Origin of the sequence: Streptococcus respiraculi (genome assembly GCF_003595525.1) — a bacterium.
Classification (GTDB): Bacteria; Bacillota; Bacilli; order Lactobacillales; family Streptococcaceae; genus Streptococcus; species Streptococcus respiraculi.
Genome location: NZ_CP022680.1, coordinates 460,001 through 690,686 on the forward strand (window position 1 = coordinate 460,001; position 230,686 = coordinate 690,686).

Sequence of the window (230,686 nt, forward strand, 5' to 3'; positions counted from 1 at the left end):
ATTGTTCTTGACAGTCAATAAGCGATTGGATATTCCTTATCTTTCAAATGGAGTTCACACTTCTTTATCCTATGTGAACCAATTCTTCTCCAAGCCTATTCGTTTTTTTTCAGAGCAACGGGATGTGATGACAGAATTAATCGAAACCTATGATGAAAATAAGGAATTAAAAGCATCTTTAACATCATTAGAAGGTCAGGTTGCAGAGCTTGATACACTCAAAAAAGAAAATGCTAGCTTAAGAGAAACTCTTGAGATGACAGATCGGTATGCCGATAAGCATGTTCTTGTCGGATTGGTATCTGTGCGGACACCGGTTTCTTGGAATACACAGTTGACAATTGATTTAGGGAAAAAAGATGGTCTGACCGAGGAAATGCTAGTGGTGTCAAATGGTGGTTTGGTTGGGACAATTGAGCATCTTTATGATGATGTGACCGATGTCAAGTTGCTGTCTAATTCGGATAAAGTGACTAAAATTCCTGTTAAGATTGCAGCAGGAAATACCAATATTTATGGTATTTTAATAGGATACGATACGGATACCAATAGCTTTATCATTAGTCAGTTAAATAGCGCTGATGAAATTGCAGTTGGTAGCAATGTTGTTACAAGTGATTTAGCTGGGGCTACGCCATCTAATATTCAAGTTGGGAAAGTCAGATCCGTTAAGACCAGTAGTAGTGACTTAATTCGTGAGTTATATGTTGAGCCGACTGCGAATTTTTCCAATATTTATTCCGTTTTGGTCATAGGAGATGGAAAATGAAAAACTACGTGAAGTGTCTAATTCCCCTCCTATTGTTGCTAGCTTTTGTAATAGATGGGCAGTTGTCTACACTATTTATTAATTTGACACCTGGCATTATCACTGTATCGAGTCACTTTTTATTGATAATGGCGTTGTATTCCGTTCTTTATATTCCTACTTTTTACAATGTTGTGATATTTACGATTATAGGCTTCTTGTATGATATTTACTATTTGAATATCTTAGGAATCTTTGTGACCTTGTTTCCGTTAGCTGTTTATCTGATTGATTATTTCTATCAGAGTTTAAGATTTAAACGAGTGACGAATCATATCATCTTATTGGTTGTCATCTTTGTGGTAGAGTTTGGGGCGTTCTTATCTGCTCGTCTATTTGAAGTGACCAATTTGTCTATGTTTATCTTCGTGGTCTATAGTTTGGTTCCTACCCTAGTCTTCAATTCTCTTTTATTATTGGTGTTACAGCCTCTATTAGAGAAGTTCTTTTATATCACGAATAAGACATAAAAATGTAATAATCGCGTAATATTTTTACGCGATTTTTTTGGTAGAATGATATAGTCAGAAAGAATAGAGGAGTTTAACGAACCTATGAAGAAAAAAATCTTAGCAAGTTTGCTAGTGAGCACCATCGCTTTAACAACTGTTGGAAATGTATTGGATGTCAAAGCAGATGATACAGATAGCAAGATTGCAGCTCAAGATAACAAAATTAAAGAAATTGCGAGCCAACAAGCTACCGCCCAAGCGCAGGTTGATGCGGTTCAGGCGCAAGTTGACTCTATTGTCGCAGAACAGACTAGCTTGACAGCTGAAAATGAGCGTTTGGAGGCTGAAACTCAAGCTCTTAGTGCAGAAATTGAAAAATTAGCTGGTGATATTGTATCACGCGATGAAGCTTTGAAAAAACAGGCTCGTAGCGCGCAAACAGACGGTTCAGCAACTAGCTATATCAACACCATTTTAGATTCTAAATCAATTGTGGATGCTTTGTCTCGTGTGAATGCTATGCGTGAAATTGTTGCAGCAAACAACCGTATGCTTGGGCAACAAAAAGCAGATAAAGAAGCAATTGAAGAAAAACAAAAATCAAATCAAGAAGCAATCAATACTCTTATAGCTAATCTTCGTAAACTTGATGAAGATGCAAAGGTATTAGAGGCTCGTCAAGCGGAATTGAAAGTAGCTCAATTGAACTTGGCTGCTGAAAAAGCAACTGCAGAAGATGAAAAGCAAGCTTTGATTGAAGAAAAAGCGGCAGCCCAAGCAGCAGCTCAAGCAGCGGCAGCAGCCCAGGCAGCTTATCAAGCACAACAAGCGGCGGCAGCCCAAGCAGCAGTATCACAGTCACAACAGCCAGTTGTATCTAATGTGGTTTCAAATCCATCATCGGATACATCTGGACCTTCAGTAAGTGCTCCGCAACCAAAGATTACATATGATTCAAATAATACTTATCCATGGGGTCAATGTACATGGGGTGTTAAAACACTTGCGCCTTGGGTAGGAAATTATTGGGGGAATGCAGGACAATGGTTGTATAGTGCCCAAGCAGCTGGTTTTAGTATCGGTTCGACTCCTAAAGTAGGGGCTGTTGCAGTTTGGAACAATACTTATTGGGGACACGTAGCAGTAGTTACTGCTGTTAATGGAAATCAAATCCAAGTTATGGAAGCAAACTATGGTGGAGATGGCTATAATGCGGATCCTAGAGGGATTGGAAACTACCGTGGTTGGTTTGTTCCAACAGGTGTTACTGGATATATCTATCCTTAATCAGAGTAGCTCTTTGGAGAAGATTAACAAAGTTTAGTATCATGTATAACACAACATCATCTGAATGAGTTTATTCTATTGATTCTCTCATTTGGATGATGTATTTTGTATCTAAAAAAATTGACAAGGGAGTCCGTTTTCTTTATTATAAAACGTCGATAGAGCTTATGGGAAGCCTTCTAATAGGAGTGATTCAATTGACAAAAACAGGTCAAAATTATATAATAAGCGGGTGACTTGATTCTATGATATATCCTGATACTTATGCTGGAGTCTTCATTTAGAACCGAGTGAAGTAGTCATCAGTAAAGTACGAGAAATGCCGTCTGAGGAAAGACGCTGTATTCGTGTTGTCCAGAAAAGGATTGTCTTTTCAGGATTTTATTTATTTTAGAGAAATGATTTATCAGTAGTTGTATACAAAGGAGTAAGTATGTGCGGATTTGTTGGATTCTATAGCAACACGATAACGGATAAAAATGTCGTGAAAGTAATGAGTGACCAAATTGCTCATAGAGGGCCAGATAGTGATGGCTATTATTTTGATAAAGGAATTAACTTTGGCTTTAGACGCTTGAGTATCATTGACTTGAGCGAAGGTTCACAACCTATTTTAAATGAATCAAATGATATTGCTATTATTTTTAATGGTGAAATCTATAACTATCAAGAGATTCGGGAAGACTTAGTCCAAAAAGGATACCACTTCAAAACTCATACAGATACAGAAGTAATCTTACATGGGTATGAAGAATATGGTGAGGAAGGAATTTTATCCAGATTAAGAGGGATGTTTGCCTTTACTATCTGGGATAGCAAACAAGAAAAGTTGTTTGGTGCACGGGATCATTTTGGTATTAAGCCATATTATTACAGTGTTTTAGGAGAAGATTTTATTTTTGGTTCAGAAGTTAAATCTTTCTTGCATTTTCCCAATTTTGAAAAGAAGATAAATGAAGAAGCTCTAAAACATTACTTAGTGTTCCAATATAATCCTTTGGAGGAGACCTTCTTTAAAGGAGTTAAAAAACTTCGTCCAGGCCACTACTATACTTATCAAAATGGGAAACTGGATATCAATAGATACTATACCATTAGTTTAGACTATGAAGATCTTACGTTTGACGAAACAGTTTCAAAGATTGAAAAGGAAGTTGAGCAATCAGTCGAATACCATAAAATTAGTGATGTAGAGGTTGGTTCTTTCTTATCTGGTGGTGTTGACTCTAGTTATGTAGTGGCGACTGCGCTTCCGAATAAAACCTTCTCTGTTGGTTTTGACAACGAAGGATTTGATGAAACCATGTATGCGAAAGAGTTATCAGATACTCTCGGCATTCAAAACTATTCTAAGATTATCAGTCCAGATGAGTTTTTTGAAGGTATCGAAAAAGTGCAGTACTTTTCAGATGAACCTCATGCGAATCTTTCAGCTGTTCCGCTTTATTTCCTATCTAAATTAGCTTCGAAACAGGTGAAAGTGGTTCTATCAGGTGAAGGTGCTGATGAATTGTTTGCCGGTTATAATGAGTATGAAGAAGCCTTACCACAAAAAGTCTATAAACTTCTTCCATTCTCGTTAAGACAGTTGTTGTACAGAAAGTTAAAAGACAAACCACATTTTCGTGGTAAATCTATCATCACAAAATATGGTCAAAAGGTTGAAGATAGATATATTGGGCAGGCTGAAATCATGTCTGACGACCAAGCAAATACCCTTTTACAAGGGAAATATAAAAATTCTGTAAAATCAAGTGATTTAACGAAAAAATATTATGATGAAGTGAAAGATATGGATGATGTTTCGAAAAAACTATATCTGGACATGAATATGTGGATTGTTGACGATATTTTATTGAAAGCCGATAAAATGACAATGGCAAATTCGATTGAATTGAGAGTCCCCCTACTCGATAAAAAAATGTGGGAATTAGCTCGAACTATTCCAGTCAAACACAAGGTTAATGGAACAACTACTAAGTATGCATTCCGAAGAGCGGCTAAAAATAAATTACCAGAAAGCTGGGCTAAGAGAAGAAAACTTGGTTTTGTTGTACCGTTTGTCAATTGGATTAAGGAAGAAAGATACTATAATATTGTTAAGGAGACCTTCAACAAGGACTTTGTTGGTGAGTTCTTTGATGTTAAACAAATTAATGGTCTATTGGATGATCATTACAATAATGTAGAGAATAATGGTCGTAAGGTGTATACTATTTATGCATTTCTAAAGTGGTATGAACAGTATTTTAATTAGGAAGAAATTTGAAAGTGAATAAGATGATTTCATTTCCTAAATTTTAAGTAGTTGAAAAGCTAAGATTTTTAAGATAAGGGACTCCGTCCTGCAAGAATGAGAGAATCTCTATTCCTAACTCCCCTTTCCGTACACAAGTGAGCCGTTTATTGAAGGAGAATTTACGTGCTCTTAGTCAGTTACTTGTGTTTGGAAGAAAGGGGTGTTTTGATAAACATGTAAGGAATGAATGATAGGTATGAATAAAGCGGTTGTTTTAGGGTGTAATTATTATATCGGTTTAAGTATTATAAGATGCTTGGGAAGAGAAGGAATCGATGTTGTAGCATGTGATTATGATTTTAAAGATTCCTACGGTGCAAAGTCAACATATATCCGCGAATTTTTACAAGTGGCGAATTTCAATAAAAATGAGCAACAAACCTTATCAGATTTGATTGAGTATGGCAAAAAACAAGCTGAAAAACCGGTATTGTTGCCTTCTCACGATAAATATGTTGAGTTTATTGATCGCTATTATGATGAACTAGAAGAGTATTATTTAATCAGCCAAGCCAAAGGCCTCAATAGTCAGCTATTGGATAAATGGGTGTTGCATGATATTGCTCAACAGCATGGAGTGAGAGTTCCTGCTACTATCCATTCACAAGATGAGCAGTTATTCGAAAGAGTTGTGAACGAACTTGGTTTTCCTTGTATTATTAAGCCCTTTGATACAGTCGTATTTACAAAAATCTTCAGAAATAAGGTATTTATTTGTCACAATGAAGATGAATTGAAGATTGGTATTCAGAAAGCAAAAGAGAATGATATAGATATCTTTGTACAAGAAATCATCCCAGGATTTGATGATTGCATGTTAACTTACGATTTTCATATTGATCGAACTGGAAAGACAAGCCACTACATGACAGCTCAAAAACAGCGTCAGTGGCCGATTAACTTTGGTGCTTCTGTTTTTACAATTCAAAAATATAATCAGAAATTGGTAGATATTTCTAAACCATTTTTGGAAGCGATTGGGTATAGAGGATTTGGAGAAATTGAATTTAAACAGCATGACAAAACTGGAGAAATTTATCTCATTGAAATCAATGCTCGGACAACTAACTTTAATCATATGATTTATAAGGTTGGCCTCAACATGCCTTATATTGCCTATCTTGATTTGACTGGGCAGCTGAAGGAATCAGATTACAAATATATTGACCATAATACTAATTATGCCTTTATTTATGGATTTGAGGATATGGTTGCTATTTGGCATTACTGGAAGACAGGTCAAGTGGGACTTCTGAAATCCTTAAAAATTTCTTTTTCTAAAAAATGGGCTCCAGCCATCTTTTCACTATCAGACATCAGACCATGGCTTTTCTTTAATCAAAAGTTACTTGGAAAAGTGGTCAATAAAATGTTCAGGAGGAAATAATGTATAAATTAGGGATTATAGGAGGCATGGGCCCCTTAGCGACTGTAAGATTTTATGAAAAAATAGTGTTACAGACAGAAGCGAAGAAAGATAGCGATCATATTGATTTGGTCGTCTTAAATCATGCTACTATGCCTGATCGAACTACATGCATTATAGAAGAACGAGGCGAGGACTTCCTAAAGTCAATCAAGGGAGATTTTGAAAGGCTGGAACAATTAGGAGTGGATACAGTGGCTATCCCTTGTAATACTAGTCATTATTATTTTGAAGAATTTAGCCAATTTACTGATTTGCGGATCATTAATATGATTGAAGAAACGGTTTTAGAAGTGAAAAAAAGAGGCAATAGTACGATTGTCGTTTTTGGAACAGTTGGAACTGTGACTTCTAAAGTCTATGATAAATATGCTACTAAACATGGCATACAGGTACAATCCCTTTCGTCAGAAGATATGTATAAAGTGGCAGATATCATTTATGGAATCAAAGCGACAAATAATTTAGAAACCAATCAATTTGAAGAAATTTTAAATCGCTATTGTACAGATGATGTCGTAGGAATTATTGCTTGTACAGAATTAAGTCTGCTATCAATTGATAAAGAGATTAACACTATTGATGCTATGGATGTGTTGGTTGAAAAGAGCATTACTAGGAGTGGAAAACGGTTAAAAACGTTATAGTTCTATATAGTTATTCTTATGATAGAATGCAAATGAGCTGAAAAGTGGCTGTAGTATATTTGCGATATATTCAATGCAACGTTTTGATTCAAAAAATGTTGTAGGGGATAGGAAAAAGTCCTACATCTCCTTACATTTTATAGTTTAACAGTTTGATGCAGTAGTTGTCTGGTTTGTAAAACATTGATACATCAATATTCTACAAACCTAGTCAACCTTGCGGGGGTGCGACAATGAAATCGAACTCTTACGAGTTACCGATTTCTGTTTCACTCCCTATTTTTGATTGAAAATTGTCTTAAAAAGGGTTAAAATAGTAAGATAGAAATAAATAGGAGGCTGTCATGGCGTTTTCTGACATAAAGTTGTTTGCCCTTAGCTCGAATCAAAAGTTAGCGGCTAAGGTTGCAGAGAAAATGGGGATTTCTTTAGGGAAGTCTACCGTTCGTCAATTTTCAGACGGTGAAATTCAGGTGAATATTGAAGAGTCTATTCGCGGGAGACATGTATATATTCTTCAATCAACTAGTTCTCCAGTAAATGATCATTTAATGGAGATTTTGATTATGGTAGATGCTTTGAAACGGGCATCTGCAGAGTCAGTAAATGTCGTTATTCCTTATTATGGTTATGCACGTCAGGATCGTAAAGCACGTGCGCGGGAGCCAATTACTTCTAAATTGGTTGCTAATATGTTAGAAATTGCGGGTGTTGATCGATTGTTGACGATTGATTTGCACGCTGCGCAGATTCAAGGTTTCTTTGATATTCCAGTGGATCACTTGATGGGTGCGCCGTTGATTGCGGATTACTTCGAGCGTCGTGGTATGGTTGGGGAAGGATATGTGGTGGTATCTCCTGACCACGGTGGTGTAACGCGGGCGCGGAAGTTGGCACAGTTCTTGAAGACACCGATTGCGATTATCGACAAGCGTCGTAGTGTTGACAAGATGAATACATCAGAAGTGATGAACATTATCGGAAATATCGAAGGTAAGACTTGTATCTTAATTGATGATATGATTGATACAGCAGGAACGATTTGCCATGCGGCTGATGCCTTGGCAGAAGCTGGTGCGGTTGAGGTTTATGCTTCATGTACCCACCCCGTCTTGTCTGGACCTGCTATGGAAAATATTCAAAACTCTGCGATTAAGAAATTGGTGGTGCTTGATACGATTGAAATTCCTGAGGAGCGTTTGATTGATAAGATTGAACGGATTTCGACAGCGGATTTGTTGGCGGAGGCTATCATTCGGATTCATGAAAAACGTCCATTGTCACCCTTGTTTGAAACAGTGAAGGATAAATAATAAGGGAAGGTTGGAACCTAGGTTTCAGCCTTTTATTCATGTAGTAGATTTTGTCTCAGATAAAAATAGTGGTATAATGTGATGTATAATCAAAAAATGAATGATATAGTACTGGAGAGAGAGAGGTAGTGTATGGATTTACGTCATCGTTTTAATCAGAATTTGAATCGGATTGAAGTCTCAATGATTCGTCAGTTTGATCAAGCCATTTCAGATATTCCTGGTATTTTAAAACTAACGCTAGGAGAGCCTGATTTTACAACACCTGATCATGTTAAGGAAGCTGCAAAGGATGCGATTGATGCTAACCAAAGTCATTACACAGGGATGGCTGGGCTATTGGAGTTACGACAGGCAGCAGCAGAATTTGTAGCAGAAAAATACAATCTGTCCTACAATCCTATAAATGAAATCCTGGTTACAATCGGTGCAACCGAGGCCTTGTCTGCTAGTTTAATGGCGATTTTGGAGCCGGGCGATACGGTCTTGTTGCCAGCACCTGCTTATCCTGGTTATGAGCCGATTATCAATATGGTAGGGGCAGATATTGTCGAAATTGATACGACAGCAAATGATTTTGTCTTAACACCTGAAATGCTAGAACAGGCCATTATTGAGCAAGGAGAAAAACTCAAGGCAGTTATTCTCAATTATCCTGCAAATCCGACAGGTGTAACCTATTCTCGGGAGCAAATTCAGGCTTTTGCAGAGCTCTTGAAGAAATACCCCATCTTTGTCTTGTCAGATGAAATTTATGCAGAATTAACCTATACAGGAGAGCCTCATGTCTCGATTGCAGAATTCTTGCCTGAGCAGACGATTTTGATTCAAGGCTTGTCTAAATCGCATGCCATGACTGGCTGGCGGATTGGATTCATTATGTCGTGTGCGGAGATTGTTGCACAGGTGATTAAAAGTCACCAATACTTGGTGACAGCAGCAGCAACAGCTATGCAATATGGTGGCTTAGAGGCCTTAAAAAATGGAAAAGATGATGCGCTTCCGATGCGTCACGAATATGTCAAGCGCAGGGATTATCTGATTGAGAAGATGACGGAGCTTGGCTTTAAAATCATCAAGCCAGACGGAGCTTTCTATATCTTTGCGAAAATTCCAGATGAGTACCCTCAGGATTCTTTTAGTTTTTTACAGGAATTTGCTCGTAAAAAAGCGGTTGCCTTTATTCCTGGTGCGGCCTTTGGTCAGTATGGAGAGGGCTATATTCGGATTTCCTATGCGGCTAGTATGGAGACGATTGAGCAGGCAATGGTGCGATTGAAAGAATTTATGGCGGAATATGGAACGGATTGAAACTAGCGGAATTGTTCTTTATAATCGGGACTTTCGTGAAGCAGATAAATTGGTTAAAATTTTTACTGAGCAGGCTGGAAAACGAATGTTTTTCGTGAAACATGTAGCTAAGTCCAAGTTAACAGCTGCGATTCAGCCCTTGACTTATGCGGATTTTATCGTCAAAATCAATGAGGATGGTCTAAGTTATATCGAGGATTTTCATCAGGTTCAACCCTTTCGCAAACTGAATCAGGATATTTTTCGTTTGAGTTATGCGACTTACGTACTTGCCCTAGCAGATGCTTGCGTGCATGATACGATTCATGATGCGGCTCTTTTTTCCTTCTTGGTCAAGACCTTGGAGCTAATGGAGTCGGGGCTTGATTATGAGATTTTGACCAATATCTTTGAAGTCCAGTTATTGGGGCGATTTGGGGTGTCGCTGAATGTGCATGAATGTGTTTTTTGTCATAGTGTGGGCTTGCCGTTTGACTATTCCTATCAGTATTCGGGAGTGCTGTGTCCGCAACACTATCATGAAGACGACAGGCGCTTGCACCTTGATCCTAATGTGCTGTATCTGATTGACCAATTCCAGGCAATTTCTTTTGAAGAATTGGAGCGGATTTCGGTCAAGGATGAGATGAAACGAAAATTGCGCCTTTTTATAGATCAAATCTACGATGAGTATGTCGGGATTCATCTAAAATCAAAGAAATTTATTGATGAGCTGTCTTCTTGGGGACAGTTACTGAAACAAACAGAAAACGAGGAATCAAAATGAAACGGATTGCTGTTGATGCAATGGGGGGAGATCATGCTCCACAAGCTATTATCGAAGGTGTTAATCAAGCCTTAGCTGCTTTTTCTGATATTGAAATTCAGTTGTATGGAGATGAGGAAAAGATTAAGCCACTCTTGACGAGTATGGACCGAGTATCCATTATTCATACCGAGGAGAAGATTGAGTCCAATGACGAGCCTGTAAAGGCGATTCGGCGCAAGAAAAATTCCTCTTTGATGCTTGCGACAAAGGCAGTGAAAACTGGGGAGGCTGATGCAGTCTTATCTGCTGGAAATACTGGTGCGCTTCTTGCAGCGGGTGTATTTGTTGTTGGGCGTTTGAAGCAGATTGATCGCCCGGGGTTGCTCTCAACCTTGCCGACCATGGACGGAAAAGGCTTTGATATGATGGACTTGGGAGCTAATGCAGAAAATACGGCTCATCATTTGCATCAATATGCGATTTTAGGATCCTTTTATGCCCAGTATGTGCGCGGAATTGACCGTCCACGTGTAGCTTTGTTGAATAATGGAACAGAAGAATCAAAAGGAACACCTGTTCATAAGGAAGCCTATGACTTGCTTGCTCAGGATACCTCTATCCATTTTATCGGCAATGTTGAGGCGCGTGAGCTCTTAAATGGGGTTGCAGATGTGGTGGTGACAGATGGTTTCACGGGAAACGCTGTGCTTAAAACCATTGAAGGAACAGCTAAAAGCATTCTTAGTCAATTAACCTCAGCGATCAAAAATGGTGGCTTACTGGCTAAAATTGGGGGTCTTCTCTTAAAACCAGCCTTGAAATCTGCTCTTGGCGCGCTTGATTATAAAAAGGCAGGTGGTGCAGTGTTGCTAGGCTTGAAAGCTCCTGTTATTAAGGCGCATGGGTCAAGCGATGCGGTAGCAATCTATCATACGATTCGTCAGATTCGGACCATGTTAGAAGCGGATATTGTCCAGAAATCAGTCGAGCGTTTTTCAGATGAGGAGGAGTCTCGTGACTAAGGAAGAAATTTATCAGCGACTTGAGGAGATACTCATCGAGGAAAAAGGAGCGGATTTGGAACTTAGTCCAGACTTGGTTGTTCAGAAAGAACTGGCAGAGGATTCTGTTGAAGTGATGGAGCTTGTGTTGACCTTGGAAGATGAGTTTCAGATTACAATTCCAGATGAAGCGATTGAAGGATTTGAGACGCTGGCAGATATTGTTGAATATATCGAGAAGTGCTTAGCCTAATGTGATTATTTCTTTATAAATATGAAAAAACGTTCGTCTTTTGACGAGCGTTTTATGATTTCTTAGGAGTGTTTACTTATATTTTCTTGAATTGACGAATGTTATGTGCTAGAATATAGCAAAACACTAAAAATGTAAAAGAAAAGGCGAACAATGCTATGAAACAATCATTATTATATTCGGGGAAAGCCAAGGATATTTACGCAACAGAAGATGATGAGCTGATTATCTCCTGCTATAAGGATCAGGCGACAGCCTTTAATGGTCTGAAAAAGGAGGAAGTACTTGGCAAGGGGCGACTAAATAATCAGATTTCGTCTTTGATTTTTGAAAAGTTAAATCGGGCAGGGATTGCAACCCACTTTGTCGAACAGTTGTCAGATACGGAGCAACTGAATAAAAAAGTGGAGATTATCCCGCTAGAAGTAGTATTGCGAAATTATACAGCGGGCTCATTTTCAAAGCGCTTTGGTGTGGCAGAAGGGCTCAAGTTGGTAGAGCCAATTGTAGAATTTTATTACAAGAAAGATGAGCTAGATGACCCTTTTATCAACGATGAGCATATTGCCTTTTTAGATCTTGCTTCGAGTGAAGAAATCGCCTATATCAAAGAAGAAACGAGAAAAATCAACCGCTTGTTAAGGGCTTGGTTTGCTGAAATCGGCTTGACCTTGATTGATTTTAAGTTGGAATTTGGCAAGGATAAGGACGGTAGAATTATTCTGGCGGATGAATTTTCACCAGATAATTGCAGGCTCTGGGATGCGGATGGCAATCATATGGACAAGGATGTCTTTCGCCGTGGTCTTGGAGAGATGACAGATGTTTATCAAATCGTGTGGGAAAAGTTACAGGAGTTGGATTAAGATGAACAAACGAATTTTTGTCGAGAAAAAAGCGAGTTTTCAGATAAAAGCAGAGAGCTTACTGCGTGAATTGCAGGAGCGTTTGGGAACTACAAGTCTTACGAGCTTGCGGTTGGTACAGGTCTATGACGTTTTTGGTTTGGATAAAAGTTTGCTTGCGGTAGCTGAGGAACGGATTTTTTCAGAAAAGGTTACAGATACCCTTCTAATGGAGAGTGAGGTAGCAACGAGCCTTGCAAGTAGTCGTTTCTTTGCCATTGAGGCACTTCCTGGTCAGTTTGACCAACGTGCAGCAAGTAGTCAGGAGGCTCTCTTTCTTTTAGGGGCAGCTAGTAGCGTAACAGTAAAAAGCGCTCAGCTTTATCTCTTGAATGCGGATGTAAGCGATGCAGATTTTGCCAAGATCCAAGCTTATTTGCTCAATCCTGTTGATTCACGCTTCAAGGATGTGACAAAGGATTTAGAAGTTCCTACTTTTTCAAGTTCTGATGTAGTGATTCCTGTGCTTGATTTTTTCAAGGAGTATACAGAAGTGGATTTTTCCCAGTATAAAAAAGATCAAGGGCTTGCCATGGAAGTGGAGGATTTGCTCTTTATTCAGGATTATTTTGCTTCGATTGGTCGCTGTCCGACAGAAACAGAGTTGAAGGTCTTGGATACCTACTGGTCAGACCATTGTCGCCATACGACATTTGAGACAGAATTGCGTAGCATTGACTTTTCAGAGTCTCGCTTTCAAGCACAATTGCAGGCGACTTATGAGAAATATCTTGCTATGAGAAGTAAGTTGGGTCGTGCGGACAAGCCGCAGACACTCATGGATATGGCAACGATTTTTGGACGGCATGAACGGAGCAATGGGCGTCTAGATGACCTTGAAGTATCAGATGAAATCAATGCCTGCTCGGTGGAAATTGAAGTAGATGTGAATGGGGTGAAAGAGCCATGGCTCTTGATGTTTAAAAATGAAACCCATAATCATCCGACAGAAATTGAGCCATTTGGTGGTGCAGCGACCTGTATCGGTGGTGCTATTCGTGATCCGCTATCGGGGCGTTCTTATGTATATCAAGCCATGCGCATTTCAGGGGCAGGCGATATTACGCAGCCTTTGTCCGAGACCCGTCCTGGTAAACTACCGCAACAGGTCATCTCAAAAACGGCTGCCCACGGTTATTCTTCTTATGGAAACCAAATCGGTCTTGCAACGACCTATGTACGAGAATATTTCCACCCAGGTTTTGTGGCAAAACGGATGGAGTTAGGGGCAGTTGTCGGAGCAGCTCCAAAAGAAAATGTCATTCGTGAAAAGCCAGCAGCCGGAGATGTGGTCATTCTTCTTGGTGGAAAAACAGGTCGTGACGGTGTGGGGGGAGCGACAGGCTCGTCCAAGGTTCAGACAGCGGAGTCCGTTGAAACGGCTGGTGCGGAAGTGCAAAAAGGAAATGCCATTGAAGAACGGAAAATCCAGCGGCTCTTTCGTGATAAGGCAGTGACCCGTTTGATTAAAAAGTCCAACGACTTTGGAGCAGGTGGTGTTTGTGTTGCGATTGGTGAATTGGCAGACGGGCTTGAAGTTGATTTGGACAAGGTACCGCTCAAGTACCAAGGCTTAAATGGAACAGAGATTGCTATTTCAGAAAGTCAGGAGCGCATGGCGGTAGTGGTTCGTCCAGAAGATGTGGAGGTCTTTATCGCCCTAGCTGCTAAGGAAAATATTTTAGCAGTCCCTGTGGCAACTGTGACGGAAAAACCAACTCTTGTCATGACATGGAAAGGACAGAAGATTGTCGATATTGAGCGCTCTTTCCTTGATACCAATGGTGTGCGTGTAGTGGTGGATGTGAAAGTAACCGATAGTCCATGGGCGCTACCAGAACAACGAGTAACCTCAAAAGAAACTTTAAAAGAAGATGTAGAGGCGCTACTTGCTGACTTGAACCATGCCAGCCAGAAAGGCTTACAGACGATTTTTGACAGTTCTGTGGGACGTTCAACCGTCAATCATCCATTAGGAGGTCGCTATCAGCTAACACCAACAGAAAGCTCAGTTCAGAAATTACCGGTCGAACATGGTGTAACCGAAACAGTCTCTGTTATGGCGCAGGGCTACAATCCCTTGATTGCAGCATGGTCTCCGTATCACGGAGCAGCCTATGCTGTGATTGAAGCAACGAGTCGATTGGTGGCAACAGGTAGCAATTGGCAAAAGGCTCGCTTCTCCTATCAGGAATACTTTGAACGAATGGATAAACAAGCAGAGCGGTTTGGAAAACCTGTGGCAGCATTGCTTGGTTCAATTGAAGCGCAGATTCAGCTGGGCTTACCGTCAATTGGGGGCAAGGATTCCATGTCTGGAACTTTTGAAGAATTGACCGTTCCTCCGACCTTGGTGGCTTTTGGTGTAACAACTTCAACCGCTGACCACATCTTGTCACCAGAGTTTAAGGCTACTGGAGAATACATCTATTACATTCCAGGACCTGCTATTTCTACAGAAATTGATTTCGCAAAAATTAAAGAAAATTTCACACAATTTACAGAAATCCAAGAAAAGAATGCCATTACAGCTGCAGCTGCTGTTAAGTATGGTGGTGTAGCAGAAGCTCTAGCGTTGATGACGTTTGGAAATCACATCGGAGCAAGCGTGGTGCTGGATCAGATTGAAAGTAGTTTACAAGGGCAACTAGGGGGATTTGTCTTTACCAGCCCAGATGAGATTGAAGGAGTTCTTACGATCGGTCAGACGACAGATGAAGCAAGCCTTGTCATCAATGGAGTGGACTTATCTATTTCTGACTTGTTAGCAAGTTTTGAGAGGACTTTCGAGGATATTTATCCGACCGTCTTTGAACAGGACAGCCTTATGGCAGAAGTAGCACCAGTTGTGACAGATGCTGTTCGAAAGAGCAAGGAAAAAGTCGCACAACCCTTGGTATATATTCCAGTCTTTCCCGGGACAAATTCCGAGTATGATTCTGCTAAAGCCTTTGAACAAGCAGGTGCCAAGGTACGCTTAGAACCCTTTGTGAGCCTCGATGAAGCAAGTCTTGCTCAGTCTGTTGACAAGATGATTGGCTCAATCAATGAAGCGCAGATTCTCTTTTTTGCAGGTGGATTTTCAGCAGCAGATGAGCCAGACGGCTCAGCCAAATTTATCGTCAACATCCTACTCAACGAGAAAATCAAGACAGCAATTGATGCCTTTATCGCGCGTGGAGGTCTCATCATCGGTATCTGTAATGGCTTCCAAGCCCTCGTTAAATCAGGTCTTCTTCCTTATGGTAATTTTGAAGAGTCCAGTGAAACTAGTCCGACCCTCTTTTACAACGATGCCAACCAACATGTGGCGAAAATGGTGGAAACCCGCATTACCAATACCAACTCACCGTGGCTTTCGGGTGTGGAAGTGGGGGACATTCATGCAATTCCTGTATCGCACGGCGAAGGCAAGTTTGTTGTAACCGAGGCAGAATTTGCAGAGCTTCGTGACAATGGGCAGATTTTTAGCCAATATGTAGATTTGGAGGGGCAACCAAGTATGGACAGTCGCTACAATCCAAATGGATCCTTCTATGCGATTGAAGGGATTACCAGCAAGAACGGACAAATCATCGGGAAAATGGGGCACTCTGAACGTTATGAGGTAGGATTGTTTAAGAATATTCCAGGTGAAAAAGACCAGCAGTTGTTTGAAAGTGCCGTTCGGTATTTTACACAAGATTAAGAGGAAAACATGACATACGAAGTAAAATCTCTCAATGAAGAATGTGGATTGTTTGGTATCTGGGGGCATCCGCAGGCCAGTCAAGTGACCTATTTTGGGCTGCATAGCTTGCAGCACCGGGGGCAGGAGGGGGCTGGAATTCTAGCAAATGAAGCAGGGACTCTGCGTCGTCATCGAGGTTTGGGCTTAGTTTCTGAAGTGTTTAGACGGCCCGAAGAATTGGAAAGTCTGAGAGGTCAAGCAGCGATTGGGCATGTCCGCTATGCAACGGCAGGCGGAGCTTCAATCAACAATGTCCAACCTTTCTTATTTGACTTTTTTGATATGCAGCTGGGGCTAGCCCATAATGGAAATTTGACCAATACCCAAACGTTAAAGAGGGAATTGGAGGTGCAGGGGGCGATTTTTGCCAGCTCCTCTGATACTGAAATTCTCATGCACTTGATTCGCCGTAGTAAAAAAGAATCCTTGCTTGATAAAATCAAGGAGGCACTCAACCAGGTCAAGGGTGGATTTGCCTATCTGATTATGGCGGAAGACAAGCTGATTGCGGCGCTTGATCCAAATGGATTTCGTCCCTTGTCCATTGGGCGCATGAAAAATGGTGCCTGGGTAGTGTCAAGTGAGACCTGCGCCTTTGAAGTGGTCGGTGCTGAGTGGATTGAAGATGTCAAACCTGGTGAGCTCGTCATTATTGATGATGAAGGTCTGCAGCATGACCGCTATACAGAGGATACCCAGCTTGCGATTTGTTCTATGGAATATGTCTATTTCGCACGACCAGATAGTGTGATTAACGGGGTCAATGTCCATGCGGCACGCAAAAAAATGGGACGTCGTTTGGCGCAAGAAGCAAAGATTGAAGCAGATATCGTGGTAGGAGTGCCCAATTCGTCCCTGTCCGCAGCTAGTGGCTACGCAGAAGAATCCGGTCTGCCTTACGAAATGGGCTTGATTAAAAATCAATATACCCAGCGCACCTTTATTCAGCCAACGCAAGAATTGCGCGAACAGGGGGTTCGGATGAAGCTGTCTGCTGTTTCAAGTATTGTCAAGGGCAAGCGCGTGGTTATGGTAGATGACTCGATTGTCCGAGGGACGACTAGTCGCCGTATTGTCCAACTCTTACGAGACGCAGGAGCAGCAGAAGTCCATGTGGCTATTGCCAGTCCCCCTTTGAAATATCCTTGCTTTTTCGGAATTGATATTCAAAATCGGAGCGAACTGATTGCAGCCAATCATAGCAATGAGGAGATTTGCGAGATTATTGGGGCAGATAGTCTAACCTTTCTTTCTTTGGAAGGCTTGATTGAGGGAGTTAGTATGGAGACAGATGCCCCAAATGGCGGACTATGTGTCGCCTATTTTGACGGAGCTTATCCAACCCCACTCTATGATTATGAAAAGCGGTATTTGGAAAGTCTAGCAGAAAAAACAAGTTTCTACTAAATTTTAGTCGTTTAGTTGCTGTATTTGTTTATAAAAAAGGAGAAAAGGATGTCAAAAAATTCATACGCAGCGTCAGGTGTCGATGTGGAAGCAGGCTATGAAGTGGTAGAACGCATCAAAAAACATGTCAAAAAGACGGAACGCTTGGGTGTTATGGGGGCTCTTGGTGGTTTTGGAGGGATGTTTGATTTGAGTAAACTCTCGGTCAAAGAACCTGTCTTGATTTCTGGGACAGACGGAGTCGGGACTAAGCTGATGTTGGCCATTCAGTATGATAAGCACGATACCATTGGGCAGGATTGTGTGGCCATGTGTGTCAATGATATTGTTGCAGCAGGTGCAGAGCCCCTCTACTTCCTTGATTACATTGCAACTGGAAAAAATATTCCTGAAAAGCTAGAGCAGGTGGTCAAAGGGGTTGCAGATGGTTGCTGCGCAGCAGGAGCAGCTCTGATTGGTGGAGAAACAGCTGAAATGCCTGGAATGTATGGTGAAGATGATTATGATTTAGCTGGTTTTGCCGTTGGTATTGCAGAAAAATCCCAGATTATTGACGGCTCTAAGGTCGTGGCAGGTGATGTTCTGTTGGGTCTTGCTTCCAGTGGTATTCATTCTAATGGCTACTCTCTTGTTCGCCGTGTCTTTGCTAACTATACAGGGGATGAAGTTCTACCTGAATTAGGCGGCAAGTCCCTCAAGGAAGTCTTGCTTGAACCAACACGAATCTATGTCAAGACTCTTCTTCCCCTTATCAAGGCAGGTTTGGTACATGGGATTGCCCATATTACAGGCGGTGGCTTTATTGAAAATATTCCACGGATGTTTGGTGAAGAGTTGGCTGCTGAGATTGAAGAAAGTCAGGTACCGGTTTTACCGATTTTCAAAGCCCTAGAGAAATACGGGGAGATTCCTCATGAAGAAATGTTTGAAATTTTCAATATGGGGCTTGGAATGGTATTTGCAGTAGCAGCAGAAGATGTGGAACGTATCAAGGAGTTAGTAGACGAAGAAGTCTATGAAATCGGACGGATCATTGAAAAAACAGACCAAAGTGTGGTATTCAAATGAAAAAAATAGCCGTTTTTGCTTCCGGAAATGGGTCCAATTTTCAAGTGATTGCTGAGCAGTTTCCTGTTGAATTTGTCTTTTCCGACCACCGAAATGCCTATGTTCTTGAGCGAGCAAAAAATCTTGGCGTGACGGCGTACGCCTTTGAACTCAAGGAGTTTGATAGTAAGGCAGCCTATGAAGGTGCGATTGTGGAGCTGTTAGACCGGCATAGCGTAGATCTTGTGGTCTTGGCAGGTTATATGAAGATTGTAGCAGACACCCTTCTTGCACGCTATGAGGGGCGGATAATCAACATTCATCCCGCCTATTTGCCCGAATTTCCAGGAGCACATGGGATTGAAGATGCCTGGAATGCAGGTGTTACCCAGTCAGGTGTTACCATCCATTGGGTGGATTCAGGTGTTGATAGCGGTCAGATTATCAGACAAGCGCGGGTGCCGATTTTTGCAGATGATACCCGTGAGAGTTTTGAAGAGCGTATTCATGCGATGGAATATCAACTCTATCCAGAGGTGATTCGGGAGTTGCTATCTCGTTATGAATAATTGAATGTAAAACCTTGCGAACGATTGATAAAGAAGAAAATAAGGAGAAATCATGACAAAAAAAGCCTTGATTAGTGTGTCAGATAAGACAGGTATTGTGGAATTGGCACAGAGCTTAGTGCAGCTTGGTTGGGAGATTATCTCAACAGGTGGAACCAAGTTGGCCTTGGATAACGCTGGGATTGCGACTCTTGCGATTGATGATGTGACAGGTTTCCCAGAGATGATGGATGGTCGGGTCAAGACGCTTCACCCTAAGATTCATGGCGGTCTTTTAGCTAGACGAGATCTTGATAGTCACCTGGAGGCTGCAAAAGACCACGGGATTGACTTGATTGACTTGGTAGTGGTGAATCTCTACCCTTTCAAAGAAACGGTTATGAAGCCTAATGTCGCCTACGCAGATGCGGTCGAAAATATCGATATCGGTGGACCATCCATGCTTCGCTCTGCGGCAAAAAACCATGCCAGTGTAACGGTGGTCGTTGACCCCGCAGACTATCACGTTGTAGTGGAGGAATTGCAGGCAACAGGCGAGACCAGCCTTGCCACCCGCAAGCGTCTAGCGGCAAAAGTATTTCGTCATACTGCAGCCTATGATGCCTTGATTGCAGACTACTTTACTCAGCAAGTGGGTGAGGAAAAGCCTGAAAAATTAACCTTAACTTATGAGCTCAAACAACCGATGCGTTATGGGGAAAATCCGCAACAGGATGCAGATTTCTACCAAACAGCTCTGCCGCTTGCTTACTCCATCGCAGCTAGCAAGCAGCTAAATGGAAAAGAGCTGTCCTTTAATAACATTCGAGATGCTGATGCAGCGATTCGGATTATCCGTGATTTTCAGGATCGTCCAACTGTTGTAGCCCTCAAACACATGAATCCATGTGGCATTGGACAGGCAGATGATATTGAAACAGCTTGGGATTATGCTTATGCGTCAGACCCTGTGTCAATTTTTGGTGGAATTGTCGTCTTGAACCGTGAGGTAGATGCGGCAACTGCTGAAAAAATGCATCCGATTTTTCTTGAAATCATTATTGCGCCAAGTTATACTCCAGAAGCCTTGGAGATTTTAACCAATAAAAAGAAAAATCTTCGTATTCTAGAGCTTGATTTTAGCCGACACGTAGCCAGCACAGCTGAAAAAGAAGTGACTGGTGTGCTGGGTGGCTTGCTCGTTCAAGATCAAGATGTAGTGATAGAAAATCCGAGTGATTGGAGAGTTGTGACCAAGCGTCAGCCGAGTCCTGAAGAACAAATAGCTCTTGAATTTGCTTGGAAGTCTATCAAATATGTCAAGTCAAACGGTATTATTATTACCAATGACCATATGGTACTAGGCGTTGGACCTGGGCAAACCAATCGTGTGGCTTCTGTTAAAATTGCGGTGGAACAAGCCAAGGATCGCCTAGACGGTGCTGTACTTGCAAGCGATGCCTTCTTCCCATTTGCGGATAATATCGAAGAAATCGCAGCAGCAGGTATCAAGGCCATTATCCAACCCGGAGGTTCCGTCCGTGACCAAGAATCTATTGAAGCAGCGGACAAACACGGCCTCACTATGATTTTCACCGATGTGCGGCATTTTAGACATTAAAATCATTTAAGCCCCTTTTAAGCTTTTTTTGTCTATACTATAAACATCCTAAATTTTCTTTTTTATCTATCTCCTTGAAATCCTGAGTGCAGTTGTACTTGGGATTTTTCTATCCATTGTTCGGAAATGAATTGAAAAACAGTTTATTTTATAGAATTTATAGATAAAAACGAATGATTTTGTTACAATATTATTATAAAATACGTTTTTAGAGGTATATAGATGAAGTTGTTGGTTGTTGGTTCGGGTGGTCGTGAACATGCGATTGCAAAGAAATTATTAGAATCAAAAGGCGTTGAGAAGGTCTTTGTAGCTCCTGGTAATGACGGGATGTTGTCAGACGGCATTGAGTTGGTCAACATCGATATTTCCGAACATTATGAGTTAATAACATTTGCCCAGAAAGAAGAAATTACTTGGACTTTTGTTGGACCAGACGACGCCTTGGCAGCAGGGCTTGTCGATGCCTTTGAGGCAGCAGGTTTAGTTGCCTTTGGGCCGAGAAAAAATGCAGCAGAATTAGAGTGGTCCAAGGATTTTGCCAAATCCATTATGAAAAAATACGGGGTACCCACAGCTCGCTATGAAACGTTTTCTGATTTTGAAGCAGCCAAGGCATACATAGAAGCGAAAGGAGCGCCGATTGTAGTCAAGGCAGATGGCCTAGCCCTTGGTAAAGGTGTGGTCGTTGCTGAAACGGATGAAGAAGCATTCGCTGCGGCTCAAGATATGCTGTTGAACAATAAATTCGGCGACAGCGGAGCGCGCGTGGTCATTGAGGAATTTTTGAGCGGTGAGGAATTTTCTCTTTTTGCCTTTGTTAACGGTGAGAATTTCTATCTCATGCCGACAGCGCAGGATCACAAGCGGGCTTTTGATGATGATAAGGGACCAAATACCGGCGGAATGGGCGCTTATGCGCCAGTTCCCCATTTGTCAGCGAGTGTCGTGGAACAAGCCGTTGCTGAAATCATTCGGCCAGTCTTGAAAGGCATGATAGCTGAGGGGCGCCCCTATCTCGGAGTGCTTTATGCAGGACTGATTTTGACAGCAGAAGGCCCTAAGGTTATCGAGTTTAATGCTCGTTTTGGCGATCCTGAAACTCAGGTTATTTTACCGCGCTTGACGTCTGACTTTGCAGAAAATATCACTGATTTGCTGGCAGGAAAAGTTCCCGCATTTACCTGGCTTGAAACGGGTGTGACCTTGGGAGTGGTAGTCGCAAGTGAGGGCTATCCTCTTGCCTATGAAAAAGGGGTACACTTGCCAGAAAAGACTAGCGGAGACATTAAAACCTATTATGCCGGTGCGAGCTTAAATGCGGATCAAGAACTAGTCTCAAATGGTGGCCGTGTCTATATGCTTGTCACAACGCAAGACACCGTGTCACAAGCTCAAAAGACTATTTATCAGCAGTTGGAAGAGCAAGACACGACAGGCATGTTTTATCGGACAGACATTGGAAGTAAGGCAAATAAATAAGGAGACATGATGGAACAAGTACAAGTATCGCTCATCATGGGGTCGATTTCAGACTGGGAAACCATGAAAAAAGCAGCGCAGATATTGGATGAATTTGGAGTTTTTTATGAAAAAAAGGTGGTCTCTGCCCACCGAACACCTGACTTGATGTTTGAACACGCAGAAAAAGCTCGTGAACGAGGCATCAAGGTGATTATTGCAGGTGCAGGAGGCGCTGCGCATTTACCAGGAATGGTAGCAGCTAAGACGACCTTGCCAGTCATTGGTGTGCCGATTAAATCGCGGGCGCTGAGCGGGGTTGACTCGCTTTACTCCATTGTGCAGATGCCTGGTGGCGTGCCCGTTATGACTATGGCGATTGGAGATAGCGGAGCGACCAATGCAGCTTTGTCTGCGGTGCGGATTTTGGCGCTTGAAAATTCAAATTTGTATGAAAAACTAATCGCATTTACTGAAAAGCAAGGAAGAATTGCAGAGGAGTCAAGCCATGACCTTATCTAAGACAATTGGGATTATCGGTGGTGGCCAATTGGGTCAGATGATGGCAATCGCGGCCATTTACCGGGGGCATAAGGTCATCACGCTTGATCCAGCAGCGGATTGTCCAGCCTCTCGAGTGAGTGAGGTCATCGTGGCAGACTATGCAGATGTAGAGGCCCTACGTACTTTGGCAGAACGTTGCGATGTCTTGACCTATGAATTTGAAAATGTAGATGCTGCTAGTCTTGATGCAGTAGCAGACAAGGCGCTTTTGCCTCAGGGGACGGAGTTGCTACGGATTGCCCAAAATCGGATTGCCGAAAAAACCTTTCTGAAGAAGGCAGGTGTAGGGCTAGCCCCTTATCGAGTGATTACTTCCAGTAGCGACTTGGCAGATTATGACTTTGCGACCAAGCGAGTGTTGAAAACTGCGACAGGTGGCTATGACGGTCATGGTCAGGTAGTCATCCGTGATGAGAACAGCCTTGTGCAGGCTAAAGTCTTGGCAGATAAGACCGACTGCGTGTTGGAAGATTTTGTTCCCTTTGACATGGAAATTTCCGTCTTAGTTTCAGGAAATGGTCAAGAATTGACCATTTTTCCTGTCCAAGAAAATAGTCACCACAACAATATTCTTGCCAAAACCATTGTCCCAGCCCGCATTTCTGAAAGTTTGGCTGAAAAAGCTGTCCAAATGGCAAGAAAAATTGCCACAGACTTGCAACTTTTTGGTACACTATGTATAGAGATGTTTGTGGCAGGCTCAACCATTTTGATCAATGAAATCGCACCCCGCCCTCACAACTCTGGTCATTATAGCATTGAGGCTTGTAACTTTTCCCAATTTGATACACATATATTAGGAATTTTAGGCGAAACTTTGCCTAAAATCCAGCTCCACGCACCAGCCGTCATGCTCAATGTCTTGGGTCAAGATATGGAGACGGCGCAAACGTTCATGGCTAAGCATCCACAAGCTCACCTACATCTTTACGGCAAGGCAGAAGCTAAGTATAATCGGAAGATGGGGCATGTGACCCTGTTGACGGATGAAGTTGGTGAGGCTAATTTATCAATTATGGAGGAGTCCTCTATATAAAATAATAGATTGCGTAGGAGGAATCTATGGATTTTGTCTTACTAATCGGAATTATTTATTTAGGTTGGACTACTGGGGAAAAGTTGACCTATTTGACAAAAAGGATTAGAAAATTAGAACGACGAGAAAATAGAGGATGTGATATGTCGCAATTGTTAAAAGGTTTAGAAGGCAAGCAATGCAAGATTCAATTTGATGAGCTTTTATACTATGACCGTGTGTATTCAGTTCTAGAAGTAGATGAGGAGTGGGTTAAGTTGAGCTGGACGGATAAGAAAGGTGTCGCCATTACCAAGCTTGTTCGTGTAGACAATATCAAAGAAATTGAGATAGTAGAATCATGACTCTTTTAGAACGTTACCAATCAGATTCAGGGCGGATGAGCGAAGAAAATTATCAAGCTTACCTCGCAAAGTTACAAGCAAGTCCACGTTTGGATAATGAGATGCTTGTTTTTGTAGAAAAAGGCTTGATTCACGATTGTTCCTTGCAGCAACTTCATCTGGATTTTGAAAATAACCTGCTTGAGATAAAGATGTGTGATTATGATGCTGAATGGGTTTATCGGCTATCTTACACAGGGGTTGATTTTGCCAAGTCCGTCTTGGTGTTAGAAAATCAACTTCAGTGTCTAGTTGATGAAATAACTCTTGAGCCACGCTATACCAAACACGATATACTTGTCAGCTCATGGACTAGTCAGAACCCGAATCCAGCTATGATGAGCATTATTTGTCAAGAAATGACATTATATAGAGAGAAGCAAGTTGGTTAACACAGGCTATCTTGATATTAAAATATAGAAAGGAGTAAGAGGGCAGCTGTATTTGCAACTGAATACGGGCTACGGACTTGACCAAAAAGATAATTGTTCCTAGAACCCTGTGGTTCTTCGTTAAAATTCCTATTTTGGCTGTGTCTGCTTAACGCCCTCTGTATTATAAAACATGCTAGAACGTTACACACGCCCTGAAATGGGGGCTATTTGGACAGAGGAAAATAAATACAAGGCTTGGCTTGAGGTGGAAATCTTGGCAGATGAGGCTTGGGCTGAGTTGGGGGAGATTCCCAAGGAAGATGTGGTAAAAATCCGTGAGAATGCGGAATTTGACATCGACCGTATTTTGGAAATTGAACAGGAAACCCGCCACGATGTGGTAGCTTTTACTCGTGCGGTATCTGAAACCTTGGGTGAGGAGCGCAAGTGGGTGCACTACGGCTTGACATCAACAGACGTGGTGGATACGGCTTACGGTTACCTCTACAAGCAGGCCAATGACATTATTCGTGAGGACTTGCGTCGCTTTACGGACATTGTGGCTGACAAGGCACGTGAACACAAGTATACTATTATGATGGGACGGACTCACGGGGTGCATGCGGAGCCAACGACCTTTGGGCTTAAACTTGCTACTTGGTACAGTGAGATGAAGCGTAATATCGAGCGTTTTGAGCGTGCGGCTGAAGGCGTAGAAGCAGGAAAAATCTCAGGTGCAGTTGGAAACTTTGCCAATATCCCACCATTTGTAGAGGAATATGTTTGTGAGAAGTTAGGCATTCGTCCGCAGGAAATTTCGACTCAGGTTCTTCCTCGTGACCTCCATGCAGAATACTTCGCAACCCTTGCTACTATTGCGACTTCTATTGAGCGGATGGCAACAGAAATCCGTGGATTGCAAAAATCTGAACAACGTGAGGTAGAAGAATTCTTCGCCAAGGGTCAAAAAGGAAGCTCAGCCATGCCGCACAAACGAAATCCAATTGGCTCTGAAAACATGACGGGTCTTGCGCGTGTGATTCGCGGCCATATGGTAACCGCCTTTGAAAACGTGGCTCTTTGGCATGAACGTGACATTTCACACTCGTCCGCAGAGCGGATTATCACGCCAGATACGACTATTTTAATTGACTACATGCTCAACCGTTTTGGAAATATTGTCAAAAACTTGACGGTATTCCCAGAAAATATGAAACGCAATATGGAATCGACCTTTGGGTTGATTTACAGTCAACGTGTGATGCTTTCCTTGATTGAAAAAGGGATGACACGTGAAGAAGCTTATGACTTAGTACAGCCGAAAACAGCATATGCTTGGGACAATCAGACGGCATTCAAACCACTGCTTGAAGCAGATGAACAGGTGACAAACCGCCTTAGCCAGGCAGAAATTGACGAACTCTTTGACCCGTCTTACTATGCGAAACGCGTAGATGACATCTTTGAGCGCGTGGGATTATAGGAAATGAAAAGGAGGCTTGTTCCTCCTTTTGTGGTATAATAAAAGCATGAACAGAATACTTGATACAGAACAATTAGGCGATGAGGAGTATGTAGAGCGTACCCTGCGCCCTCAGAAATTAAAGGAATACATAGGTCAGGACAAGGTTAAGGATCAGCTAAAAATTTTTATCGAAGCTGCTAAAATGCGGGATGAAGCCTTGGACCATGCTCTTCTCTTTGGGCCGCCGGGCTTAGGGAAGACCACTATGGCCTTCGTCATTGCTAATGAGCTGGGGGTCAATATCAAGCAGACCAGTGGGCCAGTGATTGAAAAGGCTGGAGATTTGGTGGCGCTTCTCAATGACTTGGAGCCAGGGGATGTCTTATTTATTGATGAAATTCACCGCCTTCCTATGGCGGTAGAGGAGATCCTCTACAGTGCCATGGAAGACTTTTACATTGACATCATGATTGGGACAGGAGAAGCTAGTAGAGCAGTGCATTTGGATTTGCCACCTTTTACGCTGATTGGCGCAACGACACGTGCCGGTATGCTGTCCAACCCCCTGCGTGCCCGCTTTGGAATTACAGGGCACATGGAATATTATGCCCTGCCTGATTTGACAGAAATCGTTGAACGGACGGCGGATATTTTTGAAATGGAAATCACCCACGAAGCCGCTATTGAATTGGCACGCCGTTCACGTGGAACACCCCGTATTGCCAATCGTTTGTTAAAACGAGTGCGGGATTTCGCCCAAATCATGGGAGACGGTGTGATCGACGATACCATTACGGATAAGGCCTTGACCATGCTAGATGTCGATCGTGAAGGTCTTGACTATGTCGATCAGAAGATTTTGCGCACCATGATTGAAATGTACGGCGGAGGTCCTGTCGGCTTAAATACCCTTTCAGTCAATATCGCTGAAGAACGCGAGACGGTAGAGGATATGTACGAGCCTTACCTGATTCAGCAAGGATTCCTTATGCGGACAAGGACAGGTCGTGTGGCGACAGCTAAAGCCTATGAGCACTTGGGGTATGAGTATATAGAGAGGTAGAAGTTGATGAAAAAAGCCTTTATTTGGGATTTGGACGGAACGCTACTTGATTCCTACGATGCCATTTTGTTGGGATTAGAAGAAACCTATCAACAGTTTGGCTTGCCCTTTCATCGCGAAGAAATCAAAGCCTTTATTTTACGTTACTCGGTCAAAGAATTGCTGGCTCAAGTCTCGCAAGAAAAGCAGATACCTCTAGAAGAGTTAAATACGGTCAGAGCTAATTCCCTACGTGAAAAAAATGCCCATATTCACCTCATGGAGGGGGCAAGAGACATTCTTGACTGGGCTCAAGAATCAGGAATCAGACAGTTTATCTATACTCACAAAGGGGACAATACCTTTGCTATTTTGGATGATTTGGGCATTTCCGAATATTTTGTAGAGGTGCTGACGGGGGACTCTGGATTTGCAAGAAAGCCTCATCCAGAAGCGATTGTCTACCTCATGGAGAAATATGACTTGTCGCAAGAAGAGACTTATTATATAGGAGACCGCCTGCTGGACGCTGAGACAGCTCAGGCAGCAGGGATAAAAAGTCTCAATCTAACAGTTGCACCTTTTACGAACAACACCCATATCGAGAGTCTCCTTGCGATAAAAGAAGTTGTAGGTTAAGGTTTGATTAAGAATACTTTTCTATACTATAGTCATTCTTTTTCATATAACCTCCTTAAAAACAGAGCGGAAGTCATTTCTGCCCTGTTTTTGCATCTTATTTTGTAGTATAATGGATGTATGATGACAGAAGAGGAATTAAAGACATATTTATTAGCCGATAGTAATATGCGAGAAGTGCTTGAGATTGTCGCAAGTCTACCGTTACAAGATGCTTGGGTGTGCGCAGGAGCGATTCGCAATTTCATCTGGGATCTGCTCAGCCACAAAGAAGCATTTGATGAGGAGGCGGATGTGGATGTTGTGTTTTATGATCCGACCATGTCCTATGAAGAAACCCTTCTAATAGAAAGAAAATTGAAAAATGCGTACCCGCACTATCGTTGGGAGTTGAAAAATCAAGCCTACATGCACCAACATAGCCCGAACACCGCTCCCTATAAACATTCACGAGATGCCATTTCCAAATATCCTGAAATATGCACGGCAATCGCGGTGCGGTTATTGCCTGATTCTCAAGTAGATTTGTTTTGCCCGTATGGCTTGGAGGATATTTTAACTTTCAAGGTTTGTCCAACGCCGCATTTTGCAGCGGACCCAGACCGTATGAAGGTCTACCGTGAGCGAATCGGTAAGAAAAAGTGGCAAGAAAAGTGGGAAAAACTAGAATTTTTCTATGTGAAATGAGATAAATCAAAATGAAAGAGTAGACAGCCAAGAGTTGTTCTACTTTTTTTAAAAAATCGAACAAAAATGCTTGCATTGCCTGTTAGAATCTGATAGAATGTTCTAGTGCCGTAAAAATACGGCTTTAGCTTTGATGCAAGAGGTTGCGACACGCTCGGTTGCATTGCCACGCAGCCACCTGTCGGTTTTCTTGTGGAGCTAGCCTATTATCTTAAATAGACGAAAAGGAGAAAAAGATGGCAAACAAAAAAATCCGCATCCGCTTGAAAGCGTATGAACACCGTACGCTTGATACAGCAGCTGCAAAAATCGTAGAAACTGCAACACGTACAGGTGCAAGCGTAGCTGGACCAGTTCCACTTCCAACTGAACGCAGCCTCTACACAATCATTCGTGCGACTCACAAGTACAAAGATTCTCGCGAGCAATTCGAAATGCGTACTCATAAACGTCTCATTGACATTGTGAACCCAACGCAAAAAACTGTTGACGCTCTTATGAAACTTGACTTGCCAAGTGGTGTGAACGTAGAAATCAAGCTGTAATCGAACACGGACTACGGACCGTGCAAAAAAGATAGATCGCTTTGAAGTCAAAAGACTTCTGCAGCAATCTCCTATTTTTGCTTCGTCCGCTTAACGTCCTTTGTATCTTGGTTTTGAGCATAAAAAACGCTCGTTAAAAACTTTTTAAACTATAAAATAAGAAAAGGAATATTTTTCTCATGACAAAAGGAATCTTAGGGAAAAAAGTGGGAATGACTCAAATCTTCACTGAAACTGGTGAATTTATCCCTGTAACTGTCATCGAAGCAACTCCAAACGTTGTTCTTCAAGTGAAAACTGTTGAAACAGACGGATACAATGCAATCCAAGTTGGTTTTGATGACAAACGCGAAGTATTGAGTAACAAACCTGCCAAAGGCCATGTAGCAAAAGCTAACACAGCTCCTAAGCGCTTCATTCGTGAATTCAAAAACATTGAAGGCTTGGAAGTTGGTGCAGAAATCACAGTGGATACTTTTGCAGCTGGAGATGTTGTTGATGTAACTGGTACATCTAAAGGTAAAGGTTTCCAAGGTGTTATCAAACGCCATGGCCAATCACGTGGTCCTATGGCTCACGGTTCACGTTACCACCGTCGTCCAGGTTCAATGGGACCTGTTGCGCCAAACCGTGTATTCAAAAACAAACACTTGGCAGGACGTATGGGTGGCAACCGTGTGACAATTCAAAATCTTGAAATTGTACAAGTTGTCCCAGAAAAGAACGTTATCCTTATCAAAGGGAACGTACCAGGTGCTAAGAAGTCTCTTATCACCATCAAATCAGCAGTAAAAGCTGGTAAATAATAAGGAAAGGGGAAATCAGTCATAATGGCAAACGTAACATTATTTGACCAAACTGGTAAACAAGCTGGTGAAGTAGTTCTTAACGATGCAATCTTTGGTATCGAACCAAACCAAGCAGTTGTGTTTGATGTAATTATCAGCCAACGCGCAAGTCTTCGTCAAGGAACTCACGCAGTAAAAAATCGCTCAGCAGTTTCAGGTGGCGGACGCAAACCATGGCGTCAAAAAGGAACTGGACGTGCTCGTCAAGGTTCTATTCGCTCACCACAATGGCGTGGCGGTGGCGTAGTCTTCGGACCAACTCCACGTTCTTATGCCTACAAACTTCCACAAAAGGTTCGTCGCTTGGCGCTTAAATCTGTTTACTCAGAAAAAGTTGCTGAAAACAAATTTGTAGCTGTTGACAGCCTTTCATTTACAGCTCCAAAAACTGCTGAATTCGCAAAAGTTCTTGCAGCATTGAGCATTGATTCAAAAGTCCTTGTTATTCTTGAAGAAGGAAATGAATTCGCAGCTCTTTCAGCTCGCAACCTTCCAAATGTGAAAGTTGCAACTGCTACAACTGCAAGCGTCCTTGACATTGCAAATGCAGACAAACTTCTTGTAACTCAAGCAGCTATCTCTAAAATTGAGGAGGTTCTTGCATAATGAATTTGTATGATGTTATCAAAAAACCTGTCATCACAGAAAGCTCAATGGCTCAGCTTGAAGCAGGAAAATATGTGTTTGAAGTGGACACTCGCGCTCACAAACTGCTGATCAAACAAGCTGTAGAAGCAGCGTTTGACGGAGTTAAAGTTGCAAATGTGAACACAATTAACGTAAAACCTAAAACAAAACGCGTAGGGCGTTATGTAGGTCGCACAAGCAAAGTGAAAAAAGCAATTATCACATTGACTGCTGATTCAAAAGCAATCGAATTGTTCGCTACAGCTGACGCTGAATAATCAAAGGAGGAATTAACGTGGGAATTAAAGTTTATAAACCAACTACAAATGGCCGTCGTAACATGACTTCTTTGGATTTTGCAGAAATCACAACAAGCACTCCTGAGAAATCATTGCTTGTTTCTCTTAAGAGCAAAGCTGGTCGTAATAACAACGGTCGCATCACAGTTCGTCACCAAGGTGGCGGTCACAAACGTCACTACCGTTTGATTGACTTCAAACGTAACAAAGACGGTATCGAAGCAGTTGTTAAAACAATTGAATATGATCCAAACCGTTCAGCTAACATCGCTCTTGTACACTACACAGACGGTGTGAAAGCGTACATCATCGCTCCTAAAGGTCTTGAAGTTGGTCAACGCATCGTTTCAGGTCCAGAAGCAGATATCAAAGTCGGTAACGCACTTCCACTTGCAAATATTCCAGTCGGTACTGTTATCCACAATATCGAATTGAAACCAGGTCGTGGTGGTGAATTGGTTCGTGCTGCAGGTGCTTCTGCACAAGTGCTTGGTCAAGAAGGCAAATACGTTCTTGTTCGTCTTCAATCAGGCGAAGTTCGTATGATTCTTGGAACTTGTCGTGCAACAGTTGGTGTTGTCGGAAATGAACAACACGGACTTGTAAACCTTGGTAAAGCAGGACGTAGCCGTTGGAAAGGTATCCGTCCAACAGTTCGCGGTTCTGTAATGAACCCTAACGATCACCCACACGGTGGTGGTGAAGGTAAAGCACCAGTTGGTCGTAAAGCACCATCTACTCCATGGGGCAAACCTGCTCTTGGACTTAAAACTCGTAACAAGAAAGCTAAATCAAGCAAACTTATCGTTCGTCGTCGCAACGAAAAATAATCTGTTACAAGTAGCGTAAAGCATATCCGCCAGCTCGGTAGCCTTGTGTTTACAAGGCAGGCCGCTGTGGTACATATTTTAAAGGAGAAAACATTAAAATGGGACGTAGTCTTAAAAAAGGGCCTTTCGTCGATGAGCATTTGATGAAAAAAGTTGAAGCTCAAGCAAACGATGAAAAGAAAAAAGTAATTAAAACTTGGTCACGTCGTTCAACGATTTTCCCAAGTTTCATTGGTTATACAATCGCAGTTTATGATGGACGTAAACATGTACCTGTTTACATCCAAGAAGACATGGTAGGTCACAAACTTGGTGAATTTGCACCAACTCGTACTTACAAAGGTCACGCTGCTGACGACAAGAAAACACGTAGAAAATAATAGGAGGAACACATCATGGCAGAAATTACTTCAGCTAAAGCAACTGCTCGCACAGTACGTGTTTCACCTCGTAAATCACGTCTTGTCTTGGATAACATCCGTGGCAAAAGCGTAGCCGATGCAATCGCAATCTTGAAATTCACTCCAAACAAAGCTGCAGGCGTTATTGAAAAAGTATTGAACTCTGCAATCGCTAATGCGGAAAACAACTTTGGTTTGGAAAAAGCAAACTTGGTAGTAAGCGAAGCTTTCGCAAACGAAGGACCAACACTTAAACGTTTCCGTCCACGTGCAAAAGGTTCTGCTTCACCAATCAACAAACGTACGGCTCACATCACTGTAGTTGTAGCAGAAAAATAAGGAGGTAAAAACGTGGGACAAAAAGTACATCCAATTGGTATGCGTGTCGGCATCATCCGTGATTGGGATGCTAAATGGTATGCTGAAAAAGAATACGCGGATTACCTTCATGAAGATCTTGCAATCCGCAACTTTATCAAAAAAGAATTGGCTGAAGCATCAGTTTCGACTATCGAAATTGAACGCGCAGTAAACAAAGTGATCGTAAGCATTCACACAGCTAAACCAGGTATGGTTATCGGTAAAGCTGGTAGCAATGTTGATGCACTTCGTGCACAATTAAACAAATTGACTGGTAAACAAGTACACATCAACATCATCGAAATTAAACAACCTGATTTGGATGCACACCTTGTTGGTGAAACAATTGCTCGTCAATTGGAGCAACGTGTGGCATTCCGTCGCGCTCAAAAACAAGCAATTCAACGTACAATGCGTGCTGGAGCAAAAGGAATTAAAACTCAAGTATCTGGACGTTTGAACGGTGCTGATATCGCCCGTGCAGAAGGGTATTCTGAAGGAACTGTTCCGCTTCATACACTTCGTGCGGATATCGACTATGCTTGGGAAGAAGCACTTACAACTTACGGTAAACTTGGTGTTAAAGTATGGATTTATCGTGGAGAAGTTCTTCCAGCTCGTAAAAACACTAAAGGAGGTAAATAACCAATGTTAGTACCTAAACGTGTTAAACACCGTCGTGAATTCCGTGGAAAAATGCGCGGTGAAGCTAAAGGTGGAAAACAAGTAGACTTCGGTGAATATGGTCTTCAAGCTACAACTAGCCACTGGATCACAAACCGTCAAATCGAAGCAGCCCGTATCGCGATGACTCGTTATATGAAACGTGGTGGTAAGGTTTGGATCAAAATCTTCCCGCACAAATCATACACCGCTAAAGCTATCGGGGTACGTATGGGATCTGGTAAAGGGGCGCCTGAAGGTTGGGTAGCACCAGTTAAACGTGGTAAAGTGATGTTTGAAGTAGCTGGCGTTTCAGAAGAAATCGCACGTGAAGCATTCCGTTTGGCTAGCCACAAACTACCAGTTAAATGCAAATTCGTAAAACGTGAAGCAGAATAAGGAGAAGACATGAAACTTAATGAAGTAAAAGAATTTGTTAAAGAACTTCGTGGCCTTTCTCAAGAAGAACTTGCAAAGCGCGAAAATGAATTGAAGAAAGAACTCTTCGATCTTCGTTTCCAAGCTGCTGCTGGTCAACTTGAGCAAACTGCTCGTTTAAACGAAGTTAAAAAGCAAATTGCACGTATCAAAACGGTGCAATCAGAAGTTAAATAATAGATTGGGAAAGGAGAATTTCAATGGAACGCAATAATCGTAAAGTTCTTGTTGGACGTGTTGTATCTGACAAAATGGACAAAACCATCACAGTTGTAGTTGAAACAAAACGTAACCACCCAGTCTATGGTAAACGTATTAACTACTCTAAAAAATACAAAGCTCATGATGAAAACAATGTTGCTAAAGAAGGCGATATCGTACGTATCATGGAAACTCGACCGCTTTCAGCTACAAAACGTTTCCGTCTTGTAGAAGTTGTGGAAGAGGCAGTTATCATTTAATCAACCTGAAAGGAGAAAACTTACATGATTCAAACAGAAACTCGTTTGAAAGTTGCTGATAACAGTGGCGCACGTGAAATCTTGACAATCAAAGTTCTTGGTGGTTCAAAACGTAAATCTGCAAATATCGGCGACATCATCGTTGCTTCAGTAAAACAAGCTACTCCTGGTGGTGCGGTTAAAAAAGGTGACGTCGTGAAAGCCGTTATCGTTCGTACTAAAACAGGTGCTCGTCGTGCTGATGGTTCATACATCAAGTTTGACGAAAATGCAGCAGTTATCATCCGTGAAGACAAAACACCTCGCGGAACTCGTATCTTTGGTCCAGTGGCACGCGAATTGCGTGACGGCGGTTTCATGAAAATCGTTTCATTGGCACCAGAAGTACTCTAATCTAAAACAAACGAAGTCCCCTGAAAAATTTTTTCAGGGTGCCCTTAGGGCGTAAGAAATAATAGGAGAAACCAAATGTTTGTAAAAAAAGGCGATAAAGTTCGCGTAATCGCTGGTAAAGACAAAGGCGTTGAAGCAGTTGTCCTAACAGCACTTCCAAAAGTAAATAAAGTTGTTGTAGAAGGTGTAAACATTGTCAAAAAACACCAAAAACCAAATAGCGAAAACCCTCAAGGTGCTATCGTTGAGAAGGAAGCTGCAATCCACGCGTCAAACGTACAAGTTCTTGACAAAAATGGTGTAGCTGGTCGTGTTGGTTACAAGTTTGTTGACGGTAAAAAAGTTCGTTACAACAAAAAATCAGGCGAAGTGCTTGATTAATCACGAAGGAAAGGAGAAGTAACATGGCAAATCGCTTAAAAGAAAAATATCTTAATGAAGTAGTTCCTGCTTTGACTGAACAATTTAACTATTCATCAGTTATGGCTGTACCAAAAGTTGATAAGATTGTTTTGAACATGGGTGTTGGTGACGCTGTTTCTAACGCTAAAAACCTTGAAAAAGCTGCTCAAGAATTGGCATTGATTTCAGGTCAAAAACCACTTATCACAAAAGCTAAAAAATCAATCGCCGGCTTCCGTCTTCGTGAAGGGGTTGCAATCGGAGCGAAAGTAACACTTCGTGGCGAACGTATGTATGAGTTTTTAGATAAATTGGTATCTGTATCACTTCCACGTGTACGTGACTTCCATGGTGTTCCAACAAAATCATTTGACGGACGTGGAAACTACACACTTGGTGTGAAAGAGCAATTGATCTTCCCAGAAATCAACTTCGACGATGTTGACAAAACTCGCGGTATGGATATCGTTATCGTTACAACAGCTAACACTGACGAAGAATCACGTGCATTGCTTACTGGCCTTGGTATGCCGTTCGCAAAATAAGAGGGAGAGAATAAATGGCTAAAAAATCAATGATCGCTAAGAACAAACGCCCAGCTAAGTTCTCTACGCAAGCATATACTCGTTGTGAAAAATGTGGACGTCCACATTCAGTTTACCGCAAATTCAAACTTTGCCGTGTATGCTTCCGCGACTTGGCTTACTTAGGTCAAATCCCAGGCGTTACCAAAGCTTCTTGGTAATAACATGATGCAACGGACATTAAAAAATCCGTATGAAGATAGGAGTCTGACGTAGAGTTTTTTAAGAACTCAAGGAGGACTGTCTTTTTCACTAGGATTTTAGTCCGTGCTCAAATAACATGATATGAAGGCGTTAGAAATGCTCAGCAAAAATAGGAAATTTAGCGAAGGTACTTGCACCTAGATAAAGTTATCTTTTTTGCCCAGCGTTTAGCCTGAATCTAAATATATAGAACTAATCACTTAGTTCAAGGATGGTACAAATTGCACTAGCTGATTTGAACACGAGCTACAACCATGGCAAAGATAGGAGAATTGACGCTGGAGCAATGCCCCAAGAGAATTCTATCTTTTTTGTAAAGGTTGCCACGCTCTTTGTACCATTATTAACTAGCAAGTGAGAACTTCAAACTACTAGTAAGAGGAGAATATAAAATGGTTATGACTGACCCAATTGCAGACTTTTTGACACGTATTCGTAACGCAAACCAAGCAAAACACGAAGTGCTTGAAGTACCTGCATCAAACATCAAAAAAGGAATTGCGACAATTCTTAAAAACGAAGGTTTTGTAAAAAACGTTGAGTTTATCGAAGATGACAAACAAGGCATCGTGCGCGTATTCTTGAAATACGGACCAAACGGTGAAAAAGTTATCACAAACTTGAAACGTGTATCAAAGCCAGGTCTTCGTGTTTACTCAAAACGTGAAGATATTCCGAAAGTTCTTAACGGACTTGGAATTGCAATCATCTCTACATCAGAAGGTCTTTTGACAGATAAAGAAGCTCGTCAAAAGAACGTTGGTGGTGAGGTAATCGCATACGTTTGGTAAGATAATGATACGAGGACATTAACAAAATCCGTATGAAAATAGGAGTCTGACGTAGAGTTCTTAGAGAACTCAAGGAGAACTGTCTTTTTCACTAGGATTTTAGTCCGAGTTCAAATTTATCAAACAGAAACTTAGCTTAGGATACTATCCAACCGAATGTTACGGATGTGAACACGGACTAAGAGCTGTGTGAAATAGATAAATCTTCTCTTGTTCATCGAACAATCGTCGATTTCCTAATTTCGCTTTGCTCTTTACGTCCTTAGTATCATAAGCTCCCGTGAAAACTGGTCATTAATCGGCCTGATAATCTAACAGGAGAAATAAAACATGTCACGTATTGGTAATAAAGTAATTATATTGCCTGCTGGTGTTGAGCTTTCGCAAAACAACGGTGTGGTAACTGTAAAAGGACCTAAAGGGGAATTGACTCGTGAGTTCCCAACTGCTATTGAAATCCGTGTGGAAGGTACTGAAGTAACCCTTCACCGTCCAAACGATTCAAAAGAAATGAAGACTATTCACGGTACAAGCCGTGCTAACCTCAACAACATGGTTGTTGGTGTTTCTGAAGGCTTCAAAAAAGAACTTGAAATGCGTGGTGTCGGTTACCGTGCGCAACTTGCAGGTAACAAATTGACACTTGCTGTTGGTAAATCACATCCAGATGAAGTGGTTGCGCCAGAAGGTATCACATTTGAAGTTCCAGCACCAACACAGATCATCGTGTCTGGTATCAATAAAGAAGTTGTTGGTCAAACAGCAGCTTATATCCGTAGCCTTCGTGCTCCTGAACCTTATAAAGGTAAGGGTATCCGCTATGTTGGTGAATTTGTTCGCCGCAAAGAAGGTAAAACAGGTAAATAATAATGCTTCCGAGTGGAATTTCCACATGGTGCATTATATTCCAACGTATCTCATACAGATATGATCAATAATTAAGAGGTGAAAATTGTGATTTCAAAACCAGATAAAAACAAAATCCGCCAAAAACGCCATCGTCGTGTTCGCGGTAAAATCTCTGGAACTGCTGCTCGCCCACGTTTGAACATTTTCCGTTCTAATACAGGCATCTACGCTCAAGTGATTGATGACGTAGCGGGTGTAACGCTCGCAAGCGCTTCTACTCTTGATAAAGAAGTTTCAAAAGGTACTAAGACAGAACAAGCCGTTGTTGTAGGTAAACTCGTTGCTGAACGCGCAGTAGCGAAAGGTATTTCTGAAGTGGTCTTTGACCGCGGTGGATATCTCTATCACGGACGTGTGAAAGCTTTGGCTGAAGCAGCTCGTGAAAACGGATTGAAATTCTAATAGGGAGGACACTAAGAAATGGCATTTAAAGATAACGCAGTTGAATTTGAAGAACGCGTAGTAGCCATCAACCGTGTTACAAAAGTTGTTAAAGGTGGACGTCGTCTTCGCTTTGCAGCTCTTGTGGTTGTTGGTGACCGTAATGGTCGTGTAGGTTTCGGTACTGGTAAAGCTCAAGAAGTACCAGAAGCTATCCGTAAAGCAGTTGAATCTGCTAAGAAAAACTTGATTGAAGTACCAATGGTTGGTACTACTATTCCTCACGAAGTTCGTTCAGAATTTGGTGGTGCTCGCATCATGTTGAAACCAGCTGCAGAAGGTGCTGGGGTCGCTGCGGGTGGTGCTACTCGTGCGGTTATCGAGTTGGCAGGTATCGCTGATGTGACATCTAAGTCACTTGGTTCAAACACTCCAATCAACGTTGTACGTGCAACAGTTGAAGGCTTGAAACAATTGAAACGTGCTGAAGAAGTGGCTTCACTTCGTGGCATTTCAGTTTCTGATTTAGCATAAGAAAGGGGATAACATGGCTCAAATTAAAATTACTTTGACTAAGTCTCCAATCGGTCGCAAACCAGAACAACGTAAAACAGTTGTTGCCCTTGGACTTGGCAAATTAAACAGCTCAGTTATCAAAGAAGATAACGCTGCTATTCTTGGAATGGTGAATGCAATCTCTCACTTGGTAACAGTTGAAGAAGTAAAATAGGAAATGAGACCAAGCGTCGAATTCCTAACCAAACACATGACGAAGTCGCTTAGAGAAATCTTTGCGACTTACTGTCAATTTTGTATAGGCGAGTTTTTAGGCTGAGGCCTTACCCAGCCTAAAGGCGCTAGCATTTTACACATAAGGAGAAAAACAAATGAAACTTCATGAATTACAACCTGCTACAGGTTCTCGCAAAACTCGTAACCGCGTTGGTCGTGGTACGTCATCAGGTAACGGTAAGACTTCAGGTCGTGGACAAAAAGGGCAAAAAGCTCGTAGCGGCGGTGGCGTACGTCTAGGTTTTGAAGGTGGACAAACTCCATTGTTCCGTCGTCTTCCAAAACGTGGATTTACAAACATCAACGCAAAAGAATATGCTATTGTTAACCTTGACCAATTGAACGCTTTTGAAGACGGTGCAGAAGTAACACCAGTTGTGCTTGTTGAGTCTGGAATCGTTAAAGCTGAAAAATCAGGAATTAAAATTCTTGGTAACGGTGAATTAACGAAAAAATTAACTGTGAAAGCAGCTAAATTCTCTAAATCAGCTGAAGAAGCTATCACTGCCAAAGGTGGTTCAGTAGAAGTCATCTAAGAGGGGTGACCTATGTTTTTTAAACTATTAAAAGATGCATTTAAGGTAAAGAACGTCCGCACGAAAATCCTGTTTACGATTTTTGTCTTATTTGTCTTTCGTGTTGGAACGCACATCACAGTTCCAGGAGTGAACGTTAAGAGCCTCGAAGCCTTATCGAATATTCCTTTTTTGAATATGTTGAGTTTGGTTTCCGGAAATGCCATGCGTAATTTCTCTGTATTCGCCTTAGGTGTCAGTCCTTACATCACTGCCTCAATCATTGTTCAGCTGATGCAGATGGACCTCGTGCCTAAGTTTGTGGAATGGGGCAAGCAAGGGGAAGTTGGCCGTCGTAAGTTGAATCAAGCGACACGCTACATTTCCTTAGCTTTGGCTTTTGTCCAGTCAGCCGGGATCACCGCAAGTTTTAATGCCTTGTCTGGTGCCAAGTTGACAACTATGCCCTTGGATTGGAAGACCTATCTCATTATTGGGGCGATTTTGACAACGGGTTCTGCTATCGTGACTTGGCTCGGTGAGCAGATTACGGATAAAGGATATGGTAATGGAACATCCATGATTATCTTTGCCGGAATCATTTCCTCACTTCCAGATACTATTCATGATATTTATGAAGATCGTTTTGTTAATATCGAAGCCAGTCGTTTAGGAGAATCTGCTATCTTAGTAGGAGTATTGGTAGTAGCAGTTTTAGCAATTGTTTACTTTACAACCTTTGTTCAACAAGCAGAGTATAAAATTCCAATCCAGTACACTAAACGTGCTCAAGGTGCGCCATCTAGTTCGTATTTACCACTTAAGTTAAATCCGGCAGGTGTCATTCCAGTCATCTTTGCAGGTTCTATTACGGCTATTCCAACATCCCTTCTTCAGTTCTTTGCTAGCCAGAATAAGAGTATCTCTTGGTTATCAACTATTCGTGAATATTTTGATTACTCTACAATCAAAGGGATGACTGTGTATGCGGTATTGATTATCCTCTTTACCTTCTTCTACAGCTTCGTTCAGGTAAACCCAGAAAAAGCAGCTGAAAACCTCCAAAAGAGTGGAGCTTATATCCATGGGGTGCGTCCAGGTAAAGGAACAGAGGAGTATTTCTCGAAATTACTAAAGCGATTAGCAACAGTAGGATCCTTATTCCTAGGATTTGTTGCATTGTTGCCGATTCTTGCACAAAATGTCTTTGGGCTTACCTCAAAAATTGCCTTCCTCGGAACCAGTTTGATTATCGTCATCATGACAAGTATCGAAGGAATCAAGCAGTTAGAAGGTTACTTGCTCAAGAGAAAATATGTAGGTTTCATGGAAACAGAATAGGGAGCAAGACTGCAAAGTTGCCGAGGTTTATAGAAGGCTAGCGATTAGCTGTCTATAAAACCAACAACTAGTGCATCTCATTTTTTAAATTATAAAAAGTAGGAAGCTGAGCACTTTTTGCCCAGCCTCTCTATTTTGTTTTTTGATAAGTTTGTCAATCGTGGCAAATTTATGTGAAAACAAAATAAGGAGTTTATCATGAATCTTTTAATTATGGGTTTGCCAGGGGCTGGTAAAGGAACGCAGGCTGCAAAAATTGTTGAAAAATTTGACATTGTTCATATTTCAACAGGTGATATGTTCCGTGCAGCAATGGCAAATCAGACAGAGATGGGATTGCTAGCAAAATCCTATATTGATAAAGGTGACTTGGTGCCAGACGAAGTAACTAATGGTATTGTCAAAGAGCGCTTAGCTCAAGATGATATCAAGGAAAAAGGTTTCTTGTTGGACGGCTATCCTCGCACCATCGAGCAAGCACATGCTTTAGATGAAGCTTTGAAAAACCTTGGCATTAAGCTTGAAGGAGTTATCAACATTGAAATTGACCCAGCTAAATTGGTAGAACGTCTTAGTGGGCGCATCATCCATCGTGAAACTGGTGAAACCTTCCATAAGGTTTTCAACCCGCCTACAGAAGGCTACGATGAAAAAGATTACTACCAACGCGAAGATGACAAACCAGAATCTGTTAAACGTCGCTTAGAAGTCAATATTGCACAAGGACAACCGATTATTGATCACTACCGTGCTGCTGGTTTGGTACATGATATTGAAGGTGATCAAAACATCGAAGTCGTCTTTGCAGATATTGAAAAAGTTTTATCAAAATTGCAATAAAATAGGGGATTTAGCTTGCGTTTTCTTGCTGAAAATGATAGAATAGCTTAGTCTGACTTATAATTGTTACCTCTGTGTTCAGAGGACATCAAATCGAAATTTAGAGGGGGATACTTTTGCATGGCAAAAGAAGATGTGATTGAAATTGAGGGTAAGGTAGTTGATACCATGCCAAATGCTATGTTTACTGTAGAGTTGGAAAATGGACACCAAGTTCTTGCAACTGTTTCAGGAAAAATCCGCAAAAATTACATTCGTATTTTAGTCGGTGATCGCGTAACGGTTGAGCTTAGTCCATACGACTTAACACGTGGACGTATCACATACCGCTTTAAATAGTCGAAATACTTGGAGGGATTAAACATGAAAGTAAGACCATCGGTCAAACCAATTTGCGAATACTGTAAAGTTATTCGTCGTAATGGTCGTGTTATGGTAATTTGCCCAGCAAATCCAAAACACAAACAACGTCAAGGATAAGATAGAAAGGAGAAAAAATGGCTCGTATTGCTGGAGTTGATATTCCAAACGACAAACGTGTAGTAATTTCATTGACTTACGTATACGGAATCGGTCTTGCAACATCTAAAAAAATTCTTGCAGCAGCTGGAATCTCAGAAGATGTTCGCGTAAAAGATTTGACTTCTGATCAAGAAGATGCAATCCGTCGTGAAGTAGATGCGATTAAAGTTGAAGGTGATCTTCGTCGTGAAGTAAACTTGAACATTAAACGTTTGATGGAAATCGGTTCATACCGTGGGATCCGTCACCGTCGTGGACTTCCTGTCCGTGGACAAAACACTAAAAACAACGCTCGCACTCGTAAAGGTAAAGCTGTTGCGATTGCAGGTAAGAAAAAATAAAATAGGAGGTAGAAAAATTGGCTAAACCAACACGTAAGCGTCGTGTGAAAAAAAATATCGAATCTGGTATTGCACACATTCACGCTACATTTAATAACACTATTGTTATGATTACTGATGTGCATGGTAATGCGATCGCTTGGTCATCAGCTGGTGCTCTTGGTTTTAAAGGTTCTCGTAAATCTACACCATTTGCGGCTCAAATGGCTTCAGAAGCAGCTGCTAAATCTGCACAAGAACACGGTCTTAAAACAGTTGAAGTTACAGTAAAAGGTCCAGGTTCAGGTCGTGAGTCTGCTATCCGCGCTCTTGCTGCCGCTGGTCTTGAAGTAACAGCAATTCGTGATGTGACTCCTGTACCACACAATGGTGCTCGTCCTCCAAAACGTCGCCGTGTATAATCAACTAACGATACACAGCTTTTCGTTTAAGAGGGAGTAAGAAATGATTGAGTTTGAAAAACCAACTATAACAAAAATTGATGAAAATAAAGATTACGGCAGATTTGTTGTCGAACCATTAGAACGTGGTTATGGAACAACTCTTGGGAACTCACTTCGTCGTGTACTTCTTGCGTCACTACCAGGTGCGGCAGTAACGTCTATTAAAATTGACGGTGTACTACACGAGTTCGACACAGTCCCAGGTGTCCGTGAAGATGTGATGCAAATTATTTTGAACATCAAAGGCATTGCTGTAAAATCTTATGTCGAAGACGAAAAGACGATAGAACTTGATGTTACAGGTCCGGCAGAAATTACTGCAGGAGATATCTTGACAGATAGTGATATTGAAATTGTTAACCCTGACCATTATCTCTTTACAATTAGCGAAGGTACAAGCTTTAAAGCTATCATGACGGTTAATACTGGTCGTGGATATGTACCAGCTGAAGGCAATAAAAAAGATGATGCGCCAGTTGGCACACTTGCAGTAGATTCTATCTACACGCCAGTGAAAAAGGTCAATTATCAAGTTGAACCAGCTCGCGTTGGTAGCAACGATGGTTTTGACAAATTAACGCTTGAAATCATGACTAACGGGACAATCATTCCTGAAGATGCATTGGGTCTTTCTGCGCGTATTTTGATGGAGCACTTAGGTCTATTTACTGATTTGACAGAAGTTGCAAAATCAGCTGAAGTAATGAAAGAAACTGAAGAAGCATCTGATGATCGTATGTTGGATCGTACGATTGAAGAATTGGACTTGTCTGTTCGTTCATACAACTGTTTGAAACGTGCAGGTATCAATACTGTATTTGATCTGACAGAAAAAACTGAACCAGAAATGATGAAAGTACGCAATCTTGGACGCAAGAGTCTTGAAGAAGTCAAAGTAAAATTGGCTGACCTTGGTTTGGGATTGAAAAAAGATAAATAAAGGAGGAATACATGGCTTACCGTAAACTAGGACGCACTAGCTCACAACGTAAAGCAATGCTTCGTGACTTGACAACAGATCTTTTGATCAATGAATCAATCGTTACAACTGAAGCTCGTGCAAAAGAAATCCGTAAAACAGTTGAAAAAATGATTACACTTGGTAAACGCGGTGACTTGCACGCTCGTCGTCAAGCAGCAGCATTTGTTCGTAACGAAATCGCATCAGAAAACTATGATGAAGCTACTGATAAATACACATCAACAACAGCGCTTCAAAAATTGTTCTCTGAAATCGCGCCTCGTTATGCAGAACGTAATGGTGGATACACTCGTATCTTGAAAACTGAACCACGTCGTGGCGATGCTGCACCAATGGCAATCATTGAACTTGTATAAGATCATCAATTTTGTTGAGTGTTATGATGATGGAATGTGTACACGTTCTTAGTCTAGCTCTGGTCTACCGCTGGGAGTTTCCCAGCGGGAACACTCATCAGATGAAAACGCAACGCTTGTTTACGAAATCGCTTTGAACAAAAACGATTCCGTAAGCAGGCGTTTTTTAGGCTCTTTGTCAACTGTAGTGGGTAGATGTCAGCTAACATCTAGAGAGGACCAGCTTGGCCTTCTCTTTTTTGATGTTGATGGCAATCAAAATCCGCTTTTTGAAGTTTTCAAAGTTTTTTATGGCTCTTTGTCAACTGTAGTGGGTGACTTATAGCTACATACGAGAGGAGACGAAATTCGTCTTCTCTTTTTCGATGTTCAAAGCGAGGTAGATGCGTTTTTTGAAATTGTCAAAGTTCCGATAGCCGAATGCATTGCGCTTGATGTCTTTGATGAGTTTGTTAGTGGCTTCTAGCTTGGCATTAGAATAAGGAAGTTCGATGGCATTGGTGATATATTCCTGATAGCGTCTGAAAGTGTTCAAAGCTACCTTGAAGGTGTGATTGAGATGCGGTAAGGCATCGTGAATTAAGTTAAAGAAATGCTCGGAATTCTTCTCTTGGAGGTGAAAAAGTAATAACTGATAAAGGTCGTAATAGCCTTTTAACTCAGGGACCCGTTTGAACAACTTCTGGAGACATTCTCTAGGAGATAAGGTTTCTCTAAAGGTTCGGGAATAGAAAACATTTAGAGAGAGTTTTCGGCTATCTTTTTGAATTAGTTTCCAGTAGTATTTGAGGGCACGATACTCAATAGATTTTTTATCATATTGGTTCATGAGTTGGATACGCGTTTGGTTCAAAGCCCTACTCATGTGCTGAACGATATGAAAACGATCCAGAACAATTTTAGCTTTTGGGAATAAGCTCTTAATGAGAGGAATATAACTTCCAGACATATCAACCGTAACGACTTTTACCTTGTTTCTAGCTTCTTTAGAATACTTGAAGAAATGGTTTCGGATGGTCGTTTGTCTTCGATTATCGAGAATTGTTATGATTTTCCTTGTATTGAAATCTTGAGCAATAAAGGCTAGTTTTCCCTTCTGATAGGAGAATTCGTCCCAAGATAAAATTTCAGGTAGAGAAGAATAGTCCTCCTTGAACTGGAATTGCTTGAGTTTTCGATAGGCTGTGGAGATGGAGATAGCGAGCTTAGAAGCGATGTGAGATAGCGCTTCTCTATTGAGTAATAGTTGAGCAATCTTTTTCCAGACTAGTTCAGAGATTTGGCAGTTTTTCTTAACGAGACTAGTTTCAGAGACAGTCACTTTACGACAGGACTTACATTGAAACCGTCTCTTTTTCAAGCGAATAAGACTAGGGAAACCACCGATTTCAATGAAGGGGATTTTAGAAGGTTTTTGGAAGTCGTATTTGATTTGTTTCGCCTTGCAGTATTTACATTTGGGAGGGTGATAATCAAGTGTAGCGATGAGTTCGATATGGGTCTCGTGTTGAATGGCATGATTCAAGGTGATATTTTTATCTTTCATTCCGATGAGTAATGTGGTATTATTGAGGTGTTCCATAAGAGTCTTTCTAATGAGGGTTTGGTCGCTTTTCATTATAAGTCTTATGGGACTTTTTTGATACTCAAAAAGCTCTATAATCTCCATAGTGGAGTTACCCACTACAGAAATTATAGAGCCTTTTTTATTGTTTGGCTCAACTTAAGCTAACCATAAGAGCGGGAGTGGACAAAAATCGTGATTTCGTAGAAATTGATTTTGTTCATTTCTAGGCTCAAGTAGTAACAGACACTTCCCTGGTGATCCGTACTTTCTAATTTTCGAGCTCCGGTATTAACTGCCCATTGGGACGGTTAGTATATGCATCAAACTGCAAAAAAACTATAAAAATGATGAGTTCAGAGGCAATGCCCAACCTCCTTGTGAACCAAAGCTTTAGGACAAAAAAGTCCTTTTTCTTTTTTCTATGATTGAGTATACTTCCTATAAAGAGTTTACTATAGAGAAAGGAAAGGAGAGGAGAGTGTGGAGTTTAAAGAAGTATATGCCAAGGTACGACCGATTGTTCAAAAGACGCGGCGGGAATACTATGTCAAACTATGGGAATCGGAAGATTGGGATCAAGAAGGGATGTATGTCTTATATCGCCTGCTTCAGCAAGAAGAGGGGCTAGTCAAAGATGAGTCCCGCTTGCTTCGTTATTTCAAGGTCAAATTCCGTAATTATGTCAACGATATATTGCGCAGACAAAGTACGCAAAAACGTGGCTTTGACCGGCTTCGTTACGAGGAGATAGGAGAAATATCTCATATGATTAGCAGTGGTGGTCTTGTCACGGATGAATTAGTATGTCTTCGTGATTCACTAGCGCGTTATCGTGCTACACTAAGTCCACATGATTCAAAAAAGTATGATACGCTCGTCAGTGGTGCTCGCTTCAAAGGTCGAAAGAAGCTGTTGCGCTCCCTTCGCCAACACCTCATAAGCGAAGATGAGATATAGTAAAAAAAGTAGCGTCTTCCTCTTGCGAAAGTGAGTAGCTTATACTAGCAGTAAGAGGCCACGTTTTTTACGGTATTATCGGGCCAAGGTCAAAAAGAAGGCAAAGTCGAAAGTTCTAAAATGAAGTTAGCCACTCAAGGGTATAAAAAAACATCTCAGAGAGATATAATTGTAATCACCACAAGAACAATTAGAAAGACTCTGAGATGCAACACTATTATACACCAAAAAGGAAATATTTGACACTAGCTGAACGTAGAATGATTGAGCGTTGGCTTCAAGAAGGGCTCTCAAATCGTGAAATCGCTAGAAGATTAGAGAAGGCTCCTCAAACCATTCACAACGAAGTCAAACGTGGTCTGGTTAGGCAACAAGTGCGTAAAGGAAAATTTGAAATAATCTACTCAGCTGACTTCGCTCAAAAAAACTATCAAAATAATCGTAAACATTCTGTGAGGCAGACTTCCCTAACCAAGGAACTCAAAGAAAAGATTCTTCACTATATCAAGCAGAAATACTCTCCTGAGATGATGGTAAAAGCAAAAGGGATATCTGTCTCCGTCTCCACCATTTACTACTGGATTCATCATGGACACTTAGGATTGACCAAGGATGGCATGCTTTATCCTCGCAAGGAGAAAACGAAGAAAAAACAAGCGAGTCCCAACTTTAAGCCGGCTGGAAAATCGATTGAGGAACGGCCAGAAAGCATTAATCAACGTGAGAATGTTGGTGATGTTGAAATTGATACGGTTATTCAAACACGGGCAAAAAATGAGTGTCTGTTGACTCTAACTGATAGAAAGAGTCGTTATCAAATCATCCGACTCATTCCCGATAAGTCCGCGTCTTCAGTCAATCAAGCTCTGAAAATGATCCTCAGAGATTATCAAATTAACTCAATCACAGCTGATAACGGGACTGAATTCAGTCGTTTAGCAGAAGTTTTTGGCCCCGATCATATCTACTATGCCCACCCTTATTCCTCTTGGGAGCGTGGAACTAATGAGAATCATAATAGACTCATCAGGCGTTGGTTGCCTAAGGGAAGCAAAAAGGCGACGCAGCAACAAGTCGCATTTATTGAAAACTGGATTAACAACTATCCAAAGAAGATATTGGGTTACAAATCTCCTAGAGAATTTTTACAGACTGGCTAACTTGAACTTGAAATTTGCCTTGTTATTTTCATGGAAAAATTTTTTAAAAAAAGTAAAAAAAGTAGTTGACAATAAGAAGAAGAGGTGATATACTGATATAGTTGTCGCTTGAGAGAGCGATAAGGCAAGACCTTTGAAAATTAAAGAAGACGAACCAAACGTGCAGGGTGGTTTATGGAGACATAAACCGTCAATGAACATAAGAAAATAAATCTGTCAGTGGACAGTATGAGTGAAGACTCAAACTATTAAATGAGAGTTTGATCCTGGCTCAGGACGAACGCTGGCGGCGTGCCTAATACATGCAAGTAGAACGCTGAAGCTTGGTGCTTGCACCGAGCGGAGGAGTTGCGAACGGGTGAGTAACGCGTAGGTAACCTGCCTGGTAGCGGGGGATAACTATTGGAAACGATAGCTAATACCGCATAAAAGTACTTACTGCATGGTAAGTATTTGAAAGGTGCAATTGCACCACTACCAGATGGACCTGCGTTGTATTAGCTAGTTGGTGAGGTAACGGCTCACCAAGGCGACGATACATAGCCGACCTGAGAGGGTGATCGGCCACACTGGGACTGAGACACGGCCCAGACTCCTACGGGAGGCAGCAGTAGGGAATCTTCGGCAATGGGGGGAACCCTGACCGAGCAACGCCGCGTGAGTGAAGAAGGTTTTCGGATCGTAAAGCTCTGTTGTAAGAGAAGAACGTTAGCGGGAGTGGAAAATCCGCTAAGTGACGGTAACTTACCAGAAAGGGACGGCTAACTACGTGCCAGCAGCCGCGGTAATACGTAGGTCCCGAGCGTTGTCCGGATTTATTGGGCGTAAAGCGAGCGCAGGCGGTTTGATAAGTCAGAAGTAAAAGGCTGTGGCTCAACCATAGTACGCTTTTGAAACTGTCAAACTTGAGTGCAGAAGGGGGGAGTGGAATTCCATGTGTAGCGGTGAAATGCGTAGATATATGGAGGAACACCGGTGGCGAAAGCGGCTCTCTGGTCTGTAACTGACGCTGAGGCTCGAAAGCGTGGGGAGCGAACAGGATTAGATACCCTGGTAGTCCACGCCGTAAACGATGAGTGCTAGGTGTTGGGTCCTTTCCGGGACTCAGTGCCGCAGCTAACGCATTAAGCACTCCGCCTGGGGAGTACGACCGCAAGGTTGAAACTCAAAGGAATTGACGGGGGCCCGCACAAGCGGTGGAGCATGTGGTTTAATTCGAAGCAACGCGAAGAACCTTACCAGGTCTTGACATCCCAGTGACCGTCCTAGAGATAGGATTTTTCTTCGGAACACTGGTGACAGGTGGTGCATGGTTGTCGTCAGCTCGTGTCGTGAGATGTTGGGTTAAGTCCCGCAACGAGCGCAACCCCTATTGTTAGTTGCCATCATTGAGTTGGGCACTCTAGCGAGACTGCCGGTAATAAACCGGAGGAAGGTGGGGATGACGTCAAATCATCATGCCCCTTATGACCTGGGCTACACACGTGCTACAATGGCTGGTACAACGAGTCGCGAGTCGGTGACGGCAAGCTAATCTCTTAAAGCCAGTCTCAGTTCGGATTGTAGGCTGCAACTCGCCTACATGAAGTCGGAATCGCTAGTAATCGCGGATCAGCACGCCGCGGTGAATACGTTCCCGGGCCTTGTACACACCGCCCGTCACACCACGAGAGTTTGTAACACCCGAAGTCGGTGAGGTAACCTTTTAGGAGCCAGCCGCCTAAGGTGGGATAGATGATTGGGGTGAAGTCGTAACAAGGTAGCCGTATCGGAAGGTGCGGCTGGATCACCTCCTTTCTAAGGAAATGGAACTCTGTACGTAGTCTTCTTTAATTTTGAGAGGTCTTGTGGGGCCTTAGCTCAGCTAAGCGAAACCGCAGGTTTCAGGTTTGTCGAAGCGAAAGCGAACGACAGGGGCCAGCGGCACCCGAAGACAATAGAATAAGAAACGTGAACTAATAAGAGAAAACCAGATTATTAGTTGGGGCCTTAGCTCAGCTGGGAGAGCGCCTGCTTTGCACGCAGGAGGTCAGCGGTTCGATCCCGCTAGGCTCCATACAGTCACTGAATGTGATTGTAGGAATTGTCCATTGAAAATTGAATATCTATATCAAATAGTAACAAGAAAATAAACCGAAAACGCTGTGAATTAATGAGTTTTCTAATTTGAAAGAATTAGGTTAAATAAGGTTAAGTTAATAAGGGCGCACGGTGGATGCCTTGGCACTAGGAGCCGAAGAAGGACGTGACTAACGACGAAATGCCTTGGGGAGCTGTAAGTAAGCATTGATCCAGGGATGTCCGAATGGGGGAACCCAACATGTAATGCATGTTATCCATGACTGTTAAGGTCATGAGAAGGAAGACGCAGTGAACTGAAACATCTAAGTAGCTGCAGGAAGAGAAAGCAAAAGCGATTGCCTTAGTAGCGGCGAGCGAAACGGCAGGAGGGCAAACCGAAGAGTTTACTCTTCGGGGTTGTAGGACTGCAATGTGGACTCAGATTTTGTAGAAGAATCCTCTGGGAAGGGGAGCCACAGAGAGTAAAAGCCTCGTATTCGAAACAGAGTCTGTACCTAGCAGTATCCTGAGTACGGCGGGACACGCGAAATCCCGTCGGAATCTGGGAGGACCATCTCCCAACCCTAAATACTCCCTAGTGACCGATAGTGAACCAGTACCGTGAGGGAAAGGTGAAAAGCACCCCGGGAGGGGAGTGAAATAGAACCTGAAACCGTGTGCCTACAACAAGTTCGAGCCCGTTAATGGGTGAGAGCGTGCCTTTTGTAGAATGAACCGGCGAGTTATGATATGATGCGAGGTTAAGTTGAAGAGACGGAGCCGCAGGGAAACCGAGTCTGAATAGGGCGCCATAGTATCATGTTATAGACCCGAAACCATGTGACCTACCCATGAGCAGGTTGAAGGTGCGGTAAAACGCACTGGAGGACCGAACCAGGGCACGTTGAAAAGTGCTTGGATGACTTGTGGGTAGCGGAGAAATTCCAAACGAACTTGGAGATAGCTGGTTCTCTCCGAAATAGCTTTAGGGCTAGCGTCGATGTAAAGTCTCTTGGAGGTAGAGCACTGTTTGGGTGAGGGGTCCATCTCGGATTACCAATCTCAGATAAACTCCGAATGCCAACGAGATATAATCGGCAGTCAGACTGCGAGTGCTAAGATCCGTAGTCGAAAGGGAAACAGCCCAGACCACCAGCTAAGGTCCCAAAATAATTGTTAAGTGGAAAAGGATGTGGGGTTGCACAGACAACTAGGATGTTAGCTTAGAAGCAGCTATTCATTCAAAGAGTGCGTAATAGCTCACTAGTCGAGTGACCCTGCGCCGAAAATGTACCGGGGCTAAAACAATTTACCGAAGCTGTGGATACCTAATAGTAGGTATGGTAGGAGAGCGTTCTATGTGTGGAGAAGGTATACCGTGAGGAGTGCTGGAACGCATAGAAGTGAGAATGCCGGTATGAGTAGCGAAAGATGGGTGAGAATCCCATCCACCGTAAGACTAAGGTTTCCAGGGGAAGGCTCGTCCGCCCTGGGTTAGTCGGGACCTAAGGAGAGACCGAAAGGTGTATCCGATGGCCAACAGGTTGATATTCCTGTACTAGAGTATGAAGTGATGGAGGGACGCAGAAGGCTAACTCAACCAGACGAATGGAAGTGTCTGGCTAATCAGTGAGGCGTGGTATGAGTCAAATGCTTATACCTATAACGTTGAGCTGTGATGGGGAGCGAAGTATAGTAGCGAAGTGAGTGATGTCACACTGCCAAGAAAAGCTTCTAGCGATGTATCATACTCTACCCGTACCGCAAACCGACACAGGTAGTCGAGGCGAGTAGCCTCAGGTGAGCGAGAGAACTCTCGTTAAGGAACTCGGCAAAATGACCCCGTAACTTCGGGAGAAGGGGTGCTCAGCTAGACTGAGCCGCAGTGAATAGGCCCAAGCAACTGTTTATCAAAAACACAGCTCTCTGCTAAATCGTAAGATGATGTATAGGGGGTGACGCCTGCCCGGTGCTGGAAGGTTAAGAGGAGGGTTTAGCGGTAACGCGAAGATCTGAATTGAAGCCCCAGTAAACGGCGGCCGTAACTATAACGGTCCTAAGGTAGCGAAATTCCTTGTCGGGTAAGTTCCGACCCGCACGAAAGGCGTAATGATTTGGGCACTGTCTCAACGAGAGACTCGGTGAAATTTTAGTACCTGTGAAGATGCAGGTTACCCGCGACAGGACGGAAAGACCCCATGGAGCTTTACTGCAGTTTGATATTGAGTGTCTGTACCACATGTACAGGATAGGTAGGAGCCTAAGAGATCGGGACGCCAGTTTCGATGGAGGCGCTGTTGGGATACTACCCTTGTGTTATGGCCACTCTAACCCAGATAGGTGATCCCTATCGGAGACAGTGTCTGACGGGCAGTTTGACTGGGGCGGTCGCCTCCTAAAAGGTAACGGAGGCGCCCAAAGGTTCCCTCAGATTGGTTGGAAATCAATCGTAGAGTGTAAAGGTATAAGGGAGCTTGACTGCGAGAGCTACAACTCGAGCAGGGACGAAAGTCGGGCTTAGTGATCCGGTGGTTCCGTATGGAAGGGCCATCGCTCAACGGATAAAAGCTACCCTGGGGATAACAGGCTTATCTCCCCCAAGAGTTCACATCGACGGGGAGGTTTGGCACCTCGATGTCGGCTCGTCGCATCCTGGGGCTGTAGTCGGTCCCAAGGGTTGGGCTGTTCGCCCATTAAAGCGGCACGCGAGCTGGGTTCAGAACGTCGTGAGACAGTTCGGTCCCTATCCGTCGCGGGCGTAGGAAATTTGAGAGGATCTGCTCCTAGTACGAGAGGACCAGAGTGGACTTACCGCTGGTGTACCAGTTGTCTCGCCAGAGGCATCGCTGGGTAGCTATGTAGGGAAGGGATAAACGCTGAAAGCATCTAAGTGTGAAACCCACCTCAAGATGAGATTTCCCATAACGTTAAGTTAGTAAGAGCCCTGAGAGAAGATCAGGTAGATAGGTTGGGAGTGGAAGTTGTGTGAGCAATGGAGCGGACCAATACTAATCGCTCGAGGACTTATCCTAGATAGGTAAAATTCAACGAGAATCACAGTGGAAGAGGTGAAGGACTTGTTAAAGAAGAGTAGATATTCAATTTTGAGTTGACAAAGAGGGGAACCTCATGTATACTCAGAATAGTTAAGTGACGATAGCCTAGGAGATACACCTGTACCCATGCCGAACACAGCAGTTAAGCCCTAGAACGCCGGAAGTAGTTGGGGGTTGCCCCCTGTGAGATATGGTAGTCGCTTAGCTAGAATCCGCCATAGCTCAGTTGGTAGTAGCGCATGACTGTTAATCATGATGTCGTAGGTTCGAGTCCTACTGGCGGAGTAAAGAGAAATCTTTAATTGTTTTATGGTCCGTTGGTCAAGGGGTTAAGACACCGCCTTTTCACGGCGGTAACACGGGTTCGAATCCCGTACGGACTATAAATTGGAGGATTACCCAAGTCCGGCTGAAGGGAACGGTCTTGAAAACCGTCAGGCGTGTAAAAGCGTGCGTGGGTTCGAATCCCACATCCTCCTTTAATAGTAGTAACGCGGGATGGAGCAGCTAGGTAGCTCGTCGGGCTCATAACCCGAAGGTCGTAGGTTCAAATCCTGCTCCCGCAATTTGATTGTGGATATGGCTCGGTAGCTCAGTTGGTAGAGCAATGGATTGAAGCTCCATGTGTCGGCGGTTCGATTCCGTCTCGCGCCATTAATTTAATATTTTGGAAGGGTAGCGAAGAGGCTAAACGCGGCGGACTGTAAATCCGCTCCTTCGGGTTCGGGGGTTCGAATCCCTCCCCTTCCATACCTTTACGGGCATAGTTTAAAGGTAGAACTAAGGTCTCCAAAACCTTCAGTGTGGGTTCAATTCCTACTGCCCGTGTTATAAGATGGCGGGTGTGGTGAAGTGGTTAACACATCAGATTGTGGCTCTGACATTCGTGGGTTCGATTCCCATCACTCGCCTATTTTATTATTGGGGTATAGCCAAGCGGTAAGGCAAGGGACTTTGACTCCCTCATGCGTTGGTTCGAATCCAGCTACCCCAGTTATCATATACTAGCCGGCGTGGCGGAATTGGCAGACGCGCTGGACTCAAAATCCAGTGTCCGCAAGGACGTGCCGGTTCGACCCCGGCCGCCGGTATAGTTGAAAAAACAAGACTTCTGAGCCTTGTTTTTTCTTTTTTATTATAGTTTCAAAGTTACCAAAAATTTCCATTTTAAAAAAGTTCATCTAACTTGTTAGCTAGTGTTTTCTGTTTGCTAGGGTATAGATGAGAGTATGTATCAATCGTAGTCGTTATAGAAGCGTGTCCAAGGCGTTCTTTTACAACTAGGTAATCTTCTCCTTGATTGATTAGTAATGAAGCATGAGAGTGCCTTAAATCGTGTATACGTATCTTTTTCAGCTCATTGCTCCTAGCCAGTAGCTGCTTAAATTTTTTATCGACCATATTTTTGGTCATTGTTATGGGGGTACTTTGAATAATTTGAAGATTATCAGTGTTTTTTGTAAACTCATTTAGGAGTTTAGATTGCTTCTGCTTCCATTCTCCTAGCATAACGGCTAACTTATTATTGATTGTAATGTATCTAGTTCCTGCTCTAGTTTTTGTTGTGTTGATATGGTTTGTATTATTGACAAAGTATGCAGTTTTTGTAATATGTATGGTGTTTGATATTAAATCTATATCATGCCAGTTCAATGCGAGTATCTCGCCCATACGCATACCAGTAAAGAAAGCAAGGGTAAAGAACAGATCATAACTTTTTTCATCGTCTGTAATAAGTTTTCTAAATTTACTAAATTCTTCGACACTCCAAAAGTTGATAGCAGGTTTATTAATCGGGAGTTTCCTTAAGTTTTTAACAGGGTTTTTATCTATTAGAGAGTTTCTTGCGCCAGTATCAAATATCTTTTTGAGCAGTACTATAATTTTATTGATAGTATTGTTACTAAGTAGACTATTATTATCCTGTTTTTTGCTTTTTGTTTTTAAATGTTCTCTAAACTCGAAGATATGATTGTAGTTTAGTTTATTTAAATTAGTATTCTCAAAATAAGGTTTTATATGCCTTTCATAATTGTTTCTTTGTGTGCTAATATAACTAATTTTTCTATTGTTTTGCCTATCTTCTTCTTCAAGTAAATCAAAGAGCATATCAGTTGTTATCAAGAAGTCAAATTGTTTTTCTTTTAGTTTAACAATACGAAGGTGCTGTTCTAATTCTAAAGCCTCTTTTTTTGTTTTTGCACCTTTGCGGACTATTCGTATCCTTTTCTGGGTTATTGGGTGAAAACCGTCAGAAATATCAACTGTCCAACTACCGTTTTTTTCTCTTCTAATTGTCATTTTGCATTCCTAAAGAAATATCAAATCCGAGTAGTTCATTTGCTACTGTAACAGGTATAGTACCGATACGTTTGTTTTGGTATACCTTAAACCCTCTAGCAACTAGAAGTTCTTTTCCTTGGCGTATAATGCTTTTAGATGTTCCGTTGGAAAAGCCAAGAGCAACCAAATCTGCTTTTGTTATTGTTAAAATCATAGCTTTATTTCTCCTTTCGTGTTATAATGTTTTTAGTTTTTTTGTATGTGATGCGGTTTGCCGACTGCATCATTTTTTTCATTTTGTTATATCTTTCCTTACTCTGTAAAAAGACATAAATATCTGGTAAGTATTGATACAATTCTGGCACTTGTTTAAAATCGACAAGATATTGATTTTTCTCGATACGTTCTGTAAATATGATTATTTTTCTGTACAGCATTTTACTCCTCTTTCTTTATTCAAAACCTAGAAATTCTTGTGTATACTGTTTCAGCTCCTTTGCTAGCTTAGGAGATTGTTCACGTAATGTAGTTATCAGCTTTCTGCTAAATTCATTATCTAACTCCCGAAGTTTTTTCCGTAGTCGTTGCTTGTTTTTATTTACGCTTTCTCTTGACAAATTATCAAAAACATATGGTAACATGCTTTCATCTTGAAAGAAAATATAGGTGAATACCTTGTTTCTACCTAACTTAGAATAATCATAAATTCCAAAATTTTCTAATCGTTTCATGACCTCTGATACCATATCCGCATTGATTGCCTTAGTCCGCAGTTGCATTTCAAATCGCCACCAGTAAGGATTGACTTCTAAATCCGCAATAGTCAATTTACCTTTTTGTAATCGCTCCTTGTTTTTGTCATACAGACGAACTTGTACGTTACTAGCACGACTACCCCAATAAACAGTTTCCAATTCAGAAGCTCGTCCATAATAAAACGTCGATTTACTCCCTCCTTTGATATGCTTTACAGTAATAACTGATGGCAGATTGAAAATATCAAAAGCTAAGTCAAAACGTGATAAACGAATTCCATCACCTTGCAACCTTAAAAACATCATGATTTTTTGCCAAACCTCCATAACACCATATTCTTTCAGAGTATTCGGATTGAAATCTAGTCGTAGCAGAATTTCTCCTGTCATAGATAGTTCAAAATAGATTAAATTAACACTGTCACCATCTTCTCTCACGTACTCAAGTGAGAAATTCTTATAGTCCGTACTTCTCACAGAATATTCTACATACCCTTGCAACTCTTCCAACAACGCATTTCTCAAATCTCCAATTAGAAAAATAGGATTAGGGACATCCACCAATAGAGTCAGACGATCTATACTCACTTCGATTTTTTCCTTGTGATTTTCAGAATTAAAAGTGTTTTGAACTTTTCTCAAATCATTGATTTTCAGCTTTTTATCTTCATTTTCAAACATTTAGTACCTCTTTCTTTAATTAAAAAAATAAGTTAAACAAGCAAATTAAATAAATAGTTATATTTTCTATAAGTTTTCTTAAAGTGAAACTTTTTTTGTCCCCCTTTTTTTCTCAAAATATAATTGTAAAAACACCTCCTAAACCCTTGATACATGTACCTTTTTGCCCGTGACGCGTTCTTTTGCTATCGCCCAAGTTGTCCCTTTTTGCTGGCTGTTAGAGTAGCCAGTTTTTTTACTAGCCTAAACTGCCCACCCTCGACCCTTTTTATCCGTTCGGTCAATTTCCGTTCCGCCATTGCACCTCGCAGGGCTTCGCCCTGCGGGTGCAGACGAAACGATGACCAAACGGAAAAGAAGTCGGGCTGAGCAGTTTAGGCTAGTTTATTTTGCTTTCTTAAACCCTAAACGCTCTAACGCTCCTTTACCTTGTTCTGTTTCAAATGCTTCTTCAAGTTGCGTAATACGTGCTTCCAATCGTTGCTTATCGTCGTTATACAATTTTAACAATTTATTATGATTATCCGTCAGTGATTTTAGTTGCTCCTGTATATTCTCAATATCATAACCTACAAATTCAATATGCTCTTCAATCATTTCTTTATAGCGGTCACCGAAAACCTTACGGACAGAATTGTCTATATCTCCAGTCTTTCTAATTTTTTGAGATAATTCTTGAAAACGCTCAAGGTCTCTATCTGAATAAAGGTAATGGCTGTAACCTCTTGGATTGGCTTCCATTTTGAACTTACGACCGCTAATTTGAACTATCTTTGTTCTCCAAGTTGTCAAAGTTCGTTCAGATATTCCCAATTTCTGACATACTTCTTTACTATCAAACAAGTGATCTCACCTCCTTGAATATCTTTTAAAACACCTTAATAACTCTTTTAAGATATTATAATCTTATAAAATTTGTTTGTCAATGTTTTCGTATCTTTTTTTGATTTTTATTATCGTTTTATGATACAATGAAGCATAGGAGGAAACAAAATGACATTTCTTATTCATAATTTCGGAAAGAATTTATCTCGCTTGAGGAAGGAAAAAGGACTTACTCAAGATGAATTAGCCCAAAGTATAGGAGTCCAAAAAGCAGCCATCTCTAAAATGGAATTAGGAACAAGTTATCCTAGCTTTTCTAATTTAGATAAAATTGCTGAGTTCTTTAAAGCAACACCAAATCAGTTGTTTGGTACTCCTAGAGATATTGAAATCGAAAAAGCTATCTATAAAACTGACGAATACGATGAAAAAGCAAAGACTATTTTGAGCGCATTGAAGCAATGGGAACAATTTGAGGAAAGTGAAGCTTATTGTGATTTATTATGGTTAACAAGAGGTCCAGAATTAGTTACAAAAGATGGAGACCCTTTGTATGAAGACTTTGATGGAAGAATTACTAATAGTCCAGATTATCCAAGGGGAATGGCTTATGGACTATCTCCAATTGAGATGATTTTGAAGAGTAAAGTGGATATAGAGGAGTTAGCTAAAAAAGTCCAGTTTATAGAAGAAAATAAGGAACTATTGAAGAAATGAAGTGATAGGCCAGAAAGTTACCAAAAATAAAAAATTCTATCGTTTTTGCGATAGAGGTAGTTTGTTAAAGCGTTGATTTAATGGGTTTTATTTAATTATAAAATCTCAAGTATCAAACTCAAAATCCAGTGTCCGCAAGGACGTGCCGGTTCGACCCCGGCCGCCGGTATTATTGATATGACAAGGTTTTAACGACCTTGTCTTTTTGTTTATTTGAGGGAAAGTTGGCTCAAAGTTTCTTAAAATTTCTTACGTTCAGAAATTCTAATAGAGAGAGTCTAGTTTATCAGCTAGACTTTTTGTTTGGACAGATATAGATGCGAGCAGGTATCAATTGTAGTGCTGATAGAAGAGTGTCCTAGCTTTTTTCATAATTAAGTAATCTCTTCCCCTTGGTTTATTAGGGAGAGGTATGAGAGAGTGTAGAATTGCGAATCTAGAGTTCTAATTTTAAAAGTTAATAATTGTAAAGATGTAGAAAATCCGATGAAAATACTTGATTTTTTTAAATTTTTACGATAAAATTAACTAGTTAATTAAATGATTAAGGATTGGTATATGAGATGGAACAATTAGCTCATCAGATTGATCAGAGTTTACATGAGATTATACTGAGTTCAGAGAATCAGTTAGAGATTTTGGTGGGGACTTGCCGGAGCGAGATGCGCCTGACCAATACGCAAGAGCATATTTTGATGCTGATTGAAAACAATGCGTTTACGAATAAAGAAATTGCAAAGCAGTTAAATGTGAGTCAAGCTGCAATCACGAAGGCCATTAAGGCTTTGATTGCGCAGGACTTGCTGGTGGCGGTTCGGGATAGTCGCGATGCTCGTATTGTTCGTTATAGCTTGACGGATTTAGCAAAGCCGATTGCGGATGAGCATGCTCATCATCACGCGCATACGCTGGCATCTTATGAAGAATTGGTTGAACAGTATTCGGAAGATGAGCAAGCAATTATTAGTCGTTTTTTGACAGATTTAGTAAAGAAGATTCGGAAGGAAGTATGAGATATATTACAGTAGAGGACCTGTCGTTTGTATATGATCAGGAACCTGTTCTGGAGCACATTCATTATCATTTAGATAGTGGGGAGTTTGTGACCTTGACAGGTGAAAATGGGGCAGCAAAGACGACCCTAATTAAGGCGACTTTGGGAATTTTAAAGCCTAAGAAGGGGAAGGTGACCATTTCAGAGACGAGCGTTAGTGGGAAAAAGTTGAGAATGGCCTATTTGCCCCAGCAGATTGCAAGTTTTAATGTTGGCTTTCCTAGTACGGTCTATGAGTTTGTGAAATCGGGACGCTATCCGCGTCAGGGGTGGTTTCGTAGGCTGACTAGTCATGATGAGGAACATATTCGAACGAGTTTAGACTCTGTTGGGATGTGGGAGCATAAAGATAAGCGGCTGGGGTCTTTGAGTGGCGGTCAGAAGCAGCGTGCGGTGATTGCTCGCATGTTTGCTTCGGACCCTGATATTTTTATTTTGGATGAGCCGACGACTGGTATGGACAGTGGAACGAAAGCTGCTTTTTATGAACTGATGCACCATAGTGCGAAAAGGCATGGCAAGTCGATTTTGATGATTACACATGATGCGGATGAATTGCGTGACTATGCGGACCGTAATATCTATTTGGTACGGGATCAGTCCTCTCCTTGGCGGTGTTTCAATGTTCATGATCATGATAAGGACGAGGAGGTGACACATGCTTAGTGTACTTGATTTCTCGATTTTCCATTATGAATTTATGCAACGTGCCTTTCTAGCGATTATCGCGATGAGCTTATTTTCACCCATATTAGGAATTTTTCTTATTTTACGTCGTCAGAGTTTGATGAGTGATACTCTCAGTCATGTGTCGTTAGCTGGTGTGGCTTTTGGGCTTGTATTGGGGATCTCACCGACGATTTCTACGATGCTGGTAGTGATTGTTGCGGCAATCTTTTTGGAATACCTGCGGACCTTGTATAGGAGTTTTATGGAGATTGGGACAGCGATTCTCATGTCTACTGGTCTTGCAGTTTCCTTGATTGTTATGAGCCGTTCAGGTGGAAAGAGTAGCCTGAGCTTGGAGCAGTATTTATTTGGCTCCATTGTGACGATTAGCCAGGAGCAGGTGATTGCTCTCTTTGCGATTGCGGTGGTGGTACTGGTTTTAACCTTGCTCTTTTTACGTCCTATGTATATTCTGACTTTTGATGAGGATACGGCTTTTGTAGATGGCCTGCCTGTTCGTGCCATGTCGATTGCCTTTAATGTAGTGACAGGAGTAGCGATTGCGCTCATGATTCCAGCAGCAGGAGCATTGCTAGTATCAACGATTATGGTCTTGCCTGCATCGATTGCGCTTCGCTTGGGAAAAAGTTTTAAAATGGTGATTGTGATGGGGATGGTAATTGGCTTTGTCGGTATGCTTTCGGGTCTATTTCTGTCCTATTATGCAGAAACACCAGCCAGTGCAAGTATCACCTTGATTTTTATTGCAATCTTTTTGTTGGTCAATTTGGTTACTAAATTTAAAAAATAGGAGAAAAGATGAAAAAAGTTTTAACATGTCTTGCGGGCTTATTAGCCTTGTTCTTAGTGGCTTGTGGTTCAGAAAGCACCTCAAAAAATAAGGATATCCAGGTAGTAACGACCTTTTATCCAGTCTATGAATTTACTAAGCAAGTGGTGGGGGAAGAAGCTGATGTTTCTCTCCTTGTGAAGGCGGGTACGGAGCCTCATGATTTTGAGCCTTCGGCGAAAAATATCGCAGAAATTCAAGAGGCCGATGTCTTTGTCTATGAAAACGAAAACATGGAAACATGGGTACCAGATGTATTGAAATCCGTTGACGACAAAAAAGTCAGTGTGGTTAAGGCGACAGAAGGGATGTTGCTATTGCCAGGTGGTGAGGAAGAAGAGGAGCACGAGCATGGTGAGGAAGGACATCACCATGACTATGATCCGCATGTCTGGCTCTCGCCAGAGCGTGCAATCCGTTTGGTAGAAAATATTCGAGATGGCTTAGTTGCAAAGTATCCAGAGAAAAAAGAAGTATTTGAAAAAAATGCTGCTACCTATATTGGGAAGTTGGAAGCCTTACATGTGGATTATCAAACAAGTTTATCTGCTGCAAAACAAAAATATTTCGTCACTCAGCATACTGCATTTGCCTATTTAGCCCTGGATTATGGCTTGAAGCAGGTATCGATTACAGGAGTATCAGCAGATCAAGAACCGACACCAGCTCGTTTGGCAGAGTTGACTAAGTACATCAAGCAATACGGTATCAAGTATATCTATTTTGAAGAAAATGCTTCAAAAGCGGTAGCCGAAACCTTGTCAAAAGAGACAGGTGTGGAGTTGGCTGTTCTAAATCCATTGGAAAGTCTGACGGATGAGGCTGTGAAGAATGGGGCGGATTACATTTCAGTCATGAAAGATAATCTGAAGGCTTTGGAAAAAACGACGAATCAAGCAGGAACAGATATTCTACCAGAAGACGGAGCTGAGACAGCAAAAACAGTCTATGCAGGTTATTTTGAGGATAGTGCGGTCAAAGATCGGAAGCTATCTGATTATGCGGGAGAATGGCAGTCTGTGTATCCATATCTAGTCAATGGTACTTTTAATCAAGTATTTGATTATAAGGCAAAATTAAGCGGTCAGATGACAGCAGAAGAATACAAGACTTATTATGAAAAGGGCTATAAAACAGATGTTGAACAGATCAAGATCACAGATGATACCATGGAGTTTGTCGTCAAAGGGCAGTCTGAAAAGTATACTTATAAATATATTGGTTATAAAATCTTGAACTACAAGAAAGGAAATCGTGGTGTTCGTTTCTTGTTTGAAGCGACCGAAGCTGATGCGGGACGTTTCAAGTATGTTCAGTTTAGTGACCATAATATTGCACCGGTAAAAACAGGTCATTTCCATATCTACTTTGGTGGAGAGAGTCAAGAAAAATTACTTGAAGAATTGGAGAATTGGCCAACCTATTATCCAGATAGTTTGACAGGTCTTGAAATCGGTCAAGAAATGCTATCGCATTAAGATACTAAAAGGAGCTAACGTGTGTTTAGCTCTTTTTTACATTATGTAAGAGGGAATGGTTGACATTTTTTGACTACAAGTGTAAACTTTAAAAGAAAGGAGGGATGTAATGGAACAAATGATATCAGCTGCTGAGTGGCAGGTGATGCGTGTAATTTGGGCTCATCCAGGGTATACCTCGAGTCAGATTCTCTCGGCTTTACAAGAAGGATTTGCCTGGCAGGTTTCGACGGTTAAGACCCTCTTAGGACGGTTGCGGAAAAAATCCTATTTGGAAATGAAAAAAGTGGGTGGCCAGTATTACTACTATCCTTTAGTAGAGGAAAGAGAGCACGTGCAACTCCAGCTTCAACTGCTACTGCATGCGATGTGTTCTACTAAGCATGGCGATTTGGTTAGCCAGCTCTTAGAAGTGGGACAGTTTTCGCGTTCAGATTTACAGAGTCTAGGAGAACGAATCGCTCAACAAGAATCATCAGCACCAGAGCAAATTGCCTGTCATTGTTTAGCAGGCCAGTGTACTTGTCATCATCATAAGGAGAATATCCATGCAAAAAATTAAGTTAAGCAATCTATCATGCCAAAATTGTGTCAGACATGTAAAAGATCATTTTCAGGCGATGTCTGGTGTAGAGGAAGTATCAATTGATTTAACACATCAAATCGCAACAGTAGCGACAACTGTTAGCTATACGCTATCCGATTATCAAGCAAGCCTTGTTGATACGGTTTATGAGGCGCTTGAGCTAGTGGATTAAGAAAAAGCCATGATCAACAGATTTCATTCTGCTGAATTCATGGCTTTTTATAGTGAATTGAATAAAGGTTAGGACATCGTTAAGTCGCTTTGATGAACGCCAGTTCTATCTGCAGCTCCTTGCCTTGTCCTATTCCTTTTTCAATCCACTATATTTGTTAGTGCTTAGTTGGTGAACGAAGTCTTCTAGCGGTATGATTTGTTTCTGAACTTCAATTCTATCCCAAAAGCCGTCTTCTTTTTGTCGTGGGATAAGATGGGAATGAAAATGTGTCTCCTCGTCCATTAGATTTTTGTCATTGCGTGCAAGAGTGACACCGTCAATGGGGAGTGTTTCCTCCATAAGCGTTATTATATCTTGCTCTAACTCTGCTAGCTCATGAAGGAGGGGAAGAGGGAGTTCAGATAGGCTGGTGAAATGGTCCTTACTGATAATCAAGATATGCCCTGTTTTAATAGGGTCTATATCCCAAACTAGTTTGAAATGTTTGGTTTGATACAGAATGGCTTCCTCTGAAATATCGTGACAAAAGATACAAGTCATGCTCTGCTCCCCTTTTTAAGATGAGATAGTAAAAACCGAGAGCAAGTCCCAGTTTTTATGGTTCATAAGTAATAACGAAATATTTTTTCTTACCACGGCGGATAACGGTCAATTCGTTTTCGAGTTTGTCAGCTTCTGTCAATGTATAGTCAAGATCTTGTATGCGGTCTCCGTTCAGGTAAATCGCTCCATTTTGGACATCTTCACGAGCTTGACGCTTAGAATTCACAACGCCTGCAGTCACAAGGAGTTCAACAATGTTGAGATTATCCCCTGCTGTTACGGTGTAGTTTGGTACGCCACGAAGTCCTTGTTTGAGTTCTTTGACAGAAAGGTTTTTGATATTACCTGTAAAGAGTTGTTCGGTAATGTTCAGCGCTTCTTTGTAAGCTGCTTCACCATGGACCAAGGTCACCACTTCACGGGCAAGGATTTTCTGCGCTAGGCGCTCATGTGGCGCTGCTTCAAATTGTTTTCGAATTTCGTCGATTTCGTCAAGTGGCAAGAAGGTGAAAATCTTCAAGAAACGAATGGCATCTGCGTCCATGACATTCATCCAGAATTGGTACATCTCGTATGGTGAAGTCTTATCAGCGTTGAGCCAAACGGCATTGCCTTCTGATTTTCCGAATTTTTTACCAGTTGCATCGGTAATGAGTGGCACAGTGATGACATGGCCAGTTTTATCTGCCTTACGGCGGAGCAACTCAGTTCCTGCGGTCATATTGCCCCATTGGTCACTTCCGCCAATTTGGAGAGTGACGTTATGCAAGCGATTGAGTTCATAGAAGTCAAAGCCTTGCATGATTTGGTAGGCAAATTCTGTGTAGGAAATTCCTGTTTCAATCCGTTTTTTGACAGACTCCTTACTCATCATGTAGTTGACAGTGAAGTACTTACCGACATCGCGCAAGAAATCGATGAAGCTGATGCTGCCGAACCAATCATAGTTGTTGGTCATGACAGCTTTGTTGTCGCCATTTTCAAAATCAAGAAAACGTTCTAATTGGGTCTGGATACTTTTCACCCAGCTATCAACGGTATCTTTAGTTTGTAAGCTACGTTCTGCGTCTTTAAATGATGGATCGCCAATCAAGCCAGTTGCGCCTCCCACAAGTGGATAAGGCTTGTGTCCAGCTAACTGCAAGTGACGGCAGACGAGGATCGGGACCAAATGTCCTAAATGTAGACTGTCGGCAGTGGGATCGTAGCCTGAATAATAAGAGACTGTACCTTCTTCTAAGGCTTTTCGCAAAGCATCTTCATCTGTGGTTTGAAAGACCAAGCCACGTTCTTTTAGCTCATCAAAAATGTGCATGTCTCTTCTCCTTTTTAAGTTTTTTCATTAGCTTCCATTGTATCATATTTTAGGGCAAATCGCGTAGGAAATTTTCGTCAAAAGATAAAAAATATGATAAAATAGGGAAGATAAGGAGTTATCTATGACGACTAAATTACCTAAGAAAAAGAAAGAAACGAAGGAAATCGTTTCTTTGACAATCAGTGATATAGCCGGTATTGCTTTACGCACCTTAAAACTATTAGTAGACTTTGGAGCCATTGTCATTTTTTTGCTGGGGATATTCGGAACAGGGATTGGGCTGGGCTATGTTGCTAGTCTTTTTGATAGTGTAACGGTGCCTGATTCTACAAAATTAGTGCAACAAGTGACAGAAGTCAGCCGTATTTCAAAGGTGGTTTATGCTGATGGAAGTCTTGTTTCAGAGATTAGTTCAGATTTGTTGCGCTCTCCAGTAAATGGTGATGCGATTTCTGATAATGTCAAATACGCGGTCATTGCAACAGAAGACGCGACGTTTGAAAGTCATAATGGTGTCGTGCCGAAAGCGGTTTTGCGTGCGGCGCTTGGATCAGCAGGTGTCGGCTCATCAAGTGGTGGCTCGACCTTGACCCAACAGCTGATAAAACAACAGATTGTGGGAGATGCGCCGACTTTTAGCAGGAAAGCAAATGAAATCATCTCGGCTCTTGCTCTTGAACGTGCCATGAGTAAGGAAGAAATTTTAACGACCTATCTCAATGTTTCGCCGTTTGGACGCAACAATCAAGGGCGCAACATTGCAGGTATTGAGGCGGCGGCGCGTGGCATTTTTGGGAAGTCTGCTAAAGACTTAACTATTCCGCAAGCAGCTTTTATTGCAGGCTTACCACAGAGTCCAATTGTGTATTCCCCTTATACCGCTAGCGGTGGTTTTAAATCTGAAGAGGATATGGCCTACGGGATTGAACGTTCAAAAGATGTCTTGTACAACATGTACCGCTCGGGTTATATTAACAAAGAAGATTATGAGACCTATCTGGCCTATGATATTAAGAAGGATTTTGTTGCACCAGCTCCGATCTTAAAAGATACAAAGGATTACTTGTATTATGCGGTCTTGTCAGAGGCAGAGGATATCATGTATCGTTACTTGATCAAGAGAGATCAAGTCTCTGCGCAGGATTTGAAAAATGATGAGACAGTCAAAGCCTACAAGGATTTGGCAAAGCAGAGTATCAGCCAGGGTGGCTACACCATCACTAGTACGGTCAATAAAAATATTTACAGTGCCATGCAGTCTGTTGTGGCCAATTATGGTGAGGTGCTCGATAGTGGCGGTGGTTTGGTTGAGACCGGGAGTGTCCTTCTAGACAATCGAACAGGTGCTATTTTAGGTTTTGTGGGTGGTCGAGATTATAGCTCAAACCAGAATAACCACGCTCTTAATACCAAGCGATCTCCAGGTTCTACCATTAAGCCTTTTCTAGCTTACGGAGTTGCTATTGATCAAGGACTAATGGGCTCGGCTAGTGTCCTATCCAACTATCCAACAACTTTCTCTGATGGAACGCCTATTATGCACGTAAATAGTAGGGGAACAGGGATGATGACGCTACAAAATGCCTTGAATGTGTCAGCCAATATTCCAGCCTTTTGGACTTACAAAATGCTTCAAAATACAGGTGTAGATGTCAAATCCTATATGGATAAGATGAACTATGACATCGATTTGTATGATATTGAAAGTCTACCAATTGGGGGTGGAGTTGAGACGACGGTTGCTACCAACACAAATGCCTATCAGGCTCTTGCAAATGGTGGTGTTTACAATGAAAACTATATTGTAGAGAAAATTACGGCTCATGATGGGACGGTAATTTATCAACATGAAGCAAAACCTGAACAAGTCTACTCGAAAGCGACGTCTAGTATCATGATGATGCTTTTAAGGGGAGCGTTGGCATCAGGAGCTACTTCTACTTTCCCAGGACGCTTAGCAGCGCTTAACCCTCAAGCAGCAGCTAGTGATTTGGTTGGAAAAACAGGGACGAGTAACGATACAGCTGATGTCTGGCTCATGTTGGCAACACCAAAGATTACCTTGGGAACCTGGGCTGGTCATGATGACAATACGGGCATGGAGCTCTTGACGGGGTATAACAACAATTCAGCCTATGTTGCCTATTTGACGAGTGCTATTTATGAGGCGAGTCCAGAGTTGTTCGAGGGGCGATTTGAGTTGGATGACAGTGTGATTGCATCAAGTGTCTTAGCTTCTACTGGAATGCGACCAGCTACTGTTCATGTAAACGGTGTGCCAATTACGCCAGGCGGAGCGATGACAACCAGCTATTGGGCCAAGAATGGCGCCCCGATTACCGACTATAAGTTTATGATTGGTGGGACAGATGGCGACTATGTCAAAGCATGGAGTACCTTTACCCCTCCTGCGCCATCTAAACCAAAATCATCCTCAAGCTCAAGCAAAACTTCGTCGTCATCAGACACCAAGCCGGCTTCAAGTAGTGAATCTGAGCACTAATCTTGAGATAGCAACAAAGGAGTTAGCTAGTCGCTAGCTTCTTTTTTATTGTTTTTATTGTGGTCGTTTGGTTGTTTAAACCTGTGACTTCTTGTCAAGTGCTATCTCAAAAACCAGCGCTAAATTACCCTAAATTACCAACTGAAAAAGAAGGGTGAAAAGGCTTGAAAAATCAAGGGAAATAGTGTATAATAACCCTATATTATTTGTCGTGTGTCTTGTTTGAAATATTGTCCAAACAAGGCTTACAGCAGTTAAATCACACTTAGTTAAGGAAGATTTAGCTGCTCTTTTTGTGCTCATTTTTGGGATTTTGGGAGAATTGTCATCAATTCTTAAAGATTCTAAAAATTCTGACAAAACGGCAGTGTGTGATCTGGAGAATCAGATCTAGAGAAAAAAGAAGGAGCTAAAAACTTGGCAGGACATGAAGTTCAGTACGGCAAGCACCGTACCCGTCGTAGTTTTTCAAGAATCAAAGAAGTTCTTGATTTACCAAATTTGATTGAAATTCAAACCGACTCATTCAAAGAGTTCTTAGATCACGGTCTTAAAGAAGTTTTTGAAGATGTACTTCCAGTATCCAACTTTACAGATACAATGGAATTGGAATTTGTTGGTTATGAATTAAAAGAACCAAAGTATACCCTAGAAGAAGCGCGTATCCATGATGCAAGTTATTCAGCGCCAATCTTTGTGACCTTCCGCTTGATTAACAAAGAAACAGGCGAAATTAAGACACAAGAAGTCTTCTTTGGTGAATTTCCAATCATGACTGAAATGGGAACATTTATCATCAATGGTGGTGAGCGGATTATCGTTAGTCAGCTTGTACGTTCGCCTGGTGTTTACTTCAATGATAAGGTTGATAAAAATGGTAAGGTTGGTTATGGTTCAACTGTTATTCCAAACCGAGGTGCTTGGTTAGAGCTTGAGACAGACTCAAAAGACATCGCCTATACTCGGATTGACCGTACCCGTAAAATTCCATTTACAACGCTTGTGCGCGCACTTGGATTCTCAGGTGATGATGAAATCTTTGATATCTTTGGTGATAGTGAGTTAGTTCGTAATACCATTGAAAAAGATATTCATAAAAATCCAGCTGATTCACGGACCGATGAAGCCCTCAAGGAAATTTATGAGCGCCTTCGTCCAGGTGAGCCTAAGACAGCAGAAAGCTCACGTAGCTTGTTGACAGCACGTTTCTTTGACCCACGTCGTTATGACTTAGCGCCTGTTGGTCGTTACAAGATTAACAAGAAATTGAACCTCCGTACTCGCTTGCTCAACCAAACTTTGGCTGAACACGTGATTAATGGTGAAACAGGTGAAATTGTTCTTGAAGCTGGCACTGTCTTAAACCGTGATGTACTTGAGTCAATCGAAGATCAATTCGATGAATTGAACTTGGTGGAATACATTCCAAATGATGCGGCAGTTGTGGTAGAGCCTGTCTTGCTTCAAAAATTCAAGATTGTCGCACCAACTGATCCGGACCGTGTTGTAACTGTCATCGGAAATGCGAATCCAGCAGAAAATGTGCGTACGATTACACCAGCCGATGTCTTGGCTGAGATGAGCTACTTCCTCAACCTTGCAGAAGGTCTTGGTCGCGTTGATGATATTGACCACCTTGGAAATCGTCGGATTCGTGCCGTAGGTGAATTGCTTGCTAACCAAGTGCGTATCGGGTTGACCCGTATGGAGCGCAATCTCCGTGAGCGCATGAGTGTACAGGACAATGAAGTCTTAACTCCACAACAAATTATCAATATCCGTCCTGTAACAGCAGCAATCAAAGAATTCTTTGGTTCATCTCAGTTGTCGCAGTTCATGGACCAACACAATCCATTATCAGAGTTGTCCCACAAACGCCGTTTATCTGCCTTAGGGCCTGGTGGTTTGACCCGTGACCGTGCAGGTTACGAAGTTCGTGACGTGCATTATACCCACTATGGTCGTATGTGTCCGATTGAAACGCCTGAGGGACCAAACATCGGTTTGATTAATAACTTGTCTTCTTATGGACATTTGAACAAGTATGGCTTCATTCAAACACCATACCGTAAGATTGATCGTGCGACTGGTACGGTTACCAATGAAATCGTCTGGTTGACTGCTGATGAAGAAGATGCTTACATCGTTGCGCAATCGACTTCTCCACTTGATGAGAACAACCGTTTTGTAGACAAGATTGTCATGGGACGTCACCAAGGTAACAACCAAGAATTCCCAGCGGAATCTGCGGATTTTATGGACGTGTCACCTAAGCAGGTAGTTGCTGTTGCGACAGCATGTATTCCTTTCCTTGAAAACGACGATTCCAACCGTGCACTCATGGGTGCCAACATGCAGCGTCAAGCCGTGCCATTGATTGATCCAAAAGCTCCTTATGTAGGAACTGGTATGGAATATCAAGCAGCCCACGATTCAGGAGCAGCAGTTATTGCGCAGCATGATGGAAAAGTTATCTATGCAGATGCAGATAAGGTTGAGGTACGTCGCGAAGACGGCTCGCTTGATGTCTACCACATTCAAAAATTCCGTCGTTCCAACTCAGGTACAGCCTATAACCAACGTACACTTGTTAAAGTAGGTGATATCGTTGAAAAAGGCGACTTTATCGCAGATGGACCGTCTATGGAAAATGGGGAAATGGCGCTTGGACAAAATCCAATCGTTGCCTACATGACGTGGGAAGGATATAACTTCGAGGATGCGGTCATCATGAGTGAGCGTCTGGTGAAAGACGATGTCTATACATCTGTTCACTTGGAAGAATACGAATCAGAAACCCGCGATACCAAGTTAGGCCCTGAAGAAATTACTCGTGAAATTCCAAACGTTGGTGAAGATGCGTTGAAAGACTTGGATGAAATGGGAATTATCCGTATCGGTGCTGAGGTAAAAGAAGGCGATATCCTTGTTGGTAAAGTGACTCCAAAAGGTGAGAAAGACTTGTCAGCAGAAGAACGTCTCCTCCATGCTATCTTTGGTGATAAATCTCGAGAAGTTCGTGATACTTCTCTTCGTGTGCCTCATGGTGCTGACGGTGTTGTTCGCGATGTCAAAATCTTTACCCGTGCAAATGGCGATGAATTGCAATCTGGTGTCAACATGCTGGTTCGTGTCTACATTGCTCAAAAACGTAAGATTAAGGTCGGAGATAAGATGGCGGGACGCCACGGAAATAAAGGGGTGGTCTCTCGTATCGTACCAGTAGAAGATATGCCATACCTTCCAGACGGAACACCAGTTGATATCATGTTGAATCCGCTTGGGGTACCTTCTCGTATGAATATCGGACAGGTTATGGAACTTCACCTTGGAATGGCTGCTCGTAACTTGGGCATTCACATTGCAACACCAGTATTTGACGGGGCAAGTTCAGAAGATTTATGGTCAACGGTTAAAGAAGCTGGTATGGATAGCGATGCTAAAACGATTCTCTATGACGGACGTACTGGTGAGCCGTTTGATAACCGTGTATCTGTTGGGGTCATGTACATGATTAAACTCCACCACATGGTTGATGATAAACTTCACGCACGTTCAGTAGGACCATACTCACTTGTTACCCAACAACCTCTTGGAGGTAAGGCCCAGTTTGGTGGACAACGTTTCGGTGAGATGGAGGTTTGGGCACTTGAAGCTTATGGTGCTTCAAACGTTCTTCAAGAAATCTTGACCTACAAGTCAGATGATGTCAATGGTCGTTTGAAAGCCTATGAAGCAATTACTAAAGGAAAACCAATTCCAAAACCAGGTGTGCCAGAATCATTCCGCGTATTGGTGAAAGAATTGCAATCACTTGGTCTTGATATGCGTGTCCTTGATGAAGACGATCAAGAAGTAGAACTTCGTGACCTTGATGAAGGCGAAGATGATGACATCATCCACGTAGATGATTTAGAAAAAGCGCGTGCAAAGGCCGCAGCTGATGCCGCAGCCGCATTTGCAGCCGAATCAGAAGAATAAGGATGAGCAGAAGCAGAGCAGGCGCCTGTTTCTGCCGATTCCTCTTGTTAGAAATGAAGAAAGGGATTATTAGTGGTTGACGTAAATCGATTTAAAAGTATGCAAATCACTTTAGCTTCTCCCAACAAGGTCCGTTCATGGTCTTATGGTGAAGTTAAAAAACCTGAAACAATCAACTATCGTACGCTCAAACCAGAGCGTGACGGACTTTTTGATGAAGTCATTTTTGGTCCGACAAAAGACTGGGAATGTTCATGTGGAAAATACAAGCGCATTCGTTACAAAGGAATCGTCTGCGACCGTTGTGGTGTAGAGGTTACTCGTGCTAAAGTACGCCGTGAGCGTATGGGACACATCGAGTTGAAAGCGCCGATTTCACACATCTGGTATTTCAAAGGGATTCCAAGTCGTATGGGCTTGACCCTTGATATGAGCCCGCGTGCGCTTGAAGAAGTCATCTACTTTGCGGCTTATGTGGTAATTGATCCAAAAGATACACCGCTTGAGCACAAGTCAATCATGACTGAGCGCGAATACCGTGAAAAATTGCGTGAGTATGGACACGGTTCATTCGTAGCGAAAATGGGTGCAGAGGCGATTCAAGATCTCCTCAAGCAAGTAGATTTGCCAGCTGAAATTACAGCTTTGAAAGAAGAATTGAAAACAGCTTCTGGTCAAAAACGCATCAAGGCGGTTCGTCGTTTGGATGTGTTAGATGCCTTCTACAAATCTGGCAACAAACCTGAATGGATGATTTTAAACATCTTGCCAGTTATTCCGCCAGATTTGCGTCCAATGGTTCAATTGGACGGTGGACGTTTTGCGGCTTCTGACTTGAATGAATTGTACCGCCGTGTCATTAATCGGAACAACCGTTTGGCACGTTTGCTTGAGCTGAATGCACCAGGTATCATTGTCCAAAATGAAAAACGGATGCTCCAAGAAGCAGTTGATGCTCTTATTGACAATGGTCGCCGTGGTCGTCCTATTACAGGGCCAGGTAGCCGTCCGCTCAAATCCCTCAGCCACATGCTGAAAGGGAAACAAGGGCGCTTCCGTCAAAACTTGCTCGGAAAACGGGTTGACTTCTCGGGACGTTCTGTTATTGCTGTTGGTCCAACTCTAAAAATGTACCAATGTGGTGTGCCACGTGAAATGGCAATTGAGCTTTTCAAGCCGTTTGTTATGCGTGAAATCGTTGCCCGTGAAATTGCAGGAAACGTAAAAGCAGCAAAACGCTTGATTGAACGCGGAGATGATCGTATTTGGGATATTCTTGAAGAAGTCATTAAAGAACACCCAGTGCTATTGAACCGCGCACCGACCCTTCACCGCCTTGGTATCCAGGCCTTTGAGCCAGTTTTGATTGACGGAAAAGCCCTTCGCTTGCACCCGCTCGTGTGTGAGGCTTACAATGCTGACTTCGACGGGGACCAAATGGCGATTCACGTACCATTGTCAGAAGAAGCACAAGCAGAAGCACGTATCCTTATGCTTGCAGCAGAACACATCTTGAACCCGAAAGACGGAAAACCAGTTGTAACACCGTCTCAGGATATGGTCTTGGGGAACTATTACTTGACCATGGAAGATGCTGGTCGTGAAGGCGAAGGTATGGTCTTCAAAGATATGGATGAAGCGGTGATGGCTTACCGCAATGGCTATGTTCACTTGCATACCCGTGTAGGTATTGCGACAGACAGCCTTGATAAGCCTTGGACAGAGTCGCAAAAACACAAGGTCATGATGACGACTGTTGGTAAGATTTTATTTAATGCAATTATGCCAGCAGGCTTGCCGTATCTCCAAGAACCAACCAATGCCAACTTGACAGAAGGTACACCAGACAAGTATTTCTTGGAACCAGGATCTGATATCAAAGCTGCGATTGCAGAGCTTCCAATCAATCCTCCATTCAAGAAGAAAAATCTTGGAAATATCATCGCAGAAATCTTCAAACGTTTCCGCACAACTGAAACATCTGCCCTTCTTGACCGCTTGAAAGACCTCGGTTACTACCATTCAACGCTTGCAGGTTTGACAGTGGGAATTGCAGATATTCCAGTGATTGACAACAAGGCAGAAATTATTGAAGAATCACACGAACGTGTGGAACAAATCAAGAAACAATTCCGTCGTGGTATGATTACCGATGATGAGCGCTACGCAGCGGTGACAGATGAATGGCGTTCAGCCAAAGAGAAATTGGAAAAACGCTTGACAGAATCACAAGATCCGAAGAATCCAATCGTTATGATGATGGACTCTGGAGCCCGTGGTAATATCTCTAACTTCTCACAGCTTGCCGGAATGCGTGGATTGATGTCAGCACCGAATGGCCGTATCATGGAATTGCCAATCTTGTCAAACTTCCGTGAGGGACTCTCTGTATTGGAAATGTTCTTCTCAACTCACGGTGCTCGTAAGGGTATGACGGATACGGCCTTGAAAACAGCCGATTCAGGTTACTTGACACGTCGTCTTGTTGATGTTGCCCAAGATGTTATCATCCGTGAGGACGATTGTGGAACAGACCGTGGTTTGGATATCCGTTCCATCACTGACGGCAAGGAAATGATCGAGCCGCTTGAAGAACGCTTGCAAGGGCGTTACACCAAGAAAACTGTCAAACACCCTGAGACAGGTGAGGTTATTATCGGTCCAAATGAATTGATTACCGAAGATACTGCCCGTGAAATTGTCAATGCTGGTGTCGAACAAGTGACCATTCGTTCTGTCTTTACATGTAACACCCGCCACGGTGTCTGCCGTCATTGTTACGGTATCAACTTGGCGACAGGTGATGCGGTTGAAGTGGGTGAAGCAGTGGGGACAATCGCTGCTCAGTCTATCGGTGAGCCTGGAACACAGTTGACCATGCGTACATTCCATACGGGTGGTGTAGCCTCTAACTCAGATATCACGCAAGGTTTGCCTCGTGTCCAAGAAATCTTTGAAGCCCGCAATCCAAAAGGGGAAGCGGTCATTACAGAAATCAAGGGTGAGGTAACAGCAATCGATGAAGATGCGGCTACCCGCACGAAGAAAGTCTTTGTCAAAGGTAAGACTGGCGAAGGCGAGTACGTGGTGCCATTTACTGCACGTATGCGTGTAGAAGTTGGCTCTCAAGTAGCGCGTGGTGATGCCCTTACAGAAGGTTCAATCCAACCAAAACGCTTGCTTGAAGTCCGCGATGTCTTGTCTGTTGAGACCTATCTCCTTTCTGAAGTACAAAAAGTATACCGTAGTCAAGGGGTAGAAATCGGAGACAAACACATCGAGGTAATGGTTCGTCAAATGTTGCGTAAAGTTCGTGTCATGGATCCAGGAGATACTGATTTGCTCATGGGTACCCTCATGGATATTACAGACTTCACCGATGCCAATGCGGATGTGGTGATTGCAGGTGGAATCCCAGCGACTGCTCGTCCAGTCCTTATGGGAATTACCAAAGCCTCTCTTGAAACCAACAGTTTCTTGTCTGCGGCTTCCTTCCAAGAAACCACACGTGTCCTTACAGATGCGGCAATCCGTGGTAAACGTGATAATCTTCTCGGCTTGAAGGAAAATGTTATCATCGGTAAAATCATTCCAGCAGGTACTGGTATGGCACGTTACCGTAACATTGAGCCACAAGCTGTCAATGAAGTTGAAATCATTGAAGATACCGTTGCTGAAGAATTAGCAGAAGAAATGGTAACAGAATAAGAACAGAAAGCATATCTCAAAAGAGGTATGCTTTTTTACGAACAAATTTCACAAGCTAATTCTTTTTCTCCTATTTGAAAATTCGCTATAATAGTGGACATAGAGGAGTATGAGAGATGTATCGAGTAATTAGAATGTATGGGGATTTTGAACCCTGGTGGTTCTTAGACGGCTGGGAAGAAAATATCACTAGCAACAAATTCTACGACAGTTATGAAGAAGCCTTGCAGGCTTACCAACGTCAATGGGTCTGTTTGTCTGAACGATTTCCGATGAAAAAAAGTCGGGACGGATTGATGACAGCCTTCTGGGATCCAGAAGATCAGTATTGGTGCGATGAATGTGATGAATCTTTGCAGAACTATCACTCCTTAATCTTGCTCGAAGCCAAGGAAAATTTACCAACAGGTTTACAGCGTAAAGATACAGGGAAAAGACCACGTTTGTGCAAAATAAAAAATAAAGTTTAAGAGAAAGTTCGATGTTTGTGCACCGAGCTTTTTTCTTTATTCAAAAAATTTTTTAAAAAATATGCAAAAGGAGAATCATTTACGAATAAAGAAAGTAAGGAGGAGATATGGTTCAAAAAATAGCACAAGCAATGATTAGAGAAGCAGTAGAAAAGCGAGTCAGCGACCTTTATTTACTACCCAAAGAAGTCACTTGTCAAGTCTATGAGCGTATCTTGGATGCTAGGAAGCTAGTCAGCGAGCTGGAAGAGGCGACCTATTCGGCAGTGATTAGTCATTTTAAGTTTCTTGCTGGCATGAGTGTCGGCGAAAAACGGCGTAGCCAGCAAGGCGCTTGTGACTATGATTACGGAGCAGGAACGATAGCGCTCAGGTTTTCAGCAGTTGGGGACTACCGAGGAAAAGAAAGTCTGGTGATTCGTTTTTTATATGATCAAGAAGAGCATCTCCATTTCTGGTTTGATGCCTTGAGGCATGTAGAGGAAGCGATTAGGGGACGAGGTTTGTATTTGTTTTCGGGTCCGGTTGGGTCTGGCAAGACCACCCTGATGTATCATTTGGCAGGGCTGAAATTTGCCGACCGGCAGATTGTCACTATTGAAGATCCGGTAGAAATTAAGCGAGATGAAATGCTACAATTACAGCTCAATGAAGCCATTGGTTTGACCTATGACAATCTAATCAAGCTGTCTTTACGGCATCGGCCAGACTTGCTGATTATTGGAGAAATCAGGGATACAGAAACAGCGCGGGCGGTCATTCGCGCTAGCTTGACAGGGGTAACGATTTTTTCAACTGTCCATGGCAAGAGTGTTCCAGGTGTTTATGCCCGCATGTTGGAGCTGGGAGTGAGTCCTGATGAATTGCATCATGCCTTGCAGGGTATTATGTATCAACGTTTAATCGGAGGAGGAGGAATTGTAGATGTGGCAACGCAAGCTTACCAAACCTATTCGCCAGCGCGGTGGAATGAACAGATTGACCAGCTTTTTGCGGCAGGATATATCAGCGCTCGTCAAGCAGAGGCCGAAAAAATTGTCCTTGGTTCGTCAACGTAAAATGATTGAATTGTTTACTAATCTGCTGACAAGTGGCTTTCATCTAGTAGAAATTGTTGACTTTCTAAAAAAGAGCCAATTGTTGGCAGATTGTTATACTAATCTTTTATATCAGGGTTTGTTGGCTGGGAAACCTTTTGCGGTTCTTCTTTCAGATTTACAATTTTCAGATGCGGTCGTAACTCAGGTCGCCTTGGCAGAAGTGCATGGTAATCTGGAGCTGAGTTTAACTCATATTCAAGATTATTTGGGAAATCTTGTAAAAGTGCGGAAGAAGCTGGTTGAGGTAGCAACTTATCCAGTTATCTTGCTACTATTTTTGCTTGTAATCATGCTAGGCCTAAAAAGTTATCTTTTGCCCCAATTAGAAGAGGGAAGTGGTGCAAGAACAATAATTAATTTACTTCCGCTTGTCTTTTTAGTGTCGGCTGTTATTGGCCTTGCTTTAGTAGTTCTTTTGAGCTATTGTTATCGGAGGTCTGAGAAGATAAAGACGGTCAGTTTGTTGGCGGGTTTGCCCTTTGCAGGGAGATTGCTTCAGTTGTATTTAACTGCTTATTATGCGCGTGAATGGGGCAATCTCATCGGTCAAGGTCTTGAAATGACTCAGATTGTTGAATTGATGCAACATCAGCAGTCAGATTTATTTCGTAGAATCGGAAGGGAGTTGGGTCTGGCTTTAGAGAGGGGTGTTGCCTTTGAAGAACATATCAAACACTATCCTTTTTTCAAGAAGGAGTTGAGTCTCATGATTGAATACGGTCAAGTAAAAGACAAGCTGGGACATGAACTACGGTTGTATGCGAACGAGTGTTGGGAGGAATTTTTTGCCAAGTTAAATACTGCCATGCAGTTAATTCAACCTATGGTATTTCTGTTTGTAGCTGTCATCGTCGTCTTAATTTATGTAGCGATGCTATTGCCAATTTATCAAAATTTGGAGGTTTAAAATGAAAAAATTGAAGAAGATAAAAGTAAAAGGTTTTACATTAATAGAAATGCTCGTTGTCCTACTCATCATCAGTATTCTTTTGCTCTTGTTTGTCCCAAATTTAAGCAAGCAAAAAGAGAATGCTAAGCAGACAGGAAACGCAGTGGTTGTGAAGGTTGTTGAAGGACAAGCTGAATTATATGAATTACAAAACGAAGGAGAAGCCAGTCTGTCTCGGTTGGTGGAGACGGGAGCAATTACGGAAGCGCAGGCGCAAGCCTACAATGAATATTATGCAAAAAACACAAACCAGTCTCGTACAGTCAAGCCTTAGAGCCTATACCTTAATAGAAAGCTTGCTAACCTTGTTTATGATTAGTTTTGTGACAATTCTACTATCTGGCTCGGTTCATAGTATATTTACAGGTGTAGAAGAGCAAGTGTTTTTTCTTGAATTTGAAAGGATGTATAAGACGAGCCAACAGTTAGCTATATCTTCTAATAGGCCAGTGGTCCTTGATTTTACAGCATCTACGATTTCAAATGGGTATGATCGATTGAAATTACCATCTACCGTGCAGCTTCGGCAGGCACAACAAGTCCTAGTCGACCATCATGGTGGGAATTCCTCTTTAGCAAAAATTGAATTTTTGACTAAGGAAAAGAAAATCAGCTATCAATTATATTTAGGGAGTGGGAACTATAAAAAGACAGAAAAATAAAGCCTATATTTTACTAGAAAGTCTAGTCGCATTAGCTATCTTTTCAATGATTACAAGTTTACTCCTGACAGGAGTGCTTCATAGCAGAAAGTGGCAAGAAAAACAGTGGCAAAAACAAGAAGTCTTGTTGTTAGCCAAGATGGCCATCCAGTCAAGACAAGAACGCCTTACTCTGAATGGCAATATCGTAACAGTTCAGCGAGGTAGCCGTTATATTCGTGTCTACTATCAAGGTGAGGAGGTTTTAAATATTGAAAAAGAGTAAGGCGGCGGCTTTTACGCTTTTGGAGTGTCTTCTAGCCTTGTTAATTATCTCAGGCAGTCTGCTCGTATTTGATGGCTTGGCTAAGCTCGTTCATCATGAAGTCACTTATCAGGATACCAGCTTGGAAAAGAAGTGGCTGGTCTTTGCGGACCAACTGCGATATGAATTGGCCGACGTGCGTCTAGTTAAAGTAGAAAATGACCATCTATATGTCGAAAAATCTGGTCAACAACTGTCTTTTGGTAAATCAAAGGCAGATGATTTTCGTAAGACGAGTGACAAGGGTCAAGGCTATCAGCCTATGTTATATCAGGTTGCGTCTGCTACAGTCTACCAAGATAAAAGCCTTGTTCAGATTGATATTACCTTTGAAAATGGTTGGGAGAGAAGTTTTGTCTATCGTTTTGAAGAAAAAGTGTAGGGGAGGAATGATGTTATATGCCTTGCTCATGGTCGCTATTTTCAGTTTATTGCTGCAGTTTTATTTACATGCTCAATTGTCAGAAGCACGAGTTGCTTCGGCTGATTACGAAAGTACAGAGGCTTATTTGATGGCTGAATGGACAGCAGATATTGCGCGGGAGGAAATAACCGCAAAGAGCCGAACGACAGAAACTCCTTTGAATCCTTCAAAGGTGGAAGGAGAGTTGAAAGGAGCAGATGTGAAGCCTAAGGAAGTTTTAAAGAATGTTAAGGTAGAGGGAGATATTCGCTTTTCTAAAGGACAATCGCACTATCAATCAGAGAACAATCAGCTTCTGGTGACAGTTACGACGACAGCAGGTCATGATTTCTCCTATTCATTTCCTTTACCTAGCGAAAAATAGTCTTTTTTGATATGATAGGAATATGAATTTTGAAAAGATCGAACAGGCTTATGACCTGCTATTAGAAAATGTCCAAACAATCCAGAATCTTCTGGGAACGAACTTTTATGATGCCTTGATTGAGCAAAATGCTGCTTATTTGGCAGGGAGTCATGAGAATGAAGTGGTTGCTACGAACATTGCTACCTTGAAGCAATTACAACTGACAGCTGAGGAGTGGCGCCGTGCCTACCAATTTCTTTTTATCAAGGCTAATCAGACAGAGCCTATGCAGTACAATCATCAATTTACACCAGACAGCATTGGCTTTATCTTGACCTTTCTCTTGGATCAGTTAGTGATTGATCGAGAGATAACAGTTTTAGAAATCGGATCGGGTACCGGTAATCTAGCTCAAACAATTTTAAATCATAGCCAGAAAGACATTGACTATCTAGGAATTGAAGTGGATGATTTGCTGATTGACTTGTCTGCAAGCATTGCAGATGTTATGGAAAGTAGTGTTCACTTTGCGCAGGGGGATGCGGTTCGTCCGCAAATTTTAAAAGAGAGCCAAGTTATCATCGGTGATTTGCCAATTGGCTACTATCCTGATGACCGTATTGCTCAGCGTTACCAAGTGGCGAGTTCAAAAGAGCATACTTACGCCCACCATTTACTGATTGAGCAGTCCTTAAAATACTTGAAACAAGGGGGTTACGCTATCTTACTTGCGCCAAATGATTTGTTGACAAGCCCTCAAAGTTCGCTTTTAAAAGCTTGGCTGAAGGATCACGCTAGCATTGTTGCAGTGATGACTTTGCCATCAAGTCTATTTGGTACCCAGTCTATGGCGAAAACGATTTTTGTATTGCAGAAGCAAACGGATACTCCGGTTGAAACCTTTGTTTACCCGTTGACAAATTTGCAAAATCCAGAAGAGGTTCGACTGTTTACTGAGAATTTCAAAAAATGGAAACAAGATAATGCAATTTAGGTGAAAATTTGATATACTAGTTAGGAAAACGCTTAAAAAGGGGAATCTTATGTCAAAAACAATTGCGATTAACGCGGGTAGCTCTAGTTTGAAATGGCAATTATACCAAATGCCAGAAGAAAAAGTACTAGCGAAAGGTCTAATCGAGCGAATTGGTCTTAAAGACTCTGTTTCAACTGTTAAATTTGATGGTCAAGCAGCTAGCCAAACACTTGATATTGCGGATCATGTGCAAGCTGTTAAAATCTTATTAGATGATTTGTTAGCACACCACATTATCGACGACTTTTCAGAAATTACAGGTGTTGGTCACCGTGTAGTTGCTGGTGGTGAATTCTTTAAAGATTCAGTCTTAATTGATGATGAAGCCCTTGCGAAAATCGAGGAATTGTCAGCTCTAGCACCGCTTCATAACCCAGCAAATGCAGCTGGTATCCGTGCATTTAAGGACATCTTGCCAGATATTACAAGTGTTGCAGTTTTTGATACAGCATTCCATACAACAATGCCAGAAGTAGCTTACCGTTACCCAATTGCGACTAAGTACTACGAAGATTACCAAGTTCGTAAATACGGAGCACACGGAACATCTCATTACTATGTTTCACGCGAAGCAGCAAAAATCTTGAATAAACCAGTCGAAGAGCTGAAATTGATTACTGCCCATATCGGAAACGGAATTTCAATCACAGCTGTTGACGGTGGAAAATCTGTTGATACGTCAATGGGGTTCACTCCATTAGCTGGTCCAATGATGGGCACGCGCTCTGGAGATATCGATCCTGCCATTATTCCATACCTCATTGAAAATGTTGCAGAATTGAAAGACGCTGCGGATGTTGTGAACGTTTTGAACAAGCAATCTGGCATTTTGGGTATTGCAGAAGTATCAAGCGATATGCGTGAGGTAGAAGCAGGTCGTAAAGCAGGTGAGGCGAAATGTACATTAGCCTTTGATATGTTGATCAACAGACTTCAAAAATTTATCGGTCAATACTTTGCGGTTCTAAATGGAGCAGACGCTCTCGTTTTCACTGCAGGTATCGGTGAGAATTCTGTGGCGGTTCGTGAAGCCGTTGTGAAAGGTTTGTCCTGGTTTGGCATGGAATTAGATCCTGAAAAGAATGTTTTTGGAGCAGAAGGAGATATTTCAACTTCTAATTCCAAGGTGAAAGTCTTGGTTGTTCCAACTGACGAAGAACTTGTGATTGCGCGTGATGTTGAACGTTTGAAAAAATAAGATTATAAATAAGAAAATGGATTCCTGTTGATTAGGAGTCCATTTTTAAAGTCTTATCGTCTCTACCAATTAAAAACAACCAGTTAATCCTAGGTAATAAGTTAATAACTGAACAAACTAAATGGAGGTAAAAGTTAATCTGCCTCCATGAAAATCGTGTTTTTCTAGTATAGTAGACCGAAGTTTCTAACAATGAGATTAGTAGTGAATCTCCCATCTGTTATACCGCTAAATTATGGTAGTTATTTACTTGAAAATGCTCTAGTCAAAATCATGTAGATATGGTAGAATAAAAAAGCAAAGTTGATTTGCACAGAGTAGATGGTTTGCGTTAAGTGTGTATGGATGGGATGTTGCCATACAACGAAGCGAAAGCGCGGTAAACCATTGCATCCGCTGTCGATGAACCGACAGCTCCAATTGATAAAAGGAGCATAGTATGTTTTCAAAGAAATCCCCTAAGCTTGGGGTTCAGTTATTAGTTGTCTTAGCGATGTTAATCGCTATTCGTTATATCTTGGGGCACTACTTTTCATTTTGGATTATTCCTCAGATGCTAAAAGTTAGTCTGTCGTTTATTGCCAATACGCTTATCGGAATGTTGGCAGGGCCATGGCTTGCGATGATTGTGTTCGTGGTGAATGACGTGTTAACGGCTTTAAACTCCGGATATCCGTTTATTATTTGGTTTACTCTGCTAGAGGCAGTTCAAGGATTTTTATATGGTTATTTTTACTATGGGAAAAAATTAGATATTCACAGTAAAAAAGACTGGCTGTATGTATTATTGGCTACATCAGTGATTATGGGAATTGGGACCTTCTTTTTGACCCCGCTTCTCAACCAGATTTACCAACATGTCCCTATTTCGGTTCAATTCTTTGCCCAAGGGCGTATTTTTAAAATTTTAGAAATTCCATTTAGAGTGGTTGTGACAATGATTCTCTTGCCACAGCTTCATAGAATCCCAGAGGTCCGTAAGCTCATGGGGATTAAAAAATAAGAAAAAAGCAACAATTCATCCCATTGTTGCTTTTTATATGCAGATGCCTTGGTCTAATAATGCTTAATCAACTCAACTGTTGAACGATCGAGTTTTTTGACAATTGCTTGTAGGAAGGATTGTGCTTGTAAGAAATCGTCCATATTGTAGAGTGTTTGGTGTGAATGGATGTAACGTGCGCAAACTCCGATTGTAGTAGACGGGATACCATGATTTTTCATGTGAGCAGCCCCTGCATCGGTTCCGCCTTTTGCACAATAGTATTGGAATTTGATACCGGCTTCTTCTGCGGTTGTCAGCAAGAAATCTTTCATATTTTTCAACATGATATGGCCTGGATCGTAAAAGCGTAAGAGCGTACCGTCTCCAATATTGCCTTGTTCTCCAAAGATATCACCTGCTGGTGAGCAATCCACTGCAAGGAAAATATCTGGATTGAACTTGGTTGTAGAAGCATGCGCACCGCGCAACCCGACTTCTTCTTGGACGTTAGCCCCTGCAATCAATTGATTTGGTAGAGGTGTACCTGATAGACTTTCAAGCAATTCAGTCACCATAAGAACTCCAAAACGATTGTCCCAAGCCTTTGAAATCACATTGTGACCATTAGCAGTCAGGATGGTTTCGTTTTTCGGAACGAGGATATCACCGGGACGAACACCGAAAGCTTCAGCTTCTTCTTTGGAAGCAAATCCAGCATCAAAAATCACATCACCGATAGCAGGAAGTCCAGCGTTACCATTGCTGCCGCGAGAAAGGTGAGGAGGCATAGATCCTGAAATGGTAGGGATTTGACGACCGTCTTGCAAGTGGAGCGTGAAAGCCTGGCTAGAAACGACAAGGGGATTCCAGCCCCCGATTCCTACTACTCGAAAAGTTCCGTCTGCCTTAATTTGGCTAATCATAAAGCCTACTTCATCCATGTGGGAAGCAACCATGATGCGAGGTGCATTTTCTTGGCTAGTATCCTTGATACCAAAAATTCCTCCCAAGCCATCGGTTTCAATCCGATCCACATGTGGAGTGATTTTACTGCGAATATGGTCGCGGACATCGTGTTCGAAGCCTGCAATACCGTGTAGTTCAGTAACTTCTTTGATTTTTTTAAATAAATTCGAATGTGACATAATTGATCCTCCTAGCTACTATTTTAACATGAATTATGGTAAAATGTTGGGTATGAAGAAGAAAAAAGCAGCCTTGCTAGCAGGTGTAGTTGGAGCGGGTGTCCTCGCAGCTAGTGCACGATTTGCGATGACAGTGTATGAGGAGCGGAAAAAAGCCAAGGCCCTTCAGCAAGTGCGGGCGTTTTTTGCGGAATACGGAGAGATTGCGACAGTCTTTATCAATGAAATGCAATCAAGTAAGGATCGTCTCGTTGGCGGTGTTGTCATGGAGGACGAACGGGTCTACTTGTTTGAAAATGAAGCTGGTGTCATTTGGTACGAGGAGGAGTTAGCATGATTATTCCAAAGAATCTTGAAGAATTAGCTAATTTAGCAGAACAAGATGGAAAACAAGTCTTTTTCTTTTCAGCAGAATGGTGCGGAGATTGCCGTTTTATCAAGCCATTTTTGCCAGAAATTGAAGCGGATAATCCAGATTTTCAATTTGTCTTGGTAGACCGGGATGAGTATCTGGAAGTGGCTCAGGAGTGGAATGTATTTGGAATTCCAAGTCTAGTCGTGCTTGAAAAAGGCAAAGAAATCGGTCGCTTTGTTAATCGTGATCGCAAGACCAAGCAGGAAATCAATGACTTTTTAGCAAGTGTGAGAGGGTAAAGAATGATTTTTACATATAATAAGGAACATGTTGGCGATGTCCTCATGGTAATCGTTTCAGATAGCAAGGGTAAAAAGCTAGATGTTGACCGTAAGGATAATGTAGCCCGTATCTTTCAGCTAGACAATCAAGAAACCGTTGCATGGAATATTTTTCAAGTGTCTAGCTTGATTGATATTGCAGGATGTGGCCAAGTCTTTTTAACAGACGAAGAGGTGGCTATTCTCAATCAAGAATTACAAAACGAAGGCTTTGCAGAACGTTTGGTGAATGATAATGCTCCGAAATTTGTGGTCGGAGAAATTGTCGAGCTAGCGGCTCATCCAGACAGTGATCACTTGAATATCTGTCAAGTCAAGGTAGCAGAAGACAAGGTCATCCAAATCGTTGCAGGTGCGCCTAATGCGGTTCTTGGTTTGAAGACTATTGTTGCCTTGCCAGGTGCTATGATGCCAAATGGGAGCTTGATTTTTCCAGGTGAATTGCGTGGCGAAAAGAGTTTTGGCATGATGTGCAGTCCTCGTGAGTTGCAACTGCCGAATGCGCCACAAAAACGCGGTATTATTGAGTTGGATCCAAGTGAGGTGGTTGGAACACCTTTTGCTCCTGCAAAACATTGGCAACTATCATAAAAAATGAAAAAAGTTGGTTCGACCAGCTTTTTTTATATTTTTTTCGAATAGAAAAGTAGGAGGATAAAAAATGTATAATAAAGTCATTATGATCGGGCGTTTAACGACCAAACCTGAAGTAAACCAGACAGCAAGTGGCAAACATGTCACCCGCATCACGGTAGCCGTCAATCGGCGATTTAAAACTGAAAACGGTGATCGTGAAGCTGATTTCATCACAGCTATCTTTTGGGGGAAATTAGCGGAGACCTTGGCTTCCTATGGAGGAAAAGGAAGCTTGGTTTCCATTGACGGCGAGTTGCGTACGCGGAAATACGAAAAAAATGGTCAAAATCAATACGTGACAGAAGTTCTTGGCCAGTCCTTTCAATTGCTAGAAAGCCGTGCTCAACGTGCTATTCGAGAGAACAATATAGGAGAAGACTTAGCTGATTTAGTCTTAGAAGATGAAGAAGAACTACCGTTCTAGAGAGTTGTATTGTTCTACAATACCCGTTCCTTGTTTCCCTATCGGTCTCGGGTCGGATTTCTGAAAAGGTAAGGAAATCCTCTTGATTATTTTTGACCAAATGATATAATAAAAACAGGCATTAGCACTCGTAGATGTAGAGTGCTAAAACAGAATGTATTCTTGGAGGTATAATATGCTAAAGCCATTAAGTGACCGAGTGGTCGTGAAAGTAGAAGAACAAGAAGAACAAACAGTTGGCGGGTTTGTGCTTGCTGGACATGCGCATGAAACAACTAAAACAGCGCAGGTGCTTGCTGTTGGAGAAGGAATCCGCACATTGACAGGCGAATTGGTGCCTTCTGGCGTGAAAGCTGGTGATAAAGTTCTGCTTGAAAACCATGCAGGTATTGAAGTAAAAGATGGCGACGAGAAACTATTGCTCATTCGTGAAGCAGATATTCTTGCAATCGTCGAATAGTTAGGGAGGAAATAAACATGTCAAAAGAGATTAAATTTTCATCAGATGCCCGTAGCAGCATGGTGCGAGGAGTAGACATCTTAGCAGATACAGTAAAGGTTACCTTGGGACCTAAAGGACGTAATGTCGTGCTTGAAAAAGCTTTTGGCTCACCTTTGATTACCAATGACGGTGTGACGATCGCTAAAGAAATTGAATTAGAAGACCATTTTGAAAATATGGGTGCCAAGTTGGTGTCAGAAGTTGCTTCTAAGACAAATGACATCGCAGGTGACGGAACAACAACCGCAACTGTTTTGACCCAAGCCATTGTCCGTGAAGGGATTAAAAATGTAACTGCAGGAGCAAACCCAATCGGTATCCGTCGCGGAATTGAAACAGCAGTCCGAGCGGCAGTAGAAGCCCTCAAGGCAAACTCTGTCCCAGTCGCTAACAAAGAAGCAATTGCTCAGGTTGCAGCCGTATCATCACGTAGCGCTAAAGTCGGCGAATACATCAGTGAAGCTATGGAGAAAGTCGGCAAAGACGGGGTCATCACCATCGAAGAGTCTAAAGGTATGGAGACTGAACTTGATGTCGTAGAAGGGATGCAGTTTGACCGTGGCTACCTTTCTCAGTACATGGTGACAGACAATGAGAAAATGGTAGCAGAGCTTGATAATCCGTATATCTTGATTACCGATAAGAAGATTTCAAACATTCAAGAAATCTTGCCATTGCTTGAAAGTATTCTTCAAAGTAGTCGTCCACTCTTGATTATCGCAGATGACGTGGATGGAGAAGCGCTTCCTACCCTCGTCTTGAACAAGATTCGTGGAACGTTCAACGTTGTCGCTGTCAAAGCGCCAGGATTTGGTGACCGCCGTAAAGCTATGCTTGAGGACATCGCAATCTTGACAGGTGGTACGGTGATTACAGATGATCTCGGTCTTGAATTGAAAGATGCAACGATTGAAGCTCTTGGTCAAGCGTCTAAAGTTAGCGTTGATAAGGATACGACAGTTATCGTTGAAGGTACCGGTGATGTAGCAGCGATTGCTCATCGCATCGGTGTCATTAAAGCGCAAATTGAAACAACGACATCAGAATTTGACCGTGAGAAATTACAAGAACGCTTGGCAAAATTGTCAGGCGGTGTCGCAGTGATTAAGGTCGGAGCAGCGACAGAAACAGAGTTGAAAGAAATGAAACTCCGCATCGAAGATGCTCTCAATGCCACTCGTGCCGCTGTTGAAGAAGGGATTGTAGCAGGCGGTGGAACAGCTTTTGTCAATGTTATCGACGCCGTTGCAGGTATTGAGGCAAAAGGCGATGAAGCAACGGGACGCAACATAGTCCTTCGTGCTTTGGAAGAGCCGGTTCGTCAAATTGCTCTTAACGCAGGCTTTGAAGGCTCTATTGTGATTGACCGTTTGAAAAACTCAGAAGCTGGAATAGGTTTCAATGCAGCAACAGGTGAATGGGTCAATATGATTGAAGCAGGAATTATCGACCCTGTTAAGGTGACGCGCTCCGCCCTTCAAAATGCTGCTAGCGTTGCAAGTCTCATTTTAACCACAGAAGCCGTTGTCGCAAACAAACCAGAACCAGCTACCCCAGCTCCAGCAATGGACCCAAGCATGATGGGTGGTATGATGTAAGAGAGAATGAAAGAGGCTGAGACAAAAGTGTTCGGCCTCGTTTCTTTTATAACGTGAGCAGTTTGACGCAGTAGTTGTCTGGTTTGTAAAACGTTGATAAATCAACATTCTACAAACCTAGTCAACCTTGCGGGGTATTAAAAGTCCAGTGGACTGTTAATACTTGAGCCTAAAAATGAGAAAGCGAGAGCGACAAAATCGATTTCTACGAAATCACGATTTTTCTCCCACTCCCTTTTTGCGTGCTATGGAGTTACTAATAGAATGATGAAAGATAATGTTTACTAGGTAGATGGAGTTGTTCTGTTATCTGCCTATTTTGCCGCCAAAGAAAGCTAGTCATTCAATAAAATAATCAGCAAATTGTACCTTTGTCAATGATGTGAGACCAAACTATTATTTTTAGAAACCATGATATGCTATTCTATCTCCAAGGAGCTAGCTCCTTGGAGAAATTTTCTTGTTTCAATAGGGGATTTCCAACCTAGGCTCTGCATGGGGAGTCTGTTAGAGGTGTAGAGGTATCGTTTCATCTGCCTGATGAGGTCATCGTAGGAGTAGAATCGCAAGTGTTGGTAAAAGCGTCTGTTATCGTTTCTGTGGCTGCGTTCCACTTTGCCGTTGTGTCTAGGTGTTCGCGGTCGAATGAGCTTGTGCACTATGCCCAGCTCTTTACAAAGCACATCCAAGGGGTGAATCTGCTTGGTTTCCTTGAAGTGAGTAAACTCAAATCCATTGTCGGTCTGAATAATTTGTGGCTTGTAGCGAAAGTGTTTGATGGCCATTTTGACAAACTGGACAGTGGAGTAAGAGGACTGTTCCTTGAAGGGATAGATAAATCGCTCTCTGCTTGCTTCGTCAATGACAGTGTACTGGTAAAATTTTTCAGGCATCGTGCCAGTGTAACAGTGCTTAGGGACGTACTTCACGTCCATTTGCCACTTGATTCCTAATTTCGTGGGTGTATCATAGGGTTTAGGAACATAGGCCTCTTTCTTGGTTTCAACCGCCTTGAAGAATCCCATTTTTCTCAAGACCCGAAAGAGAGAGCAAGGGTGTCTGTCGTATCCCTTGTTGGCTCTTAGCTTGTAGAAAATCTCGATGAGGGTTGCATTTGGATTTCTGCGGATACAGTTTTTAATCCACCTGATTTCTTGCTCAGTATGAGCTTTGGGGTGAGTTTTGTGTGGTCTGTGGGACTTATCTTTGAGAGAGTCCTTGGTTCCGTCAAATCGCTTATTCCAGCGCATGAGAGAGGCTTTTGAGACCTTATACCGCCTGCAGATGAAGGCGACAGAAGCCCCACCACGATACGTTTTCACCGCGTGGTAACGTGTGTCGAGCGTATGTGGCAAATAACGAAGGTTTTGTGGTATACTAGTCATGAGAAGATTCCTTTATGAGAAGTGTGGTTACTTTTATCATATCAGGTTTCTTCTTTTTTGTACTCAGGTCTCACATCTATTGTAAGGTAACACATTCAATAAAATAATCAGCAAATATAGTTGACACAAGGCCTTGGTTATGTTATGATGATAGACGGTACTTTTTACTTTTGGTCTCTCAAAAGTGTACAGAGACGTGCTGACAAATAGTTGCAAAGTACACACAGATAGGGGCTGTCACCAAGTGCTCTATCAACCAAAAATAAAAATTTATACAGGAGAATGTAGATGCCTACAATTAACCAGTTGGTACGTAAACCACGTAAGTCTAAAGTAGAAAAATCTAAATCACCAGCTTTGAACGTTGGTTACAACAGCCGTAAAAAAGTTCAAACAAACGTTTCTTCACCACAAAAACGTGGTGTTGCGACTCGTGTCGGAACAATGACACCTAAAAAACCTAACTCAGCCCTTCGTAAATTCGCTCGTGTACGTTTGAGCAACTTGATCGAAGTAACTGCTTATATCCCAGGTATCGGACACAACTTGCAAGAGCACAGCGTGGTGCTTCTTCGTGGTGGACGTGTAAAAGACCTTCCAGGGGTACGTTACCATATCGTTCGTGGTGCGCTTGATACAGCAGGTGTAACTGATCGTAAACAAGGCCGTTCTAAATACGGTACAAAACGTCCAAAAGGGTAAGAAAGGGGATAAAGATAAATGAGTCGTAAAAACCAAGCGCCTAAGCGCGAAGTATTGCCAGATCCGCTTTACAATTCAAAATTAGTAACACGTTTGATCAACCGCGTTATGCTTGACGGAAAACGTGGTACAGCGGCTTCTATCGTATACGGAGCCTTTGATCAAATCAAAGAAGCTACTGGAAACGATGCACTTGAAGTATTTGAAACAGCAATGGAAAACATCATGCCTGTACTTGAAGTACGTGCACGCCGTGTGGGTGGATCTAACTACCAAGTCCCAGTTGAAGTTCGTCCAGAACGTCGCACTACTCTTGGACTTCGTTGGTTGGTAACAATTGCACGTAACCGTGGTGAGCACACAATGGTTGACCGCCTTGCAAAAGAAATTATGGATGCAGCAAACAACACAGGTGCAGCTGTTAAAAAACGTGAAGATACACACCGTATGGCAGAAGCCAACCGCGCGTTTGCACACTTCCGTTGGTAATCTAAGATGTGAGGACGTTAAGAAAGTTCAAGGAAAAATAGAAAATCTTTGCAGAACGCTTGAGCGTTCAAGAAGATTTGTCTTTTTTCCAAAACTTTTAGTCCGAACTCAATTACATTAAGATACAGAGACGTAGAGAGCAAGGACAAAATAGGAGAACTGACAACGAAGCTTCAGCTTCTAGGAAGTTTTATCCCTAAAGGGAGCCACATCTGTAATTAGCTAAAGCTAAAACAGTTGCGTCTCTCTTAGGCAGACATTTGTAGCCTGAGTTCAATTCAATTAAAATGTGAGGACTTTTCGTCCAAACTCAATTAGCAAAATTGCTCGGTAGTATCTTTTTACCACTTTACAAAAAAAGCATTTGAGAACGGGTAGGTCCTGCCTATCCGTTCTTTTCTAAAATATGCTATAATAAGATGTAACTAAATTTAACTAAAATAGGAGAACATAATGGCACGCGAATTTTCATTAGAAAAAACTCGTAATATTGGTATCATGGCCCACGTCGATGCCGGTAAAACAACAACAACTGAGCGTATTCTTTACTACACTGGTAAAATTCACAAAATCGGTGAAACACACGAAGGTGCTTCTCAAATGGACTGGATGGAGCAAGAGCAAGAACGTGGTATCACCATCACATCTGCTGCGACAACTGCACAATGGAACAACCACCGCGTAAATATCATCGACACACCAGGACACGTGGACTTCACTATCGAAGTACAACGCTCTCTTCGTGTATTGGATGGTGCGGTAACCGTTCTTGACTCACAATCAGGAGTTGAGCCGCAAACTGAAACAGTTTGGCGCCAAGCAACTGAGTACGGAGTTCCTCGTATCGTATTTGCTAACAAAATGGATAAAATCGGTGCAGACTTCCTTTACTCAGTAAGCACACTTCATGAGCGCTTGCAAGCAAATGCTCACCCAATTCAATTGCCAATCGGTGCAGAAGATGATTTCCGTGGTATCATCGACTTGATTAAGATGAAAGCTGAAATCTACACAAATGACCTTGGTACAGACATTCTTGAAGAAGATATTCCAGCTGAATACCTTGACCAAGCTCAAGAATACCGTGAAAAATTGGTAGAAGCAGTTGCTGAAACAGATGAAGATTTGATGATGAAATACCTTGAGGGTGAAGAAATCACAAATGAAGAATTGAAAGCAGCAATCCGTAAAGCAACCATCAACGTTGAATTCTTCCCAGTATTGTGTGGTTCTGCCTTCAAAAACAAAGGTGTTCAATTGATGCTTGATGCGGTTATCGACTATCTTCCAAGTCCAGTTGATATTCCAGCAATCAAAGGTATCAACCCAGATACAGATGCTGAAGAAGAGCGTCCAGCTTCAGATGAAGAGCCGTTTGCAGCCCTTGCCTTCAAGATCATGACTGACCCATTCGTAGGTCGTTTGACATTCTTCCGTGTGTACTCAGGTGTTCTTAACTCAGGTTCATATGTTATGAATACTTCTAAAGGCAAACGTGAGCGTATCGGACGTATCCTTCAAATGCACGCAAACAGCCGTCAAGAAATTGAAACTGTTTACTCAGGTGATATTGCTGCTGCCGTTGGTTTGAAAGATACAACAACTGGTGATTCATTGACAGACGAAAAAGCAAAAGTTATCCTTGAATCAATCAACGTTCCAGAACCAGTTATCCAATTGATGGTTGAGCCAAAATCTAAGGCAGACCAAGACAAGATGGGTATTGCCCTTTCTAAATTGGCTGAAGAAGATCCGACATTCCGTGTTGAAACAAACGTTGAAACTGGTGAAACAGTCATCTCTGGTATGGGCGAGCTTCACTTGGATGTCCTTGTTGACCGTATGCGTCGTGAGTTCAAAGTTGAAGCAAACGTAGGTGCTCCTCAAGTATCTTACCGTGAAACATTCCGTGCTTCAACACAAGCTCGTGGATTCTTCAAACGTCAATCAGGTGGTAAAGGTCAGTTCGGTGATGTATGGATTGAATTTACTCCAAACGAAGAAGGAAAAGGATTCGAGTTTGAAAATGCAATCGTCGGTGGTGTGGTTCCACGTGAATTTATCCCAGCGGTTGAAAAAGGTTTGGTTGAGTCTATGGCAAATGGTGTTCTTGCTGGATACCCAATCGTTGACGTAAAAGCAAAACTTTACGACGGTTCATACCACGATGTCGACTCATCTGAAACTGCCTTTAAAGTTGCGGCCTCTCTTGCCCTTAAAGAAGCAGCAAAATCTGCACAACCAGTTATCCTTGAGCCAATGATGCTTGTAACGATTACTGCACCAGAAGACAACCTTGGTGACGTTATGGGACACGTAACAGCTCGTCGTGGACGTGTAGACGGTATGGAAGCTCGTGGTAACACACAAATCGTTCGTGCTTACGTGCCACTTGCTGAAATGTTCGGTTATGCAACTGTTCTTCGTTCAGCAACACAAGGACGCGGTACTTTCATGATGGTATTTGACCACTACGAAGATGTACCTAAGTCAGTACAAGACGAAATCATCAAGAAAAACGGCGGTAACGCTTAATTAAAATGTAAAGGATAGGAGGGATTTTCCCGCCTATCCTTGTTTTGTAATAGAAAGCGAGTTTATGGAAAAAGGGCACGCCGTCAACTGTAGTGGGTGACTGATAGCCTAATACTCATTGAAATTCAAAAATAACCAACTTATCCACCATTGATAACCTAAAAACATATAAAGTGATTACATTGACAAGGTTAAGATAGTGACTGGGTCGGGTTAAAAATACAGTAAGCCGAATGTGTTTAAACATAGGATGCTTTTGCAGTAGCGGTATTATAGGAGTGGGACTCAATCGTGATTTCGTGGAAATCGATTAACCTCACTCCGTTCTTTCTAGGTTCAGGCGAATATAATCCACTGGATTATCCTCGCTTTCGAATTTCTAGGCTCGGGCTAAAATAATCCACTGGATTTATCCTCGCTTTCGAATTTCTAAGCTCGGGCTAAAATAATCCACTGGATTATCCTCGCTTTCGAATTTCTAAGCTCGGGCTAAAATAATCCACTGGATTATTTTACTCCCACCTCGCAAGTTGACTAGCTTCCACAATTGAGAATTGTGGAAGGTTGGAAATAGAACGAGCGCAGCTAGCCCCTTGCAATTGGGAATTGTGCAAGGTTAGAAATAAGGCTAGCGAAGAAATGTTCGCTAGCCTCTTCTAATAGAACGCTGATTTATCAACATTTTACAAACCAGACAATTCCTGCGTCAAACTATTAAAGCTATAAAAGTAGCAAGGCTGACCACTTTTGTCTCAGCCTCAAATAACGGAAATTTTGAGACCCGAGACTCAACATTTAACAATGGAACTCCGAAGGAAGGTTGCTTGCGTTAAGCACTATCTAATAAAGTATCGAAAAATGCGAATGGTGATGGTAATAGAGTATAAGTACAAGAGAAGACGAAATTTGTCTTCCCTTTTTATCTCTCTTGAATTCTAGGAGGCAAGCTAGAACCCAGATCGTTTTACTGTTCAAAGCTAGGAAGAGGCGTTTCTTGCAGAGGCAAATGGGGAAATAAGCAGCTAATCTGTTGACTAATAAGAAAACTTCTATTCGTAGATTGTGTGTTTATAAAGAGTTTTAGGTGTAAAAAATCGTCAACCAAGAGGGCTGACGATTGTTCATTATAAATAGCCGTAGTAGGGGCGCTGTACTAGACTTTGATGAAGCCAGTTAATAAGCGTAATAAAGTCAAAAACAGGAAGTCCGACACGGGATTGGATTTTTGCAGCGTATGGAGGAAGATCGCTACATTCGAGTAGAATAGCTCCGATTTCAGGATGTTTTTCCAGTAGTTTTTCAACTATATCAGCCAAGTCGTTTCCTAATTTTTCGTGTTCCAGATGTGTCTTGTTCCAGCGAATAGGGGCAAAACTTTCTAAACTACCGATTTCTTTTACAATACAGTCATCAATAGTAGTGTTGGCTTTTTGGAAAAAGTCACGATTAGCTCCTTCGCCATCAGCTACCAAAACGGCAATTTTTTGATCAGCTTTTAATCCCATCTTAATAAGAGGAATTTGGAGGACGCTAGAAAGATAGACTGGAATGGATACGGCATGTTTAATTTCTTCTTGGAAATGATTGAAATAACCGCAAGCACCGATGATGGCTCGAACGCCTTTCTTCTCTAATCGTTGGGCAGCTTCAATAATCACTGGTAAAATTTCAGCTTTTCCTTGGAAAAGGTCCTCAATTTCAATATCGATAACTTCGTATAGAACTGGAAAGTTAAAGGTTGTTGCGTTGACGACATTACCAGGCATTTTGACATAGTCGAAATCAATGGCAATGATACCAAGAGCGATTCCTGCAACAGGTGTCGGTATAACGTGATGGGTTCGCTCTATTTTTTGTGGATTATCTAGATATGTATAGTGGTGTTGGCTCATTTTAGTTAGCCTTTCTAAAGTTCCCATTTTCAAGATAGTCTAGTATCTCTTCAGAAGAAAGATGTGCCAAATCAAGGTCATTCAGGGTTAGTCCTGTATCGTAGAAATCTTGTCCTGTCATCACAGAACCAAGAGTAATCATACTGTCGATAACCGGAGTTGCAACACCATATTTTTTCCCTAATTCATGATAGAGATGGCAGCCAACAGGAATATCTTCTGTGATGTAACGGTCGTGGATGCTAAATGGCCCCGTACCATAAGCCATAGGAAATTGCTCTTCAAATGGAACAATGCAGTCATCCCCCATATACTCAGGGCCTAAGATACTGGTACGTGATAAAAAGTTTTTCTTAGGATAGCGTTGCAAGTCCACACCGATTTTCTCGGCTAATGTAACTTGTTCCAGATAAAATGCGTATTGGACCTCGGCGACAGATTCACTATAAGCATGAGAGTAGATAGAATAAGAATATTTATCATTGCCTCCAAAGATTCGTCCCCAGTTTTCCATTACGCTGGCACCTAAGATTGTTCCTGGTACATGGAGGACAGGGTTGACATTGCTAAAACCGATGTCAAGAACCGTTTTCCCACCAGTTGCTCCTTGGCCATTAGTGATAGCATCGAAGCTGCCAATAGCTTTAGAACTCTCCAAAAAAGTGTCTTGGTCAGTACTTGGAAGGCTAGCCCCACGCAGGGTAATTGCTCGGTATTTTAGTTCAATTTTTGGTGTCAAAACGCCGCCCTCTTTAATGATACGAGAGCCGTATGGGGCACTAGACCAGCCACCGACAATGATGTCTTTTTGGCAGTTTAACTCGCGCATTTTTTTCCGCAATTTGAGACTGCCAAAGTTGTCAGGTATGATGTGGACAATCATACCATCTTCCAGAACAGGAACTAATTTTTCAAAAAAAGTATCGTGAGCGACAGATGGAACGGTTACGAGGACAAGGCGAGTTCCTCTTACTGCCTCAGCAATATCTGTTGTTACGAGGTCGAAATGAGCTTTTCCGCTTCGTTCAAAAGCAAAAAGGTTATTTTGTCCTGTTTGAGCAATCGTAACTCCTGTTTTTTCAACATCTTTGAGAGTGATTGGGGCAAATTCTGGTAATTCATAAAGGTGAACGGTATTGCCTGCGAGAACAGAATCCGCTGCAACGGCTTTTCCGACTGCTCCGGCTCCTAATACTGCAATGGGGTGGTTTTTCAATTCTTGAATATCCATATTTGTCTCCTTATAAGATATGTTTTCCTTTATTTTATCATAATTTTAAAATGGAGTAGTTTGTATTTTTTTATCAAGGTCATAGGAAATAACTATCAAGGCTTGTTAAAATTTCTTTCTGAAAAAAGAAAATCATTTGCAATTTTATCAAGTTCATTATATAATAGTAATGTTGAAAGATAGCTTGGATATTTGCAAGTTAAAATTTTCACATAAGGATTAAAAGGCTTGCCTTTTAAAATAAAAGAACTCGATTTTCATAAGGAGGAAATCATTCATGGTAGTTAAAGTTGGTATTAACGGTTTTGGACGTATCGGACGTCTTGCATTCCGTCGCATCCAAAATGTAGAAGGTGTTGAAGTAACTCGCATCAATGACCTTACAGATCCAGCAATGCTTGCACACTTGTTGAAATACGACACAACTCAAGGTCGTTTCGACGGTACTGTTGAAGTAAAAGATGGTGGATTCGAAGTTAACGGTAAATTCGTTAAAGTTTCTGCAGAACGCGAACCAGGCAACATTGACTGGGCTGCTGACGGTGTAGAAATCGTTCTTGAAGCTACAGGATTCTTCACTTCTAAAGAAAAAGCTGAACAACACATCCACGCAAACGGTGCTAAAAAAGTTGTAATCACTGCACCTGGTGGAAATGATGTTAAAACAATCGTTTTCAACACTAACCACGACATTCTTGATGGAACTGAAACAGTTATCTCAGGTGCTTCATGTACTACAAACTGCTTGGCTCCAATGGCAAAAGCGCTTCATGACAACTTCGGTATCGTTGAAGGTTTGATGACTACAATCCACGGTTACACTGGTGACCAAATGGTTCTTGACGGACCACACCGTGGTGGTGACCTTCGTCGTGCTCGTGCTGCTGCAGCAAACATCGTTCCTAACTCAACTGGTGCTGCTAAAGCAATTGGTCTTGTAATTCCAGAATTGAACGGTAAATTGGATGGAGCTGCACAACGTGTTCCTGTTCCAACTGGATCAGTTACTGAATTGGTAGCGGTTCTTGATAAGAACGTTACAGCTGACGAAGTAAATGCTGCAATGAAAGCTGCTTCAAACGAGTCTTACGGTTACACTGAAGATGCAATCGTTTCTTCAGATATCGTAGGTATCTCATTTGGTTCATTGTTCGACGCAACTCAAACTAAAGTTCTTGATGTTGACGGCAAGCAATTGGTGAAAGTTGTTTCTTGGTATGATAACGAAATGTCTTACACTTCACAACTTGTTCGTACTCTTGAATACTTTGCAAAAATCGCAAAATAATAAGCTGAAAGGCGAGGTCGTTTGACCTTGCTTTTTTGTTGGTGAATTGTCTGTCTTCGGTGAGAATTTTTGTGAAATCTTTCCCATAATTTCCAAAATATGGTATAATGAGAGGGTATAAAATAAAGAATAGGAGTTTTTGTAAAATGGCAAAACTTACTGTAAAAGACGTTGACTTGAAAGGCAAGAAAGTCCTTGTTCGTGTTGACTTTAATGTGCCTTTGAAAGATGGCGTGATTACAAATGATAACCGCATTTCAGCGGCGCTTCCAACAATCAAGTACATTCTTGAGCAAGGTGGTCGTGCAGTGCTCTTCTCTCACCTTGGTCGTGTGAAAGAAGAAGCGGATAAAGAAGGAAAATCTCTTGCGCCAGTTGCTGCTAACTTGGCAGAAAAATTGGGTCAAGATGTGGTCTTCATTCCGGGAGCAACTCGTGGTGCAGAACTTGAAGCAGCAATCAACGCTCTTGAAGATGGACAAGTTCTTTTGGTTGAAAACACTCGTTTTGAAGATGTGGACGGCAAGAAAGAGTCTAAAAATGATGCAGAACTTGGTCAATATTGGGCTTCTCTTGGAGATGGCATTTTTGTCAATGACGCATTTGGTACAGCTCACCGTGCGCACGCTTCAAACGTAGGTATCTCAGCAAATGTTGAAAAAGCAGTTGCTGGTTTCCTTCTTGAAAATGAAATTGCTTATATCCAAGAAGCGGTTGAAAACCCAGTTCGTCCATTTGTTGCGATTCTTGGTGGTTCAAAAGTTTCTGATAAGATTGGTGTAATCGAAAACCTTCTTGAAAAAGCAGATAAAGTCCTTATCGGTGGAGGTATGACCTACACATTCTACAAAGCACAAGGTATTGAAATCGGAAACTCACTTGTAGAAGAAGATAAGCTCGACGTAGCGAAAGCTCTTCTTGAAAAAGCAAATGGGAAATTAATCTTGCCAGTTGACTCTAAAGAAGCAAATGCTTTTGCTGACTACACAGAAGTCCGTGATACAGATGCTGAAGCAGTTTCTGAAGGCTTCCTTGGTCTTGACATCGGTCCAAAATCAATTGCTAAATTTGACGAAGCTCTTACAGGTGCGAAAACAGTTGTTTGGAACGGACCTATGGGTGTCTTTGAAAATCCTGACTTCCAAGCTGGAACAATCGGTGTGATGGATGCGATTGTCAAACAACCAGAAGTGAAATCAATCATCGGTGGTGGTGACTCAGCAGCAGCAGCCATCAACCTTGGCCGTGCAGATAAATTCTCATGGATTTCTACAGGTGGTGGAGCATCAATGGAGTTGTTAGAAGGTAAAGTATTACCAGGATTGGCAGCATTGACAGAAAAATAATCTTCTCATGATTTGAAGGCTAGAAAAGGTGTCGATGGGCACCTTTTCTAGCCTTCTAGAGTTTTTGAGAAGCTTAGCGAACGAGAGAATCTAGCAAGGTATAAAGTATTGTCAGGGTTGGCTGCATCGGCAGAAAATAATTCATCTAAAATAATGAAGATTAGAAAAAAGGCGCATCGAAGGCGTCTTTTCCTATGTTTTGTCGGGTTTTGTAATGGGCGGTAGCTTTAGATAATGAGTGCGAATGGCAGTAGCTCTCCCTTTAACATCATCAGCTTGGTAATTTAATGGTATAATAATAAGGAATAGATTTGTCGTTGATGAGAGGAAGTAGGCTTGTATGTTTAAAAAATATCGATTTAATCCCAAGCAGTTTAAGTTGGGCATGCGGACTTTGAAGTCAGGAGTAGCGGTTTTTTTTGTGATTTTACTCTTTGGCTTTTTTAGTCGTCAGGGTGCGCAGATTGCAGCACTGACAGCTGTTTTCAGTCTGCGTGAGGATTTTGATAAGAGTGTGCATTTTGGTGCTTCGCGGATTCTTGGGAACTCCATCGGTGGTCTCTATGCGCTAATCTTTTTCATTTTAAATCAATGGTTTCGCGAGCATTTCTTAGTCACGCTAATGGTGGTTCCGATTTGTGTCATGTTAACGATTATGACCAATGTGGCCATGAATAATAAGCCGGGGATTATCGGTGGGGTGGCAGCTCTATTGATTATTACCCTGTCTATTCCGTCTGGAAATGCGATTCAGTATGTTTTTATCCGTGTGTTTGAAACCTTTGTCGGAGTATTTGTGGCAATTTTGGTAAATTCGGACATTGATAAAATAAAAAAACGGTTACAAAACGAATGATGTCAGAAAAACTTACATAAAATATTGACGAATGAGTAAATTTCTCCTATAATGGTAGGCAGAAAGGAGCTTATCATGAGAGAGAAAGAATTTCGTAGATCTTTAGCAGTTTTTCCGATTGGTAGTGTGATGAAGTTGACAGATTTGACCGCCCGTCAGATTCGCTATTATGAAGAGCAAGGCTTACTCCATCCATACCGCAATGAAGGCAATCGTAGACTCTATTCGCTTAATGATATGGACCAGTTACTAGAAATCAAGGATTTTCTAAACGAGGGGCTCAATATCGCGGCGATTAAGAAAGAGTATGCCAATCGTCAGGCTAGACCTCAGAAAGAGGCTGAAAGTTTGACGGATGAAGATGTACGCCGTATTCTCCGTGATGAACTTCGCAATCAAGGGCGCTTTTCTAACCCTACCAGTATTTTTCGTTAACCGTCCATACATGGACAGAGATGTATATTTGAAGAATTAAAGGAGACCATTTATGTCAATTACAGTAGCGGATATCAAACGGGATATTCAAGAGAAGAACGTCACTTTCATTCGCTTGATGTTTACTGATATCTTAGGAATTATGAAAAATGTTGAGATTCCAGCCACTGATGAACAAGTAGATAAGGTGTTATCAAATAAGGCCATGTTTGACGGCTCATCCATTGAAGGATTTGTCCGTATCAATGAATCAGACATGTACCTTTATCCTGATTTGAATACATGGACGATTTTCCCATGGGGGGATGAAAATGGTCGTGTAGCAGGTCTGATTTGTGACATTTATACGACAGAGGGGGAGCCGTTTTCAGGAGATCCTCGTGGGAATTTGAAAAAAGCTTTGCGCCACATGGAAGAGACAGGTTTTACTTCTTTTAACTTGGGACCTGAACCAGAATTTTTCCTCTTTAAAATGGACGAAAATGGCAATCCAACGCTTGAGGTGAATGACAAGGGGGGGTATTTTGATCTTGCGCCAACAGACTTGGCTGATAATACCCGTCGTGAGATTGTCAATGTCTTGACCCAAATGGACTTTGAAGTTGAAGCGAGTCACCACGAAGTAGCGGTAGGTCAGCATGAAATTGACTTTAAATACGCAGATGTATTGAAAGCCTGTGATAATATTCAGATTTTCAAACTAGTAGTGAAAACCATTGCTCGCAAGCACGGTTTGTATGCGACCTTTATGGCAAAACCAAAGTTTGGTATTGCGGGTTCTGGTATGCACTGCAATATGTCACTGTTTGACAGCGAAGGCAATAATGCGTTCTATGATCCAGCAGATCCTCGTGGAATGCAGTTGTCAGAGACGGCTTATTATTTCTTGGGTGGTTTGATGAAGCATGCCTATAGTTATACAGCGATTATGAATCCAACGGTCAACTCTTACAAGCGTTTAGTACCGGGATTTGAAGCGCCTGTTTACATCGCCTGGGCTGGTCGCAATCGTTCGCCATTGATTCGTGTCCCTGCCTCTCGTGGTATGGGAACACGCTTGGAGTTGCGCTCGGTTGACCCAACAGCTAATCCTTATTTGGCAATGGCGGTCTTACTAGAATCTGGTCTTGACGGTGTGGAAAATAAGATTGAAGCGCCAGCGCCAGTGGAATCAAATATCTATGCCATGACAGAATCAGAGCGCCAACGTGCAGGTATTGTGGACTTGCCGTCTACGCTTCATAATGCGATTAAGGCCTTGCAAAAAGATGAGGTCGTAAAAGCAGCCTTGGGAGACCATATTTATACAAACTTTGTGGAAGCGAAGAAAATTGAGTGGGCAAGCTATGCGACCTATGTTTCGCAGTGGGAAATTGACCACTACCTAGACTTGTATTAAGAAGAGGGAAGGATGCCGAAAGGTGTCCTTTTTGAGTATACTAAAAAACGTATGGATTGCTCCATACGATTCGTTTGTCTATGTTATTTATCCGGCGTGAGAATCATCGGGATGATGATGGGCTCGCGTTCAGTCTTTTCATAGAGGAATGGTCTGAGCGCATTGACAATGGCTCCGTTGACCGATTGGATGTTTGCATCCTTGTTTTTGAGCGCAATGCGGATAGCATTGAACAAGATGCGTTGGCTTTCGCGAATGAGGTCGCCTGATTCGCGCATGTAGATGAAGCCTCGGCTAAGGATATCTGGTCCTGCAAGAATCATTTGTGATTGGAAATCAACGGTTGCAACAGCAAGTACCACGCCGTCTTCTGATAAGTCTCTGCGGTCTTTGAGGACCGCAGCTCCGATTTCTCCGATACGGTTTCCGTCCACATAGATGTCTTGAGCATTGAAATGACCTGCTAGACGGGCGCTGTCTCTGGTAAGAGCAAGAACGTCTCCATTTTCCATGATGAAAATGTTATCTTTAGGAATACCGGTATCCATAGCGAGTTGGGCATGGATTTTTTGCATACGGTATTCACCATGGACAGGCATGAAGAATTTTGGCTTAATCAATCGGAGCATGAGTTTTTGTTCCTGTTGTCCACCGTGTCCAGAAGTATGGATATTGTTGATTTTGCCATGGATCACCTCTACACCAGCTTCAATCAAGATATTGATTAGCTTGTTGACACCGGTTGTATTTCCTGGGATTGGGCTAGATGAGAAGATGACTGTATCACCAGGTTGCAACTGCACTTGGCGGTGAGTACCATGTGCAATACGAGAAAGGGCGGCCATTGGCTCTCCTTGGCTTCCTGTACAGAGAATCATAATCTCGCTAGCAGGGTATTCCTTAATCTCGTTTGGCTCGATAAAGGTATTTTTAGGAACTTTGATGTAGCCTAGTTCAATCCCGTTGACAATGGCTTTTTCCATGGAGCGTCCAAATACGGCAATTTTTCGTCCAGTTTTGACAGCAGCATCGGCAGCTTGTTGGAGGCGGAAGATGTTAGAGGCAAAAGACGCAAAGATAATCCGTCCATGAATGCCTTCAATCAATTTCATAATTGATTGGCCAACTACTTTTTCTGAATTGGTAAAGGTTGGTACTTCAGCATTGGTCGAGTCAGACAGTAAGCAAAGGACCCCTTCTTCTCCAAGGGCGGCCATGCGGTGTAAATCAGCTGGCTCTCCTACAGGTGTAAAGTCAAACTTGAAGTCTCCTGTACAGACAATTTTTCCTTGAGGGGTATCGATGACGATACCAAGTGGCTCTGGAATCGAGTGGGTTGTACGGAAGAAGCTGACTTTTAATTGCTTGAAGGTCAACTCGGTATTGTGGTTGATTTCGTGGAGGGTAGCATCGCGTAAGAGGCCGTGTTCTTCCAATTTGCCACGAATGAGGGCAAGGGCAAGCGGTCCAGCATAGATTGGGATATTAGCTTGCTTAAGGAGAAACGGAATGCCTCCGATGTGATCTTCGTGACCGTGGGTAATGACTAGACCTTTGACGCGGTCAATGTTATCCACGATGTAAGAATAGTCTGGGATGACGTAGTCAATACCGAGCAAATCGTCTTCTGGGAATTTAATCCCTGCATCAACGATAATAATCTCGTCTTGGTATTCGATTCCGTAGGTATTTTTACCGATTTCTCCCAAACCACCAATGGCGAATACGCCGACTTCTTGTGATTTTAGATTAACTGACATGGGTTAAAACTCCGTAATGCTAAAATCTGCGTGAGTTTTTTCGTACTCAAGATGGTTTTCAGACAAGAGTTCGATAAATTCAATGTTGTAAGCAGTATGCTCTTCTACCAATTGGCGAGCGATGATGCGACCTTCTAATTCATCTTTGGCATCAATATCAAGATAGAGAGCGCGTGTTTGTTCACGGCGTGGGGTAGAATCTTTTGTTTCTTGGTAAAATACTTTATAAATCATATGTTTCCTTTCATTGATGACAAGTCTATGGCAAATGGTTCGGACTATAAAAAAGTAAGAGTGTAAGCGAACTGCTCAAACTCCGATTTTTTTGTAAGGTGTAGGCTACTTTTAATGCCGTCCGAACAGACTAGGCTACCACGAAGATAGTCTTGTCACTTTGTATGTAATTTTCTAGAGTTGTCATTTTTTGATGTGATTTTTCTATTATTATATCATAAAAGGGGCTTTTGGTAAAAGGAATTGGCAGGAAAATGAAAAATCAATCGCCTTTCAGGCTGTTTTCAAGGAGAGAGATTGTCTAGAATTGAAAAAAAGGGCAAGATAGCTTACAATAGAAGAGACGAAAATCATGTAAAGAGAGTAAAGAATGAAAGTATTAGCGCTTGATACGTCCAATCAAGCCTTGGCAGTGGCCTTGGTGGAAAATGGACGTTTGCAGACAGAAATGACCCTTGCAGTCAAGAAAAATCATAGTATCAGTTTAATGCCGACAATCGACTTTTTGATGCAGTCTGTAGGTTGGCAGCCGTCTGATGTGGAGCGCATTGTGGTAGCGCAGGGACCAGGATCTTACACAGGCTTGCGGATTGGGGTTGCGACAGCTAAAACCTTGGCCTATACGTTGGGGGTTGACTTGGTAGGGATTTCGAGCTTGCAGGTCTTGGTGCCAAAAGAGCTAGATGGAGTAGTAGTGCCAGTTATCGATGCTAGACGCAATCATGTCTATGCAGGATTTTATGAAAATGGGCAGGCGGTCAAAGCCGATGTCTATCTTTCTTTTGAAGTTTTGCTAGAAGAAGTGAAAAGCTATGAACATGTGACCTTTGTGGGCGAAGTAGAGGCTTTCATTGAACAGATAAAAGAAGTCTTGCCGAAAGCTCACTATCAAGCGACTTTACCGTCTGCGTATCGTCTTGCCTTGGACGGAGAAATTGAGCCAGCCAGCGAAGTGATGACCTTTGAACCACGCTATCTCAAGCGGGTTGAGGCAGAGGAAAATTGGCTCAAGGAGCACAAGGAACAAAATAAAGAAAGCTATATCCAGCGCCTATGATTGAGGTTGAAGAATATCAAGGGCAGGAAGAACTAGCGCCAGCCCTCTATGAAATCTTGGTAGATGTCTATACCATCTCTCCTTGGACGAAAGAGCAGTTAGCAGCAGATATTAAGCGATCAGAAGTTGTCTATTATCTGGCAAAAGAGGGACAGAAGCTTCTTGGCTTTCTAGCTGTCCAAGAGATTGTAGATGAGTTGGAAATCTTGCAGATTGCCGTGAAAAAAGACGCCCAAGGTCAGGGCATTGCGGGGCGTTTGCTAGATTGTATCGAGTCTTTTGATGGTGCTGTATTTTTAGAGGTCAGGGCTTCCAATCAGCGTGCGAAAGGCTTATATGAGCGCTATGGATTTGAAGAAATTGGCAGGCGTAAGGGCTATTACCATGGGCCGATAGAAGATGCCATTGTGATGAAAAGAGAGAAAAATGAACGATAGATATATCCTTGCGATTGAGACCTCTTGTGATGAGACCTCGGTTGCCGTATTAAAAAATGATGCAGAGCTCTTGTCCAATGTGATTGCTAGTCAAATTGAGAGCCACAAGCGTTTCGGTGGGGTAGTTCCTGAAGTGGCTAGCCGTCACCATGTTGAAGTGATCACAGTCTGCATTGAAGAAGCCTTGCAGGAGGCAGGGCTTGAAGCGCATGACCTGACGGCGGTTGCGGTGACTTATGGACCGGGCTTAGTCGGAGCGCTCCTAGTGGGCTTATCAGCCGCAAAAGCCTTTGCGTGGGCAAATGGTCTGCCCCTCATTCCTGTCAACCACATGGCAGGGCACCTAATGGCAGCACGACAAATCAAGGAATTAGAATACCCCTTACTGGCTTTATTAGTGTCGGGGGGGCATACGGAATTGGTCTATGTGGCAGGTCCAGGAGACTACAAGATTGTCGGTGAAACGCGTGATGATGCAGTCGGTGAGGCCTATGATAAGGTCGGTCGGGTCATGGGACTTCCCTATCCAGCGGGTCGTGTCATTGATGAACTCGCACATCAGGGAGCAGATGTCTATGGCTTTCCGCGTGCCATGATCAAAGAGGACAATCTGGAATTTTCGTTTTCAGGCTTGAAATCTGCCTTTATCAACCTCTATCACAATGCTGAGCAACGAGGGGAAACCTTGTCCAATGAAGACTTGTCCGCTTCTTTTCAAGCTTGTGTCCTTGATATCTTAATGGTAAAGACTAAGAAGGCGCTTGAAAAATATCCTGTCAAGACCTTGGTGGTTGCAGGGGGAGTAGCTGCTAATCAGGGCTTGCGCGAGCGTTTAAATCAGGAAATAACCGATGTTGAGGTCATTATCCCACCCTTGCGCCTCTGCGGTGATAATGCAGGCATGATTGCCTTAGCTGCGGTCAGCGAATGGAACAAGAACAACCTAGCGTCTCTGGATTTGAATGCCAAGCCGAGTCTGGCTTTTGATTTCTTGTAGGATTGCTTATAGTAACTGGAGAGCCGAGAGGTTCTTTTTTTAATGTTTCAACTGGCAGATCTGATTTTTCTGAAAATAACTTGAAAAGGTTGACGATAGACGGTTTGTGGCTTATACTAGAAAAAATGATCGGAGCTTGGAAAGGAGAACGGTGTGGAACAATCATTGGTGAGAGAAGGGGCGATTGCTGCGATTCCAACGGTCTTGGGCTATGCGAGTATCGGGCTAGCTTGTGGGATTGTTTCGGTTAATTCAGGCATTTCGCCTTTGGAAATGGGCTTGATGAGTTTGTTGGTCTATGCAGGAAGTGCGCAATTTGTGATGTGTGCCATGATTTTAGCAGGTGCACCTTTGATGTCCATCGCGGCGACAATCTTTTTTGTTAACCTGCGTCATTTTCTATTGAGCTTGCATACAGCGACCATATTTCAAAAAAATTCTTTGGGTTCTAATTTTTTTATCGGGTCTTTTTTGACAGATGAATCCTACGGTGTTTTGCTGCGCAAGCATTTGGAGGATGCAGATGTATCGCCTGACTGGATGTATGGTAATAATCTAGCTAGCTATACTGCATGGGTATTGTTTACCATTTTAGGCAATCTTATCGGCAGCTTCATTCCAAATCCGGAAGGGCTAGGGCTTGATTTTGCATTGGTAGCAATGTTTGTAGGAATTTTTGCAGGTCAGCTAGAAGCAATGGCTAGACAGCTTCCTTTAAAAAAGATTGGTTGGATTTTACTGAGTGTATTTTGGGCTTATATGGGGTTAGTTCTGATTACCTCTTCTTATATTGCGGTTCTTGTAGCGACCCTAGTCGGCTGTTTTGTGGGGGTGATGGTAGATGATTGATCGGTATGTATTCGTGGCTATTCTCATTGCGTTAGTAGTGACCTGGGTGCCTAGGGTCTTGCCCTTTGTCTTGACCAAAGGAAAATCCCTGCCACCTCTTACCTTGCGTTTTTTACGTTTTCTGCCTCTTTCTATTATCTTTGCCTTGACCTTATCAAGTATAGTGGATGAAAGAGTGGGACATTTTCCACGCTTTCTGCCGATTGAAACAATAGCGTTGTTACCGACCTTTTTCGTCGTTTTAAAAACAAAGAATATTTTGCTCGCTGTGGTAGTGGGGGTAGCAGTTACGGCGATTTTACGCCTTATTTCAGGATTCTAACATACTAAAAAGTTCGAGGGAAACATCTCGAACTTTTGTGTTTTTATTTCAAACGGAAGGTCTTGGGTGCTTTTTTGAGGAGGATCAGATAGCCGATGCCGACATAGAGGCTGATACCGATAGACAGGCCTAGGATATACAGTGGACTTGCGATTTTTAGTTGGGTATTGAGATAGGCCAGCCAATAGAGGGCTCCGCTGAGAATACGATAGAGAGGGTTGACAATGTCCATGTCCTTGGTGAAAGGCTGGAGAATGTAGTAGATAAAGAGGTCGTGGAAAGAAAATAGGAAGGTGATGCTGAGCATGAGATAAGCAGTCAAAAGAGTCAGCTGCCACGAATATTGGAAATGGCCCATGAGCATGATGATGAGAAATAGAGCAGAGGCAAAAATGCTGTTAAATTTTAGTGTTTGGATAAAGCGATAGTTAAAGCCAGCTAAAATCGTCTTAGGCTCTCGATAAAATGGATAATGGAGCATAGAGATGTCGCAATTGACAAAGACCATTTGGGTGATTGTCTTGCCGAGAGAGCCTGCATACATGATCATGAGGGTAAAGGGAAGGAGGGCAATCAATCCTTCCTCGGGTAACTTGAAAGGTTCGTGTGCAAAGAATGCAATCGTCGCAAATAGAGTAGGAACGATGAGTAAGAAAGCCAGTCGTTTTTTTAATCCTTTTGCAAGTATGGTGTGGTAGCGCTGGAAAAGCAGAGCATTAAGGTAGTTCATACCAGTCAGATGAGACAGGTCTTTTTGCTTGTCCAAGCTCAATTTTTCCTGCATTTTGAGTCCCTGACGGGTATATTCGTTTCCTTGGGTCATCTGGAAGATTTTCTTGTCGAATGCAAGAGATTCTTCCATGCGGAAGTTGAGGAATTCCGTTACCCTGTCAAAGGCGAGAACAGAGCGCAGGCTGATGATGAGCAGAGGGAGTTGAACAATCAGTAGTGCTAGTAAAAAGTAGCTGTTTAGCGCATCTCGTGTGAAAAAAGCAAGGATTGCACAGGTAAGCCCTGGTGCGATAAGTGCCCAATTTTGCCAAGACCAATTTTTTACCACAATCTTGCGATTAAAGAGCCAAAAATTACAAGCATAGCTAGCTAATTGGGCAGTTGGAAGAGTGAAGATACCAACCGGGAGAATCAGCCATTGATGTGCTAGACCGCTCAAGACCATCAAGGCAGGAAGATAGGCTAGGCTATGGATAAAAGGTTCTACCAACAATTGACTTTGCAAAAAGAGCCTTTGGGAAAGTTTAAAATTCACCATAAACTCGCGATTTGACTGAAAAATGACAGATTCAAAACCTCTCAAGAAGCGAGCGATTAGCCCTGTCATGCAAAGCCAAATCGCAAAGCCAAGCAAGAAGCTCTGGGGCTGCAGTGGTAGGGATAATGGCTCAGCCCCTGTTGCAAGATTGATAGCGATATGGGCTATCCCCACATAGAGCGTCAGCCAAATGAACTTGGCAAGAAAGCGCATGGGAATGTTTAGAATGGTGAAAATATAAAAGAGAATTTTTTTGAATGAGTAGGAGCGATAGACTGTTTCAGGAATAGTTGAGCCTAGCAAGGGGATTTTTCGAAGGTAGTAGAGCAATCCATTGACCTGCTTGCTGAGGTTAAAGGTTTCCTGATACCAGCTGTAACGTAGAATGTCTTTCATATGTCTACCTCTTATTTATCTGCTAATAAGTTGACCACCTCTTGCTCAAAATCCGCATCGTGTAGGCGATCGGTTGGTACAGCCTGTAATGTATGATGGTGTAAAAGAACAATCTCGTCACAGAGGTCTTGAGCCAGTTGGAGGATATGGGTTGAAAAGATGATGACGGAATCTTTTTTAGCCTCGCGAATGAGTTGTTTGAACTCATGGGCGGCAACAGGGTCAAAAGAGGTCAGAGGTTCATCGAGTAAGAGCACAGCTGGTTGCACAATCAGCGAAAGGAGGAGTTGTACCTTGTTTTGCATACCGTGGGAGAAATCCTTGAGCAAGCGGTGTTGGTCTTCTTCGTCAATGCCAACGAGTGTCAGCCAGTCTTTGGGACCGCGGTGGTGGCGGAGCTTGTTCTTGTGGATATCCATGTAAAAACGGACAAATTCAAAGGCTGTCATAAAGGCAGGCAGTTGCGGATAGGTCTGGGTAAAGCCGATATCGGTCGAATCATAATCGCGTAGTTGCCCCTCTTCTTCAAACTGAATGCTGCCTTGTTCAAGGACAAGATTTCGAGCAATACAGTTAAAAAGAGTGGTTTTTCCTGCGCCGTTTCTGCCCAGCAGTCCATAAATCTTTCCCTGTTCAAAGGTGAAAGAGGCATCTTGTAGGATAACTTTTTGGTCAAATTGTTTGGAGATAGAGTTGAGAACGAGTTTTGTCATGAGAAATCTCCTTCTTTGTGTTTTTGTTCTATATCTATCATACAATAAAATACAAAAAAATTCAAGGGCTTCCTTGAATTTTATGAAAACGGTATCGGCTGTATCCCTGCAACCCAGCCAGTGCAGAGGCAGTAGGTGATGTTGAAGCCTCCTGTATGGGCATTGATGTCAAGCACCTCACCCGCAAAGTGAAGCCCTGAGACTTTCTTGCTCTCGAGAGTCTTGGGATTGATTTCCTTGAGGTCGACTCCACCCTTGGTCACAAAGGACTTGGCTAGTGACATCTTGCCTGTAATGGGAATCGGTAGCGCCTTGATTGTAGCTATCAGTTGGTCCCTTTCTTTTTTAGACAGTTGTTTGACTTTGAGGGGATAAGACTTCGCAAAGAACTCTGCCAAGCGTTCGGGCATCAGGCTTTTTAGGACATTTTTGAGGGTTTTTTCTCGTTCGTCCTCTAAGAGGGTAGCCAATTCTTCCTTATTCATCTGCGGTAGTACATCGAGATAGGCCGTTTCTCCACCCTTGACGAAGCTCGATAGCCGTAGGGCGGCAGGGCCAGAAAGCCCAAAATGCGTGAACAAGAGATCGTGGGTGATAACGTGTTTGTCGTAGAAGAGAGTGACATCGCCTAGCGAAATGCCTTGAAGCGCCTTGTGGGGGAAATCAGTCAGAAGCGGACTTTCCGCTGCTTCGATGTCGGTTACAGCAAGCTTGAAATGGCGGGCAATGTCATGGCCAAATCCAGTAGAGCCTGTTGAGGGATAGGATTTTCCGCCTGTTGTGACAATGACTTTGGGGCTTGTGAAGAGCTGGTCTGTGGTCTTAATCTGAAACGTGTCATCGGTTTTTTTGACGGAGAGAACTTCTGTCCCTGTTTGAATGTCAACACCCAAATCCAACATTTTCATCTCAAGCGCCTTGATAATGGTCTGGGAACGGTCTGTCGTTGGAAAGACTCGACCGTGGTCTTCGACTTTTAGCTTGACGCCGTTGTCTTTAAAGAAATGGATGATATCGTGGTTGTCAAATTGTGAAAAGACACTGTAGAGAAACCGTCCGTTTCCAGGAATCCCTGCAAGCAAGTCCTCAAGTGTGCCATTGTTGGTTACATTGCAGCGACCGCCACCTGTTCCCGCTAATTTCTTGCCAAGCCTGCGATTTTTTTCCAGAAGCAGAGTGGACTGACCATAGAAACTTGCTGCTATCGCAGCCATCATGCCAGCAGGTCCTGCGCCAATAATAATCGTATCAAAATGTGTCATATCCATTCCTTTTTTCTTGTTCATTCTATTCTATCTTTTTATTGTATCACAAAAGCAGATTGGCGGGTATCAGAATAGTAGGAAAATTTGACAGGACTTGTTACCTTACAATAGATGTGAGACCTGAGTACAAAAAAGAAGAAACCTGATATGATAAAAGTAACCACACTTCTCATAAAGGAATCTTCTCATGACTAGTATACCACAAAACCTTCGTTATTTGCCACATACGCTCGACACACGTTACCACGCGGTGAAAACGTATCGTGGTGGGGCTTCTGTCGCCTTCATCTGCAGGCGGTATAAGGTCTCAAAAGCCTCTCTCATGCGCTGGAATAAGCGATTTGACGGAACCAAGGACTCTCTCAAAGATAAGTCCCACAGACCACACAAAACTCACCCCAAAGCTCATACTGAGCAAGAAATCAGGTGGATTAAAAACTGTATCCGCAGAAATCCAAATGCAACCCTCATCGAGATTTTCTACAAGCTAAGAGCCAACAAGGGATACGACAGACACCCTTGCTCTCTCTTTCGGGTCTTGAGAAAAATGGGATTCTTCAAGGCGGTTGAAACCAAGAAAGAGGCCTATGTTCCTAAACCCTATGATACACCCACGAAATTAGGAATCAAGTGGCAAATGGACGTGAAGTACGTCCCTAAGCACTGTTACACTGGCACGATGCCTGAAAAATTTTACCAGTACACTGTCATTGACGAAGCAAGCAGAGAGCGATTTATCTATCCCTTCAAGGAACAGTCCTCTTACTCCACTGTCCAGTTTGTCAAAATGGCCATCAAACACTTTCGCTACAAGCCACAAATTATTCAGACCGACAATGGATTTGAGTTTACTCACTTCAAGGAAACCAAGCAGATTCACCCCTTGGATGTGCTTTGTAAAGAGCTGGGCATAGTGCACAAGCTCATTCGACCGCGAACACCTAGACACAACGGCAAAGTGGAACGCAGCCACAGAAACGATAACAGACGCTTTTACCAACACTTGCGATTCTACTCCTACGATGACCTCATCAGGCAGATGAAACGATACCTCTACACCTCTAACAGACTCCCCATGCAGAGCCTAGGTTGGAAATCCCCTATTGAAACAAGAAAATTTCTCCAAGGAGCTAGCTCCTTGGAGATAGAATAGCATATCATGGTTTCTAAAAATAATAGTTTGGTCTCACATCATTGACAAAGGTACAAATAGTAGGAAAATTTGACAGGACTAGGTGGTTGTGGTAAGATTTTAATGATACAAACAAGAAAAAATCAAGCAACTGAGGATAATATGGGAATTGAAAAGACAGTCAGCGAATTAGCAGAGATTTTAGGAGTGAGTCGTCAGGCGATGAACAACCGTGTCAAGTCTCTTCCAGAAGAGTTCGTTGAGAAAAATGAAAAGGGTGTAACGGTTGTCAATCGTGCAGGCCTCGTCAAGTTAGAAGAGATTTACAAGACGACGATTTTTGAAGATGAGCCGATTAGTGAAGAAGTCAAGCAACGTGAGCTGATGGAAATCTTGGTGGATGAAAAAAATGATGAAATCAGTCGCTTGTATAAGCAGCTCGAGGTCAAAGACAAGCAGATTGCGGAAAAAGATGAGCAGTTGCGGGTCAAGGATATTCAGATTTCTGAAAAAGACAAGCAGCTGGATCAACAGCAACAACTGACCTTAAAAGCCATGGCTGACAAGGATGTCTTGAAGTTGGAATTGGAAGAAGCAAAGGCACATGCGCAGGAAAAAACAAAAGGCTTCTTTGCACGATTATTTGGACGATAAGGAGTTTGGGACGAGAAAATGTCTCAGACTTTTTCTTTTTTGTTGGGAACAGCCCAATTGTTCTTGCTGAGCGGGGGAGATAAATTGGGCTCAAAGAAGCTAGAACTTTAAAATGAAAAGGGTTACAATAAAAACAAGGAGGACGACATGATTGATAACCGTACCATTGCTATCTTAATGGAATTGTTTGCCAATCAAGAGATGAGCCTGTATGAATTGAGTATTCAGACAGGGATTGAAAAAGAACAGTTATTGGCAAGCCTTGAGCAAGTCAATCACGTATTAGAGGCCCATGCTTTTGAGGTGATTCAGGAGCAAGACGGAGTTTATCACGTACCTGATTCCTTGCTAGAAGAAAGTTATCATATTTTTGAATTGTTTCGCAATCGGCAAATTTATTTGTCGCAGGAGGAGCGGCTTGTTCTCATCTATCTTTATACCTTTATTCGGAAGGATTTTATTTCCAATGTGCATTATCAAGAACTCTTGAGTGTCAGTAGGAATACCACACTTTCGGATATTAAAAATGTAAAGGAAATGTGCTTGCGATTTGGTGTTTCATTTGACTATACCAGAGCGCGTGGTTATCACTTAAATGGTCGTGAGGAAGACAAACATCGCCTAGCCTTGTATGCCATTAGTGATTGCTTACAGGCCTCGATTGGCTTGTGGGCCTTGGATTACATTCTAAGAGCTTGGCAGGAAGACAATGCGATTGATGTATTGAAAAAGACTAGTCAGCAGGCCTGTCAATTTTACCAAGTTTCGGCCTTAGAAGATCGTTTGGATGAATACTTGTACTTTTTACAGTTCCTTGCTATTCGCCAGGCTAGGGTTCAGTTGGAAATTGATTGGCCGGCGACAACAACTCTTGGATTTATTCAAGAATTTGTAGAGCAACTCTGGGGAATCCTTCAAACCAAAAAGAAGGCGGATTATACCTTGTCAGAGAAATGGTTGGCCTATTTAGCCCATTTGTTACAGGGGTGCCTTGAGGGAGATTTAGAGCAAAAAGAAGGTTTGTTTCATCAGTTGACCGTTGCGATTGTGGAGGAAATGGAGCGACTGTCTCTGATTGAATTTGATAATCGTTTGGAAATGATTGAGGGCCTACAGCGCCACTTGATTCCTGCTTATTATCGCTTGACCTCACAGTTGGTCAATGTCAACTCCTATACGGATGTGATTAAGGAAGAGCATAAGGACTTATTCCAATTAGTGCAAAAAGCCTTAGCACCTTTAGAAGCTCATCTCGGTTTTGCCATTCCAGACAGTGAAGTATCCTACTTTGTCATTCACTTTGGTGGCTACATTGAGGCAAAAAAAGAGCGTTCGTTTCGCTACCGTGCCTTGGTGGTCTGCCCTAACGGGGTCAGCTCATCCTTGATTGTCAAAGAAAATCTCCGCCAGCTGTTTCCAAATATTTCTTTTGCGGATACGCATTCGCTCAAGGAATTTGAAGAAAGCCGTAGCGAAGAGTACGATATGATTTTTGCGACGATTAAGCTGGAGACCCAATTACCTTTCTTTTTAGTTCCTCAGTTGATGACAAATAGCCAAAAGAAAGATTTATTCCAGTTGGTGAGTGAACAATTTCCAAATGCCGGTTATTTCCCGATTGAAATTGAACAATTACTAGCAGTGATTGGCAAGTACGCGACGATTCATCGTGAGCAGTCCTTGAAATACGAGTTGGTTCAGTTTATGAATCAGCAATCTTATGAACGAAGGAGACGAAGTCCTATGTTAGGCGAACTTATTACGAAAGAGACCTTCCAACGCTCTAGCGAGAGTCTGAATTGGAAAGAAGCGATTGCTTTAGCCGCTCAGCCTTTAGTAGCAAATGGTTCGGTGGAAGAACGATATATTGATGCCATGATTGGCAAGGTGACAGAGTTTGGTCCCTTTATTGATTTAGGAAAAGGCGTAGCCATTCCTCATGCGCGTCCAGAAGACGGGGTCAATCAAATTGGGATGTCCATGCTAGCTTTGGAAAATCCAGTCTATCTCCTTGATGATCCAGCGCATGAAATTCGTCTGTTTATCTGCATTGCAGCAATTGATAACCAGACACACTTAAAGGCACTTTCAGGTTTAACAGCCATTTTACGAAAGGAAGAAAATATTCAACAACTCATCAATGCCAAGAGCTTTGATGATATCGCAGACTTAATAAAGGAGGTTAACTAATATGTTACGAATCGGTACTGCATGTGGTTCAGGATTGGGGTCAAGTTTCATGGTGCAAATGAACATTGAGTCAATCTTGAGAGATTTAGGCGTTTCAGATGTAAACGTTGAGCATTATGACTTGGGTGGTGCAAATCCAAGTGAAGCTGATGTATGGATTGTAGCTCGTGACTTGGCAGATTCTGCAACACACTTGGGTGATGTCCGTGTCTTAAATAGTATTATTGACATGGATGAACTCAAAGAACTCGTTACAGCAATTTGTCAGGAAAAAGGCTTAATTTAATGAAAAAGTGAAGCGGCTTAGTTACCGCTTCTAAGGGAGGATATGATTATGTTTTTAAATTTTTTAATTGATATTGCAAAGACGCCTTCAATTTTGGTTGCGTTGATTGCAATTTTAGGATTGGCTCTTCAAAAGAAGCCAGCAGCTGATTTGATTAAAGGTGGCTTGAAAACCTTTGTTGGGTTCATTGTTGTTGGTGGTGGTGCCAATATTATCATTAGCTCACTTGAGCCATTCAGTAAAATGTTTGAACAAGCCTTTCATTTGACAGGGGTTGTTCCAAATAACGAAGCAGTCGTAGCGGTTGCCTTGACAGAATATGGTACAGCGACTTCGCTAATCATGTTACTCGGTATGATTTTCAATATCGCAATTGCCCGCTTTACTCGCTTTAAATACATCTTCTTGACAGGTCACCATACGCTTTACATGGCGTGTATGATTGCGGTTATTCTCTCTGTGGCAGGATTTACCTCTGCTGGTTTGATTGTCATGGGTGGATTGGCTCTTGCCTTAATCATGACTTTGTCTCCAGCCTTTGTACAAAAATACATGGTTCAATTGACTGGCAATGATAAGGTGGCGCTTGGTCACTTTGGTTCACTTGGTTACTGGCTCAGCGGATTTATCGGTGGTCTTGTAGGGGACAAATCAACTTCAACTGAAGATATTAAATTCCCTAAAGGTTTAGCATTCTTGCGTGATAGTACCGTAAGTATCGCTATTTCAATGTCTGTTATTTATATGATTGTAGCCTTCTTTGCAGGTGGCGACTACATTAAAGAAAATCTTAGCAATGGAACAAATAGCATGGTGTATGCTCTTACCCTTGGTGGTACATTTGCAGCAGGTGTCTTTGTTATCTTGGCAGGTGTACGCTTAATCTTGGCAGAAATCGTTCCAGCCTTCAAAGGAATTTCAGAAAAATTGGTACCAAATTCAAAACCAGCCTTGGACTGCCCAATCGTGTATCCATACGCACCAAATGCTGTATTGATTGGTTTTATCTCTAGTTTTGTTGGTGGTATCGTGAGCATGTTCATCTTGATTGCAACAGGTGGCGTGGTTATCTTGCCAGGTGTTGTGCCTCACTTCTTCTGTGGTGCGACTGCAGGGGTTATGGGAAATGCCTCAGGTGGTGTTCGTGGTGCTGTTATTGGTTCATTTGTTCATGGTATGCTCATTAGCTTCCTTCCAGTCTTCTTGCTTCCAGTTCTAGGAAATCTTGGATTTGCTGGTTCAACATTCTCTGATGCAGACTTTGGTCTATCAGGAATCTTCCTTGGTCTTCTAGCAGATCATGGTGGTGTTATGACTGTTTCAATCGGTATCTTTGCAATCTTGGCATTGATGGTTGGTTTATCAGTTGTCAAGAAAGATCAGAAAGAAGGATAAAATATGACAAATAGGCTAGAAGAGTTGACACACTTTGCAAAAGAAATTAGATACCATACCTTGACAACCTTGAATCAACTTGGATTTGGTCACTATGGTGGAAGTTTGTCAATTGTTGAAGTTTTAGCCGCTCTATATGGTGAGGTTCTGGATGTAACTATCCAGAATTTCGCTTCTAAGGAGCGTGATCACTTTGTCCTTTCAAAAGGGCATGCAGGACCAGCCTTGTATAGTACCTTGTACTTGAAAGGTTTCTTTGACCATGATTTTCTCTGGTCGTTGAATCGCAACGGAACACGTTTGCCGTCTCATCCTGATCGGAACTTGACACCTGGGGTGGATATGACAACAGGTTCTCTTGGTCAAGGAATGAGTGTTGCGACAGGAATTGCCTACGGTAAACAAATTACGAATTCGCCTCACTATACCTATGCCTTAGTAGGAGATGGAGAATTGAATGAAGGTCAGTGTTGGGAAGCTGCTCAATTCGCAGCACACCAAGAGTTATCTCACTTGATTCTTTTTGTAGATGATAATAAGAAACAATTAGATGGTCCTACTGCAGAAATTTGCCAAACCTTTGATTTTGTAGAAAAATTTGCCTCCTTTGGTTGGGAAGCCGTTCGGGTAGATGGTTCTAGTATCGAAGCGATTCTTGATGCGATTCAAGTGATGAAAGACAGTCGTTCTTCTCATCCAAAATGTATTGTACTTGATACTGTCAAGGGACAAGGAATTGATTTCCTTGAAACGATGGCAAGTAACCACCATTTACGACTATCTGGTCAATTGGTGGATGATTTAGAAGCTGCTGCACAGGCGTTAGCAAGTGAATTGGAGGTCACAGAATGAGACAAACAACAGAAATGCGTTTGGTATATAGCGACTTCCTCGCTGAAGTCGGTAAGGTTAATCAAGAAATTGCAGCCTTAGAAGCCGATTTATCAAGCTCAATGTCGACAAGTAAATTGCCGTCTATCCTTGGTGGACGTTATGTCAACGTTGGAATTATGGAGCAAGAAATGGTTGGGGTAGCAGCAGGGATGTCTATTTTAGGCTACAAACCTTATTTGCATACATTTGGTCCATTTGCCAGCCGCCGTGTCTTTGACCAAGTATTCTTATCACTAGGCTATGCTCAATTAAATGCGACAGTGATTGGTTCAGATGCGGGTGTATCAGCTGAAATGAATGGTGGCACACACATGCCATTTGAAGATCTTGGCTTGATGCGCTTGATTCCAAAAGCACGGATTTATGAAGTCAGTGATGATATACAGTTTCGAGCAGTCTTGGATGAGACCTTGGAAACAGATGGTATGAAGTATATTCGAACCATTCGTAAAGCTCCAACAGCTATTTATCAAGGTGGCGAAGACTTTAGCAAGGGCTATTGTGTCTTGCGCGAAGGAGTAGCTGCGACAATTGTCGCAAGTGGAATCATGGTGGAGCAGGCTTTGAAAGCAGCAGATTGCTTGGCAGAAGAAGGCATTGCGGTGCAAGTCATTGACCTCTTTCGAATGAAGCCAATCCATGAAGAGGTTCTGGGGCTGCTTGCAGGAAAGCCAGTGATTACTGCAGAAAACCACAATCGTGTGGGTGGTCTTGGTAGTGCTGTTTGTGAATTAGCAAGTACCAGTCCAAATACTCCAGTTTACCGCGTCGGTGTCGATGAATCCTTTGGTCAAGTTGGTCAACAAGCCTACCTCATGGATGTCTATGGTCTGACTGCAGAGCACATCGTAGCTCAGGTCAAGTCAGCACTAGCTTAGACAAAAGAGCTTGGGATAAACCAGGATGAGCGCGGAGCGCTCGCCCACAAAAGCATGTAATCTGAAAGATTACGTATAAAAAGTCTGATTAGAAAAGTAAAAAGCGAACAAAGGAAGAGTTAACATCTTAAAACTCTCTTTGTTCGTTTTTTGTATACATTTTAGTAGAAGAGACGATATGAAATGATAGATTTCTAACGTGAAACTCTTTTTATCCCAAGCTTGTTTTATATGAAAAAACTTAGTAATACTCTCCTTGGCGGTAGTCCCATGAGTTGAAGTGGTCAGACAGGTGCATCATGATTTTATCAATATCAAGACCTTTACGAATGACGACAGGGCATGGAGAAATCGAACGGCTGTCCTTTCCTTGCTCTGGGATGAGTTTGCCATCAGCGTCTACCATAGAGACCATGACCCCTTGCTCATAACGGGTTTCAATGGTCTTGTCAGGCTGGATAGAGGCTACATAATCATCTGCTTCGATGACAAGATCGACTTTTGTTTCGATACGCTCACCAATTCCTTCGACCTTCCCACGGTTTCCTTTACCAGAAGGGTTCGCAGAAGAAGCGTAGACCATACGACCTTCTTTTTCCCACATTGCTTTGGCAATTTGCTCTCCGGCAACACCAAATTTAATGACAAAGCAGGAAGTCCCACGACTATCTGTCATCAATTCTTCACGACCATCGCCGTAGGATTTGAGTTTTGCATAGGCCTCTTCACGCCAAGGAAGAATGCAGCCGAGCAAAATATCTTCGTCCCAATGCTTTTGGTAGAAGGCTTCAATCTCGGGAGTCATTTGCGCTAATTCACGGAGTTCTTCCATACTGCCACATAGGACGACCCCAGGCTTATTGCGTTTGCGTTCTTTAGCGTCAAATTTTCGTTCCAAACCAGCCTTATCAGCGGTCATGATAATATAGCCAACCTTGGTAGGGCAGACAATCACGCCACCCTCTCCTTTGATAATGTCAAGTCCTTCTTGTGACAATTGTCCGTCCCAATGGATTTGTTTCGTCATACGTTCAATCTCCTTGTCTAAATTTTCAGATAATTCAATTATATCAGAATTTTTGTGAAAATCAAGCCTGTTTTCAAGATCAAAAAATGAGAAATCGGTATTGCTTGAACAGAATGATAGACTTTGGTATACAAGTAGTAAAGTAATGAGGAAAGTCATCTAAAAATTCAATTCATGAAAATTTCAAAAAAATATTCTTGCCTTTTTGCATTTTTTCGTTATACTAGTAAGTAACTCAATCGCCTGTTTGGTTCCTTTCTGTAGGAAAGAATAAATCAGATGGATGATACAAAACAAATACCGGTTGACGTCTCATAGGAGGATTTGACTCCAACTGTGAGAAAGACGGAACTCTGGAGAGACCGTAATGGCGCCGAAGGGGCAAGGTGATGTGTTAGCACGTCACTCAAACTCTCAGGCAAAAGGACAGAGCATAGGAACGCGGAAGAGAACTTTCCCCTAGGCTAGTTGGTAAAATGACTGCTGATGATACAAAAAATCGCAGCATCATTCTCATTATGGTTGAAACAGAGTTTGACAGTTGTGGTCAGACTCTTTTGTTTGTCATAGATTAGAATATGGAGGAGATAGGATGGTAGAAATCTTACAGCGTGTCAATAGTTTGGTCTGGGGAGCCCCTTTACTGATGTTGTTGGTGGGAACAGGAGCTTATTTTACCTTTCGGTTAGGACTTTTTCAGGTCAGAAAACTGCCGCGAGCTTTTGGACTTATCGTAGCAGATGATCGGAGTGGTCAGGGAGATGTGTCTAGTTTTGCAGCCCTTTGTACGGCTCTTGCAGCAACGGTCGGAACAGGAAACATTGTCGGAGTAGCAACTGCCATTAAGACGGGTGGTCCAGGAGCTCTCTTTTGGATGTGGGTTGCAGCCTTTTTTGGAATGGCAACCAAGTATGCAGAAGGCTTTTTGGCAATTAAATATCGGACAAAAGATGCCAACGGTCAGGTAGCCGGAGGTCCCATGCACTACATCACACTTGGTATGGGGAAAAAATGGAAGCCTTTGGCTGTCTTCTTTGCGATTTCAGGCGTTCTAGTGGCTTTTCTTGGGATTGGCACCTTTGCACAGGTCAATTCGATTACTTCTTCCTTGGAAAATAGCTTTGCCTTTTCTCCTCAGATTGTGAGTATCATTTTGGCAGTCATTGTAGCAGTCATTATTTTTGGTGGAATTGAGTCTATTTCCAGTGTCTCAACTAAGGTAGTTCCTTTTATGGCTCTCTTATATATTGTAGCAACAGTGGCTCTACTAGCTGTGAACGCCAATCAATTATTACCTACCCTTGGCTTAGTCGTGAAAAGTGCCTTTACACCAAGTGCGGCTCTAGGTGGTTTTGCAGGAGCTAGCGTGCGTGCAGCAATCCAAAATGGGATTGCCCGAGGCGTTTTTTCAAATGAATCAGGGCTTGGTTCAGCTCCAATTGCAGCAGCGGCAGCCAAGTCCAATCAGCCAGTCGAACAGGGCTTGATTTCCATGATTGGAACCTTTATTGATACCATTATTATCTGTAGCTTGACTGGCTTGTCTATTTTGGTAACAAGCCAGTGGACAGTAGCAGGATTAGAAGGTGCGCCGTTGACACAGGCAGCTTTTGCAACCTTTTTTGGTACTCCAGGATCCCTTGCTCTAACTTTTAGCTTGGTTCTCTTTGCCTTTACAACCATTTTAGGGTGGAGTTACTATGGAGAACGCTGTTTTGAATTTCTCTTTGGGACACGGTTTATCTTGCTCTATCGTATCATCTTTATTGCCATGGTCGCTTTGGGTGGATTTCTCCAATTGGAAGTGATTTGGGTTATCGCTGATATTGTTAATGGCTTAATGGCTCTGCCGAATTTAATTGCTCTACTAGCTTTATCGCCAATCATTATTCGTGAAACAAGAAAATATTTTAAGGAACTATAACTCAGAAAAGTTTGTTGTTCGATCAAGAAATGGCTGACTTGTCTATGGTATAATAACAGATAGAAAGGAGGGCGTAATGTCATTTTTTGCAAAATATCTAGCCCAATTTGATCTAGAAACTCTTGTCATGGAGCTGGTTAGTAAGCTCCTATCGCTCATTCTTCTTGTTCTTGTTTTTTATATCATTAAGAAAATAGTCACTATTTCTGTCAGAAAGCTCATTTTATCTTCTATTCGCGTATCAACGCAGGAGGTGGGACGACAAAAAACCATTGCTCGTCTTTTGGAGAGTGGCTTGAACTACCTTTTGTACTTTCTCTTATTATATTCTGTCTTGACGATTCTAGGACTGCCAGTTTCTAGTTTATTGGCTGGGGCAGGAATTGCAGGGGTTGCTATTGGGATGGGAGCTCAGGGCTTTTTATCTGACTTGGTCAATGGTTTCTTTATTCTGCTTGAACGCCAATTTGATGTGGGAGATGTGGTTGGCTTGACGAATGGCTCTATTAAAATAAAGGGTACAGTTGTCAGCGTAGGCATACGGACAACTCAGGTTCGAGATGGAGATGGTACGCTGCATTTCATCCCAAATCGCAATATTTTGGTGGTGAGCAATCAATCGCGAGGCGATATGCGTGTTCAGGTAGATGTTCCGCTGAGTCTGACGACTGATTTGGATAAGGTTTGGCAGGTTATCGAGCGTGTCAATCAAAAGGAATTAGCTTCCCAAACTGCAATTAAAGGAGCAAAAATGGTTGGTCCTCAGACACTCGAAAATGGCTCTTTTGTTTTTCGTGTCCAATTTTTTGTGATCAGTGGGCAGCAAAGTCAGATTTATCAGCATTTTTATATGGTCTATCACCAAGCCCTACTTGCAGAAGGCATTAATCTTTATGTGTAAAGAAAGGACAAAACGTGTTTCCAAAAGAATTTATTATTGAAAATGGCTATGTCTATTATCGGAAAAAACCGCTGTACAAGCAGCTCTTGTTTTGGACAACCATTGCTGGCGCAATCATGACAGTTTTAATGAGCTTTCTCTTTACTCTTTCCTTGGCTGGTTGGACAGATTTAGATGAGGAGAGTTACCTCGACAATCAAGCAGTTACAGAGCATGCGGTAGGTCAACCAGTAGAATTGGACAATGGTTTGGTGATGACTGTTGATTCACTAGATCTTGATTCAGAAATCGCACTGGCAGACGATAGTTACCCACAGACAGTAGTGGTAAAGGTAACAGTTGAAAATCCTACTAAGAATTCAGAGTATTTTGAAGAGAAATTAGCACTAGTAGAAGGGCTAGGTTCTGATGATCAGGATAGTTGGATAGGTGTCTACCTACTCGATAATAGAACCTATGATACTCCATTGAAAAAGAAAGTAGCTGCTGGAGAAAAGGAAACCTTTACTTTAATCTATGGCGTCGCTCCTCATACACAATACCGCTTGCGATATGATGAAGATGTTTGGATGACATTACAGGGTGAAAGCCTGTGAGAGAACAGCAATAAAAGGCTCAGAGATGAGCCTTTTATTATATATAAATGATAGCTGCTTTGGCATTTGGATAGAGAGTTTGTAATTCTTTTAAAAACTGGGGATGAAGAGAAAGCATGGTTGCCAGGAGTTCTTGATCATGGTCTTCTACATAAATTTTAACCGTCAGAGCCATGCCTATTTTAATAATCTGGTAATTGATATGGGGCAGGACATGTTTGAAATGTTGTAGAATCAAATCATCAATCGGCTCAGTAATTTCTTGGTCAGTCGCAAGGCCATGTGACAGTTCGATAAAAGCAGCGTGAAGCATTTTAACAGGCTCTGGTAGGAGGCAGATAACGGAAATGCTGGTGATAAAGAAGTCGGCGGTATAGTGTAAGAAGCCGAATGTGCCATTGAGATCAATAAAGTAGAGAAGGCAAAAAGCGAGACCTGCTCCTAATGATTGCAATCCGTCAATCATGCTCCCCTTGGTTTCTGCCTTTAAAATGGTACTTAGGAAATTGATTTTTCGATTTTGGTAGTGATTATAAAAGCTAAGAGCAAAGCAGAGCGTCACAACAAAGAGGGTATAGGGTAAGATTGGCCCGACAAGAAGCGGTTCCCCCTCGCCTGCAAGGAAATAATGAAGGGCAGTCTCAGAAGCATTGATAAAAGCCAGTAGCAACAATAACAAAATTAAAATAGACTTGAAAATAGCATAGAGTGGTTCTAAAAAATGAAGACCATGTGGATAGCGCGTGGTCCTTTTGTGGCTAATTCGCGAGATATAAATACCAACCATTGCAGATAAAAAGCTGATAAATGAGAAAAATCCATCCAGTAAAAGGGCCTGTATATCGGTAATAAAATAGACGATAATTCCAGCAACCGATACAATAAACGTGATGATGAAATTGACTGTTAATGATCGTTGTTCGATGCTTTTTTGCACTGAATAGTCCTCCTTTTATACTAGTTTACCATTCTATTATACCAAAAATGTGCATTTTTCACAAACCGTCTACCTGTCTGTATTTGGATTATCACTTCTTATTAGCAAATACAGTGAATGCTCTATTCCTTTCTAAACCTACTATGCATTTTGAGTCTCACTCCCGAATCATACCACTACTGCCTACTGTATTTCCAATCTGACATAATCGCTATCCTAACTTTGTCAATGTAAGCAATTTATATTGTTTAAGGTAGATAAGTTGGTTGTTTTGGTATAAAAAACCGATGTCATTTTTTGTGAATCTTGAAGTAAAAAAGCCCAATCCCTATTTGGTATAGGAATTGGGCTAGGAGTTATTATCTGAAAAAGTCTTATACTAAACCTTGTGCAATCATAGTATCTGCGATTTGTTCAAAGGCAGCGATGTTGGCACCAGCAAGGTAGTCTTGGCCGAGGTTGTATTTTTCAGCAGTTTCTTTTGCAGTGTTGAAGATGTTGGCCATGATGTCTTTCAAGCGGTTGTCCACTTCTTCGGCAGTCCATGAAAGGCGAAGGCTGTTTTGGCTCATTTCAAGCGCTGATACGGCAACACCACCAGCATTGGCAGCTTTTGCAAGTCCGTAAAGGACACCGTTTTCTTGGTAAGTGTGGATGGCTTCTAAGTTCGAAGGCATATTTGCTCCCTCAGCTACACAGTAGACACCATTTTTTACAAGGCGTGCAGCTGCTGCACCATCAATCTCATTTTGAGTAGCACATGGAAGGGCAATATCTGCTTTTCCTTCGTAGGTCCAAACAGAACCTTCGTGATACGTTGCAGTTGGTTTTTCGGCAGCGTATTCAGTCAAACGAGCGCGTCGATTATTTTTGATTTCACAAAGAAGGTCAAAGTCAATTCCAGTTTCATCAATGATATAACCATTAGAATCAGAAACAGAAATGACTGTTGCACCGAGTTCAGTTGCTTTTTGAACGGCAAATTGTGCTACATTTCCAGAGCCAGAAACAAGGACAGTTTGACCATTGAAGGATTTACCGTTTGCTTGTAGCATATTGTCAGTGAAGTAGACAAGACCATAACCAGTTGCTTCTGGACGAATCAAGCTACCACCAAAACCGATTGGTTTACCTGTCAAGACACCCGCATCAAATTGGCGAAGTCGTTTGTATTGACCGTACATGTAACCAATTTCACGACCACCGACACCAATGTCACCAGCTGGTACATCAAGAGAAGGTCCGATATGTTTTTGCAATTCTGTCATGAAACTTTGGCAGAAACGCATGATTTCAGCATCAGTCTTACCTTTAGGATCAAAGTCTGATCCACCTTTACCACCACCGATTGGCAGACCTGTCAAGACATTTTTAAAGATTTGTTCAAAACCAAGGAATTTCAAGATAGACTGGTTAACAGTTGGATGGAAACGAAGACCACCTTTGTAAGGTCCAACTGCTGAGTTAAATTGAACGCGGTAACCACGATTGACTTGTACATTTCCGTCCTTATCAGTCCACGGCACACGGAAGCTGATAATGCGTTCAGGCTCAACAATGCGGGCCAAGATGTTTTCAGTGATGTATTCGGGATGTGCTTCGATAACAGGTTCAAGTGTGTTGAACAATTCTTCAACGGCTTGTAAAAACTCTGTTTCGTGGGGGTTGCGCGCCTTTACCGCTTCAAATGATTGTTGGATATATGCTTTTGCAGTTGTCATAAACAATGCCACCTTTTCTAATGAGATTATTGCTCGGAAAAATCAACCCTTTTCTTATCGACTTTTTGAGATATCAAAGTAAGTTAAGGTTGATTTTTAGAGAGGATAGGTCTGAATATTAAATTTTCAGATAATTTAATATTTACGCTTGCTATTATAGCACCAAGCCTTCTAATTGTAAAGTAAAAAATGAAATATTCTGACAATTTTTGTGAGAATGATAGGTGTTTTCTCGTTTTTTGTGATAAAATGAAAAAAAGAAAGATTTTGGAGGACAATATGCCATCAACCAAGACACAGATTGCTGGTTTTCCGTTTGAAAACTGTTTGATGAATGCCGCGGGGGTTGCCTGCATGACGATTGCAGAGTTAGAAGAGGTAAGAATGTCCCAAGCAGGAACCTTTGTGACCAAGACTGCGACCTTAGAAGCGCGTATTGGGAATCCTGAACCACGTTATCAGGATGTTCCGCTTGGATCGATTAACTCGATGGGATTGCCAAATCAAGGTTTGGATTATTATTTGGATTATCTTTTGGAATTGCAGGCAAAAGAACCGAATCAAACCTTTTTCCTTTCCTTGGTCGGACTGTCTCAGGAAGAAACTCATACGCTATTAAAACAAGTGGAATCGAGTGAGTTTAAGGGCTTAACCGAGTTGAATTTGTCCTGTCCAAATGTGCCAGGCAAACCACAAATTGCCTATGATTTTGAAACGACAGAGGCTATTTTAAGAGAGGTATTTAGCTACTTTACCAAACCTCTTGGGATTAAGTTGCCTCCTTACTTTGATATGGCACATTTTGATCAGGCAGCAGCGATTTTTAACCAATTTCCGCTCGCTTTTGTCAACTGTGTTAACTCAATTGGAAATGGTCTCTACATTGAAGATGAGTCAGTTGTCATTCGTCCTAAAAATGGATTTGGAGGAATCGGTGGAGAATATATCAAGCCGACTGCTCTGGCCAATGTCCACGCTTTCTATCAGCGGTTGAAACCAGAAATCCAAATCATTGGAACTGGAGGAGTTCTGACAGGTCGTGATGCTTTTGAGCATATCCTTTGTGGGGCTAGTATGGTGCAGGTCGGAACCACCCTTCACAAGGAAGGTGTTGTCGCTTTCGAGCGTATCACAGCAGAATTGAAAGCCATTATGGCAGAAAAAGGCTATGAAAGTTTAGACGATTTCCGTGGGAAATTACAGTATATAGAGTAGGCAATTCAGGTGAAAATCAGTGGATTTTCACCTGTTTTTCATAGGAATTACCTAGCTTTTTCAAGGGGAATAGCGTATACTAAAAGAAGGAGGGATGTATCATGAAGAGAAGACGAGATCGGATTGGCAAACGCAGACGTAAGCAGCGGAAGAAATGGCGTGGTTATGTCTTTTTATTGCCGCTAGTGATGGTTGGATTAGCAGGGCTTATCTATGGTGGCGCGATTCTTTGGTCTCGCTTTTCATCTGTATCACTATCAACCAAACCTTCGTCTAGTACAGATGTAGCAGGAGCAAAAGAGCCTGTGACGCCGGAACAAACAGCACAGACAGCCCGCATCATGGCGCACGGGGACTTGCTTTACCATGATATTGTTTATTGGAGTGCCGAGCAACCTGACGGTCAGTATGATTTTACGGAGAATTTTACCTATGTCAAGCCCTGGATTGAGCAAGCAGATTTTGCGATAGCGGACTTTGAAGGGACAATTTCCCCAGACTATCCTCTGGGGGGCTATCCCATGTTTAATGCTCCAGCCTCGGTGGTCAATGCTATTCAACAAACAGGCTATGATTTGGTTGATCTGGCCCACAATCATATTCTTGACTCTCATTTGTCAGGTCTTATCTCTACGGTGGATACGTTTAGGCAAGTCGGTGTGGATACAGTCGGAGTTTATCGCGATGGCAATCGCGCGACAGCGCCCATTTACATCAAGGAAGTGAACGGGATAAAAATAGCGGTCCTTGCCTATGCCTACGGCTTTAATGGTATGGAAGCAACTCTCTCTCAAGAAGAATATGACAACTATCTGTCTGATTTGAATCTGGAGCGGATGAAGTCAGAGATTGAGCGAGCCGAAGCAGAAGCGGATATCACGATTGTCATGCCACAAATGGGAGTTGAATACCAGCTGGAGCCGACCGAAGAGCAGGTGGCTCTCTATCGTCAAATGGTGGAATGGGGCGCAGATATTATTTTTGGAGGGCATCCGCATGTAGCAGAGCCAACTGAAATCATCGAAAAAGACGGAGAACGAAAACTCATCGTTTATTCAATGGGAAATTTTTTGTCCAATCAGCGCATAGAAACCATGGAAGGAGTTCAAAACTTTCAGTGGACTGAGCGTGGAGTTTTAATGGATGTGACCATTGAAAAGAAAGAGGGCAAAACGCGGATTCAGACTGCTACAGCGCATCCGACCTGGGTCAGTCGTGTGCCAAAAGAAGGGACAGATTTGTTTACCTATCAAACCTTTGTCCTTGAAGACTTTATCGAGGGTGGACAGCATCGTCATCTGCTCGATGAGGAAACCAAGGCGCGGATAGACCTTGCCTATCAAGAGATGAAGGACTTTATGGGCTTGAACTGGTGAGTGAAGAATTAAAGGATGAAAAAATGGCAATAAAAGCAGTCGTAACCGACATGGATGGAACCTTTTTAGATGATTGTGGTGGATTTGATCGCAAGCGGTTTGAGCGGATCTTGCTGGAGTTGGAAGAGCGGGGGATTCTCTTTATCGTAGCAAGTGGCAATAGTTTGGAACGCTTGCTGGATCTTTTTGAAGGTTTTGAGGATCGAATCCTGTTTCTGGCAGAAAATGGTGGTCTTTTTTACCACAAGCGGGAAACGGTGTTTCGCAAGACCCTGGATTCTAGCCTGATTGAAAAACTGGTTGAATATTATAGAGACAAGGCGGCAGACTATTGTTTGATGATTTCAAGCGACCAACATATGTACATCGATGAGCGTGCGCCGCAGCCGTTTGCAAAGACAAACTTAGCGATTACAGAAGCGCAGTTGCAGGCTTTTTGGGATAAGATTGTGCGTCTTGCGGACCTGCGTGATGTGCCTGATGAGGTAGCCATTACCCATGCAGGATTTTGGGTCAAAGAGGAATTGGTGGATACATTGGTCGCAGAATGCAACCGTGTCTTTGGTGAAGAGCTACTTGCGGTGACCAGTGGTTATGGCTCAGTGAGCATTTTACCAAAGGGAGTGCATAAGGCTTGGGGGCTGGAGCAAATCTTGCAACCGCTAGGGATTGAGGCGGGGGATGTTCTTGCTTTTGGCGATAGTGACAATGATTTAGAGCTATTAGCCTATGCAGGGCATTCTTATGCCATGGACAATGCAGGTGAGCGTGTCAAGGCAGTAGCTAAAAACCTTGCTCCGTCGCATGTTGAGCAGGGAGTTCTTACAGTGATTGAAGAGTATATGGCAGGAGAAGAAGATGCAGCAACCAAAGATTAAGCTAATTGCTTTTGATATGGACGGGACCTTTTTAAATTCACAGAATGACTATGATCGCAAGCGATTTGCTCGTATTTGGCAGCAACTGCAAGAGCGTGGTATTCGAGTGGCAGCTATCTCAGGCAATCAATACCAGCAAATCAAGTCTTTTTTCCCAGATGTTCATGACCAGATGACCATTGTGTCAGAAGTCGGCTCGGTTATTGTGGAAGATGGTCAGCGGATTGCAGTGTCTCATTTTGACGCAACAACGGTAGCCGATTTGCTTGCCTTGTTGGATCAGAAGAATCTCTTGGATCGTTGTTCTATAAGCGGGCTGAAAGCACTCTACTTTGCTCAGAATGCCCCAGCGGATTTTAAGCAATTGATCACCAAACATAATTACGAATGGCAGGAAATAGAGGACTTGCGAGTCTTGCCAGACGATGACTTTACTATATTGACCTTGGATGTGCCAGAAATGGATATTCAGACCTTGGTGGCGGAGCTCAATGCGACAGGAAAGGGGAAGGCGCGTGCGGTATCGAGTGGCTTTAACTTCATCGATATTGTGCATCCAGAGGTTAATAAAGGTCTTGCGCTTGAGTTTTTGGCTAAGCGCTGGCAGATAGAGCCGTCTGAAATCATGACCTTTGGTGACAGCGACAACGATTTGGAGATGTTGGTTTACGCAGACTATTCTTATGCCATGGCAGGTAGTCCAAAGAGTGTCTGCCATGCAGCCAAATTCCAGGCTCCGTCTAATGATGTTTCAGGAGTCTTACAGGTGATTGAAGAAGTGGTCTTGAGAGCTGAGTAGGTAAGTCCAGTCCACAAGGAAATATCCTAAAATAGAACGACCAGTCTAGCAATCTCCTTTCATTGTCAGAATGATGGAGGTGTGCTATACTAATCTATTATGTTCAGAAAGAAATCAAAGTATGCTGTCGTTCTTGCCATTGTGGTGCTAATTGGGGCATTTATAGGGGCTATCGTCTTGCGTCCAAGGCTTGATACCAAGCATTTTATCCAATCAACCACCCCTACCCTCTTTTTTCACGGCTATGGTAGTAGTGCCAATGCGCAGACACATATGACGCAGGCAGCCAAGCAATCTGGGGTCACAAATACCATTATCCGCGCAGAGGTGGATGAATATGGGGCAGTTACCTTGATGGGCAAGATTCCTAAAGGAGCGATCAATCCGATTGTGGAGGTCAATTATCAAGACAACCGTAATGCAGACTATCATCAAGATGCTCGTTATGCTAAGGCAGTTGTGACCAAGTTGCAGTCAACCTATGGATTCACCAAAATGAACATGGTTGGTCATTCCATGGGGAATATGTCGATTCTTTTCTATCTTTTGGACAATGCCCACGAAAAAGACCTCCCTCAAGTGCAGAAGCAGGTTCATATCGCCAATCATGTCAATGGTTTGGAGGGACGGGATTTGCCAGAACGCCATCGTGTTGATGAAGTGACAGGACAGCCCGAGGAGATGAGTGCCAGTTATCAGCAGCTGCTTGCTCTTCGTGAGCAATATCCCAATCAGCAAATCGATGTCTTAAATATCTATGGAGATGTGAAAGATGAGTCCGATGGCTCTGTGCTCAATGCCTCTTCTAAAAGTTTAAAATATCTTCTCTTAGATCGTGCCAAATCCTATCGGGAAGAAAAAATGACAGGCAAACTAGCCCAGCATAGCCAACTGCATGAGAATCCTGCAGTCGATGCCTTGCTGATTGAATTTTTATGGGGAAATTATAGTGAATTGAATACAGGTTCTAAAGGTTAGGACATCGTTCAGTCGCTTTGCTTCAAGAGTCCAGTGGACTGTTGAAGGTTGGAAATAGAGATTATGGGGTAATCCTCAATTCACGCCAGTTCTATCTTGCCCTATTCCTTTCTCAATCCACTATAGTTTAAAAGCGAGTAAACACAAAAGTTACTCGCTTTCTTATTTTTAGACACGGGTTACAACAATCCACTGGATTGTTTCGGATTGAAGAAAAAGTTTTTTTTTGAGATACTTTTCTTAGGTAGAGCGAACAGAAATGTATAGGAACTTTCGTGCTATCAGTCATGGTAATAATTTTAGGACAAGACAAGTCATCTCAGTTGGGGATTCGAGTTTTCCTTTGTTGATCCAAGCTTGGACAATGCCAAAAAAGGCATTAGCAAGGTAGATGCTACGGTAGTCTTTTTCGACTTCTGACAAAGGCTCAAGAATGCTACGGTCTGCCAAGTCATTGTTGATAAAGAGGCGGACCTTGTTGATCAGAAAAGCTTGGATTTCCTGGCTACCGTTGTGGGTCAGTAGGGCAGATAGGAGCTGTTCGCGAGAGAGGAGAATGAAGATTTCAAGGAAAACCTCCTTGCGGTCGCGTTTATGCTGGGTCACAATATCTTCAATCTCGACAAAAAGAGCTTCTTGGTAGGCTTCAATCAGCTGGTATTTGTCTCGATAGTGGGTGTAAAAGCTGGAACGGCTGATGCCTGCTGTCTGGGCAAGATGTGTAGTCGTAATCTCGTTGAACGGTTGGTGCTGCAAACAGTTCACCATTGCATTGAGGATTGCTTTTTTGGTATCTTCGCGTCGTGTATCTCCACCCATGATTTCTCCTTTGTGTACATTTTTGGACATTGTGTCTAAAAACGGTTTTTGAAACTTGATTTTGCTTTCTAGCTTTGTATAATATACTATATCACATTTTGGACAGTGTGTCTAAAGGAGAAGATTATGTTAGAACAAATCAAGTATGTCTTAAAAAAACCAAGCCTATGGGTTGTGATGATTGGGGTAGCCTGCATTCCAGCCCTCTATAACCTCAGTTTTTTAACTTCCATGTGGGATCCCTATGGCAATCTCAAGGATTTGCCAGTTGCGGTGGTCAATGACGATCGACCGTCTGCATTTCAGGGCAAGGATTTGCGGATTGGGCAGGACATGGTGAAATCCATGAAAGAAGGGGAGAGTCTTGACTTTCACTTTGTATCAAGTGAAGATGCGGAAAAAGGCTTAGAAGCTGGTGATTATTATATGATTGTCACTCTACCAGCTGATCTATCACAAAAGGCAGCCACTCTCTTGACAGATAAGCCCGAGCCATTAACCATCAACTATCAGACTTCAAAAGGTCACAGCTTTGTCGCCGCCAAAATGGGTGAATCAGCCATGAATAAACTTCAAGAATCGGTGTCTGAAAACATTACCCAGACTTACACGAGAGCAGTATTTTCGAGCATGTCACAAATGCAAGATGGCCTACATCAAGCCGCAAGCGGGGCGCAAGAACTCAGCCAAGGAAGTCAAGCGCTGGCTATAGGAGGACAGACTCTTTCAAACGGTTTAGGAACGCTTGCGACATCGACCCAAACCTTATCAGACGGAGCAGGTCAGCTTCAGTCAGGTCTTGTGCAATATACGGACGGTGTGGCTCAGGCAGCAACTGGTGGGACAAGCCTTGTAAACGGCTTACTTCCTTATACAAATGGTGTAGAAAGTCTAGCAGGAGGAGCAAGCCAGCTCAATGCCAAATCAGCTGACTTGCTGGCAGGAGTTCATCAATTACAGTCTGGTCAAGACCAGATTCAAGCGTTGGTCAACGGTGCGAATCGTATCAGTACTGGTTTATCTCAACTCGCTGCAGCGACTGCTTCATCTGATGAGCAGGAAGCAACCTTGACCAGTCTGAGCCAAGGGCTTTCTAGCTTGCAAGCAGGTATCAACGATTTAAACACGCGTGTATCAGGATTGAGCCTTCCAAGTGTGGACACAGGGACCATTACCACTAGTTTACAGACGATTGGAGCTCACGCTCAAGCCATTATTGCCTCTAGTCAGGCAGATAAAGCTGCCAGTGTTGCTGCCCTCCAAGCAACAGCTGCTTATCAAGCTATGGATACCAACCAACAGGCAGAATTAGTAGCAGCAATCCAAGCGACTCCGTCTGAACGGGTCAGACAGGCGCAGGCGATTTTGCAAGAACTTGCTGGCATGCAAGCAAGTCTTGTAGCAGTGGGAAATGCCAGTGATATGACAGAGCAAGTGACGGCTCTTCAAACAGGTATCCAACAATTAGCAGACGGTGCCAATCAAGCCTTGCCAGGGGCTACTACGGCGATTACAGAATTGTCTAGCGGGCTTCGTCAAGCAAATGCTGCCCTTTCCCAGCTCGCCTCAGGCAGTCAAGCCTTAGCAGGAGGAGTCGGTCAACTGCAGTCTGAGCTTTCAAGCGGTAGCGAGCGCTTAGTTCAAGGCGTGTCTCTTTATACCGATGCAGTTGGTCAATTAAGTAGTGGTGCGACCCAATTAGCTGCAAATAATGCTAAAGTCATGGCAGGAGCAGATCAATTGGCAACAGGTCTTGCAACCCTAGACAGCAATTCTGCAACTCTTGTGAACGGTGCAGAACGATTAGTAGACGGTTCTAGTCAATTGCAGGCAGGGGCGGGTCAACTGCAAAATGGTAGTCAAGAATTAGTCGCTGGAGTTGGTAAACTCCAAGTAGGAACGGACACCCTAGCAAGCTCCTTGAGCAAGGCGCATGAGCAGCTCTCTCTCGTCTCTGCTGAGCGTAGCAATGCAGATACCCTATCGCATCCAGTTACCCTTTCTCACGAAGATACAGATAAGGCCCCAACGAATGGAGTAGGGATGGCGCCGTATATGGTGTCTGTTGCCCTCATGGTCGTAGCACTTTCAACCAATGTTATCTTTGCCAAGCGCATTGACGGAAAAGAGTACACATCACGTTCAGAGTGGGCTGTGAATAAACTTGTCATTAATGGTACGATTGCGACATTAGCCAGTGCGATTTTATATGGAGTGTTGCATTTGATTGGGGTTGAGCCAAGTCATCCGCTTGCGACTTTTGGTCTGATTCTCCTTGCGTCGTGGACATTTATGGCCTTGGTGACAGCCTTGATTGGCTGGAACAATCATTTGGGTTCCTTTGTTTCTCTCATCATCTTATTGTTGCAATTGGGGTCTAGCGCTGGAACCTATCCGATTGAGCTTAGCCCAAGCTTTTTCAAAAGAGTACAACCATATCTACCAATGACCTATACGGTATCAGGTCTTCGTCAGACCATTTCCATGGGCAATCACACTGGTCATCAAGTGGCCGTCTTGAGCCTCTTTCTTATTGGATTTATGGTGGCAGGACTACTGCTTTTTCGTCCTAACCAAGTTCAAGCTGAACAATAAGAACCTGTATTCACAGCTCAGCAATTCTATTTGGGTCTTATTTTTCGCTACTCATCGTTGCTTTTTTCGAAATACAGTCAGTATTCCTTCAAAAAAGCGTCTAGATTATCGTAAAATAAGCGCCCGATTAGAAATTATAGTGAATGGGATAAAGGTTGGGACATCGTTAAGTCGCTTTGATGAACACAGTTCTATCTGTAGCTCTTAGTCCGTGTTCAGTTCTCAATCCACTATACTTCACTTATGAATACAGGTTCTAAGAAAATCCCCAGTCATTTGGGGATTTTTTTGTTATAGTCTTTTAGTCTTTTTTCACATGCACGGTCAAAGTCTCGGTATCAACGCGAACAGTCGCTCCGATAGTGACTGTAAAGAGGGGTTGGGTGTGGGCAAAGTCCATATCGTAAATCACTGGAATCGTCTTTAAGACAGGATATTTGTCTAGAATATAAAGAAGAAGCTCTTCGGTCATTTCGCATTCTTTGGGAAAACGGCCGATGAGGACGGCTTTTGGCTCTGGATAGGCTTGAAGAAGTGCTGCTAGTGCTCGGTCAAAGTTGAAATAATCATCTTCTTCCGCCTCTTCTAAAAAGAAGAGATAGTCAGAATCCTGAGGTGCATAGGGTGTACCACGCAGAAGCGAGAAGGTTGATAAATTGCCTCCGATAGCAGTGGCCGTAGCTTGTCCGTGGTTGTAAACTTTCCATTTGGTCTTATGGAAAATCATCTCCGCATCAGGCAGATACCAGGCGTTGCTGCCCCATTCCTTACTTGGGGTCAGGCTATAGGACGTCTTAGTCAGGGCCTTTAGCCAACTTTCTGTCTGATAGTCTTGGAGGGCCTCCATTTTAAAGCTCGAATAGGCAGGTCCCATGTAGGTTTTTAGCCCTGTTTTGGCATAGATGGCATTGAGTAGGGCAGTTGTATCAGAATAACCGCAGAAAGGCTTGGGATGAGCCTTAATCAGCTCATAATCCAGATAAGGCAACAGTTCATTGCAGTTAAAGCCGCCAATTGTGGCTAAAATCATATCCACGCTATCATCTAAAAAGGCTTCGTGCAAGTCAGCTACGCGGCTTTCGATACTTGCAGAGTCTAGCATATCATGCTCATCGTAATGGCTTGAAAAGGAAAGCTGAAACCCAAGAGCTTCCAAACGTTCTTTGGCCGCGCGATTAGCCTCGAATCCACCGAGGTGCTCAATTGAGGACGAGGGGCTAATCACACGGATGTGGGCATTTTTGGTCAGTTTTTTCATAGAGAACCCTCCTTTAATTTCTGACCATTATACTCCTTTTAAAAAGGAAAAGCAAGGTTGTTAAGGGATTAGCATTACTTTACTTATTGAATACTGGTTCTAAGGGCGAGGTCGTTGCTAAGAGCAGCATTTTGGAAATTGCAAGAGGAGTTGCTTGCCTCCGCACCACCTAAAAAATATCCAAGTAGAATTCGGCAAGTGGCAACATAATCTATCGAATAGCTAATTGCAATAGTTTTATATTGAATATTTTCCATATAACATGGTAAAATAGAGTAACTATTTTTGGATAGAAGAGTGATTTGAGATGAAGAAGCATCAAACCATCTACAAGTTTGTAGGACAGACCCTACTGTACTTCGTGATTTTTCTGGCCCTGTTGTACTTTTTTTCCTATCTGGGACAAGGACAAGGTGGCTTTATTTATAATGAATTTTAGAGGTGAATGGTGACACAGTTGATGATTAAGGATATGATTGAAACGATTGAGCAGTATGCGACGACTCAGCCAGACTTTCCAGTCTACAATATCTTGGGAGAAGTCCATACCTATCGTGATTTGAAAGAAGATTCAGATAGCCTAGCAGCCAAAATTGACAGTCTTGGATTGCCTGCAAAATCTCCTGTTGTGGTTTTTGGTGGACAAGAGTATGAAATGCTTGCGACCTTTGTTGCCTTGACCAAGTCGGGTCACGCCTACATTCCGATTGACAGCCACTCTGCCTTGGAGCGCGTGTCTGCGATTCTTGAAGTGGCAGAGCCTAGCTTGATTATCGGGATTGCGGATTTTCCAATGGAGGTGGCAACACCCCAGCTTACCTTGTCTGAAGTCAAGAATGTTTTCGTTCAAAAAACGGCTTATGACATCACGCATTCGGTTAAGGGAGATGACAATTACTATATTATTTTCACCTCTGGAACGACTGGTAAGCCAAAAGGAGTGCAAATTTCACATGACAACCTGCTGAGCTTTACCAACTGGATGATTACCGATACGGAATTTGCGACTCCGAGCCGACCGCAGATGTTGGCTCAGCCGCCGTATTCCTTTGACTTGTCGGTCATGTATTGGGCGCCAACCTTGGCTTTAGGAGGGACACTTTTTGCTCTACCAAGTAGCATGGCGCAGGATTTCAAGAAATTATTTGCGACCATTTTAGACTTGCCGATTGCCATTTGGACCTCAACGCCTTCATTTGCGGATTTAGCAATGTTGTCTGAGGATTTTAATGCAGAAAAAATGCCGCAGATTACCCATTTCTACTTTGACGGTGAGGAATTGACGGTGAAAACGGCTCAAAAACTCCGCGACCGTTTCCCAAATGCACGGATTATCAATGCCTATGGACCGACTGAGGCAACGGTTGCTCTTTCAGCCGTAGCAGTGACAGATGAGATGCTAGCGACCCTTAAACGTTTGCCGATTGGCTATACCAAGGACGATTCGCCAACCTTTATCATTGATGAGGCTGGTAATAAACTACCATTTGGTGAGCAGGGAGAAATTATCATTTCAGGTCCTGCTGTATCAAAAGGCTATATGAACAATCCTGAAAAGACAGCCGAAGCCTTCTTTGAATTTGAGGGGCTACCAGCCTATCATACAGGAGATGTGGGGTCAATGACAGAAGATGGTCTGCTCCTGTACGGTGGTCGCATGGACTTCCAAATCAAGTTTAACGGCTACCGCATTGAGCTGGAAGATGTCTCTCAAAACCTTAATAAATCGCAGTATATCAAGTCGGCAGTTGCCGTTCCACGTTATAACAAGGACCACAAGGTGCAAAATCTTCTGGCCTACGTCATCTTAAAAGAGGGTGTACGCGAGCAATTTGAACGTGACATCGACATTACTAAGGCTATCAAAGAAGACTTGGAAGACATCATGATGTCGTACATGATGCCTTCAAAATTCCTCTATCGTGACAGTCTGCCGTTGACACCAAACGGAAAGATTGACATCAAGGGCTTGATTAGTGAGGTAAACAACCGATGATGGATCTTCTCAAACAGCTTCCGCATTTGGAGCCTTATGGAGAACCCCAGTACTTTGTCTACCTGATTGTGGCGGTCCTGCCTATCTTTATCGGTCTCTTTTTTAAGAAGCGTTTTGCTTGGTATGAGAGTCTGGTCAGCCTAGCCTTTATCGTCTTTATGTTGACAGGTGATAGCCCTGCCCAACTTGTTGCCCTCTTCTTTTATATCATGTGGCAGCTTGCGTGGGTCTTTAGCTACAAATGGTATCGGGCGAAAAAGGACAATAAATGGGTCTTTTATCTCCATGTTCTCCTTGCCGTTATGCCGCTAGCGCTGGTGAAAGTTATGCCTGCCATTTCAGGACATCAATCACTCTTTGGTTTTCTAGGAATTTCCTATCTCACTTTCCGATCGGTCGGCATGATTATTGAGATGCGTGACGGGGTCTTAAAAGAATTTAGCTTAGGGCAATTTTTGCGTTTCCTACTCTTTATGCCGACATTCTCAGGTGGTCCGATTGACCGCTTTCGTCGGTTTGAAGAGGATTATCGCCAAATCCCTGACTGTAATGAGTTGCTCGATATGCTGGAAGTGGCTGTCCGCTACATTATGCTAGGATTTTTATATAAGTTTATTCTGGCCCACATTTTTGGCTCGATGATCTTACCACCGCTCAAGCAATACGCCCTATCACAGGGAGGCTGGTTTAACTTACCAAGCTTGGGTGTCATGTATGCCTTTGGTCTTGATTTATTCTTTGACTTTGCAGGCTACTCCATGTTTGCAGTGGCGATTTCCCACCTCATGGGGATTAAAAGTCCGCATAATTTTGATAAGCCTTTCGTGTCTCGTGACCTTAAGGAATTTTGGAATCGCTGGCACATGAGCTTGTCTTTCTGGTTCCGTGACTTTGTTTTTATGCGCTTGGTCATGGTGCTGATGAAAAATAAGGTCTTTAAAAACCGTAATACAACGTCAAGTGTCGCTTATTTGATGAACATGATCATCATGGGCTTTTGGCATGGTGTGACGTGGTATTATATCGCCTACGGTCTTTTTCATGGTCTAGGTCTTGTCATCAATGATGCTTGGATTCGTAAGAAAAAAACGCTCAATAAAGAACGTAAAAAAGCAGGCCTTGCGCCCCTGCCTGACAATCGCTTTACGCAGGCTTTAGGGATTGTGGTGACCTTTCATGTTGTGATGCTGTCGTTTTTAATCTTTTCTGGATTTTTAAACGACCTATGGTTTAAAAAATAAAAAGGAGCTTTCCTATGGATATTAAAGCAGAAGTAATTGATATTATTGATGAATTGTTTATGGAAGATGTCTCAAGCATGATGGATGAAGATTTGTTTGATGCTGGTGTCCTAGACAGTATGGGAACAGTGGAGTTGATTGTCGAAATCGAGTCTCGTTTTGACATCCGCGTACCGGTGTCTGAATTTGGTCGTGACGACTGGAATACGGCTAATAAAATCATCGAAGGGATTACGGAGTTGAGAAATGCTTAAGCGCCTATGGCTGATTTTAGGACCAGTCTTTTGTGCAGTCTTGCTAGTAGTGATTTTGCTCGTTTTTTTCCCGACTAAGTTGCGTCACGATTTTGAGGCAGAAAAACGCTCTGCAGTGACGCTAACAGCTGCCAGTTTCAAGGGACGGATGCAGAAAGTTCAAGCTCTGACAGATGCTAACCACCGTTTTGTTCCCTTCTTTGGCTCGAGTGAATGGCTACGCTTTGATAGCATGCACCCATCTGTATTGGCAGAAAAATACGACCGTTCCTATCGTCCTTACTTGCTAGGGCAACGCGGAGCAGCTTCTCTTAACCAATACTTTGGTATGCAACAGATGTTGCCAGAGCTTGAGAATCAGACGGCTGTCTATGTTGTCTCGCCCCAATGGTTTACCAAGACAGGCTATGATTCCAGCGCTTTTCAGCAGTATTTTAACAGTGACCAGTTGACTAGTTTCTTGAGTCAGCAGATAGGAGATGAGGCTGCACAACATGCAGCGGATCGCCTCTTACAGCTCTATCCCAATGTCACGATGGCAGAAACGATTAGAAAAGTGGCAAATGGGGAGGTCCTATCGGCTTCAGAAGAGCAGTTTATCGGGCTCATGGAACGTATCAATAAGCGTCAGGATATTTTCTTCAGTAGCTTGATTCCAAGTTATAATCGGCATTACGACCAACGTGTCCTACCAGAGTTGTCTCGCTTGCCGAATGAATTTTCTTACCAAGAACTGGAAAAAGTAGCAATTGAAGAAGCGAGAGAACACATCAAGAGTAATGATTTAGGGATTGATGATAAGTTTTACAAAAAACGCTTGAAAGCCAAGCTCCGGGAACTAAAAGGCGCTCAGAAGAATCTATCCTATATTAAGTCACCTGAATACAATGACTTGCAGCTGGTGCTCAACCAATTTGCTAAATCGAAGACCAATGTTCTCTTTGTCATTCCACCGGTGAATGAGAAATGGATGGCTTATACAGGTCTACGTGAGGACATGTACCAACAGACTGTTGAAAAGATTAAGTATCAGCTAGAAAGCCAAGGTTTTACCAATATTGCCGACTTTTCAAAAGATGGAGGCAAGCCTTACTTTATGCAGGACACCATTCACATGGGTTGGCTGGGCTGGCTTGAATTTGACAAGGTTGTTGATCCTTTTGTCTCAAATCCCAAACCAGCACCTGCCTACCACCTCAACCCAGCCTTTTTCAGCAAAGAATGGGCAAATTATGACGGTGATATGAAGGGATTTTCGCTTAAATAAACGGATAAGCTAACCCTATACAAGAAAATCAGTCAAAGCCGTGACAAGCGGTCTTTGACTTTTTGATAGACTGTTGTTGAACGATGTAGAGAAGGAGAAAAACCCGATGATTACAGGATCGTGTTTGTGCCAACAGGTAACCTATGAAGCAAAGGAACTGATATCGCCCATTGTATTTTGCCACTGTTCGTTTTGTAGAAAAGCAAGTGCTACAGCTTTCTCTGTAAATTCTATGGTGGAAGTTACTAGTTTTCAGTTGCTCTCTGGCAAGGAATCATTGGTGATTTATGAATCTTCGCCAGGGAAAAAACGTTACTATTGCAAAAACTGCCATAGTCAACTCTATCACATAAAGGATGAAATAGCTGATAAGCTAACCTTGAAGTTGGGAACGCTAGATAGCTGCGACCAAGATATTAGCCAGCTAGAGAAAAAACACATTTACGATGAGCAGTTTTTTCCATGGTTAGTAGATTAGTATAGCGAGTTCTCTTTTGCTATTGGTACTCAATAAAGATTAAAAAACTACATAAAAATACGGAACGAAAATCATGTTTTCGTTCCGTATTTTTATGAATTGATAGAGTTGTTGCGTTTTCATTTCTTAGTATTGGGTAAGACGAGTTAACGACGTCAGACTTTAATTTTTGACGAGTATAACGATGTCCTAACTTTTAGTCAGTGCACTATAATAGCCTGAAAACAGCAATGACGAATATTAGTCCACATAGACGCTTGATTGCTTATTCAACCAGCTGTAGAGGAGTCCGATGACTAGTCCACCACCGACATAGTTTCCAAGACCTGAGAAAAGGAAATTGGAAAGAACAGAGAGAAGATTCATACCTTCCACCGTTCCACCTGTTGAGAAGAAGGCGAGAGAGAAGGTTGAGAAGTTTGCGATAACGTGCTCAAAGCCGAGGAAGGCAAAGATAAAGATAATGAAAATGACGGAGATTGCTTTTCCGGCATCATCCTTCATCTTAAGAAAAGCAAAGACAGCGATATTGACCACCATATTGGCGAAAATTCCCTCGACAAATTGAGTGAGCGGTGTTTTGGCAAGCTTGGCAATGGTGCCTTGCACTAGATAGCTATCCATAGCCACATGCCCAATGGAATATGGAGCAGTTTGCGCCAGTAAGAAGCAGATGATGATTGCACCGACAAAGTTAAAGAAGATACAGGTTGCTAGAATCTTCAAAGCTGTTTTGGTTGGAATAACCTTGCGATAAATAGCCACCGTCATATACATCATATTCGATGTGCCGAGCTCTGCATTCATATAAAGAATCATGAGGAGCCCCCAGCCAAACATGAGACCGTAGCTAAATTTCCCGAGACCTGCTGCCACATGCTCTAGTTTGTCAGCTGTGTAAAGCGCAATGGCAATCCCAAGTGCCAGATAGACACTCGCAAAAATAGAGCGAAGGGCATATGCCCAATAGTTGCTTTCAATCAAGTCAGCTTTCTTCTTGATACTTTTATCGATTGTATACATCAATGCTTGATCTTGTCCTGCCACAATAAGTACCTACTTCTTTTTTTATTTGATATATTTATCACAAATTATACTATACCAAAAAATTGGTCAAAATGTAAGGGCTTTTATAAAGAAAATACAGCTTGCAAATCACTCTGTTTTAGGTATAATAAAAAACAAGTAATAATAGGAGGGATGATATGAAAAAAACAGAAATTTTTGACCAAGTGGTCGAGATGATGCGGGCAGATTCAGCGACTAAAAAGGATATCACTGGGGCGGATCCAGAAATGTATCGTCAGAAGATATCAGACGACATGTCAGAAGAGGAGTTTCTGTATCACATGCATTGTTACCTTGCAAGTTTTGGCATTCTTTCCCATGTGTCCTTCTTCAAGAAGAATCGCAAAGCGCTCGCAGTTCGTCTTAAGCGCCAAGGAGATATGCTCTATGTAGTGGAAGCAGCTCCCGCGACCAATCTTCAAAAAGGAGATAAGATTATTGCACTTGACGGTTGCGATATTCCAACCCTGTACCAAGAACATCGAGTCTATTTCACGAGTCCTACCGAGGAACGCCAAGCACAGGAATGGAAATATTTTGTCCATAAGGCTGATAGCCTTACAGTAATAAGGGCAAATCGGAAAGAGGAGATTCGACTTCAAAAAGTGGAGCAGGCGACGGAAGACAGATTTGAAGTGAAACAGTTACGGTCTAATCTTGTCTATCTTAAAATGGAGAATTTTTGGAATGAGGAAAAAATAGGAGCCCTTTACCAAGAAGCAGCTCCCTTACTAGAACAAGCTACCTACCTCATCATTGATGTCCGTGTCAATCATGGAGGCTCAGATTCTCTCTACTTTCCCTTAATCAAATACGCTTTACCAGAAGGGACAAGTCTTGCAGAAATTGATTTGTCGGGTTCAGGTATGGAAGTTCTCTACACAGAGAGAAATGTTGAGTTGCGTTTAGCTCTATTTCAAGAAAATCTGAAAGATGAACATTTATCAGAAGAAAGTCGCCAGTTCTTGCTGGAGTTTATTGACGAATTACAGACTAATCGTGGCAAGGGTTATGTTGTTCATAAGGAGGACGACTCCGATAGAGAGTATTTTGCTGGGATTGTAGGTACTGCTAAGCCAGAGAAGATCTTTGTTTTATCAGATGTAGAGTGTGGTTCCTCTGGAGATAATTTTGTTCAGATAATGAAAGAGTTGCCTAAGGTGACGGTACTTGGCAGACCGACCATGGGTATTTTGGACTACTCTAATTGCTGCTTCGTAGATTTTGATGACTACCAATTCATGTTTCCAACCTCACGTGATCTTGATCTTGATTTAGGAAAAGGCATGACAGATAAGGGGGTAGAACCAGATGTGTTCATTCCCTGGACTCCTGAACACTTAGAGCGTGATGTGGACTTGGAAGAATGTTTGAACTTATGTGTAAAACAATAAAAGAGTAAGAATCTTGGGACCTTTAAGATACCAAGATTCTTACTCTTTTGTGAATGGATTAAGTCTTGCTTCGATACTCGCGTGCTGCAGGTGGTTGATAGGTTGCAATAAAGTGTTCGATTTGTTCTAAATCATCTGAAAAGAGTGTCTTTTCACGATCTTCAGGTGTCAAAAATCCTGCGCTAACCATGTTATCAAAGAATTGTTCTAAGGCCTGATAGTAGCCTGTAATAGTAAAGAGAATGCAGGGTTTGTCGTTTTTTCCAATCCTTGCCCATGAGATAACTTCGCTGATTTCTTCCAAAGTACCAGGGCCACCAGGCAGTGCGATAAAAGCATCTGCCTCTTGTATCAAGGCCAATTTACGTTCAGACATGGTTTCAACTGTCCGTAATTCTGAGAGATGAGGATGGGCGAGTTCACGATCTTTAAGAAATTCTGGAATGATACCAATGACTTGCCCACCATGTGCGAGGACCGTATCTGCAATCAAGCCCATGAGTCCAGTATTGCCACCGCCGTAGACCAACGTATGGCCATTTTCTGCAATCCATTTGCCAAGGGCAATCGTTCCTTCTTGATAGCTTGGATTTTCTCCCAAACTTGCTCCACAGTAAACAGTTATATTCATTGTCCTTTAAACCTTTCTTCTAACTTTTTCTTATGGCTGGTCATGATGTCTTCAAGCGAAATCTGGTAGATATCTGCGATAATAAACAAATTATCTAATACATCGCCTAACTCCTCACGAATGTGGAGGAGATTTTCTTTCTGGTTGCTAATGGGTTCATCGGGGCGATCTCGTCCAATCTCCATTTTCCGAATCGCCTGTGCTAGCTCTCCTACCTCTTCACAGAGAAAATTAGTCCGAATAAAGGGATTGTAGGCATACCAACCACGCTCTTTGTAAAAACGACTGACCCAATCTTGGTAGTTCCGAATGTCCATGTTTGTCTCCTGATGGTACTTTTTAGTATTATAGCATGAGTGGTAGAAGAAAGCGAGAGGTTTATCAATAGGAAATCGATAATCAATGTACATAGCAAGAGAAATATGATAAAATACCAACAAAGATAGGTCATACGATTGAGTGGAATCAAAATGAACAAGAATGAGCAAGTTTTATGGAAGATTTTCGACACATTAGACAATTATTTTGCTCCTCTGGGATGGTATCCTGGTGATAGTCCGATAGAAAAAGTCATCGGTATGATTTTAGTTCAAAACACTAGCTTTACGACCGTCCGCTCGTCGATTGACAATCTAAAAGACTGTCTTTCCATTGAGGTCATGCTTCATTTACCACTAGAAGAGTTGCAGGAAAAAATCAAGCCAAGTGGTTTTTATGTCCAAAAGAGCCTCGCGATACGGGAGATCTTGACTTTGATAGACTCCTATGGTGGCTTTGAGGAGATAAAGAATGTGCATCCAGCATCATTTCGAGACAGGCTTGTATCCATTAAAGGAATTGGCAATGAGACCGCAGATGTCATCTTGTTATACCTATTACAGGATAAACGGTTTATTTCTGATGCCTACGCTAGAAGAATAATGGGGCGTTGTCTCGGTATGGAGTTCAAGCATTACAATGACATGCCACAGATTAGGGAGTATTATATAAAAAGGCTATCCATCGGTCAATTGCAGCAATTTCATGCGATGATTGATGAATTGGGCGGAAGGATTTGTAGGAAAAAGCCTAGGTGTTCCTTGTGTCCGTTGAAAGCAGATTGCTTGTTTCATAATGTAGGTGGTTGATATATGGAAAATCAGTTTGAATATCTAATGGCGCATGATACGATTGCTACAGCAAAAGCATTACTGGGGATGGAGCTGTATTTGGGAGACCAGTTCATTGGCAGAATTGTCGAAACCGAGGCCTATGTAGGGACAAAAGATAGTGCCTCTCATAGCGCAGGAGGCAGACGGACTAGAAAGAATGAGTCTATGTATCTGGAGGCGGGGCATTGGTATGTCTACCAAGTTCATGGGCATAATATGCTAAATTTGGTGACAAAAGAAAGAGATGTGCCAGAGGCAGTCCTGATTCGAGCTTTGGAAATCAGTGGAGTTGAGCCAAGTGCAAACGGCCCAGGAAAATTAACTCGTCTCGCCAATATCACCAAAATCTTTGATGGTCAGTCCATCGATCAAAGCGATTTGTATCTCAAAGCGGGTGCAACACCTGTGCACATTGAGCAGCGCGCTCGAATCGGGGTAACATGCACAGATAAGTGGAGAGAAGCACCGCTTTGCTTTTATGTTCGAGGCAATCGACATGTTTCGAAAGTGAAGAAAACGGGCCTATTGGTGGACAGTGACACGTGGCTATAGGAAGAAGCAAACGAAAAAATGAACTCTTGAGCGAGAAGGCAGAATAGGGTAGAAGAAAAGCGCGCAGTTGAAACTGGGCGCTTCAGATTGAAGAAAAAGTCCATTTTGGGCAATTTTCTTCAATCTTTTTTCTTTTACTTGAGAAATAAAAAACTTTGAATAATACCGCTATATCAGCATTTCTAAGAGTTTCTGTTATATGGTAGTCAACCTCAAAAATAAAAATCTTTCTATTCCTAATAGGGTTGTCTACGTTCTGAACCGATAATTTGAAAATCTCCTATGAAATGTTTATCATTTCTAGGAGATTTCCTATTTTCTTGCGGATTTTTTAACGACCTTTGTATCTTGATGAAAACAGGAGCTGAATTTTGACAGCTTTTGAAGTTGTACAAACGATTCTAGGTTTTGGTAGTTTTACCATTGCTCTGATTGGTTTGTGCTATAAAATCTTCAAAAATGATGTAAAAAAATAATCCGTCCCTTTACTTTGACGAGTAGGACGGATTAAATCTGTAATACGAGTCACCGTCTTAAACGGTTCTACATTGGGAGTTGAATTGCAGTTCAGCTCCCTTTTCTAATACTATTGTAGCATTTTTAGAAAATAATGCAAGTAAAGAACGAATAGTATATAAAAACCACTCACAAGAGTGGTTTAATCGTTATCCATTTCAATATTTTTATCTAAAAATGTAGAGAAAAATGTAGTGATTCGATTGATTTTTATTGCAATGTAGTGAAATTCAGAATTTCAAGAATCGCTTTAAATCAAGGTTTCTACTGTCTATTGACGTGTAGTGAATCCCTATTTTACCTCAGTGAAAATCACGTGTTTACGCAATTTTGGTGAGTATTTTTTCAATTGAAGACGGTCTGGAGTGTTACGTTTGTTTTTAGAAGTAAGGTACAAGCGTTCACCAGATTCTTTGTGTTCAAGTGTAATGTTTACGCGCATGGTATCTCCCTTCTATTATTCAGCTGCAGCAGCTTTAGCGATTTTACGTCCTTTGTAGTATCCTTTCAAAGATACACGGTGAGAACGTGAGTAATCTCCAGTAGTTTCGTCAAATTTAACAGATGGAGCTGTCAATTTGTAGTGTGTACGACGTTTGTTTTTCTTCGCTTTTGATGTGCGACGTGCAGGTACTGCCATTTCTTTTTTCCTCCGTTGTAATGGACGAGCGAGGCTCGTTTTAGTTTCATAGTCCGTCTATTTTCACTTATTACGTCGTGAATGCATCTTGCCTAATTCCAGTTATGCCTGTGATGCATTGCCTAGTACTAAATGAAAATAGAAAGACTATCCTATTCATCTGGCTTTTGCCAACTGTATTAGAATATCACATTTTTTTTGTAAAGTAAAGTTACTTGACAGATTTTTTTCAAAAAAATCGTTTACATGTCTCTATCAGGTGACAATTGAATCCAGTAGCGGTTCCATGGTATCACCGTCAGGCGACAATCTCTGGTCTTCGTAGCGACAATGAGGCTGGGCTAGAATTGTTTTTCTGGAAGCGATGTTCCAAGTTGCGCAAGTCACTAAAACCTCTGACAATCCTAAATTCCGGCAAAAATCTAGCGCTTGTGCTAGTTGAACTTTTGCAAGGCCTTTTCCTTGTTCGCTCGGTACAATAGAGTAGCCGATATGGCCAGCTATATTCATTAGAAAATCCTGCTCGATATGATGGCGGATATTGACAATCCCAATGATTTTATCTTCATTTTCACGTTTGAAAATCAAGGTTGTCGAGGGTGCGCGGTTAGGCTTAGGCTGTTTTTCTTGTTGCTTGATGTGGATGAGCCAAGTAGCGAGGTCAGGCATTTCTTCCAAGCGAGAGCCACCATTGAGATGTTGATGTTGTTCTGTAAATTCTTGTTTGAAGGTCTCGATAAAGGGCAGATCTTTTTCCGTGGGCTTGCTGAGATAGTAGGTGTCCATGCTAGTCCCCTTTCTGGTAAATATTATTCTTTAGTATAGCAAGTTCGGGAGCCCTTGTCTAGGAACTCTGAAGTCTGTCTTTTCTTGTCCTCTGAAATGTGATAAAATAGGGGGAATGATACTCTGAAAAGGATAGAAACGCATGAAATTACAAAAACCTAAAGGAACCCAAGATATTTTACCGAAAGAGTCTGCCAAGTGGCAGTATGTGGAAGAGTTTGCCCGCAAGACCTTTGGCAAGTACAACTACCAAGAAATTCGCACGCCGATTTTTGAGCATTATGAGGTGATTAGTCGCTCGGTTGGGGATACAACGGACATCGTCAGCAAGGAAATGTATGATTTTTATGACAAGGGTGATCGCCACATCACGCTTCGTCCAGAAGGGACAGCTCCTGTCGTTCGCTCTTATGTAGAAAATAAACTCTTTGCGCCTGAGGTGCAAAAGCCTGTTAAACTCTACTATATGGGCTCGATGTTCCGCTATGAGCGTCCGCAGGCAGGGCGTTTGCGTGAGTTTCATCAGATTGGGGTGGAGTGCTTCGGTTCTAGCAATCCTGCGACAGATGTAGAAACGATTGCCATGGCGGCACAATTTTTCAAGGAAATTGGCATTCAAAATATTACGCTACACTTGAATACCTTGGGAAGTAGTGCAAGCCGTACCGCTTATCGTCAGGCTTTGATTGATTATTTAACACCGCTGAAAGAGACCCTATCAAAAGATAGTCAACGCCGCTTGGAAGAAAATCCGCTCCGAGTTCTTGATAGCAAGGAAAAAGAGGACAAGATGGCTGTAGAAAATGCTCCGTCTATTCTGGATTACTTGGACGAGGAAAGTCAAGCTCATTTTGATCAGGTTCGTGGGATGTTAGAGGCCTTAAGTATTGACTATGTGATTGATACCAATATGGTGCGTGGTCTGGATTACTATAACCATACGATTTTCGAGTTTATCACAGAGGTGTCAGGAAGTGAGTTGACTATCTGTGCTGGAGGTCGTTATGACGGCTTGGTCGAGTATTTTGGCGGACCAGCAACGCCAGGTTTCGGCTTTGGTATGGGCATTGAGCGTCTGCTCTTGGTGCTTGAAAAGCAAGGGGTAGATCTTCCAGTAGCAGAAGAACTGGATGTCTATGTTGCTGTTTTGGGGCAAGAAGTAAATAGCAAGGCCTTAGAAATTGTACAGGCTCTTCGCAATCAAGGTTTTAAGGTGGAGCGCGATTACCTAGGACGTAAGATCAAAGCCCAGTTCAAGTCCGCTGACCAGCTAAAGGCACGGGTATTACTCACTCTGGGTGAAAGCGAAGTGGAACAAGGTCAAGTAACTGTGAAAAATAATCAAACACGGGAAGAAGTGACCGTGTTATTAGAAGATGTACAATTGAATTTCAAGAGTATTTTCGAGAAAATGAGTCATCAATAATGAAAAACAAGGGGAATCTTACAGGATTTTCCTTATTTTTTTCTTGTGAAATAAAAAAAGTTTGAGAAAAAAATCACAAACAAAGCCAAGAAAGTGCTATTTATCGGGGTATTTGAGAAAAAATCACAATATTTTAAAATTAATTTGTGAAATACTTAACAAACTATTTACAAAACTCTCGAAAAGGTGTAGAATATATTTGTGAAAAAGTTAACAAATAAAAAGTTGACAGAAAACAATATTGGAGGAACCATAGATGGCTGAGAAAAAAGTATCACCAGAGGAAAAATTAGCAGAAGCTCGTGCACACGTTGATGGGCTTGTTCAAAAGGGATTGGTTGCCCTTGAAGAGTTTCGTCAATTGAATCAAGAGCAGGTGGACTACATTGTAGCAAAAGCATCCGTTGCAGCTCTTGATCAACATGGTGTCTTGGCTCAACACGCTCAAGAAGAAACAGGACGTGGGGTCTTTGAAGATAAGGCAACTAAAAACTTGTTTGCTTGTGAGCACGTTGTAAACAATATGCGTGGTGTAAAAACAGTAGGTGTCATTGAAGATGATGAAGTAACAGGATTGACTTTGATTGCAGAGCCAGTCGGCGTTATCTGTGGTGTAACACCAACAACCAATCCTACATCAACAGCTATCTTTAAATCATTGATTGCTCTTAAAACGCGTAATCCAATTATTTTTGCCTTCCACCCATCTGCCCAAGAATCATCTGCTCACGCAGCGCGTATCGTCTATGAAGCAGCGGTGGCAGCAGGGGCTCCTGAAAACTGTATTCAATGGATTACAAAACCATCAATGGAAGCAACTTCTGAGTTGATGAAACATGACGGTATTGCAACAATCCTTGCAACAGGTGGTAATGCCATGGTGCGTGCAGCTTACTCATGTGGAAAACCAGCTCTTGGGGTAGGTGCGGGGAACGTACCAGCCTATGTTGAAAAATCAGCAAACATTCGCCAAGCAGCGCACGACATCGTGATGTCTAAATCATTTGACAATGGTATGGTCTGTGCATCTGAGCAAGCAGTGATTATCGATAAAGAAATCTACGATGACTTTGTAAAAGAGTTCAAGTCTTACCATGTTTACTTTGTTAATAAGAAAGAAAAAGCCCTTCTTGAAGAATTCTGCTTTGGTGCAAAAGCTAACAGCAAAAACTGTGGCGAAGCAAAATTGAATGCAGATATCGTCGGAAAACCAGCAGCATGGATTGCTGAGCAAGCAGGTTTTAAAGTGCCAGAAGGAACCAATATTCTTGCAGCAGAAGTTGCAGAAGTAGGACCAAATGAGCCATTGACACGTGAAAAATTATCACCAGTCATCGCTGTCTTGAAATCAGAATCTCGTGAAGATGGTATCGAAAAAGCGAGCCAAATGGTTGAATTCAACGGTCTTGGTCACTCAGCGGCAATCCATACAGAAGACGAAGACTTGGCAAAAGAATTCGGAACACGCGTGAAAGCAATCCGTGTTATTTGGAACTCTCCATCTACTTTCGGTGGTATCGGTGATGTTTACAATGCCTTCCTCCCATCATTGACACTCGGTTGTGGTTCTTATGGTCGTAACTCAATCAGTGATAACGTAAGTGCGTTGAACTTATTGAACATTAAGAAAGTGGGAAGACGGAGAAATAATATGCAATGGTTTAAAGTTCCATCAAAAATTTACTTTGAACGCGATTCAATCCAATACCTCCAAAAAATGGCAGGCGTTGAACGTGTCATGATTGTGGCAGATGAATTGATTGTCAAACTTGGCTTTGTGCAACGGGTTATCGAGCAATTGCAATTGCGTACTAATAAAGTAATGTACACTGTGTTCTCAGATATTGAACCAGATCCAGACATTACAACTGTTGAACGTGGTGCAGAAGCGATGAAATCATTCGCGCCAGATACAATCATTGCCATCGGTGGTGGTTCTGTAATGGACGCTGCGAAAATCATGTGGCTCTTCTATGAACAACCAGAAGTGGACTTCCGTGACTTGGTACAAAAATTCATGGATATCCGTAAACGTGCTTTCCGCTTCCCAGAATTGGGACAAAAAGCCAAATACGTCGGTATTCCAACAACCTCTGGTACAGGTTCAGAAGTAACACCATTTGCTGTTATCTCTGATAAGAAGAACAACCGCAAATACCCACTTGCTGACTACTCATTGACCCCAACTATTGCGATTGTAGACCCAGCTCTTGTCTTGACCGTTCCAGGCTTTGTAGCAGCAGATACTGGTATGGACGTCTTGACCCACGCGACTGAAGCCTATGTATCTCAAATGGCCAATGACTATACAGACGGTATTGCGCTTCAAGCGATTAAACTTGTCTTTGAAAACCTTGAAAATTCTGTTAAAAACGCAGACTTTGTTTCTCGTGAGAAAATGCATAACGCTTCTACAATGGCAGGTATGGCCTTTGCGAATGCCTTCCTAGGAATTTCTCACTCAATTGCCCACAAATTAGGTGGACGTTTCCACACAGTGCACGGTCGTACCAATGCCATCTTACTTCCATACGTTATCCGTTATAACGGTACACGTCCGGCTAAAGCAGCGACATGGCCTAAATACAACTATTACCGTGCAGATGAGCGCTACCAAGAAATTGCTCGCATGCTAGGCTTGCCAGCTTCAACTCCAGAAGAAGCTGTAGAATCATACGCAAAAGCCGTTTATGACCTCGGTGAACGCGTTGGAATCAAGATGAACTTGAAAGAGCAGGGCGTTGATGAAAAAGAATTGAAGAAATACTCACGCGAGTTGGCACTTCTTGCCTACGAGGACCAATGTACTCCTGCAAATCCACGCCTCCCAATGGTGGATCATATGCAAGAAATCATTGAAGATGCTTACTATGGCTACAAAGAACGCCCAGGTCGTATCAAATAATTGAAATTGTTCCCCAATAAAACTAAGGAAAGAAGCTGACTCGATCAGCTTCTTTCAGATTGAAGAAAAGTCCATTTTGGACAATTTTCTTCAATCTTTTTTTCTTTTATACTCAATTAAAATCAAAGCTAGCACTTTGGGATACTTTCTTAAAGAGTAGATCTTTATAAGGTACAATAGCTATTTTTGATTTTCATTGACTATTACTTGAGATAAAAAAACTCTTAATAATACCGCTACATTAGCATTGCTAAGAGTTTCGGTTATATGATAGTCAATCTCGAAAATAAAATTTTTTCTATTCCTAGTAGAGTTGCCTACGTTCCATAAGAAACTACTTTCAGAATAGATACTAATTTAGTGAAAAAATGTGTTTTTAAAAGCGTTTTCGAAATTACTTTCTTTTTACTTGATAAATATTGAAAATATTTAAAGAAATGGTATACTAAATGTAAAGGCTTACATAAAATGTAGAAAGGGATTAGATAGATGAGAGATCCCCTATTAATGGAAGAAATGCAGACCTACCGAGGTCGCGATGAGATGCCAGCAGATTTCGATGAGTTTTGGAATCAAGCTATCGCAGACTTGCCACTTCCTGTAGACTATCGCTTGGTTGAAAAAGACTTTGGTCTTCCGAGTGTGGATTGCTATGAAATCCAGTTTGACGCAACGAATGGTGGAAAAATCTATGCCCGTATGGTCTTACCAAAAGAGCTAGACAAGGTACCCGTGATTTTCCATTTCCATGGCTATATGGGACGTGGTTTTGATTGGCCAGATATGTTGGCCTATACGACAGCAGGATATGGTATGGTGTCTATGGATGTGCGTGGTCAATCTGGTTATTCGCTAGACGGCCCGAGAAATGCTAGAGGCAATACCGTAAAAGGTCAGATTATTCGTGGTGTCGTAGACGGACCAGAACATCTCTTTTACAAGGATGTCTATCTGGATATTTATAGTCTAGTGGAATTAGTTGCAGGTTTTGAGCGTGTGGATGAGACACGTCTCTCAAGCTACGGCGGCTCACAAGGTGGTGCTTTGGCACTTGTTGCAGCTGCTCTGAATCCACAGATTACCAATACAGTTGCGATTTATCCTTTCCTATGCGATTTCAGACGGGTTCTTGAGATTGGTAATACCAGCGAAGCTTACGATGAGCTTTTCCGTTACTTCAAGTTCCATGACCCATTCCATGAGACAGAAGAAGAGGTATTTGCGACCTTGGCTTATATTGATGTGAAAAATCTTGCCCACCGTATCAAGGGTTCGGTCAAGATGATTACAGGGCTTGATGACGATGTCTGCTACCCAATCACACAATTTGCTATGTACAACCGCTTGGAGTGTGAGAAAGAATATCACCTCATGCCAGAATACGCCCATGAAGGCATGTTTGTCTACGCCAATAACAAGGTATTCAACTGGCTATGTGGTACGAAGTTTGACAGTAAGTCACTATTTACGGAGTTTAAATAAACAGCGTCTTTTATCAAAAAAGAAAGCGCTTAAATAAAAAAGAAAAGGAGGAAGATAATGGCATTTGTATCAAAGGACGAACTAATAGCGCAGATTAAAGACGGTATTATCGTATCTTGTCAGGCTCTTCCGCATGAACCGCTCTATATAGAAGAAGGAGGGGTGATGCCCCTGCTTGCAAAAGCTGCAGAGGCAGGCGGAGCTGTTGGGATTCGTGCAAACAGTGTGCGCGATATTGAGCAAATTCAGCAGGTGACAGACTTGCCGATTATCGGGATTATCAAACGGGATTATCCACCGCAAGAGCCTTTTATTACAGCGACCATGAAAGAGGTCGATGAACTGGCAGCGCTTGGCATTGCAGTGATTGCTCTTGATTGTACCAAGCGTGAGCGCTATGACGGCTTAACGGTTGCAGAGTTTATTGCTCAGGTCAAGGCTAAGTATCCAGACCAGCTCTTAATGGCAGATATCAGTACCTACGAAGAAGGTCTAGCTGCTGTAGAAGCAGGCGTGGACTTTGTTGGTACAACCCTTTCAGGCTACACTTCCTACAGTCGCCAGGAGGATGGACCTGATTTGGAGTTGATTAAGAAATTGTGTGATGCAGGGGTTGATGTCATCGCAGAAGGCAAGATTTATTATCCAGAAGAAGCGAAAATCATTCACGATTTTGGGGTTCGAGGAATCGTTGTCGGTGGTGCGATTACACGTCCAAAAGAAATCACCCAGCGCTTTGTTGCCGCAGTATCAAAATAAGTTAGGAAAGTTATGGAAGTTTTGACGATTGTTCGAAATCCATCAACTACGATGAAAAAATCAGAAAAGGGGAGTTGACGCTATAGGGAAAAGAAGGTAATAAGTAGTCGTTATATCACTGTCCATAATAGGACCTAGACAAAAGGAGAAAAAGAATGAAATTCAGAAAATTAGTTTGTTCTATGTTAGCAGGCGCGTCTATTTTATCTTTGGCAGCGTGTGGCAATTCTGGCGGAAGTGCTGATAAGAAAGATATGTCTGATAGCTCAGATAAAACAGAAATTACTTGGTGGGCTTTCCCAGTATTTACGCAAGAAAATGCAAGCGATGCTGTTGGAACATACGAAAAATCAATCATTGAAGCATTTGAAAAAGCAAATCCAGATGTAAAAGTAAAATTGGAAACAATCGACTTCAAGTCTGGTCCAGAAAAGATTGTAACAGCTATTGAAGCAGGAACAGCACCAGATGTACTCTTTGACGCACCAGGACGGATTATTCAATATGGTAAAAACGGTAAATTGGCTGAATTGAATGATCTCTTTACAGATGAGTACGTGAAAGATGTTGCCAATGATAATATCATCAATGCCAGCAAGGCAGGCGACAAAGCTTACATGTATCCAATTAGTTCGGCTCCATTCTACATGGCTATGAACAAGAAAATGCTTGAAGATGCTGGTGTGGCAGACCTTGTAAAAGAAGGTTGGACAACTGCTGACTTTGAAAAAGTATTAAAAGCATTGAAAGATAAGGGCTATACACCTGGTTCACTCTTTGCTAGTGGTCAAGGGGGAGACCAAGGGACTCGTGCCTTTATCGCAAACTTGTACAGTGGTGCAGTTACAGATGACGCTGTTAGTAAGTATACAACAGACGATCCAAAATTCGTGAAAGGTCTTGAAATGGCTTCTAGCTGGATTAAAGACGGTCTTCTTTCTAACGGTTCTCAATTTGACGGTGGAGCAGATATCCAAAACTTTGCAAACGGTCAAACTTCTTACACTATCCTTTGGGCACCATCACAAAATGGTATTCAAGGAAAACTCTTGGAAGCAAGTAAAGTAGAAGTCGTTGAAGTACCATTCCCATCTGACGAAGGTAAACCTGATTTGGAATACTTGATCAACGGATTCTGTGTCTTCAACAACAAAGATGAAAAGAAAATTGAAGCTTCTAAGAAATTCATCCAATTTATCGCAGACGATAAAGAATGGGGTCCAAAAGACGTGAAACGTACAGGAGCGTTCCCAGTCCGTACTTCATTTGGTAAATTGTATGATGACAAACGCATGGAAACTCTAAGTTCTTGGACTCAATACTACTCACCATACTACAACACAATTGATGGCTTTGCTGAAATGAGAACACTTTGGTTCCCTATGTTGCAAGCTGTATCAAATGGAGATGAGAAAGCTGATGCTGCTTTGAAGACATTTACTGAAAAAGCAAATGAAACTATTCAAAAAGCAATGAAATAATCAATTAGATAGGGCATACGCCTATCGAGATAATGTTGAGGGATGGGCTAGTTGCTATGGTTAGATAGCATTTAGCTCCTTCTAGACAATGTATAATCTTCCCCCTTTTCTCGTCCATTTTCCTTGAATGAAAAAGGGGGATTATTTTTATCAAAGTGAGGCGGAAATACCATGAATATCGGTTTTTATGCCTTCTCATATCTTACATAAGGAGAGGTGTTTTGTGTGAAAGTTAATAAAATAAGAATGAGAGAAACGATTGTTTCCTATGCATTTCTAGCACCGGTTTTAGTCTTCTTTGCCATATTTGTATTAGCTCCGATGATCATGGGATTTATCACTAGTTTCTTTGATTATTCGATGACGGCTTTTCAATTCGTTGGTTTGGAGAACTATAAACGGATGTTCCAAGATCCGGTATTTATCAAATCCTTGATTAATACCGTGATTATCGTAATCGGATCTGTACCAGTTGTTGTATTTTTCTCTTTATTTGTGGCGTCTCAGACCTACAGTCAAAATGCGATTGCTCGTTCCTTCTATCGGTTTGTCTTCTTCCTACCTGTTGTTACAGGGAGCGTTGCCGTAACGGTTGTTTGGAAATGGATCTACGATCCACTATCAGGGATTTTGAACTTTGTCCTTAAATCTGGTCACTTTATTGAGCAAAATATTAGCTGGCTTGGGGATAAACATTGGGCCTTGCTCGCTATCATTGTGATTCTCTTGACCACATCTGTCGGTCAACCGATTATTCTTTATATCGCTGCAATGGGAAATATTGATAATTCTCTTGTTGAGGCGGCACGTGTAGACGGTGCGACAGAATTGCAAGTCTTTTGGAAAATCAAGTGGCCAAGTTTATTGCCAACAACGCTTTATATCGCAATTATTACAACCATTAACTCTTTCCAATGTTTCGCGCTTATTCAGCTCTTAACATCTGGAGGACCAAACTACTCAACTAGTACCTTGATGTACTACCTATACGAAAAAGCTTTCAAGCTTTCTGAATATGGCTATGCAAATACTATGGGGGTCTTCCTTGCAGTCATGATTGCCCTTATCAGCTTTGCTCAATTCAAGATTCTTGGAAATGATGTGGAATACTAGGAGGACAAGCATGAAAAAGAAAAAATTAACTCCATTTACAGTGATTTCAACAATCATTTTGCTTTTGTTGACGGTACTCTTTATTTTCCCGTTTTACTGGATTTTGACAGGGGCCTTTAAATCTCAACCAGATACGATTGTGATTCCACCTCAGTGGTGGCCAAAAATGCCAACTATGGAGAACTTTGAGCGGTTGGTTGTGCAAAATCCTGCCCTTCAATGGATGTGGAATAGTGTCTTCATTTCGTTAGCAACCATGCTCTTGGTCTGTGTTACCTCTTCTTTGGCAGGCTATGTTCTTGCTAAGAAACGGTTCTATGGTCAACGGATTCTCTTTGCGATTTTCATTGCTGCTATGGCTCTTCCGAAGCAAGTTGTATTGGTACCGCTCGTTCGGATTGTCAATTTCTTAGGAATCCATGACACACTTGCTGCGGTTATATTACCACTAATTGGTTGGCCATTTGGAGTGTTCCTCATGAAACAATTCAGTGAAAACATTCCAACAGAGCTATTGGAATCAGCCAAGATTGACGGTTGTGGCGAAGTTCGGACCTTCTGGAATGTTGCCTTTCCAATTGTCAAACCAGGTTTTGCGGCCCTTGCGATTTTTACCTTTATCAATTCTTGGAATGACTACTTTATGCAGTTGGTTATGTTGACATCACGTCAAAATTTAACCATTTCACTAGGGGTTGCAACCATGCAGGCCGAAATGGCAACTGACTACGGACTCATCATGGCCGGAGCAGCCATGGCAGCCGTTCCAATCGTAGCCGTCTTCCTCGTATTCCAAAAATCATTCACACAAGGAATCACCATGGGAGCTGTTAAAGGTTGAAATAGTTCGGGGAACTATTTCAATCGGGAAATGTGGCAAAGCAAGGCTTTGCTTTCCCCTTCGGTGCAGGAGCCTGCTTCAAGTTGGAAATTCGGCAAAACCTCGTTTTGCTTTCCTCTCGAGTTAGGAACTATTTCAATTGGGAAATGTGGCAAAGCAAGGCTTTGCTTTCTGCTCAGTGCAGTGCACCATTCTAAGTTGGAAATTCGGCAAAGCAAGGCTTTGCTTTCCCCTTCGGTGCAGGAGCCTGTTTCAAGTTGGAAATTCGGCAAAATGCAGTTTTGTTTTTCTGCACAGTGCAGTGTCTCATCCTAGGTTGGAAATAGGAACGAGCTATTTTCCAACAGTCCCAAATTTATTTCAATAAATTGTAGAAAATGAGGAAATCGGATGATTTTTGAACAATTACAATATATAGGTCGTTATCGTGGTTTGCACCCCCATCTGGATCAAGCGATTGAGTATTTGTTAACACACGATATGGCGAGCTTTGCTTTAGGGCGATACGCCATCAATGAAGACAAGGTCTTCTTCTTTGTGCAGGATAATCAACTCAATAAAGAACCAGATAATCAGTTTGAATACCATGAACGTTTTGCAGATATTCACTTTTTAATAGAAGGACAGGAATTGATGCATTACGGCCAGCAGGTGAAAGAAGTTGCTAAGGATTATGAAAAAGAGAGCGACATTGGCTTTGTCCGTTGTCATCTTGCGACTCCGCTTCATCTGACAAATGAAAATGTAGCGATTTTCCTACCAAATGAACCTCACCAGCCCAATCTATATAATCAGGCAGGTGACAGGGTCAAGAAATGTGTAGTAAAAGTGCTTATTGATTAAGAAAGGAAGACGAGAAATGAGAAATAGGAGTGCGCAGTTACTATCCTCCATTTTCAATACAGACAATTGGCTGATGAGAGTCTGCGAAAAAATCTTGGATTTGGTCACGGTCAATCTCTTGTTTCTGATTTCTTGTTTACCGATTGTGACGATTGGCATTGCAAAAATCAGCCTCTATCGGACCTTACAGGAGATACGAGAAAGCCGTGGTGTACGTGTGGTGAGACTTTATGCTAGCACCTTTAAGGCGGAGTGGAAGCGTGGGCTTACCCTAGGAGCAATCGAGTTCTTAGTGACTGCTATTTGCTTGGCTAACCTCCTCATCTTGCGTGCTCAGACAGCTCTTGTCTTTCAAGGAATGAAAATGGTCGCTTTTGGCATTTTATTTCTTTTGGTGATGATCATGCTCTATGCCTATCCTTTGGCTGCTCGTTTTGAACAGAGTCTGCAAGAACTCTTGCAAACCGCCTTTGTTCTAGCAGGTTTGAACTTCCTCTGGACCTTTGGCATGCTGGGAGCCGTAGCTTTGCTAGCCTTTCTGCTATTAGGCTCTAGCTGGACCATTGTCTTTGGAAGTATGTTCTTCCTCTTGGCAGGATTTTCAAGTTTAGTCTATTTACAACTTGGAATTCTTGAGCCGATTTTTAGAAAATATGACAATTCACCTCAATAGGGGAGTTGCCAACACCGATTAGATGAAAAAATTCCTTCGTAAAACAGGTCGGACTGGGCTTGCTGAAACCAGAAAAGACCTTCTGGGTGGGAGTTTTACGTAATAGAAAGATGAAGAAAGAATTTGCTCTTTCTTTTTAGTGGAGAAATAAATGAAAAACTTAGAAAAATACCATGGAATTATTCCCGCATTTTATGCATGTTACGATGAAAATGGAGATATTAGCCGAGAAGGTGTTCGCAGCCTAGCAGAATACTTTATCGAAAAAGGCGTACAAGGCTTATATGTTAATGGCTCTTCTGGAGAATGTATCTACCAAAGCGTAGAAGATCGCAAGGTAGTCCTAGAAGAAGTAATGGCAGTGGCTAAGGGCAAATTAACCATTATTGCCCATGTTGCTTGCAACAATACAAAAGACAGTATCGAATTGGCACGCCATGCAGAAAGCCTTGAGGTAGATGCGATTGCGGCGATTCCACCGATTTATTTCCGCTTGCCAGAATACTCTGTTGCCCAATACTGGAATGATATCAGTGCAGCAGCTCCAAATACAGATTTTGTGATTTATAATATTCCCCAGTTGGCAGGTGTAGCCCTTACTCCAAGTCTCTACAATGAAATGCTCAAAAATGAACGGGTTATTGGGGTCAAAAATTCCTCTATGCCAGTTCAAGATATCCAAATCTTTGCTAGTCTTGGTGGAGCTAATCACGTTGTCTTTAATGGTCCAGATGAGCAATTCTTAGGTGGGCGTCTCATGGGTGCTGCTGGTGGTATTGGAGGAACTTATGGTGCTATGCCAGAACTTTTCTTGAAACTCAACCAATTGATTGCAGACAAGGATTTGGAAATGGCAAAAGAATTGCAATTTGCCATTAACAATATTATCGGTCACTTAGTGGTTGCGCGAGGCAATATGTATGCAGTCATCAAAGAAGTGTTGCGAATCAATGAAGGCTTGAATCTAGGTGGCGTGCGTTCGCCTCTTACTCCAGTTTGTGAAGATGATAAAGAAGTCGTTGAAGAGGCTGCTCGCCTAATTCGTGAAACCAAGGAACGGTTCTTATAAGAAAAGGCTTGTGGGAATTGATTTCCTTTGAGAAGAAGAGGTGGCTCATGAAAACATATGTTGCCATTGATATTGGTGGTACCAGTATCAAATACGGTTTGATTGATGAAAACGACCAGCTGGTTGAAAGCCATGAAATGCCGACAGAGGCTCATAAGGGTGGACCGGCGATTTTGGAAAAGGTAGCAGGGATTGTATCTAGCTATCTGGAAACGGTCAGTCTGTCAGGGATTTGTATTTCCTCAGCGGGCATGGTCGATCCTGATAAGGGCGAGATTTTCTATGCGGGTCCGCAAATTCCAAACTATGCTGGTACTCAGTTTAAGAAAGATTTGGAAGCCCAGTTTGGCATTCCTTGTGAAATCGAAAATGATGTTAACTGTGCAGGACTGGCAGAGGTTGCTTCAGGTAGCGGTAAGGGTGCAAAAGTTGCGGTTTGTTTGACAGTGGGAACAGGTATCGGGGGCTGTCTCTTGATTAACTCTCAGGTTTTCCACGGCTTTAGCAATTCTGCCTGTGAAGTGGGTTATCTCCATTTGCCAGACGGAGCTTTTCAAGACTTGGCTTCTACCACTGCCTTGGTCCGCTATGTCGCAGAAGCGCACGGCGATGATGTGGCAGATTGGAACGGACGGCGGATTTTCCAAGAACTCGAAAAAGGCAATTCACTTTGCCAACAAGGAATCGATCGCATGGTCCATTATCTTGCAAAAGGCATTGCCAATATCTGCTATGTCGCTAACCCAGAAGTGGTGATTCTAGGCGGTGGTATTATGGGACAAGAAGCGATTTTAAAACCAAAAATCGAAGCGGCTTTAAAGGCTCATCTTGTTCCAAGTATTGCAGAAAAAACCAAGTTAGCCTTTGCCCAGCATCAAAATACAGCGGGCATGTTTGGCGCCTATTATCATTTCAAGCAGAAAAGCGAAGCTCGAAAAGCCTAGTTATTAGGTCAGAAAGGAAAGAGATATGGTATCATTAGAGAAAAATGTGATTCCGATGATTGAAGCGGTTTACAGTGATTTTACGCATATTGAGCGAAAGATTGCGGATTATTTTCTCTCAGAAGCGACAGTGGATGACGATTTGTCTGCAAAAATGGTTTCTGAAAAACTCTATGTCTCATTGCCTTCTCTGACACGTTTTGCTCAAAAATGTGGTTTTACAGGTTACCGACAATTCGTCTACGCTTTTCAGGAAGTGAGCGCAAGTACGGATTCGTCCCATGTCAATCGTGACTTGACCAAGCATGTTTTGTCGGACTACGGCGAGCTTTTGAACAAGACCTATTCCCTCATTGATGAAGAGCAGTTTGTGCGAGTTGGGGATTTACTGAACAATGCCAAGCGGGTCTACGTGTATGGTCAGGGAAGTTCGGGACTGGTTGCGCGAGAGATTGAATTTCGCTTCATGCGACTAGGCATGGCCTGCAAAGCGGTCACCGATGATCACATGATTCGGATGAACCGTGTGACCTTAAATGACGAGTGTTTGGTGATTGGCATTTCGGTATCGGGGGAGTCCATGAGCATTATCAATGCAGTGCGAGATGCGCGTGCAGCAGGAGCAAGTACGGTTCTCTTGACTTCAAAAAACCGACAGGAATTGCGCGATAATTGTGATGAATTGGTGCTGGTTGCAATCAAGAAAAATCTTGCCCAAGGCACCATGATTTCTCCGCAATTTCCAGTGCTCGTGGTCATGGATATTTTCTATGCCTACTATATTGATTTAGACCGAGATGCTCGGCACAAGTTATTTACCAACACCCTTTCTGCCTTACAAGTGACGGAAGAAGTAGACGAAAATGAGATGTAGAGCGTTTCTGCTCTCATTTTTTTATGTTATAATAAAAAGAAAACGGTTACAGAAAAGAGGGCGACATGATAGAAGCAATTATATTTGATATGGACGGAGTGATCGTTGATACAGAGTATCTAGATTTTCAGCTTCAAAAGGATTTTGTACGTAGTATTAGTAAGGAAATGAGTATTGAAAAGGAGCAAAAATTTTCGAAGTTAATTGGTCGTTCTTATGCTTATTTGGCGCAAGCGATTAAGGATCTATCGGGTAGTAGCCTTTCGTTGGCTGAGATTAGTAAACAACTAGAAGAATATGCGAAAGAGTGGTATCAGGATATCAATTATCTATCCTTGTTTCGGACAGATATGATTGATATTTTGGATTATGCCAAAGAAAAAGGTCTCAAACTAGCCGTTGCCTCCTCCTCACGAAAGGAGCACATCGAGGAAGTTTTAGAGAGTTGTGGTATCTTGTCTTATTTTGATACTGTGGTCAGTGGCGAAGCCTTCACTGAAAGTAAGCCCAATCCGGCCATTTATTTGGCGACCCTAGCCAAACTCGGTGTAGCAGCCCAAGATGCGGTTGCGATTGAAGATTCTGCCTATGGGATTGCCGCTGCAAAAGCGGCAGGGGTCACCGTTATTGCCTATGAGGAAGTTCGAATGCCGGTTGACCAATCACAGGCGGACTATCATGCAACAGACATGAAGGGCGTTTTGGAACGGCTCCGCTTATTGAATCAGCAGATGTATAGTGAATTGAATCAAGGCTAGGACACCGTTATACTCTATAAAAATCAAAATCTGACTAGCTTCCACAATTAAGAATTGTGGAAGGTTGGAAATAGACCGAGCGAAGCTCACTCCTTGCAATTGAGAATTGTGGAAGGTTGGCAATAGACCGAGCGTAGCTCACTCCTTGCAATTAAGAATTGTGGAAGGTTGGCAATAGACCGAGCATGCTCGTAACAGCGGAGGCTCTTTTTTTACACAGCTCTTAGTCCGTGTTCAGTTCTCAATCCACTATAAAATCGGACTTTATCATGTTTTTTTCTTATATTCTTTCAATTTTCTGACAAATTATGATAAAATGGAAAAAAAGATTTTGAGGATAAATCATGACATTAGTATACCAATCGACACGTGATGAGAACAATACTGTAACAGCCAGCCAAGCGATTCTACAAGGTTTGGCAACAGATGGCGGACTGTTTACCCCGCTGACCTATCCTAAAGTAGAGTTGGACTTTGAACGCTTGAAAGACATGTCTTATCAGGAAGTAGCAAAGTTGATTTTGGGTGCTTTCTTGGATGATTTTACGGCAGAAGAGCTAGACTATTGTATCACCAATGCCTACGATAACAAGTTTGACGATGCGCGCATTGCACCCTTAGTCAAGCTAGATGGTCAGTATAACTTGGAATTGTTCCACGGCTCCACCATTGCCTTTAAGGATATGGCCTTGTCAATCCTACCTTACTTGATGACAACAGCCGCTAAAAAGCACGGTTTGGAAAATAAAATCGTCATTTTGACGGCGACTTCTGGAGATACTGGAAAGGCAGCCATGGCTGGTTTTGCGGATGTTCCTGGAACAGAAATCATCGTCTTTTATCCTAAAGATGGTGTCAGCAAGGTGCAGGAATTGCAGATGACTACTCAAACCGGTGATAATACCCATGTAGTGGCGATTGACGGGAATTTTGACGATGCTCAGACGAATGTCAAGGAAATGTTCAATAACGAAGCTTTACGTGCTAAGTTGGCAGATAAGAAAATGCAGTTTTCATCTGCTAATTCCATGAATGTCGGGCGCCTCGTACCACAGATTGTTTACTATGTCTATGCCTATGCGCAGTTGGTGAAGACTGGTGAAATCGCAACAGGAGAAGCGATCAACTTCACGGTTCCAACAGGAAATTTTGGAAATATCCTAGCTGCCTTTTATGCCAAGCAAATCGGCTTGCCAGTTGGGAAATTAATCTGTGCATCAAATGAAAACAATGTCCTGACCGACTTCTTCAAGACTAAGGTGTACGATAAGAAACGGGCCTTTAAGGTGACAAGTAGCCCTTCCATGGATATTCTTGTGTCTTCAAACTTAGAGCGCCTGATTTTCCATCTTGTGGGAAATGACGCAAAAAAAACAGCTGAACTCATGACGGCCTTATCAAGAGATGGCCAGTATGAATTGCAGTCAGTTGATGTAGACCTCTTGGACTTGTTTGCGGCAGAATATACGACTGAAGAAGAAACTGCTCAAGAAATCAAACGGGTTTATGATAACTCATCTTATATCGAAGATCCGCATACGGCGGTCGCATCAAGCGTATATCAAAAATACTTAGCAGAGACCAAAGATGTAGCTAAAACCGTCATTGCCTCAACCGCTAGTCCCTATAAATTCCCAGTTGTCGCAGTTGAAGCGGTGACAGGCGAGACAGATTTAAGTGACTTTGAGGCACTTGCGAAATTGCAAGAACTCTCAGGTGTAGCGCTTCCACCTGCTGTAGACGGTTTAGAAGTAGCTACTATCCGCCACAAGACGGTCGTTGCAGCAGCTGACATGCAGGCAGAAGTAGAACGTTATCTAGGTGTCTAGAATAGAGCATTCGTTATACTCGCTTTGATAATAATAAAAAGAAGGAGGGAGCTTTTTTAAGCTCCTTTGTGATATGGTAGATTATAAAAGAATCATGCACATTGCCCTACCAGCTATGGCGGAAAATGTGCTACAGATGCTCATGGGCATGGTGGACGGCTACTTGGTAGCAAGTCTTGGCTTGGTGGCTATCTCAGGGGTGTCCGTTGCAGGAAATATCATCGCCATTTATCAGGCGATTTTTATTGCTTTGGGTGCTGCGATTTCAAGTGTTCTAGCTCGCAGTATGGGAGCTGGTGATGAAAAGTCGCAGGCCTATTATGCAACAGAAGCAATTAAAATAACCCTGCTGTTAAGTCTTGTTTTGGGCTTGGTTTCCCTGATTTTTGGGCAGGGCATGCTACATTTGCTAGGGACAGAAGTAGCAGTGGCAGAAGTGGGTGGTCTCTTTCTAGCCATTGTTGGTGGAACCATTGTCTTCTTGGGGCTCATGACCAGTCTTGGCGCCTTGGTGCGCACGACCGGAAATCCTCGGTTGCCCATGTATGTCAGCCTGTTGACCAATCTTCTCAACGCCCTTTTTTCTAGTTTCTTTATCTTTGGTCTACAGTGGGGGATTACTGGTGTAGCTTTGGGGACGGTCCTCGCTCGCTTAGTAGGAGTCGTGGTTTTGTGGAAATCCTTGACAATCTCATTTGCTAGGCCAAGTTGGGGATTAGATAAGGACTTGCTTAGTCTGTCCTTACCTGCTGCGGGGGAACGGCTCATGATGCGGGCAGGCGATGTGGTGATGATTGCACTCGTCGTCGGTTTTGGGACAGAGGTAGTAGCTGGAAATGCCGTTGGTGAAGTGCTGACCCAGTTTAACTATATGCCAGCCTTTGGAATCGCAACAGCGACTGTTCTCTTAGTGGCACATAGCTTGGGTCAGGGACATATAGCGGAGATTGACCAACTTGCGCGCAGAACCTACTGGTTGGCACTTGGCTTGATGTTGCCGATTGCGCTTGTTATCTTCACTTTGGGCACCCCTCTCACCCACCTTTATACGCAAGACGCGCAAGCAGTAGGCGCTAGCCTCTTAGTTGTCCTCTTTTCACTCCTGGGCATACCTTTTACCGCAGGAACGGTCATCTATACTGCTGTTTGGCAGGGCTTGGGTAATGGAAAACTCCCTTTTTATGCAACGACGATTGGCATGTGGGGTATTCGCATTGGGGCAGGCTACCTACTTGGTGTGAGCTTGGGATTTGGTTTGCCAGGTGTTTGGGCAGGAACACTTCTTGACAATGCCTTTCGCTGGCTCTTTTTGGCAACTCTCTATAGACGTCATAAGAAAAATATTATCACAAAAATCTAGGAATCTAGGTTTTTATTGCGACCTGCATTTTGATAAACATATCTCGTTCTGGTTTTGAGAGGCTGGGTTGCTCGTGAACAACTTCGCATATGTAAGGGCCGATAGGAGTTAGGTGCTGCTCCTTGAGCGATTGGAAAAAGTGTGGTAGGCGTGCGATTTCCTCTTCAAAGGAGGCGCAGTAGCTAATAGCATATAAGCCAGCTTCTAAAACGACTTTCTTGATGAGAGGCGAGTGCAGATAGGGATTGTGGAGCAGGACAAATTGAGTGGAAATCCATTCTTGCTTCTGAAACTGTTCTACTTGCATGAGCGAGCCGACCTTGCCAAAGTGTTCATAGAAGGGATTTTGCGAAAAAATTTCCTGTTTCAAATACCGAAGATAGTGTTCGTATTCCTCATTTGTCATCTGGTAGATATTGTATGGCAAGTCAAAGGTCCAAATGGTCCGCTCGGGCATGGACACGATTTCTAATTCCTTGCTGGTTTTATGCTCTGTATAGAGCAGTGCTCCAGAGCGAAAGGCGTCAATTTCTGCAATCCGATGTTCCAAAGCTTCTTTTTCGCCTAGGAGGGCTTGATAGCGTTCTTCGATGAGCTGGTGGAGGTGGGGATTGCTCTTGCTAGATAGGATTTCCTTGATATCTTCTAGTGAAAAATCAAGTTGGCGCAAGTATTGAATAGCATCGACAATGGACGATTGATTGAGATGATAGTAGCGGTAATTGGTTTCTGGGTCAATCTCATAGGGTTTAAGCAGTCCAATCTGGTCATAAAAACGTAGGGTGCGGATTGAGATGTTGTTGATTGTGGAGAATTCTCCGATGCGTAAAATTTTTTTCATTTTTTAAAACTCTCTATTGACTCTCTAGTTACTAGAGACATTATACTATAGTTGTGAAAAAAATAACAATAAAAGGAGAAGTCACATGAGAACTTCAAAAGTACGTGCAGTCCAATACGGCTGCGGCAAGATGTCTAAGGTATTGTTCCGCTATTTGGTAGAACATGGGGTAGAAATTGTTGGGGCGATTGATAATAATCCAGCAGTTGTTGGTCAAGATGTTGGTGATTTTGCAGAGCTCGGATATAAGACAGGGGTTATTATCTCAAATGATGCAGATGCAGTATTTTCAAGCTGCGATGCAGATATTGCCATTGTCACCATTTTCTCTTACATGCCTGAAATGTACAATTTCTATGAAACAGCTATTAAACATGGGGTGAATGTGATTTCAACCTGTGAAGAAGCAATCTATCCTTGGACCACCTCTCCGTCTGAAACCAATCGTTTGGATAAACTTGCAAAAGAGCATGGCGTGACCATTATGGGATCTGGGATGCAGGACATTTACTGGATTAACATGCCGTGTCTTATGATGGCAGGGATGAATAAAATCACTAAGATTAAAGGAGCTGTAAGCTATAATGTTGAAGATTACGGTCTCGCGCTTGCTGAAGCACATGGTGCAGGTTATGATGTAGAGCGATTTGAAAAAGAAATTGCTTCTGCTGAAAGTTTCCCTTCTTACATGTGGAATTCTGCAGAAGGTATCTGTGCGAAAATGAACTTGACCATCAAGGATATTTCTCAAAAGAGTGTACCGTACATTCTTGATGAAGACATTTATTCTGAAACGCTTGGTCGGACTATTCCAGCAGGAGAAGTAACAGGAATGTCAGCTGTTACAACTATTCATACGAACCAAGGTATTGAATTAGAAGTAGAATGTATCGGAAAAGTTTACCGTGAAGATGACGGAGATATGTGCGATTGGGAAATCTTTGGCGAACCTGATTTGGTATTCTCTGTTAACAAACCAGACACAGTAGCGCATACTTGTGCAACGATTGTAAACCGTATCCCAACTGTCATGGATGCACCAGCTGGATTTGTGACATGTGAAAAAGCACGTGATGTAGAATACTTAACCTACCCAATGCATACCTATGTAGGGAAATAATTAAATCATAAGAAGTTAGAATGCGTATTCTAGCTTCTTTTCGTTTTGAGCTGGCGGAATGTTTGTCTTTTGCCTTGATTGGCAGGGGATTTTCTCGTTAAGCTATACAGAAAGGTCGGCTTTGTGCTACAATAAGGAAAATAAATGATGAGGAGCAGCACATGAAAGCTATTATTACGGTTGTAGGAAAAGATAGAACAGGGATTGTGGCAGGAGTTTCTGCTAAAATCGCAGAATTGGGACTCAATATTGATGATATTTCCCAGACGGTCTTAGATGAATTTTTTACGATGATGGCAGTGGTGTCAAGTGATGAGAAAAAGGATTTTACAGCCTTGCGTCAGGAATTTGATGCCTTTGGTGAGAGTTTGAATGTCAAAATCAACATTCAAAGTGCGGCGATTTTTGAAGCCATGTATAACATCTAAGAGGTGGCGTATGGATATTAGACAAGTTACAGAAACCATTGCCATGATTGAGGAGCAGAATTTCGATATCAGGACCATTACCATGGGTATTTCGCTTCTTGACTGTATTGATACGGACATCCACCGTGCGGCTGAGAAGATTTATGAGAAAATTACGACTAAGGCGCGTGATTTGGTCGCGGTCGGCGATGAAATTGCGGCTGAATTGGGGATTCCCATTGTCAATAAGCGGGTCAGTGTGACCCCGATTGCCTTGATTGGAGCAGCGACAGATGCGACAGACTATGTGCCACTTGCTAAGGCGCTGGACCGAGCAGCCAAGGAAATCGGTGTTGATTTCATCGGCGGTTTTTCTGCCTTGGTGCAAAAAGGGTATCAAAAAGGGGATGAAATTCTCATCAACTCTATTCCTCGAGCTCTAGCTGAGACGGATAAGGTCTGCTCATCCGTCAATATCGGATCGACCAAGACGGGCATTAACATGACAGCCGTGCGGGATATGGGACGGATTATCAAGGAAACAGCCAGTCTTTCTGAAATGGGCGCCGCAAAATTAGTTGTTTTTGCTAACGCGGTCGAGGACAATCCTTTCATGGCTGGAGCCTTTCATGGTGTTGGCGAAGCAGATGTGGTTATCAATGTCGGAGTTTCAGGACCTGGCGTGGTCAAGCGCGCGCTTGAAAAAGTACGTGGTGAGAGTTTTGATGTCGTGGCTGAAACCGTTAAAAAGACAGCTTTCAAGATTACCCGTATCGGTCAATTGGTCGGTCAAATGGCGAGCGAGCGTCTCGGCGTGAAATTCGGGATTGTCGATTTGAGTCTAGCTCCAACGCCGGCGGTCGGTGACTCGGTAGCGCGCGTGCTTGAAGAAATGGGGCTTGAAACCGTTGGAACACACGGAACAACAGCTGCCCTTGCTCTTTTAAACGATCAGGTCAAAAAAGGCGGTGTCATGGCTTGCAATCAAGTCGGTGGTCTATCAGGTGCTTTTATTCCCGTATCTGAGGACGAGGGGATGATTGCGGCTGTTCAGTCTGGCTCGCTTAATTTGGAAAAATTAGAAGCTATGACAGCTATTTGCTCGGTCGGTCTTGATATGATTGCCATCCCAGAAGAAACGCCTGCTGAAACCATTGCAGCCATGATTGCAGACGAAGCAGCAATCGGCGTTATCAATCAGAAAACCACTGCTGTGCGGATTATTCCAAAAGGCAAAGAAGGGGATATGATTGAATTTGGCGGTCTCTTAGGAACAGCACCTGTCATGAAGGTCAATCAAGCATCATCTGCTGCCTTTATTGCGCGTGGTGGACAAATCCCTGCCCCAATTCATAGTTTTAAGAACTAAAAAAGTCGGACGAAAGTCCAGCCTCCAGATTGAAGAAAAGTCCATTTTGGACAATTTTCTTCAATCTTTTTTCTTTATACTCAATTAAAATCAACGTTAGCATTTTTGGATACTTTCTTAAATAGTACGGACGCAAGCAACCTTGTATTTCCGACCTTTAACTGTCCAATGGACTGTTAAAGCAATCTTGAGCCTAAGGCCTCAAAAATGCTGTAACGAACAACTACTTTGTTGTTGCTAGTCATTCCACTATTTCGAATATATCACCTTTGCTCACTTCGTTCAATCCATTTTCTTAAAGAGTAGATATTTATAAGATAAGATAGCTACTTTTGATTTTCATTGAGGATTATTTTATGCTCTTTCTAAGAGTCTAATCATTATTCCAGCTTGGAACTAATGTTTAGATTTTTTGCCATTTAGAGGGTTTGTCTGCGTTCTGAAAGTCGGACGAAAGTCCCGTCTCTTCTTATTTGATTGGGTTGTAGAAATATGCTTCTGCTGAAGAAAACAACACTTTTTTAGTAAGTAATCATTGTCTACGTTAGCCCTTTTTTGATATAATAGTATGAGGAAATATGAGGAGGAATAAAATGACAGAAACAAGATTATACATTGCTCGTCATGGAAAAACCATGTTTAATACCATTGGTCGTATTCAAGGTTGGTGCGATACGCCTTTAACAAAAATTGGTGAAGAAGGTATTCGCGAGCTGGGACTTGGTTTGAAAGAGGCGGGTTTGGAATTTAAACTTGCAGTATCAAGTGACTTGGGACGGACTGTTCAGACCATTACCATCGCCCAAAGAGAATTAGGTATTTTAGGAAAAATCCCTTACTACCAAGACAAACGCATCCGAGAATGGTGTTTTGGTAGCTTTGAAGGTATGTACGATGCAGAACTCTTTAGCGGAGTCTTGCCACGTATCAGTGGTATTGTCGAAGCGGGTACCATGACCTTTGAAGAGATAGCAAATGGTGTCCACGAAGCTGATTCAGCCAACTGGTCCGAGCCTTGGGATGTGTTGAAAGACCGCATTTTGAATGGTTTTGAAAGTATAGCCCAAGACCTTGAAAAGCAGGGTGGAGGCAATGCCTTGATTGTTAGTCACGGTATGACCATTGCGACCTTGGTCAATCTATTGGCGCCAGAACGTCCAACCAACTTGGCACTCGATAATGGCTCTGTCACTGTTTTGAAATATGAAAATGGTCAATTTAGCATTGAAGCTGTAGGGGATATGTCTTATCGTATAGCTGGAGCGAGTGTAATTTCAAACGCATGATGAATAGGAAAAAAATTGGCATAGTTGCTTTCGTTACTTGTCTGCTGATATTTGTGGTTCTTAACTTTTTCCTTTGGCGCTTGGATCCAGCAAGTATTGTTGGTAAGTCTGCAACGATAGAAGCAAAGAAGGCTACACGTTCGTCCGAAGAAGATGTCTTAGCCTCTGCTTCTCTAGATGATTGGGAATTGGTCTTGGTCAATCGTGATCATTTGTTTGAATCAGAGCCAAAATCCTTAGCGACAGTGGGGGATATTCAGGTTGATAGTAGGATTGCGGCAGCTACGCAAGACTTTTTAGCAGCCGCTCAAGTAATCGTTCCTGATGAGGTCTTGCTATCAGGCTACAGAAGTCGAGCCGAGCAAGAACAGCTCTATAATGAGAGAGTTGCAGAGTTAGAAGCAAGTGGGGTTGATCGGGCAGAAGCAGAAGCTACGGTTCGCTCTCAAGTGCAGAAGCCAGGAGCCAGCGAACACCAGACAGGTCTTGCCATTGATATGAGTGAAGAAGCAGGTCAATTGGATGAAGTAGCAGAAAAAATCAAGCAACTAGCACCTCAGTATGGCTTTATCTTGCGCTATCCGGAAGGGAAAAGTCACATTACAGGCATTGAGTTTGAAAGTTGGCATTTCCGCTATGTCGGTGTCAAAAATGCCCAGTACATGCAACAACACAACCTAGTTTTGGAAGAATATAGAGACTTACTAAAAGGAAAGTAGAAATATAGTGAATTGAATAAAGGTTAGGACATCGTTATACTCTATAAAAATCAAAATCTGACTAGCTTCCACAATTGAGAATTGTGGAAGGCTAGAAATAGCACGAGCGCAGCTCGCTCCTTGCAATTGAGAATTGTGGAAGGCTGGAAATAGCACGAGCGCAGCTCGCTCCTTGCAATTGAGAATTGTGGAAGGCTGGAAATAGACTGAGCGCAGCTCGCTCCTTGCAATTGAGAATTGTGAAAGGCTGGAAATAGCACGAGCGCAGCTCGCTCCTTGCAATTGAGAATTGTGAAAGGCTGGAAATAGACTGAGCGCAGCTCGCCCCTTTGAACCACTAGTTCGGACTGCTGTTAGCTGAGGCTTACTGCATAATCCTTATTTCCAATCTTCACCAGTCCACTGGACTGATGTTAGCTGAGGATTACTGCATAATCCTTATTTCCAACCTTCACCAGTCCATTGGACTGCTGTTAGCTGAGGATTACTGCATAATCCTTATTTCCAACCTTCACCAGTCCACTGGACTGCTGTTAGCTGAGGATTACTGCATAATCCTTATTTCCAACCTTCACCAGTCCGCTGGACTGATGTTAGCTGAGGATTACTGCATAATCCTTATTTCCAACCTTCACCAGTCCACTGGACTGCTGTTAGCTGAGGATTACTGCATAATCCTTATTTCCAACCTTCACCAGTCCGCTGGACTGTTGAAGCAAGGTGAGTTAACGATGTCAGACTTTGATTTTTGACGAGTATTAGGTCTCTTTGATGAAGGCTAGTTCCATCTGTAGCTCCTTGCTTTGTTCTATTCCTTCATAAGATACAACGGACGTTAAGAGCAAAGTATACCCTAGGGTACCGTACCTGTAGAGCGAGCAAGCTCGTAATAGCTGAGGCTATTTTTTACACAGCTATTAGTCCGTGTTCAGTTCTCAATCCACTATAAAAAACGTCAAATGGCGTTTTTTTCTTTTGGTTTACTATTGACAACTACATCGAGATGCGATATATCGAACTACAAGGGGTAATAAAATGGAAGAAAAAATCAGACGGGTCTATCTTCCAATGACGGAAACAGCATTTTATATCTTGTTTGCCTTGCAGGAAGAGCGGCATGGGTATGACATTACCCAAAAGACCAAGGAATTGACAGATGGTCAGGTCGGGATTAGTCCAGGGACCATGTACGGAACCCTTTCTAAAATGGAAAAGGATGGCTTGATTACCTTTGTCCGCGAGGAGGAAAAGCGCAAGCTCTATCTGATAACGGGGTTGGGACGAGAGGTTTTGGGCATTGAATTAGCTAGGATTGAGCGCCTTTATCGAAATAGCCGAGGTGAGCGATATGAAACAACAGAAATTTAACAAATGTGATCCTAGCCAAACGGAAAAGTATTTAGGTCAGATGCACCTAGCAGGTCAGGCTTTAAAGCAGGTATCGTCTTGGAGTGGGAAGATGGAATTTGTAGCCTGCCCTTCTGAAGAAATGCTCTATCGGATTGATGTGTATCAGCCTAGTAAGAAAGAAGTCGGCTTTTTTCCAGAATACGATGCGCATTATCTGAGTTTCTTTCAAGATGTAGGATGGGAAATGGTCTGTGGTGTGTCACCCTATGTTGTCTGGCGCAAGCCTGTAGCTGCGGTAGGCAATCCAGATGAAGCGCTCCTATACAATGATAGTAGTAGCATATATGCCTATCAAAAGAAAATTGTGACGAATCGGATTTTATCCACTGCAATTTTGCCTTGGATTTCGCTGGCTAATAGCTCGATTTGGCGCATTGCGGAGTGGAAATGGCAGCAGTTTGCCTGGAATGGCATGATGTTGCTTATCTGGCTCAGTTTTGTAGCCTATCAACTGTGCACATTGTATCGCTTGAAAAAGGAGTTGTAAGATGAAAAAAGAATGGAAGTTGTTCTTCATTACAGATTTTGAAAAGGAAGAAGAGTACTTAACCGACATGCACCGTAAGGGTTGGAAGTTAAAAGAAGTACGCTTTCCCTGTCTATTCATTTTCGAGAAATGCCAACCGGAAGAAGTGGCCTATTGCCTTGATTTCAAGCCGAGATTGGGAGAGGATCAGGATGCCTATTACCAAATGTATGAGGACTATGGCTGGGAGAATCTCGGAACTTGCAATAATTTTGTCTATTTTCGCAAACCTGTGACAGCAGATGAAGAAGCAACTATTTATAGCGACCGTCAAAGCAAACTTGACATGATTGGACAAATCTTCAAGCGGCGATTTTTGGCTGTCGTACTAATCGGACTAGCTGTCTTTTGGCGGGTTCTTTATCCGCGAGATGTGAATGATTGGTCCTTGTGGATATGGAGAGTTTTGTCTCTTGCCTACCTTTTTGTCTTTTTCTATTGCGGGATTGGATTTTACAAATTGCAAAAGCGTTACGCTGAAAGGGGATTAAAATGAAAAAACAGTGTCCGAAAGTGGCAATTGCAGCCATACCCATTTTATGTATTAATTTTTTCCTCAATCTGCCTCGTTTACAGTTTGAGCAGTTGACTGTTTCTAAAATCTTGACGGATACGATTGTCCTGATTCACCCTGTTTTGATAGGGATTATCCTGTATCGCTTCTGGAAATGGAAGAACACAGAACAGGACTAGACAGGTAGTTGGTTAACTATGGCGCGTCTAGGTCTTCAGACTGAATTTTAGCACTCTTTTAGAAAGAGTGCTAATTTTTTTGCTTTTTGACCTTGACAATCCGATAAATCGGAGTATAATAGAATCATGGGTTAGCACTCGAAAGGTTAGAGTGCTAACGGCAGAATCCTGATTGGAGGTGAGGTTTTGGTAACAGAGCGCCAACATGAAATTCTAAATTTAATCGTTGAAATCTTTACAAAAACACACGAGCCAGTCGGATCAAAAGCTCTCCAAGAAAGTATTGCCTCAAGTAGTGCAACCATTCGAAATGAAATGGCGGCACTCGAGAAAAAAGGGCTACTTGAAAAAGCCCACACCTCGAGTGGTCGAATGCCTAGCGTAGAGGGATTTAAATACTTTGTCGAGCATTCCTTGACCTTTGATAGTCTGGCTGAAGAAGATATCTATCAAGTTGTCAGAAGTTTTGATCGTGAATTTTTCCGCTTGGACGATATTTTCCAGACAGCAGCGACCATCTTGTCAGATTTGACAGCTTGTACGGTGGCTGTGCTCGATGTCGAGCCTAGTCAGCAAAAGCTAACAGCCTTTGACATTGTCGTTCTTAGTCAGCATGCGGCCTTGGCTGTCATGACCTTAGATGAGTCAAAAACGCTGACCAGACAGTTTGCCATTCCTAAAAATTTTCTGCGTGAAGATTTAAGGGAAGTCAGAAATCTGGTATTGGAACGACTGTTGGGAAAAACGGTACTGGATATCCACTACAAACTCAGGACCGAGATTCCGCAGATTATCCAGCGGTATTTCGTGACGACGGATAATGTACTTCAGCTATTTGAACACATCTTCTCAGATCTCTTTACAGAGGATGTCGTGACTGCTGGAAAGATTCGCTTGCTCGACTTTGCAGATATCAGAGCCTATCAGTTCTTTGATTTTCCGCAAAAGGTAGCCCTTGAAATGCGAAGCAACCTAGCAGAAGATGAAATGCAAAGCGTCAAGGTAGCTGATAGCCGAGAACAATCGCTCTCTAGCCTAACCGTAGTGACGACCAAGTTTCTGATTCCCTACCGTGGATTTGGTCTCTTGTCCGTTATCGGACCAATCAACGTGGATTACAACCGCATGATGAGTCTTATTAACCTTGTCAACCGCGTTCTCATGATGAAGTTAACCGACTTCTATCGATATCTAAGTAGCAACCATTACGAGGTGCATTAAGAAGATGTGAGAGCGTAAAAAGCCCAAAGTGAAAATAGGAAATCTGTCGCAGAGTCTTTGGACTCTAGAAAGATTTATCTTTTTCACAAAGGGCTTAGCTCGAGCTCAGTTATTAAGATACGAGGGCGTGAAAAAATCGACATGTACCCAAAGGGCATCCGTATCTGTACAACGAGCAAGCTCGTAACAGCTACGGCAAAAATAGGAAATACGACGAAGAAGCTGAGGCTTCTAGGAGTGTTTGTGCCTAAAGGTAGCTATATCTGTAATCTAGCTAAAGCTAGAACAGCTATGTCTCTTTTTTCCGAGATTTTAGCCCGAGTTCAGTTTATTAAGATGTGAGAGCGTAAAAAGCCCAAAGTGAAAATAGGAAATCTGTCGCAGAGTCTTTGGACTCTAGAAAGATTTATCTTTTTCACAAAGGGCTTAGCTCGAGCTCAGTTATTAAGATACGAGGGCGTGAAAAAATCGACATGTACCCAAAGAGCATCCGTATTTGTACAACGAGCAAGCTCGTAACAGCTACGGCAAAAATAGGAAATACGACGAAGAAGTTGAGGCTTCTAGGAGTGTTTGTGCCTAAAGGTAGCCATATCTGTGATCTAGCTAAAGCTAGAACAGCTATGTCTCTTTTTTCCGAGCTTTTAGCCCGAGTTCAGTTGCGTTAAAGGTAAGTAGAGTATCATTCTAAATACGTTATAAAGGAGGTTTCGTGTGACCGAAGAAATGAAGAAAGAAGAACAGCTTGAGGAAATGGAAGGAACAGAAGAAGTTGTTTCAGAAGAAACACCTCAAGAAAAATCAGAATTAGAACTTGCGAACGAGCGAGCAGAGGAGTTTGAAAACAAGTATCTGCGTGCCGTAGCTGAAATGCAAAATATTCAACGCCGTAGCAGTGAAGAACGTCAAACATTACAACGCTATCGCAGTCAGGATTTAGCTAAGGCAATCTTGCCGTCGCTTGATAACCTAGAGCGCGCTTTAGCGGTAGAAGGTCTGACAGATGACGTGAAAAAAGGCCTTGAAATGGTTCAAGAAAGTCTGGTTCAAGCACTGAAAGACGAGGGGATCGAAGAAGTAGCAGCAGACGGAGAATTCGATCCGAATGTCCACATGGCTATCCAAACCATGCCAGCAGATGACGAACATCCAGTTGACACGATTGCACAAGTCTTCCAAAAAGGCTATAAACTGCATGAGAGGGTACTTCGCCCTGCTATGGTAGTCGTTTATAACTAGCTCTCTCATTTGCTCTATCCCTGCGTTAATGCGACTTGCCTAACTTCAGTTATGCTTGCGCCGCATTGCCTAGGTCTAAAATAAATGACAGGCTAGTTATGGCTGAGTAAAAAAATAGAATCATTCTGGACCGAGATGTCCGTAAACTATTTGTAAATTGATAACTAAAGTAAATTAGAAAAAATAAACATTAGGAAAGGAATGGAACCCGAACGGAAAGCTCGGAATTTAGAGAAATCGCCTCGTGTGCCAGCACACGTCGTTGATTTCCTAAAATTCTTGTCGCTTTCTAGGCGTTCTTGGTATCTTATATTATGTCTAAAATTATTGGTATTGACTTAGGAACTACAAACTCTGCAGTCGCTGTTCTTGAAGGAACAGAAAGTAAAATCATTGCAAACCCAGAAGGAAATCGTACAACTCCATCCGTTGTATCATTCAAAAATGGTGAAATTATCGTTGGTGATGCAGCAAAACGCCAAGCTGTAACAAATCCAGATACGATTATCTCCATCAAATCAAAAATGGGAACTGCTGAAAAAGTTGCCGCAAATGGAAAAGAATACACCCCACAAGAAATTTCTGCGATGATTCTTCAATACTTGAAAGGTTATGCAGAAGAATATCTTGGTGAAAAAGTAACCAAAGCAGTTATTACAGTTCCAGCTTACTTCAACGATGCACAACGTCAAGCAACAAAAGACGCTGGTAAAATTGCAGGTCTTGAAGTAGAACGTATCGTTAACGAACCAACAGCAGCAGCTCTTGCTTACGGTCTTGACAAGACAGACAAAGAAGAAAAAATCTTGGTATTTGACCTTGGTGGAGGAACATTTGACGTTTCAATCCTTGAGTTAGGTGACGGTGTCTTTGATGTTCTTGCGACTGCTGGGGACAACAAACTTGGTGGTGATGACTTTGACCAAAAAATCATCGACCACATGGTTACAGAGTTCAAGAAAGAAAACGGCATTGACTTGTCAGCAGATAAAATGGCTGTGCAACGTTTGAAAGATGCGGCTGAAAAAGCTAAGAAAGACCTTTCAGGTGTGACATCAACTCAAATCAGCTTGCCATTTATCACTGCAGGAGAAGCAGGCCCTCTACACTTGGAAATGACGCTTACTCGTGCGAAATTCGATGACTTGACACGTGACCTTGTAGAACGTACAAAAGAGCCAGTTCGCCGTGCTTTGTCTGACGCAGGACTTTCTATTTCAGAAATTGACGAGGTTATCCTTGTCGGTGGTTCAACTCGTATTCCAGCGGTTGTAGAAGCAGTGAAAGCTGAAACTGGTAAAGAGCCAAACAAATCTGTAAACCCAGACGAAGTAGTCGCTATGGGTGCTGCAATCCAAGGTGGGGTTATCTCTGGTGATGTTAAAGATGTTGTCCTTCTTGACGTAACACCATTGTCACTTGGTATTGAAACAATGGGTGGCGTCTTTACAAAACTCATCGACCGTAACACAACCATTCCAACTTCTAAATCACAAGTCTTCTCAACAGCAGCAGACAATCAACCAGCGGTAGATATTCATGTTCTTCAAGGTGAGCGTCCAATGGCAGCGGACAATAAGACACTTGGTCGTTTCCAATTGACAGATATTCCAGCTGCACCTCGTGGTATTCCTCAAATCGAAGTAACCTTTGATATTGACAAAAACGGTATTGTATCTGTTAAGGCTAAAGACCTTGGTACTCAAAAAGAGCAAACCATCGTTATTCAATCAAATTCAGGTTTGACAGATGAAGAAATTGACCGCATGATGAAAGATGCAGAAGCAAACGCAGAAGCAGATAAAAAACGTAAAGAAGAAGTTGACCTTCGTAATGAAGTTGACCAAGCAATCTTTGCGACTGAAAAAACAATCAAAGAAACAGAAGGCAAAGGCTTTGACGCAGAACGTGATGCGGCTCAAACAGCTCTTGACGAATTGAAAGCTGCTCAAGAAGCAAATAACTTGGACGACATGAAGGCGAAATTGGAAAACTTGAATGAAAAAGCTCAAGGCCTAGCTGTTAAACTGTACGAACAAGCTGTCGCTGCCCAACAAGCAGCAGGGGGCGCAGAAGCAACAACCAACCCAGGCCAAGCAGGCGATGATGTTGTTGATGGGGAGTTTACGGAAAAGTAGGATACGAGGACGTATACAAAGCGACAGGAAAATAGGAGATATGACGCAGGAGCGATGCTCCTAGGAGTATCTATCTTTTTCCCGAGCTTTTAGTCGGAACTCAATTCTGCTAATGTGATTTGAAAAGAGCAGGTCTAGGTATAAGAAATGAAAACAAGTATCGTGAGATACACATAGCAAGGAGCTAGGGAGGATTTCTTGGCTCCTGCTTTGCTAGTAAGAAATGGAAAGGGTGCTTGTGTTTACAGTCTTGCTATAGGCTAAAATCCTGGTGAAAAAGATAAATCGTCTTGCAAATCAGGATTTTCTGACGATTTCTTATTTTCATTTTGCTCAAACTACATTTTTATAGAAAGAAATACAAGTGTTCTGAATTGAACCCGGGCTACGGACGGTGCCAAAAAGAGACTTAGCTGTTCCAGCATAGCTGGCTTACAGATATGGCTACCTTTAGGTGTAGATTTTCCTAGGACGTAAACGTCCGTTGTCAGATCTTCTATTTTGGCTTTGTCCGCTTAACGCCCTTTGTATCTTAACAGAAAGGAAATGAACCCGCCCTAACGTCTGTGTCAAAAAGACAAACGTTTCCTAGACGCAAGCGTCTTCGTCACATTTGCTATTTTGACTTTGCCGTTTACGGGCTTGGTATCTTAAATGAACAATACAGAATTTTACGATCGTCTTGGGGTGTCAAAAGATGCGTCTCAGGATGAAATCAAAAAGGCTTATCGGAAAATGTCTAAGAAGTACCACCCTGATATCAACAAGGAGGCTGGTGCGGAGCAGAAATATAAGGATATTCAAGAGGCTTATGAAACGCTTAGTGATGCCCAAAAACGCGCTAGCTATGACCAGTTTGGGGCTGCTGGTGCCCAAGGTGGTTTCGGTGGCGGTGGCTTTAGTGGCTTTGACGGCTCCGGTTTTGGAGGTTTTGAGGATATTTTCTCTAGCTTTTTTGGAGGCGGTGGCGCAAGTCGTAATCCAAATGCACCTCGTCAGGGAGACGATCTTCAATACCGTATCAATTTGAAGTTTGAAGAAGCAATTTTTGGGGCTGAAAAAGAAGTTAGCTACAATCGTGAAGCAACTTGTCGGACCTGTACGGGTTCTGGTGCCAAGCCTGGTACCAGTCCTGTAACCTGTGGTCGCTGTCATGGCGCAGGGGTAATCAATGTTGATACTCAGACACCTCTTGGGATGATGCGCCGTCAAGTAACCTGTGATGTCTGTCATGGCCGTGGAAAAGAAATCAAAGATCCATGTCATACTTGTCACGGTACAGGTCATGAAAAGCAAGCCCATACAGTTACTGTAAAAGTGCCGGCTGGGGTTGAGACAGGTCAAAAAATCCGGCTTTCAGGTCAAGGTGAAGCTGGATTTAATGGTGGTCCTTATGGAGATCTCTTTGTAGTGATTCAAGTGCAGGCTTCAGACAAGTTTGAGCGTGATGGCACAACCATTCATTACAAGCTCAATCTCAATTTTGTTCAAGCTGCTTTGGGAGATACGGTACATGTACCGACTGTTCATGGCGATGTGGATTTGGTTATTCCTGAGGGTACGCAGACTGGTAAGAAGTTCCGCCTAAAAGGAAAAGGAGCTCCAAGCCTACGTGGTGGTGTAGTCGGTGATCAGTATGTGACCATTAATGTTGTCACTCCAACTAACCTCAATGACAAGCAAAAAACAGCCTTGAAAGAATTTGCAGCAGCAGGAAATATCGCTGTTCACCCGCAGAAAAAAGGATTTTTCGATAAAGTCAAAGATGCCTTTGATGATTTATAAAAAAAGAAGAGTTTGGGGCTGTCTCAAGCTCTTTTTGATTGTCTGTGCACATGCCTTTTCTAAGTCCAGCAACTCTGACTTGCTGATTTTAGTCTTTCGTGGTAGGCTAAAACAAGTGATAATGAATAGTCAGGAGAAAGACCGTGTATCAAGATGCGACAGCGATAGCGGAGGCTATCAAACATAAGGAGGTATCAGCTGAGGAGTGCGTAAAAGCGACTATTGATAGGATTGAAACGCTCAACCCGGCTTTGAACGCAGTCGTGAGTACCCAGTATGAACAGGCGCTCGCACGCGCGAAGAGTCTTAAAATAGAAGACACACCCTTTGCAGGTGTGCCGATTCTGTTGAAAGATTTGGGGCAAGAGCAAGAAGGGGAATTATCTACCTCGGGTTCTCGACTCTTTGCCGATTACAGGGCGGCAAAGAGTGATGCATATACCAAGCGCATGGAGGACTTGGGATTTATCGTTTTAGGGCGGACTAATACGCCAGAATTTGGCTTTAAGAATATCTCAGATAGTCGCTTACACGGTCCTGTTAATCTGCCGCTAGATGTAAGTCGCAATGCAGGTGGCTCAAGTGGTGGATCGGCTGCTGCTCTATCGTCTGGTATGGTGACCTTGGCGGGAGCATCAGACGGCGGTGGTTCCATTCGTATTCCGGCTAGTTTTAATGGGCTTATTGGCTTAAAGACCAGTCGTGGTCGGATACCAGTTGGACCGTCTTCCTACCGAGGATGGCAGGGCGCAGCTGTCCATTTTGCTCTTACCAAATCTGTCCGAGATACCAAGCGGCTACTCTATCATTTGCAGACCTATCAGGTCGAAGCACCCTTTCCTTTAAAGACCTTGTCTTGGGAGAGCTTGTTTGCTGTTCAGAAAAGAGCGCTCAAGATTGCTTTTTCGGTTCAATCACCGATTGGAACTCAGGTATCGCCTGACGCACAGGCGGCTGTATTAGAACTTGTACCAGTCTTAGAAGCCTTAGGGTATCAGGTAACGGAGTTGAGGGAGTACCCGCTAGACGGAAAAGAGTTGATAACTTCTTACTATGTGATGAATAGTGTAGAGACAGCACAGATGTTTGCGGGAATAGAAGCTAGTCTGGGTCGAAAGATGACCATAGAAGATATGGAATTGATGACATGGGCTATTTATCGCAGTGGGCAGACCATTCCTGCCTATCGTTACAGTCAGATTTTGCAGGATTGGGACCAGTACAGCGCAAAAATGGCTGCCTTTCATGAGACCTATGATATCTTGCTCACTCCTACAGTGGCAAGTGTAGCGCCCAAACATGGTCAATTTGCCTTGGATAAAGCTCTATCAGAAACATTACGGCATATGGATGACTATGGTATGGAGGAGCAGCAAAACTTGATCTGGCAGATGTTTGAGAAAGCCTTGGCTTGGACCCCTTTTACCGCTCAGGCCAATCTCACAGGGCAACCGTCTATTAGTTTGCCACTTTATCAAACGAATCAAGGCTTGCCGATTGGTGTTCAACTGACAGCTGCTAAGGGTCGTGAGGATATTCTTTTGGCTTTAGCGGAAGAACTGGAACGGACAGTAAAATAAGTATGCAAAGTACTTTAGATTTTCGGTTAAAATAATTGATAAAAGCCTCTTCTTGTGATACCCTTTCTTTGTATGTTTTATGACCTTGGGCAGAAGGTCAGTACAACGATAAAAGGAGATGATTATGTTGAAAAAACTATTGGCTTCAGCCGTGCTTGTATCTTCACTTGCCTTGGCGGCGTGTTCTGGTAATGCAGGGAAAAATGCTTCTAGCAACCAGACAGAGTGGGAGCGAATCAAGGAAACAGGTGTCTTGAAAGTGGCGACTCCAGGTACGCTTTACCCAACATCCTACCACGATGATTCGGACAAATTGGTCGGGTATGAAATTGACATGCTCAATGAAATCAGTAAACGCTTGGGTCTAAAGGTAGAGTATCAAGAAATCGGTGTTGCAGAAGCCTTTACCGCAGTCGATACGGGAAAAGTGGATATTGCGGTCAACAACTTTGACACGACAAAAGAGCGTCTTGAGAAATACAATTTTTCAATTCCGTACAAGTATTCAATCGGTGGTATGATTGTCCGTGAGGACGGCTCATCTGGTATTGAGGCGGCTGATTTGAGCGATTGGAAGGGCAAGAAAGCTGGTGGTGGTGCAGGAACTCAGTACATGAAGCTTGCGGAGAAGTTGGGTGCAGAGCCAGTTATCTATGACAATGTGACCAACGACGTCTATCTTCGCGATGTATCAACTGGTCGGACGGATTTTATTCCTAACGATTACTACACTCAGGTGATTGCAATCAAGTATATCACGCAGCAATTTCCAGATATTAAGGTGAAAATGGGAGCAGCCAAGTACAATCCGACTGAGCAAGGAATTGTGATGAGTAAGGCAGATACGAGCTTGAAAGAAAAGATGGATGAAGCTCTAAAAGCAATGAAAGAAGACGGCACTTTAAAAGCGATTTCTGAAAAATATTACGCTGGTCAAGACCTGACAGAGCCTGAAAAAGGCGTGGAAAACCTGCCGGTTATCGATACAGCTGATATGAAATAATGTAGAAAAAACGAGAGTGAAGAGTATCAAAGCGGAGGTGCTTGATGCTTTCACTCTCTTTTAGATAGTGGAGGAAGAAAATGAATTGGCAGGTGATTTTTAATCTAGGGCTGGCAAAAGAGGCGATTCCCAAAATACTAGAGGGTTTGCCCTATACCCTATCCTTGTCCCTGATTGGTTTTGGTTTGGGAACGGTGTGTGGCTTTTTTGTCGCCCTCTTACGCATGTCAAGGTTTGCCCTCCTGCGCTATCTTGCTATGTTTCACATCTCCTTGATGCGGGGCATTCCACTCATGGTCTTGCTCTTTTTTATCTACTTTGGGCTTCCTTTTATGGGATTGGAACTGGATGCGATTAGTGCGAGTATCATTGCCTTTACTCTCATGTCAAGTGCCTATATCTCCGAGATTATCCGCTCCTCGCTTTCAGCGATTGATCATGGACAATGGGAGGCGGCTCGCTCTCTCGGTTTGAAAACTCCGGTCATTTATCGCAAGGTTATCATTCCACAGGCCTTTCGCATTGCTGTACCGCCCCTTAGCAATGTCTTGCTTGATATGGTCAAAAGTACCTCGCTAACGGCTATGATTACTGTGCCAGAGTTGTTTAACAAGGCCAAAATTGTAGGCGGTGCTAAATCCGATTACATGACAGTCTATATCTGCGTCGCCTTGATTTACTGGGTTATTTGTAGCCTGTATGCACTGGGGCAAGTGCATTTGGAAAAGCGACTCGCGACCTACTAATTACACAAGAAAATGAAGAGATGTTGCTCTCTTCATTTTTTATGGGTTCATGGGCAATCCTCAGCTATAATGGATTGAGAAAGGAGTAGGACAAGGAAAGGAGCGGCAGATAGAACGGACGTTAATTGAGGATTACTCCATAATCCCTATTTCCAACCTTCAACAGTCCACTGGACTCTTGAAGCAAAGCGACTGAACGATATCTGAACCTCTATTCCATTCCCTCTAATTCTCGTTCTATCTGTGATTTATGACCACGTACTATATCAAAACGAATGCAAAAAAGCGAGGTTGTACAGACTAAAAAGTCTCGTTTACCTCGCTTTTATGCTTGTTGGCAGTCTGGGCAGACACCGTAAATGGTCAAGAGTTCTTTGGTAATCTGGTAGCCTGTTTGGGCTTGTACCTGGTCTTCAAGGCTCGGCATGTTTTCAGCAATTAGATCAGTGATTCTCCCGCAGCGCTCGCAGATAATATTCAAGTGGTCGTGACCCATGAAGTCATAGTAGGTGGTTGTGTCATTGTTGCGCTTTAACTCGGTCACAAACCCTTCTTCGACCAGCACCTTGAGATTATTGTAGACGGTAGCTAGGCTCATGCTCGGATAGCCAGGAAGCAAATCTTTATAAATCATCTCCGCACTTGGGTGATCTGGGCTGTCAATCAGGTAGCGAATAACAGCTTTTCTAGTCTCCGTCATCCGAATACCTTTTTCTTTTAAATGACTCACGACGTGCACATAGGCATCTTGGTGGTTACGGTGTGCGTGGTGGGACATGGCACGTCTCTCTTTCTAGTCGTTTTTTCCATTATACACCATTTGGTCAAAAAGCGCGACTAAAAGTGTGAAGCACGATTGCTGCTTGATTTTTTGAGTTCGGGGAAGGTGAGTGAACCATATCTGAAAATAAAATCAGGCGACTTCTTCTGTGCTAGTACAGAAGACAACTAAAGCTCTTGCGATGTTCTTTTGGGCTGTGGTACAATCAAGCTATGACACGATATAAAGCAATTATTTCCTATGATGGGTACGATTTTTCAGGTTTTCAGCGCCAACCTCAAGCACGAACGGTTCAGGAGGAATTGGAAAAGACCTTGCAACGCTTAAATAGCGGGAAAGAGGTAGTGGTGCATGGAGCTGGGCGGACAGACAGCGGTGTCCATGCCTATGGTCAGGTCGTTCATTTTGATTTGTCTGGTAGTCGGGACGTGGAAAAGCTCCGTTTTGCCCTTGATACACAAAGTCCTGAAGATATTGATGTAGTAGCAATTGAGCAGGTAGCAGATGACTTTCATTGTCGCTATGCCAAACATCAGAAAACCTATGAGTTTTTGGTTGATATTGGCCGTCCGAAAAATCCGATGTTGCGGCGCTATGCGACTCATTTTCCCTATGATTTGGAACTTGAGAAAATAGAAGCAGCGATTGCTGTTTTGGTTGGAACTCATGATTTCACGGGGTTTACAGCTTCAGGAACAGCGGTGGAAGACAAGGTGCGGACCATTACAGAAGCGCGTGTAGAGCTAGATCATAAGCGGCATTTGCTTATTTTCACCTTTACAGGAAATGGCTTTCTCTACAAGCAGGTGCGCAATATGGTGGGCACCTTGCTCAAAATTGGGAACAATCGCATGCCAGTTGAGCAAGTGGAGCGGATTTTACAAGAAAAAGACCGTCAGCTAGCGGGCCCCACGGCTGCGCCAAATGGTTTGTATTTGAAGGAGATTCGATATGAAGAGTAAGTATATACTAGCCCTCTCAGGCAATGATATTTTTAGCGGTGGTGGTCTCCATGCGGATTTGACCACTTATACCGTCAATGGTCTGCATGGATTTGTGGCGGTGACCTGTTTGACAGCCATGACAGAAGCTGGATTTGAGGTCATTCCTGTAGAGGATGCAGTATTTGAAAAGCAACTGTTGAGCTTACAGAGTGTAAATTTTGCGGCGATAAAACTGGGTCTCTTGCCTAATGTTGCTATTGCCAAGCAAGCGCTTGAGTTTGTGCGGTCGCATGAAGGTCTTCCAATTGTCCTTGACCCCGTTCTCGTTTGTAAAGAAACGCATGATGTGGAGGTCAATGATTTGCGCAAGGAATTGCTGGCATTCTTTCCCTACGTGACCGTTGTTACCCCAAATCTGGCAGAAGCGGAGCTATTGACCCAAAGAAAGATTCAAACGGTTGAAGAGATGAAAGAGGCTGCGAGGACCTTACATGAGCTGGGCGCTCCACATGTTGTGATTAAGGGAGGTAATCGCCTGGATCAAAGGCGGGCAATTGATGTCTATTATGATGGTGCGGAATACTATGTATTGGAATCACAGGTGGTGGCGAAAAACAATACTGGTGCAGGCTGTACCTTTGCCTCAAGTATCGCGAGTCAGCTAGCCTTGGGAGTCAGTATGCGTGATGCAGTGAGCGTTTCCAAGGACTTTGTTCTTCGAGCGATTCAAGCGTCGGATGATTATGGAGTGGTGCAATATGAAAGCTAAACAAACGCAAAAAATCGTGTTGCTGTCGATTTTGACAGCTCTAACAGTTGTCTTAGGCTACTTACATGTGCCGACTTTGACTGGCTTTATTACCTTGCTAGATGCCGGTGTCTTTTTTACCGCCTTTTATCTGGGGTCAAAAGAAGGTGCTATTGTCGGTGGCTTGTCAGGTCTCTTGATTGATTTGCTGTTGGGTTACCCGCAGTGGGCTTTCTTTAGTCTGCTCTTTCATGGCTTACAGGGCTATGCGGCTGGGTGGTCAGGAAAAAGCCGCTTTGTCGGCTTGATTCTCGCCAGTCTTGCTATGGTGGGAGGCTATTTTCTGGCAAGCTTGATGATGTATAATCTAGCAAGTGCCTTAGATAGTCTGGTTGGTAATATCATCCAAAATATGGTGGGAATGGTGTTGGGAACTGTTCTTGCAAAAGCCATGACGAGTAGCAGAAAGGTGGCGATGTAGATAATGGATATGGACATGATACGTGAGCAAACGGTCACCATTTTAGAAGAAGTGCTGGAACGGAGCCAGATTCAGAAAGGACAGTTATTTGTCTTAGGTCTTTCTTCCAGCGAGGTCATCGGAGGTCATATTGGTAAAAATTCCAGTCTTGAAATCGGTCAAGTCATTGTCAAGACCATGTTAGATGTCTTGTCTGAACGAGGAATTTATCTAGCGGTTCAGGGGTGTGAGCATTTGAATCGGGCCTTAGTGGTTGAGCGAGACTTTGCCCTTGCCAGAGAGTTAGAAATCGTCAATGTGCTTCCAAGCTTGCATGCAGGTGGCTCTGGACAGCTAGCGGCTTTTAAGTATATGACAGATCCTGTCGAGGTCGAGTTTGTCACTGCCTACGCAGGTCTTGATATTGGTGATACTGCGATTGGTATGCACGTCAAGCATGTTCAAGTTCCCTTGCGACCGACCTTGCGCCAGATTGGGGAAGCCCATGTGACAGCTCTTGCCAGCAGACCAAAATTGATTGGCGGAGCAAGAGCCTTGTATCAAGAAGATGTGATTCGGAAGAGATAGAGCGTGTTTGTTCCTGTATCTTTGGTTTGAAACTTCTTACAAAAGAATCGGCATAAAAAGTTGGAGAATAGTAGAAGATATGATATAATGGCTTGTATGCAATAAAATTTTAAGGAGAAATGACAGAATGTCTGTATCATTTGAATCAAAAGAAACAAACCGCGGTGTCTTGACATTTACAATTGCTCAAGATGCGATCAAACCAGAATTGGACCGTGTATTTAACAAGGTAAAAAAAGATATCAACGTACCTGGCTTCCGTAAAGGTCACTTACCACGTGCTGTCTTCAACCAAAAATTTGGTGAAGAAGCATTGTACCAAGATGTTGTCAATGCTCTTTTACCAGCAGCTTATGAAGCAGCTGTAGCAGAAGCAGGTCTTGAAGTTGTTGCACAACCAAACATCGACGTAGTGTCAATGGAAAAAGGTCAAGACTGGACAATCACTGCAGAAGTTGTCACTAAACCAGAAGTAAAATTGGGGGACTATAAAAACCTAGCAGTATCAGTCGAAGCAACAAAAGAAGTAACAGACGAAGAAGTAGATGCAAAAGTTGAGCGCGAGCGCAACACTTTGGCAGAATTGGCTATCAAAGAAGGACCAGCTGCCGAAGGTGATACAGTGGTAATCGACTTTGTTGGGTCAATCGATGGCGTTGAATTTGACGGTGGAAAAGGTGAGAACTTCTCACTCAGTCTTGGTAGCGGTCAGTTCATTCCAGGTTTTGAAGACCAATTGGTAGGTCACAGTGCAGGTGAGGAAGTAAACGTGGAAGTCACCTTCCCAGAAGACTACCAAGCAGCAGACCTAGCAGGTAAACCAGCGCTCTTTGTGACAAAAATTCATGAAGTAAAAGCAAAAGAAGTGCCAGCTCTTGATGATGAATTGGCAAAAGACCTTGACGAAGAAGTGGAAACACTTGACGAGTTGAAAGCAAAATACCGCAAAGAATTAGAAACAGCAAAAGAAATTGCCTTTGACGATGTCGTTGAATCAGCAGCGCTTGACTTGGCAGTTGAAAATGCAGAAATTGTTGACCTTCCAGAAGAAATGGTTCACGAAGAAGTACATCGCGCTATCAACGAATTCCTCGGTGGTATGCAACAACAAGGTATCTCACCAGACATGTACTTCCAAATTACTGGAACAACACGCGATGACCTTCATAAACAATATGAAGCAGATGCTGAAAAACGCACAAAGACAAACCTTGTCGTTGAAGCTGTAGCAAAAGCAGAAGGCTTTGAAGCAACAGCAGAAGAAATCGAAGCAGAAATCACAGAATTAGCTACTACTTACAACATGGAAGTAGAACAAGTACGTCGCCTGCTTTCAGAAGACATGTTGAAACATGACATCGCAGTGAAAAAAGCGGTTGAAGTTATCACAAGCACAGCAACTGTAAAATAATCAAAAACAGATAAAATAGAGGTTGAGAATGTTCTCGGCTTCTATTTTTCTCCATTTCCCATGATGATGAAATTATCTTTGACTATTTACTGATTTTAGCGTAAAATAGTAAGGAAAGACAAAAATACTCATTGAACGGTTCGAAGAGTATGGATGAATCTGTGGCACAGGTTGCTTGAGGGTTCGTATTTTACATAAGGAGAATAGCCTTGGAATTAAACGTATTTGCAGGACAAGAAAAAAGTGAATTATCGATGATTGAAGTGGCGCGTGCTATCTTAGAGGAACGTGGTCGTGATCATGAAATGTATTTCAATGATTTGGTCAATGAAGTGCAAAACTATCTTGAAAAATCAAATAGCGATATTCGCGCTGCCCTTCCGACTTTTTACTCTGACTTGAATGTGGATGGTAGCTTTATTCCTTTGGGAGAAAACAAGTGGGGTCTTCGTTCGTGGTATGCGATTGACGAGATCGATGAAGAAGTCATTACCCTTGAGGAAGAAGATGAAGATGCGCCAAAACGCAAGAAAAAACGTGTCAATGCCTTTATGGATGGCGATGAAGACGCTATTGATTATGGCAATGATGATCCAGAAGATGAAGATGGTTTTGATAGAGCAGAATCAACTGAATACGATGATGACAATCCAGACGATGAAAAAGATGAAGCAGAATCCTATGATTCTGAAATCAACGAAATTATTCCAGACGAGGATTTAGTGGACGAAGAAGTTGAATTAAACGAAGAAGATGACGATTATACAGAAGAAGATGAAGAGGAAAGTGTCGAAGAGGAGTAATTCTCATTTGACAAATGATCGTATTTTCGATATGCTATTTATTGGGCACCTCTTTTGAGGTCGGAGCTCCCTGTTTCAGGGAGCTATTTTTATTTTTTAAGGAGAAAACATGACGAAGTATATTTTTGTAACGGGTGGTGTCGTTAGTTCGATTGGAAAAGGAATTGTGGCAGCAAGTTTAGGACGTCTATTGAAAAATCGTGGCTTGAAAGTAACGATTCAAAAGTTTGATCCCTACATCAACATCGACCCAGGGACCATGAGTCCCTATCAGCACGGGGAAGTATTTGTGACAGATGACGGTGCTGAGACAGACCTTGACCTTGGTCACTATGAGCGGTTTATCGATATTAACCTCAATAAATACTCCAACGTCACAACTGGTAAGATTTACAGTGAGGTGCTGCGCAAGGAGCGTCGTGGTGAGTATCTTGGAGCGACAGTTCAAGTTATTCCGCATATTACCGATGCTCTGAAAGAAAAAATCAAGCGGGCAGCGACCACTACAGATGCCGATGTCATTATTACCGAGGTCGGAGGAACAGTTGGCGATATTGAAAGTCTGCCATTCCTTGAAGCCCTTCGTCAGATGAAGGCTGATGTCGGCGCGGACAATGTCATGTATATCCATACCACGCTTCTCCCTTATTTGAAAGCGGCAGGTGAGATGAAAACCAAGCCAACCCAGCATTCGGTCAAAGAATTGCGAGGTCTTGGCATTCAGCCAAATATGTTGGTCATTCGGACAGAAGAACCTGCTGGTCAAGGCATTAAAAATAAATTGGCTCAATTCTGTGATGTAGCACCAGAAGCCGTCATTGAATCGCTTGATGTGGAGCATTTGTACCAAATTCCGCTCAATCTGCAAGCGCAAAACATGGATCAAATCGTCTGCGACCATTTGAAAATCGATGCTCCAGCAGCCGATATGACAGAATGGTCTGCGATGGTAGATAAGGTCATGAACCTGAAAAACCAAGTCAAGATTGCCTTGGTTGGAAAATACGTGGAATTGCCAGATGCCTATATCTCAGTCGTTGAAGCTTTGAAACACTCTGGCTATGCTAATGACGCAGAAGTGAAGATTGACTGGATCAATGCCAATGACGTGACAGCTGACAACGTCGCAGCCTTGCTCGGGTCTGCGGACGGAATCATCGTACCTGGTGGCTTTGGACAACGCGGGACAGAAGGGAAAATTCAGGCGATTAGATACGCCCGTGAAAAAGATGTCCCAATGCTTGGAGTCTGCCTTGGCATGCAGCTGACCTGTATCGAATTTGCCCGCCATGTCTTAGGGCTTGACGGAGCAAACTCTGCTGAATTGGCACCTGATACCAAGTATCCAATCATTGACCTTATGCGTGATCAGATTGATGTGGAGGATATGGGAGGGACACTTCGTCTAGGACTTTACCCAACCAAACTCAAAAAAGGTAGCCGTGCAGCAGCTGCTTACGATCATCAAGATGTGGTTCAAAAACGTCACCGTCATCGCTATGAATTTAACAATCAATTCCGTGGGCAATTTGAAGCAGCCGGTTTTGTCTTTTCTGGGGTGTCTCCTGACAACCGTTTGGTTGAAATTGTGGAAATTCCTGAAAATAAATTCTTCGTAGCCTGCCAATACCACCCAGAATTATCTAGTCGGCCAAACCGCTCAGAAGGACTCTATACGGCCTTTGTAGCGGCAGCGATTGACAATCATTAATAATAGCAATCAACATCACCTTGTCCTTAGCAGGGTGATGATTTTATTTTCGGATTTTAGGGTTGTTCCGCTCGGAGATATCGTTAGTGCTGTGTTAGTGGAGAAATTTATAAAAGAATTTCGAGTAAGTAGTAAGAGTTTGTAGATTTACAAAAGGTTAATACTTAGAAAAGAGGATTAATAATCGGTTCTCTTTTCAGCTTGAAGAAAAAGTCTTTTTATTACCACCATCCTCATGTGCTTTCGGACATCAGCGACTTCCTTCGGAGTAAAATAATCCATTGGATTATTTTAGCCCGATCACTCAGATTTCCTAGCGAAAGTTTCAGAAGACAGTGATGTTCAAGTGGCAGTAGATATTCTATTTGAGCGTATCAAGGCAGGAGACGTGATAAATACATTCAATAACCACCTCACCTTTACAGATGAAAGTGGCAATGAAGTAGACGCGCCTGTTGTATCAAATACAGTCATCACGCATACATCAGAAGAGCCGAAAGCTCCAGAACCAGCAAAACCAACAAAAGAAACACCTGTACGAGCAGCGTCAATTCTTTCTAAAACAGGTGAAACGGAATCAATTTTAAGTCTTATGGGAGGACTTATGTTATCAGGTCTAGAATTGGTAAGAATACTAAAAAGTAGTATTTTATGGTATAATACAATTGTTTATTAGTGATGTATGAGGAGAGTATAGAGTGAATTCGCAGAGGAATTATGGAATAGATTTGCTTCGCTTGCTTTTAATGTTTATGGTCTGCGTGTTGCATGTGCAGGGACATGGTGGAATATTAGAAGCAGTGCCTATAGGTTCTTTGAGACATAAGGTATTTTGGTTAATAGAAATCGCTTCGTATTGTGCGGTCGATTCTTTTGCGATTATAAGTGGTTATACTGCAACTAATCGTAAACATAGGTATGAAAAAATCGTTTCGATGTGGTTTCAAGCGTTATTTTATTCCTTTGTTCTCACCATTTTGTTATCTATTCTAGGTATAGGTGACGGGGTAGATAAGATAGATTTCAGTCGGAGTATCTTTTTGGTGACTTTTGGGCAGTTTTGGTATGTTACTGCTTATTTTGCTTTATTTTTGCGATGCCAATTTTAAATAAGTTTTTGTTTTCAGTTAGTGAATCGCAAGGTAAGAAAACATTTCTCATTCTCATACTGTTGTTTTCAATCATGGGGCGCTTTGGGGATCCATTCAAATCACAAAGTGGCTATTCAGCTATTTGGTTAATGGTATTATATTGTCTTGGTGTTTTGGCTAAAAGACTCAACCTGTTTGCGCAGAAGAGATCATTAACACTAATTCTAATATGGATGCTCTGTATCTTTTTTACTTGGTTCACCTATATCAAGAAAGGCGATATATTTTATATTAGCTATATCTCGCCAACCATTGTATTATCGGGGTTGATAATGGTTATTCTTTTCTCTAGGCTACAACTCAGCTCTAATATGATTTCAGTGATTTCAAAGTTATCTCCACACGCATTTGGTATTTATTTGTTTCATAGTAACCAAGTGATTTTGAATCATATCCTTAAGGGTGCTACCGCGTTTGTTGTGAATAAATCAATAATCGTTGCAGTTCTGTATGTGTTTTTCTTTGCATCTTTAATTTTTATTTCAGGACTATTTGTAGAGATAGTGAGAAGTAAGATGGATAAACAATTAAATATTCCAGCTTTAAGTCAAAAGATAGTGCTTGTATCTGACAAACTATTGTTACAGTTTTTTCAGTTATTTACTTAACTTTGCAAAGTGTAGCTGGCGACAAGGAAGGCGTTGCTTGGTGGAGAATAGAATGCAAGAGTTTATTGCCTAATCTCTTACACTAATAGTGCTCAATTTGTAAAATTAAGAGGAAAAAGTCCTAGCGTGCTTCCAACATACTAGGACGCCGAGTGAAGCAACTGGAACTTGCTTAACTCAGTATATATGACTATGATAAGGGATAATCACATCATTATCAAGGGCTGGGCAAGTGAAAGTTCAGGCCTTTTTTATAATTCTCGATTCTCTTGTCAAGAGATGTTAGCTTCTCTACAAAAAAATTACCACAAACAATTTCAAAAAAGTGTTGACAAGAGGTGGAGGAGCTGATATACTGGTAGAGTACTCAATCGCGGGGATGGCGGAATTGGCAGACGCGCAGGACTAAGGATCCTGTGACCGCTTTAGGTCGTGAGGGTTCAAGTCCCTCTCTCCGCATCGGATAAGACTGGTTCAGCCAGTCTTTTTTTTCTTGTAAAAGGAAAATGAAAATACCGCCTTTTTCAAAATCTCGGTTGAAAGAGCCGAAAAAAAGTGGCGTTTTTCCTAAAAAAGTGATAAAATAAACAATGTAAGTGGGAATGCCCACAAAAATAAAAGGAGGCTAGAAAATGCCAGTCGTTTCAGCAGAAAAATTTGTCCAAGCAGCTCGTGACAATGGTTACGCAGTTGGTGGATTTAACACAAACAACCTTGAGTGGACTCAAGCTATCTTGCGTGCAGCAGAAGCTAAAAAAGCTCCTGTTTTAATCCAAACATCAATGGGTGCAGCAAAATACATGGGTGGTTATAAAGTAGCTCGTAACTTGATTGCAAACCTTGTAGAATCAATGAACATCACTGTTCCAGTTGCGATTCACCTTGACCACGGTCATTACGAAGATGCACTGGAGTGTATCGAAGTTGGTTACACTTCAATCATGTTTGACGGTTCACACCTTCCAGTTGAAGAAAACCTTGAAAAAGCACGCGAAGTGGTTAAATTGGCACACGCAAAAGGTATTTCAGTTGAGGCTGAAGTTGGAACAATCGGTGGAGAAGAAGACGGAATCATCGGTTCTGGTGAGCTTGCTCCAATCGAAGATGCAAAAGCAATGGTAGAAACTGGTATCGACTTCTTGGCAGCTGGTATCGGTAATATCCACGGTCCATACCCAGCAAACTGGGAAGGTCTTGACCTTGATCACTTGAAGAAATTGACAGAAGCTGTTCCAGGTTTCCCAATCGTACTTCACGGTGGTTCTGGTATTCCTGATGAGCAAATCCAAGCAGCAATCAAACTTGGTGTTGCAAAAGTGAACGTAAACACTGAGTGCCAAATCGCATTTGCAAACGCAACTCGTAAATTTGCAGCAGCTTATGAAGCAAATGAAGCAGAATACGATAAGAAAAAACTCTTCGACCCACGTAAATTCTTGGCTGACGGCGTAAAAGCTATCCAAGCATCAGTTGAAGAGCGTATCGATGTTTTCGGTTCTGAAAACAAAGCGTAATTCGCAATCATTGATGGCAACTTCTCATGAGAGAAGTTGTTTTTTAGTGTATGGAAATAACAGCTAGCAAGTAGGCAAGCTAGAAAGGTTGACGAGAGGATGTAAACTATATTAGCTGAAACACTTATTTTGGCTTTAATAGCGTTTTATCCACGAAAGAGAATACATGATTTGAAAAAATTGAAAGTTCTTCTTGCAAAGAGTTGCATTTTTTGGTAGAATAATCAAGTATGTGGTGCTAGCACATCCGTAATATTTGATCAAATGAGGAGGAATACACATGGCTAAAGTATGTTATTTTACAGGTCGTAAAACTGTATCAGGAAACAACCGTTCACATGCGATGAACCAAACAAAACGTGCGGTAAAACCAAATCTTCAAAAAGTAACTGTTTTGATTGATGGAAAACCTAAAAAAGTTTGGGCTTCAGCTCGTGCCCTTAAATCAGGCAAAGTAGAACGTGTTTAAAAAAAGAGGTCCGGCGGACCTCTTTTTCACGAGTTCGGAAACGAAAAAGCTAGTTTAGAGGTCCGGTGGACCTCTTTTTCACGAGCTCGGAAACGAAAAAGCTAGTTTAGAGGTCCAGTGGACTCTTTTAGTTTGTTCGGCTAAGGTCATTGTGTTTGCTACCTTCTTATTCTGCTGTGACAGTCTAATTTTTTACAGTCATGAGAAATTATGGTAAAATAAGGTGATAAAATGATTTGAGGTACGAAAAATGACGGTTAAGATCAATACAAAAGATGGCCAGATTGAACTAACAGATGATGTCATTGCGACAGTTGTTGGTGGTGCTACAACGGAGATTTTTGGCGTTGTTGGTATGGCAAGCAAATCTGCGATTAAGGATAATTTTCAAGCGCTTCTTGGGAAGGAAAACTACGCTAAAGGTGTCGTGATTAAAACGACTGAAGAAGGGCATATTGCGGTCGATGTTTATACTGTAATGAGCTATGGTGTGAAAATCAGCGAAGTTTCTCGCAACATTCAAGAACGTGTGAAGTTTAACTTAGAAAATCAATTGGGTATTGCAGCAGATACAGTCAATGTTTATATTCAAAATATCAAGGTCGTAGGAGAATAATGGTGTCTAAAATTACAACTAGTTTATTTCAAGAAATGGTGCAGGCTGCATCAACTCGCCTGAATAAACAAGCAGAATATGTCAATTCATTAAATGTCTTTCCTGTTCCAGATGGCGATACAGGGACAAATATGGGAATGACCATCACAAATGGTGCAAAAGAAGTATCTGATAAACCTGCTAGTACAGTTGGTGAAGCAGCTCAGATTTTGTCAAAAGGTCTTTTGATGGGTGCGCGTGGAAATTCAGGTGTTATCACTTCTCAATTGTTCCGTGGCTTTGGTCAATCTGTCAAAGGAAAGGATGAATTGACAGGAAAAGACTTGGCACAAGCCTTCCAGCATGGAGTTGAAGTAGCTTACAAGGCTGTTATGAAACCAGTTGAAGGTACGATTTTAACGGTATCACGTGGTGCAGCAACAGCCGCTTTGAAAAAAGCAGAACAAACCAATGATGCTGTTGAAGTTATGCGCGCGACTTTAGAAGGTGCTAAACGTGCCCTCAAGAAAACACCAGAAATGCTTCCAGTATTGAAAGAAGTTGGCGTGGTGGATTCTGGTGGACAAGGTCTGGTTTACATCTATGAAGGGTTTTTGGCTGCTTTAACTGGTGAATATATTGCTTCTGATGATTTTGAAGCAACTCCTGCGGTGATGTCTGGTATGATCAATGCAGAACATCACAAGTCGGTTGCAGGTCATGTCGCAACTGAAGACATTACCTTTGGTTACTGTACAGAAATTATGGTGGCGCTTCGCCAAGGCCCAACCTATGTGAAAGAATTTGACTACGAAGAATTTCGAACCTACTTGAACGATCTAGGCGATTCTCTTCTTGTGGTCAATGACGATGAAATCGTGAAAGTCCACGTCCATACGGAGGATCCAGGACTTGTCATGCAGGCTGGTCTCCAATACGGTAGCTTGGTCAAGGTCAAAGTAGATAATATGCGTGAGCAACACGAAGCGCAGGTGGAAAAAGAAGAAAGTTTCCAAAAGCCAGCTGAGCAAAAAGAATACGCAGTTATTGCCGTTGCAGCAGGAGAAGGATTGACAGAAATTTTTAAATCACAAGGTGTAGACTATGTGATTTCTGGTGGTCAAACTATGAACCCTTCTACTGAAGACTTTGTGAAAGCAATTGACTTAGTCAATGCACGCAACGTTATCTTATTGCCGAATAATAAGAATATTTTAATGGCGGCTCAATCAGCGGCAGAGGTAGCAGAAGTGGCGGTCAAAGTCGTGGAAACACGCACGATTCCACAAGGCTTTACGAGTCTTTTGGCTTTTGACCCAAGTCGTGATATTGAAGTAAACTTTGAAGCGATGACAGCTTCGCTTGTCGATGTTAAAAGTGGTAGTGTGACAACAGCTGTTCGTGATACGACGATTGACGGTCTTGAAATCCACGAAAATGATAATCTTGGTATGGTTGATGGCAAGATTGTGGTGTCAAATCCAGATATGGTAGAGACTCTTACTGCAACCTTTGACAAAATGTTGGATGAGGACAGCGAAATCGTAACCATTTACGTGGGCGAAGAAGGCGATACTGCCTTGGCTGAGACCCTTGCCCAAGAATTGGAAGAAGAATATGAAGATGTTGAAGTTGAAATCCACCAAGGTGGGCAACCAGTCTATCCATATTTATTTAGTGTTGAATAGAATGAGAAAGCTAAGCAGTAGTGCTTGGCTTTTTTTGTAGTCTATTTTGGTGAGAAAGCGACCTATTCTTATAGATCAGGAATGAGTTTCGTTTGTACTTTCAGAGCTAGATAATCCATTTCTTGAAAAAAATATGGAAAACGATTTCAAAACATGATATAATGAAAAACAAAGGAGGTGAAGTGATGGAAGACAAGCAAAAAAAATCGGTTACAATGAAAGATGTAGCGCAGAGAGCTGGTGTTAGCGTAGGGACGGTATCGCGTGTCATCAATCAAGAGCAAGGAATTAAGAAAACAACGCTAGAAAAAGTCCAGCAAGCGATAGCTGAGCTTGATTATATTCCAGACGTTTATGCCCGAGGTATGAAAACCAATCGTACAGAGACAGTAGCCTTGATTTTGCCGACTATTTGGCATCCATTTTTCAGTGAGTTTGCCTTTTTTGTTGAAGAAGCCCTCAGCAAGAAAAACTATAAATTATTACTGTGTAATACAGGTGGTGCGAAAAAAGAGATTGAGTATCTCATGATGCTACGACAGAATAAGGTAGATGGCATCATCGCCATTACCTACAGTCCAATTGAGGATTATTTGGCGTCTAATATTCCTTTTGTCAGTATCGATAGAAGTTATAAGGACAAGGAAATTGCCTGCGTCACATCGGATAATCAAAAAGGTGGGGAATTAGCCGCGCAGATGCTCTTGGGAAAAGGTTGTCAGCATTTGGCCTTTGTCGGAAGCCATAATGACACAATTAATGAGACCAAGAAGCGTCGTCAATTTTTTGAAAAAACGGTTCGCCAGACAGACCAAGAATGCCTGATTTTTGATATCGCAGAGCCTGTTGGTGATTTTCTGAAAGAATTGGAAAAATTTTTGGTGGAACATCCGCAGATTGACGGTGTGTTTGCGATCAACGATTTTGTAGCTTTAGAAACGATTGCTATTTTAGAAAAGCAGGGGAAACGTATCCCAGAAGATGTGCAGGTAATTGGCTATGACGGAATTCGGTTTGCAAGAGAACACGAGTATCCTGTATCCACAATCAAGCAGCCTCTTGAGCAAATGGCAGAAGAAGCGGTCAATATCCTCTTGTCGATTATCAGTCAGCAGAGCTATCCGCGCCAAAGTGTGCTGCCGATTTCTTATATCGAAGGGAAGACGACAAAAAAATTTCAAAAACCTATTGACAGAAAGCGCTACCAATGATATACTGAGAGTACGAAAATTATTTTTTACCAAAAATATGAAACGTTTCAAAAATGACGAAATCTATTTGGTTCAAATAGGTTTTCTCATTCTTATGAATTTGAAACGTTTCAAAAGGAGGAGTTATGAATATGGGAAAGGAATACTCTGTCTGGAGTAGAGTCAAGAAACAAAAAGTACTGCTACTGATGTTGCTTCCAGGGCTGTTGCTGACCTTTGTTTTTAAGTACATCCCGATGTATGGTGTCCTAATTGCCTTTAAAGATTACAATCCGCTAAAGGGTGTGATGGGAAGTGAGTGGATTGGGTTTCAAGAATTCACCAAATTTCTATCTTCTCCCAATTTCGGTATCCTGTTAGGTAATACCTTAAAATTAAGTGTTTATGGCTTGCTATTGGGCTTCTTGCCACCGATTATCTTAGCCATTATGCTCAACCAATTGCTGAGTGATAAGGCGAAGAAGCGGATTCAACTCATTCTGTATGCCCCAAACTTTATCTCAGTTGTGGTTATTGTCGGGATGATTTTCCTTTTCTTCTCAGTTGGAGGTCCCATCAATAGTCTATTATCGCTTTTTGGGATTAAAGCAAACTTTTTGACCGATCCAAACGCTTTTAGACCCCTCTATATTTTAAGTGGTATCTGGCAGGGCATGGGCTGGGCCTCTACACTGTATACCGCTACACTGGTCAATGTAGATACGTCCTTGATCGAAGCAGCTAAGATGGATGGAGCCAATATTTTTCAGAGAATTTGGCATATTGATTTACCAGCTTTGAGACCCGTTATGGTGATTCAATTTGTACTGGCAGCTGGAAATATCATGAATGTCGGCTATGAGAAGGCCTTCTTGATGCAAACATCACTCAACTTGACGAGTTCAGAGATTATCTCAACCTATGTCTATAAAGTCGGTCTTGTCTCAGGAGATTATTCTTACTCAACAGCAGTAGGACTCTTCAATGCAGTTATCAATGTTATTTTGTTGGTGGCAGTAAATCAAATTGTGAAACGAATGAATGATGGACAAGGATTATAAGGGAGGACAAAATGAATACACAGATTTATACGAAATTTGACCGGCGGATGCTAGTTGTCAATAAAATCATCATTGCCTTTTTGGTCCTTATTACACTTGTTCCAATGCTCTATATTCTAGTTGCCTCCTTTATGGATCCTCAAGTGCTTGTTAGCAAAGGAATTAGTCTTAATCCAGCTGATTGGACGGTTGAGGGGTACCAAAGGGTATTTAGTGACAAGTCAATTATAAGAGGTTTCTTCAATTCCCTCTTTTACTCTTTCAGTTTTGCAGCTTTGACGGTGTTCTTATCCGTTCTAACTGCCTATCCCTTATCGAAAAAGGATTTGGTTGGAAAGAAATGGATCAATGCTTTTCTCATCTTTACCATGTTCTTTGGTGGAGGTTTGGTGCCAACCTATTTGCTTGTGAAAGATTTGGGGATGTTAAATACCGTATGGGCGATTATTGTACCGGGTGCTATCAATGTGTGGAATATCATCTTGGCACGAACTTATTTCCAAGGTATTCCAGATGAGTTGTTAGAAGCAGCCTATATCGATGGGGCTAATGATTTGGAAATTTTTGTTAAAATCATGCTTCCGCTAGCCAAGCCAATCATGTTTGTCCTTTTTCTATATGCTTTTGTCGGACAATGGAATTCATACTTTGATGCCATGATTTATATCAAAGATCCAAACTTAGAACCGCTCCAACTTGTTTTGCGGAAGATTTTGATTCAAAGTGAGCCAGGAAAAGATATGATTGGGGCTCAGGCTGCGATGAATGAAATGAAACGAATTGCAGAAATGATTAAGTATGCAACCATTGTTATCTCTAGTTTACCGTTGATTGTCATGTATCCATTCTTCCAGAAATACTTTGATAAGGGTATTATGGCAGGATCATTGAAAGGGTGATGCTCGTCAAAAATCAAATTCTAACGTCGTTAACTCGCCTTGCTTCAACAGTCCAGTGGACTGTTGAAGGTTGGAAATAGGGATTATGAAATAATCCTCAGCTACCATTAGTTCGAACTAGTGGTTCAAAGGGGCGAGCTGCGCTCGTTTTATTTCCAGCCTTCCACAATTCTCAATTGCGATGGGCGAGCTGCGCTCGTTTTGTTTCCAGCCTTCCACAACTCTCAATTGCAAGGGGGCGAGCTACGCTCGTTCTATTTCCAGCCTTCCACAATTCTCAATTGTGGAAGCTAATCAGACTTTGATTTTTATAGAGCCTCACGGAATTTATATAAGTAAAATTGTCAATAAAATTTGGTTTTTCGATTATATCGTTAACTATTTATCAATAAAAAAGGAGTTTTCTCATGAAAATGAAAAAATGGATGAGTCTTAGTGCGACTCTATTAGCAACATCTACTTTGGTCTTGGCTGCTTGTGGTAGCAAAAATACAGCTTCAAGTCCAGATTACAAGCTTGAAAATGTTTCTTTTCCACTTAAGGAAAAAGTGACTTTGAAATTTATCACAGGTAGTTCACCACTTGCTCCCAAAGATCCGAATGATAAATTGATTTACCAACGTTTGGAAGAAGAAACAGGTGTCCATATTGATTGGACAAACTATTCTTCTGATTTTGCTGAAAAACGTAATTTGGATATTTCATCAGGTGACTTGCCAGACGCTATTCATAATGACGGTGCTTCAGATGTTGAGTTGGTCAAATGGGCGAAACAGGGTGTGATTATTCCAGTTGAGGACTTGATTGAGAAATACATGCCAAACTTGCAGAAGATTTTGGAAGAGAAGCCAGAATACCGTGCCTTGATGACGGCACCAGATGGTCATATCTATTCCTTCCCTTGGATTGAGGAATTGGGTGATGGAAAAGAATCGATTCACTCTGTGAATGACATGGCTTGGATTAACAAAGATTGGTTGAAAAAATTAAATCTTGAAATGCCAAAAACGACAGATGAGCTTGTAAAAGTCTTAGAAGCCTTCAAGACACAAGATCCAAATGGAAATGGCAAAGCTGATGAAATTCCAATGTCCTTTATCAATGCAGGTGGAAATGAAGATTTCAAACTTTTGTTTGGAGCATTTGGTATCGGGGATAACGATGATCACTTGGTTGTTGGAAATGACGGCGTGGTGGACTTTACGGCTGACAACCCAGAATATAAAGAAGGTGTAAAATTCATTCGTCAATTGCAAGAAAAAGGTTTGCTTGATCCAGAAGCCTTTGAACAAGATTGGAATACCTATATTGCAAAAGGTGGCGAACATCAATACGGTGTTTACTTTACATGGGACAAGGCGAACGTTTCAGGTTTTAACGATAGCTACGATGTCCTACCAGTTCTAGCAGGACCAAGCGGTAAAAAACACGTTGCTCGTACTAATGGAATGGGCTTCTCACGTGACCGTATGGTGATTACAAGTGCCAATAAAAACCTTGAATTGACAGCCAAATGGATTGATGCCCAGTATGCACCATTGCAATCTGTTCAAAATAACTGGGGTACTTATGGCGATGATACGCAACAAAATATCTTTGAATTTGACAAAGCAACAAATAGTTTGAAACACTTGCCACTTGAAGGAACAGCACCAGGAGAGCTTCGTCAAAAGACAGAAGTCGGAGGACCTCTTGCTATCCTAGACAGTTACTATGGTAAAGTGACAACAAAACCAGATGATGCTGCATGGCGTTTGGATATTTTGAAGCAAACCTATGTTCCATACATGAATAATGACTCCATTTACCCACGTGTCTTCATGGAAGAAGAAGATTTGGACAAACTTGCTCAAATTGAAGCAGATATGAATGACTATATCTATCGTAAACGTGCAGAGTGGATTGTTAACGGGAACATCGACAAAGAATGGGATGATTATCTCAAGGAATTAGAAAAATACGGCTTGTCAGATTGGTTAGCCATCAAACAAAAATACTACGATAAATACCTAGAAAATCAAAAATAGAAATAGAGAGTGAGAAAATATGGGAGATGTATTGAGTGTAACCAAAGCCAACGAGTATATTGCGGAGCATCAAGCAGAGGTGAATCTTCTGTACAAGCCTGAGGCTCACTTTACAGCGCCGGTAGGCTGGATCAATGATCCGAATGGTTTGGTGTATTTCAGAGAGGAATACCATTTGTTTTACCAATATTATCCCTACGGAACGCAGTGGGGGCCAATGCACTGGGGACATGCAAAGAGTAAGGATTTGCTCCATTGGGAACATCTCCCGGTGGCCCTTGCTCCTGATTGTTCTTATGATAAGGATGGTTGCTTCTCAGGAAGTGCGATTGTCAAGGATGATACCCTTTGGTTGATGTACACAGGCCACATCGTAGAGCCAGACGGTAGCATTCGCCAGGTGCAAAATATGGCCTACTCAGTAGACGGGATTCGCTTTGAAAAGTTGGCTTCAAATCCTGTTGCGACAGGGGATATCTTACCAGAAGAATTGGTGACAAGCGACTTCCGCGATCCAAAAGTGTTTGAAAAAAATGGGATCTATTACGCAGTTGTGGCTGCCAAGCACCGTGAAGAGGTGGGGACGATTGTCCTGCTTGAATCGCCTGATTTAATCACTTGGAAATTTGCCTCGATTTTCCTCAAAGGAGAAGCGCACCAAGGGATTATGTGGGAATGTCCTGATTACTTTGAATTGGATGGGGTGTCTTGCCTAGCCATGTCACCGATGCGGTATCAAAAAGATGGGCTAGATTATGCCAATATTAACTCTTCTGTCCTCATGACGGGGCGTGTGGATTGGGAAGAAAAGGTCTTTCGTCTTGATACGGTCAAGGAAATTGATCATGGTCATGATTTCTATGCGCCTCAAAGTTTGGAAAATGCAGCTGGGGAACGCATTATGATCGCTTGGATGCAGACCTGGGGTCGGACCAATATCACGGATCAATTAGACCATAAGTGGGCTTGTGCTATGACTCTGCCAAGAAAATTGAAATGGGACAACGGGGTACTTGTTCAAGAGCTTCCTGCCAGCTTGTTAGAGCAATTACCAGTCTTGCCTGAGCAAGGATCAGTTGAAGTCGGCTATTTCCAAGGAGATTGGAGTGGTGGAAAGGTCTTTCGTCTAGGTAGTGATACGGATTACATCGAGTTTGGCTATGATGTGGAGGCAAAAGAAGTTTACATTGATCGTAGCCACATGGCATTAGCCATTCAAGGAGAGGAAGCATGGTCTACGGAACGCCGTGCTGTACAAGCTGAAAATCCAAATGTAGTAGTCGTTCTTGATAAAAATAGCATTGAACTCTTTGTGAATGGAGGTCAGGATAGCTTGACCAGTACCTATTTCTTATCAGGCCAACGTCAGTTAGTTACATATTAGAAAAAAGGGGGGATTCCCTCTTTTTTATATTTCAGTCAAAAATCCTGCTGTTTTCCTTGCTATTTCCTTGAAAGTGCGATATAATAATGTCTTGTGAGAAACCCTCACTTACTCGTGGCTAGACCATGAGTCATTAGACCAAAAGGAGGAACATATCAATGGCTAAATACGAAATTCTTTATATTATTCGTCCAAACATTGAAGAAGAAGCTAAAAATGCTTTGGTAGCACGCTTTGACTCTATCTTGACTGACAACGGTGCAACTGTTGTTGAATCAAAAGCATGGGAAAAACGTCGTCTTGCATATGAAATCAAAGATTTCCGTGAAGGACTTTACCACATCGTGAACGTTGAAGCAAATAATGACGCTGCTCTTAAAGAGTTTGACCGTCTTTCAAAAATCAACGGCGATATTCTTCGTCACATGATTGTGAAATTAGACGCGTAAGAAGGTAGATTATGATCAATAATGTGGTACTAGTTGGTCGTATGACCCGCGATGCAGAACTTCGTTACACACCGTCGAACCAAGCCGTTGCGACCTTTACACTTGCGGTCAACCGCAATTTTAAAAATCAAAACGGTGAGCGGGAAGCGGATTTTATTAATGTGGTAATTTGGCGCCAGCAGGCTGAAAACTTGGCAAACTGGGCTAAAAAAGGTGCCTTGGTGGGAATTACTGGTCGTATTCAGACTCGTAATTATGAAAATCAGCAAGGACAACGCGTTTACGTGACAGAAGTTGTTGCAGAAAATTTCCAATTGTTGGAAAGCCGTACTGCACGTGAAGGTCAAGGTGGAGGTTACCAAGCTGGCAATTCCTTTGCTGGTGGTAATGAGTATAATTCGCCATATCAAGCACCTGCACAATCTACACCAAACTTTGCACGCGATGAAAGCCCATTTGGAACAACGAATCCGATGGACATTTCAGATGATGATTTACCATTCTAGGTAAGGACATAAATTATAAAGGAGAAAAACATGGCTCAACAACGTCGTGGCGGATTCAAACGCCGTAAAAAAGTTGATTATATCGCAGCGAATAAAATTGAATATGTTGATTACAAAGATACTGAGCTTCTTAGCCGTTTCATTTCAGAACGTGGAAAAATCTTACCACGTCGCGTAACTGGAACTTCAGCTAAAAACCAACGTAAAGTAACAACAGCTATCAAACGCGCTCGCGTAATGGCACTATTACCATTTGTAAATGAAGATTAAAAAAGAGGTCCAGTGGACCTCTTTTTCCCTCGCCAAGCAACTATAAAGCGAGGCAGTCCAGTGGACTGTTTTTTCAGGTCCAGTGGACTTCTACTTGTATGTCAAAACCCTCCCAAGAAAAATGACGTGGGAGGGTTTGAATTTTCAGTCCATATATTGAATAGTAATACTTCCTGCGGTATTGTTACCTACCAAATAGATTTGGTGGCTTGTGTTATCTGGCACTGGCGGTAAGTAGATTTCACCAAAGCCTGATTTGAGGGTGTTGACCACTTTGACATGTCTCGGGATGCGAATGTGGCAGTTTGAGAGGGTGTTCGTGAGGGTGAAGTAGATGGTCTCTTTCTCAAATTTAGCTCCACTGAGATCCAATTGGACATTGGAACAAAAAGCTTTGATAGAGCCTGTTTTTAGTGCTGGAGCGGTAGAATACTCGTATTTGTCTGTGAAATTGGCTGTGATAGCGATGTAGTTGGCATCGTTTGAGACAACGGAAGAAGTGTTTGATGCGGTGAATTGGACGATTTTTTGGGTATTTCTCTTTCTTAGGATACTATGAACAGCAATCCCTAAAATCAAGAGTCCAAAGAAGAGCGGAATGACATTGAAGGTCGTATACGAGTAAGGGATGACGTCTCGCAGGTAGAGAGATGAAAAGCCAAGTCCGATAAAGAATAGAATGGCATTTCTTCGCTCTCCACCAATCCATAGACAGAAGAGCGCTAGAAATAGGGTGAAGCGGATATAATGAAAGATGAAGTTAAGTTCAGGGAAAAAGGCAATTAGGATAAGATAGAGTGCCAATAGAATCAGTAAAATTTGCCAGGGATAGGATTTTTTCATGAGAACCTCCAACTAGTAAATAACGATAAAAAGGAAGAGGCTAAGAACACTTATCCCAGCCTCGTGGCTATTATTGCATTGGTTGCATCGCATTGCGGATGTTGTATTTTTTCTTAAGAAGGTAGCGAATACCAAAGGCTGCTGCCCCGATTAGAATTGCAAAGAATGGTGATACAACGGGGTTGATCGAACTTGGAATGAGCGCTGCAAAGAAGAAGACAAGGCTCCAAGAAAGGGTTGCAAGAACGAGGAAGCCGATTGCTTTGACAAAGCTAGGGCGTTTACCGGTCTTTGCTTGATCGCGGTAGACAAAGTGGTACATCATATACATACCGGCTCCGACGCCAAAACCGATAAGCAGCATGGTGATGAGGCCGTAATTGACACCAGCTCCAAAAGCGTTCATCGCACCGTTGACGACACCGATAATTGCAAGGAGCAAGAGGCTAGAATCAAGCCACATGAGCCAAGGGTTTTCGTTGAGTTCAGGCTGGCTTGATTCTTCAGGATTTGCAGTCTTACTTGCTACCCAATCACTCGGTGCTCCATAGAGGCTACGGGCGGTGACACCTGTTTTTTGATTTTCCAGAATGGCAGGGAGAATTTCTTCGAGCAATTCTTTGATTTCTGCATCGGTCTTACCAGCCTTGATAAGCTGGTTGGTTGCGATATGGACGAATTCTTGGTTTTTCTTTGTTAATTCTTTCATTTCTGTAAATGACATCATAGTCTCCTTTTGTGATTAGAACCATTTTTTTCGTAAAAAGTTAATGACGACGATTGCGCTGAGGCAGGCTGAGATAAAGGCGATGACCCAGAAGGAATTCGGTTGTCCACCAAAGGGCATACCTGACTCAGGGACGTTCATTCCGTAAGCTGAGAAAATAACAGTTGGAATATCGAGTGCCATGGTCATGAGGGCTAAGGTTTTCATAATCGTATTTTGATTGTTGGAAATGATAGCCGCAGATGTTTCGGTCATGGCATATAAGACATTGCCGTAGATATCCGCCATCTCAAGAGCCTGCTGGGTTTCAATCAAGGTGTCTTCTAGCAAATCTTCATCTTCTTCGTATTTTTTCAAGGTGCTATTTCTGATTGCGAGCTTTTTGACCACTCGTTCATTGAGTTTGAGCGAAGCCTTTAGGTAGACAATGGATTTTTCCAACTCCATCATATCAATAACTTGTTCATTTTTGGTTGCGCGATCGATATGGGCACTGATTCGATCTGTCTGTCGATCGATTGAACGAAGGGCGGTGATGAAGAGTTCAGCGTTGCGATAGAGCAGCTGGAAGACAAAGCGCGTCTTCATAAAGGTATAGAAATTCTTAATCCGCTTATTGAAAAAATAATCAAAGAGAGTTAAGGGCTGCACGCAAGTGGTAATCACGACATCCTTGGTGACAATAATCCCGAGCGGCAGGGTGATGTGGTAGCTCTTATTGTTACGCTCCTCATAGGTCGGAACGTCGACGATAATTAAGGTGTAGTCATCTTCTACGGTGATACGAGAAGATTCTTCCACGTCAAGCGGTGCCCGTAGGTCGGTGATGTCTATGTTAAATTGTTCTGCTAATTTGACAGATTCTTCCTGGGAGGGGTTAACCAAGTTAATCCAAGCCCCTGGTTCAAAGGTTTGGATTTCTTCTAAATTCGTTAATGTAGAACGAAACATTTGTTTCATATCAAATCCTCCTCAGTTTTTTATTGCGTTTAGGCGCACTCTTTATTATACCAAAAAAAGCTCTCTAAAGGAAAAGTTTTTCCCAAAATGTGGTATAATATGAGATATTTTAGAAGGAAGAAAGAATGAAAGATAAGATTGAAATTCATGGGGCTCGTGCCCATAATTTGAAAAATATTGATGTGACGATTCCACGTGATAAATTGGTCGTGGTGACAGGCTTGTCTGGTTCGGGGAAATCAAGTCTCGCTTTTGACACCTTGTACGCAGAAGGTCAACGGCGCTATGTTGAGAGCTTGTCGGCTTACGCTCGTCAGTTTTTGGGCAATATGGATAAGCCCGATGTGGACTCGATTGAGGGATTAAGTCCTGCTATTTCGATTGATCAGAAGACCACCTCAAAAAATCCGCGTTCGACGGTCGGTACAGTGACGGAAATCAATGACTATCTGCGTCTCTTGTATGCTCGAGTAGGAACACCTTACTGTATCAACGGGCACGGGGCGATTTCAGCCTCGTCTGTAGAGCAGATTGTCGATGAGGTATTGGAGCTGCCTGAGCGTCAGCGCCTGCAAATTCTAGCACCTATTGTCCGTAAGAAAAAAGGGCAGCATAAGGCTATTTTTGAGAAGATTCAAAAAGACGGCTATGTTCGTGTCCGAGTGGACGGGGATATCTATGATGTGACAGAAGTTCCTGAGCTATCAAAAAGCAAGCAGCATACCATTGAAGTGGTGGTTGACCGAATTGTGATTAAGGACGGAGTGCGTTCTCGTTTGTTTGACTCGATTGAGGCAGCTCTGCGCATTGCGGAAGGCTATGTCATCATCGATACCATGGATGACAAGGAAATGCTCTATTCAGAGTATTATGCCTGTCCAGTTTGTGGTTTTACAGTACCGGAATTAGAGCCGCGCCTCTTTTCTTTCAATGCGCCGTTTGGCTCTTGTAGCGACTGTGATGGTCTTGGAATGAAGTTGGAAGTGGACGAAGACTTGATTGTACCAGATCGGCAAAAGACCTTGCGTGAGGGAGCTTTGGCACCGTGGAATCCAATTTCTTCCAACTACTATCCGCAGATGTTGGAACAGGCCATGACCCAGTTTGGGATTGATATGGATACGCCCTTTGAGGAGTTGACGGACGATGAGAAGAGCTTGATTTTCCATGGTTCAGACGGCAAAGAATTTCATTTCCATTATGAGAATGAATTTGGCGGGGTGCGTGACATTGATATTCCTTTTGAGGGGTTGATTACAAATATCAGTCGCCGTTACCGCGATACCAATAGCGATTATACCCGTCAAGTCATGCGAACCTATATGAATGAGCTGACCTGTGCAACTTGCCACGGCTACCGCTTAAATGACCAGGCCTTGTCGGTTCGTGTCGGTGGGGAACAGGGATTGCACATCGGGGAATTGTCAGAACTATCTGTCGCAGACCACTTAGCTGTCTTGTCGCAGCTGCAACTTTCTGCCAATGAAGTGACGATTGCGACTCCGATTGTCAAAGAAATCAAGGACCGCTTGACTTTCTTGAACAATGTGGGACTCAATTATCTGACCTTGTCACGGTCTGCGGGAACCTTATCAGGTGGGGAAAGCCAGCGGATTCGCTTGGCAACTCAAATCGGTTCAAATCTATCAGGGGTCTTGTATATCTTAGATGAGCCGTCGATTGGGCTTCATCAGCGAGATAATGACCGCTTGATTGCTAGTCTTAAGAAAATGCGGGACTTGGGTAATACCTTGATTGTCGTTGAGCACGACGAAGACACCATGCGGGAGGCGGATTATCTGATTGATATTGGACCAGGTGCGGGTGTCTTTGGCGGTGAGATTGTCGCTTCTGGAACACCAGCCCAGGTCGCAAAAAACAAAAAATCAATTACGGGGCAATATCTATCTGGTAAGCGCGAAATTCCAGTACCTTTGGAGCGGAGAATTGGAAACGGTCGTTTTATCGAAGTAACGGGTGCACGTGAAAATAATTTGCAAAACGTAACGGCTCGGATTCCGCTTGGGAAATTTGTCGCTGTAACAGGTGTATCAGGTTCTGGCAAGTCTACCTTGGTCAATTCTATCTTGAAAAAAGCTATTGCTCAGAAACTCAATCGCAATTCGGAAAAGCCAGGGAAATTCAAATCCATTTCGGGAATTGAGCACTTGGACCGTTTGATTGACATTGACCAGAGTCCGATTGGTCGTACTCCGCGTTCCAATCCAGCAACGTATACGGGTGTATTTGATGATATCCGTGATTTGTTTGCCCAGACCAATGAAGCCAAGATTCGTGGCTACAAGAAAGGACGTTTTTCGTTCAATGTCAAAGGTGGCCGTTGTGAGGCTTGCTCGGGAGATGGGATCATCAAGATTGAGATGCACTTCCTGCCAGATGTCTTTGTCCCGTGTGAGGTCTGCCATGGTCGCAGGTATAATTCAGAGACTCTAGAAGTCCATTACAAGGAAAAAAATATCGCGGAAGTCCTTGATATGACCGTCAATGACGCAGTCGAGTTCTTCAAGCATATTCCAAAAATTGAGCGGAAATTGCGGACCATTCAAGATGTCGGTCTAGGTTATGTCACCTTGGGGCAACCAGCGACAACTCTCTCAGGAGGAGAAGCTCAGCGGATGAAGTTAGCCAGTGAGCTCCACAAGCGCTCAACTGGGAAATCCTTGTATATTTTGGACGAGCCAACGACAGGTCTCCACACAGAAGACATTGCCCAGCTATTAAAAGTTTTGGCACGCTTTGTCGATGACGGAAATACGGTACTTGTCATCGAGCATAATTTAGATGTGATTAAGACCGCAGATCATATCATTGACTTAGGTCCAGAAGGTGGTGTCGGTGGCGGTATGATTATCGCAACTGGAACACCAGAAGAAGTAGCTGCAAACGAAGCCAGCTATACAGGCCAGTATTTGAAAGGGAAGTTACATGATTTACACTAAAAGATTAGAGCAATTACGTCATCAACTAGCAGCAAATAATCTGCCTGCCCTCCTCATCACGAATTTGAAGGATATTTACTATCTGACAGGTTTCTGGGGTTCGGCTGGAACGGTTTTGATTACAGCAGAACGACAAGTGTTGATCACTGATGATCGCTATATCACCTATGCCCAGTCTGTGGTCAAGGATTTTGAGGTGGTATCAGACAGAGATGCCCTTTCAGTGGTTGCAGCAATCTTAAAAGATAGCAAGGTGACTGACTTGGCCTTTGAAGATGAGGTGTCAGTAGCCTACTACCAAGCTATGCAGACAGTCTTTGAAGGAATACGCTTAGTGCCAACAGCAGATATGGTCATGAACTTACGTATGATTAAGGATGAGACAGAGATTGCGATCATTCAACGTGCCTGTCAGATTTCGGATCAAGCCTTTTTAGACGCATTGGATTTTATCAAACCGGGGAAAACGGAGCTTGAAGTGGCGAATTTCCTTGATTTTCGCATGCGGGAAATGGGGTCTGAGGCTGTATCCTTTGATACCATTGCTGCATCTGGTTACCGCTCGGCTATGCCGCACGGACGTGCGTCCGAGAAGGTCATCGAAGCTGGTGATGCTCTTACACTTGATTTTGGCTGTATCTATGAACATTACGTGAGTGACATGACGCGGACTATCTACATCGGCTCTGTCAGTGATGAAGAGGCAGAAATTTACCAGACTGTTTTGGAGGCTAACCAAGCTCTGATTGCGGCAGCTAAGGCTGGCATGGAATACCGTGAATTTGATGGGGTGCCACGCCGTGTGATTGAAGCGGCAGGCTACGGTCCCTACTTTACGCATGGTATTGGCCATGGTATGGGGCTTGATGTCCATGAAATTCCTTATTTCAGACAAACAGCGACCGATAAGATTCAAGCTGGTATGGTCTTGACCGATGAGCCAGGGATTTATTTGGAAGGAAAATATGGTGTACGGATTGAAGATGATCTCTTGATTACAGAGACAGGTTGTAAAATCTTGACCTTGGCACCAAAAGAGTTGATTGTGATTTGAGAAATCAGCCATTTTGTGGTAGAATAAAACGAATAATAAAATAATGAAGAGGTAATCATAGACATGATTGATGCAAGTAAATTAAGAGCAGGTATGACATTCATTGCTCCAGATGGAAAACTTCTCCGCGTATTGGATGCAAGCCATCACAAACCAGGTAAAGGCAATACCATCATGCGTATGAAATTGCGCGATGTTCGTACAGGTTCAACGTTTGATACAACCTACCGTCCAGATGAAAAATTTGAGCAAGCGATTATCGAAACACGTGTAGCAACCTACCTTTACCAAATGGATGATACAGCTTACTTCATGGATACAGAGTCATTTGATCAATATGAAATTCCAGTAGCAAGTGTCAAAGAAGAGTTGCTCTACATTCTTGAAAATTCAGAAGTGAAAATTCAGTTCTACGGAACAGAAGTAATCGGAGTGACTGTTCCAACTACTGTTGAGTTGGTCGTTGCTGAAACACAACCTTCTATCAAAGGTGCAACTGTGACTGGATCAGGTAAGCCAGCAACAATGGAAACAGGCCTTGTGGTCAACGTCCCAGACTTCATCGAAGCAGGTCAAAAATTGGTCATCAATACAGCAGAGGGAACATACGTATCACGTGCTTAATCGCATTCCTCTTAGAAAGGATTTCTCATGGCAAAAGAAAATTTAGGCGAAATCGTTATCGCACCTCGGGTCTTGGAGGTGATTACAGGGATTGCCTCTGCTAAGGTGGAAGGTGTTCATTCGCTACACAACAAAAAAGTAAGAGATGGCTTGTCAAAAACAGCCTTGAACCGTGGTGTCTATCTTCAGACAGATGAGGCAGGCGATGTGACAGCGGATATCTATGTGTATCTAGAGTACGGTGTCAACGTTCCGACAGTATCGATGAACATTCAGCGTGCGGTCAAAACAGCTGTTGCTAACTATGCCGATGTGACAGTGAAAACCGTTAACATTCATGTGGACGGCATTGTGCCAGACAAGACACCAAAACCAGACTTAAAGGATTTGTTTGGTGAGGACTTCTTAGATGAAGAGTAAGCAACACGAATCACGGCATTATTTGCGCCAATGTGCTCTTCAGGCGATTGTGTCCCTAGAATTTGGTCAAGAACCTGTTCAAGCAGCCCAATTTGCCTATCTCTATGACCATGACGAAGAGCAAGAAGTGGAAATCCCTCTCTTTTTGCTAAATCTGGTGACAGGAGTCGCAGATGTACAAGATGAGATTGATGCCCAATTGGCAACACGCTTGAAAGCAGGATGGACCTTGGATCGCTTGACATTGATTGATAAAAATATTATGCGTTTGGGTCTCTTTGAAATTTTGTATTTTGAAGAAACGCCAGACCGCGTAGCTGTCAATGAAGCGATTGAGCTAGCCAAAGAATTTTCAGACCCTGCTTCTGCAAAATTCATCAACGGTGTCTTAAGTCAGTTTATTAAAAAAGAAGAAGCCTAAATGGCTTCCTTTTTTATATATTGGAGTTGGTCAAATTGCATTAACGATGTTCCATTTACTATATTAGACACTCCGACCCGCTAAGAGGGTGATTGGGAGTGAATAGTGTTGCTCGAGGGTCTGTCCGTTGATTTTCTGAATGAGGAGATCAACCATGAGCCTAGCAATGTCTGCTAGTGGCTGTTTGATTGTAGTTAGCTGCGGATAATGGGTCTCGATAAAGTAAGTTCCGTCATAACCAATCAGCTTCAGGTCTTCTGGAATGGACATGCCCAAGGATTGAGCGATATTCCAGACTAGCATGGCAGTCAGATCTCCTGAGATAAAGATTCCGTCTGCCTTGGTCGTCTGTAGAATGGTCCTAATTTCCATTTCCTTGCGAATGGGAGAGAAGTCACTGGAGATATGGTGAACATCAGCTGTTGGGAATACGCTAGAAAAGCCTTTTTGGCGCAGTCCCGTTGGAGAATTGGAATCGTCGTTTCCTGTGATCATAATGGGCTGCCTACAGCCAGCTTTTTCTAAGGTCTGAGCAGCTAGGACTCCGCCTCCGTAGTTATCAGAAGAGACGATGGGTGTTGACGGAGATAAATTTCGGTCAAAGGCGATAATCGGAGCAGATACACGGTCATAGTCCTTTATGCCTAGATTATGGCTACCAGAGATAATCCCGTCTACCTGATTGGCTGTTAGCATCTCCAAATATTCTCGCTCCTTTGCGGAATCATGCTGGCTGTTGCAGATAATAGCCTTGTAGCCTCGATTGAAAAGTTCCTTTTCCAGATGCGCAATCAATTCCGCATAAAAAACATTGCTAATATTGGGGAAAATCAATCCGACTAGTTTGGCAGATTTGCCCTGCAAGCCTCGAGCAAGGTTGTTGGGTTTGTAGCCCAGTTCCCGCATGGCATCAGTGACTTTTTTGACGGTTTTTTCGGAAAGATAGCCTTTTTTGTTAATGACACGAGAGACAGTTGTGGGGCTGACCCCAGCTAGTTTTGCGACATCAGTTAGTTTTGCGACCATAATCTAATGAGTAGTAATTTCCAGCTGCCTGACCTGAGAGAACCTTGATGCCAGTTTGATCTTGTCGTGGGAAGACACGTCCAGAAAATACCTTTTCTCCTTTATTGATGAAAATTTCAAAGACAGATTTGTCAATGAAGATATTGGCAGTTGTTGCTTGATTGTCAATGTGACACTGACGTTCGGTACCAAAATCAAGGGCGAAAGCTTCTCCGCAGTCCTTGCGGTCAAGCACAATACGTTTGTTTGCAGGGTCAATGGTAAGCTTGAGTCCGTGTCCATCAGCATCTGCAAAGAGAACCAAGTCTAAGCTGCTATCTGCTTCTACGGTTAAGGCTAACTCGTAGACATTGTTGGTTTTTGTTTTTTCTGCAAAGACTTGTGTATCCGTGCGAAGACTGGTAATAGCTTCAACTGGATATTGATAGAGCTTGCCGTCTTTGATGGTCAATTCCTTGACGAGGGACAGGCAGCCTTGGTAGTCATAGCGGTCTGTCGGATACTCAACGTCTGGAAGAGCGAGCCAACTGACAGCAAGAGCGCGTCCGTCAGGTGCATTAAAGGCTTGGGTTGCATAGCATTCAAAACCGTAATCCAACTGCTCAAGGGGAGCTGGATTGACCATAGTCGCTATGTCAGCATTGAAGGCTTGCCCGATTTTATAGAGGTTTGGATAGATGTTGTCATAATCAAGGACAGCCTTGTCAAGTCCTTGTGGACAATAGAGAAGGACGGGCTGTTTATCGATGAAGACTAAATTTGGACATTCCATCATGTAGGCGGTTAAATCGTTGTCGAAGTTCAAGTCAGCGACATAGTCCCAATTTCTGTAGTCATTGTCCACAGCCTTGTAGAGTTTGATAATTCCTTTTTTATCTAAATTTTGTCCGCCGACAATGGCATAGTAGTCACCTTTGAAGTTGAAAATTTGTGGATCGCGGAAGTGGTCTGTTGTGTCAAGAGGTTGCTCAATCAAGACCTGATCCATTTTTTCAATCTTCCCATCAGTATCCATGAGGGCACCGATTTGGTAGGGGTGGCGGACCCAATTTTCATCGCGAACATTTCCTGTATAAAAAAGAAAGAGCTTGTCGCCAAACTGCATGGCAGAGCCAGAATAAGCGCCATGGCTGTCGAGCGCTGTATCAGGATAGAGCATGATGCCTGTTGGCTCAAAGTGGACCAGATCGGTTGACTCGGTGTGAACCCATGATTTTAAGCCGTGAGCGGCACCAAATGGGAAATACTGGTAGAAGAGGCTCCATTTTCCATTAAAATAAGAAAAGCCATTGGGGTCATTTAAGAGGCCGTGGGGAGTCTCAATATGGAAATTCGTTCTCCAAGGGGAGCTTTTGGTGTTGTTCTTGATGGTTTCAATGTAGTCTGCTGGCCAGTCTGCATAGGCACGGTAGCGTTCTTCGGTGGTGAAGGCCATGTCGTCTCCTTTTATTCTGTTGTCCGTATTTATTTCTATCGTTATAGTAATATAGTAAACGTTTGCTTGTCAAAAAGCAAGATTTTACTGCTAAAATACAAAAAATAATAAAAACTTATGTCAAACGTTTGACATATCATTTAAAAATGGTATAATAAAAAACGTAGAAAGTTTGAAAATGCTTTCAAAAAATGAAAAAATGATGAATTAAAGGAGATTTACTTTATGGATTACAATAAAGTAGCTAAGGACGTCATTGCAGCAGTTGGAAGAGACAATCTTGTTGCAGCGGCACACTGTGCAACTCGTCTACGCTTAGTTCTCAAAGACGATTCAAAAGTTGACCAAGCTGCCTTGGATCAGCACGAAGACGTTAAAGGAACATTCAAAGCATCAGGGCAGTACCAAGTCATTATCGGACCTGGGGATGTGAACTTTGTTTATGCAGAGTTGATTAAAGAAACTGGTCTAAAAGAAGTTTCGACAGATGATTTGAAAAATATTGCAGCTAGTGATCAGAAATTCAATCCGATCATGGCTTTGATCAAACTGTTGTCAGATATCTTTGTCCCAATTATTCCAGCCCTTGTAGCAGGTGGTTTATTGATGGCATTGCGTAATTTCTTGACTTCAGAAGGTTTATTTGGTCCTCAATCAATCGAGCAAACTTTCCCAGCTATTCAAGGTGTTTCTGAAATGATTCAACTCATGTCAGCTGCGCCATTCATGTTCTTGCCAATTCTTGTCGGAATTTCAGCAGCAAAACGTTTTGGTGCCAACCAATTCCTAGGAGCTGCAATCGGTATGATTATGACTACTCCAGCTCTTGGTGGCGGAGAAGCCTTCTGGGATATTTTTGGAATGCAAGTTGCTCAGACAAGCTACATCTACCAAGTTATTCCAGTTTTGGCTGCTGTATGGGTTTTGTCTATCTTAGAGAAATTCTTCCACAAACACTTGCCTGCTGCAGTTGACTTTACCTTTACACCATTGCTATCCGTCATGCTTACAGGTTTCCTAACCTTCACAGTCATTGGTCCGGTGATGTTATTGGTATCAAATGGTATCACTAATGGAATTGTATGGTTGTATAACACAACTGGTTTCCTTGGTATGACGGTGTTTGGTGGAACTTACTCCTTGATTGTTATGACAGGACTTCATCAATCATTCCCAGCCATTGAAACTCAATTGTTGACAGCTTTTAATGAAAACGGAACTGGTTACGGAGACTTCATCTTTGTTGTTGCCTCAATGGCAAACGTTGCTCAAGGTGCAGCAACACTTGCAGTTTGGTTCTTGACTAAAGATTCTAAAACAAAAGGCTTGACCTCTTCAGCAGCTGTATCAGCCTTCTTGGGAATTACAGAGCCAGCTTTGTTTGGTGTAAACTTGAAATACCGTTTCCCATTCTTCTGTGCCTTAGCAGGATCAGCAGTCGGAGCAGCTGTAGCAGGGTTGACACACGTTATTGCAGTCTCTCTTGGAGCAGCAGGATTCCTTGGCTTCTTGTCGATTAACGCTTCTTCTATTCCAATGTACATCGTCTGTGAATTGATTGCTTTTGCAGTAGCCTTTGCCTTGACATTTGCTTATGGTAAAACAAAAGCAGCTGCAGTCTTTGCAGCAGAAGATACAGCGGCTGTATCAGCAGTATCGGAAGCGCCAGCTCAAGCAGTAGAAGTAGCTTCAGAATCTGTTGAAGAAACCTTTGTTTCACCACTTTCAGGTGAGGTGGTTGCTCTTGAAAATGTTAACGACCCTGTCTTTTCATCAGGTGCTATGGGGAAAGGTCTTGCAGTGAAGCCGTCTGAAGGTGTTGTCTACGCACCAGCAGATGCAGAAGTTACGATTGCTTTTGAAACAGGTCACGCTTATGGCTTGAAGACAGTAAGTGGTGCGGAAATCCTTATCCACATCGGCATTGACACCGTATCAATGGAAGGTGATGGATTTGAAAAATTGGTCGCAGCAGGTGATAACGTCAAGGCTGGTGCACCAATTGCTAAGTTTGATGCAAGCAAAATTGCAGCAGCAGGTCTCGATGACACAACCATGGTTATCGTAACCAATACAGCAGACTTCGCAGCAGTTGAAGCACTTGCAAGTGCCACAGTTGCTCACGGGGATGCCTTTATCAAAGTTGCAAAATAATCCACGAGAAAAAGGCGTTTAGCCTTTTTCTTACGCCTCAAACTATGGTATAATAAAGTAGAATAAAATGATTCCAAAAGGGAGAAACAAGATGACAAAATTGTATGGAAGTTTGGAAGCTGGCGGGACAAAATTTGTCTGTGCAGTTGGGGATGAGAATTTCCAAGTGGTTGAAAAAACACAATTCCCAACGACAACACCGTATGAAACAATTGAGCGCACCGTTGAATTTTTCAAACGCTATGAGGACCGTCTAGCAGGGATTGCGATTGGATCGTTCGGTCCCATTGATATTGATCAAAATTCAGCAACTTATGGTTACATTACGACAACCCCAAAACCTCACTGGGCCAATATCGATTTGTTAGGCTTGATTGCGAAAGAATTTAAGATTCCATTTTACTTTACGACAGATGTGAACTCTTCTGCTTTTGGAGAAGCTTTGGTTCGTAAAGGTGTGAACAGTCTCGTTTACTACACAATTGGAACAGGAATTGGAGCAGGTGCTATCCAAAATGGCGAATTTATCGGAGGAGCTGGTCATACAGAAGCCGGTCATACCTACGTTGCGCTTCATCCGCAAGATGTGGCAAAAGAATTTACAGGCGTTTGTCCTTTCCATAAGGGGTGCTTAGAAGGACTAGCGGCAGGTCCGTCTTTGGAAGCTCGTACAGGAACACGTGGTGAATTGATTGAGCAAAATTCTGATGTGTGGGATGTTCAGGCCTACTATATCGCTCAAGCGGCAGTACAAGCAACATTGATGTACCGCCCGCAAGTCATTGTCTTTGGTGGCGGTGTTATGGGACAAGAACACATGCTTAAGCGCGTGCGGGATAAGTTTACAGCCTTGATGAATGGCTATGTACCAACTCCTGATGTGACAGAGTACATCGTGACACCAGCGGTAGCTGAAAACGGATCAGCGACGTTAGGAAATTTTGCTTTGGCTAAACAAATATCTGAAAAATAAATAAATGAGAGCTGGATGAGGAGTCTAGCTCTTTTTGTACTGAATTGAAATTCAAAAATAACCAACTTATCCACCATTTACAACCATAAAACATATAAATTGGTTACACTGAAAAGGTTAAGATAGTGATTTGGTCAGGTTGGAAATACAGTAAGCCGAAGGAGCTACAGACAGAACCGGTGTTCATCAAAGCGACTGAACGATGTCCTAACCTTTATTTAATTCACTATAGCAATGAAACTCCGAAGGAGGTTGCTTGCGTCTGCACTATCTAATAAAGTATCAGAAAATGTTAATGTTGAGAGTAATAGAGTATTGCTATTTTTAAGGGATGTTTTTCTAACAATACAAGTTTTTCCTCTCCTTTTTTGATGAATCTGCTAAGGAGATTGGCATTTCTCTTCCCTTTCTGCTATGATAAAAGAAGAATAGAGAAACGAGGAATCATTATGGCAGAACCATTATTTTTACAATCTGTGATGCAGGAAAAAATTTGGGGCGGAACTAAGCTTCGAGACGAGTTTGACTATGAAAGTCCAAGCGATCACATAGGAGAATATTGGGCAATTTCAGCGCATCCAAATGGTGTATCAACTGTTAAAAACGGTCTTTATGAGGGGTGGAAATTAGATGACTTATATCGTGAACACCGTGAATTGTTTGCCAATCGAAGAGAAGAGGTCTTTCCGCTATTAACAAAGATTTTAGATGCCAATGATTGGTTGAGCGTGCAAGTCCACCCAGATGATGCTTATGGCTTAGCACACGAAGGTGAACTTGGTAAAACTGAATGCTGGTATGTCCTAGCAGCCGATGAAGGATCTGAGATTATCTATGGACATAAGGCCCAGTCAACAGAAGAACTCCGTAAGAAGATTGAGCAAAAAGACTGGGAAGGTCTATTGCAGAAAGTTTCAGTCAAGGCGGGTGATTTCTTCTACGTGCCAAGTGGAACGATTCATGCAATTGGAAAAGGCATCATGATTTTAGAAACCCAACAGTCAAGTGACACGACCTACCGTGTTTATGACTTTGACCGTAAGGACGATGCGGGTAATCTTCGGGAATTGCATTTGGAAAAATCGATTGATGTCACTACAATCGGTGAGCCTGCAAATAGTCGCCCAGTCACGCTTTACGTGGACGATTTGTGTTCAACATTACTCGTTGCCAACGACTTTTTCGGTGTCTACAAATGGGAAGTGACAGGGGAAGTCCGCATGAAGCAAACTGCTGATTATTATTTGGTCAGTGTCTTGGCTGGTCAAGGGGAGCTTGGCATTGATGGGCAGACCTATCCGATTGGAAAAGGAGACCATTTTATCCTACCGCATGATGTCAAAGACTGGACTCTTAAAGGGCAAGATTTAGAAATCGTTGCTAGTCATCCGTAAGTAGTAAAAAATACAACCCCAAAAAGACCGATGGAGCCTCTGCTTCATCGGTCTAAACTGTCGCTCATTCTTGAAAGTAGAGGGGAAACATGCTATAATGAAAAGAACACAAAAAAGAATCGATACAAGTAAGGAATAAAATGGCAAATATTTTAAAAACGATTATCGAAAACGATAAAGGTGAATTACGAAAATTAGAAAAAATGGCGGATAAGGTTATTGCCTATGCAGATGAGATGGCAGCTTTATCAGATGCCGAATTGCAGGCTAAGACAGCAGAATTTAAAGAGCGCTATAACAAGGGTGAAACTCTTGATGACCTTCTATACGAAGCCTTTGCGGTTGTCCGTGAAGCTGCTAAACGGGTACTTGGTCTTTATCCTTATCCTGTTCAGATTATGGGGGGGATTGTTCTTCACCATGGGGATGTGCCAGAGATGCGTACAGGGGAAGGGAAAACCCTAACAGCAACCATGCCAGTTTACCTCAACGCCTTGGCTGGCAAGGGTGTGCATGTTGTCACTGTCAATGAATATTTGGCGAGCCGTGACGCGACAGAAATGGGTGAAGTATACTCATGGCTCGGCTTGTCTGTAGGGATTAACTTAGCAGCTAAATCTTCTCTTGAAAAACGGGAAGCCTACAACTGTGATATTACCTACTCAACCAACTCAGAAATCGGTTTTGACTACCTTCGTGATAACATGGTGGTCCGCGCAGAAGACATGGTGCAACGTCCGCTTAATTATGCCTTGGTCGATGAGGTTGACTCTATCTTAATCGATGAAGCACGGACGCCATTGATTGTATCTGGTCAAACATCTTCGGAGACTAACCAACTCTATTTCCTAGCAGACAACTTGGTCAAATCATTGGATGAGGATGATTACATCATCGATGTTCCATCAAAGACTATTAGTCTATCGGATTCTGGAATTGACAAGGCAGAAAGCTTCTTCAAACTGAAGAATCTATATGACATTGAAAATGTTGCCTTGACTCACTTTATTGATAATGCCCTTCGTGCCAACTATATCATGACCTACGATATTGACTACCTCGTAAATGAGGAGCAAGAGGTCATGATTATCGATCCATTTACGGGTCGTACCATGGAAGGTCGTCGTTATTCTGATGGTTTGCACCAAGCAATTGAAGCCAAAGAAGGTGTGCCGGTTCAGAACGAATCAAAAACCAGTGCTTCTATCACCTACCAAAATCTCTTCCGTATGTATAGTAAATTAGCGGGTATGACTGGTACTGGTAAGACCGAGGAAGAAGAATTCAGAGAAATCTACAACATTCGTGTGGTTCCAATCCCGACCAACCGTCCGATTGCTCGTATTGACCACGAAGACTTATTATACCCAAGTTTGGAATATAAGTTTAACGCAGTTGTGGCAGATGTTAAGGCACGCTATGAAAAAGGTCAACCTGTCCTAGTCGGTACCGTTGCGGTAGAAACTTCGGATTACCTTTCAAAACGGTTGGTGGCAGCAGGTGTTCCCCACGAAGTCTTGAATGCTAAAAACCACTATCGTGAAGCTCAAATCATTATGAATGCTGGTCAACGCGGTGCAGTTACTATTGCGACCAACATGGCTGGTCGTGGGACAGATATCAAGTTGGGCCCTGGTGTCCGTGAACTCGGTGGACTTTGTGTCATCGGTACAGAGCGCCATGAAAGCCGTCGGATTGACAATCAGCTCCGTGGACGTTCAGGCCGTCAAGGAGACCCAGGTGAATCTCAATTCTATCTTTCTTTGGAAGATGATTTGATGAAACGCTTTGGCTCAGAGCGCATCAAGGCCTTCATGGAACGTATGAATTTGACAGAAGAAGAATCTGTGATTAAGTCAAAAATGCTCACTCGTCAGGTAGAAGGGGCGCAAAAACGTGTTGAAGGAAATAACTATGATTCTCGTAAACAGGTCCTTCAATATGACGATGTCATGCGTGAGCAACGCGAAATCATCTACAGTCAACGTCAAGATGTGATTACTGCGGATCGTGATTTAGCTCCAGAAATCAAGGCGATGATCAAGCGGACGATTGAACGCCAAGTGGCAGATCATAAGGCAGGGAAGCGCGATGAAGCTTTGCAAGCGATTCTACACTTTGCTCAAATTAATCTTGTCCCAGAAGAGTCTATTAGCCTGGCGGATCTAGAAGGGAAATCAGATCAAGAGATTGTAGCTGATTTGTACCATCGTGCCTTGGAAGTATACGATAGTCAAGTAGCCAAATTACGCGATGAGGACCGTGTACGTGAGTTCCAAAAAGTCTTGATTCTTCGCGTAGTGGATAATCGCTGGACAGACCATATCGATATGATGGATCAATTACGCAATGCAGTTAGCCTACGTGGATATGCACAGAACAATCCAGTTGTAGAGTATCAGTCAGAAGCCTTTGCGACCTTTAAGGATATGATTGCTGCGATTGAGTTCGATGTAACACGTCTCATGATGAAAGCACAAATCCATGACAATATTGAACGGGAGCGTGCGACTCATGAAGCACATACAACGGCTGTTAAGAATATCGTTCCTGCCCAAGCAGCTTCGAGTGAGCAAGCCAGCTTTGAAGGAGTGGATCGTAACGACCCATGCCCATGTCAGTCAGGCAAGAAATTCAAGAACTGTCATGGACGCAAACATGTATAGTAAGAAAATATGAGGGAGGAGTGAGGGGATCCAGTATTCAATCGAATACGGATTGCTCACTTCTTTTTTGAGAAATGATTGTAGGACACGGAATAGATTTACAAGAAATCGCTGCTGTTGAGGCAGCCATGAACAAGCACGAACGATTTGCTAGGAAAGTATTGACTGAAAACGAATTGGTGCGATTTGAACAGTTAAACGGTCGTCGAAAGCTGGAATACTTAGCCGGTCGATGGTCTGCTAAAGAAGCCTTTGCCAAGGCACTTGGAACAGGGATTGGTAAGATTGGATTTCAAGATATTGAAATTTTGACAGATAGCAAGGGTGCGCCCTATGTCGCCAAGTCCCCTGTTCGAGCCAAGGTTTGGCTCAGTATTAGTCACTCTGCTGGTTTCGTGCAGGCCAGTGTGATTTTGGAGGAAATAGATGAAAGCAAGCATTCATAGACCGACTAAGATTCAGGTCAACTTGTCGGCTATCTCATATAATGTAGAGCAGGTCAAGCGCCATTTGCCCAAAGAGACCAAGGCTTTTGCGGTGGTTAAGGCTAATGCTTACGGGCACGGGGCGGTTGCGGTAGCGAGTCATCTAGAAAGTCAAGTCGATGGTTTTTGTGTTTCCAACTTGGATGAAGCCTTGGAATTGCGCCAGGCGGGCATTTCTCGGCAGATTTTGATTCTCGGTGTGGTGCCAGTAGAGGTTGTGCCACTTGCCATTTCTGAGAAGATTACGCTGACAGTTGCGAGCCTAGAATGGGTGGAACAGCTCTTTGGGTGTGGCATTTCCTTGGCAGGTTTGACCGTCCATATCAAAGTGGACACAGGGATGGGTAGACTTGGTTTTCGGAATTGCCAGTCTCTTAACCAGGCTATAACTGACTTGAGAGATGAGGGCGTGCAAGTCGAAGGTATTTTTACCCACTTTGCAACAGCAGATGAAAAAGACGATAGTCAGTTTCAGACTCAACTTGCCCGATTCAAAGAAGTACTTGCGACACTAGACCAAGTGCCTACCTGCATTCATGCTAGTAATTCGGCAACCAGTATCTGGCATGCAGATACAGTTTTTAGTATGGTTCGTCTGGGCAATATCATATACGGTCTCAATCCAAGTGGACATGAGCTAGACTTACTCTATCCCGTTCAGCCGGCGTTGCAGTTAACCTCTGAATTAGTTCATGTCAAAGAAGTTGAAGAAAGAAGCAGTATCGGCTATGGTGCGACCTATCATAGTGGAGAAGCGGAGTATATCGGTACTGTTCCGATTGGCTATGCGGACGGTTTTTTACGTACCATGCAGGATTTTTCGCTCTTGGTTGAAGGAGAGGACTGTCCAGTTGTCGGTCGGGTTTCCATGGATCAGATTACAATCCGACTACCGAAAAAGTATGCTTTAGGAACGCCAGTGACTCTGATTGGTCAAAGCGGGAATCGTACGATTTCCGTGCAGGACTGGGCAGATTATCTAGGCACGATTAACTATGAAGTGGTCTGCACCTTATCAGACCGCATTCCTCGCTATTATGAGTAAAAACCTACTATTTGCCGATGCAGATGGTCGGTTTTTGCTGTTTTTATGTACTTGGAATAATCTGGTAATCATCTTACGTTTGGAAATGAAAAAAGTGACATTCAAGGGTAGTTTTCTTGTGAAGAAAGTATGTTGTCAATCAGAAATAACTTGACAATTTGAGAAAAGGTGAGTACAATAAAGACGAGAGGTTATAACCAGTTTTCGGTTAATATGTTAATTTAGTGGAATCGAGTCTTTTAGAAAGGAGACAACATGGCACACTATATTTTTGCAAAATCCATTATCCTGTCCGATCGAGAGGTTGAAAATGCCTATCTAGAGATTACAGATGATGGTCAATTTGGTGAAATTGTGACGGAAAAGCCAGAAGGAACAATTGTAGACTATTCGAACTACCATATTGGGCCTGGTCTAGTAGATACCCATATCCATGGTTATGCTTCGCATGATGTTATGGATAATGATTTTAAAGGGATTAAGGTGATTTCAGAAGGGCTCTTATCTTGTGGTGTTACTTCTTGGTTACCAACAACCTTAACCGATTCAACAGAGAATTTGGATGCGGTCTGTGAAACCATTGGTCGCCATGCGGGTGAGGAAACAGGTGCTAAGATTCAAGGGATTTTCCTTGAAGGACCATTTTTCACAGAGAAATACAAGGGTGCACAAAATCCTAAGTATATGAGCGATCCTTCTATTGAGAAGTTGGATAACTGGCATCGCTTGTCTGAGGGCTTGGTCAACAAGATTGCCATTGCTCCAGAACGTGATGGAGTAGAGGAATTTATTCACTTTGCCAATGAGAAAAAGATTCATACTGCACTGGCCCATAGCGATGCGACCTATGATCAAGCTAAAAAGGCAGTTGAAGCAGGAGCCAACATCTTTGTCCATGTCTACAATGGCATGAGCGGACTTCATCACCGAGAGCCAGGCATGGTTGGTGCAGCACTTGATTTGAAGAATGTCTTTGCGGAAGTGATTTGTGACGGACATCATGTGCATCCAGCAGCCGTTGAGATTGTTCTGAAGGCGCGTGGTGCAGATGAAACAGTCCTCATTACGGACTGTATGCGTGCAGGCGGCCAAGGAGAAGGAGATTCTCGCTTGGGTGAATTTGAGGTTGTGGTCAAAGACGGAACCGCTCGCTTGAAACACAATGGCAGCTTGGCAGGATCAATCTTAGAATTGATTCAAGCGGTCGAACACATCGTAGAGTGGGGCTTGGCAAGCCTACCAGATGCCGTTCGGATGGCTTCACTTGCGCCAGCAAAATCTGTCAATATCGACCATGTCTGTGGACAAATTGCAGCAGGACGTGCAGCAGACTTCATCGTCATCGATGACAAGGGACGCTTGCAGGCTACTTACTTGGACGGTGTCAAACGTTTTAGTAAATAGACCTAACAATAGATAGTTTATTGGCGAAAGGCCAGTTATTATTGCTTATATTCTACTTTATCTAGGAGGAAGATAATGGAAAAATTACAACTTTCACAGGCAAAATACGATCATCTTGTTCGTCTATCAAATGATGAAAAAGTGATTGCAGCCCTTGCGATTGACCAACGCGGTGCCTTGAAGCGTCTCTTGTCAGCGGCAGCAGATGCTGATTTTGGTGACGATATCTTGGTGGATTTCAAAAAAGTCATCTCAAGTGATTTGACTCAGTATGCAAGTTCTATCTTGCTAGATGCTGAGTATGGTGTGCCAGCAGCTGAATTACGGCATCCAGATTGTGGCTTTATTGCCGCTTATGAAAAAACAGGTTATGATGCCTCAACACCAGGTCGCTTGCCTGACCTACTTTCAAACTGGTCAGCAAAACGGATCAAGGAATTGGGTGCAGATGCTGTGAAAATCTTGCTCTACTATGATGTAGATGATAAGCCAGAAATCAATGACATCAAGCATGCTTGGGTAGAGCGCATCGGAAGCGAGTGTATCGCTGAAGATATTCCTTACTTTGTGGAAATCTTGACCTATGATGCGAGCGATATGGATGTGACTTCTCGTGAATACGCAGTCTTAAAACCTCACAAGGTTAACGGAGCGATGCGGGAATTTAGCAAGCCACGTTACAATGCAGATGTCTTGAAGGTCGAAGTGCCTGTTAACATGAACTTTGTAGAAGGCTACACAGATCAAGAGCCAGTTTACAGCCTCGAAGAAGCCAAAGCCTACTTCAAGGAGCAAGCAGGAGCAACGCATTTGCCATTTATCTTTTTGAGTGCTGGTGTATCTGCCAAGCTTTTCCAAGAAACACTTGTGGTAGCTAAAGAAGCAAGTTCTAGCTTTAATGGCGTTCTCTGTGGTCGTGCAACTTGGAAAGATGCGGTTGCAGTCTTTGCTAAAGAAGGCGAAGCAGCAGCCAAAGCTTGGTTAGCAGACCAAGGTCGTAAGAACATGGAAGAACTAAACAGCGTTCTTGCAACCACTGCAAGCTCATGGCTAGATAAGGTAGAAGTGAAATAACACTTGTCAATAATTAACTAAACTAAAAATCCAACTCTCATACAAGAGTTGGATTTTTAGCTAGAATAGGTTTACCCGAAAAAGGCTTGATATAGAGCTTTGAGGGCTTTTTCTTTTTCTTCGGTTTTGATAACGAAAAGGACAGAAACTTCGCTCGCGCCTTGGGAAATCATGGCCAAGTTGACATTTTCTTTTGAAAGAGCTGCGGTTGCAGTTGCGGTGACACCGACATGACTCTTCATGTTTTCACCGACAATCATGATAATCGACAGTCCGTGCTCGATTTCTGCCTTATCGACTTCGAGCTTGGAATTGAGCTGGCGGAGGATTGCTTCCTCCTTGATTGGTGTCAATTCGCGGCTACGCAAGACAAGAGAAAGGTCATCGATACCAGTCGGCATGTGTTCCCAACGGATATTAAGATCTTCAAGGATATTTAAGACTTTACGTCCAAAACCGACCTCGCGGTTCATTAAATACTTAGACATATTGATGCTGACAAAGCCGTCATCTGCTGCAATTCCGACAACTGGCAGGGTATGGTCAGTGTGCTTTAGGACAATTCGTGTACCCGGATGGTCAGGATTGTTGGTATTTTTAATGACAAGAGGGATGCGACCACGATAGGCAGGAAGCAAAGCCTCGTCATGAAGCACTGAAAAACCAGCGTAGGCCAATTCTCGCATTTCACGGTAGGTTAATTCCTTGATGGAGTGGGGATTGTGAATGATACCTGGGTGGGCTGCAAAAATCCCGTCCACATCGGTAAAGTTTTCATAGAGATCTGCCTTGACACCAGCTGCCACGATAGAGCCTGTGATGTCTGAACCGCCACGAGAAAAGGTACAGATTTGATTGTCAATAGTTACTCCGAAAAATCCTGGAATGATGAGGACTTCGTCTGCCTCTTTTAAGGCTTCAATTTTGTCATAACTAGACGGCAAAATGCGGGCATTTCCAGGCTCAGAGCTGACAATGATTCCTGCTTTTTTAGGGTGGATATAGCGAGCTGGAACGCCTTTATAGGTGAAATATTCAGCAACTAATTTGGCATTGTTGTCCTCTCCGGCCGCCAAAAAAGCATCGTAGAGAAATTCATTGTCGTCAATTGGAAGGGTTGCTAAGGCAAGAATGCTTTCTGCAATCTTCTTCATGCACTTGCCAGGAAAATTTAACTCGTCCACCATTGCTTGGTAGCGATTGATAATCCATTCTTGGCTAGCAGCAAGGTCTTTTCCGTCTATATAGTTTTTGTAGTATTTGATGAGGGCATCGGTCACCTTGGTATCATTGCTATCGCGTTTACCAGGGGCAGATACGACTATAAATCGACGTTCTGGATCTGCTTGAACAATGTTGAATACTTTTTCAAGTTGGGCAGCTGAAGCAAGAGAACTGCCACCAAATTTGGTCACTTTCATAACAATTTTCAATCTCCTTTTATGCTTTTCATCATTATAGCAAAAACTGCTACGCTTGTCAGTAGGCTTAGTATAAAAGTTTAGGAATATTTCGATTTATGCTATAATGATATTAAAAGATCCAAAAAGGAGTAGCAGATGGTCTATAAAGGGATTATTTTTGACATGGATGGTGTCTTGTTTCAGACAGAAGACTTTTACTACCAACGGCGGGCAGATTTTCTAGCGACCAAGGACTTGTCTGTTGCTCACTTAAATCCAGCTGTATTTGTCGGAGGTCGGGCCAGTCAGGTATGGAAGCTCGTCCTGCAGGATGATTATGACAACTGGGATATCCCAGCACTAGAGGCAGAATACAAAGAGTACAAGGAAGATCGCCCAACACCCTACAAGGATTGTCTCTTCCCAGATGTGCCAAGGGTTTTGGCTAGTCTAAAGGAAAAGGGTGTTGCACTCGCCCTAGCTTCTAATACAGATCGCAGTGAGATTGAGAGGGCTTTGACCGAAGCAGGGATTCGTTCGTATTTCTCCCATGTCTTTTCTGGGACAGAATGTAAAGCTTGCAAGCCCGACCCTGAGGTCTACGAAAAAGCCTGGAGCGCACTAGGCCTTGCCAAATCAGAAACTCTGGTCATCGAAGATAGCCCGAAAGGAATCGAAGCAGGAAAAGCCGCAGGTCTGACCGTCTGGGCTATTCGAGATCAAGAATTGGGGCTGGACCAATCACAGGCAGATGATTTTTTGGATTGTTTTGGGGATCTGCTAGATAAATGATCAATACAAGGAGCCAAGGCTCCTTTCAGCTTGAAGAAAAACTCTTCTTACTTGCCCCATCCTTATGTGCTTTCGGACATCAATGACTTCCTTCGGAGTAAAATAATCCAGTGGATTATTTTAGCCCGAGCCCAGAAACAAAGGAGCGAGGATAATCGATTTCAACGAAATCACGACTTCTGTCTCACTTCCACTTTTAGCACGGCGGCGGTGGCAGTATTGTGCTCGCTACGCTCGCAAATTTTCTAACTTTAAAACTATAGAAAATGAAATATCATTGTAATGTTTTTCTGAATTGTGAGGTTTGTCTACATTCTACAAGGAGCCAAGGCTCCTTTTTGCTTACCATTAAAGATGGTGGAGAACGTGCTTGCATCGGCTGTCACACCAACACTTCTTGTTTTCTGAAAAATATGTGATAGAATAGCTCCAATACGTAAAACCTCTTTCTTTGAGGTGTCAAATTATCGTTACTTCGCTTCGATTTATGACACGGTTTACTCGTCAAAACGAAACGAAGCTATCAACTAAAAGTTGACAGTCTATAACCATAAAAGGAGGACAAAGATGACCTATGAAATGATTCGGTATGAAGTAGAAGAGCGTATTGCGAGGCTAACCTTGAGCCGTCCTGAAGTATCAAATGGTTTTAATATTCCTATGTGTGAAGAAATGCTAGATGCGATTGGACAAGCGGCTGATTCAGAACAGGTAGCACTTCTGATTATCCAAGCAGAAGGTGCTGTTTTTTCAGTCGGAGGTGATTTGGTTGAAATGAAGAGAGCTGTAGACGAGGATGATATTGCGTCCTTGGTCCAAATAGCAGAGCTGGTCAACCGGATTTCCTTTTCTTTAAAGAAAATCCCCAAGCCAGTCATCATGTTGACCGATGGAGCGGTGGCAGGGGCTGCTGCCAATATGGCTGTTGCGGCAGACTTTGTGATTGCTTCTGATAAGACTAAGTTCATTCAGGCCTTCGTTGGTGTTGGCCTAGCACCTGATGCGGGTGGCTTGTTCTTACTTAGCCGTAGTATTGGTGCGAATCGGGCATGTCAACTCGCCATGACAGGTGAAAGTCTAAGCGCCGAAAAAGCATTGGAATACGGCTTAGTCTACCGAGTGGTGGAGCAGGAAAAATTAGCCAAGACCTGCCAGCAGTTGGTCAAACGTCTTTTACGAAATTCGCCAAATTCCTACCGAGCGATAAAAGAATTGATGTGGAAGAGTGAATTTGAAGCATGGGAAGAATATGCAAGGCTAGAACTTGACCTGCAACGCGAACTGGCTTTCAAAGAAGATTTTAAGGAAGGGGTTCGAGCGTATTTTGAACGCCGCAGACCGAGCTTTACAGGGCGATAAGCCGTTTTCTTGTATCGTTCGTTGGTTTTCGTTAACGTATCTTGGCTCATATCCTATTTTATAAAAAATCTGATATGATTTGCTTACGTACCTCCAACGTTCTTCTGACGGACCATACTTTTTATTTTTGAGATTAGATGCAACAGTCGATTCTTTCTTCTAAGTTTGGAAGGAGTGATACAGTGAGCTAAAGCCGATACTTAGAGTGGTATTTTTGAGCCGAGACTATAGGCTAAAAGATGAGCAATTGAAACGCCAGCAGGAGCTTGCTTGCGTCTATGCTACTTAAGAAAGTATCAAAAAATATTCATTTCCCCTTATCCTTACCATTCTTGATATTTATCTGATGTGACAAAAAATATTTGACAATCAAACTAATTTATCGTATACTTTGAGAGTCAAAGTATATAAGGAGGCCTTCGATTGTGGAAGATGCAAAGATCAATGAATATCTGACTGCGATTTTTAATAATGTACTCATTATTGAAGAAACGAGTCTGCGGGGAAGCCGTTTTAAAGATATTTCAATCAAAGAAATGCACACGATCGATGTCATCGGTGACAAAGACGGTGTTACGCCGAGTGATGTTGCCCGTGCTTTGATGGTCACACTGGGTACGGTGACCACCAGTCTGAATAATTTGGAGCGAAAAGGCTATATTGAACGGATTAGGTCAACTAGGGATCGCCGTGTGATTCATCTTCATTTGACCAAAAAAGGAAGATTGGTCTATCGCTTGCACCAACGCTTTCACAATGAGATGGTGCGCCAGATTACAGCAGACATGGACGAAGCCGAATTTAAGGTCATGAAAAAAGGCCTCTTGAAACTCTATCATTTCTTGGAGGATTTAAAATGACGACCTTTGCAAAAATCAGCCAGGTGGCGCATTATGCCCCCGTACAAGTCATTGAAAATGATGATTTAGCGCAGCTGATGGATACGAGTGACGAATGGATTGCATCGCGAACAGGCATCCGCAGACGCCATATCACGAAGGATGAAGAAACCAGTGACTTGGCAACCAAAGTCGCACACCAGCTCTTGGAAAAAAGTGGCTATGCTCCAGAGACGATTGAGTTTATCATCGTTGCGACGATAACCCCTGATTCGGCTATGCCGTCGACGGCGGCGCGTGTTCAGGCGAGTATCGGTGCACATCAAGCCTTTGCCTACGACTTGGTTGCAGCTTGCTCGGGCTTTGTCTTTGCCTTATCAACCGCTGAGAAGTTGATTGCCTCAGGACGTTATCAAAGAGGAATGGTAATTGGGGCAGAAACCCTGTCAAAAACTCTTGACTGGTCAGACAGAAGTACGGCTGTTCTCTTTGGAGACGGTGCAGGTGGTGTCTTACTAGAAG

The 230,686-nt window shown here is 42.5% G+C and carries 228 protein-coding genes, 12 tRNA genes, 3 rRNA genes, 2 pseudogenes and 2 riboswitches (2 of these 247 cut by a window edge); of the genes and pseudogenes, 209 read left to right on the top strand and 36 right to left on the bottom strand.

Annotated features, from left to right (window positions below; all coding sequences use genetic code 11):
• The 55 genes from mreC to rplQ all read left to right on the top strand — a co-directional run.
• Positions 1–769: the 3' portion of a rod shape-determining protein MreC gene (gene mreC, locus CHF41_RS02265; RefSeq protein WP_119875824.1), read on the top strand. It extends 62 nt beyond the left edge of the window; the window shows 769 of its 831 coding nt (coding positions 63–831); its start codon lies off the left edge, out of view; its stop codon occupies positions 767–769.
• The gene (mreD, locus tag CHF41_RS02270) at positions 766–1,278 is read left to right on the top strand and encodes a rod shape-determining protein MreD (RefSeq protein WP_119875825.1); all 513 of its coding nucleotides are present in this window, start codon (positions 766–768) and stop codon (positions 1,276–1,278) included. Before mreC ends, mreD begins: the two co-directional genes overlap by 4 nt.
• A gap of 84 nt (positions 1,279–1,362) precedes the next feature.
• A complete protein-coding gene (gene pcsB / locus CHF41_RS02275) occupies positions 1,363–2,547 on the top strand; it encodes a peptidoglycan hydrolase PcsB (protein WP_119875826.1) in 1,185 nt (394 codons plus the stop codon).
• Between the two features lie 433 nt (positions 2,548–2,980).
• The gene (asnB, locus tag CHF41_RS02280; protein WP_119875827.1) at positions 2,981–4,804 is read left to right on the top strand and encodes an asparagine synthase (glutamine-hydrolyzing); all 1,824 of its coding nucleotides are present in this window, start codon (positions 2,981–2,983) and stop codon (positions 4,802–4,804) included.
• 238 nt (positions 4,805–5,042) lie between these two features.
• On the top strand, positions 5,043–6,233 hold the full coding sequence (locus CHF41_RS02285) for a carboxylate--amine ligase (protein ID WP_119875828.1): 1,191 nt from the start codon (positions 5,043–5,045) through the stop codon (positions 6,231–6,233).
• Positions 6,233–6,919, top strand: a complete 687-nt coding sequence (locus CHF41_RS02290) for an aspartate/glutamate racemase family protein (RefSeq protein ID WP_119875829.1) — start codon at positions 6,233–6,235, stop codon at positions 6,917–6,919. The genes CHF41_RS02285 and CHF41_RS02290 overlap by 1 nt, the downstream gene beginning before the upstream one ends.
• A gap of 344 nt (positions 6,920–7,263) precedes the next feature.
• On the top strand, positions 7,264–8,232 hold the full coding sequence (locus CHF41_RS02295) for a ribose-phosphate diphosphokinase (RefSeq protein WP_119875830.1): 969 nt from the start codon (positions 7,264–7,266) through the stop codon (positions 8,230–8,232).
• 132 nt (positions 8,233–8,364) lie between these two features.
• Positions 8,365–9,543: a pyridoxal phosphate-dependent aminotransferase gene (locus CHF41_RS02300; RefSeq protein WP_119875831.1), complete on the top strand. Its 1,179-nt coding sequence runs from the start codon at positions 8,365–8,367 to the stop codon at positions 9,541–9,543.
• A complete protein-coding gene (recO, locus tag CHF41_RS02305) occupies positions 9,530–10,309 on the top strand; it encodes a DNA repair protein RecO (RefSeq protein ID WP_119875832.1) in 780 nt (259 codons plus the stop codon). The genes CHF41_RS02300 and recO overlap by 14 nt, the downstream gene beginning before the upstream one ends.
• Positions 10,306–11,313: a phosphate acyltransferase PlsX gene (gene plsX / locus CHF41_RS02310; protein WP_119875833.1), complete on the top strand. Its 1,008-nt coding sequence runs from the start codon at positions 10,306–10,308 to the stop codon at positions 11,311–11,313. Before recO ends, plsX begins: the two co-directional genes overlap by 4 nt.
• The gene (locus tag CHF41_RS02315) at positions 11,306–11,545 is read left to right on the top strand and encodes a phosphopantetheine-binding protein (protein ID WP_119875834.1); all 240 of its coding nucleotides are present in this window, start codon (positions 11,306–11,308) and stop codon (positions 11,543–11,545) included. The genes plsX and CHF41_RS02315 overlap by 8 nt, the downstream gene beginning before the upstream one ends.
• Before the next feature lie 158 nt (positions 11,546–11,703).
• A complete protein-coding gene (purC, locus tag CHF41_RS02320) occupies positions 11,704–12,411 on the top strand; it encodes a phosphoribosylaminoimidazolesuccinocarboxamide synthase (protein WP_119875835.1) in 708 nt (235 codons plus the stop codon).
• A gap of 1 nt (position 12,412) precedes the next feature.
• Positions 12,413–16,138 (top strand): phosphoribosylformylglycinamidine synthase, encoded by a 3,726-nt coding sequence (locus CHF41_RS02325; protein WP_119875836.1) that lies wholly within the window; start codon positions 12,413–12,415, stop codon positions 16,136–16,138.
• 9 nt (positions 16,139–16,147) lie between these two features.
• Positions 16,148–17,587: an amidophosphoribosyltransferase gene (gene purF / locus CHF41_RS02330; RefSeq protein ID WP_119875837.1), complete on the top strand. Its 1,440-nt coding sequence runs from the start codon at positions 16,148–16,150 to the stop codon at positions 17,585–17,587.
• A 48-nt stretch (positions 17,588–17,635) separates the two neighbouring features.
• Positions 17,636–18,655 (top strand): phosphoribosylformylglycinamidine cyclo-ligase, encoded by a 1,020-nt coding sequence (gene purM, locus CHF41_RS02335; protein ID WP_119875838.1) that lies wholly within the window; start codon positions 17,636–17,638, stop codon positions 18,653–18,655.
• Positions 18,652–19,203 (top strand): phosphoribosylglycinamide formyltransferase, encoded by a 552-nt coding sequence (gene purN / locus CHF41_RS02340; protein WP_119875839.1) that lies wholly within the window; start codon positions 18,652–18,654, stop codon positions 19,201–19,203. The genes purM and purN overlap by 4 nt, the downstream gene beginning before the upstream one ends.
• Before the next feature lie 52 nt (positions 19,204–19,255).
• Positions 19,256–20,803 (top strand): bifunctional phosphoribosylaminoimidazolecarboxamide formyltransferase/IMP cyclohydrolase, encoded by a 1,548-nt coding sequence (purH, locus tag CHF41_RS02345; RefSeq protein WP_119875840.1) that lies wholly within the window; start codon positions 19,256–19,258, stop codon positions 20,801–20,803.
• Between the two features lie 222 nt (positions 20,804–21,025).
• Positions 21,026–22,285 (top strand): phosphoribosylamine--glycine ligase, encoded by a 1,260-nt coding sequence (gene purD / locus CHF41_RS02350; protein ID WP_119875841.1) that lies wholly within the window; start codon positions 21,026–21,028, stop codon positions 22,283–22,285.
• A 9-nt stretch (positions 22,286–22,294) separates the two neighbouring features.
• Positions 22,295–22,786 carry a 5-(carboxyamino)imidazole ribonucleotide mutase gene (purE, locus tag CHF41_RS02355; protein WP_119875842.1) on the top strand — a complete coding sequence of 164 codons (492 nt, stop codon included), beginning with the start codon at positions 22,295–22,297 and terminating at the stop codon, positions 22,784–22,786.
• Complete coding sequence (purK, locus tag CHF41_RS02360; RefSeq protein ID WP_119875843.1) at positions 22,773–23,864, top strand: 5-(carboxyamino)imidazole ribonucleotide synthase; 1,092 nt, start codon at positions 22,773–22,775, stop codon at positions 23,862–23,864. Before purE ends, purK begins: the two co-directional genes overlap by 14 nt.
• Positions 23,865–23,890: 26 nt before the next feature.
• Positions 23,891–24,208: a hypothetical protein gene (locus tag CHF41_RS02365; protein WP_119875844.1), complete on the top strand. Its 318-nt coding sequence runs from the start codon at positions 23,891–23,893 to the stop codon at positions 24,206–24,208.
• Entirely contained in the window at positions 24,205–24,639 is a 435-nt protein-coding gene (locus CHF41_RS02370; protein ID WP_119875845.1) for a hypothetical protein, read from the top strand. The genes CHF41_RS02365 and CHF41_RS02370 overlap by 4 nt, the downstream gene beginning before the upstream one ends.
• A gap of 172 nt (positions 24,640–24,811) precedes the next feature.
• Positions 24,812–26,104, top strand: coding sequence for an adenylosuccinate lyase (gene purB, locus CHF41_RS02375; RefSeq protein WP_119875846.1), 1,293 nt, complete (start codon positions 24,812–24,814; stop codon positions 26,102–26,104).
• A 46-nt stretch (positions 26,105–26,150) separates the two neighbouring features.
• Positions 26,151–27,149 carry a Holliday junction branch migration DNA helicase RuvB gene (gene ruvB, locus CHF41_RS02380; protein ID WP_119875847.1) on the top strand — a complete coding sequence of 333 codons (999 nt, stop codon included), beginning with the start codon at positions 26,151–26,153 and terminating at the stop codon, positions 27,147–27,149.
• Between the two features lie 6 nt (positions 27,150–27,155).
• Entirely contained in the window at positions 27,156–27,767 is a 612-nt protein-coding gene (locus tag CHF41_RS02385; protein WP_119875848.1) for an HAD-IA family hydrolase, read from the top strand.
• Positions 27,768–27,890: 123 nt separating this feature from the next.
• Positions 27,891–28,454 carry a nucleotidyltransferase family protein gene (locus CHF41_RS02390; protein ID WP_162911953.1) on the top strand — a complete coding sequence of 188 codons (564 nt, stop codon included), beginning with the start codon at positions 27,891–27,893 and terminating at the stop codon, positions 28,452–28,454.
• A gap of 236 nt (positions 28,455–28,690) precedes the next feature.
• Complete coding sequence (gene rpsJ, locus CHF41_RS02395) at positions 28,691–28,999, top strand: 30S ribosomal protein S10 (RefSeq protein WP_067087606.1); 309 nt, start codon at positions 28,691–28,693, stop codon at positions 28,997–28,999.
• Between the two features lie 179 nt (positions 29,000–29,178).
• Positions 29,179–29,805, top strand: coding sequence for a 50S ribosomal protein L3 (gene rplC / locus CHF41_RS02400; protein ID WP_075105554.1), 627 nt, complete (start codon positions 29,179–29,181; stop codon positions 29,803–29,805).
• Between the two features lie 24 nt (positions 29,806–29,829).
• A complete protein-coding gene (gene rplD, locus CHF41_RS02405) occupies positions 29,830–30,453 on the top strand; it encodes a 50S ribosomal protein L4 (RefSeq protein WP_067087610.1) in 624 nt (207 codons plus the stop codon).
• The gene (locus CHF41_RS02410) at positions 30,453–30,752 is read left to right on the top strand and encodes a 50S ribosomal protein L23 (protein WP_067087612.1); all 300 of its coding nucleotides are present in this window, start codon (positions 30,453–30,455) and stop codon (positions 30,750–30,752) included. Before rplD ends, CHF41_RS02410 begins: the two co-directional genes overlap by 1 nt.
• 17 nt (positions 30,753–30,769) lie before the next feature.
• Positions 30,770–31,603, top strand: coding sequence for a 50S ribosomal protein L2 (gene rplB / locus CHF41_RS02415; RefSeq protein WP_075099719.1), 834 nt, complete (start codon positions 30,770–30,772; stop codon positions 31,601–31,603).
• 98 nt (positions 31,604–31,701) lie between these two features.
• Positions 31,702–31,983: a 30S ribosomal protein S19 gene (gene rpsS / locus CHF41_RS02420; RefSeq protein WP_000533766.1), complete on the top strand. Its 282-nt coding sequence runs from the start codon at positions 31,702–31,704 to the stop codon at positions 31,981–31,983.
• A gap of 15 nt (positions 31,984–31,998) precedes the next feature.
• A complete protein-coding gene (gene rplV / locus CHF41_RS02425; protein WP_119875850.1) occupies positions 31,999–32,343 on the top strand; it encodes a 50S ribosomal protein L22 in 345 nt (114 codons plus the stop codon).
• A 12-nt stretch (positions 32,344–32,355) separates the two neighbouring features.
• On the top strand, positions 32,356–33,009 hold the full coding sequence (gene rpsC / locus CHF41_RS02430; RefSeq protein WP_075105555.1) for a 30S ribosomal protein S3: 654 nt from the start codon (positions 32,356–32,358) through the stop codon (positions 33,007–33,009).
• A gap of 3 nt (positions 33,010–33,012) precedes the next feature.
• Entirely contained in the window at positions 33,013–33,426 is a 414-nt protein-coding gene (gene rplP / locus CHF41_RS02435) for a 50S ribosomal protein L16 (protein ID WP_067087620.1), read from the top strand.
• A gap of 9 nt (positions 33,427–33,435) precedes the next feature.
• Positions 33,436–33,642: a 50S ribosomal protein L29 gene (rpmC, locus tag CHF41_RS02440; protein ID WP_075099717.1), complete on the top strand. Its 207-nt coding sequence runs from the start codon at positions 33,436–33,438 to the stop codon at positions 33,640–33,642.
• 23 nt (positions 33,643–33,665) lie between these two features.
• A complete protein-coding gene (gene rpsQ / locus CHF41_RS02445; RefSeq protein ID WP_000440801.1) occupies positions 33,666–33,926 on the top strand; it encodes a 30S ribosomal protein S17 in 261 nt (86 codons plus the stop codon).
• Positions 33,927–33,950: 24 nt separating this feature from the next.
• On the top strand, positions 33,951–34,319 hold the full coding sequence (gene rplN / locus CHF41_RS02450) for a 50S ribosomal protein L14 (protein ID WP_067087623.1): 369 nt from the start codon (positions 33,951–33,953) through the stop codon (positions 34,317–34,319).
• 75 nt (positions 34,320–34,394) lie between these two features.
• Complete coding sequence (gene rplX / locus CHF41_RS02455) at positions 34,395–34,700, top strand: 50S ribosomal protein L24 (protein ID WP_119875851.1); 306 nt, start codon at positions 34,395–34,397, stop codon at positions 34,698–34,700.
• A 23-nt stretch (positions 34,701–34,723) separates the two neighbouring features.
• Positions 34,724–35,266 carry a 50S ribosomal protein L5 gene (gene rplE / locus CHF41_RS02460; protein ID WP_029176426.1) on the top strand — a complete coding sequence of 181 codons (543 nt, stop codon included), beginning with the start codon at positions 34,724–34,726 and terminating at the stop codon, positions 35,264–35,266.
• 14 nt (positions 35,267–35,280) lie between these two features.
• On the top strand, positions 35,281–35,466 hold the full coding sequence (locus CHF41_RS02465; protein WP_002936651.1) for a type Z 30S ribosomal protein S14: 186 nt from the start codon (positions 35,281–35,283) through the stop codon (positions 35,464–35,466).
• 435 nt (positions 35,467–35,901) lie between these two features.
• Positions 35,902–36,300 carry a 30S ribosomal protein S8 gene (rpsH, locus tag CHF41_RS02470; RefSeq protein WP_075099715.1) on the top strand — a complete coding sequence of 133 codons (399 nt, stop codon included), beginning with the start codon at positions 35,902–35,904 and terminating at the stop codon, positions 36,298–36,300.
• A gap of 330 nt (positions 36,301–36,630) precedes the next feature.
• Positions 36,631–37,167, top strand: a complete 537-nt coding sequence (gene rplF, locus CHF41_RS02475; RefSeq protein ID WP_119875852.1) for a 50S ribosomal protein L6 — start codon at positions 36,631–36,633, stop codon at positions 37,165–37,167.
• A gap of 87 nt (positions 37,168–37,254) precedes the next feature.
• Positions 37,255–37,611 carry a 50S ribosomal protein L18 gene (gene rplR, locus CHF41_RS02480; protein WP_067087634.1) on the top strand — a complete coding sequence of 119 codons (357 nt, stop codon included), beginning with the start codon at positions 37,255–37,257 and terminating at the stop codon, positions 37,609–37,611.
• Positions 37,612–37,629: 18 nt separating this feature from the next.
• Complete coding sequence (rpsE, locus tag CHF41_RS02485) at positions 37,630–38,124, top strand: 30S ribosomal protein S5 (RefSeq protein WP_119875853.1); 495 nt, start codon at positions 37,630–37,632, stop codon at positions 38,122–38,124.
• 13 nt (positions 38,125–38,137) lie between these two features.
• Positions 38,138–38,320 (top strand): 50S ribosomal protein L30, encoded by a 183-nt coding sequence (gene rpmD, locus CHF41_RS02490; protein WP_075099711.1) that lies wholly within the window; start codon positions 38,138–38,140, stop codon positions 38,318–38,320.
• A 157-nt stretch (positions 38,321–38,477) separates the two neighbouring features.
• A complete protein-coding gene (gene rplO, locus CHF41_RS02495) occupies positions 38,478–38,918 on the top strand; it encodes a 50S ribosomal protein L15 (protein ID WP_067087639.1) in 441 nt (146 codons plus the stop codon).
• A 12-nt stretch (positions 38,919–38,930) separates the two neighbouring features.
• Positions 38,931–40,238, top strand: coding sequence for a preprotein translocase subunit SecY (gene secY / locus CHF41_RS02500; RefSeq protein ID WP_119875854.1), 1,308 nt, complete (start codon positions 38,931–38,933; stop codon positions 40,236–40,238).
• Between the two features lie 198 nt (positions 40,239–40,436).
• Positions 40,437–41,078 carry an adenylate kinase gene (locus CHF41_RS02505; protein ID WP_119875855.1) on the top strand — a complete coding sequence of 214 codons (642 nt, stop codon included), beginning with the start codon at positions 40,437–40,439 and terminating at the stop codon, positions 41,076–41,078.
• Positions 41,079–41,198: 120 nt separating this feature from the next.
• Positions 41,199–41,417 carry a translation initiation factor IF-1 gene (gene infA / locus CHF41_RS02510; protein ID WP_002936627.1) on the top strand — a complete coding sequence of 73 codons (219 nt, stop codon included), beginning with the start codon at positions 41,199–41,201 and terminating at the stop codon, positions 41,415–41,417.
• Between the two features lie 24 nt (positions 41,418–41,441).
• Positions 41,442–41,558, top strand: coding sequence for a 50S ribosomal protein L36 (gene rpmJ, locus CHF41_RS02515; protein ID WP_001808836.1), 117 nt, complete (start codon positions 41,442–41,444; stop codon positions 41,556–41,558).
• A 17-nt stretch (positions 41,559–41,575) separates the two neighbouring features.
• On the top strand, positions 41,576–41,941 hold the full coding sequence (gene rpsM / locus CHF41_RS02520; protein WP_002936622.1) for a 30S ribosomal protein S13: 366 nt from the start codon (positions 41,576–41,578) through the stop codon (positions 41,939–41,941).
• A 17-nt stretch (positions 41,942–41,958) separates the two neighbouring features.
• Positions 41,959–42,342 carry a 30S ribosomal protein S11 gene (gene rpsK, locus CHF41_RS02525; protein WP_004195509.1) on the top strand — a complete coding sequence of 128 codons (384 nt, stop codon included), beginning with the start codon at positions 41,959–41,961 and terminating at the stop codon, positions 42,340–42,342.
• 43 nt (positions 42,343–42,385) lie between these two features.
• The gene (locus CHF41_RS02530) at positions 42,386–43,324 is read left to right on the top strand and encodes a DNA-directed RNA polymerase subunit alpha (RefSeq protein WP_119875856.1); all 939 of its coding nucleotides are present in this window, start codon (positions 42,386–42,388) and stop codon (positions 43,322–43,324) included.
• 11 nt (positions 43,325–43,335) lie between these two features.
• Positions 43,336–43,722 carry a 50S ribosomal protein L17 gene (gene rplQ / locus CHF41_RS02535; RefSeq protein WP_000331493.1) on the top strand — a complete coding sequence of 129 codons (387 nt, stop codon included), beginning with the start codon at positions 43,336–43,338 and terminating at the stop codon, positions 43,720–43,722.
• 325 nt (positions 43,723–44,047) lie between these two features.
• Here the strand turns inward: rplQ and CHF41_RS02540 are convergent, their stop codons facing one another.
• The gene (locus CHF41_RS02540) at positions 44,048–45,304 is read right to left on the bottom strand and encodes an ISL3 family transposase (RefSeq protein ID WP_119875513.1); all 1,257 of its coding nucleotides are present in this window, start codon (positions 45,302–45,304) and stop codon (positions 44,048–44,050) included.
• Between the two features lie 465 nt (positions 45,305–45,769).
• On the opposite strand from CHF41_RS02540, the gene CHF41_RS02545 reads away from it, so the two are divergent.
• The 16 genes from CHF41_RS02545 to CHF41_RS02620 all read left to right on the top strand — a co-directional run bounded on the left by CHF41_RS02545 (position 45,770) and on the right by CHF41_RS02620 (position 53,614).
• Positions 45,770–46,246, top strand: a complete 477-nt coding sequence (locus CHF41_RS02545) for a sigma-70 family RNA polymerase sigma factor (protein ID WP_119875857.1) — start codon at positions 45,770–45,772, stop codon at positions 46,244–46,246.
• Positions 46,247–46,452: 206 nt separating this feature from the next.
• Positions 46,453–47,406 (top strand): IS30 family transposase, encoded by a 954-nt coding sequence (locus tag CHF41_RS02550; protein ID WP_119875858.1) that lies wholly within the window; start codon positions 46,453–46,455, stop codon positions 47,404–47,406.
• A 248-nt stretch (positions 47,407–47,654) separates the two neighbouring features.
• Positions 47,655–49,203: ribosomal RNA gene (locus CHF41_RS02555) — 16S ribosomal RNA — on the top strand.
• A 186-nt stretch (positions 49,204–49,389) separates the two neighbouring features.
• Positions 49,390–49,462 (top strand) — tRNA-Ala (locus tag CHF41_RS02560).
• A 132-nt stretch (positions 49,463–49,594) separates the two neighbouring features.
• Positions 49,595–52,499 (top strand): 23S ribosomal RNA (locus CHF41_RS02565).
• 114 nt (positions 52,500–52,613) lie between these two features.
• Positions 52,614–52,729: ribosomal RNA gene (rrf, locus tag CHF41_RS02570) — 5S ribosomal RNA — on the top strand.
• Together the 16S, 23S and 5S rRNA genes with 11 tRNA genes alongside form the textbook arrangement of a ribosomal RNA operon.
• Positions 52,730–52,734: 5 nt before the next feature.
• Positions 52,735–52,808: transfer RNA gene (locus CHF41_RS02575), tRNA-Asn, on the top strand.
• Positions 52,809–52,834: 26 nt separating this feature from the next.
• A tRNA-Glu gene (locus CHF41_RS02580) sits at positions 52,835–52,906 on the top strand.
• A gap of 6 nt (positions 52,907–52,912) precedes the next feature.
• Positions 52,913–53,002 (top strand) — tRNA-Ser (locus CHF41_RS02585).
• A gap of 13 nt (positions 53,003–53,015) precedes the next feature.
• Positions 53,016–53,089 (top strand) — tRNA-Met (locus tag CHF41_RS02590).
• Positions 53,090–53,104: 15 nt separating this feature from the next.
• Positions 53,105–53,177, top strand: a tRNA-Phe gene (locus CHF41_RS02595).
• A gap of 15 nt (positions 53,178–53,192) precedes the next feature.
• Positions 53,193–53,273: transfer RNA gene (locus CHF41_RS02600), tRNA-Tyr, on the top strand.
• Between the two features lie 7 nt (positions 53,274–53,280).
• Positions 53,281–53,351, top strand: a tRNA-Trp gene (locus CHF41_RS02605).
• Positions 53,352–53,361: 10 nt separating this feature from the next.
• Positions 53,362–53,434: transfer RNA gene (locus CHF41_RS02610), tRNA-His, on the top strand.
• Between the two features lie 11 nt (positions 53,435–53,445).
• Positions 53,446–53,517, top strand: a tRNA-Gln gene (locus CHF41_RS02615).
• A gap of 13 nt (positions 53,518–53,530) precedes the next feature.
• Positions 53,531–53,614 (top strand) — tRNA-Leu (locus CHF41_RS02620).
• A 76-nt stretch (positions 53,615–53,690) separates the two neighbouring features.
• On the opposite strand, the gene CHF41_RS02625 is transcribed toward CHF41_RS02620, so the two are convergent.
• From CHF41_RS02625 to CHF41_RS02645, 4 genes are all read right to left on the bottom strand, one after another.
• A complete protein-coding gene (locus tag CHF41_RS02625; RefSeq protein WP_119875859.1) occupies positions 53,691–54,824 on the bottom strand; it encodes a tyrosine-type recombinase/integrase in 1,134 nt (377 codons plus the stop codon).
• A complete protein-coding gene (locus tag CHF41_RS02630; RefSeq protein ID WP_119875860.1) occupies positions 54,814–55,020 on the bottom strand; it encodes a DUF3173 family protein in 207 nt (68 codons plus the stop codon). Before CHF41_RS02630 ends, CHF41_RS02625 begins: the two co-directional genes overlap by 11 nt.
• Before the next feature lie 238 nt (positions 55,021–55,258).
• Positions 55,259–56,242 carry a replication initiation factor domain-containing protein gene (locus tag CHF41_RS02640; protein ID WP_119875862.1) on the bottom strand — a complete coding sequence of 328 codons (984 nt, stop codon included), beginning with the start codon at positions 56,240–56,242 and terminating at the stop codon, positions 55,259–55,261.
• A gap of 384 nt (positions 56,243–56,626) precedes the next feature.
• Positions 56,627–57,085: a hypothetical protein gene (locus CHF41_RS02645; protein WP_119875863.1), complete on the bottom strand. Its 459-nt coding sequence runs from the start codon at positions 57,083–57,085 to the stop codon at positions 56,627–56,629.
• A 150-nt stretch (positions 57,086–57,235) separates the two neighbouring features.
• Here CHF41_RS02645 and CHF41_RS02650 point away from each other — a divergent pair, with 150 nt between their 5' ends.
• Positions 57,236–57,784 carry a helix-turn-helix domain-containing protein gene (locus tag CHF41_RS02650; RefSeq protein WP_119875864.1) on the top strand — a complete coding sequence of 183 codons (549 nt, stop codon included), beginning with the start codon at positions 57,236–57,238 and terminating at the stop codon, positions 57,782–57,784.
• 264 nt (positions 57,785–58,048) lie between these two features.
• On the opposite strand, the pseudogene CHF41_RS10165 reads toward CHF41_RS02650, so the two are convergent.
• Positions 58,049–58,177, bottom strand: a pseudogene (locus CHF41_RS10165) (tyrosine-type recombinase/integrase); the annotation flags it as partial.
• A 170-nt stretch (positions 58,178–58,347) separates the two neighbouring features.
• On the opposite strand from CHF41_RS10165, the gene CHF41_RS02655 reads away from it, so the two are divergent.
• From CHF41_RS02655 to CHF41_RS02680, 6 genes are all read left to right on the top strand, one after another.
• Positions 58,348–58,797: a zinc-dependent MarR family transcriptional regulator gene (locus tag CHF41_RS02655; RefSeq protein ID WP_119875865.1), complete on the top strand. Its 450-nt coding sequence runs from the start codon at positions 58,348–58,350 to the stop codon at positions 58,795–58,797.
• On the top strand, positions 58,794–59,504 hold the full coding sequence (locus tag CHF41_RS02660; RefSeq protein WP_119875866.1) for a metal ABC transporter ATP-binding protein: 711 nt from the start codon (positions 58,794–58,796) through the stop codon (positions 59,502–59,504). The genes CHF41_RS02655 and CHF41_RS02660 overlap by 4 nt, the downstream gene beginning before the upstream one ends.
• The gene (locus tag CHF41_RS02665) at positions 59,497–60,318 is read left to right on the top strand and encodes a metal ABC transporter permease (protein WP_119875867.1); all 822 of its coding nucleotides are present in this window, start codon (positions 59,497–59,499) and stop codon (positions 60,316–60,318) included. Before CHF41_RS02660 ends, CHF41_RS02665 begins: the two co-directional genes overlap by 8 nt.
• An 8-nt stretch (positions 60,319–60,326) precedes the next feature.
• Positions 60,327–61,835: a zinc ABC transporter substrate-binding protein AdcA gene (locus CHF41_RS02670; RefSeq protein ID WP_119875868.1), complete on the top strand. Its 1,509-nt coding sequence runs from the start codon at positions 60,327–60,329 to the stop codon at positions 61,833–61,835.
• A gap of 109 nt (positions 61,836–61,944) precedes the next feature.
• Entirely contained in the window at positions 61,945–62,397 is a 453-nt protein-coding gene (locus CHF41_RS02675; protein WP_119875869.1) for a CopY/TcrY family copper transport repressor, read from the top strand.
• Positions 62,384–62,593 carry a heavy-metal-associated domain-containing protein gene (locus CHF41_RS02680; protein ID WP_119875870.1) on the top strand — a complete coding sequence of 70 codons (210 nt, stop codon included), beginning with the start codon at positions 62,384–62,386 and terminating at the stop codon, positions 62,591–62,593. The genes CHF41_RS02675 and CHF41_RS02680 overlap by 14 nt, the downstream gene beginning before the upstream one ends.
• A gap of 129 nt (positions 62,594–62,722) precedes the next feature.
• Here CHF41_RS02680 and CHF41_RS02685 read toward each other — a convergent pair whose 3' ends face one another.
• Together CHF41_RS02685 and tyrS are read right to left on the bottom strand one after the other, a co-directional pair.
• A complete protein-coding gene (locus CHF41_RS02685; protein WP_119875871.1) occupies positions 62,723–63,136 on the bottom strand; it encodes an HIT family protein in 414 nt (137 codons plus the stop codon).
• A gap of 55 nt (positions 63,137–63,191) precedes the next feature.
• Positions 63,192–64,454: a tyrosine--tRNA ligase gene (gene tyrS, locus CHF41_RS02690; RefSeq protein WP_119875872.1), complete on the bottom strand. Its 1,263-nt coding sequence runs from the start codon at positions 64,452–64,454 to the stop codon at positions 63,192–63,194.
• Positions 64,455–64,578: 124 nt separating this feature from the next.
• Between tyrS and pbp1b the strand changes: the two genes are divergently transcribed.
• From pbp1b to CHF41_RS02760, 14 genes are all read left to right on the top strand, one after another.
• The gene (pbp1b, locus tag CHF41_RS02695) at positions 64,579–66,960 is read left to right on the top strand and encodes a penicillin-binding protein PBP1B (protein WP_119875873.1); all 2,382 of its coding nucleotides are present in this window, start codon (positions 64,579–64,581) and stop codon (positions 66,958–66,960) included.
• 417 nt (positions 66,961–67,377) lie between these two features.
• A complete protein-coding gene (gene rpoB / locus CHF41_RS02700) occupies positions 67,378–70,941 on the top strand; it encodes a DNA-directed RNA polymerase subunit beta (RefSeq protein WP_119875874.1) in 3,564 nt (1,187 codons plus the stop codon).
• A gap of 72 nt (positions 70,942–71,013) precedes the next feature.
• Positions 71,014–74,649 carry a DNA-directed RNA polymerase subunit beta' gene (rpoC, locus tag CHF41_RS02705; RefSeq protein WP_119875875.1) on the top strand — a complete coding sequence of 1,212 codons (3,636 nt, stop codon included), beginning with the start codon at positions 71,014–71,016 and terminating at the stop codon, positions 74,647–74,649.
• A gap of 116 nt (positions 74,650–74,765) precedes the next feature.
• Positions 74,766–75,119: a DUF1033 family protein gene (locus CHF41_RS02710; RefSeq protein ID WP_119875876.1), complete on the top strand. Its 354-nt coding sequence runs from the start codon at positions 74,766–74,768 to the stop codon at positions 75,117–75,119.
• Between the two features lie 107 nt (positions 75,120–75,226).
• The gene (comGA, locus tag CHF41_RS02715; RefSeq protein ID WP_119875877.1) at positions 75,227–76,177 is read left to right on the top strand and encodes a competence type IV pilus ATPase ComGA; all 951 of its coding nucleotides are present in this window, start codon (positions 75,227–75,229) and stop codon (positions 76,175–76,177) included.
• A complete protein-coding gene (gene comGB / locus CHF41_RS02720) occupies positions 76,089–77,126 on the top strand; it encodes a competence type IV pilus assembly protein ComGB (protein WP_119875878.1) in 1,038 nt (345 codons plus the stop codon). The genes comGA and comGB overlap by 89 nt, the downstream gene beginning before the upstream one ends.
• A 1-nt stretch (position 77,127) precedes the next feature.
• Positions 77,128–77,442, top strand: a complete 315-nt coding sequence (gene comGC, locus CHF41_RS02725; RefSeq protein ID WP_075105262.1) for a competence type IV pilus major pilin ComGC — start codon at positions 77,128–77,130, stop codon at positions 77,440–77,442.
• Positions 77,402–77,830 (top strand): competence type IV pilus minor pilin ComGD, encoded by a 429-nt coding sequence (gene comGD / locus CHF41_RS02730; protein WP_119875879.1) that lies wholly within the window; start codon positions 77,402–77,404, stop codon positions 77,828–77,830. Before comGC ends, comGD begins: the two co-directional genes overlap by 41 nt.
• The gene (gene comGE / locus CHF41_RS02735; protein WP_119875880.1) at positions 77,802–78,095 is read left to right on the top strand and encodes a competence type IV pilus minor pilin ComGE; all 294 of its coding nucleotides are present in this window, start codon (positions 77,802–77,804) and stop codon (positions 78,093–78,095) included. Before comGD ends, comGE begins: the two co-directional genes overlap by 29 nt.
• The gene (comGF, locus tag CHF41_RS02740) at positions 78,082–78,516 is read left to right on the top strand and encodes a competence type IV pilus minor pilin ComGF (RefSeq protein ID WP_119875881.1); all 435 of its coding nucleotides are present in this window, start codon (positions 78,082–78,084) and stop codon (positions 78,514–78,516) included. Before comGE ends, comGF begins: the two co-directional genes overlap by 14 nt.
• Positions 78,517–78,523: 7 nt before the next feature.
• Positions 78,524–78,922: a competence type IV pilus minor pilin ComGG gene (comGG, locus tag CHF41_RS02745; RefSeq protein WP_162911910.1), complete on the top strand. Its 399-nt coding sequence runs from the start codon at positions 78,524–78,526 to the stop codon at positions 78,920–78,922.
• A 22-nt stretch (positions 78,923–78,944) separates the two neighbouring features.
• Complete coding sequence (locus tag CHF41_RS02750; protein ID WP_119875883.1) at positions 78,945–79,898, top strand: class I SAM-dependent methyltransferase; 954 nt, start codon at positions 78,945–78,947, stop codon at positions 79,896–79,898.
• Positions 79,899–79,947: 49 nt separating this feature from the next.
• On the top strand, positions 79,948–81,138 hold the full coding sequence (locus CHF41_RS02755; RefSeq protein ID WP_119875884.1) for an acetate kinase: 1,191 nt from the start codon (positions 79,948–79,950) through the stop codon (positions 81,136–81,138).
• 311 nt (positions 81,139–81,449) lie between these two features.
• Positions 81,450–81,539: riboswitch (THF riboswitch) on the top strand.
• A gap of 38 nt (positions 81,540–81,577) precedes the next feature.
• Positions 81,578–82,141, top strand: coding sequence for a folate family ECF transporter S component (locus CHF41_RS02760; RefSeq protein WP_119875885.1), 564 nt, complete (start codon positions 81,578–81,580; stop codon positions 82,139–82,141).
• A gap of 53 nt (positions 82,142–82,194) precedes the next feature.
• On the opposite strand, the gene pepA is transcribed toward CHF41_RS02760, so the two are convergent.
• Positions 82,195–83,268: a glutamyl aminopeptidase gene (gene pepA / locus CHF41_RS02765; protein ID WP_119875886.1), complete on the bottom strand. Its 1,074-nt coding sequence runs from the start codon at positions 83,266–83,268 to the stop codon at positions 82,195–82,197.
• A gap of 52 nt (positions 83,269–83,320) precedes the next feature.
• On the opposite strand from pepA, the gene CHF41_RS02770 reads away from it, so the two are divergent.
• The 6 genes from CHF41_RS02770 to groL all read left to right on the top strand — a co-directional run bounded on the left by CHF41_RS02770 (position 83,321) and on the right by groL (position 87,124).
• The gene (locus CHF41_RS02770; RefSeq protein ID WP_119877120.1) at positions 83,321–83,605 is read left to right on the top strand and encodes a DUF4651 domain-containing protein; all 285 of its coding nucleotides are present in this window, start codon (positions 83,321–83,323) and stop codon (positions 83,603–83,605) included.
• The gene (locus CHF41_RS02775) at positions 83,602–83,922 is read left to right on the top strand and encodes a thioredoxin family protein (protein ID WP_119875887.1); all 321 of its coding nucleotides are present in this window, start codon (positions 83,602–83,604) and stop codon (positions 83,920–83,922) included. Before CHF41_RS02770 ends, CHF41_RS02775 begins: the two co-directional genes overlap by 4 nt.
• Positions 83,923–83,925: 3 nt before the next feature.
• Positions 83,926–84,555: a YtpR family tRNA-binding protein gene (ytpR, locus tag CHF41_RS02780; RefSeq protein ID WP_119875888.1), complete on the top strand. Its 630-nt coding sequence runs from the start codon at positions 83,926–83,928 to the stop codon at positions 84,553–84,555.
• Between the two features lie 70 nt (positions 84,556–84,625).
• The gene (locus tag CHF41_RS02785; RefSeq protein ID WP_119875889.1) at positions 84,626–85,024 is read left to right on the top strand and encodes a single-stranded DNA-binding protein; all 399 of its coding nucleotides are present in this window, start codon (positions 84,626–84,628) and stop codon (positions 85,022–85,024) included.
• A gap of 175 nt (positions 85,025–85,199) precedes the next feature.
• Positions 85,200–85,484, top strand: a complete 285-nt coding sequence (gene groES, locus CHF41_RS02790; RefSeq protein ID WP_119875890.1) for a co-chaperone GroES — start codon at positions 85,200–85,202, stop codon at positions 85,482–85,484.
• 17 nt (positions 85,485–85,501) lie between these two features.
• Positions 85,502–87,124 carry a chaperonin GroEL gene (gene groL, locus CHF41_RS02795; protein ID WP_119875891.1) on the top strand — a complete coding sequence of 541 codons (1,623 nt, stop codon included), beginning with the start codon at positions 85,502–85,504 and terminating at the stop codon, positions 87,122–87,124.
• A gap of 419 nt (positions 87,125–87,543) precedes the next feature.
• Here groL and CHF41_RS02800 read toward each other — a convergent pair whose 3' ends face one another.
• Positions 87,544–88,509, bottom strand: a complete 966-nt coding sequence (locus tag CHF41_RS02800; RefSeq protein WP_119875892.1) for a DDE-type integrase/transposase/recombinase — start codon at positions 88,507–88,509, stop codon at positions 87,544–87,546.
• A gap of 288 nt (positions 88,510–88,797) precedes the next feature.
• Between CHF41_RS02800 and rpsL the strand changes: the two genes are divergently transcribed.
• From rpsL to fusA, 3 genes are all read left to right on the top strand, one after another.
• On the top strand, positions 88,798–89,211 hold the full coding sequence (gene rpsL / locus CHF41_RS02810; RefSeq protein ID WP_018379166.1) for a 30S ribosomal protein S12: 414 nt from the start codon (positions 88,798–88,800) through the stop codon (positions 89,209–89,211).
• An 18-nt stretch (positions 89,212–89,229) separates the two neighbouring features.
• Positions 89,230–89,700, top strand: a complete 471-nt coding sequence (gene rpsG / locus CHF41_RS02815) for a 30S ribosomal protein S7 (RefSeq protein ID WP_067087676.1) — start codon at positions 89,230–89,232, stop codon at positions 89,698–89,700.
• 453 nt (positions 89,701–90,153) lie between these two features.
• Positions 90,154–92,235 carry an elongation factor G gene (gene fusA / locus CHF41_RS02820; protein WP_119875893.1) on the top strand — a complete coding sequence of 694 codons (2,082 nt, stop codon included), beginning with the start codon at positions 90,154–90,156 and terminating at the stop codon, positions 92,233–92,235.
• Between the two features lie 1,124 nt (positions 92,236–93,359).
• On the opposite strand, the gene CHF41_RS02825 is transcribed toward fusA, so the two are convergent.
• Together CHF41_RS02825 and CHF41_RS02830 are read right to left on the bottom strand one after the other, a co-directional pair.
• A complete protein-coding gene (locus CHF41_RS02825) occupies positions 93,360–94,127 on the bottom strand; it encodes an aspartate/glutamate racemase family protein (protein ID WP_119877121.1) in 768 nt (255 codons plus the stop codon).
• Between the two features lies 1 nt (position 94,128).
• Positions 94,129–95,358, bottom strand: a complete 1,230-nt coding sequence (locus tag CHF41_RS02830) for an NAD/NADP octopine/nopaline dehydrogenase family protein (protein WP_119875894.1) — start codon at positions 95,356–95,358, stop codon at positions 94,129–94,131.
• Positions 95,359–95,635: 277 nt separating this feature from the next.
• On the opposite strand from CHF41_RS02830, the gene gap reads away from it, so the two are divergent.
• The 5 genes from gap to glnA all read left to right on the top strand — a co-directional run bounded on the left by gap (position 95,636) and on the right by glnA (position 100,682).
• The gene (gap, locus tag CHF41_RS02835) at positions 95,636–96,646 is read left to right on the top strand and encodes a type I glyceraldehyde-3-phosphate dehydrogenase (protein ID WP_075105329.1); all 1,011 of its coding nucleotides are present in this window, start codon (positions 95,636–95,638) and stop codon (positions 96,644–96,646) included.
• Positions 96,647–96,792: 146 nt separating this feature from the next.
• On the top strand, positions 96,793–97,992 hold the full coding sequence (locus CHF41_RS02840) for a phosphoglycerate kinase (RefSeq protein ID WP_119875895.1): 1,200 nt from the start codon (positions 96,793–96,795) through the stop codon (positions 97,990–97,992).
• 340 nt (positions 97,993–98,332) lie between these two features.
• Positions 98,333–98,848 carry an FUSC family protein gene (locus tag CHF41_RS02845; protein ID WP_119875896.1) on the top strand — a complete coding sequence of 172 codons (516 nt, stop codon included), beginning with the start codon at positions 98,333–98,335 and terminating at the stop codon, positions 98,846–98,848.
• A 75-nt stretch (positions 98,849–98,923) separates the two neighbouring features.
• Positions 98,924–99,283: a MerR family transcriptional regulator gene (locus CHF41_RS02850; RefSeq protein ID WP_119875897.1), complete on the top strand. Its 360-nt coding sequence runs from the start codon at positions 98,924–98,926 to the stop codon at positions 99,281–99,283.
• Positions 99,284–99,335: 52 nt separating this feature from the next.
• Positions 99,336–100,682, top strand: a complete 1,347-nt coding sequence (glnA, locus tag CHF41_RS02855) for a type I glutamate--ammonia ligase (protein WP_119875898.1) — start codon at positions 99,336–99,338, stop codon at positions 100,680–100,682.
• A gap of 83 nt (positions 100,683–100,765) precedes the next feature.
• Here glnA and rnjA read toward each other — a convergent pair whose 3' ends face one another.
• Positions 100,766–102,442 carry a ribonuclease J1 gene (rnjA, locus tag CHF41_RS02860; RefSeq protein WP_119875899.1) on the bottom strand — a complete coding sequence of 559 codons (1,677 nt, stop codon included), beginning with the start codon at positions 102,440–102,442 and terminating at the stop codon, positions 100,766–100,768.
• A gap of 3 nt (positions 102,443–102,445) precedes the next feature.
• On the bottom strand, positions 102,446–102,676 hold the full coding sequence (locus tag CHF41_RS02865; protein WP_119875900.1) for a DNA-directed RNA polymerase subunit epsilon: 231 nt from the start codon (positions 102,674–102,676) through the stop codon (positions 102,446–102,448).
• Positions 102,677–103,046: 370 nt separating this feature from the next.
• Here CHF41_RS02865 and tsaB point away from each other — a divergent pair, with 370 nt between their 5' ends.
• The 5 genes from tsaB to CHF41_RS02890 all read left to right on the top strand — a co-directional run bounded on the left by tsaB (position 103,047) and on the right by CHF41_RS02890 (position 106,338).
• On the top strand, positions 103,047–103,733 hold the full coding sequence (gene tsaB / locus CHF41_RS02870) for a tRNA (adenosine(37)-N6)-threonylcarbamoyltransferase complex dimerization subunit type 1 TsaB (RefSeq protein ID WP_119875901.1): 687 nt from the start codon (positions 103,047–103,049) through the stop codon (positions 103,731–103,733).
• Entirely contained in the window at positions 103,730–104,170 is a 441-nt protein-coding gene (rimI, locus tag CHF41_RS02875) for a ribosomal protein S18-alanine N-acetyltransferase (RefSeq protein WP_119875902.1), read from the top strand. The genes tsaB and rimI overlap by 4 nt, the downstream gene beginning before the upstream one ends.
• A complete protein-coding gene (gene tsaD / locus CHF41_RS02880) occupies positions 104,160–105,167 on the top strand; it encodes a tRNA (adenosine(37)-N6)-threonylcarbamoyltransferase complex transferase subunit TsaD (RefSeq protein ID WP_119875903.1) in 1,008 nt (335 codons plus the stop codon). The genes rimI and tsaD overlap by 11 nt, the downstream gene beginning before the upstream one ends.
• Before the next feature lie 153 nt (positions 105,168–105,320).
• On the top strand, positions 105,321–106,016 hold the full coding sequence (locus CHF41_RS02885) for an AzlC family ABC transporter permease (RefSeq protein WP_119875904.1): 696 nt from the start codon (positions 105,321–105,323) through the stop codon (positions 106,014–106,016).
• Positions 106,009–106,338, top strand: a complete 330-nt coding sequence (locus CHF41_RS02890) for an AzlD domain-containing protein (protein WP_119875905.1) — start codon at positions 106,009–106,011, stop codon at positions 106,336–106,338. Before CHF41_RS02885 ends, CHF41_RS02890 begins: the two co-directional genes overlap by 8 nt.
• A gap of 43 nt (positions 106,339–106,381) precedes the next feature.
• Here the strand turns inward: CHF41_RS02890 and CHF41_RS02895 are convergent, their stop codons facing one another.
• From CHF41_RS02895 to aao, 3 genes are all read right to left on the bottom strand, one after another.
• Complete coding sequence (locus tag CHF41_RS02895) at positions 106,382–108,004, bottom strand: hypothetical protein (RefSeq protein ID WP_119875906.1); 1,623 nt, start codon at positions 108,002–108,004, stop codon at positions 106,382–106,384.
• An 11-nt stretch (positions 108,005–108,015) separates the two neighbouring features.
• Complete coding sequence (locus CHF41_RS02900; protein WP_119875907.1) at positions 108,016–108,717, bottom strand: ABC transporter ATP-binding protein; 702 nt, start codon at positions 108,715–108,717, stop codon at positions 108,016–108,018.
• 80 nt (positions 108,718–108,797) lie between these two features.
• Positions 108,798–109,979, bottom strand: a complete 1,182-nt coding sequence (gene aao, locus CHF41_RS02905) for an aminoacetone oxidase (RefSeq protein ID WP_119875908.1) — start codon at positions 109,977–109,979, stop codon at positions 108,798–108,800.
• A 190-nt stretch (positions 109,980–110,169) separates the two neighbouring features.
• Between aao and CHF41_RS02910 the strand changes: the two genes are divergently transcribed.
• From CHF41_RS02910 to CHF41_RS02940, 7 genes are all read left to right on the top strand, one after another.
• The gene (locus tag CHF41_RS02910) at positions 110,170–111,135 is read left to right on the top strand and encodes a DDE-type integrase/transposase/recombinase (protein WP_119875892.1); all 966 of its coding nucleotides are present in this window, start codon (positions 110,170–110,172) and stop codon (positions 111,133–111,135) included.
• 141 nt (positions 111,136–111,276) lie between these two features.
• Positions 111,277–111,768, top strand: a complete 492-nt coding sequence (locus CHF41_RS02915; RefSeq protein ID WP_075105344.1) for a DUF536 domain-containing protein — start codon at positions 111,277–111,279, stop codon at positions 111,766–111,768.
• Between the two features lie 147 nt (positions 111,769–111,915).
• Complete coding sequence (locus CHF41_RS02920; protein ID WP_119875909.1) at positions 111,916–113,958, top strand: BglG family transcription antiterminator; 2,043 nt, start codon at positions 111,916–111,918, stop codon at positions 113,956–113,958.
• 1 nt (position 113,959) lies between these two features.
• On the top strand, positions 113,960–114,244 hold the full coding sequence (locus tag CHF41_RS02925) for a PTS sugar transporter subunit IIB (RefSeq protein WP_067087875.1): 285 nt from the start codon (positions 113,960–113,962) through the stop codon (positions 114,242–114,244).
• 48 nt (positions 114,245–114,292) lie between these two features.
• The gene (locus tag CHF41_RS02930) at positions 114,293–115,639 is read left to right on the top strand and encodes a PTS ascorbate transporter subunit IIC (protein ID WP_119875910.1); all 1,347 of its coding nucleotides are present in this window, start codon (positions 114,293–114,295) and stop codon (positions 115,637–115,639) included.
• Between the two features lie 3 nt (positions 115,640–115,642).
• The gene (locus tag CHF41_RS02935) at positions 115,643–116,491 is read left to right on the top strand and encodes a transketolase (protein ID WP_119875911.1); all 849 of its coding nucleotides are present in this window, start codon (positions 115,643–115,645) and stop codon (positions 116,489–116,491) included.
• Complete coding sequence (locus tag CHF41_RS02940; RefSeq protein ID WP_119875912.1) at positions 116,488–117,411, top strand: transketolase family protein; 924 nt, start codon at positions 116,488–116,490, stop codon at positions 117,409–117,411. Before CHF41_RS02935 ends, CHF41_RS02940 begins: the two co-directional genes overlap by 4 nt.
• Positions 117,412–117,652: 241 nt before the next feature.
• On the opposite strand, the gene CHF41_RS02945 is transcribed toward CHF41_RS02940, so the two are convergent.
• Positions 117,653–118,438, bottom strand: a complete 786-nt coding sequence (locus CHF41_RS02945; RefSeq protein WP_119875913.1) for an L-threonylcarbamoyladenylate synthase — start codon at positions 118,436–118,438, stop codon at positions 117,653–117,655.
• A gap of 343 nt (positions 118,439–118,781) precedes the next feature.
• Positions 118,782–118,878, top strand: a riboswitch (glycine riboswitch).
• A 152-nt stretch (positions 118,879–119,030) separates the two neighbouring features.
• Here CHF41_RS02945 and CHF41_RS02950 point away from each other — a divergent pair.
• The 3 genes from CHF41_RS02950 (at position 119,031) to CHF41_RS02960 (ending at position 121,859) form a co-directional block, all read left to right on the top strand.
• A complete protein-coding gene (locus tag CHF41_RS02950; RefSeq protein WP_119875914.1) occupies positions 119,031–120,362 on the top strand; it encodes an alanine/glycine:cation symporter family protein in 1,332 nt (443 codons plus the stop codon).
• Positions 120,363–120,438: 76 nt separating this feature from the next.
• A complete protein-coding gene (locus CHF41_RS02955) occupies positions 120,439–121,263 on the top strand; it encodes a mechanosensitive ion channel family protein (RefSeq protein ID WP_119875915.1) in 825 nt (274 codons plus the stop codon).
• A gap of 14 nt (positions 121,264–121,277) precedes the next feature.
• Complete coding sequence (locus CHF41_RS02960; protein WP_119875916.1) at positions 121,278–121,859, top strand: hypothetical protein; 582 nt, start codon at positions 121,278–121,280, stop codon at positions 121,857–121,859.
• Between the two features lie 37 nt (positions 121,860–121,896).
• Here CHF41_RS02960 and CHF41_RS02965 read toward each other — a convergent pair whose 3' ends face one another.
• Together CHF41_RS02965 and gdhA are read right to left on the bottom strand one after the other, a co-directional pair.
• A complete protein-coding gene (locus tag CHF41_RS02965) occupies positions 121,897–122,796 on the bottom strand; it encodes a cation transporter (RefSeq protein ID WP_119875917.1) in 900 nt (299 codons plus the stop codon).
• Between the two features lie 374 nt (positions 122,797–123,170).
• Entirely contained in the window at positions 123,171–124,517 is a 1,347-nt protein-coding gene (gene gdhA, locus CHF41_RS02970; protein WP_119875918.1) for an NADP-specific glutamate dehydrogenase, read from the bottom strand.
• Positions 124,518–124,796: 279 nt separating this feature from the next.
• On the opposite strand from gdhA, the gene CHF41_RS02975 reads away from it, so the two are divergent.
• The 5 genes from CHF41_RS02975 to CHF41_RS02995 all read left to right on the top strand — a co-directional run bounded on the left by CHF41_RS02975 (position 124,797) and on the right by CHF41_RS02995 (position 129,763).
• Positions 124,797–125,732, top strand: a complete 936-nt coding sequence (locus CHF41_RS02975; protein ID WP_119875919.1) for a dihydroorotate oxidase — start codon at positions 124,797–124,799, stop codon at positions 125,730–125,732.
• Between the two features lie 101 nt (positions 125,733–125,833).
• Complete coding sequence (locus CHF41_RS02980; RefSeq protein ID WP_119875920.1) at positions 125,834–127,108, top strand: CapA family protein; 1,275 nt, start codon at positions 125,834–125,836, stop codon at positions 127,106–127,108.
• A gap of 23 nt (positions 127,109–127,131) precedes the next feature.
• Positions 127,132–127,986, top strand: a complete 855-nt coding sequence (locus CHF41_RS02985) for a Cof-type HAD-IIB family hydrolase (RefSeq protein WP_119875921.1) — start codon at positions 127,132–127,134, stop codon at positions 127,984–127,986.
• Positions 127,967–128,785, top strand: a complete 819-nt coding sequence (locus CHF41_RS02990) for a Cof-type HAD-IIB family hydrolase (protein ID WP_119875922.1) — start codon at positions 127,967–127,969, stop codon at positions 128,783–128,785. The genes CHF41_RS02985 and CHF41_RS02990 overlap by 20 nt, the downstream gene beginning before the upstream one ends.
• A gap of 99 nt (positions 128,786–128,884) precedes the next feature.
• Positions 128,885–129,763, top strand: a complete 879-nt coding sequence (locus CHF41_RS02995; RefSeq protein ID WP_119875923.1) for an alpha/beta hydrolase — start codon at positions 128,885–128,887, stop codon at positions 129,761–129,763.
• 285 nt (positions 129,764–130,048) lie between these two features.
• Here the strand turns inward: CHF41_RS02995 and CHF41_RS03000 are convergent, their stop codons facing one another.
• Positions 130,049–130,582, bottom strand: coding sequence for a TetR/AcrR family transcriptional regulator (locus tag CHF41_RS03000; RefSeq protein WP_119875924.1), 534 nt, complete (start codon positions 130,580–130,582; stop codon positions 130,049–130,051).
• Between the two features lie 126 nt (positions 130,583–130,708).
• Here CHF41_RS03000 and CHF41_RS03005 point away from each other — a divergent pair, with 126 nt between their 5' ends.
• Positions 130,709–133,177, top strand: coding sequence for a YhgE/Pip domain-containing protein (locus CHF41_RS03005; RefSeq protein ID WP_119875925.1), 2,469 nt, complete (start codon positions 130,709–130,711; stop codon positions 133,175–133,177).
• A gap of 301 nt (positions 133,178–133,478) precedes the next feature.
• Here the strand turns inward: CHF41_RS03005 and CHF41_RS03010 are convergent, their stop codons facing one another.
• Complete coding sequence (locus CHF41_RS03010; RefSeq protein ID WP_119875926.1) at positions 133,479–134,435, bottom strand: S66 family peptidase; 957 nt, start codon at positions 134,433–134,435, stop codon at positions 133,479–133,481.
• Positions 134,436–134,742: 307 nt separating this feature from the next.
• On the opposite strand from CHF41_RS03010, the gene CHF41_RS03015 reads away from it, so the two are divergent.
• The 6 genes from CHF41_RS03015 (at position 134,743) to CHF41_RS03040 (ending at position 139,671) form a co-directional block, all read left to right on the top strand.
• Positions 134,743–134,874, top strand: a complete 132-nt coding sequence (locus CHF41_RS03015) for a teichoic acid D-Ala incorporation-associated protein DltX (RefSeq protein ID WP_119875927.1) — start codon at positions 134,743–134,745, stop codon at positions 134,872–134,874.
• A gap of 6 nt (positions 134,875–134,880) precedes the next feature.
• Positions 134,881–136,431: a D-alanine--poly(phosphoribitol) ligase subunit DltA gene (dltA, locus tag CHF41_RS03020; protein WP_420852857.1), complete on the top strand. Its 1,551-nt coding sequence runs from the start codon at positions 134,881–134,883 to the stop codon at positions 136,429–136,431.
• On the top strand, positions 136,428–137,672 hold the full coding sequence (gene dltB / locus CHF41_RS03025; RefSeq protein WP_119875928.1) for a D-alanyl-lipoteichoic acid biosynthesis protein DltB: 1,245 nt from the start codon (positions 136,428–136,430) through the stop codon (positions 137,670–137,672). Before dltA ends, dltB begins: the two co-directional genes overlap by 4 nt.
• 14 nt (positions 137,673–137,686) lie before the next feature.
• A complete protein-coding gene (dltC, locus tag CHF41_RS03030; RefSeq protein ID WP_119875929.1) occupies positions 137,687–137,926 on the top strand; it encodes a D-alanine--poly(phosphoribitol) ligase subunit DltC in 240 nt (79 codons plus the stop codon).
• Positions 137,919–139,193: a D-alanyl-lipoteichoic acid biosynthesis protein DltD gene (dltD, locus tag CHF41_RS03035; protein WP_119875930.1), complete on the top strand. Its 1,275-nt coding sequence runs from the start codon at positions 137,919–137,921 to the stop codon at positions 139,191–139,193. Before dltC ends, dltD begins: the two co-directional genes overlap by 8 nt.
• Positions 139,194–139,299: 106 nt before the next feature.
• On the top strand, positions 139,300–139,671 hold the full coding sequence (locus CHF41_RS03040) for a GFA family protein (protein WP_119875931.1): 372 nt from the start codon (positions 139,300–139,302) through the stop codon (positions 139,669–139,671).
• A gap of 240 nt (positions 139,672–139,911) precedes the next feature.
• On the opposite strand, the gene CHF41_RS03045 is transcribed toward CHF41_RS03040, so the two are convergent.
• Positions 139,912–140,694 carry a formate/nitrite transporter family protein gene (locus tag CHF41_RS03045; RefSeq protein ID WP_119877123.1) on the bottom strand — a complete coding sequence of 261 codons (783 nt, stop codon included), beginning with the start codon at positions 140,692–140,694 and terminating at the stop codon, positions 139,912–139,914.
• Between the two features lie 182 nt (positions 140,695–140,876).
• On the opposite strand from CHF41_RS03045, the gene CHF41_RS03050 reads away from it, so the two are divergent.
• Positions 140,877–142,133: a S41 family peptidase gene (locus CHF41_RS03050; RefSeq protein ID WP_119875932.1), complete on the top strand. Its 1,257-nt coding sequence runs from the start codon at positions 140,877–140,879 to the stop codon at positions 142,131–142,133.
• A gap of 58 nt (positions 142,134–142,191) precedes the next feature.
• Here the strand turns inward: CHF41_RS03050 and CHF41_RS03055 are convergent, their stop codons facing one another.
• Complete coding sequence (locus tag CHF41_RS03055; protein ID WP_119875933.1) at positions 142,192–142,764, bottom strand: LOG family protein; 573 nt, start codon at positions 142,762–142,764, stop codon at positions 142,192–142,194.
• Complete coding sequence (locus CHF41_RS03060; protein WP_119875934.1) at positions 142,761–143,081, bottom strand: MazG nucleotide pyrophosphohydrolase domain-containing protein; 321 nt, start codon at positions 143,079–143,081, stop codon at positions 142,761–142,763. Before CHF41_RS03060 ends, CHF41_RS03055 begins: the two co-directional genes overlap by 4 nt.
• A gap of 153 nt (positions 143,082–143,234) precedes the next feature.
• Between CHF41_RS03060 and CHF41_RS03065 the strand changes: the two genes are divergently transcribed.
• The 3 genes from CHF41_RS03065 (at position 143,235) to CHF41_RS03075 (ending at position 144,943) form a co-directional block, all read left to right on the top strand.
• Positions 143,235–143,891: an endonuclease III domain-containing protein gene (locus CHF41_RS03065; protein ID WP_119875935.1), complete on the top strand. Its 657-nt coding sequence runs from the start codon at positions 143,235–143,237 to the stop codon at positions 143,889–143,891.
• Between the two features lie 3 nt (positions 143,892–143,894).
• Complete coding sequence (locus CHF41_RS03070; RefSeq protein ID WP_119875936.1) at positions 143,895–144,467, top strand: DNA-3-methyladenine glycosylase; 573 nt, start codon at positions 143,895–143,897, stop codon at positions 144,465–144,467.
• Positions 144,468–144,835: 368 nt separating this feature from the next.
• Positions 144,836–144,943 (top strand): putative holin-like toxin, encoded by a 108-nt coding sequence (locus tag CHF41_RS03075; protein WP_240622974.1) that lies wholly within the window; start codon positions 144,836–144,838, stop codon positions 144,941–144,943.
• Between the two features lie 332 nt (positions 144,944–145,275).
• Here the strand turns inward: CHF41_RS03075 and rpmG are convergent, their stop codons facing one another.
• From rpmG to CHF41_RS03090, 3 genes are all read right to left on the bottom strand, one after another.
• Positions 145,276–145,425, bottom strand: coding sequence for a 50S ribosomal protein L33 (gene rpmG / locus CHF41_RS03080; protein WP_002262412.1), 150 nt, complete (start codon positions 145,423–145,425; stop codon positions 145,276–145,278).
• 15 nt (positions 145,426–145,440) lie between these two features.
• Positions 145,441–145,623 (bottom strand): 50S ribosomal protein L32, encoded by a 183-nt coding sequence (gene rpmF / locus CHF41_RS03085; RefSeq protein ID WP_067088000.1) that lies wholly within the window; start codon positions 145,621–145,623, stop codon positions 145,441–145,443.
• Positions 145,624–145,878: 255 nt separating this feature from the next.
• Positions 145,879–146,409, bottom strand: coding sequence for a GNAT family N-acetyltransferase (locus tag CHF41_RS03090; protein ID WP_240622965.1), 531 nt, complete (start codon positions 146,407–146,409; stop codon positions 145,879–145,881).
• A gap of 142 nt (positions 146,410–146,551) precedes the next feature.
• On the opposite strand from CHF41_RS03090, the gene hisS reads away from it, so the two are divergent.
• From hisS to CHF41_RS03165, 15 genes are all read left to right on the top strand, one after another.
• A complete protein-coding gene (gene hisS / locus CHF41_RS03095; RefSeq protein WP_119875938.1) occupies positions 146,552–147,835 on the top strand; it encodes a histidine--tRNA ligase in 1,284 nt (427 codons plus the stop codon).
• A 256-nt stretch (positions 147,836–148,091) separates the two neighbouring features.
• Positions 148,092–150,740 carry a bifunctional acetaldehyde-CoA/alcohol dehydrogenase gene (gene adhE / locus CHF41_RS03100; protein ID WP_119875939.1) on the top strand — a complete coding sequence of 883 codons (2,649 nt, stop codon included), beginning with the start codon at positions 148,092–148,094 and terminating at the stop codon, positions 150,738–150,740.
• Between the two features lie 489 nt (positions 150,741–151,229).
• Complete coding sequence (locus CHF41_RS03105; protein ID WP_119875940.1) at positions 151,230–152,222, top strand: acetylxylan esterase; 993 nt, start codon at positions 151,230–151,232, stop codon at positions 152,220–152,222.
• Positions 152,223–152,279: 57 nt separating this feature from the next.
• The gene (locus CHF41_RS03110; protein WP_119875941.1) at positions 152,280–152,981 is read left to right on the top strand and encodes an N-acetylmannosamine-6-phosphate 2-epimerase; all 702 of its coding nucleotides are present in this window, start codon (positions 152,280–152,282) and stop codon (positions 152,979–152,981) included.
• 155 nt (positions 152,982–153,136) lie between these two features.
• A complete protein-coding gene (locus CHF41_RS03115; RefSeq protein ID WP_119875942.1) occupies positions 153,137–154,462 on the top strand; it encodes an ABC transporter substrate-binding protein in 1,326 nt (441 codons plus the stop codon).
• Between the two features lie 225 nt (positions 154,463–154,687).
• On the top strand, positions 154,688–155,575 hold the full coding sequence (locus CHF41_RS03120) for a carbohydrate ABC transporter permease (protein WP_067088019.1): 888 nt from the start codon (positions 154,688–154,690) through the stop codon (positions 155,573–155,575).
• Positions 155,576–155,585: 10 nt separating this feature from the next.
• A complete protein-coding gene (locus CHF41_RS03125) occupies positions 155,586–156,416 on the top strand; it encodes a carbohydrate ABC transporter permease (RefSeq protein ID WP_119875943.1) in 831 nt (276 codons plus the stop codon).
• A 390-nt stretch (positions 156,417–156,806) separates the two neighbouring features.
• Entirely contained in the window at positions 156,807–157,259 is a 453-nt protein-coding gene (locus CHF41_RS03130; RefSeq protein WP_119875944.1) for a NanQ anomerase/TabA/YiaL family protein, read from the top strand.
• 16 nt (positions 157,260–157,275) lie between these two features.
• On the top strand, positions 157,276–157,932 hold the full coding sequence (locus tag CHF41_RS03135; RefSeq protein WP_119875945.1) for a YesL family protein: 657 nt from the start codon (positions 157,276–157,278) through the stop codon (positions 157,930–157,932).
• Positions 157,933–158,083: 151 nt separating this feature from the next.
• Complete coding sequence (locus tag CHF41_RS03140; protein ID WP_119875946.1) at positions 158,084–159,001, top strand: dihydrodipicolinate synthase family protein; 918 nt, start codon at positions 158,084–158,086, stop codon at positions 158,999–159,001.
• 47 nt (positions 159,002–159,048) lie between these two features.
• Entirely contained in the window at positions 159,049–159,945 is an 897-nt protein-coding gene (locus CHF41_RS03145) for an ROK family protein (RefSeq protein WP_119875947.1), read from the top strand.
• Between the two features lie 25 nt (positions 159,946–159,970).
• Positions 159,971–160,819 carry a MurR/RpiR family transcriptional regulator gene (locus CHF41_RS03150; RefSeq protein WP_119875948.1) on the top strand — a complete coding sequence of 283 codons (849 nt, stop codon included), beginning with the start codon at positions 159,971–159,973 and terminating at the stop codon, positions 160,817–160,819.
• A gap of 65 nt (positions 160,820–160,884) precedes the next feature.
• Entirely contained in the window at positions 160,885–161,577 is a 693-nt protein-coding gene (locus CHF41_RS03155; RefSeq protein ID WP_119875949.1) for an HAD family hydrolase, read from the top strand.
• 344 nt (positions 161,578–161,921) lie between these two features.
• A complete protein-coding gene (gene thrC / locus CHF41_RS03160; protein ID WP_119875950.1) occupies positions 161,922–163,406 on the top strand; it encodes a threonine synthase in 1,485 nt (494 codons plus the stop codon).
• A gap of 73 nt (positions 163,407–163,479) precedes the next feature.
• Positions 163,480–164,766, top strand: a complete 1,287-nt coding sequence (locus tag CHF41_RS03165) for an MATE family efflux transporter (RefSeq protein ID WP_119875951.1) — start codon at positions 163,480–163,482, stop codon at positions 164,764–164,766.
• 4 nt (positions 164,767–164,770) lie between these two features.
• Here the strand turns inward: CHF41_RS03165 and CHF41_RS03170 are convergent, their stop codons facing one another.
• A complete protein-coding gene (locus CHF41_RS03170; RefSeq protein WP_119875952.1) occupies positions 164,771–165,607 on the bottom strand; it encodes a MerR family transcriptional regulator in 837 nt (278 codons plus the stop codon).
• A gap of 85 nt (positions 165,608–165,692) precedes the next feature.
• On the opposite strand from CHF41_RS03170, the gene CHF41_RS03175 reads away from it, so the two are divergent.
• The 18 genes from CHF41_RS03175 to CHF41_RS03250 all read left to right on the top strand — a co-directional run bounded on the left by CHF41_RS03175 (position 165,693) and on the right by CHF41_RS03250 (position 182,849).
• On the top strand, positions 165,693–166,727 hold the full coding sequence (locus tag CHF41_RS03175) for an NAD(P)H-dependent amine dehydrogenase family protein (RefSeq protein ID WP_119875953.1): 1,035 nt from the start codon (positions 165,693–165,695) through the stop codon (positions 166,725–166,727).
• A 161-nt stretch (positions 166,728–166,888) separates the two neighbouring features.
• Positions 166,889–167,155, top strand: coding sequence for an ACT domain-containing protein (locus CHF41_RS03180; protein ID WP_119875954.1), 267 nt, complete (start codon positions 166,889–166,891; stop codon positions 167,153–167,155).
• Positions 167,156–167,165: 10 nt separating this feature from the next.
• Positions 167,166–168,503: a PFL family protein gene (locus CHF41_RS03185; protein ID WP_119875955.1), complete on the top strand. Its 1,338-nt coding sequence runs from the start codon at positions 167,166–167,168 to the stop codon at positions 168,501–168,503.
• Between the two features lie 593 nt (positions 168,504–169,096).
• Positions 169,097–169,789, top strand: a complete 693-nt coding sequence (locus tag CHF41_RS03190) for a histidine phosphatase family protein (protein ID WP_119875956.1) — start codon at positions 169,097–169,099, stop codon at positions 169,787–169,789.
• Positions 169,786–170,508: a M15 family metallopeptidase gene (locus tag CHF41_RS03195; protein WP_119875957.1), complete on the top strand. Its 723-nt coding sequence runs from the start codon at positions 169,786–169,788 to the stop codon at positions 170,506–170,508. Before CHF41_RS03190 ends, CHF41_RS03195 begins: the two co-directional genes overlap by 4 nt.
• Positions 170,509–170,918: 410 nt before the next feature.
• The gene (locus CHF41_RS10055; protein ID WP_162911911.1) at positions 170,919–171,260 is read left to right on the top strand and encodes a hypothetical protein; all 342 of its coding nucleotides are present in this window, start codon (positions 170,919–170,921) and stop codon (positions 171,258–171,260) included.
• A gap of 283 nt (positions 171,261–171,543) precedes the next feature.
• Positions 171,544–171,876, top strand: coding sequence for a PadR family transcriptional regulator (locus CHF41_RS03200; RefSeq protein ID WP_119875958.1), 333 nt, complete (start codon positions 171,544–171,546; stop codon positions 171,874–171,876).
• Positions 171,857–172,405, top strand: a complete 549-nt coding sequence (locus tag CHF41_RS03205) for a DUF2812 domain-containing protein (RefSeq protein ID WP_119875959.1) — start codon at positions 171,857–171,859, stop codon at positions 172,403–172,405. The genes CHF41_RS03200 and CHF41_RS03205 overlap by 20 nt, the downstream gene beginning before the upstream one ends.
• Position 172,406: 1 nt before the next feature.
• A complete protein-coding gene (locus CHF41_RS03210) occupies positions 172,407–172,940 on the top strand; it encodes a DUF2812 domain-containing protein (protein ID WP_119875960.1) in 534 nt (177 codons plus the stop codon).
• Positions 172,937–173,137: a hypothetical protein gene (locus tag CHF41_RS03215; RefSeq protein WP_119875961.1), complete on the top strand. Its 201-nt coding sequence runs from the start codon at positions 172,937–172,939 to the stop codon at positions 173,135–173,137. The genes CHF41_RS03210 and CHF41_RS03215 overlap by 4 nt, the downstream gene beginning before the upstream one ends.
• Positions 173,138–173,323: 186 nt before the next feature.
• On the top strand, positions 173,324–174,358 hold the full coding sequence (gene hrcA / locus CHF41_RS03220; RefSeq protein WP_119875962.1) for a heat-inducible transcriptional repressor HrcA: 1,035 nt from the start codon (positions 173,324–173,326) through the stop codon (positions 174,356–174,358).
• A gap of 726 nt (positions 174,359–175,084) precedes the next feature.
• Positions 175,085–175,597 carry a nucleotide exchange factor GrpE gene (gene grpE, locus CHF41_RS03225; protein ID WP_119877124.1) on the top strand — a complete coding sequence of 171 codons (513 nt, stop codon included), beginning with the start codon at positions 175,085–175,087 and terminating at the stop codon, positions 175,595–175,597.
• Between the two features lie 314 nt (positions 175,598–175,911).
• The gene (gene dnaK / locus CHF41_RS03230; RefSeq protein WP_119875963.1) at positions 175,912–177,735 is read left to right on the top strand and encodes a molecular chaperone DnaK; all 1,824 of its coding nucleotides are present in this window, start codon (positions 175,912–175,914) and stop codon (positions 177,733–177,735) included.
• A 654-nt stretch (positions 177,736–178,389) separates the two neighbouring features.
• The gene (dnaJ, locus tag CHF41_RS03235; RefSeq protein WP_119875964.1) at positions 178,390–179,520 is read left to right on the top strand and encodes a molecular chaperone DnaJ; all 1,131 of its coding nucleotides are present in this window, start codon (positions 178,390–178,392) and stop codon (positions 179,518–179,520) included.
• Entirely contained in the window at positions 179,510–179,707 is a 198-nt protein-coding gene (locus CHF41_RS10060; RefSeq protein ID WP_162911913.1) for a hypothetical protein, read from the top strand. The genes dnaJ and CHF41_RS10060 overlap by 11 nt, the downstream gene beginning before the upstream one ends.
• Positions 179,664–181,100, top strand: a complete 1,437-nt coding sequence (locus CHF41_RS03240) for an amidase (protein WP_119875965.1) — start codon at positions 179,664–179,666, stop codon at positions 181,098–181,100. Before CHF41_RS10060 ends, CHF41_RS03240 begins: the two co-directional genes overlap by 44 nt.
• 124 nt (positions 181,101–181,224) lie before the next feature.
• Complete coding sequence (locus CHF41_RS03245) at positions 181,225–182,103, top strand: transporter substrate-binding domain-containing protein (protein ID WP_119875966.1); 879 nt, start codon at positions 181,225–181,227, stop codon at positions 182,101–182,103.
• Between the two features lie 80 nt (positions 182,104–182,183).
• Entirely contained in the window at positions 182,184–182,849 is a 666-nt protein-coding gene (locus CHF41_RS03250; RefSeq protein WP_119875967.1) for an amino acid ABC transporter permease, read from the top strand.
• 325 nt (positions 182,850–183,174) lie between these two features.
• Here CHF41_RS03250 and CHF41_RS03255 read toward each other — a convergent pair whose 3' ends face one another.
• The gene (locus CHF41_RS03255) at positions 183,175–183,627 is read right to left on the bottom strand and encodes a Fur family transcriptional regulator (protein ID WP_119875968.1); all 453 of its coding nucleotides are present in this window, start codon (positions 183,625–183,627) and stop codon (positions 183,175–183,177) included.
• A 215-nt stretch (positions 183,628–183,842) separates the two neighbouring features.
• Between CHF41_RS03255 and truA the strand changes: the two genes are divergently transcribed.
• The 22 genes and pseudogenes from truA to rpsR all read left to right on the top strand — a co-directional run bounded on the left by truA (position 183,843) and on the right by rpsR (position 204,106).
• A complete protein-coding gene (truA, locus tag CHF41_RS03260; protein WP_119875969.1) occupies positions 183,843–184,592 on the top strand; it encodes a tRNA pseudouridine(38-40) synthase TruA in 750 nt (249 codons plus the stop codon).
• Entirely contained in the window at positions 184,582–185,343 is a 762-nt protein-coding gene (locus CHF41_RS03265) for a bifunctional hydroxymethylpyrimidine kinase/phosphomethylpyrimidine kinase (protein WP_119875970.1), read from the top strand. Before truA ends, CHF41_RS03265 begins: the two co-directional genes overlap by 11 nt.
• Positions 185,333–185,803 (top strand): ECF transporter S component, encoded by a 471-nt coding sequence (locus tag CHF41_RS03270; RefSeq protein WP_119875971.1) that lies wholly within the window; start codon positions 185,333–185,335, stop codon positions 185,801–185,803. The genes CHF41_RS03265 and CHF41_RS03270 overlap by 11 nt, the downstream gene beginning before the upstream one ends.
• A 15-nt stretch (positions 185,804–185,818) precedes the next feature.
• Positions 185,819–186,370: a TIGR01440 family protein gene (locus tag CHF41_RS03275; protein WP_420852860.1), complete on the top strand. Its 552-nt coding sequence runs from the start codon at positions 185,819–185,821 to the stop codon at positions 186,368–186,370.
• Between the two features lie 127 nt (positions 186,371–186,497).
• Positions 186,498–187,781, top strand: coding sequence for a trigger factor (gene tig / locus CHF41_RS03280; protein ID WP_119875973.1), 1,284 nt, complete (start codon positions 186,498–186,500; stop codon positions 187,779–187,781).
• Between the two features lie 209 nt (positions 187,782–187,990).
• A complete protein-coding gene (gene rpoE / locus CHF41_RS03285; RefSeq protein WP_119875974.1) occupies positions 187,991–188,584 on the top strand; it encodes a DNA-directed RNA polymerase subunit delta in 594 nt (197 codons plus the stop codon).
• A 109-nt stretch (positions 188,585–188,693) separates the two neighbouring features.
• The gene (locus CHF41_RS03290; protein WP_119875975.1) at positions 188,694–190,295 is read left to right on the top strand and encodes a CTP synthase; all 1,602 of its coding nucleotides are present in this window, start codon (positions 188,694–188,696) and stop codon (positions 190,293–190,295) included.
• 346 nt (positions 190,296–190,641) lie between these two features.
• Complete coding sequence (locus CHF41_RS03295) at positions 190,642–190,971, top strand: hypothetical protein (protein ID WP_119875976.1); 330 nt, start codon at positions 190,642–190,644, stop codon at positions 190,969–190,971.
• A 22-nt stretch (positions 190,972–190,993) separates the two neighbouring features.
• Positions 190,994–192,054: pseudogene (locus CHF41_RS10290) on the top strand (acyltransferase family protein).
• Between the two features lie 373 nt (positions 192,055–192,427).
• Positions 192,428–192,513: transfer RNA gene (locus CHF41_RS03310), tRNA-Leu, on the top strand.
• Between the two features lie 173 nt (positions 192,514–192,686).
• The gene (locus tag CHF41_RS03315; RefSeq protein WP_119875979.1) at positions 192,687–193,568 is read left to right on the top strand and encodes a class II fructose-bisphosphate aldolase; all 882 of its coding nucleotides are present in this window, start codon (positions 192,687–192,689) and stop codon (positions 193,566–193,568) included.
• Positions 193,569–193,848: 280 nt separating this feature from the next.
• A complete protein-coding gene (rpmB, locus tag CHF41_RS03320) occupies positions 193,849–194,037 on the top strand; it encodes a 50S ribosomal protein L28 (protein ID WP_001140948.1) in 189 nt (62 codons plus the stop codon).
• A 250-nt stretch (positions 194,038–194,287) separates the two neighbouring features.
• The gene (locus CHF41_RS03325) at positions 194,288–194,653 is read left to right on the top strand and encodes an Asp23/Gls24 family envelope stress response protein (protein WP_075105451.1); all 366 of its coding nucleotides are present in this window, start codon (positions 194,288–194,290) and stop codon (positions 194,651–194,653) included.
• 2 nt (positions 194,654–194,655) lie between these two features.
• The gene (locus CHF41_RS03330; RefSeq protein WP_119877125.1) at positions 194,656–196,320 is read left to right on the top strand and encodes a DAK2 domain-containing protein; all 1,665 of its coding nucleotides are present in this window, start codon (positions 194,656–194,658) and stop codon (positions 196,318–196,320) included.
• A gap of 185 nt (positions 196,321–196,505) precedes the next feature.
• Positions 196,506–197,531 carry a LacI family DNA-binding transcriptional regulator gene (locus tag CHF41_RS03335; RefSeq protein ID WP_119875980.1) on the top strand — a complete coding sequence of 342 codons (1,026 nt, stop codon included), beginning with the start codon at positions 196,506–196,508 and terminating at the stop codon, positions 197,529–197,531.
• Between the two features lie 125 nt (positions 197,532–197,656).
• Entirely contained in the window at positions 197,657–198,571 is a 915-nt protein-coding gene (locus CHF41_RS03340; protein ID WP_119875981.1) for an ABC transporter permease, read from the top strand.
• An 11-nt stretch (positions 198,572–198,582) separates the two neighbouring features.
• A complete protein-coding gene (locus CHF41_RS03345; protein WP_119875982.1) occupies positions 198,583–199,470 on the top strand; it encodes a carbohydrate ABC transporter permease in 888 nt (295 codons plus the stop codon).
• Positions 199,471–199,883: 413 nt separating this feature from the next.
• Positions 199,884–201,497, top strand: coding sequence for an ABC transporter substrate-binding protein (locus CHF41_RS03350; RefSeq protein ID WP_119877126.1), 1,614 nt, complete (start codon positions 199,884–199,886; stop codon positions 201,495–201,497).
• A gap of 19 nt (positions 201,498–201,516) precedes the next feature.
• Positions 201,517–202,881: a glycoside hydrolase family 32 protein gene (locus CHF41_RS03355; protein WP_119875983.1), complete on the top strand. Its 1,365-nt coding sequence runs from the start codon at positions 201,517–201,519 to the stop codon at positions 202,879–202,881.
• A gap of 158 nt (positions 202,882–203,039) precedes the next feature.
• Positions 203,040–203,330, top strand: a complete 291-nt coding sequence (gene rpsF, locus CHF41_RS03360) for a 30S ribosomal protein S6 (protein ID WP_119875984.1) — start codon at positions 203,040–203,042, stop codon at positions 203,328–203,330.
• An 11-nt stretch (positions 203,331–203,341) separates the two neighbouring features.
• The gene (locus tag CHF41_RS03365; protein ID WP_119875985.1) at positions 203,342–203,836 is read left to right on the top strand and encodes a single-stranded DNA-binding protein; all 495 of its coding nucleotides are present in this window, start codon (positions 203,342–203,344) and stop codon (positions 203,834–203,836) included.
• A gap of 30 nt (positions 203,837–203,866) precedes the next feature.
• The gene (rpsR, locus tag CHF41_RS03370) at positions 203,867–204,106 is read left to right on the top strand and encodes a 30S ribosomal protein S18 (protein WP_002939250.1); all 240 of its coding nucleotides are present in this window, start codon (positions 203,867–203,869) and stop codon (positions 204,104–204,106) included.
• Between the two features lie 144 nt (positions 204,107–204,250).
• Here the strand turns inward: rpsR and CHF41_RS03375 are convergent, their stop codons facing one another.
• The 3 genes from CHF41_RS03375 to CHF41_RS03385 all read right to left on the bottom strand — a co-directional run bounded on the left by CHF41_RS03375 (position 204,251) and on the right by CHF41_RS03385 (position 206,636).
• Positions 204,251–204,949: a hypothetical protein gene (locus CHF41_RS03375; protein WP_119875986.1), complete on the bottom strand. Its 699-nt coding sequence runs from the start codon at positions 204,947–204,949 to the stop codon at positions 204,251–204,253.
• Positions 204,950–205,019: 70 nt separating this feature from the next.
• Positions 205,020–205,673, bottom strand: coding sequence for a DUF1129 domain-containing protein (locus CHF41_RS03380; RefSeq protein ID WP_119875987.1), 654 nt, complete (start codon positions 205,671–205,673; stop codon positions 205,020–205,022).
• Between the two features lie 18 nt (positions 205,674–205,691).
• The gene (locus tag CHF41_RS03385; RefSeq protein WP_119875988.1) at positions 205,692–206,636 is read right to left on the bottom strand and encodes a magnesium transporter CorA family protein; all 945 of its coding nucleotides are present in this window, start codon (positions 206,634–206,636) and stop codon (positions 205,692–205,694) included.
• Positions 206,637–206,761: 125 nt separating this feature from the next.
• On the opposite strand from CHF41_RS03385, the gene uvrA reads away from it, so the two are divergent.
• From uvrA to nusB, 5 genes are all read left to right on the top strand, one after another.
• The gene (gene uvrA, locus CHF41_RS03390) at positions 206,762–209,596 is read left to right on the top strand and encodes an excinuclease ABC subunit UvrA (RefSeq protein WP_119875989.1); all 2,835 of its coding nucleotides are present in this window, start codon (positions 206,762–206,764) and stop codon (positions 209,594–209,596) included.
• Positions 209,583–210,650 carry a M24 family metallopeptidase gene (locus CHF41_RS03395; RefSeq protein ID WP_119875990.1) on the top strand — a complete coding sequence of 356 codons (1,068 nt, stop codon included), beginning with the start codon at positions 209,583–209,585 and terminating at the stop codon, positions 210,648–210,650. Before uvrA ends, CHF41_RS03395 begins: the two co-directional genes overlap by 14 nt.
• A gap of 63 nt (positions 210,651–210,713) precedes the next feature.
• On the top strand, positions 210,714–211,274 hold the full coding sequence (gene efp, locus CHF41_RS03400; RefSeq protein WP_075105468.1) for an elongation factor P: 561 nt from the start codon (positions 210,714–210,716) through the stop codon (positions 211,272–211,274).
• Positions 211,275–211,301: 27 nt separating this feature from the next.
• Positions 211,302–211,694: an Asp23/Gls24 family envelope stress response protein gene (locus CHF41_RS03405; RefSeq protein ID WP_119875991.1), complete on the top strand. Its 393-nt coding sequence runs from the start codon at positions 211,302–211,304 to the stop codon at positions 211,692–211,694.
• The gene (gene nusB / locus CHF41_RS03410; RefSeq protein ID WP_119875992.1) at positions 211,684–212,115 is read left to right on the top strand and encodes a transcription antitermination factor NusB; all 432 of its coding nucleotides are present in this window, start codon (positions 211,684–211,686) and stop codon (positions 212,113–212,115) included. The genes CHF41_RS03405 and nusB overlap by 11 nt, the downstream gene beginning before the upstream one ends.
• A gap of 63 nt (positions 212,116–212,178) precedes the next feature.
• Here the strand turns inward: nusB and CHF41_RS03415 are convergent, their stop codons facing one another.
• Complete coding sequence (locus CHF41_RS03415; RefSeq protein ID WP_119875993.1) at positions 212,179–213,141, bottom strand: LacI family DNA-binding transcriptional regulator; 963 nt, start codon at positions 213,139–213,141, stop codon at positions 212,179–212,181.
• Entirely contained in the window at positions 213,122–214,576 is a 1,455-nt protein-coding gene (locus tag CHF41_RS03420) for a sucrose-6-phosphate hydrolase (RefSeq protein ID WP_119875994.1), read from the bottom strand. The genes CHF41_RS03415 and CHF41_RS03420 overlap by 20 nt, the downstream gene beginning before the upstream one ends.
• A 225-nt stretch (positions 214,577–214,801) precedes the next feature.
• Between CHF41_RS03420 and CHF41_RS03425 the strand changes: the two genes are divergently transcribed.
• The 8 genes from CHF41_RS03425 to lacD all read left to right on the top strand — a co-directional run bounded on the left by CHF41_RS03425 (position 214,802) and on the right by lacD (position 225,771).
• Positions 214,802–216,730 carry a sucrose-specific PTS transporter subunit IIBC gene (locus CHF41_RS03425; RefSeq protein WP_119875995.1) on the top strand — a complete coding sequence of 643 codons (1,929 nt, stop codon included), beginning with the start codon at positions 214,802–214,804 and terminating at the stop codon, positions 216,728–216,730.
• Between the two features lie 91 nt (positions 216,731–216,821).
• Positions 216,822–217,703, top strand: a complete 882-nt coding sequence (scrK, locus tag CHF41_RS03430; protein WP_119875996.1) for a fructokinase ScrK — start codon at positions 216,822–216,824, stop codon at positions 217,701–217,703.
• 449 nt (positions 217,704–218,152) lie between these two features.
• Positions 218,153–219,097 (top strand): mannose-6-phosphate isomerase, class I, encoded by a 945-nt coding sequence (gene manA, locus CHF41_RS03435; protein WP_119875997.1) that lies wholly within the window; start codon positions 218,153–218,155, stop codon positions 219,095–219,097.
• A 140-nt stretch (positions 219,098–219,237) separates the two neighbouring features.
• On the top strand, positions 219,238–221,763 hold the full coding sequence (gene secA, locus CHF41_RS03440; protein ID WP_119875998.1) for a preprotein translocase subunit SecA: 2,526 nt from the start codon (positions 219,238–219,240) through the stop codon (positions 221,761–221,763).
• Between the two features lie 74 nt (positions 221,764–221,837).
• Complete coding sequence (gene acpS / locus CHF41_RS03445; protein WP_119875999.1) at positions 221,838–222,209, top strand: holo-ACP synthase; 372 nt, start codon at positions 221,838–221,840, stop codon at positions 222,207–222,209.
• Positions 222,190–223,293, top strand: coding sequence for an alanine racemase (gene alr / locus CHF41_RS03450; RefSeq protein WP_119876000.1), 1,104 nt, complete (start codon positions 222,190–222,192; stop codon positions 223,291–223,293). Before acpS ends, alr begins: the two co-directional genes overlap by 20 nt.
• 255 nt (positions 223,294–223,548) lie before the next feature.
• Positions 223,549–224,697, top strand: coding sequence for an N-acetylglucosamine-6-phosphate deacetylase (nagA, locus tag CHF41_RS03455; RefSeq protein ID WP_119876001.1), 1,149 nt, complete (start codon positions 223,549–223,551; stop codon positions 224,695–224,697).
• A 75-nt stretch (positions 224,698–224,772) separates the two neighbouring features.
• Positions 224,773–225,771, top strand: coding sequence for a tagatose-bisphosphate aldolase (gene lacD / locus CHF41_RS03460; protein WP_119876002.1), 999 nt, complete (start codon positions 224,773–224,775; stop codon positions 225,769–225,771).
• 71 nt (positions 225,772–225,842) lie between these two features.
• Here the strand turns inward: lacD and CHF41_RS03465 are convergent, their stop codons facing one another.
• On the bottom strand, positions 225,843–227,192 hold the full coding sequence (locus CHF41_RS03465; protein WP_119876003.1) for an aspartate kinase: 1,350 nt from the start codon (positions 227,190–227,192) through the stop codon (positions 225,843–225,845).
• Between the two features lie 138 nt (positions 227,193–227,330).
• Between CHF41_RS03465 and CHF41_RS03470 the strand changes: the two genes are divergently transcribed.
• The 4 genes from CHF41_RS03470 to CHF41_RS03485 all read left to right on the top strand — a co-directional run.
• Positions 227,331–227,966, top strand: a complete 636-nt coding sequence (locus CHF41_RS03470) for an HAD family hydrolase (protein WP_119876004.1) — start codon at positions 227,331–227,333, stop codon at positions 227,964–227,966.
• Between the two features lie 567 nt (positions 227,967–228,533).
• Positions 228,534–229,325, top strand: coding sequence for a trans-2-decenoyl-ACP isomerase (gene fabM, locus CHF41_RS03475; RefSeq protein ID WP_119876005.1), 792 nt, complete (start codon positions 228,534–228,536; stop codon positions 229,323–229,325).
• 425 nt (positions 229,326–229,750) lie between these two features.
• Entirely contained in the window at positions 229,751–230,185 is a 435-nt protein-coding gene (fabT, locus tag CHF41_RS03480) for a fatty acid biosynthesis transcriptional regulator FabT (protein ID WP_119876006.1), read from the top strand.
• Positions 230,182–230,686, top strand: the 5' portion of a protein-coding gene (locus tag CHF41_RS03485) for a beta-ketoacyl-ACP synthase III (RefSeq protein ID WP_119876007.1). Its footprint extends 473 nt past the window's final position; the window shows 505 of its 978 coding nt (coding positions 1–505); its start codon is at positions 230,182–230,184; its stop codon lies off the right edge, out of view. The genes fabT and CHF41_RS03485 overlap by 4 nt, the downstream gene beginning before the upstream one ends.

Bases quoted from the DNA above. Each gene is read 5' to 3' on its own strand.
- mreD (WP_119875825.1), top strand. From the start codon at position 766: ATGAAAAACTACGTGAAGTGTCTAATTCCCCTCCTATTGTTGCTAGCT.
- pcsB (WP_119875826.1), top strand. From the start codon at position 1,363: ATGAAGAAAAAAATCTTAGCAAGTTTGCTAGTGAGCACCATCGCTTTA.
- asnB (WP_119875827.1), top strand. From the start codon at position 2,981: ATGTGCGGATTTGTTGGATTCTATAGCAACACGATAACGGATAAAAAT.
- CHF41_RS02285 (WP_119875828.1), top strand. From the start codon at position 5,043: ATGAATAAAGCGGTTGTTTTAGGGTGTAATTATTATATCGGTTTAAGT.
- CHF41_RS02290 (WP_119875829.1), top strand. From the start codon at position 6,233: ATGTATAAATTAGGGATTATAGGAGGCATGGGCCCCTTAGCGACTGTA.
- CHF41_RS02295 (WP_119875830.1), top strand. From the start codon at position 7,264: ATGGCGTTTTCTGACATAAAGTTGTTTGCCCTTAGCTCGAATCAAAAG.
- CHF41_RS02300 (WP_119875831.1), top strand. From the start codon at position 8,365: ATGGATTTACGTCATCGTTTTAATCAGAATTTGAATCGGATTGAAGTC.
- recO (WP_119875832.1), top strand. From the start codon at position 9,530: ATGGAACGGATTGAAACTAGCGGAATTGTTCTTTATAATCGGGACTTT.
- plsX (WP_119875833.1), top strand. From the start codon at position 10,306: ATGAAACGGATTGCTGTTGATGCAATGGGGGGAGATCATGCTCCACAA.
- purC (WP_119875835.1), top strand. From the start codon at position 11,704: ATGAAACAATCATTATTATATTCGGGGAAAGCCAAGGATATTTACGCA.
- CHF41_RS02325 (WP_119875836.1), top strand. From the start codon at position 12,413: ATGAACAAACGAATTTTTGTCGAGAAAAAAGCGAGTTTTCAGATAAAA.
- purF (WP_119875837.1), top strand. From the start codon at position 16,148: ATGACATACGAAGTAAAATCTCTCAATGAAGAATGTGGATTGTTTGGT.
- purM (WP_119875838.1), top strand. From the start codon at position 17,636: ATGTCAAAAAATTCATACGCAGCGTCAGGTGTCGATGTGGAAGCAGGC.
- purN (WP_119875839.1), top strand. From the start codon at position 18,652: ATGAAAAAAATAGCCGTTTTTGCTTCCGGAAATGGGTCCAATTTTCAA.
- purH (WP_119875840.1), top strand. From the start codon at position 19,256: ATGACAAAAAAAGCCTTGATTAGTGTGTCAGATAAGACAGGTATTGTG.
- purD (WP_119875841.1), top strand. From the start codon at position 21,026: ATGAAGTTGTTGGTTGTTGGTTCGGGTGGTCGTGAACATGCGATTGCA.
- purE (WP_119875842.1), top strand. From the start codon at position 22,295: ATGGAACAAGTACAAGTATCGCTCATCATGGGGTCGATTTCAGACTGG.
- purK (WP_119875843.1), top strand. From the start codon at position 22,773: ATGACCTTATCTAAGACAATTGGGATTATCGGTGGTGGCCAATTGGGT.
- CHF41_RS02365 (WP_119875844.1), top strand. From the start codon at position 23,891: ATGGATTTTGTCTTACTAATCGGAATTATTTATTTAGGTTGGACTACT.
- CHF41_RS02370 (WP_119875845.1), top strand. From the start codon at position 24,205: ATGACTCTTTTAGAACGTTACCAATCAGATTCAGGGCGGATGAGCGAA.
- purB (WP_119875846.1), top strand. From the start codon at position 24,812: ATGCTAGAACGTTACACACGCCCTGAAATGGGGGCTATTTGGACAGAG.
- ruvB (WP_119875847.1), top strand. From the start codon at position 26,151: ATGAACAGAATACTTGATACAGAACAATTAGGCGATGAGGAGTATGTA.
- CHF41_RS02385 (WP_119875848.1), top strand. From the start codon at position 27,156: ATGAAAAAAGCCTTTATTTGGGATTTGGACGGAACGCTACTTGATTCC.
- CHF41_RS02390 (WP_162911953.1), top strand. From the start codon at position 27,891: ATGACAGAAGAGGAATTAAAGACATATTTATTAGCCGATAGTAATATG.
- rpsJ (WP_067087606.1), top strand. From the start codon at position 28,691: ATGGCAAACAAAAAAATCCGCATCCGCTTGAAAGCGTATGAACACCGT.
- rplC (WP_075105554.1), top strand. From the start codon at position 29,179: ATGACAAAAGGAATCTTAGGGAAAAAAGTGGGAATGACTCAAATCTTC.
- rplD (WP_067087610.1), top strand. From the start codon at position 29,830: ATGGCAAACGTAACATTATTTGACCAAACTGGTAAACAAGCTGGTGAA.
- CHF41_RS02410 (WP_067087612.1), top strand. From the start codon at position 30,453: ATGAATTTGTATGATGTTATCAAAAAACCTGTCATCACAGAAAGCTCA.
- rpsS (WP_000533766.1), top strand. From the start codon at position 31,702: ATGGGACGTAGTCTTAAAAAAGGGCCTTTCGTCGATGAGCATTTGATG.
- rplV (WP_119875850.1), top strand. From the start codon at position 31,999: ATGGCAGAAATTACTTCAGCTAAAGCAACTGCTCGCACAGTACGTGTT.
- rplP (WP_067087620.1), top strand. From the start codon at position 33,013: ATGTTAGTACCTAAACGTGTTAAACACCGTCGTGAATTCCGTGGAAAA.
- rpmC (WP_075099717.1), top strand. From the start codon at position 33,436: ATGAAACTTAATGAAGTAAAAGAATTTGTTAAAGAACTTCGTGGCCTT.
- rpsQ (WP_000440801.1), top strand. From the start codon at position 33,666: ATGGAACGCAATAATCGTAAAGTTCTTGTTGGACGTGTTGTATCTGAC.
- rplN (WP_067087623.1), top strand. From the start codon at position 33,951: ATGATTCAAACAGAAACTCGTTTGAAAGTTGCTGATAACAGTGGCGCA.
- rplX (WP_119875851.1), top strand. From the start codon at position 34,395: ATGTTTGTAAAAAAAGGCGATAAAGTTCGCGTAATCGCTGGTAAAGAC.
- rplE (WP_029176426.1), top strand. From the start codon at position 34,724: ATGGCAAATCGCTTAAAAGAAAAATATCTTAATGAAGTAGTTCCTGCT.
- CHF41_RS02465 (WP_002936651.1), top strand. From the start codon at position 35,281: ATGGCTAAAAAATCAATGATCGCTAAGAACAAACGCCCAGCTAAGTTC.
- rpsH (WP_075099715.1), top strand. From the start codon at position 35,902: ATGGTTATGACTGACCCAATTGCAGACTTTTTGACACGTATTCGTAAC.
- rplF (WP_119875852.1), top strand. From the start codon at position 36,631: ATGTCACGTATTGGTAATAAAGTAATTATATTGCCTGCTGGTGTTGAG.
- rpsE (WP_119875853.1), top strand. From the start codon at position 37,630: ATGGCATTTAAAGATAACGCAGTTGAATTTGAAGAACGCGTAGTAGCC.
- rpmD (WP_075099711.1), top strand. From the start codon at position 38,138: ATGGCTCAAATTAAAATTACTTTGACTAAGTCTCCAATCGGTCGCAAA.
- rplO (WP_067087639.1), top strand. From the start codon at position 38,478: ATGAAACTTCATGAATTACAACCTGCTACAGGTTCTCGCAAAACTCGT.
- secY (WP_119875854.1), top strand. From the start codon at position 38,931: ATGTTTTTTAAACTATTAAAAGATGCATTTAAGGTAAAGAACGTCCGC.
- CHF41_RS02505 (WP_119875855.1), top strand. From the start codon at position 40,437: ATGAATCTTTTAATTATGGGTTTGCCAGGGGCTGGTAAAGGAACGCAG.
- infA (WP_002936627.1), top strand. From the start codon at position 41,199: ATGGCAAAAGAAGATGTGATTGAAATTGAGGGTAAGGTAGTTGATACC.
- rpmJ (WP_001808836.1), top strand. From the start codon at position 41,442: ATGAAAGTAAGACCATCGGTCAAACCAATTTGCGAATACTGTAAAGTT.
- rpsM (WP_002936622.1), top strand. From the start codon at position 41,576: ATGGCTCGTATTGCTGGAGTTGATATTCCAAACGACAAACGTGTAGTA.
- CHF41_RS02530 (WP_119875856.1), top strand. From the start codon at position 42,386: ATGATTGAGTTTGAAAAACCAACTATAACAAAAATTGATGAAAATAAA.
- rplQ (WP_000331493.1), top strand. From the start codon at position 43,336: ATGGCTTACCGTAAACTAGGACGCACTAGCTCACAACGTAAAGCAATG.
- CHF41_RS02540 (WP_119875513.1), bottom strand. From the start codon at position 45,304: ATGGAACACCTCAATAATACCACATTACTCATCGGAATGAAAGATAAA.
- CHF41_RS02550 (WP_119875858.1), top strand. From the start codon at position 46,453: ATGCAACACTATTATACACCAAAAAGGAAATATTTGACACTAGCTGAA.
- CHF41_RS02625 (WP_119875859.1), bottom strand. From the start codon at position 54,824: ATGACAATTAGAAGAGAAAAAAACGGTAGTTGGACAGTTGATATTTCT.
- CHF41_RS02630 (WP_119875860.1), bottom strand. From the start codon at position 55,020: ATGATTTTAACAATAACAAAAGCAGATTTGGTTGCTCTTGGCTTTTCC.
- CHF41_RS02640 (WP_119875862.1), bottom strand. From the start codon at position 56,242: ATGTTTGAAAATGAAGATAAAAAGCTGAAAATCAATGATTTGAGAAAA.
- CHF41_RS02650 (WP_119875864.1), top strand. From the start codon at position 57,236: ATGACATTTCTTATTCATAATTTCGGAAAGAATTTATCTCGCTTGAGG.
- CHF41_RS02655 (WP_119875865.1), top strand. From the start codon at position 58,348: ATGGAACAATTAGCTCATCAGATTGATCAGAGTTTACATGAGATTATA.
- CHF41_RS02660 (WP_119875866.1), top strand. From the start codon at position 58,794: ATGAGATATATTACAGTAGAGGACCTGTCGTTTGTATATGATCAGGAA.
- CHF41_RS02665 (WP_119875867.1), top strand. From the start codon at position 59,497: ATGCTTAGTGTACTTGATTTCTCGATTTTCCATTATGAATTTATGCAA.
- CHF41_RS02670 (WP_119875868.1), top strand. From the start codon at position 60,327: ATGAAAAAAGTTTTAACATGTCTTGCGGGCTTATTAGCCTTGTTCTTA.
- CHF41_RS02675 (WP_119875869.1), top strand. From the start codon at position 61,945: ATGGAACAAATGATATCAGCTGCTGAGTGGCAGGTGATGCGTGTAATT.
- CHF41_RS02680 (WP_119875870.1), top strand. From the start codon at position 62,384: ATGCAAAAAATTAAGTTAAGCAATCTATCATGCCAAAATTGTGTCAGA.
- CHF41_RS02685 (WP_119875871.1), bottom strand. From the start codon at position 63,136: ATGACTTGTATCTTTTGTCACGATATTTCAGAGGAAGCCATTCTGTAT.
- tyrS (WP_119875872.1), bottom strand. From the start codon at position 64,454: ATGCACATTTTTGATGAGCTAAAAGAACGTGGCTTGGTCTTTCAAACC.
- pbp1b (WP_119875873.1), top strand. From the start codon at position 64,579: ATGACGACTAAATTACCTAAGAAAAAGAAAGAAACGAAGGAAATCGTT.
- CHF41_RS02710 (WP_119875876.1), top strand. From the start codon at position 74,766: ATGTATCGAGTAATTAGAATGTATGGGGATTTTGAACCCTGGTGGTTC.
- comGA (WP_119875877.1), top strand. From the start codon at position 75,227: ATGGTTCAAAAAATAGCACAAGCAATGATTAGAGAAGCAGTAGAAAAG.
- comGB (WP_119875878.1), top strand. From the start codon at position 76,089: ATGAACAGATTGACCAGCTTTTTGCGGCAGGATATATCAGCGCTCGTC.
- comGC (WP_075105262.1), top strand. From the start codon at position 77,128: ATGAAAAAATTGAAGAAGATAAAAGTAAAAGGTTTTACATTAATAGAA.
- comGD (WP_119875879.1), top strand. From the start codon at position 77,402: ATGCAAAAAACACAAACCAGTCTCGTACAGTCAAGCCTTAGAGCCTAT.
- comGG (WP_162911910.1), top strand. From the start codon at position 78,524: ATGATGTTATATGCCTTGCTCATGGTCGCTATTTTCAGTTTATTGCTG.
- CHF41_RS02750 (WP_119875883.1), top strand. From the start codon at position 78,945: ATGAATTTTGAAAAGATCGAACAGGCTTATGACCTGCTATTAGAAAAT.
- CHF41_RS02755 (WP_119875884.1), top strand. From the start codon at position 79,948: ATGTCAAAAACAATTGCGATTAACGCGGGTAGCTCTAGTTTGAAATGG.
- CHF41_RS02760 (WP_119875885.1), top strand. From the start codon at position 81,578: ATGTTTTCAAAGAAATCCCCTAAGCTTGGGGTTCAGTTATTAGTTGTC.
- pepA (WP_119875886.1), bottom strand. From the start codon at position 83,268: ATGTCACATTCGAATTTATTTAAAAAAATCAAAGAAGTTACTGAACTA.
- CHF41_RS02770 (WP_119877120.1), top strand. From the start codon at position 83,321: ATGAAGAAGAAAAAAGCAGCCTTGCTAGCAGGTGTAGTTGGAGCGGGT.
- CHF41_RS02775 (WP_119875887.1), top strand. From the start codon at position 83,602: ATGATTATTCCAAAGAATCTTGAAGAATTAGCTAATTTAGCAGAACAA.
- ytpR (WP_119875888.1), top strand. From the start codon at position 83,926: ATGATTTTTACATATAATAAGGAACATGTTGGCGATGTCCTCATGGTA.
- CHF41_RS02785 (WP_119875889.1), top strand. From the start codon at position 84,626: ATGTATAATAAAGTCATTATGATCGGGCGTTTAACGACCAAACCTGAA.
- groES (WP_119875890.1), top strand. From the start codon at position 85,200: ATGCTAAAGCCATTAAGTGACCGAGTGGTCGTGAAAGTAGAAGAACAA.
- groL (WP_119875891.1), top strand. From the start codon at position 85,502: ATGTCAAAAGAGATTAAATTTTCATCAGATGCCCGTAGCAGCATGGTG.
- CHF41_RS02800 (WP_119875892.1), bottom strand. From the start codon at position 88,509: ATGACTAGTATACCACAAAACCTTCGTTATTTGCCACATACGCTCGAC.
- rpsL (WP_018379166.1), top strand. From the start codon at position 88,798: ATGCCTACAATTAACCAGTTGGTACGTAAACCACGTAAGTCTAAAGTA.
- rpsG (WP_067087676.1), top strand. From the start codon at position 89,230: ATGAGTCGTAAAAACCAAGCGCCTAAGCGCGAAGTATTGCCAGATCCG.
- fusA (WP_119875893.1), top strand. From the start codon at position 90,154: ATGGCACGCGAATTTTCATTAGAAAAAACTCGTAATATTGGTATCATG.
- CHF41_RS02825 (WP_119877121.1), bottom strand. From the start codon at position 94,127: ATGAGCCAACACCACTATACATATCTAGATAATCCACAAAAAATAGAG.
- CHF41_RS02830 (WP_119875894.1), bottom strand. From the start codon at position 95,358: ATGGATATTCAAGAATTGAAAAACCACCCCATTGCAGTATTAGGAGCC.
- gap (WP_075105329.1), top strand. From the start codon at position 95,636: ATGGTAGTTAAAGTTGGTATTAACGGTTTTGGACGTATCGGACGTCTT.
- CHF41_RS02840 (WP_119875895.1), top strand. From the start codon at position 96,793: ATGGCAAAACTTACTGTAAAAGACGTTGACTTGAAAGGCAAGAAAGTC.
- CHF41_RS02845 (WP_119875896.1), top strand. From the start codon at position 98,333: ATGTTTAAAAAATATCGATTTAATCCCAAGCAGTTTAAGTTGGGCATG.
- CHF41_RS02850 (WP_119875897.1), top strand. From the start codon at position 98,924: ATGAGAGAGAAAGAATTTCGTAGATCTTTAGCAGTTTTTCCGATTGGT.
- glnA (WP_119875898.1), top strand. From the start codon at position 99,336: ATGTCAATTACAGTAGCGGATATCAAACGGGATATTCAAGAGAAGAAC.
- rnjA (WP_119875899.1), bottom strand. From the start codon at position 102,442: ATGTCAGTTAATCTAAAATCACAAGAAGTCGGCGTATTCGCCATTGGT.
- CHF41_RS02865 (WP_119875900.1), bottom strand. From the start codon at position 102,676: ATGATTTATAAAGTATTTTACCAAGAAACAAAAGATTCTACCCCACGC.
- tsaB (WP_119875901.1), top strand. From the start codon at position 103,047: ATGAAAGTATTAGCGCTTGATACGTCCAATCAAGCCTTGGCAGTGGCC.
- rimI (WP_119875902.1), top strand. From the start codon at position 103,730: ATGATTGAGGTTGAAGAATATCAAGGGCAGGAAGAACTAGCGCCAGCC.
- tsaD (WP_119875903.1), top strand. From the start codon at position 104,160: ATGAACGATAGATATATCCTTGCGATTGAGACCTCTTGTGATGAGACC.
- CHF41_RS02890 (WP_119875905.1), top strand. From the start codon at position 106,009: ATGATTGATCGGTATGTATTCGTGGCTATTCTCATTGCGTTAGTAGTG.
- CHF41_RS02895 (WP_119875906.1), bottom strand. From the start codon at position 108,004: ATGAAAGACATTCTACGTTACAGCTGGTATCAGGAAACCTTTAACCTC.
- CHF41_RS02900 (WP_119875907.1), bottom strand. From the start codon at position 108,717: ATGACAAAACTCGTTCTCAACTCTATCTCCAAACAATTTGACCAAAAA.
- aao (WP_119875908.1), bottom strand. From the start codon at position 109,979: ATGACACATTTTGATACGATTATTATTGGCGCAGGACCTGCTGGCATG.
- CHF41_RS02910 (WP_119875892.1), top strand. From the start codon at position 110,170: ATGACTAGTATACCACAAAACCTTCGTTATTTGCCACATACGCTCGAC.
- CHF41_RS02915 (WP_075105344.1), top strand. From the start codon at position 111,277: ATGGGAATTGAAAAGACAGTCAGCGAATTAGCAGAGATTTTAGGAGTG.
- CHF41_RS02920 (WP_119875909.1), top strand. From the start codon at position 111,916: ATGATTGATAACCGTACCATTGCTATCTTAATGGAATTGTTTGCCAAT.
- CHF41_RS02925 (WP_067087875.1), top strand. From the start codon at position 113,960: ATGTTACGAATCGGTACTGCATGTGGTTCAGGATTGGGGTCAAGTTTC.
- CHF41_RS02930 (WP_119875910.1), top strand. From the start codon at position 114,293: ATGTTTTTAAATTTTTTAATTGATATTGCAAAGACGCCTTCAATTTTG.
- CHF41_RS02935 (WP_119875911.1), top strand. From the start codon at position 115,643: ATGACAAATAGGCTAGAAGAGTTGACACACTTTGCAAAAGAAATTAGA.
- CHF41_RS02940 (WP_119875912.1), top strand. From the start codon at position 116,488: ATGAGACAAACAACAGAAATGCGTTTGGTATATAGCGACTTCCTCGCT.
- CHF41_RS02945 (WP_119875913.1), bottom strand. From the start codon at position 118,438: ATGACGAAACAAATCCATTGGGACGGACAATTGTCACAAGAAGGACTT.
- CHF41_RS02950 (WP_119875914.1), top strand. From the start codon at position 119,031: ATGGTAGAAATCTTACAGCGTGTCAATAGTTTGGTCTGGGGAGCCCCT.
- CHF41_RS02955 (WP_119875915.1), top strand. From the start codon at position 120,439: ATGTCATTTTTTGCAAAATATCTAGCCCAATTTGATCTAGAAACTCTT.
- gdhA (WP_119875918.1), bottom strand. From the start codon at position 124,517: ATGACAACTGCAAAAGCATATATCCAACAATCATTTGAAGCGGTAAAG.
- CHF41_RS02975 (WP_119875919.1), top strand. From the start codon at position 124,797: ATGCCATCAACCAAGACACAGATTGCTGGTTTTCCGTTTGAAAACTGT.
- CHF41_RS02980 (WP_119875920.1), top strand. From the start codon at position 125,834: ATGAAGAGAAGACGAGATCGGATTGGCAAACGCAGACGTAAGCAGCGG.
- CHF41_RS02985 (WP_119875921.1), top strand. From the start codon at position 127,132: ATGGCAATAAAAGCAGTCGTAACCGACATGGATGGAACCTTTTTAGAT.
- CHF41_RS02990 (WP_119875922.1), top strand. From the start codon at position 127,967: ATGCAGCAACCAAAGATTAAGCTAATTGCTTTTGATATGGACGGGACC.
- CHF41_RS02995 (WP_119875923.1), top strand. From the start codon at position 128,885: ATGTTCAGAAAGAAATCAAAGTATGCTGTCGTTCTTGCCATTGTGGTG.
- CHF41_RS03000 (WP_119875924.1), bottom strand. From the start codon at position 130,582: ATGGGTGGAGATACACGACGCGAAGATACCAAAAAAGCAATCCTCAAT.
- CHF41_RS03005 (WP_119875925.1), top strand. From the start codon at position 130,709: ATGTTAGAACAAATCAAGTATGTCTTAAAAAAACCAAGCCTATGGGTT.
- CHF41_RS03010 (WP_119875926.1), bottom strand. From the start codon at position 134,435: ATGAAAAAACTGACCAAAAATGCCCACATCCGTGTGATTAGCCCCTCG.
- CHF41_RS03015 (WP_119875927.1), top strand. From the start codon at position 134,743: ATGAAGAAGCATCAAACCATCTACAAGTTTGTAGGACAGACCCTACTG.
- dltA (WP_420852857.1), top strand. From the start codon at position 134,881: ATGGTGACACAGTTGATGATTAAGGATATGATTGAAACGATTGAGCAG.
- dltB (WP_119875928.1), top strand. From the start codon at position 136,428: ATGATGGATCTTCTCAAACAGCTTCCGCATTTGGAGCCTTATGGAGAA.
- dltC (WP_119875929.1), top strand. From the start codon at position 137,687: ATGGATATTAAAGCAGAAGTAATTGATATTATTGATGAATTGTTTATG.
- dltD (WP_119875930.1), top strand. From the start codon at position 137,919: ATGCTTAAGCGCCTATGGCTGATTTTAGGACCAGTCTTTTGTGCAGTC.
- CHF41_RS03040 (WP_119875931.1), top strand. From the start codon at position 139,300: ATGATTACAGGATCGTGTTTGTGCCAACAGGTAACCTATGAAGCAAAG.
- CHF41_RS03045 (WP_119877123.1), bottom strand. From the start codon at position 140,694: ATGTATACAATCGATAAAAGTATCAAGAAGAAAGCTGACTTGATTGAA.
- CHF41_RS03050 (WP_119875932.1), top strand. From the start codon at position 140,877: ATGAAAAAAACAGAAATTTTTGACCAAGTGGTCGAGATGATGCGGGCA.
- CHF41_RS03055 (WP_119875933.1), bottom strand. From the start codon at position 142,764: ATGAATATAACTGTTTACTGTGGAGCAAGTTTGGGAGAAAATCCAAGC.
- CHF41_RS03060 (WP_119875934.1), bottom strand. From the start codon at position 143,081: ATGGACATTCGGAACTACCAAGATTGGGTCAGTCGTTTTTACAAAGAG.
- CHF41_RS03065 (WP_119875935.1), top strand. From the start codon at position 143,235: ATGAACAAGAATGAGCAAGTTTTATGGAAGATTTTCGACACATTAGAC.
- CHF41_RS03070 (WP_119875936.1), top strand. From the start codon at position 143,895: ATGGAAAATCAGTTTGAATATCTAATGGCGCATGATACGATTGCTACA.
- rpmG (WP_002262412.1), bottom strand. From the start codon at position 145,425: ATGCGCGTAAACATTACACTTGAACACAAAGAATCTGGTGAACGCTTG.
- rpmF (WP_067088000.1), bottom strand. From the start codon at position 145,623: ATGGCAGTACCTGCACGTCGCACATCAAAAGCGAAGAAAAACAAACGT.
- CHF41_RS03090 (WP_240622965.1), bottom strand. From the start codon at position 146,409: ATGGACACCTACTATCTCAGCAAGCCCACGGAAAAAGATCTGCCCTTT.
- hisS (WP_119875938.1), top strand. From the start codon at position 146,552: ATGAAATTACAAAAACCTAAAGGAACCCAAGATATTTTACCGAAAGAG.
- adhE (WP_119875939.1), top strand. From the start codon at position 148,092: ATGGCTGAGAAAAAAGTATCACCAGAGGAAAAATTAGCAGAAGCTCGT.
- CHF41_RS03105 (WP_119875940.1), top strand. From the start codon at position 151,230: ATGAGAGATCCCCTATTAATGGAAGAAATGCAGACCTACCGAGGTCGC.
- CHF41_RS03110 (WP_119875941.1), top strand. From the start codon at position 152,280: ATGGCATTTGTATCAAAGGACGAACTAATAGCGCAGATTAAAGACGGT.
- CHF41_RS03115 (WP_119875942.1), top strand. From the start codon at position 153,137: ATGAAATTCAGAAAATTAGTTTGTTCTATGTTAGCAGGCGCGTCTATT.
- CHF41_RS03125 (WP_119875943.1), top strand. From the start codon at position 155,586: ATGAAAAAGAAAAAATTAACTCCATTTACAGTGATTTCAACAATCATT.
- CHF41_RS03130 (WP_119875944.1), top strand. From the start codon at position 156,807: ATGATTTTTGAACAATTACAATATATAGGTCGTTATCGTGGTTTGCAC.
- CHF41_RS03135 (WP_119875945.1), top strand. From the start codon at position 157,276: ATGAGAAATAGGAGTGCGCAGTTACTATCCTCCATTTTCAATACAGAC.
- CHF41_RS03140 (WP_119875946.1), top strand. From the start codon at position 158,084: ATGAAAAACTTAGAAAAATACCATGGAATTATTCCCGCATTTTATGCA.
- CHF41_RS03145 (WP_119875947.1), top strand. From the start codon at position 159,049: ATGAAAACATATGTTGCCATTGATATTGGTGGTACCAGTATCAAATAC.
- CHF41_RS03150 (WP_119875948.1), top strand. From the start codon at position 159,971: ATGGTATCATTAGAGAAAAATGTGATTCCGATGATTGAAGCGGTTTAC.
- CHF41_RS03155 (WP_119875949.1), top strand. From the start codon at position 160,885: ATGATAGAAGCAATTATATTTGATATGGACGGAGTGATCGTTGATACA.
- thrC (WP_119875950.1), top strand. From the start codon at position 161,922: ATGACATTAGTATACCAATCGACACGTGATGAGAACAATACTGTAACA.
- CHF41_RS03165 (WP_119875951.1), top strand. From the start codon at position 163,480: ATGGTAGATTATAAAAGAATCATGCACATTGCCCTACCAGCTATGGCG.
- CHF41_RS03170 (WP_119875952.1), bottom strand. From the start codon at position 165,607: ATGAAAAAAATTTTACGCATCGGAGAATTCTCCACAATCAACAACATC.
- CHF41_RS03175 (WP_119875953.1), top strand. From the start codon at position 165,693: ATGAGAACTTCAAAAGTACGTGCAGTCCAATACGGCTGCGGCAAGATG.
- CHF41_RS03180 (WP_119875954.1), top strand. From the start codon at position 166,889: ATGAAAGCTATTATTACGGTTGTAGGAAAAGATAGAACAGGGATTGTG.
- CHF41_RS03185 (WP_119875955.1), top strand. From the start codon at position 167,166: ATGGATATTAGACAAGTTACAGAAACCATTGCCATGATTGAGGAGCAG.
- CHF41_RS03190 (WP_119875956.1), top strand. From the start codon at position 169,097: ATGACAGAAACAAGATTATACATTGCTCGTCATGGAAAAACCATGTTT.
- CHF41_RS03195 (WP_119875957.1), top strand. From the start codon at position 169,786: ATGATGAATAGGAAAAAAATTGGCATAGTTGCTTTCGTTACTTGTCTG.
- CHF41_RS10055 (WP_162911911.1), top strand. From the start codon at position 170,919: ATGTTAGCTGAGGATTACTGCATAATCCTTATTTCCAACCTTCACCAG.
- CHF41_RS03200 (WP_119875958.1), top strand. From the start codon at position 171,544: ATGGAAGAAAAAATCAGACGGGTCTATCTTCCAATGACGGAAACAGCA.
- CHF41_RS03205 (WP_119875959.1), top strand. From the start codon at position 171,857: ATGAAACAACAGAAATTTAACAAATGTGATCCTAGCCAAACGGAAAAG.
- CHF41_RS03210 (WP_119875960.1), top strand. From the start codon at position 172,407: ATGAAAAAAGAATGGAAGTTGTTCTTCATTACAGATTTTGAAAAGGAA.
- CHF41_RS03215 (WP_119875961.1), top strand. From the start codon at position 172,937: ATGAAAAAACAGTGTCCGAAAGTGGCAATTGCAGCCATACCCATTTTA.
- grpE (WP_119877124.1), top strand. From the start codon at position 175,085: ATGAAGAAAGAAGAACAGCTTGAGGAAATGGAAGGAACAGAAGAAGTT.
- dnaK (WP_119875963.1), top strand. From the start codon at position 175,912: ATGTCTAAAATTATTGGTATTGACTTAGGAACTACAAACTCTGCAGTC.
- dnaJ (WP_119875964.1), top strand. From the start codon at position 178,390: ATGAACAATACAGAATTTTACGATCGTCTTGGGGTGTCAAAAGATGCG.
- CHF41_RS10060 (WP_162911913.1), top strand. From the start codon at position 179,510: ATGATTTATAAAAAAAGAAGAGTTTGGGGCTGTCTCAAGCTCTTTTTG.
- CHF41_RS03245 (WP_119875966.1), top strand. From the start codon at position 181,225: ATGTTGAAAAAACTATTGGCTTCAGCCGTGCTTGTATCTTCACTTGCC.
- CHF41_RS03250 (WP_119875967.1), top strand. From the start codon at position 182,184: ATGAATTGGCAGGTGATTTTTAATCTAGGGCTGGCAAAAGAGGCGATT.
- CHF41_RS03255 (WP_119875968.1), bottom strand. From the start codon at position 183,627: ATGTCCCACCACGCACACCGTAACCACCAAGATGCCTATGTGCACGTC.
- truA (WP_119875969.1), top strand. From the start codon at position 183,843: ATGACACGATATAAAGCAATTATTTCCTATGATGGGTACGATTTTTCA.
- CHF41_RS03265 (WP_119875970.1), top strand. From the start codon at position 184,582: ATGAAGAGTAAGTATATACTAGCCCTCTCAGGCAATGATATTTTTAGC.
- CHF41_RS03270 (WP_119875971.1), top strand. From the start codon at position 185,333: ATGAAAGCTAAACAAACGCAAAAAATCGTGTTGCTGTCGATTTTGACA.
- CHF41_RS03275 (WP_420852860.1), top strand. From the start codon at position 185,819: ATGATACGTGAGCAAACGGTCACCATTTTAGAAGAAGTGCTGGAACGG.
- tig (WP_119875973.1), top strand. From the start codon at position 186,498: ATGTCTGTATCATTTGAATCAAAAGAAACAAACCGCGGTGTCTTGACA.
- CHF41_RS03290 (WP_119875975.1), top strand. From the start codon at position 188,694: ATGACGAAGTATATTTTTGTAACGGGTGGTGTCGTTAGTTCGATTGGA.
- CHF41_RS03315 (WP_119875979.1), top strand. From the start codon at position 192,687: ATGCCAGTCGTTTCAGCAGAAAAATTTGTCCAAGCAGCTCGTGACAAT.
- rpmB (WP_001140948.1), top strand. From the start codon at position 193,849: ATGGCTAAAGTATGTTATTTTACAGGTCGTAAAACTGTATCAGGAAAC.
- CHF41_RS03325 (WP_075105451.1), top strand. From the start codon at position 194,288: ATGACGGTTAAGATCAATACAAAAGATGGCCAGATTGAACTAACAGAT.
- CHF41_RS03335 (WP_119875980.1), top strand. From the start codon at position 196,506: ATGGAAGACAAGCAAAAAAAATCGGTTACAATGAAAGATGTAGCGCAG.
- CHF41_RS03340 (WP_119875981.1), top strand. From the start codon at position 197,657: ATGAATATGGGAAAGGAATACTCTGTCTGGAGTAGAGTCAAGAAACAA.
- CHF41_RS03345 (WP_119875982.1), top strand. From the start codon at position 198,583: ATGAATACACAGATTTATACGAAATTTGACCGGCGGATGCTAGTTGTC.
- CHF41_RS03350 (WP_119877126.1), top strand. From the start codon at position 199,884: ATGAAAAAATGGATGAGTCTTAGTGCGACTCTATTAGCAACATCTACT.
- CHF41_RS03355 (WP_119875983.1), top strand. From the start codon at position 201,517: ATGGGAGATGTATTGAGTGTAACCAAAGCCAACGAGTATATTGCGGAG.
- rpsF (WP_119875984.1), top strand. From the start codon at position 203,040: ATGGCTAAATACGAAATTCTTTATATTATTCGTCCAAACATTGAAGAA.
- CHF41_RS03365 (WP_119875985.1), top strand. From the start codon at position 203,342: ATGATCAATAATGTGGTACTAGTTGGTCGTATGACCCGCGATGCAGAA.
- rpsR (WP_002939250.1), top strand. From the start codon at position 203,867: ATGGCTCAACAACGTCGTGGCGGATTCAAACGCCGTAAAAAAGTTGAT.
- CHF41_RS03375 (WP_119875986.1), bottom strand. From the start codon at position 204,949: ATGAAAAAATCCTATCCCTGGCAAATTTTACTGATTCTATTGGCACTC.
- CHF41_RS03380 (WP_119875987.1), bottom strand. From the start codon at position 205,673: ATGTCATTTACAGAAATGAAAGAATTAACAAAGAAAAACCAAGAATTC.
- CHF41_RS03385 (WP_119875988.1), bottom strand. From the start codon at position 206,636: ATGAAACAAATGTTTCGTTCTACATTAACGAATTTAGAAGAAATCCAA.
- uvrA (WP_119875989.1), top strand. From the start codon at position 206,762: ATGAAAGATAAGATTGAAATTCATGGGGCTCGTGCCCATAATTTGAAA.
- CHF41_RS03395 (WP_119875990.1), top strand. From the start codon at position 209,583: ATGATTTACACTAAAAGATTAGAGCAATTACGTCATCAACTAGCAGCA.
- efp (WP_075105468.1), top strand. From the start codon at position 210,714: ATGATTGATGCAAGTAAATTAAGAGCAGGTATGACATTCATTGCTCCA.
- CHF41_RS03405 (WP_119875991.1), top strand. From the start codon at position 211,302: ATGGCAAAAGAAAATTTAGGCGAAATCGTTATCGCACCTCGGGTCTTG.
- nusB (WP_119875992.1), top strand. From the start codon at position 211,684: ATGAAGAGTAAGCAACACGAATCACGGCATTATTTGCGCCAATGTGCT.
- CHF41_RS03415 (WP_119875993.1), bottom strand. From the start codon at position 213,141: ATGGTCGCAAAACTAACTGATGTCGCAAAACTAGCTGGGGTCAGCCCC.
- CHF41_RS03420 (WP_119875994.1), bottom strand. From the start codon at position 214,576: ATGGCCTTCACCACCGAAGAACGCTACCGTGCCTATGCAGACTGGCCA.
- CHF41_RS03425 (WP_119875995.1), top strand. From the start codon at position 214,802: ATGGATTACAATAAAGTAGCTAAGGACGTCATTGCAGCAGTTGGAAGA.
- scrK (WP_119875996.1), top strand. From the start codon at position 216,822: ATGACAAAATTGTATGGAAGTTTGGAAGCTGGCGGGACAAAATTTGTC.
- manA (WP_119875997.1), top strand. From the start codon at position 218,153: ATGGCAGAACCATTATTTTTACAATCTGTGATGCAGGAAAAAATTTGG.
- secA (WP_119875998.1), top strand. From the start codon at position 219,238: ATGGCAAATATTTTAAAAACGATTATCGAAAACGATAAAGGTGAATTA.
- acpS (WP_119875999.1), top strand. From the start codon at position 221,838: ATGATTGTAGGACACGGAATAGATTTACAAGAAATCGCTGCTGTTGAG.
- alr (WP_119876000.1), top strand. From the start codon at position 222,190: ATGAAAGCAAGCATTCATAGACCGACTAAGATTCAGGTCAACTTGTCG.
- nagA (WP_119876001.1), top strand. From the start codon at position 223,549: ATGGCACACTATATTTTTGCAAAATCCATTATCCTGTCCGATCGAGAG.
- lacD (WP_119876002.1), top strand. From the start codon at position 224,773: ATGGAAAAATTACAACTTTCACAGGCAAAATACGATCATCTTGTTCGT.
- CHF41_RS03465 (WP_119876003.1), bottom strand. From the start codon at position 227,192: ATGAAAGTGACCAAATTTGGTGGCAGTTCTCTTGCTTCAGCTGCCCAA.
- CHF41_RS03470 (WP_119876004.1), top strand. From the start codon at position 227,331: ATGGTCTATAAAGGGATTATTTTTGACATGGATGGTGTCTTGTTTCAG.
- fabM (WP_119876005.1), top strand. From the start codon at position 228,534: ATGACCTATGAAATGATTCGGTATGAAGTAGAAGAGCGTATTGCGAGG.